The sequence below is a fragment of the Microbacterium terrisoli genome, from assembly GCF_030866805.1.
In the GTDB taxonomy this organism is placed as follows: Bacteria; Actinomycetota; Actinomycetes; order Actinomycetales; family Microbacteriaceae; genus Microbacterium; species Microbacterium terrisoli.
The window spans coordinates 3,365,663-3,596,348 of sequence record NZ_CP133019.1 but is presented as its reverse complement, the minus strand read 5'-3'; the positions used below and the strand labels follow the sequence as shown (position 1 = coordinate 3,596,348).

The 230,686-nt window shown below is 68.4% G+C and carries 198 protein-coding genes and 2 pseudogenes (1 of these 200 only partly in view); 103 read left to right on the top strand and 97 right to left on the bottom strand.

Translation table 11 applies throughout. The annotated features are described in order from the left end of the window. The first annotated feature begins 180 nt into the window (after positions 1–180). The 4 genes from QU603_RS16260 (at position 181) to QU603_RS16245 (ending at position 5,808) form a co-directional block, all read left to right on the top strand. Positions 181–1,824: an ABC transporter substrate-binding protein gene (locus QU603_RS16260; protein ID WP_308492427.1), complete on the top strand. Its 1,644-nt coding sequence runs from the start codon at positions 181–183 to the stop codon at positions 1,822–1,824. Between the two features lie 69 nt (positions 1,825–1,893). Next, positions 1,894–2,970 (top strand): ABC transporter permease, encoded by a 1,077-nt coding sequence (locus tag QU603_RS16255; RefSeq protein ID WP_308492426.1) that lies wholly within the window; start codon positions 1,894–1,896, stop codon positions 2,968–2,970. A 46-nt stretch (positions 2,971–3,016) separates the two neighbouring features. Beyond that, positions 3,017–4,096: an ABC transporter permease gene (locus QU603_RS16250; protein WP_370655362.1), complete on the top strand. Its 1,080-nt coding sequence runs from the start codon at positions 3,017–3,019 to the stop codon at positions 4,094–4,096. Further along, the gene (locus QU603_RS16245) at positions 4,093–5,808 is read left to right on the top strand and encodes a dipeptide ABC transporter ATP-binding protein (RefSeq protein ID WP_308492424.1); all 1,716 of its coding nucleotides are present in this window, start codon (positions 4,093–4,095) and stop codon (positions 5,806–5,808) included. The genes QU603_RS16250 and QU603_RS16245 overlap by 4 nt, the downstream gene beginning before the upstream one ends. A gap of 85 nt (positions 5,809–5,893) precedes the next feature. Here QU603_RS16245 and QU603_RS16240 read toward each other — a convergent pair whose 3' ends face one another. The 4 genes from QU603_RS16240 to cds1 all read right to left on the bottom strand — a co-directional run bounded on the left by QU603_RS16240 (position 5,894) and on the right by cds1 (position 8,845). After that, positions 5,894–6,496 carry a bifunctional 4-hydroxy-2-oxoglutarate aldolase/2-dehydro-3-deoxy-phosphogluconate aldolase gene (locus QU603_RS16240; RefSeq protein ID WP_308492423.1) on the bottom strand — a complete coding sequence of 201 codons (603 nt, stop codon included), beginning with the start codon at positions 6,494–6,496 and terminating at the stop codon, positions 5,894–5,896. Beyond that, on the bottom strand, positions 6,493–7,419 hold the full coding sequence (locus QU603_RS16235) for a sugar kinase (RefSeq protein WP_308492422.1): 927 nt from the start codon (positions 7,417–7,419) through the stop codon (positions 6,493–6,495). The genes QU603_RS16240 and QU603_RS16235 overlap by 4 nt, the downstream gene beginning before the upstream one ends. A 7-nt stretch (positions 7,420–7,426) precedes the next feature. Further along, a complete protein-coding gene (locus QU603_RS16230) occupies positions 7,427–7,654 on the bottom strand; it encodes a hypothetical protein (RefSeq protein ID WP_308492421.1) in 228 nt (75 codons plus the stop codon). A 63-nt stretch (positions 7,655–7,717) separates the two neighbouring features. Continuing rightward, entirely contained in the window at positions 7,718–8,845 is a 1,128-nt protein-coding gene (gene cds1 / locus QU603_RS16225; protein WP_308492420.1) for an L-cysteine desulfhydrase Cds1, read from the bottom strand. Positions 8,846–8,890: 45 nt separating this feature from the next. On the opposite strand from cds1, the gene QU603_RS16220 reads away from it, so the two are divergent. Next, positions 8,891–9,598, top strand: coding sequence for a TMEM175 family protein (locus tag QU603_RS16220; RefSeq protein WP_308492419.1), 708 nt, complete (start codon positions 8,891–8,893; stop codon positions 9,596–9,598). A 19-nt stretch (positions 9,599–9,617) separates the two neighbouring features. Here QU603_RS16220 and QU603_RS16215 read toward each other — a convergent pair whose 3' ends face one another. Together QU603_RS16215 and QU603_RS16210 are read right to left on the bottom strand one after the other, a co-directional pair. Next, positions 9,618–10,760, bottom strand: a complete 1,143-nt coding sequence (locus QU603_RS16215; RefSeq protein ID WP_308492418.1) for a hypothetical protein — start codon at positions 10,758–10,760, stop codon at positions 9,618–9,620. Beyond that, complete coding sequence (locus tag QU603_RS16210; protein WP_308492417.1) at positions 10,757–11,836, bottom strand: hypothetical protein; 1,080 nt, start codon at positions 11,834–11,836, stop codon at positions 10,757–10,759. Before QU603_RS16210 ends, QU603_RS16215 begins: the two co-directional genes overlap by 4 nt. 283 nt (positions 11,837–12,119) lie before the next feature. On the opposite strand from QU603_RS16210, the gene QU603_RS16205 reads away from it, so the two are divergent. Continuing rightward, positions 12,120–14,336, top strand: a complete 2,217-nt coding sequence (locus QU603_RS16205; protein ID WP_308492416.1) for a M64 family metallopeptidase — start codon at positions 12,120–12,122, stop codon at positions 14,334–14,336. A gap of 90 nt (positions 14,337–14,426) precedes the next feature. Here QU603_RS16205 and QU603_RS16200 read toward each other — a convergent pair whose 3' ends face one another. Then, entirely contained in the window at positions 14,427–15,248 is an 822-nt protein-coding gene (locus QU603_RS16200; RefSeq protein WP_308492415.1) for an alpha/beta hydrolase, read from the bottom strand. A gap of 53 nt (positions 15,249–15,301) precedes the next feature. Next, on the bottom strand, positions 15,302–16,087 hold the full coding sequence (locus QU603_RS16195) for an SDR family oxidoreductase (protein ID WP_308492414.1): 786 nt from the start codon (positions 16,085–16,087) through the stop codon (positions 15,302–15,304). A gap of 121 nt (positions 16,088–16,208) precedes the next feature. Here QU603_RS16195 and QU603_RS16190 point away from each other — a divergent pair, with 121 nt between their 5' ends. The 5 genes from QU603_RS16190 (at position 16,209) to rplI (ending at position 18,670) form a co-directional block, all read left to right on the top strand. After that, positions 16,209–16,799, top strand: coding sequence for a TetR/AcrR family transcriptional regulator (locus QU603_RS16190; RefSeq protein WP_308492413.1), 591 nt, complete (start codon positions 16,209–16,211; stop codon positions 16,797–16,799). 137 nt (positions 16,800–16,936) lie between these two features. After that, positions 16,937–17,305 carry a 30S ribosomal protein S6 gene (rpsF, locus tag QU603_RS16185; RefSeq protein ID WP_308492412.1) on the top strand — a complete coding sequence of 123 codons (369 nt, stop codon included), beginning with the start codon at positions 16,937–16,939 and terminating at the stop codon, positions 17,303–17,305. 5 nt (positions 17,306–17,310) lie between these two features. Next, positions 17,311–17,823 carry a single-stranded DNA-binding protein gene (locus QU603_RS16180; RefSeq protein ID WP_308492411.1) on the top strand — a complete coding sequence of 171 codons (513 nt, stop codon included), beginning with the start codon at positions 17,311–17,313 and terminating at the stop codon, positions 17,821–17,823. A gap of 128 nt (positions 17,824–17,951) precedes the next feature. After that, positions 17,952–18,206 carry a 30S ribosomal protein S18 gene (gene rpsR, locus QU603_RS16175; RefSeq protein ID WP_029146075.1) on the top strand — a complete coding sequence of 85 codons (255 nt, stop codon included), beginning with the start codon at positions 17,952–17,954 and terminating at the stop codon, positions 18,204–18,206. A gap of 11 nt (positions 18,207–18,217) precedes the next feature. Then, entirely contained in the window at positions 18,218–18,670 is a 453-nt protein-coding gene (rplI, locus tag QU603_RS16170; RefSeq protein WP_308492410.1) for a 50S ribosomal protein L9, read from the top strand. A 384-nt stretch (positions 18,671–19,054) separates the two neighbouring features. On the opposite strand, the gene QU603_RS16165 is transcribed toward rplI, so the two are convergent. Together QU603_RS16165 and QU603_RS16160 are read right to left on the bottom strand one after the other, a co-directional pair. Beyond that, on the bottom strand, positions 19,055–20,686 hold the full coding sequence (locus tag QU603_RS16165; RefSeq protein ID WP_308492409.1) for a chaplin family protein: 1,632 nt from the start codon (positions 20,684–20,686) through the stop codon (positions 19,055–19,057). Positions 20,687–20,772: 86 nt separating this feature from the next. After that, positions 20,773–21,903, bottom strand: a complete 1,131-nt coding sequence (locus QU603_RS16160; protein WP_308492408.1) for a hypothetical protein — start codon at positions 21,901–21,903, stop codon at positions 20,773–20,775. Positions 21,904–22,487: 584 nt separating this feature from the next. Here QU603_RS16160 and dnaB point away from each other — a divergent pair. After that, the gene (gene dnaB, locus QU603_RS16155) at positions 22,488–23,861 is read left to right on the top strand and encodes a replicative DNA helicase (protein WP_308492407.1); all 1,374 of its coding nucleotides are present in this window, start codon (positions 22,488–22,490) and stop codon (positions 23,859–23,861) included. 8 nt (positions 23,862–23,869) lie between these two features. On the opposite strand, the gene QU603_RS16150 is transcribed toward dnaB, so the two are convergent. After that, positions 23,870–24,436: a TetR family transcriptional regulator gene (locus QU603_RS16150; RefSeq protein WP_308492406.1), complete on the bottom strand. Its 567-nt coding sequence runs from the start codon at positions 24,434–24,436 to the stop codon at positions 23,870–23,872. 86 nt (positions 24,437–24,522) lie between these two features. Between QU603_RS16150 and QU603_RS16145 the strand changes: the two genes are divergently transcribed. Then, positions 24,523–25,428 carry an SDR family oxidoreductase gene (locus tag QU603_RS16145; RefSeq protein ID WP_308492405.1) on the top strand — a complete coding sequence of 302 codons (906 nt, stop codon included), beginning with the start codon at positions 24,523–24,525 and terminating at the stop codon, positions 25,426–25,428. Positions 25,429–25,507: 79 nt separating this feature from the next. Here the strand turns inward: QU603_RS16145 and QU603_RS16140 are convergent, their stop codons facing one another. After that, positions 25,508–26,116, bottom strand: coding sequence for a TetR/AcrR family transcriptional regulator (locus QU603_RS16140; protein WP_308492404.1), 609 nt, complete (start codon positions 26,114–26,116; stop codon positions 25,508–25,510). Between the two features lie 111 nt (positions 26,117–26,227). Here QU603_RS16140 and QU603_RS16135 point away from each other — a divergent pair, with 111 nt between their 5' ends. From QU603_RS16135 to QU603_RS16120, 4 genes are all read left to right on the top strand, one after another. Beyond that, positions 26,228–27,247, top strand: a complete 1,020-nt coding sequence (locus QU603_RS16135; RefSeq protein ID WP_308492403.1) for an aldo/keto reductase — start codon at positions 26,228–26,230, stop codon at positions 27,245–27,247. Positions 27,248–27,467: 220 nt separating this feature from the next. Next, positions 27,468–28,073, top strand: coding sequence for a class I SAM-dependent methyltransferase (locus tag QU603_RS16130; protein ID WP_308492402.1), 606 nt, complete (start codon positions 27,468–27,470; stop codon positions 28,071–28,073). A 69-nt stretch (positions 28,074–28,142) separates the two neighbouring features. Next, positions 28,143–29,552 (top strand): sigma 54-interacting transcriptional regulator, encoded by a 1,410-nt coding sequence (locus QU603_RS16125; RefSeq protein ID WP_308492401.1) that lies wholly within the window; start codon positions 28,143–28,145, stop codon positions 29,550–29,552. A gap of 69 nt (positions 29,553–29,621) precedes the next feature. Further along, a complete protein-coding gene (locus QU603_RS16120; protein WP_308494050.1) occupies positions 29,622–31,664 on the top strand; it encodes a VWA domain-containing protein in 2,043 nt (680 codons plus the stop codon). A gap of 8 nt (positions 31,665–31,672) precedes the next feature. Here QU603_RS16120 and QU603_RS16115 read toward each other — a convergent pair whose 3' ends face one another. Beyond that, positions 31,673–32,110, bottom strand: coding sequence for an SRPBCC domain-containing protein (locus QU603_RS16115; protein ID WP_308492400.1), 438 nt, complete (start codon positions 32,108–32,110; stop codon positions 31,673–31,675). A 78-nt stretch (positions 32,111–32,188) separates the two neighbouring features. Between QU603_RS16115 and QU603_RS16110 the strand changes: the two genes are divergently transcribed. After that, the gene (locus tag QU603_RS16110; RefSeq protein WP_308494049.1) at positions 32,189–32,863 is read left to right on the top strand and encodes a Type 1 glutamine amidotransferase-like domain-containing protein; all 675 of its coding nucleotides are present in this window, start codon (positions 32,189–32,191) and stop codon (positions 32,861–32,863) included. 42 nt (positions 32,864–32,905) lie between these two features. Then, positions 32,906–34,351, top strand: coding sequence for an HNH endonuclease signature motif containing protein (locus QU603_RS16105; protein ID WP_308492399.1), 1,446 nt, complete (start codon positions 32,906–32,908; stop codon positions 34,349–34,351). Positions 34,352–34,361: 10 nt separating this feature from the next. Here QU603_RS16105 and catA read toward each other — a convergent pair whose 3' ends face one another. Next, entirely contained in the window at positions 34,362–35,018 is a 657-nt protein-coding gene (gene catA / locus QU603_RS16455) for a type A chloramphenicol O-acetyltransferase (protein WP_369698786.1), read from the bottom strand. 159 nt (positions 35,019–35,177) lie between these two features. On the opposite strand from catA, the pseudogene QU603_RS16450 reads away from it, so the two are divergent. After that, a pseudogene (locus QU603_RS16450) lies at positions 35,178–35,945 on the top strand (GNAT family N-acetyltransferase); the annotation flags it as partial. Positions 35,946–36,116: 171 nt separating this feature from the next. On the opposite strand, the gene QU603_RS16090 reads toward QU603_RS16450, so the two are convergent. Next, positions 36,117–36,611 (bottom strand): methylated-DNA--[protein]-cysteine S-methyltransferase, encoded by a 495-nt coding sequence (locus tag QU603_RS16090; RefSeq protein WP_308492397.1) that lies wholly within the window; start codon positions 36,609–36,611, stop codon positions 36,117–36,119. A gap of 229 nt (positions 36,612–36,840) precedes the next feature. Between QU603_RS16090 and QU603_RS16085 the strand changes: the two genes are divergently transcribed. The 3 genes from QU603_RS16085 (at position 36,841) to QU603_RS16075 (ending at position 47,411) form a co-directional block, all read left to right on the top strand. After that, on the top strand, positions 36,841–45,483 hold the full coding sequence (locus QU603_RS16085; protein ID WP_308492396.1) for a SpvB/TcaC N-terminal domain-containing protein: 8,643 nt from the start codon (positions 36,841–36,843) through the stop codon (positions 45,481–45,483). A gap of 58 nt (positions 45,484–45,541) precedes the next feature. Beyond that, positions 45,542–45,943 (top strand): PPOX class F420-dependent oxidoreductase, encoded by a 402-nt coding sequence (locus QU603_RS16080; RefSeq protein ID WP_308492395.1) that lies wholly within the window; start codon positions 45,542–45,544, stop codon positions 45,941–45,943. A 187-nt stretch (positions 45,944–46,130) separates the two neighbouring features. After that, the gene (locus tag QU603_RS16075; RefSeq protein WP_308492394.1) at positions 46,131–47,411 is read left to right on the top strand and encodes a S53 family peptidase; all 1,281 of its coding nucleotides are present in this window, start codon (positions 46,131–46,133) and stop codon (positions 47,409–47,411) included. Between the two features lie 103 nt (positions 47,412–47,514). Here the strand turns inward: QU603_RS16075 and QU603_RS16070 are convergent, their stop codons facing one another. Together QU603_RS16070 and QU603_RS16065 are read right to left on the bottom strand one after the other, a co-directional pair. After that, on the bottom strand, positions 47,515–48,678 hold the full coding sequence (locus QU603_RS16070; protein ID WP_308492393.1) for a threonine synthase: 1,164 nt from the start codon (positions 48,676–48,678) through the stop codon (positions 47,515–47,517). 24 nt (positions 48,679–48,702) lie between these two features. Further along, complete coding sequence (locus QU603_RS16065; RefSeq protein WP_308492392.1) at positions 48,703–49,317, bottom strand: histidine phosphatase family protein; 615 nt, start codon at positions 49,315–49,317, stop codon at positions 48,703–48,705. Between the two features lie 87 nt (positions 49,318–49,404). On the opposite strand from QU603_RS16065, the gene QU603_RS16060 reads away from it, so the two are divergent. Both QU603_RS16060 and QU603_RS16055 read left to right on the top strand, forming a co-directional pair. Then, a complete protein-coding gene (locus tag QU603_RS16060; protein WP_308492391.1) occupies positions 49,405–50,208 on the top strand; it encodes a DUF1684 domain-containing protein in 804 nt (267 codons plus the stop codon). Positions 50,209–50,246: 38 nt separating this feature from the next. Beyond that, positions 50,247–50,579 (top strand): antibiotic biosynthesis monooxygenase family protein, encoded by a 333-nt coding sequence (locus tag QU603_RS16055; protein WP_308492390.1) that lies wholly within the window; start codon positions 50,247–50,249, stop codon positions 50,577–50,579. Between the two features lie 30 nt (positions 50,580–50,609). Here QU603_RS16055 and QU603_RS16050 read toward each other — a convergent pair whose 3' ends face one another. After that, positions 50,610–50,969 (bottom strand): VOC family protein, encoded by a 360-nt coding sequence (locus QU603_RS16050; RefSeq protein WP_308492389.1) that lies wholly within the window; start codon positions 50,967–50,969, stop codon positions 50,610–50,612. 156 nt (positions 50,970–51,125) lie between these two features. Here QU603_RS16050 and QU603_RS16045 point away from each other — a divergent pair, with 156 nt between their 5' ends. Together QU603_RS16045 and QU603_RS16040 are read left to right on the top strand one after the other, a co-directional pair. Further along, on the top strand, positions 51,126–51,608 hold the full coding sequence (locus QU603_RS16045) for a MarR family winged helix-turn-helix transcriptional regulator (RefSeq protein ID WP_308492388.1): 483 nt from the start codon (positions 51,126–51,128) through the stop codon (positions 51,606–51,608). Continuing rightward, on the top strand, positions 51,605–52,303 hold the full coding sequence (locus QU603_RS16040; protein WP_308492387.1) for a hypothetical protein: 699 nt from the start codon (positions 51,605–51,607) through the stop codon (positions 52,301–52,303). Before QU603_RS16045 ends, QU603_RS16040 begins: the two co-directional genes overlap by 4 nt. Before the next feature lie 18 nt (positions 52,304–52,321). Here QU603_RS16040 and QU603_RS16035 read toward each other — a convergent pair whose 3' ends face one another. Genes QU603_RS16035 through QU603_RS16025 form a run of 3 tightly spaced genes read right to left on the bottom strand, consistent with a single transcriptional unit; the run spans position 52,322 to position 54,054 of the window. Next, a complete protein-coding gene (locus QU603_RS16035; protein WP_308492386.1) occupies positions 52,322–52,687 on the bottom strand; it encodes a VOC family protein in 366 nt (121 codons plus the stop codon). A 15-nt stretch (positions 52,688–52,702) separates the two neighbouring features. Continuing rightward, positions 52,703–53,455 (bottom strand): NUDIX hydrolase, encoded by a 753-nt coding sequence (locus QU603_RS16030; RefSeq protein ID WP_308492385.1) that lies wholly within the window; start codon positions 53,453–53,455, stop codon positions 52,703–52,705. A gap of 11 nt (positions 53,456–53,466) precedes the next feature. After that, a complete protein-coding gene (locus QU603_RS16025) occupies positions 53,467–54,054 on the bottom strand; it encodes an O-acetyl-ADP-ribose deacetylase (RefSeq protein WP_308492384.1) in 588 nt (195 codons plus the stop codon). 167 nt (positions 54,055–54,221) lie between these two features. On the opposite strand from QU603_RS16025, the gene QU603_RS16020 reads away from it, so the two are divergent. From QU603_RS16020 to QU603_RS15995, 6 genes are all read left to right on the top strand, one after another. Next, positions 54,222–56,339, top strand: a complete 2,118-nt coding sequence (locus tag QU603_RS16020) for a heavy metal translocating P-type ATPase (RefSeq protein WP_308492383.1) — start codon at positions 54,222–54,224, stop codon at positions 56,337–56,339. Between the two features lie 56 nt (positions 56,340–56,395). Continuing rightward, positions 56,396–57,622: a hypothetical protein gene (locus QU603_RS16015; RefSeq protein ID WP_308492382.1), complete on the top strand. Its 1,227-nt coding sequence runs from the start codon at positions 56,396–56,398 to the stop codon at positions 57,620–57,622. 53 nt (positions 57,623–57,675) lie between these two features. Continuing rightward, a complete protein-coding gene (locus QU603_RS16010) occupies positions 57,676–57,948 on the top strand; it encodes a hypothetical protein (protein ID WP_308492381.1) in 273 nt (90 codons plus the stop codon). A gap of 32 nt (positions 57,949–57,980) precedes the next feature. Then, on the top strand, positions 57,981–59,354 hold the full coding sequence (locus tag QU603_RS16005; protein WP_308492380.1) for a C1 family peptidase: 1,374 nt from the start codon (positions 57,981–57,983) through the stop codon (positions 59,352–59,354). A 115-nt stretch (positions 59,355–59,469) separates the two neighbouring features. Next, positions 59,470–60,318 (top strand): GNAT family N-acetyltransferase, encoded by an 849-nt coding sequence (locus QU603_RS16000; protein WP_308492379.1) that lies wholly within the window; start codon positions 59,470–59,472, stop codon positions 60,316–60,318. Positions 60,319–60,382: 64 nt separating this feature from the next. Continuing rightward, a complete protein-coding gene (locus QU603_RS15995) occupies positions 60,383–60,586 on the top strand; it encodes a hypothetical protein (protein WP_308492378.1) in 204 nt (67 codons plus the stop codon). 6 nt (positions 60,587–60,592) lie between these two features. Here the strand turns inward: QU603_RS15995 and QU603_RS15990 are convergent, their stop codons facing one another. From QU603_RS15990 to QU603_RS15970, 5 genes are all read right to left on the bottom strand, one after another. Then, positions 60,593–61,759, bottom strand: a complete 1,167-nt coding sequence (locus QU603_RS15990; protein ID WP_308492377.1) for an acyl-CoA dehydrogenase family protein — start codon at positions 61,757–61,759, stop codon at positions 60,593–60,595. Next, positions 61,756–63,156 (bottom strand): beta-ketoacyl-[acyl-carrier-protein] synthase family protein, encoded by a 1,401-nt coding sequence (locus QU603_RS15985; RefSeq protein WP_308492376.1) that lies wholly within the window; start codon positions 63,154–63,156, stop codon positions 61,756–61,758. Before QU603_RS15985 ends, QU603_RS15990 begins: the two co-directional genes overlap by 4 nt. Positions 63,157–63,292: 136 nt before the next feature. Continuing rightward, positions 63,293–64,801 (bottom strand): class I adenylate-forming enzyme family protein, encoded by a 1,509-nt coding sequence (locus QU603_RS15980; protein ID WP_308492375.1) that lies wholly within the window; start codon positions 64,799–64,801, stop codon positions 63,293–63,295. A 98-nt stretch (positions 64,802–64,899) separates the two neighbouring features. Continuing rightward, positions 64,900–65,889 (bottom strand): LacI family DNA-binding transcriptional regulator, encoded by a 990-nt coding sequence (locus tag QU603_RS15975; protein ID WP_308492374.1) that lies wholly within the window; start codon positions 65,887–65,889, stop codon positions 64,900–64,902. A gap of 90 nt (positions 65,890–65,979) precedes the next feature. Continuing rightward, entirely contained in the window at positions 65,980–67,233 is a 1,254-nt protein-coding gene (locus QU603_RS15970; RefSeq protein WP_308492373.1) for a Gfo/Idh/MocA family protein, read from the bottom strand. Between the two features lie 248 nt (positions 67,234–67,481). Here QU603_RS15970 and QU603_RS15965 point away from each other — a divergent pair, with 248 nt between their 5' ends. The 3 genes from QU603_RS15965 (at position 67,482) to QU603_RS15955 (ending at position 70,595) form a co-directional block, all read left to right on the top strand. Then, entirely contained in the window at positions 67,482–68,729 is a 1,248-nt protein-coding gene (locus QU603_RS15965; RefSeq protein WP_308492372.1) for an ABC transporter substrate-binding protein, read from the top strand. Between the two features lie 67 nt (positions 68,730–68,796). Then, complete coding sequence (locus QU603_RS15960) at positions 68,797–69,777, top strand: carbohydrate ABC transporter permease (protein WP_308492370.1); 981 nt, start codon at positions 68,797–68,799, stop codon at positions 69,775–69,777. Beyond that, positions 69,774–70,595, top strand: coding sequence for a carbohydrate ABC transporter permease (locus tag QU603_RS15955; protein WP_308492369.1), 822 nt, complete (start codon positions 69,774–69,776; stop codon positions 70,593–70,595). The genes QU603_RS15960 and QU603_RS15955 overlap by 4 nt, the downstream gene beginning before the upstream one ends. 78 nt (positions 70,596–70,673) lie before the next feature. Here QU603_RS15955 and QU603_RS15950 read toward each other — a convergent pair whose 3' ends face one another. Next, positions 70,674–71,090: a cupin domain-containing protein gene (locus QU603_RS15950; protein WP_308492368.1), complete on the bottom strand. Its 417-nt coding sequence runs from the start codon at positions 71,088–71,090 to the stop codon at positions 70,674–70,676. A 37-nt stretch (positions 71,091–71,127) separates the two neighbouring features. Here QU603_RS15950 and QU603_RS15945 point away from each other — a divergent pair, with 37 nt between their 5' ends. Further along, complete coding sequence (locus QU603_RS15945; RefSeq protein WP_308492367.1) at positions 71,128–72,375, top strand: alpha/beta fold hydrolase; 1,248 nt, start codon at positions 71,128–71,130, stop codon at positions 72,373–72,375. A 148-nt stretch (positions 72,376–72,523) separates the two neighbouring features. On the opposite strand, the gene QU603_RS15940 is transcribed toward QU603_RS15945, so the two are convergent. The 4 genes from QU603_RS15940 to QU603_RS15925 form a co-directional block, all read right to left on the bottom strand. Next, the gene (locus QU603_RS15940; protein ID WP_308492366.1) at positions 72,524–73,732 is read right to left on the bottom strand and encodes a MalY/PatB family protein; all 1,209 of its coding nucleotides are present in this window, start codon (positions 73,730–73,732) and stop codon (positions 72,524–72,526) included. Between the two features lie 90 nt (positions 73,733–73,822). Beyond that, a complete protein-coding gene (locus QU603_RS15935) occupies positions 73,823–75,214 on the bottom strand; it encodes an FAD-binding oxidoreductase (protein ID WP_308492364.1) in 1,392 nt (463 codons plus the stop codon). An 84-nt stretch (positions 75,215–75,298) separates the two neighbouring features. After that, complete coding sequence (locus QU603_RS15930) at positions 75,299–76,321, bottom strand: zinc-dependent alcohol dehydrogenase family protein (RefSeq protein ID WP_308492363.1); 1,023 nt, start codon at positions 76,319–76,321, stop codon at positions 75,299–75,301. Positions 76,322–76,323: 2 nt separating this feature from the next. Beyond that, the gene (locus QU603_RS15925) at positions 76,324–77,046 is read right to left on the bottom strand and encodes an NAD-dependent epimerase/dehydratase family protein (RefSeq protein ID WP_308492362.1); all 723 of its coding nucleotides are present in this window, start codon (positions 77,044–77,046) and stop codon (positions 76,324–76,326) included. An 80-nt stretch (positions 77,047–77,126) separates the two neighbouring features. Between QU603_RS15925 and QU603_RS15920 the strand changes: the two genes are divergently transcribed. From QU603_RS15920 to QU603_RS15850, 15 genes are all read left to right on the top strand, one after another. Beyond that, the gene (locus QU603_RS15920; RefSeq protein WP_308492361.1) at positions 77,127–78,311 is read left to right on the top strand and encodes a trans-sulfuration enzyme family protein; all 1,185 of its coding nucleotides are present in this window, start codon (positions 77,127–77,129) and stop codon (positions 78,309–78,311) included. Positions 78,312–78,395: 84 nt separating this feature from the next. Next, positions 78,396–79,064: an acyl-CoA synthetase gene (locus QU603_RS15915; protein ID WP_308492360.1), complete on the top strand. Its 669-nt coding sequence runs from the start codon at positions 78,396–78,398 to the stop codon at positions 79,062–79,064. Next, positions 79,061–79,456 carry an amino acid transporter gene (locus QU603_RS15910; protein WP_308492359.1) on the top strand — a complete coding sequence of 132 codons (396 nt, stop codon included), beginning with the start codon at positions 79,061–79,063 and terminating at the stop codon, positions 79,454–79,456. Before QU603_RS15915 ends, QU603_RS15910 begins: the two co-directional genes overlap by 4 nt. A 58-nt stretch (positions 79,457–79,514) precedes the next feature. Continuing rightward, positions 79,515–80,114, top strand: coding sequence for a TetR/AcrR family transcriptional regulator (locus QU603_RS15905; protein WP_308492358.1), 600 nt, complete (start codon positions 79,515–79,517; stop codon positions 80,112–80,114). Positions 80,115–80,304: 190 nt separating this feature from the next. Further along, positions 80,305–81,672: a flavin-containing monooxygenase gene (locus QU603_RS15900; protein WP_370655315.1), complete on the top strand. Its 1,368-nt coding sequence runs from the start codon at positions 80,305–80,307 to the stop codon at positions 81,670–81,672. Further along, entirely contained in the window at positions 81,672–82,094 is a 423-nt protein-coding gene (locus QU603_RS15895) for a RidA family protein (RefSeq protein ID WP_308492357.1), read from the top strand. Before QU603_RS15900 ends, QU603_RS15895 begins: the two co-directional genes overlap by 1 nt. Beyond that, positions 82,091–82,762: a DUF1028 domain-containing protein gene (locus QU603_RS15890; RefSeq protein WP_308492356.1), complete on the top strand. Its 672-nt coding sequence runs from the start codon at positions 82,091–82,093 to the stop codon at positions 82,760–82,762. Before QU603_RS15895 ends, QU603_RS15890 begins: the two co-directional genes overlap by 4 nt. Further along, on the top strand, positions 82,755–83,945 hold the full coding sequence (locus QU603_RS15885; RefSeq protein ID WP_308492355.1) for a M20 family metallopeptidase: 1,191 nt from the start codon (positions 82,755–82,757) through the stop codon (positions 83,943–83,945). The genes QU603_RS15890 and QU603_RS15885 overlap by 8 nt, the downstream gene beginning before the upstream one ends. Positions 83,946–84,078: 133 nt before the next feature. Further along, positions 84,079–85,611, top strand: coding sequence for an APC family permease (locus tag QU603_RS15880; RefSeq protein ID WP_308492354.1), 1,533 nt, complete (start codon positions 84,079–84,081; stop codon positions 85,609–85,611). After that, entirely contained in the window at positions 85,611–87,641 is a 2,031-nt protein-coding gene (locus tag QU603_RS15875; RefSeq protein ID WP_308492353.1) for a primary-amine oxidase, read from the top strand. Before QU603_RS15880 ends, QU603_RS15875 begins: the two co-directional genes overlap by 1 nt. Before the next feature lie 3 nt (positions 87,642–87,644). Continuing rightward, the gene (locus QU603_RS15870; RefSeq protein WP_308492352.1) at positions 87,645–89,138 is read left to right on the top strand and encodes an aldehyde dehydrogenase; all 1,494 of its coding nucleotides are present in this window, start codon (positions 87,645–87,647) and stop codon (positions 89,136–89,138) included. Continuing rightward, positions 89,120–89,572, top strand: coding sequence for a hypothetical protein (locus tag QU603_RS15865; protein ID WP_308492351.1), 453 nt, complete (start codon positions 89,120–89,122; stop codon positions 89,570–89,572). Before QU603_RS15870 ends, QU603_RS15865 begins: the two co-directional genes overlap by 19 nt. Before the next feature lie 65 nt (positions 89,573–89,637). Beyond that, complete coding sequence (locus QU603_RS15860) at positions 89,638–90,567, top strand: LysR family transcriptional regulator (RefSeq protein WP_308492350.1); 930 nt, start codon at positions 89,638–89,640, stop codon at positions 90,565–90,567. Positions 90,568–90,677: 110 nt separating this feature from the next. Then, entirely contained in the window at positions 90,678–92,060 is a 1,383-nt protein-coding gene (locus QU603_RS15855; RefSeq protein WP_308492349.1) for an MFS transporter, read from the top strand. A 105-nt stretch (positions 92,061–92,165) separates the two neighbouring features. After that, positions 92,166–92,963 carry a thioesterase family protein gene (locus QU603_RS15850; RefSeq protein ID WP_308492348.1) on the top strand — a complete coding sequence of 266 codons (798 nt, stop codon included), beginning with the start codon at positions 92,166–92,168 and terminating at the stop codon, positions 92,961–92,963. A gap of 11 nt (positions 92,964–92,974) precedes the next feature. Here the strand turns inward: QU603_RS15850 and purB are convergent, their stop codons facing one another. Next, a complete protein-coding gene (gene purB / locus QU603_RS15845) occupies positions 92,975–94,351 on the bottom strand; it encodes an adenylosuccinate lyase (RefSeq protein WP_308492347.1) in 1,377 nt (458 codons plus the stop codon). Positions 94,352–94,388: 37 nt separating this feature from the next. Continuing rightward, entirely contained in the window at positions 94,389–94,895 is a 507-nt protein-coding gene (locus tag QU603_RS15840) for a low molecular weight protein-tyrosine-phosphatase (RefSeq protein ID WP_308492346.1), read from the bottom strand. Between the two features lie 114 nt (positions 94,896–95,009). On the opposite strand from QU603_RS15840, the gene QU603_RS15835 reads away from it, so the two are divergent. Both QU603_RS15835 and QU603_RS15830 read left to right on the top strand, forming a co-directional pair. Continuing rightward, positions 95,010–95,348 (top strand): hypothetical protein, encoded by a 339-nt coding sequence (locus tag QU603_RS15835; protein ID WP_308492345.1) that lies wholly within the window; start codon positions 95,010–95,012, stop codon positions 95,346–95,348. Positions 95,349–95,376: 28 nt separating this feature from the next. Continuing rightward, on the top strand, positions 95,377–96,831 hold the full coding sequence (locus QU603_RS15830) for a hypothetical protein (protein ID WP_308492344.1): 1,455 nt from the start codon (positions 95,377–95,379) through the stop codon (positions 96,829–96,831). A gap of 112 nt (positions 96,832–96,943) precedes the next feature. Here the strand turns inward: QU603_RS15830 and QU603_RS15825 are convergent, their stop codons facing one another. The 7 genes from QU603_RS15825 to QU603_RS15795 all read right to left on the bottom strand — a co-directional run bounded on the left by QU603_RS15825 (position 96,944) and on the right by QU603_RS15795 (position 105,209). Beyond that, on the bottom strand, positions 96,944–98,215 hold the full coding sequence (locus tag QU603_RS15825) for a sugar ABC transporter permease (RefSeq protein WP_308492343.1): 1,272 nt from the start codon (positions 98,213–98,215) through the stop codon (positions 96,944–96,946). Beyond that, complete coding sequence (locus tag QU603_RS15820) at positions 98,212–99,105, bottom strand: ATP-binding cassette domain-containing protein (RefSeq protein WP_308492342.1); 894 nt, start codon at positions 99,103–99,105, stop codon at positions 98,212–98,214. The genes QU603_RS15825 and QU603_RS15820 overlap by 4 nt, the downstream gene beginning before the upstream one ends. A 69-nt stretch (positions 99,106–99,174) precedes the next feature. Then, complete coding sequence (locus QU603_RS15815) at positions 99,175–100,290, bottom strand: sugar ABC transporter substrate-binding protein (RefSeq protein ID WP_308492341.1); 1,116 nt, start codon at positions 100,288–100,290, stop codon at positions 99,175–99,177. Between the two features lie 116 nt (positions 100,291–100,406). Then, positions 100,407–101,582 (bottom strand): ROK family transcriptional regulator, encoded by a 1,176-nt coding sequence (locus tag QU603_RS15810; RefSeq protein WP_308492340.1) that lies wholly within the window; start codon positions 101,580–101,582, stop codon positions 100,407–100,409. A gap of 273 nt (positions 101,583–101,855) precedes the next feature. Continuing rightward, on the bottom strand, positions 101,856–103,220 hold the full coding sequence (locus tag QU603_RS15805) for an FAD-binding oxidoreductase (protein WP_308492339.1): 1,365 nt from the start codon (positions 103,218–103,220) through the stop codon (positions 101,856–101,858). A 120-nt stretch (positions 103,221–103,340) separates the two neighbouring features. Next, complete coding sequence (locus QU603_RS15800) at positions 103,341–103,871, bottom strand: bifunctional nuclease family protein (protein ID WP_308492338.1); 531 nt, start codon at positions 103,869–103,871, stop codon at positions 103,341–103,343. A gap of 57 nt (positions 103,872–103,928) precedes the next feature. Further along, positions 103,929–105,209 carry a M18 family aminopeptidase gene (locus QU603_RS15795; RefSeq protein ID WP_308492337.1) on the bottom strand — a complete coding sequence of 427 codons (1,281 nt, stop codon included), beginning with the start codon at positions 105,207–105,209 and terminating at the stop codon, positions 103,929–103,931. Between the two features lie 259 nt (positions 105,210–105,468). On the opposite strand from QU603_RS15795, the gene QU603_RS15790 reads away from it, so the two are divergent. Then, entirely contained in the window at positions 105,469–106,143 is a 675-nt protein-coding gene (locus QU603_RS15790; protein ID WP_308492336.1) for an SDR family NAD(P)-dependent oxidoreductase, read from the top strand. A 19-nt stretch (positions 106,144–106,162) separates the two neighbouring features. Here QU603_RS15790 and QU603_RS15785 read toward each other — a convergent pair whose 3' ends face one another. The 3 genes from QU603_RS15785 to QU603_RS15775 form a co-directional block, all read right to left on the bottom strand. After that, on the bottom strand, positions 106,163–106,867 hold the full coding sequence (locus tag QU603_RS15785; RefSeq protein ID WP_308492335.1) for a dihydrofolate reductase family protein: 705 nt from the start codon (positions 106,865–106,867) through the stop codon (positions 106,163–106,165). Between the two features lie 190 nt (positions 106,868–107,057). Continuing rightward, positions 107,058–107,408 carry a DUF2695 domain-containing protein gene (locus tag QU603_RS15780; protein ID WP_308492334.1) on the bottom strand — a complete coding sequence of 117 codons (351 nt, stop codon included), beginning with the start codon at positions 107,406–107,408 and terminating at the stop codon, positions 107,058–107,060. 107 nt (positions 107,409–107,515) lie between these two features. Beyond that, entirely contained in the window at positions 107,516–109,042 is a 1,527-nt protein-coding gene (locus QU603_RS15775; protein ID WP_308492333.1) for a S53 family peptidase, read from the bottom strand. Between the two features lie 222 nt (positions 109,043–109,264). Here QU603_RS15775 and QU603_RS15770 point away from each other — a divergent pair, with 222 nt between their 5' ends. The 4 genes from QU603_RS15770 to QU603_RS15755 all read left to right on the top strand — a co-directional run bounded on the left by QU603_RS15770 (position 109,265) and on the right by QU603_RS15755 (position 115,017). Further along, the gene (locus tag QU603_RS15770) at positions 109,265–112,552 is read left to right on the top strand and encodes an ExeM/NucH family extracellular endonuclease (RefSeq protein ID WP_308492332.1); all 3,288 of its coding nucleotides are present in this window, start codon (positions 109,265–109,267) and stop codon (positions 112,550–112,552) included. 218 nt (positions 112,553–112,770) lie between these two features. Then, a complete protein-coding gene (locus QU603_RS15765) occupies positions 112,771–113,514 on the top strand; it encodes a sulfite exporter TauE/SafE family protein (RefSeq protein WP_308492331.1) in 744 nt (247 codons plus the stop codon). 58 nt (positions 113,515–113,572) lie between these two features. Next, on the top strand, positions 113,573–113,776 hold the full coding sequence (locus QU603_RS15760; protein ID WP_308492330.1) for a hypothetical protein: 204 nt from the start codon (positions 113,573–113,575) through the stop codon (positions 113,774–113,776). Next, entirely contained in the window at positions 113,773–115,017 is a 1,245-nt protein-coding gene (locus tag QU603_RS15755) for a four-carbon acid sugar kinase family protein (protein ID WP_308492329.1), read from the top strand. Before QU603_RS15760 ends, QU603_RS15755 begins: the two co-directional genes overlap by 4 nt. Here QU603_RS15755 and QU603_RS15750 read toward each other — a convergent pair. Beyond that, positions 114,939–115,298, bottom strand: a complete 360-nt coding sequence (locus tag QU603_RS15750) for a MerR family transcriptional regulator (protein WP_308492328.1) — start codon at positions 115,296–115,298, stop codon at positions 114,939–114,941. The genes QU603_RS15755 and QU603_RS15750 overlap by 79 nt on opposite strands. A 126-nt stretch (positions 115,299–115,424) precedes the next feature. Here QU603_RS15750 and QU603_RS15745 point away from each other — a divergent pair, with 126 nt between their 5' ends. Then, a complete protein-coding gene (locus tag QU603_RS15745; protein ID WP_308492327.1) occupies positions 115,425–115,856 on the top strand; it encodes an Hsp20/alpha crystallin family protein in 432 nt (143 codons plus the stop codon). A 19-nt stretch (positions 115,857–115,875) separates the two neighbouring features. Then, the gene (locus QU603_RS15740) at positions 115,876–116,163 is read left to right on the top strand and encodes a hypothetical protein (RefSeq protein WP_308492326.1); all 288 of its coding nucleotides are present in this window, start codon (positions 115,876–115,878) and stop codon (positions 116,161–116,163) included. Positions 116,164–116,395: 232 nt separating this feature from the next. On the opposite strand, the gene QU603_RS15735 is transcribed toward QU603_RS15740, so the two are convergent. Both QU603_RS15735 and msrA read right to left on the bottom strand, forming a co-directional pair. After that, positions 116,396–117,553: a thermonuclease family protein gene (locus tag QU603_RS15735; protein ID WP_308492325.1), complete on the bottom strand. Its 1,158-nt coding sequence runs from the start codon at positions 117,551–117,553 to the stop codon at positions 116,396–116,398. Positions 117,554–117,717: 164 nt separating this feature from the next. After that, positions 117,718–118,245 (bottom strand): peptide-methionine (S)-S-oxide reductase MsrA, encoded by a 528-nt coding sequence (msrA, locus tag QU603_RS15730; protein ID WP_308494047.1) that lies wholly within the window; start codon positions 118,243–118,245, stop codon positions 117,718–117,720. A 299-nt stretch (positions 118,246–118,544) separates the two neighbouring features. On the opposite strand from msrA, the gene QU603_RS15725 reads away from it, so the two are divergent. The 5 genes from QU603_RS15725 to QU603_RS15705 all read left to right on the top strand — a co-directional run bounded on the left by QU603_RS15725 (position 118,545) and on the right by QU603_RS15705 (position 121,831). Then, positions 118,545–119,126, top strand: coding sequence for a sulfite oxidase-like oxidoreductase (locus tag QU603_RS15725; RefSeq protein ID WP_308492324.1), 582 nt, complete (start codon positions 118,545–118,547; stop codon positions 119,124–119,126). Then, entirely contained in the window at positions 119,123–119,848 is a 726-nt protein-coding gene (locus QU603_RS15720; protein ID WP_308492323.1) for an FAD-binding oxidoreductase, read from the top strand. Before QU603_RS15725 ends, QU603_RS15720 begins: the two co-directional genes overlap by 4 nt. Continuing rightward, entirely contained in the window at positions 119,845–120,126 is a 282-nt protein-coding gene (locus QU603_RS15715) for a DUF6510 family protein (protein ID WP_308492322.1), read from the top strand. The genes QU603_RS15720 and QU603_RS15715 overlap by 4 nt, the downstream gene beginning before the upstream one ends. A 23-nt stretch (positions 120,127–120,149) precedes the next feature. Further along, positions 120,150–120,785, top strand: coding sequence for a TetR/AcrR family transcriptional regulator (locus tag QU603_RS15710; protein WP_308492321.1), 636 nt, complete (start codon positions 120,150–120,152; stop codon positions 120,783–120,785). Between the two features lie 107 nt (positions 120,786–120,892). Next, positions 120,893–121,831 carry an NADP-dependent oxidoreductase gene (locus QU603_RS15705; protein WP_308492320.1) on the top strand — a complete coding sequence of 313 codons (939 nt, stop codon included), beginning with the start codon at positions 120,893–120,895 and terminating at the stop codon, positions 121,829–121,831. 76 nt (positions 121,832–121,907) lie between these two features. Here the strand turns inward: QU603_RS15705 and QU603_RS15700 are convergent, their stop codons facing one another. The 11 genes from QU603_RS15700 to QU603_RS15650 form a co-directional block, all read right to left on the bottom strand. Then, positions 121,908–122,267, bottom strand: a complete 360-nt coding sequence (locus tag QU603_RS15700; protein ID WP_308492319.1) for a YybH family protein — start codon at positions 122,265–122,267, stop codon at positions 121,908–121,910. Positions 122,268–122,348: 81 nt separating this feature from the next. Beyond that, entirely contained in the window at positions 122,349–123,719 is a 1,371-nt protein-coding gene (locus tag QU603_RS15695) for an aspartate aminotransferase family protein (protein ID WP_308492318.1), read from the bottom strand. A gap of 31 nt (positions 123,720–123,750) precedes the next feature. After that, on the bottom strand, positions 123,751–124,365 hold the full coding sequence (locus QU603_RS15690; RefSeq protein ID WP_308492317.1) for a TetR/AcrR family transcriptional regulator: 615 nt from the start codon (positions 124,363–124,365) through the stop codon (positions 123,751–123,753). A gap of 37 nt (positions 124,366–124,402) precedes the next feature. Beyond that, positions 124,403–125,536, bottom strand: a complete 1,134-nt coding sequence (locus tag QU603_RS15685) for a peptidase C39 family protein (protein ID WP_308492316.1) — start codon at positions 125,534–125,536, stop codon at positions 124,403–124,405. After that, entirely contained in the window at positions 125,533–127,212 is a 1,680-nt protein-coding gene (locus QU603_RS15680; RefSeq protein ID WP_308492315.1) for an ABC transporter ATP-binding protein, read from the bottom strand. Before QU603_RS15680 ends, QU603_RS15685 begins: the two co-directional genes overlap by 4 nt. Then, positions 127,209–128,117, bottom strand: coding sequence for an ABC transporter permease (locus QU603_RS15675; RefSeq protein ID WP_308492314.1), 909 nt, complete (start codon positions 128,115–128,117; stop codon positions 127,209–127,211). Before QU603_RS15675 ends, QU603_RS15680 begins: the two co-directional genes overlap by 4 nt. Further along, entirely contained in the window at positions 128,114–129,085 is a 972-nt protein-coding gene (locus QU603_RS15670) for an ABC transporter permease (RefSeq protein WP_308492313.1), read from the bottom strand. The genes QU603_RS15675 and QU603_RS15670 overlap by 4 nt, the downstream gene beginning before the upstream one ends. Next, positions 129,082–130,725: an ABC transporter substrate-binding protein gene (locus QU603_RS15665; RefSeq protein ID WP_308492312.1), complete on the bottom strand. Its 1,644-nt coding sequence runs from the start codon at positions 130,723–130,725 to the stop codon at positions 129,082–129,084. The genes QU603_RS15670 and QU603_RS15665 overlap by 4 nt, the downstream gene beginning before the upstream one ends. A 210-nt stretch (positions 130,726–130,935) precedes the next feature. Beyond that, entirely contained in the window at positions 130,936–131,424 is a 489-nt protein-coding gene (locus QU603_RS15660; RefSeq protein ID WP_308492311.1) for a hypothetical protein, read from the bottom strand. A gap of 124 nt (positions 131,425–131,548) precedes the next feature. Next, complete coding sequence (locus QU603_RS15655) at positions 131,549–131,893, bottom strand: type II toxin-antitoxin system PemK/MazF family toxin (protein ID WP_308492310.1); 345 nt, start codon at positions 131,891–131,893, stop codon at positions 131,549–131,551. Next, entirely contained in the window at positions 131,886–132,125 is a 240-nt protein-coding gene (locus tag QU603_RS15650; protein ID WP_308492309.1) for a hypothetical protein, read from the bottom strand. Before QU603_RS15650 ends, QU603_RS15655 begins: the two co-directional genes overlap by 8 nt. An 87-nt stretch (positions 132,126–132,212) precedes the next feature. On the opposite strand from QU603_RS15650, the gene QU603_RS15645 reads away from it, so the two are divergent. Beyond that, positions 132,213–132,623, top strand: coding sequence for a VOC family protein (locus QU603_RS15645; RefSeq protein ID WP_308492308.1), 411 nt, complete (start codon positions 132,213–132,215; stop codon positions 132,621–132,623). Between the two features lie 44 nt (positions 132,624–132,667). On the opposite strand, the gene QU603_RS15640 is transcribed toward QU603_RS15645, so the two are convergent. Together QU603_RS15640 and QU603_RS15635 are read right to left on the bottom strand one after the other, a co-directional pair. Further along, on the bottom strand, positions 132,668–133,975 hold the full coding sequence (locus QU603_RS15640) for a M20 family metallo-hydrolase (RefSeq protein ID WP_308492307.1): 1,308 nt from the start codon (positions 133,973–133,975) through the stop codon (positions 132,668–132,670). 40 nt (positions 133,976–134,015) lie between these two features. Then, a complete protein-coding gene (locus QU603_RS15635; protein ID WP_308492306.1) occupies positions 134,016–135,671 on the bottom strand; it encodes an amidohydrolase in 1,656 nt (551 codons plus the stop codon). On the opposite strand from QU603_RS15635, the gene QU603_RS15630 reads away from it, so the two are divergent. After that, positions 135,645–136,952, top strand: a complete 1,308-nt coding sequence (locus tag QU603_RS15630; protein WP_308492305.1) for an RsbRD N-terminal domain-containing protein — start codon at positions 135,645–135,647, stop codon at positions 136,950–136,952. The genes QU603_RS15635 and QU603_RS15630 overlap by 27 nt on opposite strands. 144 nt (positions 136,953–137,096) lie before the next feature. Next, positions 137,097–138,446, top strand: a complete 1,350-nt coding sequence (locus QU603_RS15625) for an MFS transporter (protein ID WP_308492304.1) — start codon at positions 137,097–137,099, stop codon at positions 138,444–138,446. A gap of 32 nt (positions 138,447–138,478) precedes the next feature. Here the strand turns inward: QU603_RS15625 and QU603_RS15620 are convergent, their stop codons facing one another. From QU603_RS15620 to QU603_RS15610, 3 genes are all read right to left on the bottom strand, one after another. Beyond that, on the bottom strand, positions 138,479–139,069 hold the full coding sequence (locus QU603_RS15620) for a hypothetical protein (protein WP_308492303.1): 591 nt from the start codon (positions 139,067–139,069) through the stop codon (positions 138,479–138,481). A 209-nt stretch (positions 139,070–139,278) separates the two neighbouring features. Further along, entirely contained in the window at positions 139,279–140,079 is an 801-nt protein-coding gene (locus QU603_RS15615) for an IclR family transcriptional regulator (RefSeq protein WP_308492302.1), read from the bottom strand. Positions 140,080–140,134: 55 nt separating this feature from the next. Continuing rightward, positions 140,135–142,102, bottom strand: coding sequence for a flavin-containing monooxygenase (locus QU603_RS15610; RefSeq protein WP_308494046.1), 1,968 nt, complete (start codon positions 142,100–142,102; stop codon positions 140,135–140,137). A gap of 240 nt (positions 142,103–142,342) precedes the next feature. On the opposite strand from QU603_RS15610, the gene QU603_RS15605 reads away from it, so the two are divergent. From QU603_RS15605 to QU603_RS15585, 5 genes are read left to right on the top strand one after another with little or no spacing between them, the layout of a single operon-like run. Further along, a complete protein-coding gene (locus QU603_RS15605) occupies positions 142,343–143,683 on the top strand; it encodes an MFS transporter (RefSeq protein WP_308492301.1) in 1,341 nt (446 codons plus the stop codon). Continuing rightward, positions 143,683–144,570, top strand: coding sequence for a VOC family protein (locus QU603_RS15600; protein WP_308492300.1), 888 nt, complete (start codon positions 143,683–143,685; stop codon positions 144,568–144,570). The genes QU603_RS15605 and QU603_RS15600 overlap by 1 nt, the downstream gene beginning before the upstream one ends. Positions 144,571–144,595: 25 nt before the next feature. Then, positions 144,596–145,519: a fumarylacetoacetate hydrolase family protein gene (locus QU603_RS15595; RefSeq protein WP_308492299.1), complete on the top strand. Its 924-nt coding sequence runs from the start codon at positions 144,596–144,598 to the stop codon at positions 145,517–145,519. A gap of 9 nt (positions 145,520–145,528) precedes the next feature. Then, positions 145,529–147,052, top strand: coding sequence for a bifunctional 3-(3-hydroxy-phenyl)propionate/3-hydroxycinnamic acid hydroxylase (locus tag QU603_RS15590; RefSeq protein ID WP_308492298.1), 1,524 nt, complete (start codon positions 145,529–145,531; stop codon positions 147,050–147,052). Further along, a complete protein-coding gene (locus tag QU603_RS15585) occupies positions 147,049–147,645 on the top strand; it encodes a carboxymuconolactone decarboxylase family protein (protein WP_308492297.1) in 597 nt (198 codons plus the stop codon). The genes QU603_RS15590 and QU603_RS15585 overlap by 4 nt, the downstream gene beginning before the upstream one ends. 18 nt (positions 147,646–147,663) lie before the next feature. Here QU603_RS15585 and QU603_RS15580 read toward each other — a convergent pair whose 3' ends face one another. The 6 genes from QU603_RS15580 to QU603_RS15555 all read right to left on the bottom strand — a co-directional run bounded on the left by QU603_RS15580 (position 147,664) and on the right by QU603_RS15555 (position 160,979). Continuing rightward, complete coding sequence (locus QU603_RS15580; RefSeq protein ID WP_308492296.1) at positions 147,664–148,281, bottom strand: TetR/AcrR family transcriptional regulator; 618 nt, start codon at positions 148,279–148,281, stop codon at positions 147,664–147,666. Positions 148,282–148,285: 4 nt separating this feature from the next. Beyond that, entirely contained in the window at positions 148,286–149,470 is a 1,185-nt protein-coding gene (locus QU603_RS15575; protein ID WP_308492295.1) for an FAD-binding domain, read from the bottom strand. A 115-nt stretch (positions 149,471–149,585) separates the two neighbouring features. Next, positions 149,586–157,259, bottom strand: coding sequence for an anti-phage protein ProA (gene proA / locus QU603_RS15570; RefSeq protein WP_308492294.1), 7,674 nt, complete (start codon positions 157,257–157,259; stop codon positions 149,586–149,588). A 445-nt stretch (positions 157,260–157,704) separates the two neighbouring features. Then, complete coding sequence (locus QU603_RS15565) at positions 157,705–158,976, bottom strand: ATP-binding protein (RefSeq protein WP_308492293.1); 1,272 nt, start codon at positions 158,974–158,976, stop codon at positions 157,705–157,707. 404 nt (positions 158,977–159,380) lie between these two features. Beyond that, a complete protein-coding gene (locus QU603_RS15560) occupies positions 159,381–159,566 on the bottom strand; it encodes a hypothetical protein (protein WP_308492292.1) in 186 nt (61 codons plus the stop codon). Between the two features lie 279 nt (positions 159,567–159,845). Further along, on the bottom strand, positions 159,846–160,979 hold the full coding sequence (locus tag QU603_RS15555; RefSeq protein WP_308492291.1) for a DNA cytosine methyltransferase: 1,134 nt from the start codon (positions 160,977–160,979) through the stop codon (positions 159,846–159,848). Positions 160,980–161,016: 37 nt separating this feature from the next. Here QU603_RS15555 and QU603_RS15550 point away from each other — a divergent pair, with 37 nt between their 5' ends. Further along, entirely contained in the window at positions 161,017–161,496 is a 480-nt protein-coding gene (locus tag QU603_RS15550; RefSeq protein ID WP_308494045.1) for a very short patch repair endonuclease, read from the top strand. Here QU603_RS15550 and QU603_RS15545 read toward each other — a convergent pair. Next, positions 161,456–163,663, bottom strand: a complete 2,208-nt coding sequence (locus QU603_RS15545) for a 3'-5' exonuclease (protein ID WP_308492290.1) — start codon at positions 163,661–163,663, stop codon at positions 161,456–161,458. The two genes, QU603_RS15550 and QU603_RS15545, sit on opposite strands and share 41 nt — an antisense overlap. Next, positions 163,654–164,772, bottom strand: a complete 1,119-nt coding sequence (locus QU603_RS15540; RefSeq protein ID WP_308492289.1) for a DEAD/DEAH box helicase — start codon at positions 164,770–164,772, stop codon at positions 163,654–163,656. The genes QU603_RS15545 and QU603_RS15540 overlap by 10 nt, the downstream gene beginning before the upstream one ends. A gap of 254 nt (positions 164,773–165,026) precedes the next feature. Between QU603_RS15540 and QU603_RS15535 the strand changes: the two genes are divergently transcribed. The 3 genes from QU603_RS15535 to drmB are packed head-to-tail and all read left to right on the top strand — an operon-like array spanning position 165,027 to position 174,683. Then, positions 165,027–169,670 carry a DEAD/DEAH box helicase gene (locus QU603_RS15535; protein WP_308492288.1) on the top strand — a complete coding sequence of 1,548 codons (4,644 nt, stop codon included), beginning with the start codon at positions 165,027–165,029 and terminating at the stop codon, positions 169,668–169,670. Beyond that, the gene (locus QU603_RS15530) at positions 169,670–172,903 is read left to right on the top strand and encodes a helicase (RefSeq protein WP_308492287.1); all 3,234 of its coding nucleotides are present in this window, start codon (positions 169,670–169,672) and stop codon (positions 172,901–172,903) included. The genes QU603_RS15535 and QU603_RS15530 overlap by 1 nt, the downstream gene beginning before the upstream one ends. After that, positions 172,896–174,683, top strand: coding sequence for a DrmB family protein (gene drmB / locus QU603_RS15525; protein WP_308492286.1), 1,788 nt, complete (start codon positions 172,896–172,898; stop codon positions 174,681–174,683). The genes QU603_RS15530 and drmB overlap by 8 nt, the downstream gene beginning before the upstream one ends. Positions 174,684–174,762: 79 nt before the next feature. Here the strand turns inward: drmB and QU603_RS15520 are convergent, their stop codons facing one another. Next, positions 174,763–175,080 carry a hypothetical protein gene (locus QU603_RS15520; RefSeq protein WP_308492285.1) on the bottom strand — a complete coding sequence of 106 codons (318 nt, stop codon included), beginning with the start codon at positions 175,078–175,080 and terminating at the stop codon, positions 174,763–174,765. Positions 175,081–175,311: 231 nt separating this feature from the next. Between QU603_RS15520 and QU603_RS15515 the strand changes: the two genes are divergently transcribed. Then, positions 175,312–176,388: a restriction endonuclease gene (locus tag QU603_RS15515; RefSeq protein ID WP_308492284.1), complete on the top strand. Its 1,077-nt coding sequence runs from the start codon at positions 175,312–175,314 to the stop codon at positions 176,386–176,388. A gap of 56 nt (positions 176,389–176,444) precedes the next feature. Here QU603_RS15515 and QU603_RS15510 read toward each other — a convergent pair whose 3' ends face one another. The 5 genes from QU603_RS15510 to QU603_RS15490 form a co-directional block, all read right to left on the bottom strand. After that, the gene (locus QU603_RS15510; protein WP_308492283.1) at positions 176,445–177,143 is read right to left on the bottom strand and encodes a C-terminal helicase domain-containing protein; all 699 of its coding nucleotides are present in this window, start codon (positions 177,141–177,143) and stop codon (positions 176,445–176,447) included. A gap of 44 nt (positions 177,144–177,187) precedes the next feature. Further along, the gene (locus QU603_RS15505; RefSeq protein ID WP_308492282.1) at positions 177,188–178,003 is read right to left on the bottom strand and encodes a hypothetical protein; all 816 of its coding nucleotides are present in this window, start codon (positions 178,001–178,003) and stop codon (positions 177,188–177,190) included. A gap of 173 nt (positions 178,004–178,176) precedes the next feature. Next, positions 178,177–179,508, bottom strand: coding sequence for an MFS transporter (locus QU603_RS15500; protein ID WP_308492281.1), 1,332 nt, complete (start codon positions 179,506–179,508; stop codon positions 178,177–178,179). After that, positions 179,505–182,519, bottom strand: coding sequence for an alpha-mannosidase (locus QU603_RS15495; protein ID WP_308492280.1), 3,015 nt, complete (start codon positions 182,517–182,519; stop codon positions 179,505–179,507). Before QU603_RS15495 ends, QU603_RS15500 begins: the two co-directional genes overlap by 4 nt. Positions 182,520–182,610: 91 nt before the next feature. Then, on the bottom strand, positions 182,611–182,748 hold the full coding sequence (locus tag QU603_RS15490) for a hypothetical protein (protein ID WP_308492279.1): 138 nt from the start codon (positions 182,746–182,748) through the stop codon (positions 182,611–182,613). Positions 182,749–183,010: 262 nt separating this feature from the next. Here QU603_RS15490 and QU603_RS15485 point away from each other — a divergent pair, with 262 nt between their 5' ends. Beyond that, positions 183,011–184,042, top strand: a complete 1,032-nt coding sequence (locus tag QU603_RS15485; RefSeq protein WP_308492278.1) for a LacI family DNA-binding transcriptional regulator — start codon at positions 183,011–183,013, stop codon at positions 184,040–184,042. Between the two features lie 9 nt (positions 184,043–184,051). Here QU603_RS15485 and QU603_RS15480 read toward each other — a convergent pair whose 3' ends face one another. After that, on the bottom strand, positions 184,052–185,434 hold the full coding sequence (locus QU603_RS15480) for a dihydrolipoamide acetyltransferase family protein (RefSeq protein ID WP_308492277.1): 1,383 nt from the start codon (positions 185,432–185,434) through the stop codon (positions 184,052–184,054). A gap of 1 nt (position 185,435) precedes the next feature. Continuing rightward, positions 185,436–187,670: an alpha-ketoacid dehydrogenase subunit alpha/beta gene (locus tag QU603_RS15475; protein ID WP_308492276.1), complete on the bottom strand. Its 2,235-nt coding sequence runs from the start codon at positions 187,668–187,670 to the stop codon at positions 185,436–185,438. A 123-nt stretch (positions 187,671–187,793) separates the two neighbouring features. Between QU603_RS15475 and QU603_RS15470 the strand changes: the two genes are divergently transcribed. Genes QU603_RS15470 through QU603_RS15460 form a run of 3 tightly spaced genes read left to right on the top strand, consistent with a single transcriptional unit; the run spans position 187,794 to position 190,397 of the window. Then, entirely contained in the window at positions 187,794–188,318 is a 525-nt protein-coding gene (locus QU603_RS15470) for a VOC family protein (RefSeq protein ID WP_308492275.1), read from the top strand. Further along, positions 188,318–188,980 (top strand): GntR family transcriptional regulator, encoded by a 663-nt coding sequence (locus tag QU603_RS15465; RefSeq protein WP_308492274.1) that lies wholly within the window; start codon positions 188,318–188,320, stop codon positions 188,978–188,980. The genes QU603_RS15470 and QU603_RS15465 overlap by 1 nt, the downstream gene beginning before the upstream one ends. A 43-nt stretch (positions 188,981–189,023) precedes the next feature. After that, positions 189,024–190,397, top strand: a complete 1,374-nt coding sequence (locus QU603_RS15460) for an aldehyde dehydrogenase family protein (protein ID WP_308492273.1) — start codon at positions 189,024–189,026, stop codon at positions 190,395–190,397. 58 nt (positions 190,398–190,455) lie between these two features. Here QU603_RS15460 and QU603_RS15455 read toward each other — a convergent pair whose 3' ends face one another. Further along, on the bottom strand, positions 190,456–191,694 hold the full coding sequence (locus QU603_RS15455) for a M24 family metallopeptidase (RefSeq protein WP_308492272.1): 1,239 nt from the start codon (positions 191,692–191,694) through the stop codon (positions 190,456–190,458). Continuing rightward, positions 191,695–192,627 (bottom strand): NAD(P)-dependent oxidoreductase, encoded by a 933-nt coding sequence (locus tag QU603_RS15450; RefSeq protein ID WP_308492271.1) that lies wholly within the window; start codon positions 192,625–192,627, stop codon positions 191,695–191,697. 300 nt (positions 192,628–192,927) lie between these two features. Between QU603_RS15450 and QU603_RS15445 the strand changes: the two genes are divergently transcribed. From QU603_RS15445 to QU603_RS15435, 3 genes are all read left to right on the top strand, one after another. Further along, complete coding sequence (locus QU603_RS15445) at positions 192,928–193,527, top strand: isochorismatase family protein (protein WP_308492270.1); 600 nt, start codon at positions 192,928–192,930, stop codon at positions 193,525–193,527. A 42-nt stretch (positions 193,528–193,569) separates the two neighbouring features. Further along, positions 193,570–195,198 (top strand): FAD-dependent monooxygenase, encoded by a 1,629-nt coding sequence (locus QU603_RS15440; protein WP_308492269.1) that lies wholly within the window; start codon positions 193,570–193,572, stop codon positions 195,196–195,198. Between the two features lie 132 nt (positions 195,199–195,330). Then, complete coding sequence (locus QU603_RS15435; protein ID WP_308492268.1) at positions 195,331–196,962, top strand: amidohydrolase; 1,632 nt, start codon at positions 195,331–195,333, stop codon at positions 196,960–196,962. A gap of 59 nt (positions 196,963–197,021) precedes the next feature. Here QU603_RS15435 and QU603_RS15430 read toward each other — a convergent pair whose 3' ends face one another. Beyond that, complete coding sequence (locus QU603_RS15430) at positions 197,022–197,360, bottom strand: HepT-like ribonuclease domain-containing protein (RefSeq protein WP_308492267.1); 339 nt, start codon at positions 197,358–197,360, stop codon at positions 197,022–197,024. Beyond that, positions 197,357–197,809 carry a nucleotidyltransferase domain-containing protein gene (locus QU603_RS15425; protein WP_308492266.1) on the bottom strand — a complete coding sequence of 151 codons (453 nt, stop codon included), beginning with the start codon at positions 197,807–197,809 and terminating at the stop codon, positions 197,357–197,359. Before QU603_RS15425 ends, QU603_RS15430 begins: the two co-directional genes overlap by 4 nt. Before the next feature lie 48 nt (positions 197,810–197,857). Between QU603_RS15425 and arr the strand changes: the two genes are divergently transcribed. From arr to QU603_RS15390, 7 genes are all read left to right on the top strand, one after another. Then, entirely contained in the window at positions 197,858–198,268 is a 411-nt protein-coding gene (gene arr / locus QU603_RS15420) for an NAD(+)--rifampin ADP-ribosyltransferase (protein ID WP_308492265.1), read from the top strand. 180 nt (positions 198,269–198,448) lie between these two features. Further along, positions 198,449–199,657, top strand: coding sequence for an ROK family transcriptional regulator (locus QU603_RS15415; RefSeq protein WP_308492264.1), 1,209 nt, complete (start codon positions 198,449–198,451; stop codon positions 199,655–199,657). After that, positions 199,654–200,598 (top strand): carbohydrate ABC transporter permease, encoded by a 945-nt coding sequence (locus QU603_RS15410; protein ID WP_308492263.1) that lies wholly within the window; start codon positions 199,654–199,656, stop codon positions 200,596–200,598. Before QU603_RS15415 ends, QU603_RS15410 begins: the two co-directional genes overlap by 4 nt. Continuing rightward, positions 200,591–201,421: a carbohydrate ABC transporter permease gene (locus QU603_RS15405; protein ID WP_308492262.1), complete on the top strand. Its 831-nt coding sequence runs from the start codon at positions 200,591–200,593 to the stop codon at positions 201,419–201,421. Before QU603_RS15410 ends, QU603_RS15405 begins: the two co-directional genes overlap by 8 nt. A gap of 37 nt (positions 201,422–201,458) precedes the next feature. Continuing rightward, positions 201,459–202,715 (top strand): ABC transporter substrate-binding protein, encoded by a 1,257-nt coding sequence (locus QU603_RS15400; protein ID WP_308492261.1) that lies wholly within the window; start codon positions 201,459–201,461, stop codon positions 202,713–202,715. Positions 202,716–202,773: 58 nt separating this feature from the next. Then, on the top strand, positions 202,774–203,922 hold the full coding sequence (locus tag QU603_RS15395; RefSeq protein WP_308492260.1) for a glycoside hydrolase family 15 protein: 1,149 nt from the start codon (positions 202,774–202,776) through the stop codon (positions 203,920–203,922). Then, on the top strand, positions 203,919–206,156 hold the full coding sequence (locus QU603_RS15390) for a glycoside hydrolase family 31 protein (RefSeq protein ID WP_308492259.1): 2,238 nt from the start codon (positions 203,919–203,921) through the stop codon (positions 206,154–206,156). Before QU603_RS15395 ends, QU603_RS15390 begins: the two co-directional genes overlap by 4 nt. Positions 206,157–206,168: 12 nt before the next feature. On the opposite strand, the gene QU603_RS15385 is transcribed toward QU603_RS15390, so the two are convergent. From QU603_RS15385 to QU603_RS15365, 5 genes are all read right to left on the bottom strand, one after another. Next, positions 206,169–207,416, bottom strand: a complete 1,248-nt coding sequence (locus QU603_RS15385) for an RNA polymerase sigma factor (RefSeq protein ID WP_308492258.1) — start codon at positions 207,414–207,416, stop codon at positions 206,169–206,171. Between the two features lies 1 nt (position 207,417). After that, positions 207,418–207,837 carry a YciI family protein gene (locus tag QU603_RS15380; RefSeq protein ID WP_308492257.1) on the bottom strand — a complete coding sequence of 140 codons (420 nt, stop codon included), beginning with the start codon at positions 207,835–207,837 and terminating at the stop codon, positions 207,418–207,420. A gap of 187 nt (positions 207,838–208,024) precedes the next feature. Further along, the gene (locus QU603_RS15375; RefSeq protein ID WP_308492256.1) at positions 208,025–208,381 is read right to left on the bottom strand and encodes a VOC family protein; all 357 of its coding nucleotides are present in this window, start codon (positions 208,379–208,381) and stop codon (positions 208,025–208,027) included. Next, a complete protein-coding gene (locus tag QU603_RS15370) occupies positions 208,378–210,357 on the bottom strand; it encodes a heavy metal translocating P-type ATPase (RefSeq protein ID WP_308492255.1) in 1,980 nt (659 codons plus the stop codon). The genes QU603_RS15375 and QU603_RS15370 overlap by 4 nt, the downstream gene beginning before the upstream one ends. Before the next feature lie 10 nt (positions 210,358–210,367). Then, positions 210,368–210,589 (bottom strand): heavy-metal-associated domain-containing protein, encoded by a 222-nt coding sequence (locus tag QU603_RS15365; RefSeq protein WP_308492254.1) that lies wholly within the window; start codon positions 210,587–210,589, stop codon positions 210,368–210,370. Between the two features lie 189 nt (positions 210,590–210,778). On the opposite strand from QU603_RS15365, the gene QU603_RS15360 reads away from it, so the two are divergent. Next, a complete protein-coding gene (locus tag QU603_RS15360; protein WP_308492253.1) occupies positions 210,779–211,546 on the top strand; it encodes a Crp/Fnr family transcriptional regulator in 768 nt (255 codons plus the stop codon). 398 nt (positions 211,547–211,944) lie between these two features. Here QU603_RS15360 and QU603_RS15355 read toward each other — a convergent pair whose 3' ends face one another. The 5 genes from QU603_RS15355 to QU603_RS15335 all read right to left on the bottom strand — a co-directional run bounded on the left by QU603_RS15355 (position 211,945) and on the right by QU603_RS15335 (position 217,972). Continuing rightward, positions 211,945–212,703 carry an SDR family NAD(P)-dependent oxidoreductase gene (locus QU603_RS15355; RefSeq protein ID WP_308492252.1) on the bottom strand — a complete coding sequence of 253 codons (759 nt, stop codon included), beginning with the start codon at positions 212,701–212,703 and terminating at the stop codon, positions 211,945–211,947. A gap of 83 nt (positions 212,704–212,786) precedes the next feature. Beyond that, on the bottom strand, positions 212,787–214,220 hold the full coding sequence (locus QU603_RS15350) for an MFS transporter (RefSeq protein WP_308492251.1): 1,434 nt from the start codon (positions 214,218–214,220) through the stop codon (positions 212,787–212,789). 28 nt (positions 214,221–214,248) lie between these two features. Continuing rightward, positions 214,249–215,553, bottom strand: a complete 1,305-nt coding sequence (locus QU603_RS15345) for a M20 family metallopeptidase (protein WP_308492250.1) — start codon at positions 215,551–215,553, stop codon at positions 214,249–214,251. Then, positions 215,550–216,761 carry an aminotransferase-like domain-containing protein gene (locus QU603_RS15340; protein ID WP_308492249.1) on the bottom strand — a complete coding sequence of 404 codons (1,212 nt, stop codon included), beginning with the start codon at positions 216,759–216,761 and terminating at the stop codon, positions 215,550–215,552. Before QU603_RS15340 ends, QU603_RS15345 begins: the two co-directional genes overlap by 4 nt. Further along, complete coding sequence (locus QU603_RS15335; RefSeq protein ID WP_308492248.1) at positions 216,758–217,972, bottom strand: M24 family metallopeptidase; 1,215 nt, start codon at positions 217,970–217,972, stop codon at positions 216,758–216,760. The genes QU603_RS15340 and QU603_RS15335 overlap by 4 nt, the downstream gene beginning before the upstream one ends. A 176-nt stretch (positions 217,973–218,148) precedes the next feature. On the opposite strand from QU603_RS15335, the gene QU603_RS15330 reads away from it, so the two are divergent. Beyond that, the gene (locus tag QU603_RS15330; RefSeq protein WP_308492247.1) at positions 218,149–219,084 is read left to right on the top strand and encodes a LysR family transcriptional regulator; all 936 of its coding nucleotides are present in this window, start codon (positions 218,149–218,151) and stop codon (positions 219,082–219,084) included. A 32-nt stretch (positions 219,085–219,116) separates the two neighbouring features. Here QU603_RS15330 and QU603_RS15325 read toward each other — a convergent pair whose 3' ends face one another. From QU603_RS15325 to QU603_RS15310, 4 genes are all read right to left on the bottom strand, one after another. Then, positions 219,117–220,436 (bottom strand): aminotransferase class III-fold pyridoxal phosphate-dependent enzyme, encoded by a 1,320-nt coding sequence (locus tag QU603_RS15325; protein ID WP_308492246.1) that lies wholly within the window; start codon positions 220,434–220,436, stop codon positions 219,117–219,119. A 43-nt stretch (positions 220,437–220,479) separates the two neighbouring features. Beyond that, a complete protein-coding gene (ald, locus tag QU603_RS15320; RefSeq protein ID WP_308492245.1) occupies positions 220,480–221,598 on the bottom strand; it encodes an alanine dehydrogenase in 1,119 nt (372 codons plus the stop codon). A gap of 61 nt (positions 221,599–221,659) precedes the next feature. Further along, positions 221,660–223,141 (bottom strand): NAD-dependent succinate-semialdehyde dehydrogenase, encoded by a 1,482-nt coding sequence (locus QU603_RS15315; protein ID WP_308492243.1) that lies wholly within the window; start codon positions 223,139–223,141, stop codon positions 221,660–221,662. 372 nt (positions 223,142–223,513) lie between these two features. After that, complete coding sequence (locus tag QU603_RS15310) at positions 223,514–224,299, bottom strand: IclR family transcriptional regulator (protein ID WP_308492242.1); 786 nt, start codon at positions 224,297–224,299, stop codon at positions 223,514–223,516. On the opposite strand from QU603_RS15310, the gene QU603_RS15305 reads away from it, so the two are divergent. The 4 genes and pseudogenes from QU603_RS15305 to QU603_RS15295 all read left to right on the top strand — a co-directional run bounded on the left by QU603_RS15305 (position 224,298) and on the right by QU603_RS15295 (position 226,276). Continuing rightward, positions 224,298–224,432, top strand: coding sequence for a hypothetical protein (locus QU603_RS15305; RefSeq protein ID WP_308492241.1), 135 nt, complete (start codon positions 224,298–224,300; stop codon positions 224,430–224,432). The genes QU603_RS15310 and QU603_RS15305 overlap by 2 nt on opposite strands. A 191-nt stretch (positions 224,433–224,623) precedes the next feature. Beyond that, entirely contained in the window at positions 224,624–225,673 is a 1,050-nt protein-coding gene (locus QU603_RS15300; RefSeq protein WP_308492240.1) for an NAD(P)-dependent alcohol dehydrogenase, read from the top strand. Between the two features lie 19 nt (positions 225,674–225,692). Continuing rightward, positions 225,693–225,902 (top strand): annotated as a pseudogene (locus tag QU603_RS16445) (DUF3375 family protein); the annotation flags it as partial. A 167-nt stretch (positions 225,903–226,069) separates the two neighbouring features. Continuing rightward, a complete protein-coding gene (locus QU603_RS15295; protein ID WP_308492238.1) occupies positions 226,070–226,276 on the top strand; it encodes a hypothetical protein in 207 nt (68 codons plus the stop codon). A 6-nt stretch (positions 226,277–226,282) separates the two neighbouring features. On the opposite strand, the gene QU603_RS15290 is transcribed toward QU603_RS15295, so the two are convergent. After that, a complete protein-coding gene (locus QU603_RS15290) occupies positions 226,283–226,660 on the bottom strand; it encodes a VOC family protein (protein ID WP_308492237.1) in 378 nt (125 codons plus the stop codon). Positions 226,661–226,843: 183 nt separating this feature from the next. Here QU603_RS15290 and QU603_RS15285 point away from each other — a divergent pair, with 183 nt between their 5' ends. The 4 genes from QU603_RS15285 to QU603_RS15270 all read left to right on the top strand — a co-directional run. Further along, positions 226,844–227,416 carry a TetR/AcrR family transcriptional regulator gene (locus QU603_RS15285; RefSeq protein WP_308492236.1) on the top strand — a complete coding sequence of 191 codons (573 nt, stop codon included), beginning with the start codon at positions 226,844–226,846 and terminating at the stop codon, positions 227,414–227,416. A 90-nt stretch (positions 227,417–227,506) separates the two neighbouring features. Continuing rightward, positions 227,507–228,976 (top strand): amidase, encoded by a 1,470-nt coding sequence (locus QU603_RS15280; RefSeq protein WP_308492235.1) that lies wholly within the window; start codon positions 227,507–227,509, stop codon positions 228,974–228,976. Then, entirely contained in the window at positions 228,973–230,238 is a 1,266-nt protein-coding gene (locus QU603_RS15275) for an ABC transporter substrate-binding protein (protein ID WP_308492234.1), read from the top strand. The genes QU603_RS15280 and QU603_RS15275 overlap by 4 nt, the downstream gene beginning before the upstream one ends. Before the next feature lie 329 nt (positions 230,239–230,567). Further along, positions 230,568–230,686, top strand: partial view of a sugar ABC transporter substrate-binding protein gene (locus tag QU603_RS15270; protein WP_308492233.1) — the 5' portion only. Its footprint extends 1,051 nt past the window's final position; 119 of the gene's 1,170 nt are visible here — the first part of the coding sequence; the start codon lies at positions 230,568–230,570; its stop codon lies beyond the right edge, outside the window.

The window sequence follows — 230,686 nt, the reverse complement described above, 5'->3', positions numbered from 1 at the left end:
GCACTGCTATGTAGCACACTACTTCTAGGTCACAGTGCGATATTAGTGTAAGCTGAGGGCACGTCGGGTACCCCGACGCACAGCAAATGGAAGACCGTCACGACGGCGGTGCGCGTGCCCGGTGGTTCAGGCGGCGGCGCGTCGGTGATGGTCGGACCCGACCACACAAGAGGTACGTACATGTCACTGCAGACATCCAAGCGGGCGCGCATCCTTGCTGCGCTCGGTGCCGTTTCGGCGTCGGCCATCGTCCTGGCCGGCTGCGCCGGTGGCGGCGGCAACAGCGGCAACGATGGCAACGACGGGAATGCGGGCGCAGCCCTTCTGGTGGGCACGACCGACAAGATCACCTCGATCGACCCGGCCGGCTCATACGACAACGGGTCGTTCGCCGTCATGAACCAGATCTACCCGTTCCTGATGAACAGCAAGTACGGAACGGCCGACGTCTCCCCCGACATCGCCACCTCGGCCGAGTTCACCACCCCGACCGAGTACACGGTCAAGCTCAAGCCCGGCCTGAAGTTCGCCAACGGCAACGACCTCACCTCGTCCGACGTGAAGTTCTCGTTCGATCGTGTCGTGAAGATCAACGACCCGAGCGGCCCGGCGACCCTGCTGGGCAACCTCGCGAGCATCGACACCCCCGACGACACCACTGTCGTATTCCACCTGAAGGCCGCCAACGACCAGACGTGGCCGCAGATCCTGTCCAGCCCCGCCGCACCGATCGTCGACGAACAGGTCTTCTCGGCTGACAAGGTCACCCCTGACGCCGACATCGTCAAGGGCGACGCGTTCGCCGGTCAGTACACGATCGACTCGTACAAGATCAACGAGCTCGTCGACTTCAAGCCCAACAAGGACTACCAGGGCCTGCTGGGCAAGGCTGAGAACGCCGGGGTCACCACCAAGTACTACGCGGATGCCTCGAACCTGAAGCTTGCGATCGGCAACGGTGACATCGACGTGGCCTACCGCAGCCTCTCGCCCACAGACATCGCAGATCTGAAGGCCAACAACGACAAGGTCAAGGTCGTCGACGGCCCCGGCGGCGAGATCCGCTACATCGTGTTCAACTTCAACACGATGCCCTTCGGCGCCAAGACGGCCGACGCAGATCCGGCCAAGGCGCTGGCGGTCCGCCAGGCGATGGCCGACCTGATCGACCGGGACAAGCTGTCGAAGGATGTCTACAAAGACACCTACACCCCGCTTTACTCCTACGTCGCGCAGGGCATGACCGGCGCGAACGAGGCACTGAAGGGCCTGTACGGCGACGGCAACGGCGGTCCGAGCCTCGACAAGGCCACCCAGACGCTGCAGGCGGCGGGCGTGAAGACCCCGGTCACTCTGAACCTGCAGTACAACGGCGACCACTACGGTCCGTCGTCGGGTGACGAGTACGCCGCGATGAAGACGCAGCTCGAGAACGGCGGCCTGTTCAAGGTCAACCTGGCGCAGACCGAATGGGTGCAGTACTCCAAGGATCGCGTCGCCGACGTGTACCCCATGTACCAGCTCGGCTGGTTCCCGGACTACTCTGACGCGGGCAACTACCTCGCACCCTTCTTCTCGAAGGACAACTTCCTGGGCAACCACTACGACAACAAGGACGTCCAGGCGCTGATCGCCAAGGAGGAGACCAACCCTGACGCCACTGCGCGTGCAGAGGAGATCGGTCAGGTCCAGGACCTGGTCGCCAAGGACCTCTCGACTCTGCCGTACCTGCAGGGTCTGCAGGTGGCTGTCGTCGGCAAGGACGTGCAGGGCACCACGCTGGACGGTTCGTTCAAGTTCCGTTACGCGCCGCTGCACAAGTAAGTCCGTCGTGTTCGACCCGGTCACCGGCGCGCCGGAGGCCGGGTCGAGCCGTGCCAGTAAGGTTCACACATGACCACCGTCGTCGAAGACGCCGACCTCGCAGCAAAACCCGTGCACGCCTCCAGCGGCGGAATGTGGCGGTTCATCCTCGTCCGACTGCTGCTGATCATCCCGACGGTGTTCATCCTGGTCACCGTCGTGTTCTTCCTGATGCGGCTCACCGGCGACCCGATCACTGCCGCGCTGGGCGGTCGCCTCACGCCCGATCAGCTCGCACAGCGCATCCACGAGGCCGGGTATGACCGCCCGCTGCTGGTCCAGTACTTCGATTACCTCTCCGGGGTGTTCCGCGGTGACTTCGGCACGACCCTCACCGACCACCAGCCGGTGACCCAGATCCTGCTCACCTACGGTGCCGCCACGCTCGAGCTCGCGTTCTACGCCCTGATCGTCGCGTTCCTGCTCGGCATCCCGTTCGGCCTCATCGCCGCCTACAAGCGCGACCGCTGGCAGGATGCGCTGCTGCGCGTGCTGGCGATCCTCGGCTACGCGACGCCGGTGTTCTTCATAGCGATCCTGCTGAAGCTGGTGTTCGCGGTGCAGTTCGACATCATGCCGGTGTCGGGCCGCGCCTCCACGCGTGTCGAACTGCAGCTGCAGGCACTGAACAATCCCAGCGGCATATACCTGATAGACGCGTTCCGCACCGGCAATCCCGATGCGGTCTGGGATGTGCTGTGGCATGCGGTCCTTCCCGGCCTCGCCCTCGGCATCCTGACCGCCGGCATCTTCTTGCGTCTCGTGCGCATCAACGTGATCGGCACCCTCGGAGCGCAGTACGTGACCTCGGCACGCTCGCGCGGCGTCGGCGAATACCGCCTGGTCACCAAGCACGCGTACCGGCCGGCCCTCATTCCCGTCGTGACACTCATGGGGTTGCAGATCGCGGCTCTGCTGGCAGGCGCGGTGCTGACCGAGACCTCGTTCGAGTGGAAGGGGCTCGGCTTCATGTTGGCGCAATACCTCGGGTCACGAGATTTCGTGGCGGTGCAGGGCATCGTCATCATGATCGCCGTGGTCGTGGCCGTCGCGAACTTCGTCGTCGATGTGCTGGCCGTGCTGATCGACCCGCGAGTGAGGTACTGAGATGAGCACTGCACAGGACCCCACACCCACCGGCGTGCTGGACCCGATGCCCACGGGCGTCATGCCCGCCTCCACCCTGCCCGGCCGTCCGCCGTGGAGTGACCGCATCCCGGTCATCTCGCACCTCAAGCACAGTGTCGGCTGGCAGCGCGCGATGTTCGTCGTCGGCCTGGTGCTGACCGGGGTGTTCGTGATCGTCGCGGCGTTCGCCCCGCTGATCGCACCGTACGGATTCGCCCAGCGCACCGTCGACGGACACGACTTCGGCACACTGCAGGCCCCGAACGCCACGAACCTTCTGGGCACGACCGTCAGTGGCTTCGACGTGCTCTCGCGCACGATCTGGGGAGCCCAGACCGCCCTGCTGGTGATCTTGTGCGCGATCCTGTTCTCGATCTTCATCGGCATCTTCGTCGGACTGCTCTCGGGCTACTTCGGCGGCTGGGTGGACCGGCTGCTCGTGGTGGTCGCCGACGCGATCTACGCGTTCCCGTCGCTGCTGTTGGCGATCGTGATGGCGATCGTGATCAGCCACGGTCAGTCGAAGCTCTGGGGCGGCATACTGGCCGCCGCGATCTCGATCACCGTGGTGTTCGTGCCGCAGTACTTCCGGGTCGTGCGCAGCGAGGTGCTGCGGGTCAAGTCCGAGCCGTTCGTCGAATCGGCGAAGGTGATCGGCGTGCCGACCTTGCGCATCCTCGTGCGCCATGTGCTGCGCAACTCGATGCGGTCGGTGCCGGTCGTGGTCACGCTGAACGCGTCCGAGGCCGTGCTCACCCTTGCCGGCCTGGGCTTCCTGGGGTTCGGCATCGAGGCGACGGCCGCCGCCGAGTGGGGCTACGACCTGTCTCGGTCGGTGCAGGACGTGACCAGTCACATCTGGTGGACGGCCGTTCCCCCCGGCGTCGCGATCGTTCTGGTCGTGCTGGGCATCACCCTCGTGGGCGAGAGCCTGAACGACCTGAGCGACCCCCGGCTGCGTCGCCGGCGGCGCGTGGCGAAGGATGCCGTGGATCCCGAATCCGTGGACGTCGAGGACGGACTGGCCGTCGCACGCGTGGCGGCTGAGGACGGGCCGGACGCCGAACCGGTCGGGGCACAGGACACGAAGGGGACCGACCGGTGAGCGCTCACGTCTCCGTTCCCGCCGCGCAGGACGCGGCATCCATTCGCAATCTCAAGGTGACGTTCGCCACCGACGGCGACCCCGTCGTCGCCGTGAACGGCATCTCGCTGCAGGCGCACGCCGGCGAAGTGCTCGCGATCGTGGGCGAGTCCGGCTCGGGCAAGACCGTGACGGCGAACGCCCTGTTGGGCCTGCTGCCCGAGACGGCGACGCTGCAGGGCGCGCTGGTCATCCACGGTCGCGAGGGCGGCGAGACCGATGTCGTGCACGCGAACCACCGACAGCTGCAGGCGATGCGCGGCAAGGACGCCGCGATGGTGTTCCAAGAGCCCTCGACCGCGCTGAACCCGGTGTTCACCGTCGGCTACCAGATCGCCGAGGGTCTGCGCGCCCACCACCGCGTCTCGAAGAAAGAGGCGCGGCGCCGCGCGATCGACATCATGCGGCGGGTCGGCATCCCCGAGCCCGAGACGCGCGTCGACGACTATCCGCACCAGTTCTCGGGCGGGCAGAAGCAGCGCATCGTGATCGCCATGGCGCTGGTGCTGGACGCGGGTCTGATCATCGCCGACGAGCCGACGACGGCACTGGATGTCACGGTGCAGGCCGAGATACTCGACCTGCTGCGCTCGGCGCGCGACGAGTTCGGCGCGACCATCGTGCTGATCACGCACAACATGGGCGTGGTCGCCGACCTCGCCGACCGAGTGGTGGTGATGTACCAGGGCGACATCGTCGAGCAGGCGCCGGCCGCGGAGCTGTTCGCGTCACCGCGCGAGGAGTACACGAAGAAGCTGCTGGAGGCGGTGCCCCACGTCGGGCGCGGAAAGAGCGCGACACAGGATGCCGCGACGGCGGCCCCGACCGCTCCGCCCGACGGCTCGCTGGTCGTGGCCGAGGGCATGCAGATCGCCTACCCCGGGCGTTTCGGGCGCGCGGGCGTGGTGGCGGTCAAGGGCGTCGACTTCTGGATCGCCCCCGGCGAGGTGCTGGGCCTGGTCGGCGAGTCGGGGTCGGGCAAGACCACCATCGGGCGCGCGATCGTGGGGCTGACCCAGGTCGTGGACGGCTCGCTGAAGGTGCTCGGGCATGAGATGCGCGGCACGAAGCCGCGGCACCTGAAGAAGCTGCGCCCCGATATCGGGTTCGTCTTCCAAGACCCGGCGACGAGCTTCAACCCGCTGCTGTCGATCGCCGAGTGCATCGCGGAGCCGCTGGTCGTGCACGGTCGGGCGGCCAACCCGCGTGCGGCGCGGGCGCGGGTGAACGAGCTGCTGGATGCCGTGCACCTGCCCACGACCTACGGCGACCGCTTTCCGCACGAGCTGTCGGGCGGGCAGCGGCAGCGCGCGTCGCTGGCGCGGGCGCTGGCCCTGGATCCCAAGCTGCTGATCGCCGACGAGCCGACCAGCGCGCTGGACGTCTCAGTGCAGGCGCGCGTGCTGGAGCTGTTCGACGAGCTGCAGCGCGAGCTCGGCTTCGCCTGCCTGTTCATCAGCCATGACCTGGCCGTGATCGATGAGGTCGCCGACCGCATCGTCGTGCTGCGGCGCGGCACGATCCGCGAGCAGGGCACGACCGTGCAGATGCTCGGCGACCCGCAGGACGACTACACGCGCCGGCTTCTGGCGTCCATTCCGGTGCCCGACCCCGAGCAGCAGGCCGCCCGCCGTGCGGCCTGGGTGGCGGCCGAGGCCGCCGACCAGGACTGAGCACAGCGGCCGCCGGTGGAGCGCAGCGGCCGCCGGCGGCGCGGCCTGCGGGCTGTGAGCAGCTCGGTGTCGTCCATCGTGCCGCTCAGGCCAGGAGCTGTGCGAGTGCGGGCAGCTGCGCGGGGTCTTCCAGCGCCGAGCCCACGGCCACCACCCGCACACCGGCCTTGAGGAACGTCGGAGCGGCGGCGGCATCCATCCTCCCCGTCGCCACGAACGTGGCCTGCGGGAACGGACCGTGCATGGCCCCGAACCAGCCGGCGCCCAGAAGCGATGCCGGGAATGCCTTCATCCAGGTCAGCCCTTCGCGCAGCGCCCGTTGCACCTCTGTCGCCGTGGCCACTCCCGGCAGGGCCGGGAGCCCCGCGTCATGCGAAGCGCGCACGACCTCGACGTCGAAGCCCGGGCTCACCGTGAACGCGGCGCCGGCGTCCTTGGCCTGCCGCACGTGCTCGGGAGTGACGACCGTGCCGGCGCCCACGCGAAAGCCGCGGGCGGCGGCGGCCTCGGCGACCACGCGTAGCGCCTCGACGTCGGTCGGAGTCTGCACGGGCACCTCGACGGCCTCGATGCCCAGGTCCCACGCGGTGGTCGCGACGGCGAGACTGCGCTCGACGCCCATTCCGCGCAGAATCGCCATCAGCGGGATCCCGCCCAGGATCTCATCGAACATCGAGTTGTCTGTCATGACAGTCCTTCCATAGAGGTCTCGTCGACGAAGTCGCTCGTCGAGCGCAGAACGAGTCGGGCGCGCTCGTGCCCGGCGGTCAGCCGCGCAGCGGCATCGGCGCCGCCGATGAACGCGGCGAGGTAGCCCGCCGCGAACGCGTCGCCGGCACCGACGGGTTCGACGACGTCGGTGGGGATCGCCGCGACGAACGTCAGGGTGTCGCCACTGCCGCCCGCCCGCGCATATTCCGTCGCTCCCACAGCCCCGTCCTTGATCACGAGCACCGCGGGTTCCGGCAGCAGCCGGCGCACGGCGTCGGGGCTCGTGCAGCCCCAGACGGTCTCGGCCTCGTCGAGTCCGACGAACACGAGGTCGGCGCGGCGCGCGAGCGCGAGCAGCGCCGAGGCCGCCTGGCCCTGGCCCCACAGCGCCGCGCGGTGGTTCACGTCGAAGCTGAGCAGGGCCTCGCTGCCGCCGACCCGCTCGGCGATCGTCTCGATCAGCGCGGCGCAGGTGGCCGACAGCGCCGGGGTGATGCCCGAGATGTGCACGACGGCGGCGTCTTCCAGCGGCACGTCGGCCACGACGGCCGGCCCCATCTGCGCCGCCGCCGAACCGCGGCGGTAATAGAGCACGCCGTTGCCGGGGTCTTTGAAATAGACGCCGGTCGGCGCGTGCGGGTCGGTGCGCACCCACTGGACATCCACCCCGCGCGCAGCGACCGTCGCGCGCACGCGCTCGCCGAGCACGTCGCCGCCCACCGCGCTGACCCACGCGGTGTCGACGCCCAGAGCCGCGGCGTGGCAGGCCACGTTCGACTCAGCGCCACCCACGTGCAGGCGCAGCTCGTGTGCGGTCGCCAGCGGCTGCGCATGGGCGGGCGTGATCATCACCATGGTCTCGCCGAGGGTGATCAGGCGCGGGGTTGATGCAGTGTTCATAGAGGTGTCATACCTTGACGGTCGGGATGTTGGTGGTGGCCGCGAGCACGTGCAGCCTCTCCGATCCTTCCCGATCGGGACGGATGGATGCCACCAGGGTGGCGATCACGCCGACGACGGCGATCACTCCCGAGTAGACCACCACGGGCCAGAATGCGCCACCTGCTGCGGCCACGAGGGCGGCGCAGATGAGCGGGGCGAATCCGCCGCCGACATCCGCCCGCCGACTCCCCATGGACTCGGCGAGTCCATGGGCCACGGGGTATGGACTCGCCGAATCCCCATGGATTCGCCGGTGTCACCGTGGATTCGCCGGTGTCACCGCGGGAGCGCGCGGCTCTCTGGCCCAGTCGCCCGAGACGATGAACCGTTCGAGGACGGCGGCCGGCTCGGCCAGGTCGAGTCCGCGTCCGGCGACCCAGGCGTCGTCGTAGTACGTGTGCCGGTACCGGTCGCCGCGGTCGCACAGCAGCGAAACCACGCTGCCGGTCTCGCCGTGGTGCAGCATGTCGGCAATCAGCCCGAATGCTGCCCAGAGGTTCGTGCCGGTGGACGCACCGCCGCGAAAGCCGGTGCGCGCTGCGAGGAACCGCATCGCAGCGATGGATGCGGCATCGGGCACCTGCACCATGTGATCGACGATCTGCGGCAGAAAACTCGGCTCGACGCGGTTGCGGCCGATGCCCTCGATGCGGCTCGCGCCTGTCGTGTGCACGTCGCGTGAGCCGGTGTCCCATGCCTCGAAGAACGCCGAGTTCTCGGGGTCTGCCACACACAGCTGCGTGGGATGCCGCAGGTAGCGCACGTATCGTCCGATCGTCGCGCTCGTCCCGCCCGTGCCCGCACCCACGACGATCCAGCGCGGGATCGGGTGCCGCTCCTGCGCGAGCTGCTCGAAGATCGACTCGGCGATGTTGTTGTTGCCGCGCCAGTCGGTGGCCCGCTCCGCGAAGGTGAACTGGTCCATGTAGTGCCCGCCCGACTCGGCGGCAAGGCCCGCAGCCTCGTCGTACACGCGGGCCGCGTCGTCGACGAAATGGCAGCGGCCCCCGTAGAACTCGATGAGCTCGATCTTCTCCTGCGTGGTCGTGCGCGGGATCACGGCGACGAAGGGCAGCCCCAGCATCCGGGCGAAATAGGCCTCCGAGACGGCCGTGGATCCGCTCGAGGACTCGACGATCGTCGTGCCCTCGACGATCCAGCCGTTGCACAGACCGTAGAGGAACAGCGAGCGGGCCAGCCGGTGCTTGAGGCTGCCGGTCGGGTGTGTCGATTCGTCTTTCAGGTACAGCTCGATGCCCCAGTCCTCGGGCAGGGGGACCGACAGCAGATGAGTGTCGCTGGAGCGGTTCGCGTCGGCTTCGACCTTGCGCACCGCCTCGCTCACCCATGCGCGTGTACGCCGTGCCTGGTCCAGATCGTGCATCTTCGCTCCTCGTCCGCTGCGAGCCTAGTCGCTAGCATCTGATCCGTGACCAGTGACGACAGCCCCGAGGTTGAGACACCGCACGAGAGTGATCCGCCGGCGGCGCGCCTGCAGCGCATGTTCGGCGCCGAACGCGCCAAGGCGTTCATCGATGCGGTCGTCGCGATCGCGATGACGCTGCTGATCCTGCCGCTCATGGAGAGCGTGACCAGCGTCTCAGAACAGGGCGGAGGGGCTGCGCACTGGTTCGACGTGCACCAGTGGCAGCTGATCACCTTCGTCATCAGCTTCGCGGTGATCGCCAGCTTCTGGCTCAACCATCACCACCTGTTCGCCCGCGTGCACAGTGTCTCGACGGCGCTGCTGTGGGTCAGCTGCGCCTGGCTGCTGACGATCGTGTGGATGCCGATCGCCACGGCGATGACCGGCAGCATGAGCACCAACGATCCGCTCGTGAAGATCGTCTACATCGGCAGCATGTTCGCGGCGAGCCTGCTGATGCTGGCCCAGTGCCTCGTGCTGCAGGCGAATCCGTGGCTGCATGACGTGCCCGGACCGGAGCTGCGCCGCGCGATCGCGGGCGAGATCACCACGGCGCTGTTGTTCGTCGTGTCGCTTGCCGTCTCGCTGATTCCGGCGGTGGGTCTGCTCGCGCTGTTCCTCATGATGCTCACCGGCCCCGTGTATCGGATCTTCGCGCGTCTGCTGGGGGCTCGGCCTCGCGGCTCGAAGCGGGCACGCGCCCGCCACTGACCGGTCGCAGGCCGATCGGTCACATGATCCGGAAGAACATCGACGCCCACACGACCAGGAAGATGCCGGCGATCACGAACGTGACGACCGGCACGCGGCGCCGCAGGCGGCGTCCCCTCGGGGCGACGATCGGCGGCGGGGGAGTGAGCATGGCGGGTGCGGCGAAGGGGTGGTCCGGGGTGGATGCCGTGCCGGCGGCGGGCACCGCGGCGGCCGGTGCCGCGGCATCCCGCACCGCGTGGTCGTCGCGCCAGCGCGCCCACTGCGCCATCTTGTCGAGGATCGCGCCGACGGTGGCGAACAGCCACGCCCACGTCGCCGGGTCCAGGGTCGACAGGTCGCGCTGCGCGTACAGGAACAGCCAGTCGTCGACGATCTCGACGTCCAGGGCCGCGGCATGGTCGACGAAGCGCGCCATGATGTCGGGCGTGAACAGATACAGCGCGTCGCGCTCGTAGCCCTCGGGGCAGTACAGGGCGAAGTGCTTGTCGAAGTCGCCCTCGAGGCTCAGCCGCTGATCGCGCGAGAACGAGGCGGGCAGATTCGATCCGAACAGCGCGTTGTTGCTCGTGGCGTCCAGCACGATGTTCGGCAACGGCACGTCGAGCTTGATCGCGACGTATCCCCAGCGGTGTGTGGTCTGCTCTTTGCCCGACCCCGTCGTGTAGCGGTAGTTGCCGAACTCGACGAAGCGCGGCTGGTCGCCGCGCACCAGGTCCGACGAGGTGCGGCTGCTGCCCACCTGGAAGATCATGCCCGGCAGCTCGGGCGCGGCCATGCCCGGGTCGTAGGTCATCGCGTTCGCTCGGGCGAAGTTCGCGAGCCGGAACGTGCGGATTGCGCCGGTGCCCCGCACCAGGTGCGCGATGGCCGCTACCAGCGCGCCGACGAACACCAGCACCATGATGATCGGCACGATGGCGAACAGTCCTCCCAGGCCGCCGCCCATGCTCGTGGCGGCTGAGATGAACCCGACGAACACCGTGCTGCCGACTGAGAGGAACATCACCGCGATCACGACGATCATGACGATGCCGATGATCTGCTGCCCACTGCGTCCGCCGCCGTTCGCGCGCAGCTGCCGGGCGAAGGCCCGCGCGGCTGCCTTGTCGACCGGGTCGGTCAGCGGTCGGGGATCGAAGGATGCCGTGGCCTGCCTCATCGGTTCACCTCGTCGCCGTCCCAGGCCAGATCGGCGTCGGCCGGGATCTGCGCAACCTCCAGCCGAGGGTCGGCGACGATCGCCGCGACGAGGTCGGCGGTGCCGGCGACGATCGTTGAGTCCCAGTCGATCTCGGTGACCAGGACCCAGGCGCGGTCGTCGGGCCAGACGAGGCTCGGAGAGGCCGGGTCGGGCCACCCGGACGCGTGCTGCCAGGGCACGTGTTCGGCCCAGTGGTCGTCGGCGAACTCGGCGATGCCGCCGTGGAACAGCACGTAGTCGCGGTTCGGCAGGGTGAAGCGCGGGCCGCGGGAGATCTCGTCCGACAGCACGCCCGGCTGCCACGTCGGCTTCTGGAACGGGTTGTTGAAGAAGTCGCGGAAAGACAGCGACACGAACCTGCGGTGCCGGTTGGCGACTGCGTCGGGCGAGCCGGCATCGTCGTGGCCGTCGGGCGCGTCGGCGGCTGCGTCGCCGTCGGTCTGGTCGACCGGCGTGTATTCGGCGTAGCGCCGAGGCAGGCCTCCGCCGAACGTGCCTCCGCCGAACAGACCGGACGGCGCCACCTGCATCGTGCCGACCAGGCCGCCCCAGCCTTCCCAGATCGCGATGCCTCCGGCATCCGGCGTCGTCGTGTGCGCCTGCAGGATCTGCGCGAGCGCGGTCAGATCGGTGGATTCCAGGTGGCCTTCGCGCGGTGCGTCGTAACGCCAGCCGTCGGTGTCGCGCGGCCCGGCTCCGCTGCCGTAGGGCTCGGTGCGGCCGATGAGCCTTCCCCATTGCGCGGTCGGGTGCATGGTGGTGCCGAAGGCGCGGGCGACCTCTGCCCACCGCACACGTTCGGTGTCGATCTCTGGGCCGTCGGCGGTGAATGCCTCCCACGCGGCGCGGGCCCCGGCATCCTCGCCGTCTGCGGGCCACGCGCGCCCGACCGGACGCTCGCGATATGCCGGGTGGAAGACGCGCGCGTAGGCGGCGAACCCGCGCGGCACGGCGTCGTGCATTGTTCCCCGCCAGGGGTCGTCGATGCGCTCGCGAAGCCAGTCGCCGACCGCGACATCCTGCGTCCACTCCATCCGCCCACGCTACCGGGCGGCGCCCTCGGTGCCGGCGACGCGTGCACAGCTGCGGGGATTCCGATCGACACGCCGCTCGGTCCGCACGCCGCCCGGCGTGGCGGTGCCGATCCCCGCAGCCGTGCACGCACACTCCCACGCAGCCCGGCGGGCGGCGGGCGAGGAGGGGAGCCTTCCAATGGTGCCGATCGTCGATCAGAACCGGTCGAAGATTCGACCCGAACGGCGCGGATGCTCTCGATAACCTATGGCGTACCGATCAAACCTCGATGAGGAGGCTTTCTTGAGTACTCGAACGCACACCTGCACAGGCGTGGCGCTGGCGGCTCTTCTCGCGGTCGGCGTGGCGCTGACCCCGACCGCGGCGGCCACCGCTGCACCGTCGCCGGCCACCGCGACAGCTGTTCCTGCCGCCGCTGCCGACGACAGTGTCGACGACGCGACGGTGGTCCCGGTCCACATCAGCGGCGACCCGGCCAAGCGATGGAACCTCGTCGTCCTCGGCGACGGGTTCACCGCCGGCGAGATGGACCAGTTCGACGCCGCCGTGGAGCGGCACCTGAACGTCATGTGGAGCCTGGAGCCCTATCGCAGCTACAAGAACTACATCAACGTCTACGCGGTGCAGATCCCCTCAGTGGACTCGGGCACCTCATGCGAGGACGGTCCGAACGGCACGCGGCTGAACACGCCCCTGAACATGCAGTTCTGGAGCGGGTGCCGCACCAGCGGTGTCGAGCGACTGCTGGTCATGAACAACACCGCCGCCAAGAAGTATGCGGCGCTGGCGCCCAAGGCCGACCAGATCCTGGCCCTGTCGAACAGCTCGCTGTACGGCGGTGCCGGCGGATCGTACGCCACGGCCAGCGCGAACAACGCGATGTCGGCGCTTATCTCGCCCCACGAGCTCGGCCACTCGTTCGGCAAGCTGCAGGACGAATACGACTACTACAGCCGCGGTGTCACGACCGGTGACTACACCGGCGGCGAGCCATCGTCGAAGCACCACACGATCATGTCGGTCGATCAGATGGCGCAGACCCAGAGCAAGTGGTGGCGCTGGCTCGGCGACTTCAGCGAGTCGGGCGGCGTGATCGACCGCTACGAAGGCGGGCAGTATTACAGCACCGGCATCTGGCGTCCGAGCCAGCACAGCATGATGAAGTCGCTCGGGTTCTACATGGACCAGGTCTCGCGCGAGATCGTGGCCGCGAACATCTCGGCGTCCATCTCTCTGGTGGACCAGTCGACCCCGACCGATGCGCCCGTCGCGCGTGACGGCAAGATCTACGTCGACACCGTCTATCCCGTCTATCACGCGCTCGATGTCGCGTGGTCGGTCAACGGCACCGAGGTCTCTGCCGTTCGCGGAGACCGGGTCGTGGACATGGACGCGATCAAGGCGAAGCCCGGTGACGTCGTTCAGGCGCGCATCGTCGACCCGACCGAGTTCGTGCGCGATCCGCAGCTGCGCGAGTCCAAGATGACCGAGACGCTCTCGTGGACCGTCGGTGACCAGGCCTTCTCGGGCGAGGATGTCGCAGCCGGCATGATCCGTCGGCACTCGCCGAACGACGCCCCGGTCGGCGCGAAGGACATGCTGTGGGTGCACACCAGCCACCCGAACAGCGATCGTCAGGTGATCGAGTGGCGGATCGACCAGGGCACGCCCGGAGGCGCACTGCTGGCCCGCGGACCGCAGCTGGACCTGTCGACGCAGCAGCTGCCGGCAGGGGCGACGGTGAAGGTGTCGGTCTTCGACCGCACCGACCGCCATGCGATGGCCGAAGTGCGCTGGAAGGTCGACAACGCCGCACCCGGCACCGAGCCGGAGATCGGCGAGGCGGTCTCATCCGACGTGGACGCAGACGGAGTGCGGCACTACGTCGCCGACGACACCTTCACGATGGACCTCAAGGGAACCGATGACCAGGACGGCTACATCGTGAGCGAGTTCCGTGTCGACGGTGACGGATGGCACCACTACTACGGGTGGCCGAGCGACTCCACTGCGCCCTTCCGGTTCACGCCGACGGGGCTGAACGTGGACGATCTGATCTACGGCAACCTGGGCACGGACGGCATCTCGCTGTCGCCGTTCCACGAGCGCACTCCCGGCTACGGCACGCACGAGATCGAGTACCGCTCGATCGATGCGGCCGGCAATATCGCCGGCGCCGGCACGTTCCGTGTGACCGTCCGCGATCCGAAGGCGTCGGTCGACCCGACGCTGTCGGCCACGGCGTTCGCACAGTGCCGCGATGGTCGCATCGGCGTCGACGTGTCGGTCACGAACACGGGCACGGATGCTGTGGCCGCGACGGCGACGGGCGCGATCGGCAGTGCTGCCCTGGGCAGCATCGCTGCCGGGTCCACCGCAACGGCCACGATCGGCACCGACCGCCTCGCCGTCGAGAACGGCGAGATCACGATCGCTGCGACCGGCTCGACACCGGTGAGCATCACCATCCCGCAGAACCGGTACGCCTGCCACGCCTGAGCGACGGACGGCTGACCCTGCCGCCCCCGTGCCGCAACGGCCGGGGGCGGCAGGGTCTTCTGCGCGTGACGTCTGCAGGCGGCGGGTACGTCAGGCGAGGGCGGGCTCACGCTCGGTGATCCATTCGCGCACGAGGTGCGCGACCTCGGTCCAGCCCGCATCCATGGTGAGCGAATGCCCACGGCCCTCGACCTTGATGAAGTCGGTGCGCGACGGGTTGTCGGCGTACAGCTTGACCACGGCCTCGGTCACCTTCAGCGGCACCGTGTGGTCTTCGGTGCCGCTGATCAGCAGCAGCGGACCGCGGACCGCGTTGTGCGTGTCGACGGCAGCGGGCGAGTCGCGGACGAAGGGCGCTGTCGCGTCCTCGAACAGGGGGCGTCCTGGACCGGGGATCGCCCACGCCTCATGCAACGCATTCGACTCTTCGTCGCTGAGTGTGTTTCCGAAACTGTATTTGAACTGTTCGGCCGTCAGGGCGACCGTGCGCTTGCGGTTCGCGGGGTTGCCCAGCACTGGGAACGCGGAGCGCAGTTGCGAGAAGGGAAGGATCTTGACGCCCTTGACAGGTGCCGGATCGATCGCAACCGCGGCCGTCGCGTATCCGTTCGCGAGCAGTTCCTGGGCGATCAGCCCGCCGAACGAATGGCCGATCACGATTGGCTTGACCGGCATGTCGTCGATCAGGTCGGCGTAGTGGCGGCAGATCGCGGCAATGCCGACATCGTCCAGCGATTCCGGATGGTCTCGCGTGGCCTGGACCGTCTCACCGTCACCGGGCCAGCCGGGGGCCGACGTGGCATGGCCGGATGCCTCGAACAGATCCTGCCATGCGCGCCACGCGCTTGCATGGATCCACAGTCCGTGGATGAACATCACGGGTAAGCGTTTCGCGGGGGTTGTCTCTGACATGAACTGCTCCTTCTCTGTGGCCGCACGCTCTGTGCCCGTGCGTGCGGGATGGGCTACAGCGTCTGGATGAGCCCGCCGTCGACGCGGAAGTCGGCGCCGGTCACGTTGCCGAAGCGGCCGCTGGCGAGGATGACGACGAGGTCGGCCACTTCATCCGGACGCGTGAATCGGCCCGTGATTGCTTGGGCAGCAGCGGCCGCCGCCACGTCTGCCGGCGTGGCGTGCTCCGCCGCCGCCACGGTGCGAGCGACTCCCGTCTCACCCAGCCACAACGCGGTCTCGACCGGGCCGGGGCTGACGGTGTTGAGCCGGATGCCTTTACCGCCGAGCTCCTTCGAGAGCGACTTCGAGAGATTGCCCAGCGCCGCCTTCGCAGCCGAGTAATCGATCACGAGGGGGTCGGGGAGCATAGCGTTGACGGAATCGACCGTCACGACGCTGCCGCCTCCGTTGCGGATCAGCTGTGGGATCGCGGCACGGAGCGCCCGGACGGCGGCCATCAGTGTCAGATTGAGCGTCTGCAGCCATTCCTGATCCGAGACGGCGACGAAACCCGCCGGCCGAGGCGTCACGGCCCCGACATTGTTGATCAGGATGCTGAACCCGCCGCTGTCGGTGGCGCGACGAATGAGATCTGCCGGGCCGTCGGCTGTGGACAGGTCGACGGCTTCGAACTGCACCCTGCCGCCTGCCACCAGGTCGGCAAGCTCTGCGCTGAGAGTCCGGGCGCCGGCGACGACCTCCGCGCCTTCGTCGACGAGTGTCTTCGTCACCGCGAGGCCGATGCCTTTGCTGGCCCCGGTGACGACTGCTCTGGTGCCCGCCAGATGAAGGTCCATCCCGTTCGCCTATCGTCGACCCACGCAGAGGGTGCGAAATCCCGATCATGGTAGACGGACTGGTCTATCTGGTCAGATGACAGTATGGACCTGAAGATCGGCGTGGGCAAGGGGGAGATCGATGGTCGAACAGATCACGACGGCAACAGCATCCACCGGCGCGCCATCGGCCGCGCGGGACCGGATCCTGACGACGGCGACCGCGCTGTTCACATCCACGGGCATCCGGGCAGTCGGCGTGGACCGGCTTATCGCCGAGTCGAACGTCGCGCGTGCAACCTTCTTTCGGCACTTCCCGACGAAAGACGACCTTGTCATCGCGTTTCTCGACGCGCAGGCCGCCGAGACGCGTCGCCGGCTGACGGCCACGCGCGAGCGCCGGGGAGCTCGTGCGCTGCTGGACGAGATCGTGTCGCACGCGAAGGCGGGGATGGCGTCCGAGGGCTTCCGCGGCAGCGAGTTCATCAACACAGCAGCCGAGTACAGCGACCCCGAGCACCGCGTGCGTGGTGTCGTCGATCGCCACCGGGCATGGCTGCGCGACGTCATGGCCGACGCATTGCGCGAACTCGGTCACCCCGCGCCCGATGCTGCAGCAGAGGTGCTCTTGGCCATGCGTACGGGAGCCCTGGTCGCCTCGTCGTTGGAAGGCTTCCACGACACCGAGGGCGTCTTCGACTCCGTGTGGTGGGCGCTCGTCGACCAGCGGTGACGACGGTCGGCGGCAGGGCGCGGCATCCGATAGACTGTCAAGGTTGTCTGGCGTGACATGCGTCGGATGACGTGCAACACACCCTCCTGCTCACGGGAAATCCCCGCGAGCCGTTCTAGTCCGAAGGAGGTGGGTTAGTGACGCACCAGTACGAACTCATGGTCATCTTGAACCCCGAGATCGATGAGCGCCAGGTTTCAACGCACCTGGACAAGTTCCTCAAGGTCATCACCGATGCCAAGGGAACGATCGAGAATGTCGACATCTGGGGTCGCCGCCGTCTGGCGTACGAGATCCAGAAGAAGACCGAGGGCATCTACGCCGTCGTCGACTTCACCGCCACCAGCGAGGCCACGCAGGAGCTCGACCGTCAGCTCAAGCTGAACGAGCTCGTGATGCGCACCAAGGTGCTGCGCGCCGAAGAGGCGATCGCTCAGGTCGCCGCCGAGAAGCAGCGCTCCGAAGCGAAGGCCGCCCGCAAGGCGACCGCAGGCGCGAAGGCGTAACGACGATGGCCGGCGAGACGATCATCACCGTCGTGGGAAACCTCACGGCTGACCCCGAACTGCGCTACACGCAGTCGGGCCTGCCCGTCGCGAACTTCACGATCGCGTCGACGCCGCGCACCTTCGACCGTCAGGCGAACGAGTGGAAGGACGGCGAGGCGCTGTTCCTGCGCGCGAGCGTGTGGCGCGAGTTCGCCGAGCACGTCGCGGGCTCGCTGACCAAGGGCTCCCGGGTGATCGCATCCGGTCGCCTGAAGCAGCGCTCCTACCAGGATCGCGAGGGCAACAACCGCACGTCCATCGAGCTGGAGGTCGACGAGATCGGCCCCTCGCTGCGCTACGCGACCGCTCAGGTCACGCGCGCGGCCTCGTCGGGCGGTGGCGCTCAGCGTCAGCAGCAGGTGTCCGAAGAGCCGTGGGCGACCCCCGGGTCCTCGAACGGCGGCGCGACCGGCGGTGCCGGTGGCGCAGACGCCTGGAGCACGCCCGGCAACTACGGCGACGACACCCCGTTCTGATCTGCCGCTCGTTGAGAGAGCCCGCGCGCAGCGCGAGCGAGTCGAAACGCGCAGGGCGACCAGAGCGCCCGGTCGAGGCATCCTCGCAAAGAATTCTCATCTGATCTCAATCAATACAAGGAAACAACATGGCTGGAAAGTCGAGCGGCGACCGCCGCAAGCCGCGGAAGGGCGCGAAGAACGCCGCTCCCGCGAAGTCGATCCGTGTCGGCGTCATTGACTACAAGGACGTCGCCACCCTCCGCAAGTTCATCTCGGAGCGCGGAAAGATCCGCGCCCGTCGTATCACCGGTGTCTCCGTGCAGGAACAGCGCCTCATCGCCCGCGCCATCAAGAACGCGCGCGAGATGGCCCTTCTGCCCTACGCCGGCGCCGGCCGCTAAGGAGCACCCTGATGGCAAAACTGATTCTCACGAATGAGGTCGCAGGTCTCGGCAGCGCCGGTGACGTGGTCGAGGTCAAGAACGGGTACGCCCGCAACTACCTCATCCCCCAGGGTTTCGCGGTGACGTGGAGTCGCGGTGGCGAGAAGCAGGTGGCGTCGATTCGCGCCGCCCGTGACTCCCGTGCGATCCACGACCACGAAGAGGCCGTGGCCCTCAAGGACGCCCTCGAGTCGAACAAGGTCAAGCTGACCATGAAGGCCGGTGCCGAAGGCCGTCTGTTCGGCGCCGTCAAGACCGGCGACATCGCCGACGCGGTCAAGGCCGCCGGTCTGGGCGACCTGGACAAGCGCAAGATCCACATCACCGCGCCGATCAAGGCCATCGGTGAGCACGAGGCGACGATTCGTCTGCGCGACGAACTGACCGCCGTGATCACGCTGCAGGTCGTCGCCGCCAAGTAAGGCTGCGCCCGCTGCACAAGGGCCGTCGACCTTCGGGTCGGCGGCCCTTTGCGTGTGCATGGGTCGGACTGTGCGCGTCGTCCGGCCCAGGTCGGAGACCGCCCCGGACCCGGCCCGGACCCGCCTGGACCCCGGGGCGAAAGCTGCACTTTCCTGCTGATGCGCCAGGAAAAACGGAGCGCATCAGCAGGAAAGTGCAGCATGAGGGTCGGTGCCGCGCGCTGTCGCGCTGGCGGGCTGGCGGGCGGCGCCAGGCAGGGGAGTCTCACTGAGACGGCGCAATGGATGCCGCGGGCCGTGTTCTGGGACGACCCGCGGCATCTGCCGCAATCGCTTCAGGCCGGGTCGCGCGTGCCCAGGCATGTGCGCGCGCGACCCGAGTCCTTACGCCGTGCGGCGCCTGCGGAGTGCGGGGAGCGCTCCGAGGATGAGGAGCCCGAGTCCGGCCAGGAGCGCACCCATCGGCAGTGCCCCGCCGGTTTCGGCGAGCTCTCCAGTCGTTGAAACCGGAGCGGCGAGGTTTTGTGTGGTGTCCGTCACTGCTGCGGGTTCGATGGTGGGTCCACTCGGGTTGGTGCCCGGGTTGGTGCCGGGGTTGGTCCCCGGGTTGGTCCCCGGGTTGGTGCCCGGGTTCGTTCCGGGGTTGGTGCCCGGGTTCGTGCCGGGGTTCGTGCCGGGGTTCGTGCCGGGGTTGGTGCCGGGGTTGGTGCCCGGGTTCGTGCCCGGGTTGGTGCCCGGGGCGCCGGGGTCGGTGACGGTCGTGCTGTCACCGATGACCGAGATCGCGTTGTCGCCGATCGTGATCGGGACGTTCACCGGCAGCGCGATCTGCGTGCCGCTGAGGATCCCGCCGGTGCCCGAGGTGAGGATCTCCCCAAGACCGCCAAGACCGCCAAGGCCGCCCAGCGTCGTCCCGTCTGCCGGAGTGGTGCCTGTCGCCCCGGTGGTGGTGGTTTGGCTGTCGCCGATCACGGCGAGGGCGTTGCCGCTGGCGGTGATGGGTGCGGTGATGGGTGCGAGCGCCTGGGTGCCGCTGAGGGGGCCGTCGGTGCCGTCGGTGAAGGCGTCGCCGAGCTGGCTGGCGGCTGGCGCCGGAGTGGTGCCTGTCGTCCCGGTGGTTTGGCTGTCGCCGATCACCGAGAGGGCGTTGCCGCTGGCGGTGATGGGTGCGGTGATGGGTGCGAGCGCCTGGGTGCCGCTGAGGGGGCCGTCGGTGCCGTCGGTGAAGGCGTCGCCGAGCTGGCCGGTGTCCGATGCCGGAGTGGTGCCTGTCGTCCCGGTGGCCTGGCTGTCGCCGATCGCGGAGAGGGCGTTGCCGTCGACGGCCACTGGGATGGTGACTGGCGCGTCGACCTGCGTGCCGCTGGCTACGCCGTCGGTGCCGTCGGTGATCGCCTCCGACGAGGCGGTGGGAGCGGTTGCGGCATCCGCCGTCGCGTCGGTCGTGTCCGCCGGTGCCTGCGTCGTCGCCGATTGGCTGTCGCCGAAGAGCGAAATCGCATTGCCGCTCACGGTGACGGGCGCATCGATGCCGATCGGCGCCTGCGTGCCCGAGAGCACACCGTCTGCACCCGACGTCGAGACGGCGACCGGTGCCGGTGCCGGCGCCGGGGCCGGTGCGGTGGTCGACGAACCCGAGTTCTCGGCGGTGGGATCGCCGATCAGCGAAACCGCAGTGCCGGTCACGGTGATCGGCGCGCGGACGGTGATGGCCGCCTGCGACCCCGAGCCGGTGCCCTCCTGGCCGGACGTGGTCGCAGACGGAGTTGCAGACGTCGTATCGGCCGGCTGTGTGGCCGGCGCGGCGTCAGTCGTTCCCGCGAGGGTGTCGCCGATCGCCGAGATGGCGTTGCCGACGACGCTCACGGGAGCGTTGAGTGAGATGACGCTTTGGGTTCCCGACAGAATTCCGCCGTCCCCCGTCGTCTCGGCCGCATTGGCGGCCATGCTGCCGGCGAGCGTGATGCCCCCGGCAAGAAGCGTGCCCAACAGGGCGCGCTTGACAAACGTATTCATGAGAAAGTCCTTCCTGGACTGATCGAATCGACCGCGGGCGAAGGCGCGCGGGAACCATGGCCGCAACGGGGCGGCAGGTTCAGCGATCAGTCAGGAGAGACGTCGGTGGCGTAGGTCGGCGCGACCGGTGAATGGGCATCGTCGAGTCGTCCGCTGCGCGTCCAGGCACGGTGCGCGAAGAGGAAGCCGACGGCCATCACAGCCGCGACGCCGGCTCCGAAACCACCGGAGCCAGACAGACAGGAACCGGCCGGAGCACATGCCCCGAGGCCGAAAGAGTCCCCGGTGACGGGCGGGAAGGATGCCGTTCCCGGGCCCGTGCGCGGAACAAGCGCCGCACCCACGGCGCTGACGGCCGTCACCGCGTGGAACCACGCAGCCGTCGCCGTTTCAGTGGATGCTGCAACCGCCGCGATCGCAGCGAATCCGACGGTGCTCGCGCCAGGCGCGGCGGTGCCGGAGCCGAGTTGGCCGGGCAGGATGCCCACTGACGGGAGACCGGGCCCGCCGACGCCTCCAGCGGGCGGCTGTGCCGGCTGCAGGATCGAGCCGCCGGGAAGGGTGGAAACGGGCTCGGTCACCGTTGCAGCTGTGCCGGAGGCGACGTGGTCGACCGCTCCGGTCACGGTGGTGAGTGTGTCGCCGAGCGCCGATGTCGTCTGCTGCAGCGTGCCGTTCAGATCGAGCGACGAGACGACATCGCCGACCACGGGCACCTGCTCCACGGCCGACACGACGGGCGCCACAGCCTTCACGACCGTTGTCAGCGTTGAGGTGACCGGCTGCACGACTGATGTGACGACTCCCTTGTCGATCACTGTCGTGACGGGCTGGACGACCGGCTTGACGACCTTCTCGACCGGCGCAAGCACGGGTTTGGTGATCGTGGTCACGGCCTTCACGACGGGTGCGATCACCGGCGCGGTCGTGACGGTGGTGGTTGCGGCATCCGTGACCGAGCCCAGGGTGCCGTCAACAGCGTCGGTGACGGCGGTCAGTCTCGCGGTTCCGGTCGAGACCGTGTCGTCGACGGTGCCGAGCACCGACCCGACGAGGCTCGACAGTCCGTGCGTGGGGGAGCCGTCGGAGTCATCGGCGGCGTGGGCGCCATTCGCGGCGAGGCCGAACAGGACGGCTGCGAGGATCCAGGCGAACGCGAGCGCAACGCCCGCGACAGCGAGCACCGTCGCTCGCCGCATCAGCGGTGACAGGGTCACGCTCACCTCCCCCGAGAAGCAATGCCTGCGCACACGGATGCGTGCGCGATGAGGGTGCCTGGACTGCATACGTTACCTCTCGGCTCCGTGCCTGTCCAGTGGATTCCCAGGATGTCGCCGCCTTCGCGCGCGCGGACTTGTGGTCTGCGTCGACTTGTGTATAACTCCCGCATTCGTGGGAACCTTCAACTCGCTCTTGAAGTAGAGTTTCATCCACAGGGTGTGAATCCTGAAAGCCCTGGTCAGTAGCTAGAAAAAAGTCTGAATTCGCGAATTACACAGGTGTTGTCCACAGGCGCTGTACACAGGACTCGCGGCGTTTCTCGCAATCTCTCCACATAGTTATCCACAGGGCGAGTTGCACCCTTCGCGGGTCGTATCTAGCGTGGGTCACTGGCTCGACCGGGGGAGGCATCCGTCGTGGAGGAGGGATGTCTGAGGCCTGTGATCTGCTGTGTTCACGGGCGGCCGCGGCATCCATCGACGACGGCGAGGGATCCGACTCGGATCATGATTCGCCAGAGGACATACGCGCAGCCAACGCTCGTGGCAAGAGCTCGGCCCAGCAGGAGAGGACGGACGACGTGTCGATCGCGGACATCTCCGATGAGCGCCTGGGGGCGCCGCGGGAACCGGAGCGCACGCCACCGCACGACATCCTCGCCGAACAGAGTGCGCTGGGCGGGATGCTGCTGTCGAAGGATGCCGTCGCCGACGTCATCGAGAGTCTGCGCGGCACGGACTTCTATGTGCCCAAGCATGAGCTGATCTTCGAGGCGATCCTCAATCTGTACTCGCACGGTGAGCCCACCGATGTGATCACGGTCACCGACGAGCTCATCAAGACCGGCGACCTGCAACGGGCCGGCGGTGCGGACTACCTGCATACGCTGACCTCGATCGTGCCGACCGCCGCCAACGCCGGCTATTACGCATCGATCGTCTCGGAGCGCGCGCTGCTGCGCCGCCTCGTCGAGGCGGGCACCCGCATCGTGCAGATGGGCTACAACGGCCAGGGCGAGGCGCTCGATCTGGTCAACAGTGCGCAGTCCGAGATCTACGGGGTGACCGGGGTCGAGGCATCCGAAGACTACGTGCCGCTGACGATCGCCGTCGATGCCGCCGTCGACGAGATCGAGGCCGCTCGCGGGCGCGACGGTCAGATGACCGGCATCCCGACCGGGTTCCGCGAGCTCGACGACCTGACCAACGGCCTGCACGCCGGACAGATGATCGTGGTGGCCGCCCGACCTGCGATGGGCAAGTCGACACTGGCTCTGGACTTTGCCAGGTCGGCGGCGATAAAGCACGAAATGCCCACCATCTTCTTCTCGCTCGAGATGGGGCGCAGCGAGATCGCGATGCGTCTACTGTCGGCTGAGGGCGCGATCCCGCTGCAGAACATGCGCAAGGGCACACTCGACCAGCGCGACTGGACGACCGTCGCCTCCGTGCGCGGGCGCATCAACGACGCGCCGCTCTACATCGACGACAGCCCCAACATGTCGCTGGTCGAGATCCGCGCGAAGTGTCGGCGGCTCAAGCAGCGCGTCGGGCTGAAGATGGTCGTGATCGACTACCTGCAGCTGATGTCCAGCGGCAAGCGGGTCGAGTCGCGTCAGCAAGAGGTCAGCGAGTTCTCGCGAGCGCTGAAGCTGCTCGCGAAGGAGCTGCAGGTGCCGGTGATCGCACTGTCGCAGCTGAACCGTGGTCCCGAGCAGCGGCAGGACAAGAAGCCGCAGGTGTCGGACTTGCGTGAGTCGGGCTCGATCGAGCAGGACGCCGACATGGTGATCCTGCTGCATCGTGAGTCGGTCTACGACAAAGACAGCCGGCCCGGCGAGGCCGACCTGATCGTGGCCAAGCACCGAAACGGTCCGACCGCGACGATCGAGATCGCCTTCCAGGGCCACTTCTCGCGCTTCGCCGACATGGCTCCCGCGGGCGACTTCCAGTAGCTGCCCACTCAGGCGCCACCGAGCGCACGCAGCTGAGTGAGCCCCTCGGCGATCAGTTCGGGCAGCTCGCGTGTCTCGCCGTCGGAGAGCCAGGCGGCGAACGCCGAGGTGAGCACCGCGATTCCCGCACGTGCCGCGATCGAGGCTGACGGCTCCGCCACGCCGCGATCGCGGAGTGCGGCGGCCATCCCATCGGCCACGCCGGCCATCTTGAGCAGCTCACGCTCCTGGAGGCCGGGATTGGCGGCGATCACCATGTTGCGGATGCGCGAATCCGCGCGTCGCTCGGGCTGGAAGAGCTCAAGGCTCGCGTACAGGCCGGCGGCGACGGCATCCAGCGCGGAGGCGTCTGGCGGAGCGCTGTGCACTCCGTCGATGAAGATCGCCGCGAACTTCTCCTGGTCGCTGAACAGCACCTCGCGCTTGTCGGCGAAGTAGCGGAAGAACGTGCGCTCGGTGACGCCGGCACGCTCGGCGATCGCCGCGACGGTCGTGGCCTCGAGGCCCTGCTCGCCGAACAGCTCGGCTGCGGCACGCCGCAGCCGCCCCGCGGCATCCGGTTCCCATCTCCCCATTCCCTGATGATATCTGATGACAGATGCTGACATCAGTGTTACTGTACCCATGTCAGTAACTGACATGACCATTTCAGGAGGACATCATGCGGTACTTCATCACCGGCGCGTCGGGTTGGATCGGCTCTGCCGTCAGTCGCGAACTCATCGCCGCAGGGCACCGGGTCAGCGGGCTCGCCCGCTCCGATGCGTCGGCCGAGGCGATGGCGTCATTCGGCGCGGACGTCGTGCGCGGCTCCCTCACCGATCCCGACGTGCTGCGGGATGCCGCGTCGGCGGCAGACGGCGTCGTGCACCTCGCCTTCACCCACGACTTCAACGACTTCGAAACGGCGTCGGCCATCAACCAAGCGGCGGTCGAGGCGATCGCATCGGCGCTCGAGGGCTCGGGCAAGACACTGGCGATCGCATCGGGCGTCGCGGGGCTCGTGCAAGGCAGGCCTGCCACCGAGAATGATGCCGGGGAGCGGCCGGTTCTTCGTCAGGCCACCGAGCGCTATGTGCTCGCGCTCGCCGGTCGTGGGATTCGTCCGCTCAGCCTGCGATTCGCGCCGACGGTGCACGGCACCGGCGGAGATCACGGCTTCATCAAGACGATCGCGCAGATCGCTCGGCAGCATGGCGTCTCGGGGTACATCGGCGACGGCAGCGCGCGGTGGGCGGCCGTGCATCGGGATGACGCGGCGCACCTCGCAAGGCTCGCGCTCGAGTCCTCTGAGCCGGGCGGGGTCGTGCACGCGGTCGGCGAAGAGGGAGTGCCGACCAAGGTGATCGCCGAGGCGGTCGGGGCGCGACTCGGCGTGCCGACGGCATCCATCGCCGCGGAGGATGCCGTCGAGCACTTCGACTGGATCGGCCGCTTCTTCGGTCAGGACTTCTCCGCGACCAGCGACATCACGCGCGCCCGCTACGGGTGGGAGCCGACGCACCCGACGCTGCTCGAAGACATCGCCGCGGGCGGCTACGACGTGCCGCGGGCAGACGCGGCCTGAACCCGAGTGTGCACAGCCGGCGGATCGCTCGCGTGATTCGCCGGCTCGGGCGCTCGCTGAGGCAGCGGCCGCGGCATCGTCAGGCGGATGACTCGGGCCGAGCGTGGGCCGCCAGGAGGCCGTCCAGCAGCACGCCGGTCATGCGCTGCGCACGGTCGGCGGAATCTCCCGGATGGCTGTCGCCGAGCCTACCGAGGGCGGTGATGAGGTCTTCGGCACGCATGTCGTCGCGAAGGGTGCCGTCGCGCGCGCCGGCGTCGAGGATGTTCTGGACTCTGGGAGCGAGCACACCGAGGAACTGATCCGGCAGCGGCCGGTATGCGGGGTCGCCGGAGTGCAACGCGCTCGCGAAGCCGCGCTTGGTGGCGAGGAACCGGCCGAGGCGCTCGGCCCACAGGCGCAGCGCCTGGGCGGGCGGAAACTGCTCCGCCAGGCGGTCCGCCTCGGCGGCGGTGGCTTCCAGCTCCCTGCGGAAGACCGCGATGATCAGATCCGAGCGGTGCGGGTAGTTGCGGTAGATGGTCCCGACCCCGACGCCCGCCCGCGCCGCGATCTTGCGCATCGGCGCATCCACGCCCGACTCGGCGAACACCGCCTTGGCGGCGTCGAGTACGGCCGCCGTGTTGCGCTCGGCGTCGGCGCGTTTGCGGCGAGGGGCCGCGACGCGCTGCTCGATGGGTTGACTCAATCGACTTCTCCGCGTGACAAGCGGAACGATGTTCCGTATAGTAGCGGACGACTGTTCCGCTTCACTGAGCATATCGGCTCAGCGGCGGGACCGTGATCTTGGAGGAAGACCATGCAGTATCGTCCGTTCGGCCGCACCGGCATCCATGTCTCACCGTTCGCCCTCGGCGCGATGATGTTCAGCTCGTTCGGCAACTCAGATCAACGCGAGGTGGACACGATGGTGGGCCGGGCCCTGGATGCCGGCATCAACTTCGTCGACACCGTCGACGCCTATGGCGACTCGGAAGAGATGCTCGGCCGGGCGCTCAAGGGTCGCCGCGACGACATCGTGCTCGCCTCGAAGTTCGCGTTGGCGCAGGGGGATGACCCCAATCGCCGGGGTGGCTCACGCCGCTGGATCATGACCGCCGTCGAGAACTCACTGCGTCGCCTGCAGACCGACCATCTCGACGTCTACCAGATGCACCGCCCCGACCCCGACACCGACATCGAAGAGACACTCGCGGCGCTGACGGATCTCGTGCGCAGCGGGAAGGTGCGGGTGATCGGCACCTCTGACATGCCGGCATCCGACATCGTGGAGGCGCAGTGGATCTCACAGCGCCGGGGCCTCGAGCGCTTCCGCAGCGAGCAGCCGCACTACTCCCTACTGGATCGCTCGATCGAACGCGAGGTGCTGCCGGTCGCGCAGCGCTACGGCATGGGCACGGTGATCTGGAGTCCGCTGGCCAGCGGCATGCTCACCGGCCGGCTGCGCCGCGGACAGGAGAGCGACCTGCTCCGCACGCGCAGGTTCGCGGCACTGCGGGATGAGCGGCGGATCGATGCGGTCGAGCAGTTCATTCCGCTCGCCGAAGAGGCGGGGATGTCGCTGACCCACATGGCTCTGGCCTTCGTGATCGCCCACCCCGGCGTGACCGCCGCGCTGATCGGTCCCCGCACGATCGAGCAGCTGGACGACCTGCTCGCCGCCGCGGAGGTGAGCCTCTCCGACGATGTGCTGGACCGGATCGACGCGATCGTCGCGCCCGGCACCGGAATCGGACGGATGGACCAGGAGTACGACACGCCGTCGATCGTCTCGGCGAGCCTGCGCCGCCGGCCGGTTGCGGAGCGGTCGGCTCAGTAGGTACCCGCCCGGGCTCACGCTGCGCCGCGATGCGAGGTCATGACGCCGTATCGCGGCGCAGCGAGTGGCCCCCGGCGAACAGTCCGTCGGGGTTCAACACCGCCCACGGCGTCCACGGTCGCGCGCGGCTCACGGCCGACGAGATGCGGCGCTTCGCCGGACCGGAGCGTCGTGTGGGCTGATCCGATACGCCCCGCTCCGGTCGGACTACGGTCAGAACATGGTCGACGGCAATCCGATCGCTGCGGGGTGGGATCGCACCTACCTGGGCACCCCGCCCTGGGACATCGGCCGCCCGCAGCCGGCGTTCCTCGCCGCAGCGGACGAGCTGGCCGGCACTGTCGTCGAGTTCGGGTGCGGCACCGGCGAGCAGACGCTGCTGGCCGCCCGGCGCGGTGCGCGGGCCATCGGGCTCGACATCTCGTCGCGGGCGATCGCGCGGGCACAGGCGAAGGCTGCGGCCGCCGGGCTCGCCGCCCAGTTCGAGGTCGCCGACGTTCTGGATGCCGCGTCCCTGCCCGCCGATCTCGAGGCGGTCGCCGATCTTGTGATCGATTCGGGTACGTTCCACATGTTCGGCGCACATGACCGGCACCGGTATGCGGCATCGGCCGAGCGGGTCCTCACGCCCTCGGGTCGGTGCATGCTGCTGACCGTACGGCCCGACCCCGCACGATCCTGGGGCCCTCCCGGAGTGACCCCGGCCGAGGCGGTGGCCTCATTCGGAGAGCGATGGCGGATCGTCGACGTCACCGACACCTCCTTCGAGACGACGTCGCCTCTGGGCTCGATTCCGGCGAGCTTGATCGTGCTCGGCCCGGCGTAGCGCCAAGCCGACGGATGAGGATGCCGTGAAACCCGCCCATGCGTGACCCACGCGGCTTAACCTCTCCCCATGACCTCATCGCCTCCCGAGATCACCACGACCGGTCAGCTGCGCGCATCGGGCCACGTGCATCGCCCGCTGCGCGCTGAGCTGCGCGAGAACCTGCTGGCAGCGCTCGCCGACGGACCCGATCCGTGGCCGGGCATCCACGGGTTCGACACCACGGTCATCCCGCAGCTGGAGCGGGCGCTGATCGCCGGCCACGACATCGTGCTCCTGGGGGAGCGCGGCCAGGGCAAGACGCGCCTGCTGCGCAGCCTCGTCGGCCTGCTCGACGAATGGTCGCCGGTCATCGCCGGGTCCGAGCTCGGCGAGCATCCGTACCAGCCGGTGACACCGGCATCCCTTCGTCGTGCCGCCGAACTCGGCGACGACCTGCCCGTCGCGTGGCGCCACCGCTCCGAGCGCTATGCCGAGAAGCTCGCGACGCCCGACACCTCGGTCGCCGACCTCATCGGCGACGTGGACCCGATCCGCGTCGCCGAAGGGCGGTCGCTGGGCGACCCCGAGACCATCCACTACGGGCTCGTGCCGCGCAGCCACCGCGGCATCGTCGCGATCAACGAGCTGCCCGACCTGGCCGAGCGCATCCAGGTGTCGCTGCTGAACGTGATGGAGGAGCGCGACATCCAGATCCGCGGCTATGTGCTGCGCCTCGACCTCGACGTGCTCATCGTCGCCACCGCCAACCCCGAGGACTACACCAACCGCGGGCGCATCATCACACCGCTGCAGGACCGCTTCGGCGCCGAGATCCGCACGCACTACCCGCCCACCATCGACGAGGAGGTGGCGGTGATCCGTCAGGAGGCCGAGCTGGTCGCCGATGTGCCGGAGTACCTGCTCGAGATCCTCGCGCGGTTCACCCGCAACCTTCGGGAATCGGATGCCGTGGACCAGCGCGCCGGGGTCTCTGCGCGTTTCGCGATCGCCGGTGCCGAGACGATCGCGGCGGCCGCACTGCACCGCGCGACGCGGCAGCACGAGCCTGAGGCCGTCGCCCGACCCGTCGACCTCGAGACGGCCGTGGACGTGCTCGGCGGCAAGATCGAGTTCGAGACGGGTGAGGAGGGGCGTGAGCGGGCCATCCTCGAGCATCTGCTGCGCACGGCGGTGGCCGAGACCGCCCGGGCGCATCTGAGCGGCATCGACGCCACCGTGCTCGTGGATGCGCTGCACGGCAGGTCGGGGGGACCGGCGGCCGCCACGGTCATGACCGGCGAACAGGTGCCGGCTGCCGACGTGCTGGCCGCGATGCCCGTGCTGGGGGAGTCCGATCTGTTCGACCGGGTCGCCGGCCGGCTCGATGCGCACACACCGGGCGAGCGCGCCGGCGCCCTCGAGCTGCTGCTCGAATCGCTCTACCTCGAACGGCTGATCGGCAAAGAGAGCGCCGGGGGAGAGACCGTCTATGGCTGAGCGCAATCTCGACCCGTGGCATCCGGCGTACCTCCGGCATCCGCCCGTCAGCGAGGCAAGGAGCGGCTGATGGTGCGCAGCTTCCACCGCGTGCCCGCGCACACGGCACGGTACGGCAGGTATTCCGGCGGCGATCCGCTGGCCCCGCCGGTGCCCGTGCAGCAGGCGCTCGAAGCGATCGGCGCCGACGTGATGGCCGGCGTCTCGGCCGAGCGTGCGATGCGCGAATACCTGCGCCGCGGGGGTTCCGGCCGGCAGGGGCTCGACGATCTGGCGCGCCGCGTGCGCGAGCGGCGGGCCGAGCTGGTGAGCAGGCACCGCCTGGACGGCACCCTGCAAGAGGTGCGTCAGCTGCTGGACCGAGCGGTGCTCGAAGAGCGCAAGCGCCTCGCCACCGACGTGCAGCTCGACGACGACGCGCGGGCCTTCGCCGAGATGCGGCTCGAGAACCTGCCGCCCAGCACCGCCGCGGCGGTGAACGACCTCGCCGATTACGACTGGCAGAGCCCCGCCGCACGGGCCGACTACGACAAGATCCGCGAGCTGCTCGGTCGCGAGCTGCTCGATCAGCGCTTCGCGGGCATGAAGCAGGCGCTCGAGAACGCGACGGATGCCGATCGCCAGGCCATCCGCGAGATGCTCGACGATCTGAACGCCCTGCTCGACAAGCGTCGGCTCGGCGAAGACACCCAGGCTGACTTCGACGAGTTCATGCGCAAGCACGGCGCGCAGTTCCCCGAGAATCCACAGAATCTCGACGAGCTCATGGACGCTCTCGCGCAGCGCTCGGCGGCCGCGCAGCGGATGCTCAACTCGATGAGTCCCGAACAGCGCGACGAGCTGATGAACCTGGCGGCGCAGGCGTTCGGCTCCCCCGAGCTCATGCAGTCGCTCTCGCTCTTGGACGACAACCTGCGCGCGCTGCGACCCGGCGAGGACTGGACGGGTTCGGCATCCTTCTCCGGCGACGAGCCGATGGGGCTCGGTGAGGCGACAGGCGTGATGCAGGACCTGTCCGACCTCGATGCGCTCGCCGAGCAGCTGGGGCAGGTGTACCCGGGCGCGCGCATGGACGACATCGACCTCGATGCGCTGGCCCGCCTGGTCGGCGACGATGCCGCCGTGAACGCCCGCGCTCTGCGCGATCTCGAGCAGCAGCTGCGCGACACCGGCATGCTGCAGCGGGCCTCGGACGGCTCGCTGCGGCTGACGCCGAAGGCGATGCGCCAGCTGGGGCGGGCGTTGATGTGGGATGTCGCGACCCGCCAATCGGCCCGGTCGGGGCGCCGCGAGACGCGCAACGCGGGTGCGGCCGGTGACCGCACCGGTGCGACGCGCGAATGGGCGTACGGCGACACCGAGCCGTGGGACATCCCACGCACGGTCTCCAACGCGGTGCTGCGCACGATCGCGTCCGGCGGCGACGCTTCGCACGGTGTGCGGCTCGACACCCGCGACGTCGAGGTCGTCGAGACCGAGCAGCGCACGACCGCCGCCGTGGCGCTGCTGGTGGACACGTCGTTCTCGATGGCGATGGACGACCGATGGGTGCCCATGAAGCGCACGGCGCTGGCACTGCACCATCTGATCTCCACGCGCTTTCGCGGCGACGACCTGCAGCTGATCGCGTTCTCGCGGTACGCCGAGGTGGTCGATATCGAGCAGCTCACGGCGAAAGATGCCGTGTGGGACAAGGGCACGAACCTGCACCATGCGCTGCTGCTGGCCGAGCGGCACTTCCGTCGGCATCCGACGGCGCAGCCGGTGCTGCTGATCGTGACCGACGGCGAGCCCACCGCGCACCTCGAGCCGAACGGCGAGGTGTTCTTCTCGTACCCGCCCGATCCGTACACGGTGGCCGTCACCGTGCGCGAACTCGATACCGTGCAGCGGATGGGCGCGCAGACCACGTTCTTCCGCCTCGGCGATGACCCCTCGCTGGCGCAGTTCATCGACGCGTTGGCCGCTCGGGCCGACGGCCGGGTCGTCGCCCCAGAACTTGCCGACCTCGGTCGCGCCGTCGTCGACAGCTATCTCGGGGCGCGGCCGGGACGGTCGGGCACGCCCGAGGACCTCGGGGGCATGCTGCGCGGTCGATCCTGGTGGTGGTAGCGGGCGGTTCAGTCGCGCTCCGCGATCTCCTTCACCGCGGCGACCAGGCTGTCCCACATGTCCTTCGAGTGCGCGGCGGCATCGGGAGTGGCATTGTTGTCCTGCGCCAGGGTCAGCACGGTCTGACCCTGTGCAGCCCCGTCCTCGAGTGTCCACGTCAGCGTGTGGTGGTTCTCGGGTACGTCGGGCTGGCCGCTCAACGGACTGAAGTGAGTGTTGACGAGGCGGCGGCCGGGCTCGAACGCGACGACGATGCCGTGATCCTCGTAGGGCTTGCCCTGCCAGATGCCGCGCCAGCGAATCGGGCCGCCCACGGCCCAGTCGGTGACGAGTTCGGTGCCGAACATGAACTCCTTGGTGGCGCCGGGGTCGGTGAGCACCGCCCAGACGTGGTCTCGCGGCGCGTCGATCGCGATCGTCGACGTTGCTGTGTATCCGTCGGTCATCAGATGCTCGCTCTCTGCCGGATCGGCGTGTGGTGGGCCGGCTCGGCGTGTGGCGAACCGGCTCGGCACACTCTAAGGCTGGGGTCCCCCACCGGAGCGCCGACTCGCCCCCGGGGTTGCCACGACAGGCTCGTCGGCCTGCTGGGCAAGCCACTCGCCGAATCCAACGCGCTGTTCATCCCTACAGCACAGTGGGGGCAGCCTGCGTGCACGCCGATATCGGTGTGGAAGTCCACGGCGGGGCAGTGGGCGGATGCCGGCGGCCTGTGTGATCTGAGCTGGTCGTCGATCGGCGTGCTCGAGCTGACGGCCCTGCCCGACATCGACCCGCAGCGCTGGCAGCCGTGGGTGCGCGACGCGGACGTTCTGCTGGTCGACGGCGGCGAGGCGGTCTATCTCGGTGGCTGGATGCGGCGGTCCGGGCTCGCCGGGATGCTCCCGGCGTTGCCCGACACGGTATGGGTGGGAGTGAGCGCGGGGAGCATGGTCATGACGCCCCGCATCGGCCGCGAGTTCGTGGACTGGCGGCCGGACGGGTCCGACGAGACGCTCGGCGTCGTCGACTTCTCGATCTTTCCGCACCTGGACTACCCGGGCTGGCCGGACAACGCACTCGAGCGCGCACGGGAGTGGGCGACGAGGATGCCGGGACCCGCGTATGCGATCGACGATCAGACGGCGATCTCGGTTGTCGACGGAGCCGTCGAGGTCGTATCGGAGGGGCACTGGGAGTTCTTCGATTCGCGAGGGTGACATTCGGCGTGATGTTCGAAGCGCATCGCCTCCTCCCCAGTCGTGGAGCGGGATCGGTTATCTACAGATTCGAATCTCTCGAAGATATCTCTTGACTGTAATGCGTATATCTGTACTATTGGAGGTATGGAAGATCTGCTCACCGGACTCGAGGACGCCGTCGCCGCGCTGCGACAGGTGTGGACCGGTGACGACGACGTGCCGGCGGGTGCGGCATCCGAATTGAACGGCCCGCAGCTGGTGTGGGCTCTGGAACAGCTGGGCGCGGTCACCCGGCAGGTCGACGGTGTGCGTGCGCAGGTCGCCGCCGAAGTCGACCGGGAATCCCGCCGCGAACGGGGCGCCGATTCGCTCGCGAAGCAGCAGGGGTACCGCAACGCGGGCGCGATGATCGCCGCGGTCACCGGAATCGGTCTGGGCGAGGCGAATCGGGTGATCACCGTCGGCCGGGCGATCGCGCCACGACAGGCGCTCACGGGCGAGCCGCTGCCCGCGAAGCATCCCTTCGTGGCCGAAGGCGTGTGCGCCGGCCGAATCGGCCAGTTGGCGGCAGGGCTCATCGTCACGATGCTCGACAGGGTCGCCATGCGCTCGAAGGCCTCGGACCGCGACCGCGTCGAGCAGATCCTCGTGGAGCGAGCGCCCGGACTGACGCTCGATCAGCTGCGCAAGCTCGTCGCGCACTGTGAGGCCTGGCTCGATCAAGACGGCGTCGAGCCGACCGAGCGCGAGCGGCGCGACGCGGAGTACCTGCACGTTCTGGAACGCGACGGATTCCTCGTCATCGACGGCAAGATCGAGATCTCCCGCGGCGCTGCCTTCAAGGTCGCGATCGACGCGCTCGTGTCCGCCGTGTTCCGCTCCAAGCGGGACGACGTCACGCACGGTGACGACGACGCCGTCCGCCCCAACGTGCCGAAGCTGCAGGCTGAGGCGCTGATCCACCTCGCCGAACACGCATTGGGATGCAAGAACAAAGACCTGCCGCTGGCCGGCGCCACCGTCGTGGTGCGGATGGACCTCGAGACCCTCACCGAGGGTGCGGGGCTCGCCGAGATCGACGGCATCACCGCCCCGATCTCACCCGCCAGAGCCCGCCACGTCGCGGCGGCGGGAATCATCCCGGTCGTCCTGGACGGGGAGTCCGAAGTCATGGACTGGGGCAGAGAGAAGCGGTTGTTCACCAGACCGCAGCAGCTCGCGCTCGTCGAACGCGACGGCGGGTGCGCGATGTGCAATCTGCCACCCTGGATGACCAAAGCGCATCATCTGAACTGGTGGATGCGAGATCACGGAGAGACCGACATCGACGAAGGCGTGCTGCTGTGCGAGTCGTGTCACCACCGCATCCACGACAACGGGTGGGAAATCCGCATCGGAGGCCACGGCGTGAAAGCCAAGGTCTGGTTCATCCCACCAGTGACCGTCGACCCCGCGCAGACCCCGCGCCTCGGCGGCCGCGCACGCTTCTGCTACACCGCCGCCTGAGCACGCATCGCTACTGGTCGATCCAGTGCGGATGGGCGAGCAGTTCCTGCAGTTCGCTCACGAGTCGCGCCGTATGGAATCCGTCGGCGGCCGCATGGTGGATCTGGACGGCGAGGGGAAGCTCTACCTGGTCGCCTCGTCGCACGTAGCGGCCGAGCGTGAAGATCGGTGCGAGATGGTCCCAGGCGTCGCGGATGTCGAGCGTGAAACCGGTGAACGAGGCCCACGGAAGACTGGACACGTCGAACGCGTTCGCGGGCAGCTCGCCCTGCGGAAAGAATTCGGCTGCACTGCTGTGTTCGGCGAGAAGCGCGGCCGCCGCCTCGTGGAAAGCGCCGAAGTCCGCGTTGTATTCCGCCCACACGCACGAGAATGTCTCGCGCTGCGGGTTGAACACCGTGAACGCGGGGTGCACCACCGGCCAGATCGCCGGAGCGCCCGATTCTGTGAGACACATCCGGAATTCGTCGTGCCGATTGACGATCGACGCGATGGCCCAGATCTGTGCGATATACGTCTTGCGCGCCGATCGCGACAGGAAGTCGGCGAAGGCAGTGGCATCCAGCTGCACTGTCATCGAATAGCTGCAGGGCACGGCACGGCGATAGTGCGCGAAGTGCTCACGTCGGGGCCACGTCGTCAGGTCGATCGGGGTAGCGGGGTGCATGAGCCCAGTCTGGCGCGTCGGCCGGCGTCGGTCGGTCGGACTGATCGGGCCGGTGGGCGTGCGCCCTGCTGATGCAGCACCCGCTCTGCACTCCTCGCCCGCGGCTGCCGCGGCAGACCCGCGCTGCCCGGTCACCGCGCGATCGGGCATGATCGAGGGATGCCCATCGAGTTGCGCGAACCCTCCCTCGCCGACCTCACCGATGTCACCGAGGCGCTGCGCTCCTGGCAGCAGGACGGCGAGCCGCATCAGCTGCACCCCGGCGACATCGGCTGGTTCTGGCGCTTCGGCGCCGACGCGACCGCGGCGGCGCTGCGCGTCTGGAGTGACGGCGATCGGATCCTCGCAGCCGGATTCCTCGACGGGCCCGGGCTGCTGCGCATGACGACGGCGCCCGACGTGCGGGCCGACGGCGCGCTCGCAGCGCGCATCGCCGCCGACCTCGACGAGCCTCGACGCGGCGTGCTGCCGGCGGGTGAGGCGGACGTCGAGCTGCCCGCTGATGCGGCGGCGCGCGACGTGCTCGCGGCGAACGGGTGGGGGACCGGCGAATCCTGGACGGCGCTGCGTCGTGACGTGTCCGAGCCGGTCGAACCCTGCGGCATCCGTGTCGAGATCGTCGACGGCGATCTGGTGTCGGCGCGCACCGCGGTGCAGCGCAGCGCCTTCGAGCGCTCGACGTTCACCGAGCAGCGCTGGCACATCATGGCAGAAGGGCCGCTGTACGCCGATGCCCGCTGCCTGGTCGGATTCGACGACCGGGGCGAGGCGGTCGCGGTGGCGACCGTCTGGTCGGCGGGCGCCGGGCGGCCCGGGCTGCTCGAACCGGTGGGAGTGCACAACGAGCACCGCGGCCGCGGATACGGCCGGGCGATCTCGGTCGCCGCTGCCGCGGCGCTGCGCCAACTCGGCGCGTCGAGCGCGGTCGTGAACACCGAGAGTTCCAATGTCGGCGCGGTCGCGACGTATCGATCGGCGGGATTCACCGCTCAACCAGAGGTGCGGGTGACGGGACGTCGGCGCCGTCGCGGACGCCGGCCTCGCCCTCAGAACAGCGCCCGGCAGCGCATCCTCAGGACAGCGCCCGGCAGCGCACCCTCAGAACAGCGCCGCCGGCAACGCTCCCTCGAACTCGAGCAGCCAGCGCTTCGTGGCAAGGCCCTGACCGCGCTCGCCGCCGGAGTATCCACCCAGGCCATCGCCTGCCACGACGCGATGGCAGGGCACGATGATGGGGATCGGATTCGCGCCCATGATCGCCCCGATGCCGCGTGCCGGGATGCCGCAGCCGCTGCGGTCCGCGAGCTCGCCGTAGGTGACCTTCTCGCCGTAGTCGACGGTCTCGAACAGCGTGGTCAGGACCGTGCGCGTGCCCTCGGCCTGCGGCCCGAGGTCGAACGGCACGTCGAACCGGCGCAGCGTTCCGGCGAAATAGGCCGCCAATTGGCTGATCGCGGCGCTCAGCACCGGATCCGGGTCGGTCGTGGCATCCATCGGCCGCCGAAGACCCCAGCCGACGCCCGTGATCGCGTCGCCGTCGCTGGTCACTCCCAGTCTGCCGACCGGCGAGTCGACGGTGCCGAACGAAACCATGACCGGAGCGTATCGCGGGCCGCCGACGTCGCCGTCAGTGGGCCCGATGAACCTGAAGAAATGTTGTGCAAACCCGGTGAGTCCACTATCGTCTGGCGAGCAGGCGCTTCGAGTATGACCCACGTCGCAGCATCGCGAGGGTGATCACCAATCCCAGAGCCTTCTGGGGCGGTGGCCGCGTACGGCCGTTCTCACTCACGTCGTATCGGGGATCGAAGGGCGACTGCTTGTGGAATGCGCACGGAAATGGCTGGCCGTTGCCGTCGGCATCGGTGTGGTGGCGGCGATCGGGTTCACGCCCGGCGTCGCGCAGGCAGAGGCGACCGCAGGCTCGGCATCGGCGGGGATCGCCGCCCTGCTGGGTCTGCCCGATCAGGGTGGTCCGCAACAGACCGATACCCAGACGCTGCCAGGTCTGCAGTCGGTGGACCCGAGCTCGCAGATCTCGCTGATCGACCCGCCGACGGCGAACAATCAGGGCGCAGCGCGACTGTCATACCCGATCGAGGTGCCGGCCGGCCGCGCCGACTCGCAGCCGAAGCTGTCGATCGCATACGACTCATCGGCCGCGAACGGATGGCTCGGGCTCGGCTGGGACCTGTCGTCCGAGGCGATCAGCGTCGACACGCGGTGGGGTGTGCCGCGCTATGACCCCGACAACGAGTCGGAGAGCTATGACTTCAGCGGCAACGAGCTGACTCCGCTGGCGCACACCGGCGATCTGCAGCCGCGGCAGAAGAACCGTGAGTTCAAGGAGCGCATCGAGGGCACGTTCTACACGATCATCCGATGGGGCGATAGCCCCGCCGACTACTGGTGGGAGGTCATCGACCAGTCCGCCACCGCGTACTACTTCGGTGCGAAGCTCACCTACGTCAAAGACGCGCACGGTGACGCGGTGCTGACGCCGACGCTCGACGAAGATCAGGTGCTGCGGGACGCCAAGGGCAACATCTTCAAGTGGCCGTTGACCGTCATGCACGACTTCAGCGGCAACGTCACCACGTATCAGTACACGCGCGTCGACGATCCGGTGTCGGCGAAGGCCGACCTCGCGGGCACGCAGCTGTATTTGTCGAAGATCACCTACGACGGATTCGACTCGGGTGAGGCCATCGAGCCCGGCCCGTACACGGTGACCCTCGCGCTGACGCCGTACGTCTCGGGCACGACGCCGCGCCCCGACGCGATCACCGACGCGCGCGGCGGGTTTCTGCAGGTGACCGCGCGGCTGCTGAGCACCGTCACGGTCGCCTATGACGGCACGACGATCCGCTCCTACAAGCTTGCGTACCAGCCCGGAGAATTCCACAAGACGCTCCTGCGATCCATCGCCGAGTACGGCGCCGACGGCACGAAGTTCAACACGCACACGTTCGCCTATTACGACACCGTGAAACCCGACGGCGACACAGCCGGCTACAACGGCTTCACGAAGAACGCGACGACCTGGGACACCGGCTCGGACTCCGGCGTGACGGGCGCGGACATCTCCGGCCTCGAGAACCCCAGTTCGCTCAGCGGCGGCTATTCCAACAGCTACGACGGGCACATCTATCTGGGCTTCAACCCGCTCGAACCCAGCAAAGACGGCTCGGTCGGGGCCACTCTCGACGTCAACCACATCGACTCCGACGAGTCCCTGGCGCTGCTGGACATCAACGGCGACGGGCTGCCCGACAAGGTCTTCGAACGCGGCTCGGGCGTGTACTACCGGCTGAATCGCTCGGGACCCGACGGCGGCTACACCTTCGGCGAGGCGCACGAGGTGCAGGGACTGAACACGCTCGGCACCCAATCCGCAGACAGTGTCACGGTGGGGCCCGAGGCGCACATCGCGGCCTCGCTGGCGTACGGCCACACGTGGACTGTGAACACGTCACGCGTCTATTTCATCGACGTCAACAACGACGCCCTTCCCGATCTCGTGCACGGCACCTCAGTGCTGTTCAACCATCTCGTCAAAGCCGACGACGGAACCATGACGCCGGCGTTCTCAGCCGACAGTGCGCCGACCAGGGTGCCGATCGGCGAGAGCCACGTCGACGCGAAGGCGCTGCTGCCCGAGCTCACGGAGATCTACCAGCAGGAACTGAAAGCTTCGCCGCTGGTGGATGCCGTGCGCCGGTGGGTGGCACCGTACTCCGGCACGATCGCCATCACCGGGTCGGCCGGAATGGCAGACCCGGCGCCGTCGTCTTACGACACGGCCGACGGAGTGACGGTGGCGATTCAGCACAATGGCGCGCAACTGTGGTCGCAGCACGTCGGTGCACGCGCGACCGACGGGGTCACACCGCCGGAGGGCAAGGTCGGCGCCATCGACGTGAAGGCGGGCGACCGCATCTACTTCAGGGTGGAATCCGGCTACGACGGAAAATACGACGCGGTGGCCTGGAACCCTACGATCACCTACACCGATCGGGCGGCGGGCACCGATGTGAACGGCCTGCCGACGACCGTGTTCACCGCGGCAGACGACTTCACGACGGCCGGTCGGCCCGACATGCGCATCACGATGCCGTTCACCGGCACGATCGGTTTGTCCGGGGCGCTGTACAAGACGGCGCCCACCAGCGACGACGTCACGCTGCAGGTGCTGGACGTCGGCATGGTCGGTGCTGCGGCGCACACGCCCAAGGTCCTGTTCACGCGCACGCTGCGCGCCGACCAGATCGGCACGATCACGCCCCCCGACGACCTCGACGTCGCAAAGGGCCAGGTGCTGGAGCTGAAGGTGGCCGTCGATTCGCGCATCGACCTCGCCCGCATCCGCTGGGCGCCGCAGCTGTACTACACGGCCGGCACCGCCGCCGACGGCGAACCGCTGGTGACCACCGATCAGAGTGGGAAGCACGTCATCCAGCTCAATCCGCCCTATAGCACCGATGTCTATGCCCGCTCGACCATGGCGAGTCCCCAGACCGGGGTCGCGCGCGACAAGGGCGCCTACGTTATCGTGCCGAGCACGCCGGCCACGGTGCCCGCGACGCCCGGGCAGGCGGGCGCCACCGGCGACCCGGTGCCGATGGCCGGCCACCCCACCGGAACGATCGTGTTCACGGCCAAGACCGCCCATCGGCTGCTGGCCAAAGAGACCCTGACGGTCACGAAGGGTCTGGTGACCGCCTGCAGCATCGAGAAGACGACGGATGCCTCGACGTCGGCGTGCGATCTGAACGCCACGGGCGGGTGGCCGAGCGTGACGATCGACCTCGACACGGACGCGCGGGTCTTCTACGCGTTCTCGACGGTGGACCCCGTGTTGTCGGACGACATCACCTCGGGGGCAGCCGGCGGCGACGCGGTTCCCGTGTATGGCGCGTACAACACGGCCGACTCCGCGCAGAACGTGATCACGGGCAAAGGACTGTATGCGCAGCCGTACCGCGGCTGGGCGTCCACGAGCTACAACGGCGGCAACCGCAGCGATGCCGATGCGGCGATGGACGAGTCGAAGCTGATCATCGACACCAGCGACTATCCGAGCCCCGACGACTACTACCACCCCGATCTGGGCAGCGACGGCGAACATTCGAACAACACGAACACGCACCCCTATCCGACCAACGACACGGCCTTCGACCCGACGAAGGGCGGGTTCGTGGGTGCCGCCGACAGCCCGAACCCGATCAATGCCGACGCGTGGCCGCTGGCGCCGAGCCCGGCGCACCGCGACGAGTCCACGCAGCCCGCCGCCGATCTTCCCGACCAGTGGGCGGGGTCGAAGAACGAGAGCTGGACGCGCGCGGGCACGATGTCGAGCACCCGGCTCGGCCAGGACTACGTGCAGGTGCCCAGCGCCGACGACTTCGCGACCGCGGGCGCTGTGTGGCAGGTCAGCCTGTCGCAGCAGGACGCCATCGAGGCAGACCTGTTCGGCATCGGCGGGTCGTACTCGTGGGGCTACAGCGACGGCCTGCTCGACGAGCTCGACATGAACGGCGACGGCTTCCCCGACATCGTCAGCGGCGGGAACGTGCAGTACACCGACCAGGTCGGCAGGCTCGATTCGTCCGCCGCCTCGGTGCTGGGTGCGGGCGCGGCCGGCGGCATCCCGGGCCTGCCCGGATCGAACTCGGTCCGTGAGACGCACTCGTCGGCGTGGAGCCTCGGGCTCTCCGGCGACCTGGCGCGATTCGGCGCGGACGCGAAGGGCTCGACGAATGCACCTCAGCAGGCACAACCCGGCTCGGGCATCGTGAAGAAGGCCGGGTCCGCATCGTCGGGCGCCCATGCGGCCGACGAGGGTACCGCGAAGCGCAATGCGGCCGGGGCGCTGCCCGGCAGCGCGGGTGGGGCGGCGGAGTCCGGCGGGGCCGCAGGCGAAGAATCCGACTCGGAGGGGTCGGGCGGCTCGTCGGCGGTGAGCAAGCGCGGCTCGGGGTCGTCGGGAGCCTCCGGCAACGACGCCGAAGGCGGGGCGCCCCTGAGCGCCTCCGACATCGCCAGCAAGCTGAACCTCGGCGTCAGCGGCAAATACGGGCAGGGCACGAGCAACCACGACGACGACCACGAACCGGGCTTCCCACTCGTGGACACCGATCTGATCGACATCAACGGCGACGGTCTGCCCGACCGCGTCTCGACCGACGACAACGGCCACATGAAGGTCGCGTTCAACCTCGGGTATGCGTTCACCGACGCGGTCAGCTGGAGCGATGACGCGGTGGTGCAGAAGGGGTCGAGCGCTTCGGTGACCGGCGGCGCCACCCTCGGCTTCAACGACGGCATGTTCGGGATCAGCGGGGGCGTGGCCGGAGGAACCGAAGCCGACCAGGACGACGGCGTGCTCGTCGACATGAACGGCGACGGGCTCGTGGACTACGCCACGGACAAGGATGGCGAGCTGCTGGTCGCGGTGAACACGGGCGACGGATTCGCGGCGCCCGTCGTGTGGCAACACGCCATGACCTCCGCCCCGATCGACGGCGTGGACTCTCAAGTCGCCACCAGCACGAGTGTCGACCTCGGCGGCGGCGGCTACTTCACGGTCGGCATCCCGACGTGCTTCATCCCCCCGGACTTCGAGCCCGCGTGCTACATCATCATCAACCCGGGCTTCGACTACAGCCGGTCGATGACCCGGCAGGAGCTGCAGCTGCGCGACGTGAACGGCGACGGCTATCCCGACAACCTGGCGAGCACCTCGGAGTCGAAGCTGGACGTGAAGCTCAACCAGACCGGCACGACGAATCTGCTCAAGACCGTCGATCGACCTCTGGGCGCATCGTTCGACATCGAGTATGCGCGCACCGGAAACACCACCGACGATCCCTCGTCGACATGGGCGATGAGCAAGGTCACCGTGCACGCCGACACCCCGGCACCCAGTGTCGACACGCAGGTGGCGACGTATGCGTACGACCACAACGTGTACGACCAGTTCGAGCGTGAAGGCTACGGCTTCGCCACCGTCACCAGCAGCCAGCTCGGCGCGGACGGCCAGGCCTACCGCAGCGTCGTGCAGCGCTACGCGAACGACAGCTACTACGACCAAGGTCTGCTGACGCGGCAGACCCTCGTGGATGCGTCCGGTGCGAAGCAGACGCAGACCGTCAACGACTACACCCTGTACGACGTCGACACGGGCAAGGACCTCACCGCGGTCCAGGCCCGCGCGAACAGCGCCGACGCGGTGTTCCCCAAGCTGTCGACCACGACCGAGGAGTACTACCAGGGTCGAGCTGCACCCGGCAAGACGACGTCGGCCGACTACGTGTACGACGCCCACGGCAACCCGACGCGGATCATCGACCACGGCGACGGCCCGCAGAACACCGTCATCGCTGACATCACGTACGCGGACTGCCCCGCCGCCGATCCGAACGACCCCGGCGCGGACGACGATGCGACGAACGTCTTCAACGTGCCCACCGAAGTGAAAGTCACCGGCGCCGACGGTGACATCCTGCGCGACGAGCACTCGATCGTGAAGTGCTCCGACGGCGCGCCCTCGAAGATCGCGCAGTCGCTGGCGGACGGAACCAGCGCCGTCACCACCATCGCCTACGACGAGCACTTCAACATCGCATCGATCACGAACCCCGCAGGTGCTGGTGGCAAGGCGTACAAGGTCACGTACGAGTACGACCCGCAGACCTCGACCTACCCCAGCATGGTCACCGACAGCTTCGGGTACCGATCCACAGCCACGTACGATCCGAGGTTCGGCGCCGTCGCGTCGTCGACCGACCTCAACGGCAACACCACCGATTATCGCTACGACGAATTCGGCCGGATCATCGCCGTGGTCGGGCCGAACCAGCAGGGCAGCGGGGCCGACACGCTGAGCTTCGAGTACGCCCCCGACGCCGCCGTGCCGTGGGCGCAGTCCCACGCCATCGACACGCTTTACGGCGGCACGCTCGACACGGTCACGTTCGTCGACGGACTCGACCGCACCGTGCAGACCACGCACGACGCCACCGTCGCGACGGCGGCGGCCGAGGCTCCCAAGCACGTGGTGGTCGCGTCCGGCCGCGTCGTCTTCGACGCCTTCGGGCGCACGGTCAAGCAGTACTACCCCACCGCTGCGCCGCTCGGCGCGGAGGTCGCCTTCCACGCGGACTTCGACGCGGTGGACCCCGCCGTCAGCACGTATGACGTCCTGGACCGGCTCACGAAATACGTCGCGCCGAGCCATGCCACGACCACGTGGGCCTACGACTTCGGCGACGACAGGGCCGGCGACACAGAGTTCCGCAGCATCCGCACCGATGCACGTCAGAACACGACCGCCACCTACACCGACGTTCGGCGGAACGTCCGTGCCGTCGCGATGCACAACGGCGGCGACGACGTGTGGACGCAGTATGCCTACAACCCGCTCGGCCAGCTGACAGCGACGATCGACGATCACGGCAACACGACCTCGATCGCGTATGATCGGCTCGGCCGCGAGACCTCGATCACGAGCCCCGACTCGGGCCGCACCGACTACGGCTACGATCTCGCGTCGAACATGATCAGCCAGCAGACGGCGGATCTGCGTGCCGCAAAGGGGTCGCCGCAGATCACCTACGGCTACGACTACACGCATCTGACGTCCATCCACTACCCGGGAGCGCCCGAGACCGACGTCGCCTACACCTATGGCGATCCGGGCGCGGCGCACAACGGGGCCGGGCGCGTCGTGGCCGTGACCGACCAGGCGGGCCGCCAGACGTATGAGTACGACAAGATCGGGGACGTCACCCGCGAGTCGGACACGATCAACGCGATCCACGCACAGCCGCACCAGACCTACGTGACATCATTCGGCTACGACACCTGGGGGCGCCAGCACACGCTGACCTATCCCGACGGCGAGAAGCTGACGTATTCGTACGGATTCGGCGGCCTCGTGGACGCCGCGGCAGGAGCCGTGGACGGCCGCACGCAGGTGTACGTCAGCGGGCTGCAATACGACAAATTCGGCCACCAGGTGCTGCAGCAGAACGGCAACGGCACCGCCACCCGATACGGGTACGGCGCCACCACGCAGCGACTGGTGACCATCGCATCCACCGGCGCGTCGGGGGTGTTCCAGAACCAGTCCTATGCGTACGACGCGGTAGGCAACGTGACCGCCGAGCGCAACGACGTGCCGGCCCCCACAGCCGGCGAGTACGGCGGCCCGAGTTCGCAGACGTTCACGTACGACGACCTGTACCGTCTGACCAGCGCGACGGGCACATATCGCTACGCGCCGAAGAACACCCGCACGTACGCCCTCCGACTCACGTACGACTCGCTGGGCGACATCCTGACCAACACTCAGACCGACACGATCACTGTGCCGGGTGGCGCGAGCCAGGTGCAGGCGGCCACCACGCACGACTGGAGGTATGCGTACCAGGGGATGCAGCCCAACGCGGTCAGCGCCGTCACGGGCACAGGCACACTCTCGGGTGTGAGCAACGGAAAGGGATCGGGCAACACCCCGTCGATGGGCGCCGCGTTCAGCTACGACCCGAACGGCAACCAGACGGGGTGGCAGGCGAGCAAGGGCGGCGAGCGCCGCTCGATCGTGTGGGACGACGCGAACCGCATCCAGAGCATCGCGAACAACGGTCAGACCACCCGGTTCCGCTACGACGCGAACGGAAACCGCGTCGTGACATATGGCCCGGGCGGGGTGACGACCACGGTGAATCGCTACTACACGGTCATCAACGCCGATCGAATCGTCAAGAACGTCTTCGTCGGCACGCAGCGCGTTGCGCAGCATTCGTACACGACCGACGAACCCGACAGCGATGCCGTGTACTGGTATCAGCGTGACCTGCAGGGCAGCACGGCATACATCACCGATCAGGGCGGCACCGTCTTCCAGCACCTGGAGTACTTCCCCACGGGTGCGCCCTGGGTCGACGAGGTCAGCGACCCGCACGTCATCGACTACCTCTATGCGTCGCAGGCCTACAGTCCGGTCACGCAGCTGTCGTACTTCGGGGCGCGCTACCTGGATCCGGTGCTCGGCCAATTCCTGTCGCCGGACCCGGCGATGCAGCCATCGCCCCAGGCGGCGGTCGATGACCCGATGCGGCTGCAGCCGTACAGTTTCGCCGATGACAATCCGGTGCGAAACGTCGACCCCGACGGGCGTGCACCGACCAGCGCCCAACAGGAGTACCTGCACCGCGCGTTCTCGACGCCCGAAGGGCGCCAGGCGTTCATGACCGGGACCGACAGAGTCGTGAAGGCCTGGCTGGGCACGCAGCCGCGCCATGTGCGGTGGGCGGTGAATGCGGCCACGAACAAGAGCAAGCTGATCGGCGCCTACAAGAAGTTCGCAGCGCCCGACGTGCCGCCGCTGATCGGAGTGACTCTGCACAAGGGGGGCAAGATCAAAGTGAAGATCATCGGCATCTCGATCGGACGCCGCTGAGGGGACGGGCCCCGGTGCCCGGCCCTCGGTTGCCGGCGTGTTTGACATGCTGGGAGACATGACTGATCTCGACAACATCATCCCCGCTGACCGTCGCCGCCTGCTCGAGCTGCCGCTGTACGGGCACCTCGGCACGATCCGCCCCGACGACACCGTCCAGGTCACGCCGATGTGGTTCGAGTTCGACGGCGAGCACATCCGCTTCACGCACACCAACCGCCGACAGAAGTTCCGCAACCTGCAGCACAACCCCGCGATGGCGCTGTCGATCCTCGATCCCGACGTCCCGTCCCACTATCTCGAGGTGGCCGGACACCTCGCCGAGGTCGTGCCCGACCCCGAAGGCGCTTTCTATGTGCGGCTGCAGAATCGGTACGGCGATCCGAGCACGACACCGCCCGCAGACAGGGCGAACCGCGTCGTCCTCGTGATGTCGATCGACCGCGCCACGCACCAATAGTCGCGATCGCGGCATCCCGAACCGGCGCGGCAGCGGCATCCCGGCCCGTCGCCGCATGGCGCACACACCCTCTGTTGCGCGAGCCGCCTCAGGCATATTCTGCATCTGGCCCTGCCGCCCAGCCGTCGTCACATCGACACAGGCGGCAGTCGCTTCACACTGTCGAATCGAACAAAAGGGAATGACCGTGAAGCAGAAGACAATGATGTTCGCCCTGGCCGCCGCTGCCGCTCTCGTCGCCGTGAGCGCAGTGCCGGCCGCCGCCACGACCTCCTCTTCGCAGTGGAACTACCAGGTGCATCCGATCGCGATCAGATCGCATTTCTCGCCAGGATCGGTGAGTCACGCGCTGCCCACCGGCCCGGCGGACTGCCTGACGGCCACCGACGGCGAGTTCGCGTGCCAGACGCCCGACAGCATCCGCGCCGCGTACAACATCCCGGCCGAGATCGACGGCGTGCCCGCCGGCACCGGCCAGACGATCGTGATCGTCGACGCGTTCGGCAGCCCGACGGTCCGCCAGGACCTCGCGACGTTCTCGCAGGCGTTCGGACTGCCCGCCGCCCATCTCAACGTCATGTACCCGACCGGCACACCGACGTGGACCGGCCACGGCACGCAGCTGGGCTGGGCGCAGGAGACGTCGCTGGACGTCCAGTGGGCGCACGCCGTGGCTCCGGGCGCGACGATCGACCTGATCGTCGCCGCCAACGACCACGGCAACACGATCAACCTCGCCGAGCAGTATGCGATCGATCACAAGCTGGGCACCGTGATGTCGATGAGCTTCGGCGTTCCGGAGTACGAGGTGCACGGCAACAACGGCCAGATGGGCCAGGCTCACAAGGTCTACGTCGACGCACAGAAGCAGGGCATGTCGGTGTTCGCCTCGTCGGGTGACGACGGCTCCGACAACACCGCGGGATCGGCCAACTACTCCTATCCGGCCTCGGATGCGCTGGTCACCTCGGTCGGCGGCACGAACCTGCTGTACGGCACGGATCTGGAGAAGAACGGTCTGCGCGAGACCGTGTGGGGCGACTTCGCCCTGTGCGCCACGACGTGCGCCGACGGCCCGATCGGAGCCACCGGCGGCGCGCCGAGCCTGCTCACCGCGAAGGGGGGATCGGATGTCGCGTACAACGCCAGCGTCTACACCGGCGTGCTGACCTACCTGGGATTCATGGGTGCTGACGCCAACGGGTTCTACTTCTTCGGTGGAACGTCGGCGGGCTCGCCTCAGTGGGCGGGCATCACCGCTGATGTCGTGCAGGCGGTCGGACACCGCATCGGCGACGTCAGCCAGTACGCGGCGTCATGGTCGGGCAGCGGCGCGCTGTATGACGTGACCGTCGGGGCGAACAGCACCCCCACCTTCTCGGGCGGCTATTCTGCGACCGCCGGCTGGGATCGCCCCACCGGCCACGGCACTCCCGACGTGGGCGCCATCATCCACGCGCTGGGCTGATCCTGCGCCGACACCCTCCGTGCTGGATGTGTGTCGCCTATCGGATGTGTGCCGCGGCGGCCGTGAGGCTGCCGCGGCACACACATGTGGACGAAGGATGCCGCTACCCGGCCGCTGCGAACACCTCGGCGGTGCGGTCGGCGGCCTTCAACGCCGTACCGGTCAGGATCACCACGGTGGTCTGCCCGTCGCGGATCGTCCCGTCGGCGAGGAAGCGCGCCAGCGCCGCGGCGGCGACCGCGCTGGTCGGCTCGGCATACAGTCCGCGCGCGGCGAGCCCCCGCAGCGCCGCGTGGATCTCGTCGTCGGTCACGGCCACCGCCGCCCCGTGCGAGCGCTCGATCGCGGCGACCACCTCGGGCAGCCGCACGGGACGTGCGATCGACGAGCCCTCGGCGATCGTGGGCACCCGCGGCCGGTCGGGGTCGCGCACAACGCCGTTCACCGCCTCGACGATCGTCGCCCAGTCGACGGGTTGGCCGACCAGCAGCCGGGGAACCGTGTAGATGGCCCCGGCATCCCGCAGCTCGCCGAAGGCGAGATCGCACCCCAGCACGATGCTGCCGGAGCCGGCGACCGTCACGATGTTGTCGGGCGCGCGAAAGCCCAGCTGCTCCCAGATCTCGTAGCCGATCGTCTTGACGCCCTGCAGGAACAGAGGATGCCAGTTGTGGCTCGCATACGGGATCGCGGCCGACTGCCGCACCGCCTCATCGCCGACCTCGTCGCGCGTGCCGCCGACCAGCTCGATCTCGGCCCCGTACGCGCGCGCCTGCAGGATCTTCGCCGGCGAGGTCGCCGCCGGAACGATGATCTTCGCGGCGATTCCGGCCCCGGCCGCATAGGCGGCCACCGACGAGCCGCCGTTGCCCGAACTGTCTTCGAGCACGCGGGTCGCCCCCCGGGACGCGAGGTGCGACATCATCACCGCCACACCACGGTCCTTGAAGCTCGAGGTGGGATTGAACCACTCGAGTTTGACGTGGATGCCGCGGCCCGCCCGCCGATCGGCGATCAGCGGCGTCCACCCCTCGCCGAGGCTGATGCGGTGCTCGGCCGGCACGGGAAGCATCGCGGCGTAGCGCCAGAGGGACCGCTCTGCGGTGTCGATCAGGGCGCGCACCGCCGTACCGGCCGCGGTATCCAGGCGGATCGGCGACAGCATCAGCGGCGATCCGTCGTCGCCGCGCCAGCGCGGATCGTCCAGCGGGTAGCGGCGGCCGGAGCGGTCGATCAGCTCAAGCGTGCGGAGGGCGTCGGCATCCATACCGTCATTCAACCGCGACGCGGGTCAGGGCCGCGCGTTCCATCGGGCGATCACGGGCAGGCCGTGCTCGAACCCGAGTTCGCTGATGCTGCCCGTGCTCAGCGCCAGCCGGGCGCCCTCGGTCGGGGGCAGGCCCAGCCATCGCGCGGCCAGCACGCGCAGAAAGTGCGCGTGCGAGAAGACCACGGCATCCTGCCCCTGCGACGTGACCTCGCGCAGTCGCGCGATCACGGCGTCGGCGCGCTCGGCGACGTCGTCGGCGGACTCGGCCGGCACCGGCTCGGGCGGCTCGGCCGACCAGATGGTCCACTGATGTCCGATCTCGGCTGAGATGTCTGCACTCGTGCGCCCCTCCAGCGCGCCGTAGTCCCACTCGACGAGGTTCGCGTCGATGAGCGGCTCGTCGAAGCCGGCGAGCACGGCCGTGTCGTGCGCACGCTTGCGCGGGCTGGACAGCACGAGGGCGAACCGCTGCGCGCGCAGCGCGTCTCCGACGCTGCGCGCCTGTTCGCGACCGGCGGCGGTCAGCCCGACATCGGTCGTCGAGGTGTGTCGGCCCGACTTGCTCCACGTGGTCTCTCCGTGGCGCACCAGCACGACAGACGGGCCCTCCGATGCGGGCAGGAACTCCGAGGTCATGATTCGAGCGTAGGCCGTGCTGCTTCGCGCGCCCGGGACGCGGCGCCCGAGGACGCCGCCCCCGCGCCGGTGCGCGAGACTGGACACATGGTCGATCAGCATTCCGCAGATGAGTTCGTCGCGAACTGGCGGGCGTGGCACGACGCGCACGAGAGCGACCGCGCGGCGCCCGACGGATTCCTCGCGATCACCGACGCGCACTGGCTGACGGATGCGCCGCAGCGGTTCGACGACGTGCCCGGCGCCTGGTCGACGGGCGAGGCGGGACCTGTCGTGGTGCTCGCCGACGGCGAGACGCTCACGATCGACGGGCGGCTCGTCACCGGCGAGCACGCGTTCGGCCGTGTCGTCAGCGGGGCTCCCGTGCGCGGAACGTGGGGCACCGGCGGCGGAACCGCCGTGGTCGAAGTCGCGAACTTCGGGGGGAACGCGGTGATCAGGCCGCGGCATCCCGACAATCCGACCCTCGTGCGCTACACCGGAACGCCGACGTACGCGCCCGATGAGAGCTTCGTCGTCGAGGCGGTGTTCACACCGTTCGACGAGCCGCGCGAGGTGTCGGTGGACACGGTCGTCGACGGCCTCGAGACGCTGTTCGACGCGCCGGGGACCGTGAGCTTCGACCTCGACGGGCCGCGGCGGCTGACGGCGTTCCGCGACGACGACGGACTGCGGCTGCTGTTCACCGACCGCACGAGCGGGGTGACGACGTATGCCGCCAGCCGCAACCTGCACATCGACGCTCCCGACGCCGACGGACACGTGCGCATCGACTTCAACCGCGCGGTGAATCTGCCGTGCGCATACACGGCGTCGGCGATGTGCCCGCTGCCGCCCGCCGAGAACCGCCTGGACGTGGCGATCGAGGCCGGAGAGATGATTCCGCGCTGACGCGTCCTGGGCTGCTCACGACGGGCCAGACTGGAGACATGACCCCGTCCGGCAGTGCCGTCGTCCGCATCACCACGCTGATCGCGCGGCCTGGCGAGCGGGAGCATCTGCTCGTCGCCGCGTGGGAGAACGCGTCGGCCGCGGCCCGGCAGCCGGGATGTCGCAGCGCCGAGGTCGCCGAGGACCCCGCCGATCCGATGCGCGTGCTGGTGATCTCGCGCTGGGACAGCGAGCGCGAGGCGCAGGCGTTCCTGGTCTGGCACAAGACCCTGGCCCATGCCAGCCTGAAGGCATTCACCGCCGAGCCGGTGGCATCCGTCCACTACAGAGTGGATGCCGCAGCCGCCCTCGCCGTGCACTCCGAGCAGTGATCCGAGCAGTGATCGGCGCAGGCCCGCGCCTCAGCCCATCGTGCCTTCGAACAGGCCGATCACATTGCCGTCCGGGTCTTCGAACACCCCCCACCAGCTGGTCTCGGAGATCGGGCTCTTGGGCGTGACCACGCGGCCGCCCGACGCCTCGGCCTTCGCCAGCACGTCGTCGATCGAGTCGACCTCGACCGTGCTGCGCGGCTGGGTGAAGTCGGTGGCCCGCTTGACCAGCGCACCACCGCTGGCGCCGTTCGGCCCTTGCCACATCGGATAGTCGTCGAAGCCCGGGACGTCGTTGATCTTCCACCCGAGCACCGTGTCGTAGAACGCCTTGGACGCCTCGAAATCACTGACCGGAATCTCGAGATGCGTCACATCGCCGTGTGCCATGGTTCCCGCTCCTCTGCGTCGTGGAACTGCGTCAGGGAATCGAGTCACCGTACGTCGCTGCCGCGTGTACGGCAAGAGGTCCGACCCGTGCATTTGCCCTGAGAATCGGGATCCAAAAACCATTACACACTGTAATAGTCTGGTACTGTAACGAGTATGGGACCCACAGTGCTCGACCGACTGCTCGAGATCAGCGCGCTGTTCCAGCGCGACATGCGATCCGCGTTCGCGGGTACGTCTCTGACCGAGACGCGGGTGCACGCGCTGTGGGTCCTGCAGCTTGCGGGCCCCGTGACGCAGCAGATCCTCGCGCACGAGCTGGGCACGACCGCGCGCAGCGTGTCGGCGCTGGTGCAGGCGCTCGAAACCCACGGCTATATCCTGCGCACTCCGCATCCCGACGATCGGCGTGCGGTGCTCGTCACGCTTACCGAAGAGGCCCGTCGGGTCATGACGCGCATGCAGCATGACCATGAGGCGCTCACCGCGTCATTGCTGTCGGCGGTCGATGAGGCCGATCGCCCGGCGTTCGAGCGGGGTGTGGTGGCTGTGCTGGAACGCCTGCGCACCCTCACGCAGACGGAGTCGGTCGCCTACACCGAGGTCGAGGATGTCGCAGACCGGGGTGGTGCGTCATGAGTGATCGCCCGGCCGGGTCGCGGCATCCGTCAACCGAACTCGAGCCGTCGCGTACGCGTCGCTCCGCCGCCTTCGCCAAGCGCGCCCTGCTGATGGAGCTGCGCGTCTACGAGAGCGTGTGGCGCATGATCGCCCGGCGACCCAAGATCGCGCCGGGTGCCGTCGGGTTCCGCTACCACGGACAGGTGCAGACGATCCTCATCGTGTTCATCGCGCTCTCGGCCCTCGAGATCCCGATCGTCGACCTGATCGTGAAGCGGTGGCCGCCGGTGCGGATCGGCTTTCTGATCCTCGGCATCTGGGGGGTGACGTGGATGCTGGGACTGCTGTTCGCGTACTTCACGCGACCGCACACCGTGGGCCCCGACGGGATCCGTGTGCGCGAGGGCATGGAGATCGACCTGCACGTGCCGTGGGAGGACTTCGCCTCGATCGAGCTGAAGTCGACGCGGGTCGAGAACGAGCCGGGCAAGCCGAAGATCGGGCGCGTGGTCGACGAGGACGGGGACCGTGTCTGCGCGATCCGGATCGGCAGCCAGACGAACATCGAGGTGCGGTTCGAGCACCCGCTCACCGTGCGGCTGCCCGGGCTCGCCCCGAAGGGAGGCGAGCATCGCGTCGACGCGATGCGGTTCTGGGCAGACGAGCCGAAGGAGCTGTTGGCGGCCGTGCGCGAGCACCTGCCGGCCGACTGAAGTGCTGGCGGCCGGTGATCACGTGCGGGAGGTGAACCGCCAATAGAAGCCGTCGGGATCGGTCAGACGGAAGTCAGTGAGGCCCCATTCGCGCGTGACCAGATCTTCGAGCAGCGGGATGCCCGCGGCCACGACCCGGTCGCGCTCGGCGCGGACGTCGTCGACTTCGACCACGATCTCGGTGCCGATCGGCAGCATCCGCAGGGCAGGATCGGCCGGCTCGCGCTCGGCGAGCCCGAGCCGCACCTGTCCGTACTGCATCGATGCGTAGCGCATCGGCGGACCCTCGTGTCGACGCGTCACGGTGAAACCCAGTGTCGTGTAGAACGCGACCGCGCGGTCGATCTCGGCGGGGAAGACCTCGACCCTCAGAGTCGCGGGCATAGTGGTCCTTTCGTCTCAGACGTCCGGTTCGATCAGGCGCGCGGCATCCCACTCCCGCGTCCAACCCAGCGTGTCGAACAGACCCGACAGCAGGATGGCCGTGAAACCCCAGATCAGGTGCCCGTCGACGTCGAACGCCGGCATGCGTGGGATGCGCTGGCCGCGCACCCGCTCGACGTTGCGGCGGTTCGCCGGATCGAGCAGGTCGCCGACCGACGCGAAGAAGACCTCGGCCGTCTCGGCGACGTCGGCGGCATGGACGGGGGACGGATGCCGCCACCAGGCCGGCACAGGAGTGACGAGGTTGTTGCTGATCGCCAACGGCAGTTCGGGCAGAGGCGCGAACAGTTCGAGCCCGCCCGGGTCGAGGCCGGTCTCTTCGACGGCTTCGCGCACGGCGGTGGCCGACAGATCGGTGTCGCCGGGCTCGAGCCCGCCGCCGGGGAACCCGATCTGCCCGGGATGGTGGCGGAGCGTGGCAGCACGCCGGAGCAGCAGGACGCCGGTGTCTTCGGGGGTGACGGCGGCCGGGGTCGCTGATGCCGCGGACGTCGCAGGTGCGGCGGTGGCGGATGTCGCGGTGGCCGATGTCGCAGTGGCGGCATCCCGTGTCGGACCGAACAGCATGAGCACGGCCGAGCGGCGCGCTGAGGCGGGTTCCAGGGCACCGCGGGCCTCCGTCATCCGGCGCCAGTCCACGATCGGCCCGGCCAGACCCGCCAGCGCGGCCCTGGCATCCTGCGCGCCGCGCCCGACTGCATCGCTCACGTGGACGTACGTTACCCGAGGCCGCGGACGCTCAACGCGTCGCGCACCTGCGTGTAGGCCTGCTCGTCGAACGCGACGATGCGCACATCGGTGATGCGCGTGGGCGTGGCGGCGATCGTGTCGATGGCGGCGGCGATGGCGTCTTCGCGCGGCCAGGCGTAGACGCCCGCGCTGATCAGCGGGAAGGCGATGCTGCGCGCACCGAGCTCGTCGGCGACCTCGAGCGACCGGCGATAGCAGGATTCCAGCAGCGACCGGTCGCGATCGCCGGCGGCATGGTTCGGGCCGACCGTGTGCACGACCCAGGTCGCTGGCAGGTCGCCGGCGGTGGTCCAGCCCGCGTCTCCGGTGGCAAGGCCGTGCGGAAAGCGCGCAATGCAATCAGCCAGGATCGCCGGACCGCCTGCGCGGTGGATCGCCCCGTCGACGCCGCCACCTCCGCGCATCGCGTTGTTGGCGGCGTTGACGATGACGTCGACCTGCTGCGCGGTGATGTCGCCGCGCACGGCGGTGATCCGCGGGTGCGCGGGCTCGCTCGGGGATGCGGAATCGGTCGGGGTCGAGGGTCCGCTCGGGGGTGAGGGCTCGGTCGGGGACATAAGACCAGTCTGGCCGCCGCGAGAGTACACGTGGCGGACGAGAATGTGGGTTTTCTCCGAGACCTCGTCCACCAGATGTACTCTCACGGGCGGAATACCCCAGGGGGGTATTATGTTCCGAGACAGTGAGGTACCGCTCCGAGGTGCCGGGGAGGCATGTGACCGACATGAGCAGCGACCAGGGCCGTCCCGCGGCCGATCTCGATGCGCCGTCGCAGGTGCACGCGCACGGCGAGCACGACCAGCACGCCGGCCACGACGCGCACGCCGGCCACGACGCGCACGCCGGCCACGACGCGCACGCCGGCCACGGCGACCACGTGGGTCAATTCCGCCGACTGTTCTGGATCAACCTCGTCATCGCCGTGCCCGTGGTCGTGTTCTCGCCGATGTTCGCGATGATTCTGGGCTACGGCATCCCGCCATGGACGTTCTGGATCGCACCGGTGCTGGGCACCGTGATGTACGTGTGGGGCGGACGCCCGTTCCTCGTCGGAGCCGTCGGCGAACTGCGCGCCCGGCGCCCCGGCATGATGCTGCTGATCGGCCTGGCCATCACTGTGGCATTCGTCGCGTCGTGGGGGGCGACGCTCGGGCTGCTGCACCGCGAGCTCGAATTCTGGTGGGAGCTCGCCCTGCTGATCGTGATCATGCTGCTCGGCCACTGGATCGAGATGCGCTCGCTGGCCCAGACCACCTCCGCGCTGGACTCACTGGCCGCGCTGCTGCCGGACGAGGCCGAACGCCTCGACGGCGACACGATCGTGAAGGTCGCCCCCGCCGAGCTGCGCGTGGGCGACGTGGTGCTGGTGCGTCCCGGCGCGAGCGTCCCGGCCGACGGCCGCATCGTCGACGGCCATGCCGATCTGGACGAATCGATGATCACGGGTGAATCCCGGGCGGTCAGCCGCAGTGTGGGGGATGCCGTGACCGCCGGCACGGTCGCCACCGACTCGGGCTTGCGGGTCGAGGTCACCGCCGCCGGTGACGACACGGCCCTGGCCGGCATTCAGCGGCTGGTCGCTCAAGCGCAAGCGTCGTCATCGCGCGCGCAGCTGCTCGCCGACCGTGCCGCGGCGCTGCTGTTCTGGTTCGCGCTGGGCTCCGCGATCATCACCGCGATCGTGTGGAGCCTGATCGGCAACCCCGACGACGCGGTGGTGCGCACGATCACCGTGCTCGTGATCGCCTGCCCGCATGCGCTGGGCCTGGCGATTCCGCTGGTGATCTCGATCGCGACCGAGCGCGCAGCACGCGGCGGAGTGCTGGTGAAGGACCGCCGGGCCCTGGAGAGCATGCGGACGGTGGATGCCGTGCTCTTCGACAAGACCGGAACCCTGACGCGCGGCGAGCCCACCGTCACTGCTGCCGTCCCCGCCCCCGGCATCGCCGTCGACGAGCTGCTGGCGCTGGCCGCCGCCGCCGAGGCCGACAGCGAGCATCCGCTGGCCAAGGCCATCGTGCGTGCTGCCGAACAGAAGGGCGTCGCCCGGGTCGCGGCATCCACCTTCTCGTCGTCGCCCGCGGTCGGCGTCACCGCGACCGTCGACGGCCGCGCGGTGCGCGTCGGCGGACCGCACATGCTCGACGAGATCGGGGCCGGGGAGATCGCCGAGGCGGCCGGCTGGCGCGGCGAAGGGGCGATCATCCTGCACGTGGCGCGTGACGGCGTCGTGATCGGCGGCCTGCGCCTGGCCGATGAGGTGCGGCCGGAGTCGCGCGAGGCCGTCGACGCGTTGCACGCGCTCGGCGTCGAAGTGGCCATGATCACCGGTGACGCCGAAGCGGTCGCCCGGTCGGTGGGCACGGAGCTCGGCATCGACCGCGTGTTCGCGGGGGTGCGCCCCGAAGACAAGGCGTCGATGGTGGCCGCGCTGCAGCGCGAAGGCAAGAAGGTCGCGATGGTCGGCGATGGTGTGAACGACGCTCCCGCCCTCGCGCAGGCCGATGTCGGCATCGCGATCGGAGCCGGCACGGACGTGGCGATCGCGTCGGCCGGGGTGATCCTGGCCAGTTCCGACCCGCGGTCGGTGCTGTCGGTCATCCAGCTTTCGCGGGCCGCCTATCGCAAGATGACGCAGAACCTCTGGTGGGCCGCGGGATACAACCTCATCGCGGTGCCGCTGGCGGCCGGAGTGCTGGCCCCCATCGGATTCGTCATGCCGATGGCGGTCGGAGCGGTCCTGATGTCGCTGTCGACCGTCGTGGTGGCCCTGAACGCCCAGCTGCTGCGGCGCCTGGACCTGCGGCCGGAGGCGAGCGTGCGCGCGACCCTCGGGCGGTGAGCCGTCGGCGGCCACAGGTGAGGGCGGTACGGTGAGAGGGCGACTGGCGAGGCCGGGTGACCGGCGGGGAGCGAACGACCGGCATCGACCGCCTGGGTGCCCGAACCGGTGCCGCACACCCGCGGCGCCGCACTCGAACACACCAGGAGGCGCCCGTGCGCTACGGCATGAATCCCCACCAGTCCGCGACGCTCGTCGGGGACGGACCCGCCATCCGCAGCGGCGCGCCGTCGATGATCAACTACCTCGACGCGCTGAACGCGTTCGCGCTGGTGCGCGAGCTCGATGAGCTCACCGGCCGGCCGGCTGCGGCATCCTTCAAGCATGTCTCTCCGGCGGGAGCAGCCGTGGCAGGAGAAGTGGATGCCGTGGCCCGGCGCCTCTGGAACGTCGAAGGCGTCGCGCCCGGCAGCCTGCTCTCGGCGTACGTGCGGGCGCGCGACGCCGACCCGAAGTCGTCGTTCGGCGACGTGGTGGCGCTTTCGCGCCCGGTCGACCGCGACACCGCCGACTTCTTGCGCACCGTCATCGCCGATGCCGTGATCGCCCCCGGGTTCGACGACGGTGTGCTCGAGGTGCTCAGCGCCAAGCGCGGCGGACGGTTCCTCGTGTTCGAAGCCGACGCAGCTGCGGTGCTGCCGACCCGCGAGCGCCGCGAGGTGGCAGGCGTCACCCTCGAGCAGGACCGCGACACCGCAGACCTCGCCGCGGCGCTGCCGGCGGGTGAGCTGTCGGATGCTGCGCGCACCGACGCACTGGTCGGAATGGCAACGCTGCGCTACACGCAGTCCAACTCCGTCGCATTCGTGCACGAGGGAGCGGCGATCGGCGTCGGCGCGGGGCAGCAGAACCGCGTGGACTGCGTGCGGCTGGCGGGCGAGAAGACCCGCACGTGGTGGCTGCGGCGGCACCCGCTGGTGGACGCCCTGCCGGCCGTGGACGGCATGCGGCGCCAGGATCGGCTGAACTGGCAGATCCGCTTCGCCGGGCGCGAGATGACCGACCGGCAGCTGCAGGAGTTCACCTCGCTGTTCGGCGCCGAGGCCGCAGCCCCCTATGACGACCTGGTGTGGCGCCGCGAATGGGTGCCGCGGATCGGCGCGGTCACGATGGTCTCGGACGGGTTCTTGCCCTTCCGCGACAACGTCGACCATGCGGCGGCTGCCGGGGCCAGGGTGATCGTCGAGCCGGGCGGATCCACCCGCACCGACGAGGTGGTCGCCGCCGCCGCCGAGCACGGCATCACGCACGTGCAGACCGGGTTGCGTCTGTTCCACCACTGAGCGGCCGCGGGTGCGCCCGGCGGCGGTAGCGTCGATGGCAGGAGGCAGCATCCATGACCGACGAGGCATCATCAGGCACCCCAGCGCCCGGCAGCAACTCCGCGACGACGGACGGCGACGCCGCACCGCGAGGCGACCGTGACATCGTGACCCTGTTCACCAAAGCGCTGCGGGCGCTGGGCAAGGCCGGTCGGCCCGACGAGGCGATGACCCTCGCCGGTCAGGCCTGGTGGGGGCTGAAGGACTCCGACCCCCGCGCGGCCGAGCGGGTGAACGGCACGATGCACTACCTGGCCCGGGTCATGGCCGGCGACGAGAAGCCGTAGCAGCTCACCGCCAGCGGTGAGAGGCTGGATGCATGACCCTTCTTGAAGACGCAGCCACGGCTGCCGCATCCACTCGAACAGCGCTCGATCCCGCCACCGTCACGGGATGGAACGCCGCGTTCGTCGCCGACCCCACCGCGGTCCGCGCGATGAACGCCGTCACCCGCACTGCCCTCGATGACGTCGCCGTCAATCGTGCACGACTGGTCGACACGCGGCGCAGCATGTCGCACCGCATCGACGACTGGGAGGCGACCAACCAGAAGAAGTCCGGCCGCTGCTGGCTGTTCGCCGCGCTGAACCTGCTGCGCAACGATGCCCGGCGGGTGCTCAAGGTCAAGAACTTCGAGTTCAGCCAGAACCACGCGATGTACTGGGACAAGATCGAGCGTGCCAACTACTTCCTCGACGACATGATCGAGCTCGCCGAGACCGATCCGGGAGACCGGCTGCCGGCGTTCCTGCTCGAGCAGCTCATGGGCGACGGGGGCCAGTGGAACATGGAGGTCTCGGTCTTCGCCAAGCACGGCGCGGTGCCCAAGGAGCTCATGCCCGAAACGGAATCCTCGTCGAACACCGGCCGCATGAACTCCTCACTGCGCACGCAGCTGCGCCTCGGGGCGCGGATGCTGCGGGCCGCGGTGGCGCGGGGAGCCGACGCCGCCGAGCTGCAGACGGTGAAGGAGTCGATCCTGGCCGACACCCACCGCATCCTCACGATCCATCTGGGGGTGCCGCCGACCGACTTCGAGTGGCAGTGGAACGATGACGACAAGGACTTCCACCGGGCCGGTCCGTTCACGCCGCAGACATTCCTCGCGGAGTACACGTCCATCGACCTGCACGACTACGTGTGCCTGGTCGACGACCCGCGGCCCGAGCACGCGAAGGGCTCGACCCTCACCGTCGCGCACCTGGGCAACGTCGTCGACGGCGACGAGGTCGTCTACCTGAACGTCGACATCGATCTGATGAAGCAGATCGCCGCGCAGACGATCGTCGACGGAGAGCCGGTGTGGTTCGGCTGCGACGTCGCGCCGCAGATGCTGCGCACCGACGGTGTGTGGGCCGCGGACCTGTTCGACTACGCCGGCGTGTACGGCGTCGACCTGTCGACCACCAAAGAGGAGCGCGTGCGCTTCGGCGAGTCGGCGATGACCCACGCGATGCTGTTCACCGGCGTCGACCTCGATGAGGACGGCACCGCGCGGCGCTGGCGCGTCGAGAACAGCTGGGGCACCGAGAACGGCGACAAGGGCTTCTACACGATGGATGACTCGTGGTTCGACGAGTACATGTTCGAAGTCGTCGTGCGCAAGGACCGTCTGCCCGCCGAGCTGCAGTCCGCGCTGCAGACCCAGCCGCTCGTGCTGCCTGCCTGGGACCCGATGGGCGCCCTGGCCTGACCCGCGCTGCCCGCTACCCCGCCCACCCCGCGAGTCCCGTCCCCTGCGGAACTCGCCGGGTCGGTCGGGCAGGCGGGCGGGGGCGGGCAGACGGCCAGCGGCGGATAATGGGCGGGTGGAGTTCCGCCCGCTGACCGACACCGATCTGGCCACCGCGCCGGACTGGTTCGGCGAGATCGAACTGCGGGCGGACGGTTGGCGCGACGCCACCACTCGGTCCGCGGTAGCCGTGGCGGACGACCGCATCGTGGCCGCCGGCATCATCTGGACCTCGCGCGCCCACGACGATCGTTTCTGGATCGACATCGTCGTCGATCCCGCACACCGCCGTTGCGGCGTAGGCACGGCGATGCACGCTCATCTGTCGCACCTGCGGGCGCGCGGCATCCCGTTCATGACCCGCGGCTTTGCGGACGAGCCTCGACTCGCGTTCGCCTACGTGCTCGGTGGGCACACGATCCAGGTCGTGCCGCCGACGCGGATCTCGGTCGAAAACCGATCCGTGCTGCGATCAGACCCCCGCGTCGTGGCCGCTGGTGCCGTGCCGTTCGCTGACGTGCTGCATGCCCACAGCGACATGTACGCGTGGATCCACCGCTCATGGAGCCCCGTGGCGGCCGGATTCGAGGATGCCGTCAATCACGGCTTGGACGAAGACCTCGATCGCGAAGCATCAGCGGTGGCGCTGGACGCCGACGGGCGGGTGACCGCGATAGCGGCGGTGTACCGCGACAGCGAGCGGCCGCTGCTGTGTGCTGAGACGACGCGCCCGGATGAGCCGGGAGGCGAGCGTCTGGTCGAGGGATGCGTGCGCTTCGCGCTCGATGTGCTGGCCGCCCGCGGCGTGCAGCGCGTCGACTTCGACGGGCACGTGTCCGATCCGCACTTCCTACCGAACTGGGCGAAACTCGCGCCCACCGGTCGCTGGTTCCTGCTGGTCGAGGTGCCGCCAGCGCTGCCCTGACCCGGCCCGACTCGAGTGATAGACCTGACCCGAATCCACCACGCCGCGACCGAAGGAGGCCACCATGCCCACATGGGCGACGGACGAACTCCAGCGCATCGGCTCGGACGAAGAGCTGGACGTCTCATCGCGCGTCGCGGTCGCCGACACCTCGACACAAGAGGCGGTGGATGCCGCGTACCGGTACGACACCCACCCGCCACTGATCGTGGCCACGGTGGTCGGGCGGCACGCGCACCCGACGACGCTGCGCATCGATCCGGCCTGACGTTGGTCAGTCGTCGAGCAGCGCGGCGGCGTACATCGGACGCGCGGCGTCGACGCTCGGCGGATGGAACAGCCCGGCCTGCGCATCACGGAACAGCCGCGACAGCTCGCCGGCGTTGCCGAAGCCGCTGCCGCCCGAGCACACCAGCGCGACTTCGGCCGCGCGGCGCGCAGCGGCCGACGCGTTGATCCGCGCCGAGACAAGCCTCAGCGGCCACCCCGCGCCGTGGTCGGCCAGTTCATCGAAGTCGCGGCAGTACGCGTCCAGCTGCGCGGGCACGGCCATGAAGTCCATCAGCGCGTCCGCCAGGCGAACTCGCGCCTCAGGCACCTCGGCGAAGCTCGCACCGGCCTTCGCGGACTTCCGCCGCTTCAGCCCGGCGGCCCCGAGCTCGAGCGCGCGCCGCGCGACCCCGGCGTAGACCGCCCCGATTAGCAGCTGGAAGTTGCTCGTGATCGCGAATGTCAACAGGTCGGGCACCCGGCCGGGTGCCAGGCGCCGAGCGACGCGGTCGGGGCGCATGCGCACGTCCTTCAGGATCGTCGCGCGGCTCTGCGACGCGCGCATGCCTAGCACGTCCCAGTCGTCCGAGACCGTGATGCCCCCGGCATCCCGCTCGATGAAGCCGTACACCAGCCGCGGATCGCCCGACGAGTCCAACCCGTGCACGATCAGCCGCGTCCACACCGGTGACAGCGACGTGAAGATCTTGACGCCCGACAGCAGGTATCCCCCGTCGTCCTGCGGCACGGCCACGGTGTTCGAGCCCTGCAGCACCCAGTCGTTCGACGGCTCGCTGATGCCGAAGGCGAAGATCTCTCCCGCTGCGGCCTCGTCGAAGACGTATGACAGCGACGCGTCGCCGCGATCGACCATGGCCTTGACCACGCCGGTGCACATCAGATGCATGTTGACCGCGAGCGCCGTCGCCGGCGCGGCACCGGCCAGACGCTGCTGCAGGCGCGAGACCTCGCTCAGCGACAGGCCTGCGCCGCCGAGGGCTGCAGGCACGAACAGCAGAAGGTATCCGCGCTCGCGCAGCTCGGCGAGGTCTTCGTCGAAGAAGCTGTTCTCGCGGTCGTAGACGGCCGCCCGTTGCCGGAACCGCTCCAGCAGATCATCGGGCAGGTACCGCTCGGCGAGCTGTGCGTGTCGAGCTTCTCGGTCGATCATGTGTGCTCCTTCCACTGACGGATGACGAGGGCCCCGTTGTGCCCTCCGAAACCGAACGACGTCGACAGCACGCTCTGCACCTGCTGCCGCCGGGCCGCGGTCACAATATTCCACTCGGGGAATGCGGGGTCGTCGAGGTTGATCGTCGGGGGCAGGATGCCGTGGCCCAGCGTCTGCACGGCGATGATCGCCTCGATCGCCCCCGACGCGCCGAGCAAGTGACCGGTCGACGACTTCGTGGCAGACAGCGGGATGCCGCGGGCCCGGGCGCCCAGCGCCGATTCGAGCGCGCGCAGCTCAGCCGCGTCGCCGACCTCGGTGCCGGTGCCGTGGGCGTTGATGTGATCGATGTCGTCGGGGTCGATGTGCGCGTCGACCAGAGCCGCGCGCACCGCGCGGGCGCCCCCACGGCCTTCGGGGTCGGGCGCCGTCGGATGGTAAGCATCGCTGGACGCCCCGAATCCGGCCAGCTCGGCGAGCACGCGGGGCGCGGCCGCGGCGGCCGGGTCCAGAGTCGGGTGCAGTGCCGGGTCCAGAGTCGGGTGCAGTGCCGGGTGCAGTGTCGGGTGCGCCCGTGCCGCCGCAAGACCTCGCGCCGCGGCGATCTCGGCGGATTCGACCAGGATCGCACCCGCGCCCTGCGCCATCACGAACCCGCGCCGACCGCGATCGAACGGCCGTGACGCGGTGGTGGGGTCAGCCTCGAAGCCCGTCGCCAGCGCGCGCAGATTGGCGTTCGATGACAGGTTGACCGCGTTCAGACAGTCCTCCATGCCGATCACGAGCACGGCGTCGGCGTACCCGTGGCGGATGCGACGCAGCGCCTCTCCCAGCGCGATCGCCCCGCTCGCGCAGGTCGCCGACAGGCCCTGTGCCGGTCCGGTGATGCTGTATCGCTGCGAGATCAGTGCTGCCGCGGCATCCGGAGCCCCATAGACCGAGAGTGTGAGCGGCACGGCGCGCGGACCGCGCGCGTCCAGGGCGCGTGTCGCGCTCTGCATCGCATCGATCGGACCGGAGCCGGTTGCCGCGATCACCCCGATGCGCTCGGGATCCCAGGGCAGCGCGGGGGTCGGCTGCGTCCGCGGGTGCGACGGTGCACCGGCCTGCCGGCTCTGCCCCGACTCGATGGCGCCCGCCTGCACGAGCGCCTGCTCGGCCGCGGCGATCGCCCAGTGCTGCACCGGACTCAGCCGCCGCGCGAGCGGGGGATCCAGGACCGACAGCGCGTCGAACCCGCGCACACGGCCGCCGATGCGCGCCGGCAGCCCCGCGAACTCGTCGCCCTCGAGCACGGTGACCGCGCTGCGACCGGTCGAGACCGCGTCCCAGAGGCTGTCGACATCCAGCCCGCTGGGCGTGACGGCGCCCATGCCGGTGATGACCGCGCGTGTCATGCCGCCTCCCTCTCCTCGCTCCAGGCGAGGGAATCTGACGAAACGAGGACGGAAAGTCGCATTCTGGTCCTCGCTGCGTGAGATCCCCTCGCTCCGCGCGAGGGCGCGCGCGCGAACAACAGAGTGGATGCCCGGGTCACAGGCGCACCGCCTCGCCGCGCGTGACCAGCTCAGCCGTCTCGCCGCGGCGGATCTTGCCGCCCACCGTCCGCGGCAGAGCCTGCAGGGTGTACCAGCGCCTCGGCACGAACTGAGGCGCGAGCCGCTCGCGGGCCCAGGCCTGCAGGTGCGCCTTCGGCGGCGCGGCACCCTCGATCACCAGCGCCACCACCGTGCCCAGTCGTGGATGCGGCAGCGTGACGGCACTGACGGCGCCGAGTTGCGGCATCCCCTCGAATGCGCGGTCCACGTCCTGCAGCGACACCTTGTGGCCGCCGGTGACGGCGATATCGCCCGCACGCCCGACCAGAGTCAGGCGGCCGCCGACGATGCGGCCCTGGTCGTGCACCGTGGCCCAACCGTCGGGTTGACGCAGCGTCTCGCGGGTCGTCGCGGCCAGGTAGCCGTCCGAGCAGGCTTCGGCGCGCACCCACAGGGTGCCCAGATCGCCGTCCGGCACCGTGGCGCCCGTCTCGTCGCGGATCGCGACCTCGACGCCGTCGTAGACGGAGATGAGCGTGCCGTCGCCTCCGCGGCTGTCGCCGATGAAGCCGATCTCTGCGGCCCCGTAATAGCTGATCAGCCGCACATCCGGCAGCACCTGCCCGAGGGAGTCCCGCAGCACGGACGACAGGTTCGCACCGCCGGTGACGACCAGCCGCAGCCCGGCGAAGGCCCGCGGATCACGGCGCGCGGCGTCGGCGAGCGACTGCACGACAGCGGGGACGGCCACGACGCGGCTGATCCGCTCGTCACGCATTCGCGCGGCCACCGAGAGCGGATCGAACGAATCAGCCAGGTGCACGCCGCCGCCCGATGCCAGGCACTCGATCACCGCGTACAGGGTGAGGCTGTACGAGACCGGGCCGGGTGCGAGGGTCGCCACGCCGGCCAGCGGCTCGAGGTGGGCGCTGGAGATCGCATAGTTCGCACGGTACTGTCCGCGGGTCTTCAAGAACGCCTTGGGGTGGCTCGTCGTGCCTGACGAGAACAGCAGCAAGAAGGCCTCGCGGCTGCTGCGCACGCGCGGTGCTGATCGAGGGCGGGCATATGCTTCGCGGCGCATGAACTCCACCAGCGGCAGGATCGTCCCGGTCCAGCCCGCATCGATCAGCGCTGTATGCAATTCATCGGAGTCGCTGATGACGACCCCGATGCCGCAGGCGAGGATGACGCGCACCTGATGCGCGAGGGGCCACCGCGGGTCGATCGTCGCCGACACGGCACGATAGCCGGCCAGCCCCGCAACGATCCGCGCGGTGTGGAACGCCGATGTGACGCTGACTGCGGTGATCGGGATGCCGCCGGTTTCGGCCGCGGGCCGCGGCGGCACCGTCTGGCCGCGGTGCAGGTCGTCGACCGCCGCGAACATGCGGCGGGAGTCGTCGACGAGCTGCGCGTACGTCAAACGACCGTCTGACCCGACGATCGCCGGCCGGTCGGGATGCCGGGCCGCGACGTCCAGGATCATCCCCGTGATCGGCACGAGACCTCCCTGTGGACCGTCCGGGCCAGTCTAGTTCCCGCGCATCCCGGCGATCCCGCGATCGGCCCGCAGTTTCAGCGCGGCGGCGCTCCGTGTACTCAGCGCGGCGGCGCTGTGGAGTCGCGCACGAGCAGCGTCGCGGGATAGTCGCGGAACATCGGCGTCAGGTCACCCGTGGCCAGCAGTGCGACGGCATCCCGTGTCATCTCCTCGACGGGCTGGGACACCGAAGTGAGCGCGGGCCACGTGTAGGCGGCGTCGGGCGTTCCGTCGAATCCGACCACCGATATGTCGCCCGGGATGTCGACGCCGCGCGAGTGCAGTCCCGCCAGCGCGCCGGTGGCGATCTGATCGGATGCCGCGAACACGGCCGTCACCTCTTCTCGGCGTTCGGCGAGCTGCTGCCCGGCGCGATAGCCGTCCTCGACGCTCCACTCGCTGTGCAGCACGGGTCCCCCCGGGAGGCCGGCATCCACCAATGCCTGCCGCCACCCGGCCTCGCGCGGGTCGAGCTGCGACGCGCTGCCGATGAACGCGATGCGCCGGTGGCCGAGCGTGATCAGGTGCTCGACGGCCAGGCGCGCGCCGGCGACGTAGTCGGTGCTGAGGGTGGGATGGCCCGGCTGGGCGCGGAACTGGTTGACGAAGACCAGCGGCGTCCGTCCCCGCTCGGTCACGCGCAGCTCTTGCGGTGTGAGCGCGTCGGCGCTGATGATGCCCTCCAGCGGCTGGGCGGTCAGACCCTCGATCTCTTCGACTCCCGAGCGCCGCTCGTGTGCGCTGAGGATCAGCACGGTCAGCTGCTGGGCCCGTGCGGCATGGTCGAGCAGCGATGCCATGCCCGCGAAGAACGGGTTGCGCTGATCGGGGACGATCAGTCCGATCAGTGACGACCTGCCCCGGCTCAGGGCCCTCGCTGCGGCGTTGGGCCGATAGCCGAGCTGATCGACCGCTGCCAGCACGCGGGCGCGCGCGGCAGCCGACACGGGCCTCTCGGACCCGGTCAGCACGTAGCTGACCACGGCGGGGCTCACCCCCGCCAGGCGCGCGACGTCGGCTCGGGTGACGGCCTTGCGCCCTGGGTCCATGATCCTCTCCCGTGGTGAGTGGGTGCACATCGGCGTGCGACCCGTGCAGATCAGAGTGTGCCGGTCGGCAGGCAGACCGCCCTGCGCAGATCAGTACGTGTCGACGCCGACACCGGTTGATGTCGACACGGGCCGGAGTGCGACGGCGCCGGGTGCGGCTCCGAAGTCGGGGACATCGAGTCGCTCTCCCCCGCGCCGGACCGAGTTGTGGGCGATGATACCCGGAACAGTGAAGCGCGCGGCGGTCCACGCGTTCACCGGCGGGGTCGTGTCGTTCGCGACGGCTGTGGCGAAGTCATCCACCAGGTAATGGTGACTGCCCTCGTGCCCGGTCGGCAGTGCGGCGAGTTCGGCCGGGATCCGGCTGCGATCGTGCACCGGCGCGTACCCCGACACGAACGCGGCGCGCAGTTCGGGGGCGACGCCCGACAGCAGGGGATCGTCCACGCTCATGCTGGCGTGCGTGGCCACCAGCGATGAGACGTCCTGCGCGCCCTCGCGTGTGTACCAATAGGCGGCTGTTGCGACCTGTTCGAAGCTGCCCGCGGTGCCGAAGTAGCGGAACCGCGACTCGCGGATGTGCGAGGGATACCCCACCCGGCGGAACTCGTTCGTGCGGAACGAACCGCCCGCGGCGACCTCGAACAGCGCCGTCGCGTTGGACACGTCGTTGTCGAACATGCTGACGTCGCGGTCGAACACTCCGTCGCCACGCGTGTCCGGGATGCCGATCCCCACCGCTTTGGTCACATAGGTGTCCCACACCGAGAGCACGCCGCCGATCGAATGCGTGGGGTACAGCAGCGGCGGATAGCTCGCGGTCGCCTTCCATCCCGCGCCGCCGCTGTACTTGTAGGCGTCGTAGAAGCCGAGATCCATGTCGTGGACGTAGTCGCCCTCGGCGTAGAAGAGGCGGCCCAGCTCGCCGGTGGCGAGCTTGCCCCGCCCGAACACCGCGGCCGGATTGTAGAAGCTCGTCTCGCCCATCATGTAGACCAGGCCCGTCTGCTGCACGGCGTCGATGATCTCGCCGATCTCGTCGACAGCGATCCCCATCGGCACCGTCGAGTACACGTGCTTGCCCGCCCGCAGCGCCCGTACGGCCAGCCCGGCGTGGGTCCACCGCTGGGTGAAGATGGCGATCGCATCGATGGCGGGGTCGGCGATCATGTCGTCGAACGAGGCCTTGGTGCCCGCCAGCGCGTACGTGGCCGCCAGTGCATCGGCGCGGCCGGCCACGGTATCAGTGACCCACACGTCATCGATGAGCGGGTGAGCGCGGAACAGCGGAGCGAAGTTCTGGGCGAACTGCCCGGCACCGACCATCCCTAAAGTGAAAGACATGACGAACCCTTCGAGGTGGAAGCGGCCATCGCGCACACCTCTGGCGACAGCATCCTCTTCCAGATGACGCGCGTCAAGCCGATGGCGTCCCGCGTGTGAGAGAGAGTGGTTTTGTTCAGGAAATACGGGAGCGAGGCCTCTTGTCAAGACTGCGTGACACGGGTAATGTCCCTGGAACACCGTGTGAAACCGGCGTCTTCCCCTTTCGATCACAAGGAAGTGATGGCATGACTTCACGCAGGGCGCGAATGACTCTTCTCGCGGCAGCCGGCACAGCCACGCTCGGGCTCGTCCTCGCCGGCTGCTCGGGCGGTGGCGGCGGCGACGGCGGCACCGACGGCGGCACCGCGAAGCTGGAGATGCAGACCGGACTGGGGGCTGCCGACCCGACGCTGACCGTGCTCAAAGACATCACGAAGACCTGCACGCCGGCGGACACGACCATCGACCTCGTGCCGATGACCAACACGTACGAAGCCGACATGAAGACACGGATGGCCTCCGGCGACCTGCCTGACATCTGGTCGACGCACGGCTGGTCGCTGCTGCGCTACAGCCAGTTCCTCGAGCCGTTGAACACCCAGCCGTGGGCGGAGAACTTCAACAAGGCGCTGGCTCCGGCGATGGAGAACAAGGACGGCCAGTTCTTCGCGCTGCCGATCAACACCGACGTGTCCGGCATCCTCTACAACAAGGCCACTCTGCACAAGGCCGGGGTCGACCCCTCTACGCTGACGACGTGGGATGCCTTCACCGCCGCACTGTCCAGGCTCAAGGCCGCGGGCGTGACGCCCCTCTCGTCGTCGTCGAAGGACTCGTGGATGGCGGGCAACGTCGCCGACTTCATGGCGTCGGGCGCGTTCAGCGACGCGGACCTCGAGCAGTTCACCCAGGGGACGTTCGTCGAGTCCGGGTACAAGACGATGCTCGACGAGGTGCAGACGTGGGCGAAGGCGGGCGACTTCAACCCCGACTTCTCGTCGATCACGATGGACGAGATCGGACGGGGTCTGGGCAGCGGCAAGGTCGGATTCGTGTTCGTGCAGAACTCTCTGGCCAACACCGCGTTGCAGCAGAGCCCAGACGCCAAGCTCGGGTTCATGCCGATTCCGGCATTCACCGGCTCGCCGTACTTCGTGGGCGGCGAGGGCACGGCCTACGGCGCATGGAACAAGGGCAAGCACAAGAAGCAGGCGCTGGAGTACCTCGACTGCCTGGCCAAGCCCGAGAACATCAGCAAGATGGCCAAGGCCCTGGGCAGCATCCCCGGGCTAACCGATGCCACGACCGACATGGGGCCGCTGCAGGACAGCTACGAGAGCGTGGTCAAGCCCGGCACCTACCCGCTGCACCCGTACTTCGACCGGGTGTACCTGCCCAACGGCATGTGGGACACGATGGTGACCACCACCGGTGCCGTCATCAGCGGCCAGTCTCAGCCGAGCGCGGCCACCGCACAGATGAAGCAGCAGTTCGCGTCGCTGTACACGAAGTGAGGACCTGGGGAAGGGGACGGCGGGGCGCTTGGGGAGTGGCGCCCCGCCGCTGCGACAGGCGGGTACGATGACCGTCGCCGACGGTCGGCACACCCGCCGTCGCACCCGCGGCGGCCCTTCGACGCGCTCACCGCGCCGAACTGCACGCCGCGAGACCGGCGCACCGTTCCTGCGTCGCCGGGTGAACCTGCTGTACCTGCCGGCCGTGGCGCTGTTCGCGGTGTTCACGCTGTACCCGCTGGTCAGCGGCGTGCTGATCTCGTTCACGAAGTGGGACGGCTACAGTCCCGACCGCACCTTCGTCGGGCTGGCGAACTATGCGCACCTGTTCACCGACCCGCTCGTGGGCACGGCGCTGGTCAACACGTTCATCTACGGCTTCGGCTCGACGATCCTGCAGCAGGTGATCGGGCTCGCCCTGGCCCTCGCGCTCGACCGCGCAGTGCGCAAGCGTCGCACCGGTGGGCGCAACCTCGCCCGGGCCATCGTGTACCTGCCGGTGCTGGTCTCCCCGGTGGTCATGGGAACGATGTACTACCTGCTGTTCTCGTATTCGTACGGCGGCCTCAACGACACCGTCACCGGCCTGGGAGGTGAGCGCGTGGCGTGGCTGAGCACGTCCGGCTCGGCCATCACGATCATCGTGATCGTCAACTCGCTGCAGTTCGTCGGCATCTCGATGGTCATCTACCTGGCCGGTCTGCAGTCGATCCCGATCATGTACTACGAGGCGGCGCGCATCGACGGGGCGACCGGTTGGCGGCAGTTCACCGGCATCACGGTGCCGCTGCTGCAGCCGGCCTTCGCCACGAGCATCGTGCTGAACCTGATCGGCGGCCTGAAGCTGTTCGACGTCATCCGGGTGATGACCGGCGGGGGACCGGGGTATTCGACCGACTCGATGTCGACGCTGATCTCGAAGTTCTACTTCGACAACCAGAACGCCGGCTACGCGTCGGCGGTCGGGGTCGCGCTGTTCGTGATCATCGCGGTGTTCACCCTCGCTCTGAACGCGTACTTCAACCGTCGCCGATTGGAGATCGCGTGAAGCGCGCGCTGAGCAGGACGGGCCTTGCCGCCGGGCTGATCGTGGCGTGCGTCGTGCAACTGATCCCGTTCTACATCACCCTCACCACGGCATTGAAGCCGCGCACCGACCTGTCGTCGCAGTGGCTGTTTCCCACCGGGGGCGTGTACTGGCAGAACTTCCAGACGGCGATCGAGGACGGCGGCATCCTGCGCGCCATCGGCAACAGCGCCATCGTCACCCTCGCCTCCACGATCCTGATCTGCCTGCTCGGGGCGCTGGCCGCCTACCCGCTGGCCCGCCGTGAGACCACCGGCAACAGGATCGTGCTGGCCGGCATCATCGGGCTCATCATGATCCCGCCGCTGAGCATCCTGGTGCCGGTGTACACGCTGATGGTGCAGCTGGACTGGATCAACACATACTGGGGCGCGACCGCGCTGATGGTCGCCGCGCAGCTGCCGCTGAGCGTCTTCCTCTACGCGAGCTTCATGCGCAGCCTGCCGCTGTCGATCGAAGAGGCCGCCACCGTCGATGGGGCCGGGATGCTGCAGATCCTGTTCCGGGTCGTGTTCCCGATGCTCAAACCGGTCACGGCGACCGTCATCATCCTGACCAGCGTGTCGGTGTGGAACGAGTATGCGCTGAGCGTCTTCTTCCTTCGCGACCCGTCGGTGCGGACCACGGCTCCGGCGATCGCGACGTTCTTCGCGAGCCAGGGCAGTGACCCGAATGCGGCCGCGGCCGCCGCCCTGCTCACGGTGATCCCGGTGCTCGCGGCCTACCTCGTGCTGCAGCGCTACTTCATCAAGGGCATGGTCGCCGGGTCCGAGAAGTAGCCGCGTCCAGCCGAGTGAGCTCAGGTGGACGTGAGGTCGGGCCGAAGTGAGGTCGGGCGGACGTGGGGTCGGGCGAGGTCAGGCGGTCCAGGGGAGAGGGCGCTCGCGGTCGAGGTCACCGTCGCGGCCGATCGCCTTCAGGGCGTCGCCGCCCCCGCGGATGCACAGCCAGCGCAGATCCTCGGGGCTGTCGGGCCGGGCACGCCAGGCGCGCATCACACCCTGGCCCACGCGCACGACGGTGCCTGCCTGCACCTCGACCACGTCGTCGTCGAGGGCCATCTGGCCGCGACCGGCGAGGAAGAGGTAGACCTCCTCGAGTCGGCTGTGCGAATGCCAGAACGCAGCCTGGCCGCCGGGTGCGGCAGCGTTGGCCGACACTCCGATGAACTCGGTGGGGATCTCTTTGTCGACGAACTGCTTGCCGGGTCGGTCGCCGCCGGCTTGCAGCCACGTGTCGATCCCGCCGAGTTCCATCACGTCGTATCCGCTCATCACGCCAGCCTAGAGGCGTCCCCATAGACTCGATGCCATGGCCGTCACCACCCGCCGCGTGCAGGACCTCACCGTCGAAGACCACACCATCACCGTGCCGCTCGTCTGGGGTGATGGCGCCGATGCCCGCACGATCGATGTGTACGCGGCCGTGGTCAGCCGCGACGGCGGAGAGACGCTGCCGTACCTCGTGTACCTGCAGGGCGGGCCGGGGCACGAGGCGCCGCGGCCGTTCCACGCGCCGTCGAGTCCGTCGTGGCTGGATGCAGCGCTCGAGCACTACCGCCTGGTGCTCATCGACCAGCGCGGCACCGGGCGCTCGACCCCGCTCGGCGACGCCGACCTCGGCCGCGGCACCGACGAGCTCGTCGAGTACATCGCGCATCTGCGGGCGGATTCGATCGTCCGGGACTGCGAGGCGATGCGCGAGCATCTGGGCGCGGCATCCTGGAGCGTGCTCGGACAGTCCTTCGGCGGCTTCACCACTTTGGCCTATCTGTCCACCGATGCCGGCTCGGTGCGCGAGGCGTTCTTCACGGGCGGCCTTTCGGCGGTGGGCCGCCACCCCGACGACGTGTACGCGCTGACCTACGACAAGCTGCGGTCGGGGTCCGAGCGGTATTACCGGCGCTTCGCGCACCACCGCGACACTGTGCGGCGCCTGGCCGAGCTGGCGGCTGAAGGCGCCATCGTGCTGCCCGACGGTGAGGTCGTCTCGGTGTCGCGGCTGCGGTCGCTGGGCATGCTGCTCGGGTCGAACAACGGCTGGCAGACGCTGTACGAGCTGCTCGAGACGCCGCCGCAGTCCAACGCGTTCCGGCACGACCTGGCGGCCGCGCTGCCGTATTCGGCGCGCAATCCGCTGTACTACGTGTTCCATGAGTCGAGCTATGCCGACGGCTATGCGACCCGCTGGTCGGCCGACCGGGTGGAGCCTTCGGACTTCCGCGACGATGTGACGCTGCTGACAGGCGAGCACGTGCGTCGCGAGTGGCTCGAGACGGTGCCGGGTCTGGCCCCGTGGAAGGATGTCACGCTCGCGCTCGCCGACCACGAATGGCCGTCGATCTACAACGTCGAGGCGCTGCGCGCGTCGGGCGCGCGGGGAGCGGCCGCCGTCTACGTGAACGACCTGTACGTGCCGCTGGAGTTCTCGCTCGAGACCGCCGCGCTCCTGCCGGGCGTCACGCCCTGGGTCACCAGCGAGCATGAGCACTCGGGCCTGCGCCAGGGCGACGTGCTGCCGCACCTGTTCGACCTCGCGCACGGCCGCCGCGTGCGCTGAGCCTGCGCCCCGGTGCCGGCTGCCGCGTGCGCTGAGCCTGCCGGCGGCCGTTCACAACTCATCCGAAGTTGTGCCCGGCGGGGCCTTTCGGGCCGATTTCGGCGTGTGAGCGCCTGGATCGGCTGAGTTGCGAACGCCGCAGCCGCACTCACCGGGCGCGCAGCGCCGCGCCCAGCTGCTCGACCGCGCGGCGCAGGATCGGCCGCGGCATCGCCAGGTTGAACCGCACGCAGCCCGATCCGGCATCGCCGCACAGGCAGCCGTCGGTGGCGGCCACGCCGGCGTGCTCGAGGAAGAACTCCGCTGGGTGGTCGCCGAGGCCGAGCGCCCGGCAGTCCAGCCACGCGAGGTAGGTGCCCTCCGGCGGCAGGAAGTCGACGCCCGGCAGGTGCTCGGCGACGAGCTCGGTCATCAGCGCCCGATTGCCGTCGAGGTAGGTGACGACGTCGGCGAGCCAGTCGCGACCCTCGGCGTAGGCTGCGGCGTTCGCGATGAGTCCCGGCACGCTCGCGCCGTGTTCGATGAACATCGCACGGGTGCTCTGCGCCCAGGTCTCGGCATCCTGGTCATTGCTCAGGATCAGCTGCGCGCACTTCAGACCCGGAAGGTTCCACGCTTTGGACGCGGAGGTCGCGGTGATGGTGTGGGATGCCGTGACCGGTGACAGCGAGGCGTACGGGACGTGCCCCGCCCCGCCACCGGCGCCCGGGTACACCAGCGGCGAGTGGATCTCATCGGAGAACACGCGCGCGCCATGGCGTGCGACCACCTCCGACAGGGCGGTCATCTCCTCGCGGGTGTACACCTTGCCGATCGGGTTGTGCGGATTGCACAGCAGGAACAGCCCGCCGCCGTCGGCGAACGCGCGGTCGATGCCGTCGAGGTCAAGGCGCCAGCCGGCGCCGGGGCGATCGTCCTGGCGCAGCATCGGCACCTGGATGATCTCGCGCCCGTGCACCGCCGGCAGGGTGAGGAACGGCATGTAAGCCGGGGTGGGCAGCACTATCGCCTCGCCTGGTTCGGTGAACACGTCGATCACCGCCGACAGCCCCGACAGCACATCGCCCAGCGGACGGATGCGGTCGGCGGGCACGTCCCACCCGTACGCGTCGCGCTGCCAGTCCGCGGCCGCCTGCTGCATCCGCTCGATCAGGTAGGCCGGCGGATAGCCGAACAGGGCAGCGTCGACCGACGCGCTCACCGCCGATGTCACCGCCGGTGCGGTGCCGAAGTCCATCTCGGCGACGAAGGCGCCGAGGGCATCGGGGAACGCCGTCCACTTCATGCCGCCCCGCGCGCGCAGGTCGGCCTCGGTGATGGCGTCGAACGGGTGGGCGCTCAGAGCGTCGGTGGGCACGGCTGTTCCTCTCTCAAGACGGCGTCGAGATCATGTGCATTCGACGGGCGCACATCCAATTGGCGTCAAATTGATGTGTGCGTGTCGAGATCATATGACTTCGACGGGCGGGTCGAAGACCGCCCCGGGGTTGAGGATGTGCTGCGGGTCGAGGGCCGTTTTGATGCGGCAGTTCAGCTCGTACACGTCGTCGCCGAGGTAGCCGGGCAGCCACGCGCACTTGAGTCGTCCCACGCCGTGCTCGCCGGTGATGGTGCCGCCGAGCGAGATGGCCAGGTCCATGACCTCGCCGTAGGCGAGCTGGGCGCGCTGCTGCTGCGCGGTGTCGGTGGGGTCGAGCACGATCAGGGGATGGGTGTTTCCGTCTCCGGCGTGGGCGACCACCGCGATGGGCACATCGTGGGCGAGCGAGATCGCCTCGATGCCGGTCACGAGGTCGCCCAGCCGCGGAATGGGCACGCCGACGTCTTCGAGAAGGATGCGGCCGGTGCGCTCCACGGCCGGGATCGCCATCCGCCGGGCCTGCACGAATGCCTCGCCCTCGTCCGGGTCGCTGGTCGCGTAGCACTCGGTCGCGCCGCACGCGTTGCACAGCTGCTCGATCTTTGCGATCTCGGCGGCCGCCGCTCCCGCGTGGTCGTCGGACTGGATGACGAGCATCGCCGCCGCCGTCGCATCCAGCCCCATGTGCGTCGCGTCTTCGATGGCCAGGATCGTCGGCCGGTCCATGAACTCGAGCATCGACGGTCGCGTCGCGCGGGTGATCGCCATCACGGCATCGGTCGCGCCGGTCAGGGTCGCGAACACCGCCACCAGCGTGGTCGGCGGCTTCAGGGCCGGCACCAGGCGCAGGATCACCTCGGTGATCACCCCGAGCGTTCCCTCGCTGCCGACGAACAGTTTGGTCAGCGAGAGCCCGGCGACGTCCTTGATGCGCGGACCGCCCAGCGTCACGGCCCGTCCGTCGGCGAGCACGACGGTCATGCCGAGCACATAGTCGGTGGTCACTCCGTACTTCACGCAGCACAGGCCGCCCGCGTTGGTGGCGACATTGCCGCCGATCGAGCAGAACTCGTACGACGACGGGTCGGGCGGGTACCACAGGCCGTGCTCGGCGGCGGCCGCCTTCACGTCGGCATTGAATGCTCCCGGCTGCACGGTGGCCATGCGGGTGGCGGGGTCGATGCGGATCTCGCGCATGCGGTCCAGCGAGAGCACGATGCCGCCGTCGACCGCCGAACTGCCGCCCGACAGACCCGACCCGGCTCCACGGGGCACGACCGGAGTGCCCGTCGCCGCCGCGAACCGCACGACCGCCTGCACGTCTTCGGTGCACGTCGCGCGCACGACCGCCAGCGGTGTGCCGGCCCTGGGGTCGTTGGCGCGGTCCCAGCGGTAGGCGTCCATCGAGGCGGGGTCGGTGATCACCGATCCTTCGGGCAGAGTCGCGATCAGCTGGTCGAGTCTCGTGTCGCCGGTCATGTGCGTGGTCCTCCTTCGTCGGTGGATGCCGAGGCCCGCGCCGCTGCGGACCGTGGACGGCGTCCGTCCCTGAGACATTCGCGGCTACGGCATCAGCAGCGCCTTGATCGCGCGACGCTCGTCCATCGCCCGGTAACCCTCGGCGACCTCGGACAGCGGCAGTGTCAGGTCGAAGACGCGACCCGGGTCGATCTCGTTCGACCAGATGCGGTCGATCAGGTCGGGCAGGTAGCGTCGCACCGGCGCCGGTCCGCCGAACAGGTGCACCTCGGCCTGGAACAGCTGCTGACCGTCCAGTTCGACGCCGTGCGAGACGCCGACGAACCCGACGTGGCCGCCCGCGCGGGTCGAGCGGATCGCCTGCTGCATGGCCTCGTTCGTGCCGACGGCCTCGATCGTGGAGTGCGCGCCGAGCCCGTTGGTGAGGTCGCGGATGTGCGCGACGCCCTCATCGCCGCGCTCGGCGACGATGTCGGTGGCGCCGAACTCGCGCGCGAGCGCCTGGCGGTCGGCGTGGCGGCTCATCGCGATGATCCGCTCGGCGCCCTTGGCGCGGGCTGAGAGCACGCCGAGCAGTCCGACGGCGCCGTCCCCGACGACCACGACGGTCTTGCCCGGGCCGACGGCGGCGGCCTCGGCCGCGAACCAGCCCGTGCCCAGGACGTCGGATGCCGCGACCAGCGACGGGAGGAGGTCCGCGGTGGGCTCGCCCGGGGTCGCCACGAGAGTGCCGTCGGCCATCGGGACGCGCAGGCGCTCGGCCTGAGTGCCGAATCTGCCCATCGGAACAGCGTTCACGCACCGCGACGGGTAGCCGGCGCGGCAGATCTCGCAGGTGCCGTCGGAGGCGAAGAACGAGCCGATGACCACGTCGCCCAGTGAGATCGTGCGGACGTCCGCCCCGACCTCTTCGACCACGCCGACGTATTCGTGTCCCATCGGCAGGGGCTTGCGCACGGGGTTGATGCCGCGGTACGGCCAGAGATCCGACCCGCACACGCAGGTGGCGAGCATGCGGATCACGACGTCGCCGGGTTCTTCGATCTGCGGGTCCGGGCGCTGTTCGTATCGCACATCACCGGGGGCGTGCATGATCGCTCCGTACATCGTCAGTGCTCCTTGTCTGCCGTGCCGGTCGTCTCCGTGCCGGTCGTCTCCGTGCCGGTCGTCTCCGCGCCGCTCGTCTCCGTGCCGGTCGTGGCTGTGCCGTCCGCATGCACGGCGGCTGCGGCATCCACTCGCGTCGTCCCGTCGTCGGTGACCAGCAGGATGCCGGAGTCCTCATACAACGCGGCCACCGTCGCCTCGGCCGCGCGTTCGATCTCGATGCGCGGGTCGGTCGGCAGCCGATCGGGGTAGTAGGTGCCCGGACCGTAGAACTGCCCGTAGCGCAGCACGACGCCGCCGTAGGCGAGGGTCGCGCGCTCCAGCTCGGCGACCGCGTCGGCGCCGGCCCCGGCCGGCATGGGCCACGCCACGCTCTGCGTCAGCACCCGCCGTGCTCCCGCGGCACGTGCCGCGGACAGCACGTTGTGCGTGCCTTCCACACGGATGCGGGCGTGCCGCGCGCGGAACGCCTCGATGTCGCGCGGGTCGTCGGGCAGATCGGTCAGCTCGTGGATGACCGCGCCCGGCTCGAACGCGACCACCGCGTCGGTGAGGGCCTGCGCGTCGAACACGTCGCACACGACGGGCTCGACGCCGAGCTCGGCAAGCCAGGCCGCTTTGTCTTGTGAGCGGGTGAGTCCCGCGACCTCGTGGCCGTCGATCTGCAGGAGCCGGATGATTCGGTGACCGATGACGCCGGACGCCCCGGCCAGGAACACGCGCATGCCTCGATCGTAGGCCGCCGCCTGCCGGCCACGCATGCCCGCGCGCGGGTGCACCGCCGCGCCTCACTATCGTTGGCTGTATGAGCGAGCCCGACTTCCACCTCGACACCCTCGCCGTGCATGCGGGGCGGGAGGGCCTGGATGAACTCGGCGTGCACGCTCTTCCGATCGACTTGTCCTCGACCAATCCGCTGCCCGACATCGCCCGCGGGGGCGAATCGTACGAGGCGCTGACCGGCGGGCACCGCCCGCCCGACGACGGCAGCAACGTCTACGGACGCCTGTGGAACCCGACCGTCGCCCGCTTCGAGACCGCCCTGGCAGCTCTCGAGAAGGCAGAGGATGCGGTGGCCTTCGCCTCGGGCATGGCGGCCATGACCGCCACGGTGCTGGCCCTGTGTGCGGGAACGGGACGCCGGCACGTGGTCGGCGTGCGTCCGCTGTACGGCGGCACAGACAGCCTGCTGGCCGGGTCGCTGCTGGGCGTCGAGCACACTTTCTGCCGCGAGGACGAGGTGGCCGACGCGATCCGCCCCGATACCGGCCTGGTCGTGATGGAGAGCCCTGCCAACCCCACGCTCGAGCTCGCCGACATCGCCGGAGTCGTCGCGCAGGCAGGCGAGATCCCGGTCGTGGTCGACAACACGTTCGCCACGCCCGTGCTGCAGAATCCGATCCTGCACGGTGCGCGGATGTCGCTGCACAGCGCGACGAAGTACATCGGCGGCCATGGCGACGTGATCGCCGGAGTCGTGGCCTGCGACGCCGAGACCGCGGTCGCCCTGCGACGCGTGCGCACTGCGACCGGCGGCATCCTGCACCCTCTCGGCGGCTACCTGCTGCACCGGGGCCTCACGACCCTGCCGGTGCGCATGCGCGCCCAGCAGGCCAACGCGCAGCGGGTGGCGGCCTTCCTGTCCACGCATCGTGCGGTCTCGCGCACGTACTATCCGGGGCTGGATGCCGATCCCCGCGGGCTCTTGGGTACGGAGCGGTCGAAGGCCCAGCTTCGCGGACCCGGGGCCATGGTCTCGATCGCGCTCACGGGTGGGTATGCCGCCGCCGAGCGGTTCGCCGGCAGCCTGCGCGTATTCACCCACGCGGTGTCGCTGGGCGGCGTGGACTCCCTCGTGCAGCACCCGGCGGCGATCAGCCACCGGCACGTGGCACCCGAGGCGCGACCGGGCGCCGACATCGTGCGCCTGTCGATCGGCCTCGAAGACGCCGACGACCTGATCGCCGATCTCGATCGGGCTCTGGCCTGATCGGACCGTCCGCCCAGCCCCACGACCTAGACTGGTGGCGTCCGCTCGCCGTCGGCGAGCTCCACGTCTGTTGAGGAATCTGCCGTGTCGCCTGCCCGCACTGCACGCTCGTTCGAGGTGCGCCACCTGCAACTCGCACGCGCCGTCATCGCCGCCATCGCGGCCGCGATGATCACGTTCTCGCCCGATCACTCCGCGCCGCTGGGTCTTTCGGTGTTCAGCGGGTTCGCCATCACGAGCGCGTTCGTGCTGTTCGTCGCGGCGTGGCTCGTGTTCCCGGCGGGCCGTCGGGGAGCAGCCGTCGTCCTCGGCGTGATCGACATCGTCGCCGGGATGGTCGCGGGCATCGGCCCGATCCGCTCCGACACCCTGTTCTTCGCCCTCGTCATCTCCTGGGCGCTGGCCTCGGGCCTGGTCGAGCTGATCGTGGGCCTGCGTGGCCGTCACGCCGAGAAGGGCACCGCCGCCCACTCCGAGGGGCGCGACGCCTTGACCATCGGCATCCTCGGCCTTGTGCTCGGGGTCGCGCTGCTGTGCGTTCCGGCGGGCTACGCCCTCACCTACCGCGTCGCCGAGGCGCACGAGACCTTCACCCTCACGGGCATCACGATCGGCGTCGGCATCTTCGGCGGGTACGCCGCGATCGTCGCCGTGTTCTTGGGCATCGCGGGCTTCTCGCCACGCGTCGAGCCCGCTGCCGAACTCGCGGCCGGGCATGCCGCATCCGAAGACAACCACGGAGGTGCCGCATGAGCGACAAGCGCCCCACCACTCGCCGAGACCTGATGAAGCCCGGGCAGATGCTCGGGCTCGCGGTGATCGCCGCGCTGTTCGCCGGCGTGGTCACGCTCGTGTCGATGGGCCTGTTCCAGGACAGGTTCCCCGGCGAATCCTCGCACGCGCTGCTGGTGGGTCTGATCGTGGCAGGCATCACGTTCGTGGTCACGCTGGTCGTGCTCGCTCTGCTGATGCTGGCCGTGCAGCCCGAGCAGATCACGCATCGCGTCGACGGACCCGTTCTGATCGGGCGCGATCAGGCCGTCGCCGATGAGCAGGCGGCGAAGGATGCCGCAGCCGCACGCGCGGCGTCCGGGCGCGCGCCGACCGACCCGGGAGCGACCGGCAACGGCGGCAAGCGCGCCTGACGCGCGATCCGCGCACGCGGGATCGTGATCGGGCATCCGTAGGGAATCGGCGTCTGACATGGCACGTGTGAAAGATCAAGCGGCGCGTCGCGCCGAGATCGTCGACGCCGCCAAACGGGCGATCGCCGCTCGCGGCTTGACCGGGCTGCGGCTCAAGGACGTCGCCGCCGAATGCGAGCTCACCGCGGGCGCCGTCGCCTATTACTACCCCGATCTGACGCAGCTGGTGCGCGAGGTGCACCTCGACGAGGTCGACCGCTTCTACTGGGACCGTCGTCGCGCGATCGAAGCGGTCGATGACCCGCGCGTCAAACTCAGCCGCACCGTCGCCAGCGGTGTGCCCTCGTCGGCACGCGACGTCGACTTCCAGGTCCTCAACGAATTGCACGTCCACGCGTATCGCGATGAGGTGCACGCCCGCCTGATGGCCGACCTGTTCGACCGTGAGGTGTCGCTGTACGAGTCGGTGCTGATGGACGGCGTCGCCGCCGGCGTGTTCGCGCTCAAGGCACCGGCGGGAATGATCGCCCGCAACCTCGTCGCCCTCGAAGACGCCTACGGGCTGCACGTTCTGGGCGGCAGCCGGGTCGGCGGGGCCGAGGTGCGCGACATGATCCTCGCGCACGCGGCGGTCATGGTCGGCTGCGACCTCGGATAGCGGCCTCGGAGAGCGGCCTCGGATGGCGACCCCGCAATCGAGGCGTCGGCGCGGCTGGCCGAGGTATCGATCGAACAGATACCACGCCGCATCTAATTCTGTTTTATTTTTGACGGCTGCCTGCTTAGCGTGGTGGCGTCGGCCGCGCTGAGCGCGCCGGACGCGAGCGTGAAGACGAAGGAGCACGATGGTGAGCACCGCGCACGACGAGAACCCGGCCGGCACAGGCATGACCGGTCGGGCACCAGAGCAGACCGAGGTCGTCGTGATCGGCGCAGGTCAGGCCGGCATCGCGATGAGCGAGCACCTCGGTGCACGCGGCATCCCGCACATCGTGCTCGAGCGCGACCGCATCGCCGAACGCTGGCGCACGATGCGATGGGACTCGCTGGTGGCCAACGGCCCCGCCTGGCACGACCGCTTTCCGAGCCTCGAGATCGCCGGTGTCGGCGACGACGAGTTCGCGACCAAGGACCGCATGGCGCGGTACTTCGAAGAGTACGTCGAGATGATCGAGGCGCCTGTGCGCACCGGCGTCGAGGTCACCGCCGTCCGCAAGCGCGAAGGCGGTGCGGGCTTCCGCGTCGAGACCTCCCGTGGCGACATCCACGCGCGCTATGTCGTGGCGGCCACCGGACCCTTCCAGCAGCCGGCGATCCCGCAGATCGTGCCGGCCGATGCGGGCGTGGAGCAGCTCCACTCGAGTCAATATCACCGTCCCGACCAGTTGGCGCAAGGGGCCGTGCTCGTGGTCGGCGCGGGATCGTCGGGGGTGCAGATCGCCGCCGAGGTACAGCGCTCGGGCAAGCGCGTCTACCTGTCGGTCGGACCCCACGACCGTCCGCCCCGCGCCTACCGCGGCCGCGACTTCGTGTGGTGGCTCGGTGTTCTCGGCCTGTGGGAGATGTCCACACCGCCGCAGGGTGCCGAGCACGTCACGATCGCCGTGAGCGGCGCCGACGGCGGGCACACCGTCGACTTCCGGCGCCTGGCCGACGACGGCGTCACGCTCGTCGGGCGCACAGCGTCCTTCGACGGGCGGTCGATGCACTTCAACGCCGACCTGCGTGAGAACATTCTGCGCGGCGACGCGAACTATCTCGGCCTGCTCGACCAGGCCGATGAGTTCATCGAGCGCAATGGGCTCGACCTGCCCGAAGAGCCCGAGGCGCGCATCCTCGGCCCCGAGGCCGACTGCATCGTCGACCCGATCCTCGACCTCGACCTGCGCGCGGCCGGCATCACGACGATCATCTGGGCCACCGGCTTCGCCGCGGACTACAGCTGGATGCACGTGGATGCCTTCGACGAGGCAGGACGCCCCAAGCACCAGCGCGGGGTCGCCGCCGAGCCGGGCATCTACTTCCTCGGTCTGCCCTGGCAGTCCCGTCGCGGATCGAGCTTCATCTGGGGCGTGTGGCACGACGCGAAGTACCTCGCCGACAGCATCGAGATCCAGCGGGGCTATCTCACCTACCGCGCCCCGGGCGAAGCATCCGCACCGTCCGCCGACCACCGACATGACCGCCGCGAGGCCCTTTCGACAGGAGTCAACTGATGCCCACGCACACCCGCATCCGTCCCTTCAACACGAAGGACACCTATCCGGAGCAGAACCTTGACAACGACCTGTGCCAGGCGGTGGTCGCCGGCGGCGTCGTGTACCTGCGCGGTCAGATCGGGCAGGACCTCGACACCCGCGAGACCGTCGGCATCGGCGATGTCCAGGCGCAGGCAGAGAAGGCCATGGCCAACATCAAGATGCTGCTCGAAGAGGCCGGTTCGTCGCTCGATGACATCGTCAAGGTCGTCGTCTACATCATCGATCCCCGCTATCGCGAGACGGTGTACCGGGTGATGGGCCGCTGGCTGAAGGGTGTCTTCCCGGTCTCGACCGGCCTGGTCGTCAGCGCTCTGGCCCGGCCCGAATGGCTCGTCGAGATCGACGCCACCGCCGTGATCAGCGAGCGTGCCCGGTGACCTTCTCGATCGTCGCCCGCGACGTGTCGGGGGCGCTGGGGATGGCGGTCTCGTCGTCGTCGCCGGCGGTGGCTGCCCGCTGCATCCACCTGCGCAGCGGCGTGGGTGCCGTCGGCTCGCAGAACATCACCGACCCTCGCTACGGTGCGACCCTGCTGGACGCGTTCGAGGCCGGCACCGCGCCCGACGAGGCGCTGGCCACGCTGATGTCGACGGATTCCACCGGCGAGTACCGCCAGGTGGCGGTGGTGGATGCCGCGGGCCGCACGGCCGTGCACTCGGGCGCCCACACCCTCGGCACGTACGCGACCGCGACCGGCGACGGCGTGGTCACGGCAGGCAACCTGCTGGCCTCGGCCGAGGTGCCCGCCGCGATGCTCGCCGCATTCGAGGCGGCGGAGGGTGATCTCGAGCTCCGGCTGATGGCCGCGATGCGCGCCGGCCTTGCCGCCGGCGGGGAAGCCGGGGAGGTGCACTCGGCGGGCCTGGCCGTCGTGCGCGAGGCGGGCTGGAACGTCACCGACCTGCGCGTGGACTGGGACGACGAAGACCCCATCGGCAGGCTCGCGGCCCTGCTCGAGCTGTGGCTGCCGCAGCGCGACGACTACGTCACCCGCGGCATGCACCCCGAGACCGCGCCGGCGTACGGCGTGCCCGGCGATGAGTGAGGTGATGGCCGTGCGTGCGCCGAGCGCGACGGTGAAAGACGACGCGCGGCGCGCGGTGGGCGACAGCGGCGCAGCTCTGGTCGCCCTGTCGCGGCAGCTGTACGAGAATCCTGAGACGGCCTGGCGCGAGGTCGCGTCGTCGCGTGCGGTCGGCGACGTGCTGGAGCGGGCCGGGTTCGCCGTCGAGTACGACTACCTGGGCCTTGCCACGGCGTTTCGCGCGGTGTTCGGCTCCGGCGGGTTCCGGGTCGGCCTGATGGCCGAGTACGACGCGCTGCCTGGGCTCGGGCACGCGTGCGGCCACAACCTCATCTCGGCCATGAGCGTGGGGGCGGGCCTGGCGCTGGCCCGGGTCGCCGAGGTGTCGGGTCTGACCGTGGAGGTGTACGGAACCCCGGCCGAGGAGGGCGGCGGCGGCAAGGTCGAGATGCTCGACCGCGGCGCGTTCGCCGACCTCGATCTCGCGCTGATGGCCCATCCCGCACCGGTCGATGTGGCCGAGGCGCGGCCGCTCGCCGTCGCGCACTGGCATATCGAGTACACCGGCAAGACCGCGCACGCGGCGGCCTATCCCACCCAGGCGGTCAACGCCGCCGACGCGTTCACGATCGCGCAGGTGGCCCTCGGGCTGCTGCGTCAGCAGTTGCCGGCAGACGTGCGGGTGCACGGCATCGTCACCGATGCGGGCACCGCGCCCAACGCGATCCCCGGCCGCAGCGAGGGCCGCTGGTACGTGCGGGCGCCTTCACTCGCGCAGCTGGACGAGCTCATCCCGCGGATCATGGCCTGCTTCGAGGCCGGAGCGCTGGCCAGCGGGTGCACGCTCGAGGTCACGCCCGAGAGCAAGCCGTATGCCGAGTTCCGCACGGATCGGGCGGCGCTGGACGCCTACGTCGCCAACGCGACGGCTCTCGGGCGGACGTTCGTGACCGAGGGGCCGGCGACCACGATGGCCACGGCATCCACCGACATGGGCAACGTGTCGCAGATCGTCCGGGCCATCCACCCGTACATCGGGGTCGACTCGTTCCCCGTCTCGAATCACCAGCGCGAGTTCGCCGATCATTGTGTGGGTCCCGTCGCCGAGCAGACCCTGTTCGACGGTGCCGTGGCTCTGGCCTGGACGGCGCTGGATGTCGCAGCCGCCGCCCGTGAGGGCGCCCGCGGCGACGCGCACACCTGAACCCATCGATTCGCCCGGACAGGGCGTTCGAGAAAACCGTGGCGATCGGGCTTTCGATCGTCCGACACACGTGCAATTCTTTGAGTTGCATCGCAAAGAATCCGGGAGACCGGTACCACAAGGAGGTGGAACGATGGACGACGATTCGACAGTCCTCGCTCAGCAGCAGACCGGACATCTGAAGAAGACCCTTGGGCGCTTCGACATCATCTTCCTGGTGATGTCGGCGGTGCTCAGCATCGAGGTGCTCGCCGAGACGGCATCCTTCGGTGCCGAGACGTTCACGTGGACTCTCGTGCTCGCCGTCTTCTTCCTGATCCCCTACGCGATGATCTTCGCCGAGACCGGCAGCACGTTCATCGGCGAGGGCGGCGCGTACCTGTGGGTGCGCCGCGCATTCGGCCGGCCCGCCGGAGCGCTGGCGTCGATCCTCAGCTGGATCACGCAGCCGGTGTGGGTGGGCGGGTCGATGGCGTTCCTCGCCTCCGAGACGTGGGACAGCTTCATCTCGCCCCTGCCGCACGGGTCGCTCGGGGACTGGGTGTTCAAGATCGTCTTCATCTGGGTCACCGTCGTGGCAGCGATCCTGTCGCTGGCCAAGGCCAAGTGGATCCCCAGCCTCGGCGCGATCCTCAAACTCGTCTTCCTGGCCCTGTTCCTGATCACCACGGTCATCTACGCCGCGCAGCACGGCGTGGAGAAGCTCGACCTCGCCTCCTTCAGCCCGACGCTCGTCGGCTTCCTCAGCCTCGTGCCGCTGCTGCTGTTCGCCTACCTCGGCTTCGAGTCGGCCAACAGCGCCTCGGGCGAGATGAAGAACCCCAAGCGCGACATCCCCGTCTCGATCGCCCGATCGGGCATCGTGTCGGCCGCGTGCTACCTGCTGCCGATCCTCGCGATGCTGCTCGTGCTGCCCTCGAAGACGATCACCGGCATCGGCGGGCTCATGGATGCCGTGCAGACGGTGTTCGGCGTCTACGGACCGCTGGCGGGCCCGCTCGTGTTCCTCGCCGCGGTGATGTTCGTGGTCATCCTCGCTTCGCAGGGAGCGTCGTGGATGATCATCAGCGACCGGATGCAGGCTCTGACCGCAGCCGACGGCGCATTCTTCGGCGGCTTCTTCGGCGCGTTCCACAAGAAGCTCGGTACGCCGGTGCACGTCAACCTGCTCTCGGGTGTGGTCGCCACCGTGTTCCTGATCGCCGCGATGCAGATCACCGGCAGTTCGGCGGCACTGTTCCAGGTGGTGCTGAACATCTCGATCTCGACCTTCCTGCTCAGCTACCTGCTGATCATCCCGGCGGCGATCAAGCTGCGCTTCGCATACCCGGACGTGGAGCGCCCCTACCGGGTGCCCGGCCGCAATCGCGTGTTCGCCGCGCTGGGCATCGTCGCCTTCCTGTGGGTGCTGCTGGGATCGTGGGTGACTGTCTTCCCGGGCACCCTCGAGAACCTGTTCGGCATCGAGTACGACTTCTCCGACAACTGGGGCGTCGAGCAGGGTCCGTTCGAATTGCTGACCATCGGCACACTCGTGGTGCTGGCCGTGCTCGCACTCGTCGGCTACGCCCGCGGCGCACGCATCCGCGCGCAGCGGCCGCTGCCCGACACCACGGCACTGACGACCATCGACGACGAGTCGATGGCACATGAAGGAGACAGATGATGACCATCGTGAACGACATCACAGCGACGCAGACCGACACGCACCCCCTGGCGCGGCTGACCGCCGAAGAGATCGAGACCAACCGCGTCGTGATCGTCAACGCCGGCTTCGTGTCGGAGCGCACGCTGTTCACCCTGGTCAGCCTCGTCGAGCACGACAAGGATGCGGTCATCGCCGGCCGCACCGACCTCGACCGTCTGGTGCGTTCGCTGCTGCTGGATCGCGAGACGCAGGAGGTCACCGAGATCGTCGTCTCGGTGCGCGACCGCCGCGTCGTGGCCTCGCGCGTGCTCGACATCGTCACCGAGGGGCAGCCGCCCATCACCGCCGAAGAGTACGAGCAGGCAGAGCACATGATCCGTGCCGACGCCGGGTGGCAGAAGGCGATGGCCGCCCGCGGCATCACCGACCTGTCGACGGCTCGTGTGTGCGCGCTCTCGGCCGGGATCTTCGACATCCCGGGCGAGCAGGGCCGCCGTCTCGTGCGCGGCTCGACCTTCATCCAGTACGACCCGACCGACAACGCGTGGGCGCACCCGGTCGAGGGCCTGGTCGCCTACCTCGACACCAACACCGGCGAGGTGGTGGAGCTGGTCGACACCGAGGTGGTCCCGATTCCGCAGGAGCGGTTCGACTTCCATCTGGACGCGTGGATGCCTGAGCCGCGCACGACGCAGAAGCCCATCGAGATCACCCAGCCCGAAGGCCCGAGCTTCACGATCGACGGCGACGTGGTCACCTGGGAGAAGTGGCAGGTGCGCCTGGGCTTCGACCCGGTGGAGGGGCTCGTGCTGCACCAGCTGAGCTTCGACGACAGGGGGCGGCGCCGGCCGATCATCTACCGCGCCTCGGTGCCCGAGATGGTCGTGCCCTACGGCGACCCCAGCCCGGTGCGGTTCTGGCAGAACTACTTCGACGCCGGCGAGTACTCGATGGGCAAGAACGCGAACTCGCTCGAGCTCGGCTGCGACTGCCTGGGCGAGATCAGCTATTTCGACGCCGTCCTGGCCGACGACCACGGGCACCCCAAGACGATCCGCAACGCCATCTGCATGCACGAAGAGGATGCCGGCATCCTCTACAAGCACACCGACGAGTTCACGCTGTCGGCCGATGTGCGTCGCAACCGGCGCCTGGTGATCTCGTTCTTCATCACGGTCGGCAACTACGACTACGGCTTCTACTGGTACCTGTACCTGGATGGCACGATCGAGCTGGAGGCCAAGGCCACCGGCGTCGTCTACACCGCCGCCTACGGCGACCAGACGCAGCGTGAGCGGTGGTCGACGCCGCTGGGCGACGAGGGCCTGGGCATGCCGTTCCACCAGCACATGTTCTGCGCCCGCCTGGACATGCAGGTGGACGGCCTGCGCAACGCGATCGAGGAGGTCGAGGTGCAGCGGGTGCCGATGGGCCCCGACAACCCGTGGGGCAACGCGTTCACCAAGCGGGTCACGCGCCTGCACACCGAGACCGAGGGGGCCCGGCTGGCCGACCGGGGAGCCGGGCGCGTCTGGCACATCGTCAACCCGTCGCACAAGAATCGCCACGGCGCACCCGTGTCGTACGAGCTGCGCCCGAGCGGTGACCCGACGCTGATGGCCGACCCTGCGGCATCCATCTCGCGCCGAGCGGCATTCGCCACGAAGAACCTGTGGGTCACGCAATACGAGCAGACCGAGCGGTTCCCCTCGGGCGAGTACGCGAACCTGAACCCGGGCAACCACGGCATCGCCGACTGGGTCGCGCAGGACCGCTCGATCGAAGACGAGGACATCGTCGTGTGGCACGCGTTCGGCATGACGCACTTTCCTCGACCCGAGGACTGGCCGATCATGCCGGTGGACAAGATGGGCTTCACGCTGAAGCCCTACGGCTTCTTCGACCAGAATCCGGCGCTGGATCTGCCCAAGCCGGACTCGGCGCACTGTGCGGCCGGCGGAGCGGAGCACGACCACGCCGGACACGACGACCACGCCGGGCACTGCCACCATGACCCCCACGCCGGCCACCACCACGAAGGGTACTGAGCCATGACCGACACGATGGCCGACACCTGGCATGAACGCGCCGATGGCTTGAGCATCGACGGTCGCGCTGTGATCGACGGCGAGCGGGTCGCCGCCGCGTCGGGAGCCGCGACCGCCGACGTCAACCCCGCCACCGGCGCCGTGCACGCCGAGGTCGCAGCGCTCGCCGCCGTCGACATCGACCGTGCCGTCGCCGCCGCGCGGGGGGCGTTCGACGACGGGCGGTGGAGTCGGCTGTCGGCCGAAGACCGCAAGGTGAGGATGCTGCGGCTGGCCGATCTCATGCAGCTGCACGCCGACGAGCTCGCGCTGCTGGACAGCCTCGACATGGGAAAGCCCGTGCGCGAGGCACGCGAGGTCGACGTTCCCGGCGCGATCGCGACCTTCCGCTGGTACGCCGAGGCCGTCGACAAGCTGCTCGATGAGATCCCGTCGACGCCGCCCGGATCCACGGCCCTGGTCACGCGCGAGGCGCTCGGAGTCGTCGCAGCCATCACTCCGTGGAACTACCCGCTCGAGATCGCGGCGTGGAAGCTCGCACCGGCTCTCGCGCTGGGCAACAGCGTCGTGCACAAGCCGGCCTCGGTCTCGCCGCTGTCGGCGCTGCGGCTGGCCGACCTCGCCCTGGAGGCAGGCATTCCCGCCGGCGTGCTCAACGTCGTGCCCGGACCCGGAGGGCGTGTCGGCGAGGCGATCGGCCTGCACCACGGAATCGACGCGCTGACCTTCACCGGGTCCACGGCGGTCGCCAAGACGCTGCTGGAGTACTCGGGCCGGTCGAACATGAAGCGGCTGAGCCTGGAAGCCGGCGGCAAGAGCGCGAACATCGTGTTCGCCGACTGCGACGACCTGCCGGGTGCCGCCGAGACCGCCGCCCGCGGTGCGTTCTACAACCAGGGCGAAGTGTGTTCGGCCAACAGCCGGCTGCTCGTGGAACGCCGTGTGCACGACGAGTTCGTCGCGCTGGTGGCCGAGGCAGCCCGCGCGTACGCCCCGGGCGACCCGTTGGATGGCGCCAGCGGCAGCGGCGCGCTTGTGTCACGGTCGCACGCCGACGACGTGTGGGCGGCGATCACCAGTGCCCGCGCCGCGGGTTCGCTCGTGATCGGCGCCGAGCGGCTGGAGATCGACGGGTCGGACGCGTTCATCGTCCCGACCGTCGTCACGGGCCTTCCCGAGCAGCATCCGCTGCACAGCACCGAGGTCTTCGGTCCGCTGCTGACGGTGGAGACGTTCGAGACCGAAGACGAGGCGGTGGCCAAGGCCAATGCGACGGCCTACGGTCTGGCTGCATCGGTGTGGACCTCTTCTCTGTCGCGCGCGCACCGGGTGTCTCAGCGCCTCGTGGCCGGCACCGTGTCGGTGAACACCGTCGACGCCTTGGGGCTGACGACGCCGTTCGGTGGCTTCAAGCAGTCCGGATTCGGCCGTGACCTGTCACTGCACGCGTTCGACGCGTACTCGGCGCTGAAGACGACATGGATCCAGTTCGGCTGACCCGGGCGCTGCCGCATGCGCTGATGGCGCTGGCCATGGTTCCCTGCGTGGTCGGCGGTGCATCGGCCGCCCACGCGGCAGCAGCACTGCTGATGTTCGCGCTCGCGGTCGGTCACGCTCGCCGTGCGCGGCGGAACACGGCGGGACTGCCTGCCGTCGTCGACGCGCTGGCGATGGCGGTGCTGTCGGTGGCGGCGGCGATGTGCGGTCATGCCGCGCAGATCGGCGGGGCTGCGGCATCCGGCCACTCCCACGGCGGCGTCCAGACCGTGGGCACCGCCAGCGTCCTGGTCGTGCTGGCGGTGGCGGGATGGCTCGCGCTGCGCCTGAGCTGCGCACCGCGAGGCGGAGGGATGTCGCGGCGGATCGCGTCGGTCATGTCGATCGGCATGGTGACGGGCATGGCGGCGATGACCCTGGTGCACGCGCTGTGACGAGGTCGACGGCTGCAGCATCCCGGCTCCGTGTCGACGGCACGGACCCGTCTAGAGTGGGCCGCATGGCGCGCATCACCCTCCGTCAGCTGGAGTATTTCGTCGCCGCCGCAGAGACGGGCAGCGTCACTGCCGCAGCCGCTCGTGTCTTCCTCTCGCAGTCCGCCGTGTCCACGGCGCTGGCAGAGCTCGAAGACAACCTCGGCGTGCAGCTGTTCGTGCGGCATGCGCGCGGGCTGACCCTCACGACGGTCGGCCAGTCGATCCTGCGGTCGACCCGCCAGCTGCTCGAACAAGCCGATGATCTGGAGCGCAGCGCCGAAGAGCACAACGATGCGCTGTCGGGCAAGCTGACCGTCGGATGCTATTCGACGTTGGCGCCGCATCTGCTGCCGCCGGTGCTGGACGCCTACCTGACGGCGAACCCCGACGTCGACCTGAACTTCGTCGTGGGGTCGCATGCGCACCTGCGGTCGAAGCTGCTGGACGGCACGTGCGATGTCGCGCTGCTGTACGACTACGGGTTCGCCCCCGACCTGTTGGCCGGCGACGTGCAGAAGGTCGCGCTGCAGGCCATTGCCCCGCATGTGCTGCTGCCTGCGGGGCACCCGTTCGCGGAACGTGACAGCATCCCGATCGAAGACCTCGTCGACGAACCGCTCATCCTCTTCGACCTGCCGCCGGGGGGCGAATACTTCCGCTCGCTGTTCACCCTGCGCGGTCTGACGCCCACCGTCCGATTCCGCACGACCGAGTTCGAGCTCGTGCGGGCGCTTGTGGCCCGTGGCCTGGGCTATGCGATCCTCACCCAGCACACCGACATCGAAGTGAGCTACGAGAACCGGCCGCTGGTGACCCGGCCGCTCGCCGGTGAATGGCATGGGCTGCCGGTGGTCGCGGTGCACCTCGCCGGCAGCAATCTCACGCGCCGCGCGACCGCGTTCATCGACGAGTGCCGGCAGACGCTCGGGGTGGATGCTGCGACCGCTGAATAGGAGGTATAGGCAGACTCGAAGGCTGCCGAAGATTTTATCTGTTTTACAGATGCTCTCGTCATCCCGGATGATCATGTGCGTAATCGATCCGTCAACGAGGGGATCCGTCAATGTCGACTTCCATACCCGTATCACCTGATCAGCCGTTCGAGCCGAGCGATGCCGTCTCAGCGAAGAGTCTGCGCAAGAGCGTCGTCGCAGGCTCGATCGGCGTGCTCGTCCACTGGTTCGACTGGGCCGTCTACGCGTACATGGCAGGCACGATCGCGGTCGTGTTCTTCCCGGAGTCCAACCACACCGCCGGTCTGCTGGCCGCCTTCGCGGTGTTCGCCGTCTCATTCTTCGTGCGCCCCATCGGCGCGGTGATCTTCGGACGACTCGGTGACCGGCTCGGTCGCAAGACGACGTTGTCGATCGTGATCATCGGGATGGCGGTGGCCACTCTGGCGCTGGGACTGCTGCCCGGTTACGAAACGATCGGCATCTTCGCGCCGATCCTGCTGATCGTGACCCGCATCGTGCAGGGTCTGGCTGCCGGAGGAGAATTCGGCAGTGCTGCCGCCTTCCTCGGCGAGTTCTCGCCGCGCAAGCGCCGCGGCTTCGGCTGCAGCTGGCTCGAGTTCGGGAGCCTTCTCGGGTTCCTGCTCGCCTCGTTCGCCGTCTTCCTGCTGAACCTCGCCTTCCCTGAAGAGACCATCGTGGCGTGGGCATGGCGCATTCCGTTCCTGTTCACCGCACTGCTGGGCGTCATCGGCCTGTACATCCGGCTGAAGATCGAGGACACCCCCGACTTCGAGCAGCTCAAGGAGCTGCAGGCAGTGTCGCATGCGCCGGTCAAGGAGGTCTTCCAGCGCAACCGTCGCGAGTTCCTGCAGACCTGCGGTATCGAGATCTTCATGAACGTCACGTTCTATGTCGTGCTCGTCTACCTGCTCACGTACCAGGAGGAGACGATCGGATTCGATGCCGGCCGTGCCGCGCTGCTGTCGACCTTGGCCTCAGCGCTGGGCCTGATCGTGGTGCCGCTGGCCGGTATCGCGTCAGACCGTCTCGGCCGCAAGCCCGTGCTGATGTTCGCTGCGATCGCTCAGACCGCGCTGTCCGTGCCACTGTTCCTGCTGATGCAGGTCGGGTCGGACTGGGCGGTGTTCGTCTCCACGTTCGGTCTCGCGTTCCTGCTCGCGATCGTTCTGGGCACCCACGCTGTCACGGTGGTCGAGCTGTTCCCCACTCGCACTCGGCAGACCGGCCTGTCGATCGCATACGCGGTCACCGCGGCGCTGTTCGCCGGCACCGCGCCGTACCTGCTGACCTGGCTGATCGGCATCACGGGGAATGCGCTCGTACCCGGTTGGTTCCTGCTCGTGGTCGGCCTGGTCGGCGTGGTCACGGTCTGGACCATCCCCGAGACCCGCGGCATCTCGCTGATCAAGGAGCAGGACCTGAACACCGCGACGGTGCGGCTGCCGCGCGCTCGCGCGCTGCGCAGCTGACGCCACAGCCCACCGCGACGCGAGGACCCGGCGAATCGACATGCACCAGGCATGGATTCGCCGGGTCGGCCTGCTGCCCTGTGAGCCACCGTGTGCGGGCATACGATGCCGAACGTGCCCGCATACTTCCTGCGACTGAGTCCGACCCGGTTTCGAGCCACCTCCGGCGTCGAGGGCGCATGGAACCCCGCCGAGCAGCACATCGCTCCGGCGCTGGGCCTGATCGCGCACCTCATCGAGCGGGAGCATCGCGCCCGCCGCGACGACGGCATGCAGCTGGCACGGGTGTCGTACGACATCCTCGGCGTGATGCCGATCGACGTCATGGACACCGCGGTGCGCGTGCTGCGGCCCGGGCGCACGGTCGAGCTGGTCGAGGCGGTGCTCAGCCACGACGAGCGGCCGGCGGTGATCGCGCGGGCGTGGTGGATGCAGCGCGCCGACACCACGGCGCTCGCCGGATCGGATCTGCCGCCGATGCCGCCCCGCCAGACGCTGCCGGAATGGAACGCGGGTGAGGTCTGGCCGGGCCGATTCGTCACGACGGTCCAGACGCGTCGTCGTCAGGAGCGTCCCGGTCGGGCATGGTCGTGGCTGCGGCCCATGGTCGATCTCGTCGAGGGAGAGGATGTCTCGCCCACCGCCCGCACGTTGGGAACCGTCGACATCCTCAACGGGGTGACGGTGCGCGTGATGCCCGAGCAGGCGGTGTTCCCCAATATCGACCTGACAGTGCACCTGTTCCGCGAGCCGGCGTTCGTCTCGCCGGAAGACACGTGGATCGGCGCCGACACCACGGTCAGCTTCGGCCCGTCGGGCATGGGCCTGACCCACACGGTGCTGCACGATGGCCTCGGGCCGATCGGCACGGTCGATCAGGCGCTGACCGTCCGTCCGCGGTAGCGGTCCCGCGCTCAGCCCTGGGCGAGCTGTGCGGCCACGCCTGTGTAGGTCTCGGGCGTCAGCATCAGCAGGCGGTGCTTGGCGGCATCGGAGATGTCCAGCCCCTGCACGAATTCGGACAGCTCGACCGGCCCGACGCGGTGACCGCGGGTCAGGTCCTTCAGCAGTGCGTACGGGTCCGAGATCGACGAGTGGCCGGCAGCGATCTCGCCGCGCACGACCGTCTGGATCGCCTCGGCCAGCACCTCCCAGTTGGCGTCGAGGTCGGCCAGCAGCACGTCCCGCGACAGCGAGATCGAGTCCAGGCCGCGCAGCAGGTTCTCCAGCGCCAGCAGCGAGTGCCCGAACGCGACGCCGATGTTGCGCTGCGTGGTCGAGTCGGTCAGGTCGCGCTGCATGCGCGAGGTGACCAGCGTCTGCGACAGGGTCGCGAACAGGCCCGCCGAGATCTCGAGGTTGGCCTCGGCGTTCTCGAACCGGATCGGGTTGATCTTGTGCGGCATGGTCGACGATCCGGTCGCGCCCGCGACGGGGATCTGCGCGAAATATCCGAGCGAGATATAGGTCCAGGCATCCGTCGCCAGATTGTGCAGGATGCCGCCGGCATGACGCGCGCGATCGTAGAGCTCGATCTGCCAGTCGTGGGACTCGATCTGGGTGGTCAGCGGATTGAAGCCGATGCCCAGGCCCTCGATGAACTCGCGCGAGAGCGCCTGCCAGTCCACCGACGGCTCGGCGGCCAGGTGCGCCGACCACGTGCCGGTCGCGCCCGAGAACTTCGCCAGGAACTGGCCGCCCTCGATCTGGCCGGCCACGCGCTCGAGGCGCCACGCGAACACCGCGAGCTCCTTGCCCATCGTGGTGGGAGTCGCCGGCTGCCCGTGCGTGCGGGCCAGCATCGCAGCGTCGGCGTGCTGCTCGGCCAGTGCCCGCAGCTTCGTGACGACCTCGCGCAGCTTCGGCATCCACACCCCGAGCACCGCGCGCTGCACGGTGATCGCGTATGACGCGGAGTTGATGTCTTCGCTCGTGCAGGCGAAGTGGGTGAGCTCGGCGATGCGCTCCAGGCCCAGGTGGGCGAGCCGGTCGCGCACGAGGTATTCGACAGCCTTGACGTCGTGACGGGTGACGGCCTCTTTCGCGGCGAGCCAGTCGATCTCGTCCTGTCCGAAGTCGCGGTACAGTCCGCGCAGGTCGTCCCTCTCGGTCTCGGTCAGCGGCGTGGCCCCGAACAGCGAGCGGTCGGTCAGGGCGATCAGCCACTCGACTTCGACCTCGACGCGGGCGCGGTTCAGACCCGCCTCGGACAGGAACTCGCCCAGCGGTGCCACCGCGTCGCGGTAGCGGCCGTCGAGGGGGCTCAGGGGTTGGGGAGAGAGAGCGGTCACGGGCTTCCGTTTCGTCGCCGACCCGGCTCGCACAGGCTCAGCCGGTGGCGCGGATCGCGGGTTCGAGCTGCCGGAAGAGCGCCCGGCATGCGCTCTCGATCATACCGAGCACCTCATCGAACATCTGAGCGTCGGCGTAGTACGGGTCGGGCACATCGCGTGCGCCGCCTGACTGGGGATCGAACGAGAGCAGCAGCGCGATCTTCGCCTCGTCCTCGTCGCTGCGCGCCCACTCGTGCAGCACGCGTTCGTGGCCGGTGTCCAGGGCAACCACCAGGTCGTTCTGGTCGAAGTCGTGATAGCCGAACTGGCGGGCCCGGTGTGCGCGCCCGTCGAACCCGTGGTGGGCCAGCGAGGCGATCGTGCGCCGGTCGGCGCGCTCGCCGACGTGCCAGTCGCCGGTGCCGGCGCTCGTGGAGACCACCCGGTCTGCCAGCCCCACCGAATCGGCGAGCGAACGGAACAGGACTTCGGCCATCGGGGAACGGCAGATGTTCCCCGTGCACACGAACACCACCCGGAACGGCGGTGGTATGTCGGTCATGCGTCCATTCTGGCGGTGCCGACGGTTCCTGCACAGTCCATCGCGCTACCCGATCTGTCCACGGATGTGCCCGGCAGCACTCGCCGGGCGGTGCGGCTCGGACATCGTGGAGGGATGACCACGGTTCCAGGCGCCGCCGACGTCAGTGCTTTCGGGGGCAGTGCTTTCGGGGACACGGCTTTCGGAGGCATGGCCGCACAGAACGTCGTGCAGGTGCTGGACGCCGCTGCCCGCGCGCTGTTCGAGGTGCGCCAGGCGCTCGAGCAGACCCGGCTTCAGGTGCAGGCAGTGCGCGATGACACCGCCTGGCAGGCGGACGCGGTGCGCGCGTATCGGCAGAAGACGCAGACGTGGGATGCCGCGACCGCCGCGATCATCACCCGCCTGGCCGACGAGGAGTACGAGGTGCGCCGCCTGCGCGACACCGCCTGGATGCAGGCGGCGGGCGGGTGAACGGGTGAACGGGTCGGCGGGTGAACGGGTGAGCAGGCCGGATGACATCGACATCCGCAGCGGGGGACTGGTCGCCGTCGACACCGATGCCCTGGACGCCGCCGCCGCCCGATATGCCGACCTCGAAGACAGGGTGCGGCGTGCGGCAGACGACCTGGCCGAGCAGTCGCGCAGGCTGGGCGCACTGGCGGTGGCAGACATGAACGCTCCCTCCCTCGCCTCCTCGGTGCGGCAGTCGTCATGGCGCGCGTGGACCCAGGCCGACGACCTCGCCGAGATCGCCGCCGATCTGCGGTCGCTGGCCGCCACGTACGAGATCGTCGACCAGCGTGTGCGTGTGGCTGTGGCATCCGCCGCCGGCGAGCGAATGCGACTGAGCCGGCAGCTCACGCAGCTCGAGGCGCGGCATCCCGATGCGGCGCATGCCGCCGATACGGCGATGGCCGGGTGGCATCGGCAGGTCGGGATGGGAGTCACGTCCTTCTCGAACGCGGGCGCATTGCTGCCGGTGGGTGTCGCACGGCTGCTGGCTCCGCTGGCGGTTCCGGATCTGCTGGTCGCGACGGCGGGGCTCGTGGGCGCGGGGCAGCTGCTGCAGCAGCTTCTGCGGACGATCGGCGGGGGCACGATCGAGCCCGGTGACCGGCTGCGGGGTGCGCCGCCGCCGGTCGACCTGATCCGCACGGTCGACGCCGTCGATGTGGCAGCACCCACCGATCTGGCCGCCGCGATCGGACGCATCCCCGACGACGATGGCGATGGCGGTGGCGATGCGCGCATCCGCATCGAGACGTACACGATGCCCGACGGCACGACCCGCTATGCGGTGTATCTCGCGGGGACCCGCGACTTCTGGCCGGGTGGTGACGGTGACGATCCGTGGGATCTGGCCTCCGATCTGCAGTTGTACTTCGGGCAGGATGCCGCAGCCTACGAGGCGGTGCAGGCCGCGCTGGCCGACGCCGGCGCCGCCCCCGGGGACCAGGTCTACCTGTTCGGCCACTCGCAGGGCGGGATGATGGCCGACCTGCTGGCCATGCAGGGCGGATACGATGCCCGGCTGCTGGTGACCGCGGGGTCACCGACCGAGGCGGCGGTGGGACCGGACACCCTCAGCGTGCAGCTGCGCAACACCGACGATCTTGTCCAGTCCCTGGCAGCCGGGGGTTCACCGTCCCGCGTCGGGGCTCCGGGCAGTCTCGTGGTCGGAGCCGTCGGCGACCCGAAGCCGACGCTCGGCGACCTCACGTTCGCCGCGCACCATCTGCCGACCTATGTCGGCTTGGCGCGGGCGCTGGATGCCTCATCCGACCCCCGGACGGGGGCTCTGCGTGAGCGCCTGGGCGAATTACAGGGTGCGACTTCGGTGCGTGCGCGCGAGTATGACGCGCGCCGGCCCGCGCCTCTGGTGTGCGAGCCGGCGAAGCCGTCGCCGTCGCCGCGTCCGAATCCCGCGCCGTCCCCCCGCGCGGCCGATCGCTGAGCAGCCGGGCGTCGACGGGCCGAGCGCCGATCGGCCGAGCGTCGCAGACAGAGATCGAGCCCGACCGGAGTGAACCGGCCGGGCTCGATCCGTACGGCTTGCGCCGGGCCGGCTATGCCTGCCCGTGACTGGCGCGAGAGCGCCGCGACAGCGAGTCGATGATCACGGCCAACAGCAGCACCGCACCGGTGACCATGAACTGCACGTCCGAGTCGAGGCTCAGCAGCGTCAGACCGTTGAAGATCGACTGGATCACGAAGATGCCCAGCAGCGCCGACCACGCCGATCCGCGACCACCGAACAGGCTGGTGCCGCCGATGACCGCCGCAGCGATCGCGACGAGGTTGACCGTGCCGCCACCGGTCGAGATGCTGGCCGCCGTCAGGCGCGCGGCGAGCATGAGTCCGCCGAGGCTCGCCAGCACGGTGCCGACCATGAGCGCCGAGATGTAGATCACCTTCACGTTGATGCCCGCGCGGCGCGCGGCCTCTTCGTTGCCGCCGACCGCGTAGATCCAGCGTCCCCATCGGGTGCGGGTCAGCAGCGACGCCATCACCGCGACCAGCACGATGAACAGCAGGAACGACACCGCGACACCGCGGTTCGTGGCCAGCCACGCGATGGCGCCGGCCGCGACGATCGCGATGACGACGGCCTTGATCACGATGAGCGATGCGGGTCCCGTCGACAGGCCCGCCTTGGCGCGACGGCGTGCCTTCGAGACGTCGTTGACGACGATGCCGATCACGACCAGCCCGGCCAGCGCATAGGCCAGCCACGGCGGCAGGAACCACGTGGTCGCGAACTGCACGATCCAGGAGGTGTAGGGCAGGTTGATCGTTCCGGTGGGTCCGAGCACCCACAGCTGCAGGCCGAGGAATCCCATGAGGCCGGCCAGGGTGACCACGAAGGTCGGCACGCCGAACCTCGTGAACAGGAAGCCGTAGACGTACCCGATCACAGCACCGATGACCAGCGCCAGCAGGATCGACGCCCAGATCGGCCAGCCCCAGCTGACGAACGTGACGCCCAGCAAGGCAGAGGCCAATCCGGCCAGTGAACCGATCGAGAGGTCGATCTGGGCAACCAGCAGCACGACCACGACGCCCAGGGCGATGGTGCCCAACGCCGCGCACTGCAGGGTGAGGTCCACCAGGTTGGTCGCCGAGAGGAACCGGGGGTTCAAGATCTGGAAGACGATCCAGATGACGATCAGCCCGAGGAAGACCGGCAGCGAGCCGACGTCTCCGGTGCGCACCCGTGTGCCGAAGGCGGCAAGGGTACCGCGCAGTCCTTCGCGGCGCAGCAGTCGCTCGTCCTGCAGATCGGCCGCGACGGTCGTGGGCGACGAGTTGTCTCTCGTCCGCGATGCCTGGTTCGTCATGCGCTCGGCTCTTTCTCGTTCGGGCCGACGACATCGTCGGCGGCAGGCGGGGAATCGGGGTCCGAGGTCGCGGCCGCGGCTGCGGCATCCCGCTCGTGCGTGCTCTCGCGCAGACTGACCGGGTTGTCGGTCGCCCCGGTGATCGCCGCCACGATCTCTTCGTAGCTGACGGCCGAGGTGCGGAAAACGCCGTTGTTGCGACCCAGCCGCAGCACGACGATGCGATCGGCGACAGCCTGCACGTCGGCCATGTTGTGGCTGATGAGGATGACGCCCAAGCCCTGCTCGCGCAGTCGCTCGATGAGGTTGAGCACTTCGGCGGTCTGGGCGACGCCCAGCGCCGCGGTCGGCTCGTCGAGGATCACGATCTGCGGTTCGCCGATCAGCGACCGGGCGATCGCGACGGTCTGGCGCTGGCCACCCGACAGGGAGGCGACGGCGATGCGCACCGACGGGATCTTGGCCGACAGCTGGCGCAGCAGCGACCACGCCTGCTGTTCCATCAGCTCTTCGTCCAGAGTGCCCGAGCCCAGCTCATGGCCGAGGAACAGATTGGCCACGACGTCCAGGTTGTCGCACAGAGCGAGGTCCTGGAACACGGTCGCGATGCCCAGCTCGCGCGAGGCGGTGGGCGAGGCGATCGACACGTCGGAGCCGTTGAACATGATCGTTCCGGAGTCCGGCGGGTGCACGCCGGCGAGGATCTTGACGAGTGTGGACTTTCCGGCGCCGTTGTCGCCGACCAGGGCGACGACCTCACCCGCGTAGACGTCCATCTCGATGTCGGTCAGCGCGCGCACGGCGCCGAACCCCTTCGAGATGCCGCTGATCGACAGGATCGGTTCGCGCTCGGGTGCGCGCTGCTCGTCGGTGGTGATTGCTGACGCCACGGCGCCTCCTTGTGAATTCGTGGATGCGGGCCGGCTGGACATGCGTCCGGCCGGCCCGCACCGGGCGTATTACTCGAGCCCTGCCGTCTTGCACGCCGCGGCGTACGCGGTGGTGCAGATCTGGTCGACCGTGTACAGGCCGTCCTTGATGACAGTGTCCTTGATGTTGGCGACGGTCACAGCGACCGGGGTCAGCAGGAACGACGGGATCGCGACGCCGCTGGCGGTGTCGGCGGTCTGGGGTGCCTTCGGGCTCTCACCCTTGGCCAGCGCGACGGCCAGCTCGGCGGCCTGGTAGGCCTCGGGCTTGAAGGCCTTGTAGACCGTCATGTACTGGTCACCGGAGATGATGCGCTGGATGCCCGAGAGTGCGGCATCCTGACCCGTGACCGGGGGAAGCGGCTTGATGCCGCCGGCCTTGAGCGCTGCGATCGCGCCACCGGCGGTGTCGTCGTTCGCGTCGTACACGCCCTTGATCTGGTTGCCGAACTTGGTCACCTGGCCGGAGACCCAGTCCTGAGCCTTCGGCGGCTCCCATCCGGGTGTGTCGTACTCGGCGAGGATCTTCAGGCCGGACTTGTCGATGACGCTGTGCGCGCCCTTCTTGAACTGCGCGGCGTTCGGGTCGGTCGGCGAGCCGTTGACCATGATGATGCCGGCGTCGCCGGGCAGGCCGAGCTCCTTCATGCGGTCGACCAGGGCGGTGGCCTGCAGCTCACCGACCTTCTGGTTGTCGAAGGAGACGTAGTAGGACACGTCGGCGCTGTCGATCAGGCGGTCGTACGAGAGCACCGGGATGTTCTTGGATTTGGCCTGGTTCACGATCGCGGCCGCGGCCTTGCCGTCGAAGGGGTCGAGCACGAGGACGTTCACGCCCTGCGTCATCATCGACTCCGCCTGCTGCTGCTGCTTTGCGGCGTCGCCGTCGGCGTTCGCGTAGAGCACCTCGCAGCCGCCGCAGAGGTCCTTGACCTTCTCCTCGAAGTACGGCTTGTCAGCGCTCGCGTACCGCTCGGTCACGTTGTCGGGCAGCAGAAGCCCGATCTTGGCGTTCTGGGCGTTGGCGCTGTTGTCAGTGCTGTTGCTGCCTGGGTTCTGCGCGGCGTTCGAACACGCCGAGAGCATCCCCAGAGACAGGAGGAGGGCTGCCGAGACGGCGACCGTCCTCATGGTGGTGATCTTCATCGAATGAACCTCCGTTGCTGTGCCGGCCACTGTGGCGACGTTTTGAGCATCCCAGGTTGTGCCCCTTGGCGTCAAGACTTGAACGCAACGGTTTGGACACAGTGTTGCGGGATGGGTCAGATCTCACCCGTGCGCAGGTTGGTCTCGTCCAGAGCGTACGCCGCTGCACCGATGCCGGCGGCGCTGGGACCGAGTTGCCCCTGCACGACGTCGGGCGCCTGTGCGCTGCCGACGATCACGGCGTTCTCCATCGCTATGCGGATCGGTCCCAGCAGCAGCTCGCCGGCACGAGCCAGGGCGCCGCCGACGACGATCCGCTCGGGGTCGAGCAGGTTGCACAGATTGCCGACGGCCAGACCGATGTGCTTGCCGGCGTCAGAGAGCGCCCTGATGCACTGCGGGTCGTTGGCCATCGCGCGCACCACGATGTCGCCGAGCTTCATCGGTCCGCCCAGCGGCTCGAGCCGCTCCAGAATGGCAGGTCCGCCGGCGATGGCCTCGAGGCATCCTCGGTTGCCGCAGCGGCACAGCGGTCCGTCTTCGAGGATCACCGTGTGTCCCAGCTCGCCGGCGGTGCCGTGGTGGCCGCGCAGCACCGCTCCGCCGAGGATCAGCCCCGACCCGATGCCGTCGTCGACATCGATGAAGATGACGTTCTGGCGTCCGCGGGCCGCGCCCAGGCGCGCCTCGGCGAGGGCGGCGAGGTTCGACGCGTTGTCGAGATACACCGGTCGGCGCAGGCGCCGCTGCATGACCTCGGCGATGTTCACCCCGGTCCACCCGCGCAGGATGCCGCGGCCCGCCACCCTCCCCTGCATGGTCTCCAGCGGGGCGGAGATCGCCACACCCACGCCGCGCAGATCGTCGAAGCCGGTCTCGAGGTCGCCGAGCATGTCGGCCAGCAGAAGAGTGGCGCGGTCCAGTTCGTTGTCGGCGCGGTGGTCGCGGGCCAGGGGCATGTGCTTCTCGCCCAGGACGGTGAGGTTCGCATCGGCGACGATCACCCGCAGGTGCCGGGTGTTCACATGGATGCCGGCGACCAGCCCCGCGGTGCGCGCGAACGAGACGAGCGTGGCGCGCCGGCCGCTGCGCGTGCTGGGTGCGGTGCGCAGCACGTCGGCGCCGACGAGTTCGCGCACGATGTTGGACACGGATGCCGGTGACAGCCCGGTGACTCCGGCCAGCTCGACCTGCGTGAGGCTGCCGTGCTTCTTGATGGCGCCGACGATTCGGGTCCGGTTGGCTTCACGCAATGAAGCCTGGGACCCGGGGGTGCGCCGCTGCGATGCCACGAGCACACAATACCCGGACACCTCGAATCGTCGATCATCCGTCCGTCACAGCCTCCTCCCTCTCTGTCCTCCCCGTGTCCTCCCCCTCGCCCGTCTTCCCCGTCCTCGCTCCGTGAGTTGACACAAACGGCCGGAATCCTTGGGCGGATAGCGGCCACTTGTGTCAACTCACCGGCGCCGGCCGGCGCGAACGGCGCGCGCGCCGGGCACGGCGCGCAAGGTCGGGCGGGCGGGTCGGCTCGGCGCGAGCGTCGGCAACGCGCGGCCGGGCGGTCAGGCGATGCCGTGGGCGGGGGCGAACACCCGGTCGGGGTCGAGTTCGTGCCGCAGCGCCGACAGGCGGGCAGCTCCCGCGCCGAACGCGGGGGCCAGGTCGCGGTCGTCCTCGATGAACGTCAGGGCGATCCCGGTGCCGTGCCATGCAGACAGAGCGGCCACCACAGCGCTGACCGCGTGGGCTGCGGCATCCATCATCGCGGGCGCCGGCACCATCGCGATCGCTGTGAGCACATACCCGCCCTCGAGCGCGGTCAGCGCCCCGCCGTCGACGGCCGGGCGGCTGAACGAACCGCCGACGTGACGGATCTCGCTCATCATGGGGCGGTGCTCGTTCGCCGCGGCGATGAACGCGTCGACGGCTGCGGCATCCAGCGTGTCGAGCATGGCGTGATCAGTGACCGCGGGCGAGGGCTCGGGAGGATCCATGTGCATCTCGACCAGACGCGCTGCCGGGATGCGCGCGAACGTATCGATCTCGGGCTGCAGCGCACGCAGCGGTGCCAGCAGGTCAGCGGCATCGGCATCCGTCTCGAGCACGGCCCCGTCGATCACGATCACCGAGCGTCCCGAGAGGAACGGCGGCAGCTCGGGGATCGGCGGAAAGTGCATGATCCGCATCGATGTGGTCGCCGACTCTGGCGCGTTCACGGTCCATTCGCGCCAGGCGTGCGCGACTTCGGCTGCCCGCGCGGCATCCCACAGCATCATGCCCGCGAACACGTCGGGGTAGGGCAGCAGGTCGATCTCGAGCGAGACGACCACGCCGACACCGCCCGAGGCACCGCGCACCGCCCAGAACAGGTCGGAGTTCTCGTCGGCGCTGGCTGTGACGATCGTGCCCTGCGCGGTCACGACGCGCACCGACCGCACCGCATTGACCGCGAGCCCGTGGCGGCGCCCGTAGAACGAGATGCCTCCGCCCAGCGTGTACCCGGCCACCGACACGTCGCCCGAGCTGCCGTGCAGCGTCGCGAGCCCGTGCGGCGCTGCGGCTTCGACGACATCGTTCCAGATGCTGCCGCCGCGCACGGTCGCGGTGCGCGCCTCGGGGTCGACCGTGGCCCCACGCAGGTTCTCAAGCGATACCAGGATCGTGCTCGACAGGTCCCGGTCCACGCGGGCTCCGGCCCCGTGGCCGGTCGACTGCGGCGCGATCCGCAGACCGGATGCCGCGGCCACCCGCACGATCGCGGCGACCTCGTCGTCGCTGCGCGGCAGGGCGACGGCGAACGGCCGTTGGTCGACGGCCCTGTTCCACGGGAGCCGCGCGGTGTCGTATCCCGGGTCGGTCGGTGTGAAAAGACGGTCTCCGAGTACGTCCCGCAGGCGCGAACGAGCATCGTCGATGATGACAGCCATATGATCTATCCCCAATTGTTTCAGGCTGCGGCATCCACTCCCCAGCGGTGCCGCACACTCGCACAGAGCAGCGGGATCCCAGACTGATACATCCCGTGACTGTGCGTTGCGATGCCGACGCTACTCGCGGAAGTCGTCGGGGTCGACCTCATCGAGGAATTTCGAGAATTCCTGCACGTCGGCTTCGGCCTCGGCATCACTGATCACGTCTTCGACTCCGGCCTCGGCGAGCACCTCGTCGGCGACGAACATGGGCGCCCCGGTGCGCGAGGCGATCGCTATCGCGTCAGAGGGCCGGGCGTCGATGCGGTGGATGCCGGCGCCTGAGTCCGCGCCGCTGCGCACGGTGATCTCGGCGTAGAACGTGCTGTCTTCGATGCGGGTGACCTCGACCTGCTCGACCTGAACGTCGAGGGCTTCGAGCAGGGTGCGGATGAGATCGTGCGTGAGGGGCCTCGGGGTGTTGCCGCCCTCGATCGCGACCATGATCGAGGTCGCCTCCAGCGGGCCGATCCAGATCGGCAGAAGTTTGCTCTTGCCCGGCGGCGTGTCGACCGGCTGCAGCAGGATCACGTGCTGCCCGCCGGAATCGAGGGCGACGCCCGCGACCCGTACTTCGACCATCATTCCTCCCGAGGTCTGTCCCGCCATGGTACGCACCCCTGCCTGCCCGGGGCCGGGACGAACGGCGGGTTGCTCCTCTGGATGTCAGGCGCGGAAGAAGGAGGCGGCCACGCGGGTCAGAGCGTGCAGGTCCGAGACGCCGGCGAGCTCGCGGGCGGAGTGCATCGAGAGGATCGGGATGCCGACATCCACGGTCCGGATGCCCAGCCGCGTCGCCGTGATCGGCCCGATCGTCGAGCCGCACGGCACGGAGTTGTTCGACACGAACTCCTGGCCGGTCACGCCGGCCGCGTCGCACCAGGAATGCCACGCGGCAGCTCCCGTGGCATCGGTCGCATAGCGCTGGTTCGCGTTGATCTTCAGGATGGGCCCGGACCCCAGCAGCGGCTTGACCACCGGGTCGTGCCGCTCGGCGTAGTTCGGGTGCACCGAGTGGCCGACGTCGCTGGAGACGCACCACGACGACGCCAGCGCACGCAGCTGCTGCTCGCGATCGGCGCCCAGGGCGAGCTGCACGCGCTCGATCACTTCCGACAGGAACGGTCCCGCCGCCCCCGACCGGGTCGCCGACCCCACCTCTTCATGGTCGAACGCGGCGAGCATCGCAACGCGCGTTCCCGGCTCGTCGAGCCCGGCCAGGGCGGTGACACCGGCGTGCACCGACGCGAGGTCGTCGAGCCGTCCGGCCGCGAAGAACGCGGCATCCTTGCCGAACACCTGCCCGCGGGCGGTGTCGGCGGTCACGACGTCGTAGCCGCGGATGCGGGCGGCATCCACCCCGGCGCTCGCCGCGAGCTCTCCGAGGATGTCGGCCGACTCCGCCTCGCCGAGCCCCCACACCGGCTGGGTCTGCGACTGCTTGTCGAGGGCCAGGCCATCGTTGACGGCACGGTCGAGATGGATCGCCAGCTGCGGCAGCCGCAGCAGGGGGCCGGTGGATGCCAGCACCTGACCGCCGTCGGCGAGCACGAGCCGCCCCGCCAGGGTCAGTTCGCGGTCGAGCCACGAGTTCAGCAGCGGTCCGCCGTAGATCTCCACGCCCGCCTGCAGCCACCCGTGGCGTCCGGTCGTCGGCTGCGGCTTGAGCTTGAACGCCGGGGAGTCGGTGTGCGCCCCGAAGATGTGCACGCCGGTCGCGGCGGTGGCCCCCGCAGGCACGACCCACCCGATCGCGGCTCCGTCGCGCACGACGAAGAAGCGGCCGCCGGGCTGGGCGGGCCACGCGTCGGATTCGTCGAGGCGGGTGAATCCGGATGCCTCGAGCCGGCGTGCGACCTCGGCGGCGGCATGGAAGCTCGACGGGGACGCGGCGACGAAATCGGCCAGGTCTTCGGCGTGGGCGAGGGCGGCGGAGGTTGCGGGCACGAGGCGGCCTTCCGGGTGGGGATGCGGTGTTTCGATCGTACGCGCGACGGTCCGAGCCCCGCCGCCCGCCGCCTGTCCGGCGTCCGGCCCACGCCGCCGTGCACAGCTGCGGGGATCGTCCGTGACATGCCGCGCTGCGGTATTCCGCCCCGGCGCGTCACCGAAAAGCCCCGCGGTTGTGCACCCAGGGTGAGGGCGCGAGCGTGCGAGCACTCGGGCACTCGGGCACTGGAGCACGAAGGCCGCTATCGTCGGGCGCATGGACCTCGAACTGCAAGATCGCGTCATCCTCGTCGTGGGCGGCACCGGGCTGATCGGCTCCGCCGTCGTCGAGCGGATGCGCGCCGAAGGCGCGACGGTGGTGGCGGCATCCCGACACGACGGCCTGGTGATGGATGCCACGGATGACGCATCCGTGCAGGCCGCCATCGAGCGGCTGCTCGCCGAGCACGGCCGCATCGACGGCCTGGTGGTTGCGGCCGCGCCCAGCGCGCGCACCCTGGACCCGAGCCGCAACTCCGAGCCCGCGCAGGCGCTGGCCGCGTTCGACGCGAAGGCGATGTCGTTCCTGCGGGTCGCGAACTCCGTGCTGCCGGCGATGACCGGCGCAGGATTCGGTCGCATCGTCGGCGTCAGCGGCCAGAACGCCTTCCAGACCGGCAACATCACCGGTTCGGTGCGCAACGCGGCGCTGGTGATCGTGGCGAAGAACCTCGCGGACTCTGTCGCCGGCAGCGGCGTGACGGTCAACGCCGTCAGCCCCGGCATCGTCGTCGACGAGCCCTCGACCGAGATCGCGCTCGGCCGGTCGGGACAGTGCAGCCCCGCGCAGATCGCCGACCTGATCGCCCTGCTGCTCTCACCCCGCACCGGCACGATCTCGGGCGAGAGCATCGCGGTCGGCCACCGGGTACGCGGCGCGACCGGCCTCTGAGGAGAGGCCAGGCGGGCCGTCAGCGCGAGGCAGCGGCTGCGCGGTCGAACGTGACGTGCACGGTGCCGCTCTCGGCCGTCTCGGTGGTGACGGTGCTGTTCGCTTCGAGGCCGCGCAGGTCGTCCCAGAGGCGGATGCCGCGGCCCAGCAGGATCGGCGCGATCGCGACATGCAGCCGGTCGACCAAGCCCGCGGCCAGGAACGCGCGCGCGGTGCTCGCGCCTCCGCCGATGCGGACGTCGCGGCCGGCCGCGACATCCTGCGCCCGCGCGAGGGCGTCGGACGGAGCAGCGTCGATGAAATGGAAGACGGTGCCGCCGGCCATCTCGATCGAGGGGCGCGGCGTGTGGGTGAGCACGAACACCGGCACCCGGAACGGCGGCTCGTCGCCCCACCACCCGCGCCAGTCGGGGTCGTTCGCATGGTCGTGCAGCCCGAACATCCCCGCACCCATGATCTCGGCGCCCACGTCGACGAAGTACTCCTGGGCGTACTTCTCGTCGACGCCGGTGGTGCCGCCGCCGGTGGTGTCGCCGAGCACGCGGGCGCGGAACGTGCGTGTCGCCGTGTACGCGTCGACCAGCCGGCCCCAGTCCTCGCCGAACGGGTTCTCGGGTGTCTGATCGGTCGTGGTGGCGAACCCGTCGAGCGAGATGTTGAGGTCGACGCGCACGATGCCGCGCGCCGGCCGCGACTCACTGTCGAGCGATTCGGTCGCATCCATGCGCACCGCCTTTCGTGGCACGACACCGCGTGCCGGTGAATTGCGACACTAACGCGCGCGGCGGTCGGCGTCGAGGGCTCGCTCGGTCCGGGGTGCGGCCGCCGCCACGACCCGGCACGCAATTCGGCTCGCCACGTCGTTCTGGGTCGCGATGACACTCCGGTTCGCCGTCTCACCACAGCTCGCCGTCTCACCACAGCTCGCCACGGTGGTGTCGGTGCCATAGCCCGCAGGGTTTCGTCGACCCGTGTCGTACGCCCTGACACGGCTCGACGGTGTCGGAGAACGCCCAGTAGACGTTCCAGAGCACTTCGCAATCGCAATATCCACCGCCTTCGCGCATGCGGCGCTCCAATCCGGTCGCACGCGGGGCAACAGCATCCCGATACCGCTGCGTGAGGCGCAGAGTGTTGTCGCACGGCACGTCGCGCAGCACGCGGTCGAGGTAGCACGGCAGGCACTCGGCGTCGAGCGGCGCGGTAAGGGTCGTGGCGAGGTTGCGGACGATCTTCTCTGCTTCGAGAGTGAGTGAATTTTCCATGCCTCTACTATCGAAGATAGTTCCGACATTGGTGCGTGTCAGGCGCCGGCGAATTCGGCGAGAGCGCGGCGGTAGCGCGCCGACCAGACCGCCCACAGCCGCGCTCCTCAGCGACTCAGCACCGCGAGCAGGTCGGTGCCCACGGGCACGCCCAGGCCGGTGCAGGCATCCCACCCCACGGCGGCGGAGTAGGCGCCGTTCGACCCTGCGGTGATGTCGCGAAACCCGGCGGGCACGGCCCCTGATCCCAGCCCGGCATAGAGCGCGGGCTGCAACAGGCCGAAGGGCCGGCCGGTGCTCTGCGCGAGGCGGCAGATCAGCGCCGCCCACAGTGGCGCAACGGCACTCGTACCGCCGTACACGGTGTTCTGCCCGTCGACACGCACCTGATACCCGGTCTGCGGGTCGGCATCGCCGGAAACGTCCGGCACGCCGCGCCCGGGTCGTCCGCCGGCACCCGCACGCGCAGGCACGCCGACCGACGCCTGCCACGACGGCACCGCGAACGCGTCGCTCACGCCGCCGCCCGTGGCTCCGCCGTTGTCCCCGTCGTTCCACACCGTCTCGCTGCCCGTCGTCGGCAGGCTGGTGCCGCCGCATCCGAGGGCGTGCGGGCTGGATGCTGGAAAGTCGACGTGCGGCGCGCCGTCCGAACCGCGGTCGCCGCTGCCGTTGTCGCCGGCCGAGGCGGTCACCGTCGCCCCGCGCAGCACGGCGTCGGCGATTGCCTGGTCCATCGCAGTGCGCGCCTGCGGCGTCCACTGGTCCTCGCTCTGCCCCCAGCTGATGCTCATCGCGGTCGGAGCCACGGCCGCCTTCGACGCCTCGGCGATCGCATCGAGAAACCCCGCGTCGGTGTTCGGCGCGAAGTACACGACGATCTCGGCGCGCGGGGCCAGCGAGCCGGCCACCTCGATATCGAGCATGACCTCGCCGTCGCTGTCGGGATCCTGCCCGGGTGCATTTGCGGCGCCATCGACGCCGACGGCCGACACAGACGGAAGCGCCACGCCCAGACCCGAGAAATACGCGGTCAGGTCGGCGGTCGCATATCCCCCGCCGAGTTCGATGATCGCCAGCCGTTGTCCCGCCCCGTCGGTCCCCGGCGGAAAGCTGTAGGCGTCGCCCACCTGCGGAGGCGTGTAGCTGACTGGCGCCGCCTCGACGCGGCGGCTGTGGGCGCGGGCCTGCGGCCGGTCGTCGAGTCCGAGCACGGCGATGACGATGCCGGCGAGCTCCGGCGGAACGGTGAGATCTTCGTCGAAATGCCGGTACGACACGCCGCCGTCATCGCAGCGCTGCAGACGTATGCCGAAAACGGAATTCATCGCCGTGGTGGGCCCCGCGATCCGGATGCGGCGGGTCGCAGCATCCACGTCGACGACGTCGATGGATGCCGCAGCCAGCACCGCGAGCACTGCCTGCACGTCGTCGGGGTCGGCGCCGAACCGCTGTGCGAGCTGCTCGGCGCTCAGCGGGGGCCCACCGTTTGCGACGTCCGGCTCGGCGCGTCTGCGCAGGACGAGCGTCGCGGTGACGTGCTCGTCGTTCGGGACCGGCCCGAGAAGACGTGCCCCGGACGGGGCAGGGCGTGCACTGCCCGCCAGTCGTATGCCTGCTTCTTCGCCTGCCATACCTTCATGGTCACCCCGTTCCGGGCCTCTGGCGCCGATCTTCGCCGGCCCCGCGCCACGGTGGACTCCGCGATGGTGAACAGACGATGACCACCCTCGAACGAGCGTGAGAAGAGGGTGGCGCGCGTCGGAGGGTCGTGCCAGGGTGGGGAACCAGATGTCTCGGCCACCCCATGTCGTGGGCATCGCGCATCATTCCGACTCCCACGAGGAAGCCCTGCAATGAACAGATTCGCCACCGTCGCCGTCTCTCTTGCCACAGCCGCAGTGACCGCCCTGGCGCTGGCTGCCCCGGCCGCTGCCGTGCCGATCGCGTCAGGCGCCGCGTCCGCATCGGGCACCGTGCCGGCGTCGGACCCGGCAGGCGGCACGCACGTGGTCATCAACGAGGTCTACGGCGGCGGCGGCAACTCGGGCTCCACGTACAAGAACGACTTCATCGAGCTGTACAACCCCACGGCGTCGGCCGTCAGCCTCGACGGCTGGAGCGTGCAGTATGCGTCATCGGGCGGCACGTCGTGGACGAACAAGACGAGCCTGGCCGGCAGCATCGCCGCAGGCGGCCACTACCTCGTCCAAGAGAGTGCGGGCGCGGGCGGAACGACGTCGCTGCCGACCCCCGACGCCACCGGGACGATCAGCATGTCGGGCTCCGCCGGCAAGGTCGCACTGGTCTCCACCGACACCGCCCTGACCTGCGGTGCCGTGTGCGCGACCGCCGCGGGCGTCGTCGACTTCGTCGGTTTCGGCTCGACGGCCAACGACCACGAGGGCACGGGGCCGGCCCCGACGTTGACGAACGCGACCTCCGACTCCCGCACGAACGGCGTCGACACCGACCAGAACGCCACTGACTTCACCGCCGACGCGCCCACACCGCAGAACTCGGGCGGCAGTGCGCCCGCCACGGTCACGGTCACGAATCCGGGCGCGCACAGCGGCACTGTCGGCACGGCGATCGACTCGATCACGCTCGCCGCTTCCGGCGGCGACGGCCCGTACACGTGGACGGCGACAGGCCTGCCCGGCGGCGTTTCGCTCCACAGCGACGTGATCAGCGGAACCCCGACGGAGTCCGGCACCTTCCAGACGACGGTCACCGCCACCGACGAGGCGGGAGCGAAGGGATCCGCGTCGTTCACGCTCGAGATCGCGGGACCCGCGCGCACGCTGACGATCGCCGAGATCCAGGGCACGAGCACCGGCACCTCTCCGCAGGTCGGCCAGACGGTGACGACGACAGGTGTGGTCACCGCCGCTTACCCCACGGGCGGGTTCAACGGCTTCTACATCCAAACCGGCGGCTCGGGTGGTGACCCCGCAGCCGACAAGACGCCGGATGCCTCGGACGCGGTCTTCGTGTACGGCTCACGTTCTGCGGGCCAGGTGCAGGTCGGCGAGAGTGTCAGCGTGACCGGCGAGGTGCAGGAATACGAGGGCACGACCGAGATCACGGCGCCGACCGTGACAAAGCTCGCCACCGCCCTGCCCGCGGTCATCCCCACCGCGATCTCGTGGGATCAGCTGGCCGACGAGGCTGCGAAAGAGGCCCATGAGGGCGAACTGCTCGCGCCGCAGGGCGACTTCACCGTGAGCGACAACTACGACACCAACTACTACGGTTCGTTCCTGCTGGCCGCCGGCACCACCCCGCTCGTGCAGCCGACCGATGTCGGGGCCGCCGGCAGCGATGCGGCCGAAGCCGCGGTCGCCGACAATGACCGGCGCATGGTCACCCTCGACGACGGCTCGAGCTGGAACTATGCGGTCTTCAGCTCGCACACCGACGACCCGTTGCCGTGGCTCACGACAGAGAACCACCCGCGCATCGGTGCTGCCGTGACGTTCATGGCGCCGGTGATCTTCGAGTACCGCTATAGCGGATGGAACTTCCAGCCCACGCACCAGGTGACCGACGCGGGCGCGGATGTGGCCACGTTCGCAGACACACGCGCCGGCGAACAGCATCCTGCCGCGGTCGGTGGCGATGTGCGCCTGGCGACCTTCAACGTGGAGAACTACTTCGCGATGACCGGTGAGCAGTACGTCAACGAGGGCCTGGGCACGTGCACCTGGTACGACGACCGCGCCGGTGCCCACATCACCGACGACCGCTGCTCGGGTGCGGACGGCGACGGACCGCGCGGGGCGGCGACCGCCGAGAGCTTCGCGCGCCAGCAGTCCAAGATCGTCACGGGCATCAACCGGCTGGATTCCGGCATCGTCTCGCTCGAAGAGATCGGCAACTCGGTGAAGTTCGGTCAGGACCGTGACGCGGCACTGGCCGGGCTCGTGAAGGCGCTGAATGCCGCTGCGGGCTCCGATGAGTGGGCCTACGTGCCGTCTCCGGATGCCGCGGCCCTGCCGACGCTCGCGCAGCAGGACGTGATCCGCACGGCCTTCATCTACAAGCCGGCCCTGGTCTCGCCGGTGGGCGCCAGCCATGTGCTCACCGACAAGTCGGGCCCGGGCCAGTCGTTCTCGATCGGGCGCGAACCCCTCGCGCAGGCGTTCACGAAGGTGGGCACCAGCGCGAAGTACGCCTTCCTGGTCGTGGCGAACCACTTCAAGTCGAAGGGATCGGGCGACGCGCTGTTCAGCGACTGTGTGAACGGCGGCGACAGCGAGAGCACCGATCCCGCCGAAGACCAGGGCGCGTTCAACTGCACGCGCGTGCACGAGGCGAAGGACATGATGGCGTTCGCCGCTCAGATCGCGCAGGCCGTCGGCACGGACAAGATCTTCCTGCTCGGCGACTTCAACGCGTACACCCACGAGGACCCGATGCTGGCGATGTACGCCGAGGGCTACACCGATCTGGCCGGTCGGTTCGCCGCGGGTCAGGCGTCGTACTCGTACAACGGGCTGTCGGGGTCGCTCGACCACGTGCTGGCCAGCCCCGCCGCCCTGGCGATGGTCACCGGCGCCGACGTCTGGCAGATCAACGCTCAGGAGTCGGTCGCCTACAACTACAGCCGCTACAACTACAACGTGCGTCAGCTGTTCACCGGCACCGATCCGTTCGCGGCTTCCGACCACAACCCCGAAGTCGTCGGGCTCACGCTGCCGTCGCCGGCAGCCTGGAGCGCGACCGCGACCTACAACGCCGGCGTCGAGGTCTATTACGACGGCTCGACGTGGCGTTCGCTGTGGCGCACGACCGGAGACCGGCCGGGCGCGGTCACCGGGCCGTGGCAGCAGATCCTCGAGACGCCCGACGGCACCGCCGTGTGGACCCCGTCGCGGGTGTTCGACGCCGGAGACAGCGTCGCGTTCGAGGGCAAGATCTACCAGGCTCTCTCTTACACGCGCAACCAGGAGCCCGGGTCGGTGAACGGCCCGTGGCAGGAGATGGCGACGGCGCCCGACGGCACGGCGATCTGGACGGCGTCGCGCGTGTTCCACGCCGGTGACATCGTGCTCTACGAGGGCGTGACATACGAAGCGCAGTGGTACAACCGCAACCAGGTCCCCGGCCAGAAGAGCGGCCCGTGGGAGAAGATCGGCTGAGTCCCGCGTCGCAGTGAGCTCAGTGCGCGGTGTGCCGCGTCGGCCTGCTGCGTCGGTGTGCCGCGTCGCGGGCAGGACAGCGTCGGCGAGGCGGCGAACCGGAGAGAATGGGTCGAGCCCGCGGCGCGGCACCACCTCGACATCGCCCGGGCGCACCGGTGTCGAGGCGATGATCGCGAGAGGACCCGCGTGCACAAACTCCGTGCAGGTCACCTGCTGTGACCGACGTGCTGTGGGCGGGCGCCGCCGTCTGGATCATCGCCGCCGCCTCGGCGTACGCACAGTCCGTCTCGGGGTTCGGATTCGCGATGCTCGGCATCCCGCTGATGATCCCGGTGCTCGGTGCCCCATCCTCGGTCGTCGTGGCAACCGTCCTCGGATTCCTGCTCACGATCGGCAGCACGGTCGCCGAGCGCAGGTACGTGCAGTGGCGACCGGTGCTGACGCTGTCGGCGGCGGCCGTGCTCGGCATCCCGATCGGACTTGCCGTGCTCGTGCTGCTCGACCCTCGCTGGCTGACTCTGTTCATCGGCGTCGTCGTGATCGGCGCGACCATGCTGCTGGCGCGCCGCACGGCATGGCACCTGACCAGCACCGGCTCGATCGTCGGGGCGGGATTGATCAGCGGAACGCTGCTGAGCTCGACCGGCATGAACGGCCCGCCGGTGGTCGCGATCTTCCAGTCGCGAGGGATCCCGCCGAGACAGTTCCGCGCGTCTTTGCAGGCCGCGTTCGCGATCCAGGACCTCTTGGCCATCGCCGGATTCGTCATCGTCGCACGGCTCGACGTGACCACCGCGGCACTCGCGGTCTCGGCGATCCCGGCCCTCTGGGCGGGCTGGTGGGTGGGTGACCGCACGTTCCGCCGGCTGCACCAGAGCGCGTTCCGCTGGGTCGTGCTCGGGATGCTGTTGCTCAGCGGCATCCTCGCCGTTGCGCAGGCGATCATCCAGATCGTGTGACCGAGCCGTGCGATCCGGGCTGTGTGAACGGCAGGTTCAATACAGATCTCGACCATATATGTGTGCTGCGCTGCTGCGCGATCACTGGGCCAGCACGCTGACGCCCGCTGAGGCGAGGCATGATGCGCACGCCGAGGCCGACTACCCTGAAACGGCCCAGCCAATCCGCAGGCTGCCGCCCGAGCGCGAACTCGACGAGAAGCTCGGCATGAGCCGCGGAGCGCTGCGCGAGCAGCTACCAATCGAGAGTGAGTCGGAATGAAGTGCCTGATCCTCGACGACGACCCGACCGGCACGCAGTCGGCGTCGGACGCGCTGGTGCTGCTGCGGTGGGATGCCGCGACGCTGACCGACGCGCTGCGCGCGCGCGACGCGGTCTACCTGCTGACGAACACGCGCGCCGTCGACGAGCCCGCCGCTGTCGCACTGCTCGAGAGCATCAAGCGCGACCGGGATGCGGCATCCATCGCCCTCGGCGAGCCGGTGCACGTCGTGCTGCGTGGAGACTCCACGCTGCGTGGCCACGTGTTCGCCGAGACCGAGGTGTTCGCCGGCGCCGACGACATCGTGCTGTTCGTGCCGGCGTTCCCGCAGGGTGGGCGCACCACCCGCGACGGCATGCACTACGTGCGCCTGGATGGCGCCGACATCCCCGCGCACGAGAGCGAATACGCCGCGGACCCGGTGTTTGCATTCGACACGGGATACCTGCCCGACTATGTGCGGCAGCGCTCCCGGCGCCCGCCGGCAGCAGTGCCACTCGATGTGGTGCGAGCGGGCGCACTGCCCGAAGCCCTCGCTGCGGCGCAGCCCGGAACGGTCGTTCTGCCCGACGCCGTCACCGATGACGACATCCGGCGCATCGCGCACGCGGTGCAGGATGCCTGGGCCCGAGGCCGTCGGCTCGTCGTGCGATCGGCGTCCCCGCTGGCGGCGGCCATCGCAAAGGTTGAGAGTGCAGGACTGCTGCCGGTGCCGTTGCTCGACGCCCCGATACCCACGCTGCTGGTCTGCGGATCGCACACCGACGGGGCGACCCGCCAGCTCGCGCCCGTCACACAGCGGTGGGGCGCGATCGAGACGATCGGCACCGACGCGGCGTTCGCTGATCCGGACGCCGAGGCCGCCCGCATCGTGGCCGCCGTGCAGGCTCGGCTCGAGCACGGCTTCGCCGCGTTCGCATCGGAGCGCGTACGCCGCCCCGAGCACAACACGCTCGCGCACGGCGAGCGAGTCATGGCGGTGCTCACCGACGCGGTTGCCGCGCTGCGCGACCAGGTCGGTGTGGTCGTGTCGAAGGGCGGTATCACGTCGGCTGATGTCGCCCGCGTGGGCCTCGGTGCCGAGCGCGCGCTCGTGCGCGGCCAGGTCCTCCCGGGGGTCTCCGTGTGGGACGTCGTCACTCCCGAGGGGCAGCCGGTGCTCTATGTGGTCGTGCCCGGCAACGTCGGCGACCCCGGCACGCTCGTCGAGTTGCTGGAGGCCGTGCGGGCCGGGGAGTGACGCGCCGCGACCGTGTGGTCGCTCGCCTCGGCGCGCAGCCGGTCGTTCTCGTCTTGCAGCGGCAGAACCATTGCGATTCCTGCGAGGTTGAGGCCCGCGTCCAGCAAGTCGCCGATCCGGCGCAGGCGGTCCACATCGTCGGCGCTGTAACGACGCGTGCCGCCATCCGTTCGTTCGGGCGCGAGCAACCCGCGCGCCTCGTAGGCGCGCAGGTTCTGCACGCCCATGCCGGCCAGTTCGGCAGCGACTGAGATTCCGTAGACGCCCCGGGCGCCAGTCATCTTTCGAATCTTCCGCTCTTGCACCATTCTGTTCCTGATGCTATAACAAATCTGTAGCGCATGACATAGATCCTGTCGGGATCCGTGTCGAGAGCATCAGAGAACGAGATCATGGAGGTGATGACGATGCTGATGCGCACTGACCCATTCCGAGAGCTGGACCGATTGACGCAACAGATCTTCGGTGCCGATGGCACCCCTGCGCGTCCTTCGGTGATGCCGATGGATGCGTGGCGAGACGGGGACACCTTCCACGTCGAGTTCGACCTGCCGGGTGTCGATCCGAAGTCGATCGACCTCGATGTCGAGCGCAATGTGGTCACCGTCAAAGCGGAGCGGCCGATTCGCGCGAGCGACGCCGAGCTCATCGCAGCCGAGCGGCCGCGGGGCGTCTTCAGCCGGCAGCTGGTCCTCGGCGACAATCTGGACACCAACCAGATCAGCGCCAGCTACGACGCAGGCGTGCTCGCCCTGCAGATTCCGGTCGCCGAAGAGGCGAAGCCCCGCAAGATCTCCATCGCGAGCACGAACGAGGGTCGCCAGGCCATCGGCGCCTGACCGCTCCTCGGGAGTGATCATGTCGAACGCACCGGCATTCGACGAGGCGGTGGCGGCCGACACGGACGAGCGGTTCCTCGATCTGGTGCTCAGTGACGAGGAACTGCTCGCCGCCGAGTTCGACGCGATCGTCGCGGGTTCCTGGCTTGCACCGCCGGCCGATCGGCGGTCAGCCGCTGCGAACGAGTCGCCCACGGGTCGCGCGACCGGCCCACGATCGAGTCGGAGCGAGGCGCCCGTCGGAGACCGAGGCGTTGAGGACGACGCGCCGCCACGGAATCGGTCGCCCCCGCTCTCGGGGGAATGAAGGATCGGACGAGGTGACGTTCGTCTCCGCCCGCACTGTACGACCGCCGACGCCGCACGACCCAGACGCGTGGCGTCCGCGCCCGGATGGCGCACATCATCTGGCGGGCCGAGTGACGCCCTCCTCATCGCACGTGGCCCCGGCCAGCCGGCCGGGGCCACGTGCGCGACCAGGTCGTGCCCGTGGCCTGTGTCTGGGATGTCGTCACGCCCGAACACGTCGGTCGAGACCTTCAGCGCTGGGTGTGCGATCTGCCGCGCTGGCCCGCGACGGCGGCCCTCTTCGCAGCGGCGGCCCTCTGCTCGGCGATTTTCTGCTCGGCGTTTTTCTGCTCAGCGGCCTGCTTCTGCGCGTCTTTGGCACGTTTCGCGGCCGGGTTCGTCGCCTGCGGGTGCGTCACGGCAGGGTGCCTCACGGCGGGGTCCCTGACGGCGGGGTCCCTGACGGCGGGGTCCCTGGCGGCAGGGTTCGGCACGGCCGGGTTCGTCCCAGACGGATCTGCCGCGGGCGGGCCTGTCACAGCACGATCTGTGGCGGCGGGACTCGGCACCGTGGGGGCCGTCGCCGTCGGGTCTGCTGACGGATCTGTGGCCGCGGCGCCCTTCGTGTCACCCTCGAGGCTGGCGGCTTGCTTCGCGATGCTCGTTGCGCGGTTCGCCGCCGCCTGCAGGCGCGCCTGCCACTCGGCCGCGACGTCGTGGGGCAGCCACGAAAGATCGGCCAGCTGCTGCTGTGCGGTGGCGGCCGCCGAGGTCGCGTCCGCCGCGGCAGCCGCGGTCGCGGCGAGAGTCTGGGATGCCTCACCCCGGGTGGGAACGGCAAGCCTGTCGAGCTGCTGGTCGAGCCGGGCGATCGCCGCTTCGGGCGTGCACGGGATGGCGGAGTCGAAGAAGCCCACCTTGTCTCGGCGCGCCTGGGCAACGGCATCCTTCACCCGGCGCAGGGCCGTCGCGTCGTCGCCGGCGGTCGCGTCCAGGGCCAGTCCGCGGGCGGCCATCGAGTCGGATGCCGATACCCCGGCGGTGGTGGTCACACCGGCCAGCAGGTGGCCGTCCGAGTCGTGGCGCTGGGGGCCGTAGGTGAGCGAGACGCGGGCCCCCGTGGGCAGCAGCCCGGTCAGTGCCGCCGTGGCTTCGGGGCCGAGGCACTGCACCTGGCCGTGCGCACGGTTGTCTTCGGGCGCGCTGATGCCCAGCAGTCGCACGGGCTGGACCGCGTTGGCGATCGAGATCTCAACGGTGTCACCGTCGATGACCCGCACGATCGTGCCTTCGGCGGCGCGGGGCTGCGGCGCCAAGACGATGATGCCGATGACGATCAGCAACGGTACGCACATCGCAGCGAAGATCGCGATGACGACCGGGCGACGATACTCGGCGGTTGCAGGCATGGGCGCTCTGTACGGTAAGAGGACGGGTTACCCCTGTTGTGAGAGGACTCTCATACTGAGGATATCGGACCTCACGCGCCGGCGGCTGGAATATCGTTGCGGCGATCATTGCGCCGCCCGCAGCCGGGCGCGTGAGTCGAGGACCCGCGCGCCCGGCGCGGCGCTCATGCCGTGGTTGACGCGGATGCGCTCTCGCGGCGGGGCAGGACCCATCCTGCGCGGGGGAAGTGGCAGGTGTACCCGTTCGGGTAGCGCTCCAGGTAGTCCTGGTGCTCGGGCTCGGCCTCCCAGAACGGACCGGCCGGCTCGATCGTGGTGACCGCCTTGCCCGGCCACAGACCCGACGCGTCCACATCAGCGATCGTGTCCCGGGCGATCTGCTCCTGCTGTGGGCTCAGCGGGAAGATCGCCGACCGGTAGCTGGAGCCGATGTCGTTGCCCTGCCGGTTCAGAGTCGACGGGTCATGGATCTGGAAGAAGAACGCCAGCAGATCCCGATAGGTGGTCTTCGCCGGGTCGAACACGATCTCCAACGACTCGGCATGACCGGGATGATTGCGGTACGTCGCATGGTCATTCACCCCACCCGTGTACCCGACCCGCGTGTGCAGCACCCCGGGCTGACGGCGCACCAGATCCTCCATCCCCCAGAAACACCCCCCGGCCAGAACCGCCGTCTCCGTACCGGGCATGCGGGTCACTGCGCCTGTGTCTGTCACGATGTCGTCTCCTTTTCTGACGCCGCAGGCTCGCGGCATCACCGGATACAACGCGGCAAGGGTCGATTTCGGTCCCGCTCAGCTGGGTGTTCACTGTGACATTGAGTGGACGGCTTCGTCCACTTAGTCGCTATCTGACTGGCCATGACCGCAGAGATCACCAATGATCATGCGAGACGTACTATGGACGCCATAGTCCGTTATGGGGTAGGAAAGGGATGCCGCAGCACACCGCCGCGCACAGAATCCATTCGATCGGCAGGAGAAAAGTCATGGCCGTTTTCGGCGGGCGTCACCGCGAGAGCAACCCCAGCCTTCCCCCAGGACAGTACGAGACGCAGTCGTTCCCCGTGCTGTCAGCGGGTCCCACCCCCGAGATCGACACAGCCGAGTGGGAGTTCTTCATCCACACCGAGACGGGTCCGTCGCGCCGCTGGACCTGGGACCAGTTCCGTGCGCTGCCCGCCGAAGACATCACTCCCGACATCCACTGCGTCACGAGCTGGTCGAAGTTCGACACTCCCTGGCGCGGTGTGTCGCTGGACACGCTGTTCGCCGATGTCGAGACCGACCTCGACTTCGTCATGGCGCACTCGTACGGCGGGTACACGACGAATCTGCCGCTGGAGGAGATCCTCGACGGCCGCGCGTGGATCGCGTACGAGTACGACGGCGACGACCTCGAGCCCGAGCACGGTGGCCCGGCCCGACTGCTCGTGCCGCACCTCTATTTCTGGAAGAGCGCGAAGTGGATCCGCGGGCTGGTCATGCAGAGCGAGGACAACCCCGGATTCTGGGAGCAGTACGGCTACCACAACCATGGCGACCCCTGGCGGGAAGAGCGCTACGCGTGAGCGAGGCCACCCGCCGATGGCGTCGGGGCACGCTGGTGCGCGACCGTGCGCTGAGCGCATCGGCCCGAAGCGTCACCTTCGCCGTGCCCGATTGGCCGGGCGCCGCGGCGGGCCAGCACGTGGACGTGCGCCTGACCGCGCCTGACGGCTACCAGGCGGTGCGGTCCTACTCGCTCGCCCGCGCCGGAACCGATCGTGAGATCGAGCTTGCCGTGGAGCGCCTGCCCGATGGCGAGGTCTCGCCCTTTCTCGTCGACGAGCTCGAGCCCGGCGACGAGGTCGAGCTGCGCGGCCCGCTGGGCGGCTGGTTCGTCTGGCGACCCGGCGAACAGCGCCCGGTGCAGCTGATCGCCGGCGGCTCGGGCATCGTGCCGCTGGTCGCCATCGCCCGCGCGCACGCGGCGGCCGACAGCACCGCCCCCATGCGACTGCTGGCATCGGTGCGCACGCCCGAGAGCGCCCTGTACCGCGACGAGCTGGAGCAGTTGCGTGCGACGGCTCCGACGAGGTGGCACTACACCCGTGTTGCGCCCCCCGGATGGACCGGACCCGTCGGGCGGCTGTCGCCGCGCGACCTGGAACGCGAGGTCATCGCCGGGTCGCAGCATCCCCTCGTCTACGTATGCGGGCCGACGGGCTTCGTCGAAGCCGTCGCCCGCACGCTCATAGATCTCGGACAGACGGCGGACTCGATCCGCACCGAACGATTCGGAGGCACATGATGCGCCCGCTCGATGGAAACGTGCTGGCCGGCCCGGTATCCGGGCTGTTCGCATTCGATGCGACCTCAACACGCGCACAGTGCGACGGATGCGGCGACGTCGCGATGATCGCCCAGGCCATGGTCTATGGCGAGCCGATGGGCTACGTCGTGCGCTGCCGCCTGTGCGATAGCGTGCTGCTGGTCGTCGTCGAGCGCGCGCGTCACCGCCTGCTGAGCATGCCCGGTGTGCGCTGGCTGCGCGTCGACACGCAGGATGATGGACCAGCCGGTCCATAACAGGGCGGAATAGGCTTGGTGTCGTGGCAACGTCTCTCGAGCCTTCCCCCGCACGCCGCATCACCGCGCGCGGCGCGAAGACCCGTGCCCGCATCATCGCCGCCGCCACCGAGCTCATGCAGGTGCGCGGGGTGGCGGCCACGACCCTCGACGAGGTCGTCGCGGCCAGCGGCGTGAGCAAATCGCAGCTGTACCACCACTTCTCGGGCAAAGAGATGCTCGTGCGCGCCGTGATCGAGGCGACGGGCGAGCGCGTCATCGGGCGCGAGCGCGACGCCCTCGGGCGCGTGTCGACGATCGCGGGGCTGCGCCGCTGGCGCGACGCGATAGTGCAGAGCAATGCGCTGCGCCACGGTGCGTACGGGTGCGCACTGGGGTCGCTGTCGAACGAGGTCGCCGACCACGACGACGTGGCCCGCACAATGCTGGAGCAGCTGTTCACCGAATGGCGCGATCAGCTCGCCGGTGCCTTGCGCCGCATCCAAGACAGCGGCGCGCTGCCGGTCGACGCCCCCATCGACCAGCTCGCCACCGGGCTGCTCGGGGCGGTGCAGGGTGGGTACATGCTTGCGCAGACGGCGCGGGATGCCACGCCCATGGGCGTCTCGATCGACATGGCCCTCGCCCACATCGACAGTCTGGCCTCGACGACTCCCTGAACTGTATTGGACGATCTCGTCCAATACTGAGTAGAATCTTCCCGTACTCGTTCCGGCGCGCTCAGCCGTTGCCGCGCTCGAGCAGGATTCGACGTGAGGAGCAGGCGATGAAGGCGATAGTGGCGACCGACCCGGCCGCGGGACTGCCGGGGTTGGCACTGACCGAGGTGGCGCAGCCGGATGCCGCGGCTCTGGCGGCCGACGAGAGCTGGAACTTCGGCGACGTGGTCGTGGAGGTGCACGCATCGGGGTTCACCGGCAACGAACTGGAGTGGGCCTCGACCTGGGTCGACCGAGCCGGGCATGATCGCACGCCGACGATTCCGGGCCACGAGGTGGCCGGCGTCGTGACGGCCCTCAGCTATGGCACCACCGGCCTGTCGGTCGGACAGCGGGTGTTCGGCCTGACCGACTGGACCCGTGACGGCACGCTCGCCGAGTACACGGTCGTCGAGGCGCGCAACCTCGCCCCGCTGCTCGGTGACATCGACTTCACCACCGGGGCGAGCGTGGTGATGTCGGGGCTGACCGCCTGGCAGGCCCTCTTCGACCATGGGCACCTGGAGGCCGGGCAGAGCGTGCTCGTGCACGGCGCGGCCGGCGCGGTGGGATCCATGGGCGTGCAGCTCGCGCGCGACGCCGGAGCCCATGTGATCGGCACCGGGCGCGCCGCGCACCGAGAGGCCGCCCTCGCGTTCGGTGCGAACGAGTTCGTCGACCTCGACGGCGCCCTCGCCGACGTCGGCCCCGTCGACCTGGTCTTCGACGTGTTCGGCGGCGAGATCGGGCGTCGGTCGGTGGACCTGGTGCGACCGGGCGGCACGTTCGTGACGGTCGCCGGGATGCCGCAGGGCCGCCCCGCCGGCGGACGGGCCGTCGGCTTCATCGTCGTGCCCGACCGGGCGCAGCTGGTCGAGATCGCCGCCCGCCTGCGCGACGGCCGGGTGCGCTCGCACATCGGCCTGCGCACCACGCTCGATGACGCGGCCTCGGCCCTGAACGCCCCGCACCGCCCGAGCGGAAAGATCATCGTCCAGGTGCGCTGAGCGCTCGACCGAAGCGGGCCGCGCGGCAGACGCGCGCCGCGCCTGAAGCGCACCGCGCGGGCCGCGGCATCCCGAATCACATGCTCGGGTTGTCGATCACCCACCGCCACGAGCCGTCGGGCTGACGCCGTGCGACCTCGGCGGTCACGCGGCCGTCGGCCATGCGCGTCGACGTCACCGCCAGGTCGTCGGCCAGCAGCACGGGCTGCAGAGCAGAGCCTTCACCGCCCGGCGTGCGCTCGGTGAACACCTGGCGGAACACCTCGGCGATGGCGGCGTTGCCCCGCGTCTGCTCGCCCGGCGGCAGCGCGAGCACGGCGTCGGGCTCGTAGAGCGAGGCGAGTCCCTCGTAGTCGCCGGCCTGCACGAACTGCACGAACAGCCGCGGAATGTCTGCGGGTGTCGCCGCCGTCTCACGTGCGTCGTCAGATGTCATCGGAGCCTCCGAAAGGTGATGGATGCCTCCAGCCTGGCACCGTTCGACACCGCACGGACCGCCGCGCTGAAGCACGACGCGTCAGCCTCGTGCGACCTCGCGCACCGCCGCGGCGATCTGTTCGCACGACCAGCGGAACAGCTCGGGCTCCATGGTCAGCGCCGGCTGCAGGCGATACAGCGGCTTGGACGCCTCGCTGATGGCGAAGACCCCGCGTCTCATCGCGGCGAGGTTCACCGCGTGCTGGAACTCGGGCGCCGGTTCGACGCTGCCACGCTCGGTCACGAACTCCAGGCACGCCCACGCGCCGATGGCCCGCGCGTCGCCGAGCTGGTCGATCTCGTCGACCAGGGGCGTGAAGTGCTCCAGGGCGATGGCCTCGAGCTCGCGCGTGTTGGCCAGCACCGTGCCGTCGGCCAGCAGGTCGAGGCCCGCGATGGCTCCGGCGCAGGCCGCCGGCTCCCATGCGTAGGTCCCGCCCAGGTGGGTGGTCGACTCGGCCATCATCTCGTCGGTGCCCAGCACGCCGGCCACCGCCTGACCGCCGCCGGTGACGCCTTTGCCCACCAGCAGCAGGTCGGGTTCCAGCCCCCAGCGCTCGGCGGCGAACACCGTCCCGCAGCGGCCGAGACCGGTCTGCACCTCGTCGAGCAGCAGCTTCCAGCCGTACTGGCGACACATGCTGGTCAGTCGATCCCAGAACGCCTGCGACGGGGTGAGGATGCCGGCCTCGCCGGCGACCGGCTCGATCAGCACGCCGGCGATCTGGCTCGGCTCGACCTGGTAGCGCAGCACCCAGTCGCGCAGGTAGTCCAGGCACAGGGTGTCGTCGTACGGGCCGGGTCCCTCGTGGAACGGCGCACGGAAGGACTGCGGGTACGGAATGAGCACGACACCCGGCACGTACTGCGCGATGCCGCTCGTGTTGCCCGGCATGTCGGTCGACACCGACGCGGTCAGGTACGTGGACTCCCCGTGGTACTGGCCGAGAAAGCCCAGGATGATCGGCCGCCCGGTCGCCTCCCGCGCGAGCTTGACGGCACCCTCCACGGCCTCGGTGCCGGTGACGGTCGGGGCAGCGCGCGTGATGGCGCCGGGGGCGAGAGCGACGAGTCGTTCGGCGAGAGCGACCACCGGTTCGCTGGCGAGATACTGCGAGATCTCCATGCCGTAGCGGTCCCACGTGCGGGTCACAGCATCCCGAACCAGCGGCGGCTGCGCACCGTAGGGGGCGGCGCCCCACGCCGACACGTGATCGGCGAACACGTTGCCGTCGACGTCTTCGAGCAGGTGCCCGTACTTTCGGCCGAGCACGAACGGCACGTTCTCGGCGTCGCGCAGGGGCCCCTGCAGCACGGCGTCTTTCCGGTCCAGGATGCTGCGGCTGCGCGGGCCGGGAAGGTCTGTGTGCACGCGGGGCCAGTCAGCGGCGACCGAGGGAGTGAACGTCATATCCACACATTGAACCGTCATTCAACGGATGTCAAGTGCGAAGGTTCTCCACGAGCAGTCGATCACGCAGCTCGGTCGCCAGACTCAGGGCGTCGGCGGGGGTGAGGGCGGGATCTTCGAGCTGCAGCGAGATGGACAGCCCGTCCATCAGCGCGGTGAGCATGCGGGCGGCGCGGTCGGGGTCGACGTCCGGGCGGAAGTCGCCGTCGGCCTGTCCCTGCCGGACGAGCCCCGAGACCAGGTCATTCCACCGCGCATCGAGGGCGGCTCGCTTGGCGGCTGCGGCAGGGTCGTGCACCGCGCGGTTCCAGATCTCGAACCACAGGGCCCAGCCTTGCGGCAGGTTCACCGCGGGTTCTGGTGAGCAGTTGACGACGATCAGCTCGGTGAGGCGGTCGGCCGCGCGCGACAGCGGCGCCAGCCGTTCGGTGACGACCTCGTAGAACCGGTCTTCGGTGTATTCGAGGGCATCGCTGAGCAGCTGCTCGCGCGTGCCGAAGTAATGCACGATCAGGGGAGCGCTCACCCCTGCCACCTTGGCCACATCGGCCAGCCGCGTGTTCGCGAAGCCGCGTTCGGCGATCACTTGCGCGCCGGCGTCGAGCAGCTGCAATCGTCGTGCACGCGTCACGGCGTCGTCGCCCATGGGGCTCCTTCCGGTGCGAGGTGGGGGAGTCTGGTCGTCATGCCTGGGCCGCACCGGCCTCCCGCGGCGCGAACACGACGACCCCGCGGTAGGCCGGCTCGCCCCAGCGGGCGACCAGATCCAGGGTCGCCGGCGGCAGCGGCAGCGCGAAAGTGTCAGCCCAGGTCTCGGCGTTCTCCGCGTCGACCCAGGGGTCCGAGACGATGATGTTGCCGTCGATCACGTCGTACGCCAAGATCCAGTGCGGCGATGGGTCGTCGATCAGCGCGGTCAGATCGATCAGGATGCCGACAGGCGTGCCGGCGGCGACCCGTTCGGCGATCTCGTCCACCGTTGCCCACCGGTGCTCGACCGGCACGCCGAGCAGCTGCGCGCGCCGACGGCCCTCGGCCTGCAGATCTTCGCGCAGGGCGCGCTCGCCGGGCCGGTCGCGGTACTCCTCCAGCAGCACGGGCTGGTCGGTGCTGATGACGACCCGTGGCGAGGTCGCGGCATCCCGCAGCGCTTCGCGGGTCGCCACGGCCAGCCCCACCGGCTCGCACGCGGGCAGGTTCGTCGCCTGGCGCCAGAACGCCAGCTCGATCGAATGATTGTCGTCACGGTCGGCAGCGAACGCGCCGTGCCCGCTCGCGTGCATCGCGCCCAGGGCTGTGACCGCGCCGCACGTCACTTCGGTGGTCTGGCCGTAATACGGGATGACGCGGCCCGGCGCCCTCGTCGCCCACCGCGACCAGACCCGCACCCCAGCCGGCGTGTCGATCAGGGTGCTGGGCACCGAGGGCACAGGGCCGGCCTGGCGTTCGAACCCCAGGTCGTGCAGAGCGTGCGTGCGCGCGTCATCCAAGCTCTCGTGCTCTTCGACGTGCACGACGACGGCGGGGTGGATGTCGATTCCCTCCGGCCGGGTGTCGCCGGCGGCCAGCGAGACCACGGCGCGCACGACCTCGGCGAAAGCATCGGCGGTCTCGGCGACGACGTCGACGATCTTGCGGTACGCGGTGCCCGGGCGGGCCATCGTCAGCGCCGCGCCGATGACGACGCCGTCATCATCGCGGACCACGGTGGTCACCGGCATCCAGAACTCGCGCACCGAGGCCCAGCGCGCGGCGCCGGCCGCAGACGCCGACAGCCCCTCGGGCAGCCGGGCGCCGGGAGTGTGCTCGATGGTCATGCCGGTTCTCCTGTCTTGGTGCGGTGGCCGTCGCCGCCGCGCTCACCGTCGCCGCCACGCTCAGTGTCGCCGCTGCCGTCGGCATCGGGCCGACTCATGCTGTCGCGCTGCGCGGCGGCCAGCAGCATCTGCGTGTACGGGTGATCGGGCGCGGTCAGCACGTGCTCGGTGGTGCCGCGTTCGACGATGCGCCCGTCGCGCAGCACCACGACGCGGTTGGCGATGCGTGCCACGACGCCGAGATCGTGCGTGATGAACAGCATCGCGAGGTTCAGGGTGTCGCGCAGGTGATCGAGCAGTGCGAGGATCTGCGCCTGCACCGAGACATCCAGCGCCGACACGCTCTCGTCGCAGATGAGCACCTGCGGGTTCGGGGCCAGGGCGCGGGCGATCGCCACCCGTTGGCGCTGCCCGCCCGACAGCTGCGCCGGGCGGCGGGTGCGCAGCCCCGGGTCGAGCCCCACCAGACTCAGCAGCTCGCCCACGCGGGCCGCGACATCCTTGCCCTGGCTCGTGCCGCCGGCCCGCACCGCCTCGGTGAGCGATGCATCCACGGTGAAGGCGGGGTTCAGCGTCGAGTACGGGTCTTGGAAGACGATCTGGATCTGCCCCGGCGATCGGCCCCGGCGCGACGCCGACAGCGTCTGCCCGGCGAGTTCGACGCTGCCGTGATCGGGCGTTTCAAGTCCCGCGATGCAGCGGGCCAGCGTCGACTTGCCCGAGCCGGACTCGCCCACGATCGCGACCACTTCGCCGGGTGCGACGTCAACGCTGGCGTCGACCACGGCCGCGGTCGAGCCGAAGCTCTTGGAGATCCCCGCGGCCGCCAGCAGCACCGCGTCGGGCGTCGCGAGCGGGGGGATCGGGTCCGCCAGGGCGGGGTTCGCGTCGATCAGTGCGCGCGTGTACTCGTGGGCGGGGTGGTTCAGCACCTGCTCGGCCGACCCGCGCTCGACGATCTCGCCGCGGCGCATCACGAGCACGTCGTCGGCCCGGCCGCCGACCACTCCCAGATCGTGGCTGATCAGGATGAGGCTCATCTTGTGTGCGAGCTGCAGTTCGCGCAGCAGGTCGAGCACCTCGCCCTGGGTGCTGGCATCCAGGGCGGTCGTGGGCTCGTCGGCGATCAGCAGCTCGGGTGAGGCGGCAAGGGCCGCGGCGATCGCGACCCGCTGCCGCATGCCGCCCGACAGCTCGAACGGATATTGCGCCGCGACCCGCGCGAGCAGATGCACTTCGTCCAGGCGCCGTGCGACCTCGTCGCGCAGGGCGCGGCCGTTCGGTCGCGCGCTGCCGGCTGCCTGGGCCTGCGCCTGGATCGTCCAGCGGATCTGGTCGCCGCACCGGTACAGAGGGCTCAGGCTCGTGAACGGGTCTTGCAGCAGCAGGGCGGCACGCCTGCCGCGCACCCGCGACCAGGCGCTCTCGCTGCGCTGGGCGAGAGAGTACGAGAAGTCGCCGACGACAGCCTGTCCCTCGGCGGTCACTCCGCGCGGCAGCAGGCCGGTGATCGCACGAGCGGTCATCGACTTGCCCGACCCGGATTCGCCGATGATCGCCAGCATGCGACCGGGGGGCACGGTCAGGTCGAGGGGCTCGACGATGACCCCGTCGGGGCCGTGCACCGACAGACCCGACACGGTGAAGCCGGGGGCCGTCACGTCGGTCTGGGTCACTGCATCCCCCGCTCACGCAGCCGGTCATCGAGCCAGTCGCCCATCACGTTGACGGCCATCGCGACCAGCACGATCAGCAGGGCCGGCACGACCAGCATCGCCGGGTTCTCGCTCATGATGTTCTGGCCGTCCGAGATCTGACGCCCCCAGTCGGGCGTGCCCGGCGCGACGCCGATGCCCAGGAACGACAGCGACGACAGTGTGACCAGGGCGATCGCGACGTTGAGCAGGAAGTTCGTCACGATCAGCGGCCAGACGTTCGGCACGATGTGCCGGTACATGATCGTGGCGCGCGGCAGCGAGAGCATCTGCGCCGCTTCGACGTAGGGCCGAGGGGCCTGCTCGGTCACGCCGGCGCGCACGATGCGGATGTCGGACGGGCAGAACAAGAAGATCAGCATCGCGACGGTGACCCAGTACCCGGCGCCGAACACACCGGCCACCACGAGCGCGACGAGCATGACCGGCAGCGCCAGCAGAATGTCGACGATGCGGCCGATCATCCAGTCGGCGGTGCCGCGCAGATAGCCGGCGATGGTGCCGAAGATGATGGCGAGCGCCATCGAGCCCGCAGCAATGATGACGGGGCCGACGGTCGCAGATCCCGTGCCTGCCAGTGTGAACAGCAGCACGTCGCGACCCAGTGCGTCGGTGCCCAGCGGGTGCCCGATCGTTCCCGGCGGCAGCATCGCGTCCATGATGTGCTGGGCGGTGGCCGCCGTCTGCAGGAACGGCGAGGCGATCGCCGTTGCGGCCACCAGCACGAGGAACACCGCCGAGACGACCACCGTCCAGCTGCGGTGCTTGAGCGCGCGGACGCGCGCCCGCCCCACCGACGCGATGCGTTCGGTGGGAGTGGCGGGCGGATCGGCCTCCAGCGGGGGCGCGCCGTTCTCGAGGGTCACCGGCTCAGCTCCCTTGCCCGCACCCGCGGATCGAACAGCAGATAGCTGAGATCGACGATCACTGTGACGATGCCGATCGCCGCAGCGACCAGCAGGGTGAGCGCCTGCACGGTCGGCAGGTCTTTGAACAGCACTGACTCCTCGAGCAGCTGGCCGATGCCGGGCAGGGCGAAGACCGTCTCGACGATGATCGTCCCGCCGATGATGAACGTGAGGATCAGACCGGCACTGGTCACGATCGGGATCAGCGCCCCGCGCAGGGCAATCTGCTGCACGAGGCTCTGCGGCAGGCCGCGGGCACGCGCGAAGGTGATCGCGTCACCGTCGAGTTCGCGGATGACGGCGGCCCGCGTCATCCTCATGAGGATCGCCCCGATGCCGGCGGCCAGCACGATCGACGGCAGCAGCAGATGGTAGAGCTGGTCGCCGAACCCGCTGCCGGCGCCGTAGGCGGGAAAGATCGGCAGCAGCATCGCGAACAGGTAGATGCCGACGATCGCCAGCGCGAAGCTCGGCGCCGACAGGCCGGTGAGGGTGACGGCGCTTGCGAAGCGGTCCAGAGCGCTGCCGCGCCGGGTCGCGCTGAGGATGCCGAGCGGGATCGAGGTGACCACGGCGATCACGAACGACAGCACGATGAGGATGATCGTGACGCTGCTGCGGTCGGCCAGCACCTGCGAGACGGGCTGCTGCATCCTGATGGACTCGCCCAGGTCGCCGTGCAGCACGCCTCTGAGCCAGTCCCAGTACTGAACCATGAACGGGTCGTCGAGGTGGTACTGCGCGCGGATCGCCGCGATCGCCTCGGGCGTGCTGGGCCGGTTGCCCAACAGGTTCTTCACCAGGTCGCCCGGGGCCAGGTACATCAGCGCGAACGTCAGGAACGAGATGATCGCGAGGATGACGGCAACCCCGAGCAGGCGCAGAGCGATCGTCTGCGCGAGCCGAAGCGACTGCCGGCCGGTCATTTCACCTTGGCCGCGAACAGCTGCGATCCCCACATGGTCACGAATGTGTACGGGCTGTACGCGTCGATCCCGATCTTGTTGCTGAAGTACGTCACCGACTTGCCCCACCAGATCGGCGCGTTCACGGCGTTGTCGGCGCTGAGCTTCTCAAGCTGCATCAGGTCGTCGATGCGCGTCTTCGGGTCTGTCTGCGCCGAGGACTTCGTGATGATGTCGGCGGCGGTCGGGTCGGTGAAGTTGTTCGGGTTGTCAGGCCCGACGAGGTAGCTGTTGATCTCGGACGGGTCACCGGTCGTGGAGAAATACCACATGAACCCCAGACCGTGCTTGCCGTCGCCGATCGTGGCCAGCCACTGCTCGATGGGCACCTCGCTCACCTTGACGGTGACGCCGATCGTCTTCAGGCTCTCGGCGATGGCCTGGGCGGCAAGCCCGATCTGCGGGCCCGTGTTCGGATAGGTCAGCTCGGTGGTGAAGCCGTTCGGCACCGACGACGCCGCCAGGGCGGCCTTGGCCTTGGCCATGTCGAAGTCATACTGCGGAAGCGTGCCCAGCAGCTTCTTGGCCGCGTCGGCGCTGTAGGCCGGCTCGAGCGACTCGGGCGTCATGATCGCCGACGCGGGCTGTCCGAGCCCGCGCAGCAGGTTCTTCACGATCGCGTTGCGGTCGATGCTGTACGAGATCGCCTTGCGCACGTTGATGTCGTCGAACGGCTTGACCTTCTGATCGAAGATCATGCCCACGTACGAGAGGTCGTTGACCGCCTCGATGCGGGAGTTCGAGATGCCCTGCCACTGCTTGAGCTGGGGGATCGGCACGTTCAGCGCGATGTCGACGTCGCCCTTCTGCGCTGCGGCGAGCCGGGTGTTCTGGTCGGGGATGAACTGGAACACGATCTTCTTGACCTTCGGCACACCGCCCCACCACGTGTCGACGCGTTCGAGCGTGACGTGCGAGTCGGGCACGAACTCGGTCACCTTGTAGGGGCCGGTGCCCATGATCAGTGACTGGCTCGTGCCGATCTTGCCGTTGTGTGCCTGCCAGAACTTCTTCTGCGTGACGGCGATGGCTCCGGCGATCGACATGTTCACGAGGAACCCGGCATCGGCGTGCTTGGTCTTTACCGTCACCTCTTCGGGGCCGGTCACCGCGACGGAGGCCATGTTCTGCAGGTAGTAATACGTGCCGGGGGATGCCTTGGCGTCGGCCGCTTCTTTGATGCTGAACGCGACGTCGTCAGCCGTGACCGGGTCGCCGTTCTGGAACTTCGCGTCTTTGCGCAGCTCGAACACGTAGGTCGTGGCATCCGGCGTCGTCCAGCTGGTGGCGAGAGCCCCGACCATCTTGCCCGACGCGTCACGGCCGACCAGGCCCTCTTGCACCGACGCGATGACGTTGTAGTTCAGGATGCCGTCTTCGATGCCGGGGTAGAGGTTCGACAGCGAGCCGGGTAATGCCACGGTGACCTGGTCGACTTCAGCGCCGGTGTTCTCGAGCGCCACGTTCGAGGAGTCGATCGTGGCCTGCGTCGCGGTCGGCGCCGGCGTGCAGGCCGCGAGGGCCATCGATGCCGTCACGCCGATCGTCAGCGCGATCAGAGCGCGTTTGGTGAGGTGCTTCACGCGTGTGGGCGTGCTCATGCGGGTGCTCCTTCGCATCAGCCTGACGCGGGCGGGAGCCAGGCGATCGTTCGCTTCGAGAACTGATGGATCGAACGCTACCTCACGGCCGTTGAATTGTCATTCAATAATTCTCCCCGGTGACGAAACCGTGATCCACGGCGCCGCTCCTGGTGTTGAACACGCTGACGGGGGATGCCGCCAAACCGCCGGCATCCCCCGACTGCCTGATCACGCCCCGGTGCGCTCCTCGCCTGCCATCGCGGTCTTCAGCGCCACGTCGTGCACGCGCTCGAGCACCGAAGCGCCCTTGAGCGAGGCCCACGCCTCGGCGGTGGCCTCGAGGGCGAACGCGAGCCCGGCGGCGTAGTTCTGCTCGAAGTCGGCCTCGCGCCACGGATACGGCTCGGGCGGAAACGGCCATGGAATCGGCGGGTGCTTGCGCGGCGGCGGGCAGATGTCGTCGCCGGGCTCGAACGCCACGTTCAGCACGTGCGCTGTGCTCGCGGTGCGCACGAGTTCGACGCCGACGCCCGCCCCGTATCGCAGGCCGAGCGAGATGCCGTCGACCGGCGGCAGCGGCTGCGGGTTCAGTGACACCAGGCCGCCACGGTGGCTGCCTGCCCCGTGCAGGTAGCCACCCGGTCCGCCGTCGACGATCTCCCAGATCTGCGGGTTGAGCCGCGCCAGGATTGCGATGAGGTACTTGTTGAGAGCCATGATGCGCCCTTCACGTCTCCGGGTCCCGGCACCCGTCGGGTGCCATCGCACCGGATACAGAGAAGAGGATGCCGCGGCCCCGGTGATACCGGGGCCACGAGCCGCCCGGTCGCCCGCGCGTCGGTCACAGGTCGAGGAAATCACCGAGCCAGGTGCGCACCAGGCTGAGACATCCGGCGTCGATGTGCCCCGCCGTGCCCGTGAGGCGATCGCGGCTGAGGGTTCGCGGTTGCTCCGTCATGATCCACGATGCGCGGTCGAGGCCGGACGGCCCCGTCACTGCGACGTGGTTGGGCCAGCCGCGGTCGACCGTGGTGATCGGGAGCACGATGGCGAGTGTCGTCGCTGCGTCGAGGTGACCGGCAGATGAGATCACGAGCACTGGACGATGACCGCCTTGCTCGCGTCCGCGGATCGGATCCAGGCTCGCCCACGCGACCGTCCCGGGCGCCAGTCGGAGGTCAGGCATGTGTGGCGTCGGTCAGCTCTGCTGACTCCCATTGGCGGGTCTCTGCACGGTAGTCGTCGACGGTGTCTGCGGGAGCGGCAGCCATCGCTCGCTTGGCTGCTGCGAGCCGATCTGCCCGGTCCGCAAGATCGGCCAGGACCGCCAAGTGGGCGCCGAGCGTGAGTCCGGCACGGGATGCCTGTGCCTTCAGCCGGTCACGGAGTTCATCGCTGACCTTGATCGTCGTGGTCATACTTTGAGTATACCGACGAAGACCTGGTATCAGTCCGGCGTACTCTGAGCGAGAACGGCACCCGCGCGAGCGCGGAGGAGGTTGCTCATGGCGACAGTGAGTGTGCGGTACATCGTTGATGACGTCAGTGCGGCCATCGCGTTCTATGTGGGTCGGCTCGGGTTCACCGAGGTGATGCATCCGGCCCCGTCGTTCGCGATGCTCACCCGCGGTGACCTGCGTCTGACCCTGAGTGCGCCGAGCGCGCAGGGCGGCGGCGGGCAGGCGATGCCCGACGGCACGGTGCCGCAGCCCGGCGGCTGGAATCGGTTCGCGCTCGAGGTCGACGACCTCGACGCGCTCGTGCACGAACTGCAGGCGGCTGGAGTGCACTTTCGCAATGACATCGTCACCGGGGTGGGTGGGCGGCAGATCCTGGCCGAAGACCCCTCGGGCAACCCGGTCGAGCTGTTCGAGCCGACCATCGCCGAGGCGCGCCTGCAGCAGAACGACGGCTGAGTGGCGGATCACACCTGAGCTCGGCCACGGCCGAGGGCTCTTGCTCACCCCTCAGTCGTCGGCAGGACGTAGCGTTCACCGTTCCAGAGCTCGCCCTGCACGAGTCGCCTCGCGACCTCGGCGAGCATCGTCACGCCGGCCATTGCGTCAGCGTCGGTGCTGTCTTCCTTCTCGTTATGCGAGATGCCCTCGATGCTGGGGATGAACAGCATGATGGTGGGGACGACATCCTTCATGTTCGTTGAGTCATGGCCTGCGACCGTAAGGATGCGGGATGCCGGCAGCCCGGCCGCGTCGGCGGCGGTGGTGGCCAGCGCCACGCCCGCGGGCGTGTACGAGCGCAGGCCCCACTCGTGGGTGAGGGTCCGCTCGATCGTCACCCGCGCCGTCTTCTCGATTCGTGCGAACTCCTCTTGCAGGAGACGGTTAGCCTCTTCCAGCACGTCCTCGTCGTCAGATCGCAGGTCGAGGTTGAACTCCGCAAACCGGGCGATCGTGACCGGTGAGTTGGGGAGCACCTGCATCGTCGATACCGCGGTATGCAGCTTTCCGGCGGTGACCCGGTCGGTCAATTCGCGAGCGGCGACGACCGTCAGTGCCGCGCCGTAGAGGGCGTCGTGCCGGTCGGCCATGATGGTCGCGCCGGTGTGCGCCTGGTCGCCGTGCACGCGCACGAGGTATTTGCTGGCTGCCCAGGTGCCGTCGACGAGCCCGATCGTCTTGCCGGAGTCTTCGAGGATGCGCCCCTGCTCGATGTGGATCTCCGCGTAGTTCGCAACCTCGAGCGGGGTCTCGAACGTGGCGTCCGGCTTCAGTGCGTCGGCGACCGTGGTGCCTGTGGCGTCGGTGATGGCGAGCGCCTCCTCGAGTGCTAGTTTTCCGGTCGCAACCGAGCTGCCCATCATGCTCGGCGAGAACCGGCTGCCTTCCTCGTTGAACCAGTCCACGACCGCGACGTTCACGGCCGGGGTGATGTCACCCATCGCAACCCGACCGGCCACAGTGCGGGCCGCATGCCCTGCCGCCAGCACACCGTATGCGCCGTCGAATCGCCCCGCGAGCGGCTGCGAGTCGAGGTGCGAGCCGAGCAGCACATAGGGTGCGCCGGGCACGAAAGTGCGCAGACCGAAGACATTCCCGATCCGATCCATGCGTACGTCGAACCCGTTGGCTTCGAGCCATCCCGCCCACCAGGCGCGGGACTCGTGGTCAGCGATGGTCCCGGCCTCGCGGTCCACCCCGCCGCCCGCGCTCCTGCCGATCATCGACAGCGCGGCGAAGTCCCGGAGGAATCTCGCCCCGGCCTCATCGGCCGTCAGCTCTGATCCTGCGGAATGAGCGTCAATGTTCATGGTCGTCCTCTCGTAGTTGCGCACGGGCATGCGGCCGGCCTCATCCGGTCATCGGCTGCTCGGCCGTGAACGTGCATTCGCCGCCGACCCAGGTGCTCAGCACGCCGATCCGGCCGATGGCGTCGGTCGGCACGTGACGTGGGTCGGCGGAGAGCACGACGAAGTCCGCGAGCATCCCAGGGGCAAGGTGGCCCTTGCACGCAGCCCACCCGGTCGCGCGCGCCGAACCGGTCGTGTACGCGGAGAGCGCCTGATCGACTGTGATGCGTTCGTCGGGTCCGTAATCCCGACCGGTCTGCGTCGTGCGTTCGACGAACGACTGGATGACGCGAAGCGGCGCACCCTCGGCGACCGGGCGGTCGCTGCTGCCGGGGAGGGTGATTCCGGCGCGCAGGACGGACGCCGCGGGGTAGGACAAGAGAGTGCGTCTGTCTCCGAGCTTCTCGGCCATGCCGTCGCCGTACGCCGCGATGAACATCGGCTGTGGGACCAGCGCCGCCCCGAGACTCTTGATGCGAGGCAGCTGGTCGGGCCGAACGACGCCCCCGTGCTCGATTCGGTGCGGCATCGGTGGTGTGCGATGTGATTCCGCCGTGGCGCGCTCCAGCATGTCGAGCGCGAGATCGAGGCCGCGGTCGCCGATCGCGTGCGTGGCGATCGCCCAGCCGGCGTGCACCGCCCCGGTGATTGTCGCGGCCATGGCATCGGGGTCGCCCTGAAGGTAGCCGTGGCCCGAGTCGTGCCCGCAATACGGCTCAGTCACGGCCGCCGTGCCGCCGAGCAGCGATCCGTCGACGAACAGTTTCATGGGTCCGATCTGCAGTCGGTCATCGCCGAGGCCGCAGCGAATGCCGGCATCGAGTCCAGCGAACGCTTCCTCGGTGCGGTGCCCGCGGATCGGGTGGAACACGTCCGAGGCGATCATCGCCTGGGTTCGTGTGGAGAGTGTCCTGCGTTCCCGAGCGTCCTGATAGGCGGCGAACTCACGAGGGCTGTGGCCGATCCAGCCCCCGCCGACCCCGGCATCCGTCACCGACGTCAGACCCTGACGCGCATACGCGGTGGTCGCGCGGTCGAGCGCCCGCGATATCTCGAGCAGGGGGTCTGGCTGCAGTACGTCTTGCACGGGCCGCATCGCGTTCTCTTCGAGCAGCCCGGTCGCGCGCCCCTCCTCGTCGGTGGCGATGACACCGCCGTCGACGCGTGCGTGCGGGTAGCGCCCGATGCCGACAGCCTCCAATGCGACGCCGTTCACGGTGTAGGCGTGGCCGGAGGCGTGCTTGATCAGCAGCGGCCGGCCGCGCGCCGCACGGTCGAGAGCGTCCAACTCGAGCGGGGCCTCGAGGGCCAGAGGGTCGAAGCCGGCCGCGATGAGCCAGGCGGAGCCATCCGAATCATCGGAGTCATCCCCGGATTCCTGCGCGATCTTCTCGTACACCTGCGATCGGTCAGCTGCACCCGTCAGGTCTGTTTCAGACAGAGTCTGCCCGTACCAGACGCTGTGCGCATGGGCGTCGTTGAAGCCGGCCATCATGAAGGCGCCACGCGCATCCACCTCGATCTCGGCGGTCATCCCATGGAGCTGTTCGTCGAAGCCCACGATCAGCCCCTGCCACACACCGACGGCGCTCGCGGTCGGCCGCTGCGACCACCCGGTACGGATGCGAGCGTGGGAGATGATCAGATCGATGTGCATGGAACCGCCCGGCTTCTTGTGGCGCCCTCGTCAGCACCACACATTCATTACATCTGTGCTGGTTCACACGTACAATGGACTTTCGCCGCACGATGGGGCGGCGTGATTGTGAAATTATCCAATCTGAGGGTCGAAGAGGATGTTGCCATGGGCACGGATGCCGCCGACTGGACCCGCCTGATCGACCGGCTCGACGAGGCGATTCCTCGGGTGGCCGAGGACTACCTCACGGAGTTCGCTGCACGCGGCCTCTACCCTGTGGGCGCCGTCTCGGATGAGGATCTGCGTGCCACCGCGGAGCAGACACTGCGAATGCTCGTGCACCGGCTCGACGACCGGGGTTCGGGCCAGACAGCGACGGATCTCGTACATTCACTGGGCGAGCGCCGCGCGCGTCAGGGCGTCCCGCTCGACACGCTGACCGAGGCCGTGCGACTGGACCTTCTGGTGATCTGGCGATGGCTGCGGGAGTTCGCCGGCGACAAGTACACGGTGCTGGTCGCGGACCGATTCGAGGTCATCTTCGAAGTGCTCGACCGGTATGTGCTCGAGGTGCAGACCTCGTTCCTGCGCGAGCAGGCGGCGTTGGAGCGTGATTCCCGCCGTGCGACGGAGCGTGATCTGTCACGGTTGTTCAGCAGCATCCCTCCGACCGCATCCGTTGTGGAGCGTGCGGCATCGGCGACGGGGATCGACGCAGCGCAACGACTCGACCTGGCCGTATTCGATGAGCAGAAGTCGGGAGGCGCGCTCGAGCGAATCGAACGTGCCATCGCCTCAGGTGCAGCATGCACATACACATATGACGGGGCGCTATGCGTCTTCTGGCGTCACGATGCACCACCGTTCGACGTCGCGTCGATCCAACCTGTCGGCGGTCTGCTCGTGAAGGAGCTGGACGGACTCGCGCAGGTACCTCTTGTTGCGCGGACGCTGCGTGACGCCTTGCACGCTCTCGGCCCACTCGAGGTGCTCACCCCGTTCGCATCGGCGTGGCCCGCCGTCGTCGCGGACCACATCATGACGGTCTTGCCGTCGTTCATCCCCTCCGCCCTCGCGGGTCTCGACGGCACCGGAGCGTATGAACGGGAACGGCTGGTGACAACAGTGCGTTCGTATATGCAGACCGGGTCGATCAAAGAGACTGCAGAAGCGGTGTTCTGCCATCGGAACACCGTGGTGAACCGGCTGAGCACGTTCACACGGCTCACGGGACTCGATGTCACTGTGCCGGAGCAAGCGGCGCTGGCGCTGGTGGCACTGCAGACGATCCCCGACTGACGTCGCTGTCGTGCGAGTTGTGCAATTGTCGATTCTGGATGTCGAATGGCGCGTTTAATCGCCATTGAGAGTGGGCGAATGTTGCGTGACGATTGATCCGGCGCGACAGCCTCGTTGCGCAGTATTCGGACGAAGGAGCCCCCCATGCCCGGTGAACGCGACGGCGCGATCGGCGAGGTGACGACCGAGACCGGCACGGTCGTCCACATCACACCCAAGGAATTGCGGCACATTGCCGCCGCGGCATTCGTGGGGACCGCTCTTGAGTGGTACGACTACTTCCTGTTCGGGACGGCAGCGGCGATCGTCTTCAACAGGCTGTTCTTCTCGGCGCTGAATCCGACGGCTGCGGTGCTGGCCGCGTTGGCGACGTTCGGCGTCGGTTTCGCCGCACGGCCCATCGGGGCATTCCTGTTCGGAATCATCGGCGACCGGGTCGGACGCCGGCCGACGCTCATCATGACGATCATCTTCATCGGCACTGCGACCGGTCTGATTGGTGTTCTGCCCACTTATGTGGATGTCGGCATCCTCGCGCCCACGCTGCTGGTGCTGTTGCGACTCTTCCAAGGCCTCGCGGTCGGCGGTGAGTGGGGCGGCGCGACCACGATCGCGATCGAGCACGCGCCGGCGAAGCGGCGGGCTCGTTATGCCGCGCTCGTCCAGGTCGGTTCGCCCGCAGGAACGCTCCTGTCATCGGGTGTGTTCGCGCTGGTGCTGCTGCTCCCGCCGGAGGTCTTCGACGCGTGGGGATGGCGGCTGGCGTTCCTCGCCGCGTTCCCGATGCTGCTGGTAGCGCTCTGGATTCGGCTCAAGGTCGAGGAGTCGCCGGTGTTCAAGGAACTTGTGCGGCTGGACAAGCGCGCGAAGGTTCCTGCGCTGGATGTGTTCACGAAGTCGTGGCGTCGGCTGATCGTTGCGGTCGCGGCGGCGTTCCTCGGTGTCGGCGGCTTCTACGTGATGAACACGTTCGTGGTCAGCTATGTGACCAACACCCTCGGTGGCGACAGGCAGATCGTCGTCAATGCGACACTGATCGCGGCCGTGGTGCAGATCGCCGTGATCCTGGTGTTCGGCCGAGTTGCCGAGAAGATCGGCCCCGGGCGCGTCACCTTCTGGGGCGGAATTGCCACGGCCGTGGCCGCCTGGCCGCTGTTCGCACTGATCGACACGAACTCACCGGTGGCGATCACGCTCGCCGTCACGGTGGGTATCGGGCTCTTGACCATTACCTACGCAGTAACCGGCGCGTTGCTGACTGAGCTCTTCCCGGCCGAGCAGCGCTACTCCGGCGTCTCGCTCGGCTACAACATCGCGGGGGCGCTCTCCGGATTCCTGCCCTTCCTCGCCACCTGGTTGATCAACGCCAGTGGCACCACCGCATCGTGGCCCGCCGTCGTGATCCTGGTCGTCATTTCGCTGATCACCGCGGTTGGCGGGATCGTGGGCGAGCGCCTGCGGGTGAAGGACCAGGCCATCGTCTACGAGGACTGACAGCGGCGCTCTGTGCCGGCCGACTGACATCGTCAGCCGGCCGGCACAGAGCGATGATCGACCGAGATCGGCAGCCGACCTCGCCAATGCGCCTCAGTACAGCCCGCCGTAGCACCCCACGACCGGTGAGAGGTGGACAGGTTGGCCGTCATCTGCGAGTGGAGTGCCGCCTTCGCAAACGCGCGCACCATCGGTGTGAGCAGCCAGGTGTCGGGCGCGAGCGACCTCAGTCCCAGTGTCTCAAGTCCCTCGACTAGCTTCTCCACCTGCGCCCGGATGCTGTCCGCAGACACAGGAAGAGGGGGTTCATCGAGCGGTGTCGGCATCCCATCTTCGTTCCAGTCGCGCTGCCGCCACCGATCTCGCAGTCGTGAGACTGCCCGGTCGGTCGCATCGAGTGCGTCGTGCACGCGGGCGATGCGGCAAAGGCCGCCGTCTTCGCCGTCTTCGGCCAGCGAGCCGTCGGCGACGCCCATGAGGAACAGTGCGCCGACGACCTCGCCATGGTGGCCCGCGGCATCCGACAACTTCGCGGCCAATCGATCCCACAGCGCGATCGGATCATCGGCCAACGATTGCGCGCCCTTCATCGTGACGAGGTTCCCCTGCAAGGTGCGCACCATGCGCAGGTCACGCGCGGTCCGCTGCGCGATCAGTGGACAACTTGCGCTGATCCTCGTGTGGGCAGGAGGCGGCATCCATCGTCTACGACAGAAGCAGCCAGGCTCTTCGACCTGCTCCAGGCGCTCGGTCTCGAGGTCGCGCTGCGTGACCTCTGAGACGGCGAGGTGCGTTGGTGAGCGGCCGCCGAGTGATGTGAGGTCGGTGCGCGTCAGCCGCGGGCGCCGGCGAGCTGCACCTGCAAGCGGGCGACCGCCGCCTGCAGCTGCGCGACCGTCTCCTCGGTGCGGGGTTGCAGCCGATCGGCCGGCCCCGAGATCGTGATCGCACCGATCAGCGTGCCATTGCGCCCCGGCACGGGAACGCTCACCGCATACAGGCTCGGCTCGCTTTCGCCCGCGTTCGTGGCCCATCCGCGTTGGGCGACGGCGGCGAGTTCGTCCAGCAGTACAGCGCGCGCATGGATGGCGTCATCGGTGCCGCCTGTGAGCGGCAGATCCTCCGGGTAGAGAGCGCGGAGTTCGTCGGGCGGCAACGATGCCAGAAGGCACTTGCCCGCCGAGGTCGTGTGTGCAGGAAGGCGAGACCCCACGCGCGAGGCGGAGCGGACGATATAGGTGCCCTCCGCCACCGCTTCGAAGAGCACCTGATCTGCTTCCCGCACCAGGAAGTGTGCCGTCTCGCCGGTCTCCAAGGCGAGTTGCGTCAAGATCGGCTGGATCAACGGACGCACACCGGTCGCCGCGTCCGTGACTGCGAGCCCGAGTTCGATCAGCGCTGGGCCGGCGATGTACGACTTGCCGTTGGGACCTCGTTGGAGCAGGCCCGCGATGGCGAGCGTGGACACCATGCGGTGCGCTGTCGACCGAGCGACGCCGAGCTGCGTGGCCACATCGATCGCTCGGATCGTGGCATGGTCGCGCAGCATCAGCAGCGTCTTCGCGGCGTTCTCGACCGATTCGATCGCGTAGCCGTATTCCGCCGCAGGCGCGGGCGCTTCGACAGTGCTCATCCCGCATCCCTCCTTCCATCCCGACCAACCCACCGTATCCGCCTCTGCGCGTGGTTCAGAGGAAGACGTGGTCCTCATCGCGCACGGTCTGGGTCACATCCCAGTAGTCCGCGTTCGTGTACGGCCAGATCTGGGAGACACGGCCGTGGCTGTTCTTATACCAGCTGCGCACGTATGGCTGCCCCCACGCCATCCGCTCGTTGCCCGCATCGACCCAGGCAGCGAATCGGTCCAGTGCGTCGGGGCGCACATCGATCGCCGCAGCACCCTCCTCGAGCACGCGACGCACGGACTTCACGGCATACTCCGCAGCGCGCTCGAGCATGAAGTGCAGGCTGCCGGCGGCCACCCCGCCGATATTGGGCCCGTAGACCAGGAACAGGCTCGGAAAGCCGGGCACGGTCACGCAGGCGTGAGCGCGGGCATCGCCGCCCCAGAAGTCGTGGAGTTCGACGCCGTTGCGCCCCACGACCTCGATGCCGTCAAGATAGTCGGACGGTGTGAAACCCGTCGCGAAGACGACGATGTCGACGTCGTGTTCGATGCCCTCGCCATCCACGATGCCATTCGGTGTGAAGCGTTCGATCCCGCTCGTGACCAGCGTGGTGCGATCCGAGCGCAGGGCTTCGGCCCAGACGCCGTTGTCGCGCAGCATGCGCTTGGCCCCCGGAGGGTAGTTCGGGATCGCGTGGGCGAGCAGGTCGGGTCGTCCGTCGAGCTGCGCCGCGAGGCGACCGATGAGCACGTCGCGCACCGCCTGATTCCGCGCTGAGACGCTGAGCGGCGCGCCGTCCCAGTCATCCTCCGCGGTCACCGTGTGCGTACGGCCGTCGATGCCGAGCAGGATGACCCAGAGCCGATACCACTGCGCATAGTGCGGCACCTTCCGCTGCAGCCATGCGAACGTCTCGCTGACACCCTCGTGGTAGTTCGGGGCGGGCAGCATCCACGGCGCGCTGCGCTGAAAGAGCACCAGCTCACCGACGCCGTCGGTCATCGCCGCCGGCACGATCTGGTAGGCGCTCGCGCCGGTGCCGATGACCGCGACCCTCGCACCGCGCCAGTCGACGTCATCCCGCCACTCCTGGGTGTGCATCGCGATGCCGCGGTACTGATCGAGCCCGTCGAACTCGGGGATGTGCGGACGGTCGAGCTGCCCGACGGCGCTGACGATCGCAGAGAAGTACCGCTCCTGGGTGTGGCCGTCCGCACCGCGCGTCACCGCGCGCCAGAACCCCTCGGCCTCATCCCAATGGGCGCTCACCAGCGTGGTGGAGAACTCGATCCGCTCGACGACTCCCGCGCGCTCGGCGACCTCTGTGAGGTACTCGAGGATCTCGTGGCCCTGCGCGAACTGGTGCGGCCAGTCGCCGCGCTGTGCGAAGGAGTACGAGTAACCGAACGTCGGGGTGTCCAGGCGCACGCCCGGGTAGTGGTTCTTCGACCAGGTGCCGCCGAGCTGCGCCGAGCTTTCCACGACGGTGATCGGCACACCGGCTTGAGTGAAGCGGTGCGCTGCGGCGATGCCGCCGACACCCGCGCCCACGATGAGCACCTCGTAGTCGCGCCCGTCAGCGAGATCCTCGAATCGCCAGTCGGGCGCACCCCCCTTGTCGGGGGCGAGGATCAGTTCGTGGGTCAGATGCGGATGCCACTGCTCGCGCCCGCCGGTCAAGTAGCCCAGCAAGGCGTCCACCTGTTCACGGGGGAGGATGTCGACCGTCGTGATGCGCTCGTCGCGCAACGCTGCGAGGCCCTTGAGCGCGAGCACACGGGCGCGCCGCTGCTGGTCGTCGGTCATGCCGCCGTGCGGGTGCGGGGTGAGATCGGCCGGCGGGAGCGGAGGTTCGAGGCCGGCGCCGAGCCACGCGAGGTCGCCGGTCGCGGCGGCGATGGCGGTCAGCAGCACCGGCAGTTCTGCGCCGTCGACGATCTGCTCGAGTTCGGCGTCTGTCTCCGTGATCGCCTCGGTCGGCACTCCCCAGAACAGGTCGTCGATGCACGTCTTGGCGTCTATCGACATCGTCGTCACGTCTGACACCTTTGCCTCCGTTCGAGATCCTGTGCGGAACCCCAATGTTCTGCACAGCAGATTACGTTCTGGACAGTAACACAAATCCTCTTGCGCGCGCATCGCATTTCTGCGTAGAGTGACGTCTGATGTTCCGTTCATCAGGTAATGATCTGCAGGACAGAACATTGATCCACCCGTCATCCGACACAGAACTGCGCATCACCGCGCGACGACGAAGGAGTCCTCGCAGTGACCGAAATCTCCCAGCAATCACGCACCACCACTTCCAGTCCCGCCGGCCTGCGACGGGTCGTCCTGGCCGCAATCGTGGGCACCGCCATCGAGTGGTACGACTTCTTTCTCTACGCAACGGCTGCGGGCCTCATCTTCGCGTCGCTGTTCTTCGCTCCCGCGGGTGAAGGATTCGGCACGATCCTGGCGTTCTTCACCGTCGGCATCAGCTTCCTCTTCCGGCCCTTGGGCGCCTTCCTCGCCGGGCACTTGGGCGACCGCTACGGCCGCAAGCTCGTCCTGATGCTGACGCTGATCCTGATGGGTGTCTCCACGACGCTCATCGGACTGCTCCCGACCTACGGACAGATCGGCATGCTCGCGCCGATCCTCCTCGTCCTGCTCCGAGTGCTCCAGGGCATCTCGGCCGGCGGAGAATGGGGCGGCGCCGCGCTGCTGGCCGTAGAGCACGCACCGCGCGCTCGCCGCGGCATCTTCGGGGCCAGCCCGCAGATCGGTGTGCCGATCGGGCTTCTGCTCTCGTCGGGATCGCTCGCGTTGATGACCGCGATCGCGCCGGGTGACGCGTTCCTCCAGTGGGGCTGGCGTGTGCCATTCCTCTTCTCGGTTCTGCTCATCGGCGTGGGCGTCTACATCCGCCGCCGTGTCGAAGAGACCCCGGTCTTCGAGGCAATGGTCGCCGTCAAGGCTCGCGCCAAGGCGCCGATCGCGCAGCTGTTCCGCAAGCACTGGCGCGTGCTGGTCCTCACCGGCTTGGTGCCCGTCGGCAGCCACGCGGCCGGTTACATGACGACAGGCGGCTACATTCAGCGGTACGCGACCGACCCCGCCGGCCCGGTCGGCCTGCCCACCGGGCAGGTGCTCAGCGCCGTCACCGCATCGGCTGTCACCTGGCTGATCTTCACCCTCGTCGGCGGCTGGCTCACGGACCGCATCGGACGCAAGCGCACGTTCCTGCTCGCATGGGTCCTGCTGTTCGTGGCGGTGATCGTCGCGTTCCCGCTCGTGAACACCGGCAACATCGGACTCCTTTTCCTCGGCCTCGTGTTCCTCACCGTCGGGCTCGGCCTCGCCAACGCCCCGCTGTCGACGGTCTTCGCCGAAGCCTTTCCGAGCTCGGTGAGATTCTCGGGCGTCTCGATCGCCTATGCGATCAGCGCGATCGTGGGCGGGGCCTTCGCTCCGACCATTGCGACCGCGCTCGTCCAAGCGACCGGATCGACGTGGTCGGTCTCCATCTACCTGCTGGTGATGATCGCGATCTCTGTCACCGCGATCATCTGCCTGCGCGACCGCACGGGCATCGACCTCGGCCCGCAGAATGACGAGGAGCGCTGATGGCGTGGGGTGTCATCTCCGACATGGGGTCGGTCACGATCCGCACGTCCGACATCGAGACCTCGGTTCGTGATGCCGTGGGCATCCTCGGGCTCACCGAGGTGGGGCGAGACGGCCGCAGCGTGCACCTCGCCGCTGTCGGCGACCGGGCTGAGCTCACCTACGTGGCCGCAGAAGAGGACGGCTTGGAACGGCTCGGACTGGTGGCGCCGACGCTCGATGGTCTGCACGAGGTGCGGCGTCGCATCGAGCACGAAGGCCTGCCGGTGCTCTCCACGACCCCGAGCCAGCCGGGCATCGAAGACGCCTTCACCTTCCTGGGGCCGGAGGGGTTCGCGTTCGAGGTCGTCGTGCGTCCAGGGACCGGGCCGGCGCAGCCGGTGGGCTTCGGGCCGAAGCGCTACGGACATTTCAACTTCCATCCGCAGGACCACCGTCGGATGGTGGCGTTCCTCACCGAGGTTCTCGACTTCCGGGTGTCGGATGTGATCGGCACCGGCGGCTCTATCGGCTACTTCCTGCGCTGCAGCACCGAGCACCACGGCATCGCCCTGGTCGGCGGCCGGGGCACGCTGCATCACCACGCGTGGGAGACGCAGAGCTTCGTCGACCTCGCCAAGCTCGGGGACCGGCTGCACGCTCATGGTCGTGAGTTGCTGTGGGCGCCGGTGCGTCACGGTGCAGGCCAGAACCTCGCCGCGTACTACCTCGAGCATTCAGGCAATGTCGTCGAGCTCTACACCGACATGGAGCACATCTACGATGACGACCGCCCGCCGGTCGAGTGGCCCGACGGCAAGGTCTGGTGGAACGAGTGGAGCACGCAGAGCGGCTTTCTGCCCGAAGGCTTCCGCGACCACGGCCTCGCCCCCGTGGCCAAGCACTGATCGCATCGACCTCTGAGGAGAAGACATGAAGTTCGCACGTTTCACAGTGGCCGGTGGCCGGCCGCAGCTCGGAGTGCTCGACGGCGACGTCTACCGCGTCGTCGATGGCCGCTCCGATCTGCTGCCTCTGCTCGACCTGGGTGTCGACGCGCTGAAGGAAGAGGGGGCGGCGGCGCTCGAGAACGGCGCCGCGGTCGAGGCCGCGTCGGTGACGCACCTGTCGCCTGTCGCCACGCCGCCGACGTTCCGCGACTTCTATGCGTTCGAGCAGCACGTGCGCACGGGTCGCCGCTGGCGGGGCCTGGAGATGGACCCGCTCTGGTACGAGATACCGGTGTTCTACTTCTCCAACCCCTACGCCTTCCGCGGTGACGGCGATGTGCGGATGACGCCGGGCTCGGCCGCGTTCGACTTCGAGCTCGAGGTCGCCGCCGTGCTCGGCGCCGGCGGTGCCGACCTGACCGCCGAAGAGGGAGAAGAGGCCGTCGCCGGGTACGCGATCCTCAACGACTGGAGCGGACGGGACGTGCAGCGTCGCGAGATGACCCTGTCGATGGGCCCGGTGAAGGGCAAAGACACCACGACCTCGCTCGGCCCGTGGTTCGTCACGAAAGACGAGCTCGAGCCCTACCGCACCGCGACGGGGTTCGATCTGGCGATGACCTGCTCGGTGAACGGCGTCGAGTATTCGCGTGCCCGCTGGTCGGATGTGTACTTCTCTTTCGGCGAGATGGTGTCGTATGCGAGCCGGGGAACCGAGGTGCGCCCGGGAGACGTGATCGGCTCGGGCACGTGCGGCACCGGCTGCATCAACGAGCTCAGCCAGACGCACGGCGCCGACAAGTTCCCGTTCCTGAAGCCGGGCGACGAAGTCGTCGCCGCGATCGAGGGGCTGGGATCGCTGCGTTCCACGATCGTGGCGAGTCCCGATCCGATCCTGTTCCGCTGAGGGGATGCCGTGACCACCGACTTCGATGTCGCCATCGTGGGCTACGGCCCAGTGGGCCAGACGCTGGCGACCCTGCTCGGGCGTCGCGGCTGGCGTGTGGTGGCGTTCGACCGCCAGGCCGAGCTCTACCCGCTGCCACGCGCGTGCCACCTCGACTACGAGGCAATGCGAATACTGCAGGCGATGGGCATCGCCGACCGCATCGATGCCGCCATGGTGCCGGCCAAGGAGTATCTGCTGCTGCGCGGAGACATGAGCGTGCTCTCGGATCTGCCGCGCGGCTGGCAGACGCCGACCGGCTGGGAGCCCTCGTATCACATGTACCAGCCCGACATCGAGGGCATCTTCGATGCGGCGGCCAAGGCGATGCCGTCGGTCACCGTGCACCAGGGCGTCGCTGTGACGGGTCTCGTTCACGACGACGACGGGGTGGCGCTGACGCTGGACTCGGGTGCGACGATCACGGCGGCGTTCGCGGTGGGGACGGATGGCGCGAACAGTCTCGTTCGCGAGGCTCTCGGCATCCCGCGCGAAGATCTCGGGTTCGAAGCGACCTGGGTCGTCAACGACGTCGAGCTGCGGGAGGGGCTTGAGCGCCTCGACGTCCCCGACACCGGCCAGGTGCTCGACCCGACGCAGCCGCGGCACATGGCCTGGCTCGGCGGCCGCCATTACCGCTGGGAGTTCATGGTGCTCGACGACATGGACCCCGACGAGGCCGTGCAGCCGGCACAGGTGTGGGACCAGCTCAGCCGGTGGGTGGATCCCGAGACCGCGGTGCTGCGTCGATCCGCCCTCTATACGTTCCGTTCGCTCGTCGCTGAGACGTTCCGTGACGGGCGGGTGATGCTCGCCGGCGACGCGGCCCACCTGATGCCGCCATTCATGGGGCAGGGCATGGTCAGCGGCATGCGCGACGCCGCCACACTGAGTTGGATTCTCGACCTTGTGCTGCGCGGGGCGGCGTCGATGGGGTTCCTCGATGAATACACCCGCAGCCGGCGCCCGCATGTCACGAAGTACATCTCGGAGTCGGTGCGCGTGGGGCAGATGGTCTGCGAGACGGATCCGGCCAGGGCGGCAGAGCGCGATCGGGCGCTTCTGACGCAGAGCGAGACGCCGCCGCCGTTCCGCCCACCGGTAGAGGCGATCGTCGTGCCGGGACCGCTCGCCGGCACTCTCGCCGTCCAGCCATGGGTGACCGTCGGCGGGGTTTCGCGCCTGCTCGACGACGTGATCGGCGCGGGCTTCCACCTGCTGTCAACCGATGTGGCCGATGCCGCAGGTCTGTCGACGGATGCCGTGGCGACGATCGCCGTGGTCGGCATCCATTCTGTGGTCATCGGGCCTCGCGGCGACTACGTCGAACCGTCGCCTCGGCTGGCGCCATGGCTGGCGGATGCCGATGCCACGTGGGTGCTGGTGCGCCCCGACGGCTACGTGTTCGCGTCGGGCAGCGGGACCGCTGCGGTCGAGAGCGCTCTTGCGGAGCTTGCCACGCTCCTGCGTGTCGGGGCGGGAGCACCGGTATGAGTCGCTACCTCGCGCCGCTGCCCGATGAGCTGACCGAGCGCCAGCGGGAGCTGTACTGCTCGATCACGGATGGACCGCGAAAGCAGCAGGCGTCGCTCGTGCCCGTCACCGACGCCGACGGGCGCCTGCTCGGCCCCTTCGCTCTCATGACGATCGCTCCGACCATAGGGGAAACCGTGCAGGCGGTCGGTGCCGCACTGCGGTTCGCCGGCGCGTTCTCCGCCCGCGCCCGAGAACTCGCGATCTTGACGGTCGCGGTGCACCATGGGTCGGACTTCGAATGGTTCGCGCACGTCGACGCCGCGCGGGAGGCGGGTCTTTCCCACGCGCAACTGCGTGCCCTGCAGCAGCGGGAGATACCCGCGGACCTCGACGCGCAAGAAGCGGTGGTCCACCGGGTGGTGTGTGAGCTGCTCGCCGACGGGCGCCTCTCCGACACGTTGTACGCCGAGGCGGTCACGTCGCTGGGTGCTGCGGGAATCGCCGAGTGCATCTGGCTCATCGGCTATTACTCGATGCTCCAGCTGGCGCTCGCCGCGTTCGATCCGGTGGTTCCTTCTGCTGTGGTGGGGGCTGTGACTCGACCGGTGTGAAGAGAGCACGGATGTCGGTCAGGGCGCGACTGCTCGCCGGATCATCCCGATGAGCGTGGCGATCACGCCAGGCAGGGCGTCGTCGTCGGGCTGCTGAGCCATGAGCCAGAAGTCCATCGCCTCGCCCATACCGAGCACTGCGGCTATGAGAAGGGAGTCCGGTACATCGTCTCGGATCGCCCCGACCCGGTGCCCCACCTCGAGCGCCTGCGAGATCCAGGGCAGGGATGCCTGCTCCATGTCGCCGGTCGCCTGCTGAAACTCGGGGTTCTTCGACGCAGCCGACCATCCGCGAAGAAGCGCCGCAAGCTGCGGGTAAGCCAGAAGCGCCCTCGACAGCCGCAGGTAATAGTCCTCGAGGACCGACCAGAAGGCGTCGGCATCCCCCGTGCCCAGATCGGGGAGCGGGCCCACCTGACCGATCAGCTCGCCGAGACCGGTCTGTGCGACGTAGGCGAAGAGATCCTCCTTGCCGTCGAAGTAGTAGTACAACGATCCCTTCGAGATCCCGGCAGCCTCGATGACGCGATTGAGCGAGGCGTCGTGAAACCCATGCGTCGAGAATTCGTCCAGGGCGGCCTGCACGAGTGCCTGCTGCTGGCGCGCGGGCAGTTTGGCGAAGCGGGGTCGGACCATTCCTTCAGTGTGCCGGCGTCTGTTCGGGGAATGGCGGCAGTTCGACCCGGTCGTGGAAGCTCCTGCCGAGCGCGATATCGGCGACCTTGGGCAGACCCATCATCTTCATGACGGCGTTCCTCACGAAGAGCTGGAACGAGTTCTTGGGCGCGAACGCCAGGCCGAGCCCTTGGGCGGCCTGCTGCTTGGAGCAGATCAGCGGAGCCAGCCGCTCCTCGTAGCGGGCGAAGGCCTGCCTGTGGTCGTCGGTTCTGGCCAGTTCCGCGGCAAGGACGTACGCCTCGACCATGGCCAGGGCCGAGCCTTGGCCGGCCAGGAACGACGGGCACGCGCCGGAATCCCCCACCAGCGCGATCCGACCCGATGACCAGGAGGGCATCTGAATCTGGCTGACCGAGTCGAAGTAGAAATTCTTCGCCCGCGTCATGAGGTCGAGCATGTCCGGCACCTCCCAGCCCTTGCCGGCGAGTTTCGCCCGCAGCAGTGCCTCCTGCCCCGCACGCTCGGTCGGCACTTCCCCGTCGTGGCGGAGCGAGAAGAGGAACAGGGTGGCGTCGCCGCGGAACGAGAGCCGGATCGCCTGAAAGCCGACGTCGGCGTACATCATCGCGATCAGCTCATCGCGGATCGGGTACCCCTCGGCATCGAATGCGGCGACGACCATGCCGAGATACTTCTCGTACTGCTCATCCGGCCCGAAGGCCAGCTTTCGCACCCGGGAGTGCAAGCCGTCGGCGCCGATGACGAGATCGAAATCGCGAGTGCTGCGGCTCTCGAACGTCACCCTGACGCGTGCGCCATCGTCGTCGAGCTCGCGCACCGTGTCAGCCAAAATCAGTTCCACCTGGCCGTCGAGGGTGTCATAGATCACGGAGGCGAGATCGGTGCGGGGGATGCTGACATACCGCTCGTTGGATTCCATGACCGCGCTCGGATCGAACGAGGCGATCTTGCGCCCGTTCCGGTCGACTGCTCGCGCTTCGGTGAAGACGTATCCCCGCGCGCGCAGCTCCGGCACGATCCCCATGCGCTCCGCGACGTCGAAGCCCGCGCCCCAGAAGTCGATCAAATAGCCGCCCGTGCGCAGTTCGGGAGCGTGTTCGATGAGCGCGACCTCGTGTCCCGCTTTGTGGAGCCAGAACGCCAGTGTCGGGCCGGCGATTCCGGCTCCGACGATCAAGACCTTCACGGGGCGATCCCTCCTCCACCGGAGTAGACCACCAGTCTATACCGATGGTCTACTCCGTCTAGGGCCAGGCGCATCGAGACGCCACGCGCGGTGAGAGGGATGCCGCCGCCCGCCGCTAGACGCGCGGCACGTCGATGAGCCCCGCGTCCCGGCGCGTGAGCAGCCCAGCGGCGATGCCGCGCTCAACCGCAGTGTTCAACGTCGTTGCGGTACCTTCGGTCAATCGCTTCCAGCCGAAGGCCGAGAGAGTCTCTCGCATGAGCGATTCCTGCTCGATCCCCATGCTCGCCGTGGCGATGTCCTGCATCGCGTTGACCAGTTCGCGCCAATGGATGACATCGACGGCACGGACATAATGTGAGGCTGGCGAGGGTACTCGATATGTTTCGTACGTCGCCGCCGATGAGCCGGTCGGCCACGCGAAGCGTTCGTTCGGGTCTGGGCGCAGCTCACGCGGGATGAGGCGTTCGATCGCATCGGCGCGCTTGGTCGCCACCTTTGTGAGTCCGAATGCCGACGCGACGACTTTGGTCAGGCGGCCGAAATCGACTGGTCCTTCGGCGTCGACCACGGACTGGATGACGCGGATGACCCGACCCGCGGCCGATCGAGCCGGAAGGGCATCAAGGTCGTCGATCGACCCCACGAGTTGCTCGGGCCAGGCAGCGAATGGGTGGCGGCGGGTGTTCACTGCCGGCATCGCAGTGGCTGCGGCTCCGTACATGGGCACGGACATATCTTCATCGCTGGTCAGCACAGGTGCCGAAGTTGCTGATGGCGCTGCTGCGATCAGCGTCTCACGTGTTATCGGAGCATGTAGCGCGACGTTGGGCGCGCGATCATCATCTGCGGTCGCCGGCCGAGTATCCCCCGACCGGTCCTGATCGATCTCGCTCGGTTCAACCTGTTCGCGCTCACCGACGTCCGTCTTCTGGATTCGCTCTGCGAGTCGATCGACGGCTCGTTCGGGGTCGGCGAGCCACTCCGGCAGCCAGAGTCGGGCGACGACCGGCCAATGCATGAGCCCGGTCAATACGTCTCCCGGCAGCGCGTCTCGGTCGGCCACGGTGAGCCGGTCGGCCCACCCCAGCCCATCGAGCAGCACGGCCGCAACGGGGTGCTCGGGTGAATCGGCCAGGGCGACCGACAGGTCGACCCGGAACGTTGAAAGGCCCACGTCGCGTCTGACGACGAAGCCCCGCGCTTCAAGCTGCGTGGCGATCCGGTCACGGTGCCGGTCGTTCACGGCCGCGCGCAACGGGTTGTCCGCGGCGGCATGGCTACCGCGCTGCGCCTCGATGAGATACCTGCCGAGGTCCTTCACCCCTCGCGAATTGGTCTGTTCGACCCGCAGTTGGGACGGCTCGAAGCTGCAGAACATCACGACTTGGCGACGCGCTCGGGTGATCGCGACGTTCAGCCTTCTGTGGCCTCCCTGCAGATTCAGCGGCCCGAAGTTCAGCGGAACGATACCGCGGGCGTCAGGGGCGCGGCCGACGGAGAAGAAGATCGTGTCGCGTTCGTCGCCTTGTACGTTCTCGAGATTCTTGACGAAGATTCCGTCGTCGCTCTCCAATGAGTCGAGTATCCGCTGGTCGCCCTGGTCGCGCAGCATCGTGTCGATCAGCTTGCGTTGGTTCATGTTGAAGGTCACGATGCCCAGCGAAGGTGAGGCATCCATCGACGCAGTGAACCGCCGCACGACCTCGTCGACGACTTCCTGGGCTTCGGGGATGTTCGTCTGGGCGAGCTTGCTCGACCCCGCAGACCCGGCGCGGGTGTATGCACCGTCTTGCACACGACGCAGGCTGATGCCGTGGCCACCGGGACCATCGTCGCTCGTGCCGAACGTCGGGGTCGGGAACGATGCCAACGCGCCGTTGTAGTACGCGTCGTTGCTGAAAGCGATCAGTGCCTCGTCTTGACTGCGGTAATGCCACGTGAGCATGCGACGGTGGACCCGAGCCTGTGTGCACTCGGTCAGGATCGATTCCTGGTCGACGACGACTTCTTCTGTTTCGTCGTCGGATTCGTCGTCGGCAACGATCGCCGAAGACTCGGCGAAGGACGTCGGCGGCATCTGCTCGCTGTCACCGACGACGATCACGGACTGCGCTCTTCCCATCGCTCCGATCGCATCGGCGACGCGCACTTGAGATGCCTCGTCGAAGACGATCACATCGAACAGGCCAGCCTGTGGCGGGAGGAAGCGCGCGACCGAGTCGGGGCTCATCATCATGCACGGTGTGATGTGTGTGATGACCTGGGAGTACTTGGCCATCAGAGCACGGACGGTCAGTCCGCCCCGCTGTCGCTCGAGTTCGCGGCGCAGCGCACCGATCTGACCCGATGCGGAGCCAGCGGTGAAAGTGCGTCGGGCAAGCACCTCGCTGGGGACCACAGAGGTCAGGAGTTGTCGCATGTCACGGAGCGTGCGACGGAATCGACCCACCGAGCTCTCGTGCGATGTCGCGTCGAAGTCGGCGAGACCGGTCGTCGTGCGGCGCTCGGGGACGGATGCCTCGGCGACACCTTGATCGAAGGCGTATCCGGCGATGTCTGGGGCGATCAGGCCGTCGAGCACTTGCCGGCGTCCCTCAAGAACTCCCAAGTCGTGAAGCGGGTCAAGACAGGCGAGGATGCGATGCCAGTGCCGCAGTGAACTTTCGATGGTCGCTGTCCCGCGTGCGGTGCGCGCCTGCGTCCACCGGCTGACCAGACCGTCGCCGCCCAGCCAGGCGTCGAGGGAAGTTTCCGTTGCACCGGCGTCGACTGCCGAACGTAGTCCATGCGCGATGCTGCGCGCCGCCTCGGCCATGGTGGCGTTCGGCGGTGCCGCACGGTCGATGTAGGCGCGGGCTGCCATCGGCATCGGCGTTTCTCCCGTCGATGCGGTGGCGAGCCATCCCGGCCACGCGAGCTGATTCTGCAGCTGCGCGATGCCGTCTGGCGTGAGAGGGTTCCAGTCCATCGAGAGCGCAACGCCCGGCAGCGCGTTCGCGGCTGTTCGGAACTCTTCCACGCGCCCGGCCAGTGTGGCCAGTCCACCTGTGAACGCTCCGTAGTCGGCGACTTTGATCTGCGCGCCCGGAACCAAGACACCGAGGAGTGGAGCGAACGCGGCGGTCTTCCGCTTCTTGCGTCCGAAGAAGCTCGACGCCTCAGCAGTTTGCATCGCTGCGTTCACGCCCGTGAGGTCGATGCCGAGCACCGCCGGCGTCACGAGGTTCAAAGGCGCCCCGGCCTGCAGTGCACGCGCGGCCTGGACGTACGACTCGACCGTCTGCTGCCACGACGACGTGCGTGCCTGATTGACGGCCGCTGAGCCGATGGCGGGCGCTGAGAAGATGCCGGCAACGACGTCCCACTCCGCTGCCATCCGGGCTGCGGCGGCAAGCCCATTTCCATCGAGTCGCGTGATCGCCTCATCGATCTCGGTGGATGCACCGATCAGCGCCTCGATGCGGATCGATGGCGTCGCCCCGTCGATCCAGCGCCACGGCGAATGCGGCGTCAAGACGAGGTTGCCCACGGCTTCGGGCAGGTCGTCGAGGGCTGCCTCGGCGTGCTTCAGCTGGTCGGTCGCAATCCGCGCGGGGAGGTCGGGTGAAACCGGCATCGCCGGCAGATCAGGATCGGAGACGAGTTCTCGCAGGTGAGCTCCGTAGAGCGAGAGCCCGGCGCCATTCTGCGCGTGCAGGTTCTGTGCGTACCGGCTCAGGGTGCGGCGCGATCCGACCAGACCGCGCCGAGCGACCTGTACTGCGTCTTGATCGACGCTGACCGTACGATCGAGGGCGGTCAGCAGTTGTGCACGCACCGCGGCCGGTCGCATCGACTTGTCGTGGACGTTGAGGCAGAACGCGCCTACGCCGACGCTGTCGAGGCGCTTCTGCACGACCTTGATCGCCTCGCCCTTCTCCGCCACGAACAAGACCCGCTTGCCGTCTGCGATGAGCCGGGCGAGCATGTTCGTGATGGTCTGGGATTTGCCCGTGCCGGGAGGACCCTCGAGCACGAACGTGCGTCCCGCCACGGCATCCGCGACAGCCTGCAGCTGCGAGCCGTCTGTCGGCATCGGGCACTGCGCGTTGAGTGCGTCGAGGTCCACCCCGTCGGGAGCGGGAGCGGGATCGATGAACTCCTCGGTCGGGGTTTCGATGAGATGGTTCACCAATGGGTTGTGCGCGAATGCCGCCCAGTTCTCGTCCAGGTCCTTCCAGAGGCGGAACTTGCCGAATTGCAGAATCGACAGGCGAACCTCCGGGTCCACCCGGTATCGCGGGTCGACCTTTGTCATGGCGTCTCGCGCAGCGGTGAACGCGGCGTTCAGGTCGATGCCGGATGCGTCGGCCGTGGGCGTCTCGAGGGAGGGGATGCTCACGCCGTGCACTTGGCGGATCTTCTCGAGCAGGCAGAAGTTCGGCGTCGACTCCTCGGCGTCGTCGAGCACGATGCGGTATGCCTTGCCACGTCCGGTCGCTTCAAGACGGACAGGCACGAGCACCAAAGGCGAGTGCACCTCGCGTCCGTCGATGTCCCACACAAGGGTGCCGAACGAGAGGTAGAGATTGTTCGCGCCGGTTTCTTGCACGATCGTCCGCGCACGGTAGGCGAGCGCGCGCAGCCGCGACAGGTAGCGATCGCTTGTGAGATCGGTGAAGAGGATGCTCTTCTCGAGCGCGGCTGCCAACTCGTCGGCGTCGAGGCGGGCCGCAATTGCGACACCTCCGACGCGGTGGATGCCGCTCAGATCGTCGGCAGGGCTGAGCGTGAGGGGCTTGCCGCCGTTGACAAGGTCTTCGAGTCGGGCGAGCGACTCGCCAGGGACGGCCATCCGCACGTCGTACGTGCCTTTGCCCAGATTGATAAGCCGGTTGCGCAGGCTCAGATCGAGCAGTGCGTTCTTCCACTGCGTGACCCGGCGAGGAGCATTGCCGATCACACGGGGTTGATGCGCCGACACAACCTGCTCGACTTGGGGGGATGTCGGCGCGGCTGCCTGGTAGAGCACGACTTGCCGGTTCCCTGCGGTATCGGTCGTGATGCTCGGGAGGGGGATGATCCCTGATCTCCGGGCCATGTAGACGTCTGTAGCGCCTTGAAAATAGCCGGATTCCGGGTGGGCGTCGAATTGCTGGACGATGGGTGTGTTCTGCACGCGGGTCCAGTCGGGCTCGGCACCATCGGGCTGCTCGCAGACGAGCGTTGTCTCGACGAATGCCACTTCGCCGGTGCTGATCGCAGCCCGTACCCGGTTGACATCCATCTCTGCCGCGCTCTCGAAGCTCTTCTCGTCCCGCCAGTACCCGAGGAAGGCGTGGCCTTCCACCAGGACGGGGAACGATCGGATGCCGATGGCCTCGAGCGCAGCTGCGAGAGTCACGGTCGTGTCCAGGCACGTGCCGAGCCTGCCGACGATCACGTCGTGAGGGGTGCGGACCTTCTGGCCGTCGTCTGCCCAACTGGCAGGAGGGAGCGCGTAGGCGATCTTGCACTCGCGGAGCGCCGAGAAGACAGCGTGCACCATGTGATCGATGCGCTCGCGGTCGCCGGTCTGGTAACCGTCCAGGGCGGTCGAGCTCGTTCGCTGCCCGAGTATCTCTGCAGCACGTGACACCACCGGCGCCAAGCTCGGGTCGTTGGGCATGACGAAGGCGGCCAGCAGCTCGACCGCGGCGTCCCATCCTCGGGACCACCACTGACGTGGAGCAAGCACCGCCAGCGGGGTGGAGAGCACGATCGGGTCTCGTTGGTCAGGCGTGACCGTCACAGTCATCGTGCCGCGCCGCCGCTCGTCGATGGCGTACATGGCATCTGGGTCCAGCTGAAACCCCAGTCGGCCGACGTCGATCTGGTTGTCACCGCTGTGCAGCGTCAACGGCTGGGAGACGGGTTGTGCGATGGGGCCGGTGGGGGTGGATGCCTCGACCGTCAGCAGTGCGGAGAGTTCGCCATCGAGCGCGTTCGACACTGAGATGCCGTGCAGGAGCGGCACGCGACTGTTGGCCGAGGCGTAGCTCACCGTCGGAGTCGCGAGGATCGTGATCTGGATCGGCCCGTCGCCTGTGTGCGTATCGGTCACCCATGAGTCTGTCGGCAGCGCATGGTGCAAGCGCTCGAGCGTGGTCGAGACGTCGTCGAGGCCGAGCGCACCGAGCAGGAGCTGCGCCGACGTGACGGCATGATGCGCTTGGTCGGGACTGAGAGTCCCACCATCGGCAGCGTGGTAGGCGTTGAGCAATCGCTGTACAGATGATCTGCCCATCTCGGCGGCCTCGGGGTCAGCGTAAATCGCATGCGTGAGTTCGTCGCTCGCGCATGCTGCGAGGACTGTGGCTGCGGTGGCTGGGTAGGACTCTGCGTCAGGCCGCGCCAGCTGCGCCCAGGTCGCCTCACCCTCATCTGGCGGCAGTACTCGATCGAGCAGCCGCGCGCACGCTGAGACCGTGATCTGGACCGCACGCTGAATCGCCGCATTGGTGGCGGGCTCGTCGGGCCGAGTGGTGGTCTGTGCCGGGGCGGATGTCGGTACCGGTACGGCGGCGGGCCTGGCGGGAGCGGGTTCGCCCATCGCGGTGAGAGCACCTTCAAGCCAGTCTTCGCCGGCGATCGGGATGCCGTAGTCTCGCGCCTTGCGCGCCTTCCCTGAGAGGGAGTCGGGGTCGGCTGCCACAACGATCCGTACGCCCTTGGTGACAGCCGCCTTTGGAACCAGGCCGTGCAGGCGAAGGTCGCCCTCCCAGTCTGAACGCGGTCGCCTCATCTCGCCTGTCAGGACCACTTCGTCGCCCGGACGCAGGGTGAAGTCATGGGCGGATACCGGCGAGGCCGAGGCCGAGGTTCGTGGTTGCGAGAGCGCTGCCGACACGACGTCTTGCGGCACGTCCAGCAACGTGGCCACGACCCGGAGGTCGTCGCGCTCGGCGTCGGTGACCACACCATCCGCCCAAGCGACACCCGCCAGCGCTTCGACATAGTCATGGTGGAGCCGGGATGCCGCCGGCCGCGAGATTCCACGGCTGTCTGCGAGCTGGACCAAGGCATCCTTTTCGTGCTCAGACAGATAGCGATCGATCAAACACCGTTCGACGAGATCGAGGTATTCGGCTTGCTCGTCTGTGGTCGCGACGTCTGGCACGTGGTCGATGAGTCGCTCGAGGAACCCTGGTGCCGCCGGCTCTGCGTGCTCGCGAGGCATCCAGGTCGCCCGCGGTCCGGCATAGGGCGCGAGCGGCACGGCGGAGGCCATGAGCTCAGTCCAGGTCTCCGGGTCGGAGTCCGCGATGAAAGAGGCGAGCAACTGCGCGGTGGCCAGGGCATCGACTGATGCGCGGTGAGCGCCGTCCAGGTCGATCCCATATGCTGCGCAGCAGGCCGCGAGGCTGCACCCGCCACCGAGGTACGAACGCGCAAGTCGCATTGTGCAGACCGTCGTGAACGGCGCGGACAGGGAATATCCCACGCGGCGGAGTTCAGCCTCGAGAAAGCGCACATCGAATGACGCGTTGTGTGCCACAAGAACGCGACCTGACAGCAACTGGATGAGTTCCCCCGCAATATCGGGGAACGTCGGTGCGTGCAGGATGTCCCTGGCAGTGATGTGGTGGATGTCTTCACGGCCGAGATCTCGGCCTGGGTTGATGAGCGTGTCCCATTCCCCTGTGATGGTTCCGTCAGGGCTCGAATGGACGACGGCTACCTCAATCGCTCGGTCGTTGCGCTCGGGAACCAGTCCTGTGGTCTCGAAATCAATTGTGACGAACCCGGACGGCGATGAGGGGTACATGGTGATGAATGTATCGCTCTGTGGGGACACCGAGGGCGGGATCCGTAACGGCAATGACGGCGATGGTTCGGCATCGTGTCACTCTCATTGCGCCGTTCAGAGAGAGCAGACCTGAGTTATAGGAGACCGCTTGCACAGGAGCCTCTACGCTGAACGGGTATGGAACCAGTTGACTACGGCGGCGCATTTCTTGACGGGGTAGGCGTAGCTGCCGGGATGGTCTGGGCCGTCTTTGCTTAAAACCCGTGGTTGCTGGTGTTGCTTTTACTCATCATCGCGGGCAGCCTGTACCTGCAGCTCTCGCCTCGGAGGCGTCGTCGCCGTTCCCGGTAGGTAGACGACGTCTGCAAGGCAACGCCGACGCGTCACCCACCGTGGCCGATGAAGATGCCTCTGTGGCCGATGAAGATGCCTCTGTGGCTGCTTGACGCGGATCCTTGCCTGATTAGGGGCCGAGTAGCGCGAACGGCACGACGGCGACGCCGTCTCGACGTCGATACGCGTACGGGCCCGTCGTGATGACGATCATGTCGACGAGTCGATCTCCGATCTGATCCTTCAGCCAGTGCAGGTGGCGAACGTCACGATCTGTGGCGGTGTCAGCGAGTTTCACCTCGATGGCGACGCACGTCCGGTCCGCTTTTTCGACGATCAGATCGATCTCGTGGGCACCATCCTTTGTGCGCAGATGTCCGATGTGCGCGTCCATGATGTCGGCGTATACCCTTACCGACTGAGTCACGAGTGACTCGAAGAGTGCTCCGAGCCAGCTTCCTGTCGAAGGCGAAGGCGTCGCGCCATCGCCTTGGAGGAGTCCCTGTCGGTCGATACCGACCAGTCGCGCGGCAAGTGCGGGATCGACGAGGTGATGTTTCGGGCTGGCGCCCAGTCGCTTGAGGGGGGAGAAGGTCGGCATCCAGGCCTCGACGGGATCGAGCACGAAGATGCGTGTCAGATGATCGCGATACTGGGCAACGGTCTGGCGCGCGGGCTTTTCGCTCTCCCCCGCAGTGGCCGCGTCGAGGATGGTCGTGTAGCTTGCGGTCGCGGCCGCATATGAGGAGAGCCATGCGCGCAGAACCGCGGGGCGCCGGATGAGGGCGCCATTCTCCGGGAGGTCCTTCTCAATGATGCGCGCGATGTAGCTGTCGAGTTGGAGATTGCGTGCGTGGGACGGAAGCTCTCGGATTCCCGGGAAGCCGGAGCGGAGGATCTCGTCGGTGTAGTCGCCGACAGTCAGGTCCGTGTGACCCTCGAGCTTTCTCACGGTTTCATGGAGGAGCGCATGCAGCGAGACGGTTGCCTGTTCACGCTCCCGTTCGAACATTGTGAAGGGCCGCATGGACAGGCTGACTATTCGTCCAGCGCCGGAGTGGATGCGAACTCCGGGCTGGACTCCAGCTGAACCCGTAAGAAGGAACTGGCCGCCCGTCGAGTCGACATCCACCGCATCACGGACAGCGTCCCAAACCCCAGGCTCGAGTTGCCACTCGTCAATGAGAACCGGGCGGGGAAGTTCCAGGATCACCTGCGGGTTACCTGCGACAGCGTTGCGCCCGGCCGCGGTGGAGAGCGCGAGTACTGAGGCTGACCGATTGCGAGCTGTTTCGCTCTTGCCAACACCTTTCGCGCCTTCGAGTGCAATGGCCGCCAGGTCTGGGAAGACTTCATCCAACAGAGCGTCAAGATGGCGTCGCGTGTAGACCATGCGGTCCATCTAACAGATAGACAGCTTTCTACCTAACAAATAGACGGGTGTGCGTCTAACATTCAGTCACTCCCCACCGGCTCACTGTCGCGGCTGGGCCATCGCCAGCAGGTGGGCCCGAAGTTCGACGATCTGAACGTCGAGCAGGACGCCGCCACCGATACCGTGAGAACGCACCGAGGCCGCGGATTCCGGCGGCGCGACGAAAGACGAGGCAGACATGGCAGAAACGCAGGCGGCGGCGACTGTTGTGGGCAGTGGGTCTGCTGCTCAGCCCCATCGGCCTGCTGATGGCGGCATTCATGGGCAGCGTGCTAGGTGGGTTTGGAGTTCTGCTGAACTGACGGCAAGATCAAGCGCTAGCCGCGGGTCCGGGCCCCAGACGTAGATTGTCGACCGACAAGCCTCCCCCATCACCGCGCAGCGAACTCCACAAACCGCTCTGCGAGCCGGTCCTGCGAGGGCCGCTCGTTCCGCCGCTCCGGCAAGTGGATCTGCCGACCATGCATGTCTTGCAGCCCGTGCCGCAGCATCGGTCCGTCGACCTCGTGCAGCAGCGCCGAGTTGATGCGCACTTCGAAGTCCGGCGTGATCCCCATGAGGTTCCGGTCGTACGCCGCGTGGTGGATCTTGCACAGGCTTGCGAGGATTTGTCCCCAACGCGTCTGGTCCCCTGAACCGTGAGCCGGCCCGGGTTTGATGCCGCTTCTATGCGGGGATCGGCACCGAGGCGCGGGATGATCGACGCTCTCGAGTCCACGCGAGGTATGGTCATGGCGAGCGTGCCGACCCCTGCGCTCAGTCGAACAGCAAGATGGACAGTCCACCCCCGTAGCGGGGTTGCTCCGTGTCGTGTGACCAGGCGTCGATGATGATGCTCACAGCTGGGCGATGATGTGCTCGCCGATCGCTTTCGCCAGCGGGATGGGTACCGCGTTGCCGATCTGTCGCGCGATCGCGCTCTTCGAGCCGATGAAACGATGCGTGTCGGGGAAGCCTTGCAACACGGCGGCTTCATAGTGCGTGATCGCCCGGTTTTCGAACGGATGCAGGTAGCGCCCTTTCTCCGGTTTGAAGAACTCTGTGCGGATCGTCACTGAAGGCTTGTCCCAGTGCAGTCGACCCATCACGTCGCCCGAGCCGCTCGTGTGCCCGCGCCAGCAGGGTGCCAACAGCTCATCCGGGAGGTCGAACCGATTTCCGCCGACTGGAATTTGTTCAAAGCGCTTCCGTGACAGGTCTGAGTACTGTCGTCCGAAGTGCAGCTCGAACGGGCGGAATGGCCCTGGCATCGCTTTGCCGCCGAACTCCGTCGTATGGGAAGGCAGCTCGGTTCCGTTGACCGACCGCGGGATGTTGAGGAACGCCTCGGATACCTTGCGGTGCCGCCCGACGTGCGTTGGCGTGGGCAAGCCGATTGCAGGGAGGTCACGGTGGCGCCCGATCAGAATTGCTCGCTTACGCACCTGGAACGCGCCGTAGTCGGCGGCATTGAGCACGGACCATTCGAACGTATAGTCGCGCAGCAGCCCGTCTGGCTGCGTCGCTGCAGTGAAATCTCGGAATTGCTGAGACTTGGCGAAAACGGCGACGTTCTCGACGACGAAGTACTTCGGCTGGGCCCGCAGGATCGTCGCGGCATACTCCTGCCACAGGTAGTTGCGTTTGTCCGCCGAATCACGCTTGCCGAGCATTGAGAAACCCTGGCATGGAGGACCGCCGACGATGACGTCGACGTTCGGTACGTCCTCGTCTTTCAGCCACCTCTCGATGCCTCCCGTGTACACGGTTCGCGGACCGAAAGAAGCGGCGAATGTGGCAGCGGCTGCGGTGTCGAGTTCGACGGCACGCGCGATCTTGTAACGGTTGGATGCTGCATGGAATCCTGCACTGAGCCCGCCCGCCCCGGCGAAGAGGTCGAGAACCGCGACCGTCCGTGTCGCGAAGGGCGTCGTGAGCGCCGGTTCGGCGTCGCCGAGGCGGCTTTCGACGAGAGGCGGCTGCAGGGTCATCGGGACCAATCTACTGTTGACGGTGGGAGGCGACGTGATGGACGCCGGCGAGTCGATCGGACTCACTCATGGGGAATCGTGGGCGACGAGCGATGCGACGCGAGCATCGATGAAATCGAACCGCGGCCGTGATACGTCACCCGAACTCGCCATTCGGCGCCGTCTGCATGCTCAGGGCCTCCGATATCGAGTGTCCATCCGCCCTCTCTCGAACATACGTCGTACAGCCGACATCGTCTTCACTCGCGCACACGTCGCCGTGTTCATCGACGGGTGCTTTTGGCATGGCTGTCCTGCGCATTATCAGGCCCCGGTGAACCACCGTGGTTACTGGGCTGACAAGCGAGCTCGGAACCATGAACGCGATCTGGAGACCACCGCGCTCCTTTACGAGGCCGGATGGACGGTTCTTCGATTCTGGGAGCATGACGTGCTGCGCGATCCGGATGCCGTCGCCACGGCAATCGGCGAGGCTGTCAGCCGAGCAACATCTCGCTTGGTGCACCCTTCCAAGTGACCACCAGTTCATCGCGTGCGCGGCTTGCCGCAACGTACAGCAGCGATCGGAACTGACGGTCCTTGTCGGCGCGGTCTTCGTCGGGGATGCGCTTGTACGCCCAGGACGGCGGAAAGGCACCGTCTGAGATGTCGAACAGCACGACGCGCGAGAACTCCATCCCTTTGGCTGTGTGCATCGTCATGACCACTGGCTGACCGCCTGCCGTGCGTGGCGTTGTGACGAAGGCGACCGATCGACCTCGCTGCGTGAGCCCCTGCTGCACGCGTTTCGCTGCGGTGTTCGATGCGGCGAGAACAGCGATCGTCTCAGGCCGTACGCCTTCCTCGATCCACCGATTGATGTCGTGGGCGATGAGGTCGAGCTGCTCGGTGTCGGACTTCGTGGCATGGGTAACCGGCTTGGGTCCGCTGCGTGCCGAGCGGTACCCGAGAGTGGCCACCTCTTCGCCCTCTGCGCCTTCATAGGTCTCCCCGGCGAGAATACCCAGCGCGTAGCGGAGCGTCTCGGAGGTCGTGCGGTAGTTGAGCGTGAGACGACGCGAACGTCCCCGTATGCGAATGCCGTAATGGCTCAAGATCGTTGGCCGACCGTAGATGCGTTGGTGCGAGTCGTCGGCGATGAACAGGTCGTCGGGGCCTTCGGCGACGAGTGCGCGCAAGAAGAGCCACTTCGCAGGCTCGAGGTCCTGGCCCTCATCGACGAGCAAGTGGTCGGCGAATGTCGTCGCCGTCCGCGTCAGCCAATGGGCCGAGATCGCCGCGATCTCGCCGTAACCGAGGGTGCCGGTGATGCGTTGGTCTTTGCGCATCTGTTCGACGACCGCCCACACGGCCGCCCGCTTTCCTCGATCCAACGCCACGCCTCGGCCCGGTCGGCGCGCGGCGAAGTACCCCGCAGCGTCGAGGATCGTGCCTGGCAGGATGATCTGGGCATACTCACCGGTGAAGAACTCACCCGAGCGCAACGACATCGGCAACCCGCCACCCGCCTGGGTGATGGCCGTGTCCCAGTCGGCATCGGCGGGCGACGCCGTCGTCTCGCGCGGCGAGCCGACGGTTTCGCGCGCGGAGTCGCTGTATGCCTCGCCTGCGCGAGCGCGCACCTCTGCAGCGAGCTGGTCGACCCCGCGCACGAGCACGCCCCGTTCACCCAAATGCGCGGCGATCGGCACGTCGGCGTCGAGACGTTCAAGGTCTCTGCGCAGGTTCTCGGCCAGTGCCCGCGTGAAGGTCGTCAACACGATACGTGCTTCTGGGTTCGTCTTGGCGAGGCGGCGGGTTCGGTGGAGCAGCACGACGGTCTTGCCGGTGCCGGCGCCTCCTGAGATTCGGAACGCACCGGACGTTTGCATCTCGGCAAGCGCGCGCTGATCGGGGTGCAGGTAGACGCGCCAAGCGCCGAAGTCGCCGCCTTCGATGATGCGCTGCAGGTCTTCCTGGCCGGCGACATAGGTGAACTGCATCTGCGACGCGGGGTGCCGGAGGGCTGCGATGATCTTGGTGTCTTCGTCGGCGTCGGGTCCGACGTCGACCGGCTGGTCGAGTTGCAGTCGTTGCTTGATCAAGTGGAGGGCATCGTGGGCTGCCATCGACAGCAGCACCTCCTGCTGCCAGGGCGTGTCGAGGTCTTCTGCATAGCGAAGCAGAGCATCCTCGTCGCGCATGGCGAAGGCGCGCTCGGCGACGTCGGGGTCGAACCCGAATTCGTCGGTGAGATCGGAGCGTCGATAGCCGAGGGCGTCCAAGAGGGGCGCTGCTTCGGCAGCAACCGCCGGCGAGGGTATTCCGACAGTCGCTTCCCTCGGTGACGTCGTGTCCGGTGCCCGGGCCGCGACGGCCTCTCGGAACGAGAGGATGCCGTTGACCGGATTGATCTGCAAGGTCAGGCGCTTGGCCTTCTCGGTGCCCACGTCGTGGGGCCATGTGCCGGCGTAGACGTAGGTCGTTTCGCCACCGGGAGGATCGACGCGGAAGAGGATTGCACGCCAGTAGTCGTTGACGCGGCCGGTGCGCACCCTGGGGTCGGCAGAGCCGTTGATCGGCTCGATGTGCAGACCGGGCGCGGTATCGTCCTCCCCGAGCTTGAGCAGGAACGTCTGAATCCGCGCCTTGACGTCGTTCCCGTGGTCAGGCTGGCGCCGCGCGGCGAGCTGGATCATCGGCATGTCAGTTTCCTCCGAGGAGTGTGGTCAGGCGCTCGATCATGTCGGCATTGGGCGACGGCATCCGCCTCTGGCGAGGCGTCGACCAGCAGATGCTGCAGCGGCATGCGTTCGGCCCAGTCGTCGCCCACCTCACGCGCCACTTCAGGTGAATAGCGGTGCCGGCGAACGACCAAGCGTTCCAGCGCATGTGTGTCGATGTCGCCCGAAGGGGACACCGCCGTCGGCTCGAGCAGTCGGATCAGTTCGGCGAAAGACTCCTTGCTGCCGTTGTGAGGGGTGGCCGAGGCCAGCACCAATGCATCGGTGTTGGGCGCAAGCACGCGCGCCAGCGCGTTGTTCTGGGTGGAAGTGCCTGACAGGTTGTGCGATTCGTCGATGACCACGGCATCCCAATGTTGGTTGCGCAGGTGGTTCAAGTACCGCTCTTGCTTCAGCGTGTCCATCGAGATGATCGCTCTTTTGTACAGGCTGAACGGGTTGCGGGTGGCCGGCAACTTTTGCCGCACACGCTGGATTCCCACTGAGTCCAGGCGGACGAAGGGCAAGGCGAAACGCGTCCACATTTCGAACTGCATCTGCTCCAGCACGTGCTTGGGCGTGACGATGAGGATGCGCTCGCCGCGTCCGCGCCGCACCAGCTCGGACAGGATCATGCCGATCTCGATGGTCTTGCCCAGGCCCACGGTGTCGGCCAAGAGGATGCGGGGACGCAGATTGTCTGCGCTCAGTGCCTTGCGCACGGCGGAACGCTGGTAGTCGAGGGGGTCGCTGAGCATGCGGGTGGAGACCGAGAGACGCCCGTCGCCAAGCGGGATCGGAGAGCGCCGCAGGATGGATTCCAACCACAGGCGCGCGCGGCGGTACTTGGGCGAGTCGTCAGCGCGCACTGTGGTAGCCCGCGGGTCATACGGCACGATGTCGTCAAGGTGCTCATAGAAAGCCGCGCGCGTATCGCGCACGAGTTCGGACAGTCCGGTGACTTCGACGAGGAGCCCGTCGCGCGTGGGGGAAGCGTTGGTCACGAGCCAGTCCGCATCACGCACCCGGACAATGGAACCGGCAGCGACGTTCAACGGGCCGAGCGCAACGTCTTCATCAGCCCTCAGCACTCTTCGATCTCCCTCTGCGGGTCCGGACTCGTACCGCAATGCTAGCCGGCCCAATGCCATGCAGAGGCGGCGGGCGGCCGCTGCCTGGTGGGCGCATGGACAAAAGATGAGATTCGTCTCATATTCTGCCTATGCTCAATGTGTCCCACGCATCGTCGCGTCGGCCGGTGTCGGAGGTCCGCTGTAACGTCGCTCGGCTGGGCAGATGGTCCGGTGTGGACAGAGGAGTCCATCAACAGACGGGAGACGAAGCGATGGGCTGGCCGGAGCACATGGACCCTTCACTGCAGGCTTATATCGAAGAGCGGCAGTTGAAGGCCTTGCAAACGTATGAAACGGACCACGACTTGTTGGTCGAGCACGTGAGGCAGGAAGACAGCTTCAAATCGGGTGGCTATGGGACGCGCCAGATCAGCGAGTTGCTGCAGAACGCCGTGGACGCGCTCGGGGCGACCGGCGGCTCGGGAACGGTGGAACTGCGCTTGGCCGACGGCGCCCTCTATTGCGCCAACGAAGGGGCCGCGTTCACGCAAGACGGCGTGCGCGCCGTGACCTATGCGTTCCTCAGCCCCAAACGTGAGGACCAGATCGGCCGCTTCGGCCTCGGGTTCAAATCCGTGTTGGGCGTCACTGAACACCCTCAGATCTACAGTCGATCGGTCGGGTTCGAGTTCAACGCCCCCGGGACAGCCGAACTCTTCTCCGGTATCCCCACCGCAGGAGGGCGGGTGCCGCTCCTACGGGTGCCACAGCTCGCCGATCCGCTGACGGCAGCAGCGGAAGACCCGAACCTGGCGGAGATGATGCAGTGGGCGACCACGATCGTGAAGCTGCCGCTTACGCGCGAAGGAAGCCGCCTGCGGGATGAGCTCGAGAATTTCCTCCCCGAGACGCTGTTGTTCTTCAAGCCGGTCGACAAGTTGCGGATCACGTGGCAGCGGGCCGTGGGCGCGGCGGCCGAATCGCGTGAATTCCTGCGTGACGGCGATGTCGACGATGGCGAGGTGACGATCACGCCACCCGAGGGCGACCCGCAGCGGTGGTTGTACGCGGAGCGCACCTACGAGCCGTCGGAGGAGGTGGCGAGCACATTGCCCGACACATCTCGGCGAAGCTCAATGACCGTGTCATACGCAGTCCGACCCGACAACGGCACGCGCACAGGTCGTCTCTGGGCGTGGTTCCCGTTGCGAGATGAGACGACCGCGGGTGGCGTGTTCAATGCGCCGTGGCAGGTCAACGACGATCGCACGTCACTGGTCAGCGGGTCACAACTGAACCGCGCCATGCTCGGCGTGGCCGCTGACCTGTTCCTCGACGTCGTGTCGCGTGCCTCCACCGCCGGCGACCCAGCAGCACACCTGGACTTATTCCCAGCCCGCGGCAAAGAGACGCGTAGCAATGCCGATCGCTTCCTGACCGACGAGATACCGACACGTGCGGCCAGGCGGACGATGATCCCTGACACGACCGGGGCATTGCGGGTGCCGTCATTCTTCGAACGGGTTCCCGATTTACAGAAGACGCCGATCACGGCGTCAGCGGCGAGAGAATGGCAGGATCACGTCGCCCGCGAGACGATGCCGCACTGGCAGTGTTTCACGACGGCAACGCGGCGCGCCAGACTTCGGACTTTGCTCGGTGGGTCGGATGAGCAGCGGTCCGCACGCGAGACGACCGTCGCTGCCTGGCTGGAAGAACTGGCCCGGTCCGGGGACGTCGGCATTGTGGCTGCGCTCCAGGTCGCGGCCGAACTCCGGGCCGGCAACGCCGACACGCGCGCTGCAGTAGGCGGCGCCCCTATCGTTCCCATGGAGGGAGGTGGGTGGGCGCGCGTCGATGCGACGTCCTCGGTGCTTGTCCCCGTCGACGGGGCGAGCGCCCCCGAAGGGGTGAAAGTCGTCCGCGCTAGCTTCGCCCGTGAGAAGGGCGTCGCGCACCTGCTGCGATCACTGGGCTTCCGGGCGGTGTCTGCCGATGAGACGGCGACTGCTCTGGCCCACGCCGCGTCACATTCGTGGACGGAACGAGATTGGAAGAGATTCTGGAACGTCGTGTCGGCGGCGACCCCCGCGGTCGGAAAGCTCGCAGTCGAGACTGTTCGGCAGAGGCACATCGATGTCTTCGTCCCGACAACCGCCGGAAGGTGGGAACGTGCAGGCCGGGTCGTGGCCGACGGTGCGATCGTCCGGTCGGCGGAGGGACGGCACCTGGACGCGAGCATCATTCCGAATAGGACACTGGCGATTGCGGCGGGCGCGGTGACAGGGCCTGTTGACGATTACGCGGTCGAATTCGATGCTTTGTGGCCGATGTATTCCTCGGCGATGGAATCGACGGCACGCAAGATGCTTCGCGACAAGGGGGTGACGGGCGCCCGCGTGGTCATCCCGAGCGGCACCGGTGTCGGGCCGCTCGACATCCTGGATGAGGATCTCACCGAATCAGACCGGATCGACTGGACGCGGCGTGTGCTTGTCCTCATGCGTAGGCGTGAGGACATGGTGCGGGTCTCAGTGGGGGCACGGCATGCAGACGTGCCGATCCTCAGCTTCGCCTGGTGGTCTGTTTGGCACTTCGGACGGGTTCTGAGCACCCGCGGTGCGGTAGACGTGCCAGAGGCGGTCGGGGCCAAGCTGCAGCGGTTCGGTCCATACCTGCCGGTCGTGCCGGCCGAGGTCGGGCTTTCTATCGGTGCGCCGAACGAACTTGCCGGCGTGCCGCCGCAACTGCTGAGCTCCTTCCTGGAACGAGACGGTTATGGCGTGGAGACCCCGTCCGTTTTCGCCGAACTCATCCGAGAGTGTGCAGCTCGCACCGACCTCGCACTGCCGGCACGCATCCCGGCCCTCAGCCGCGGTATGGTGATGCTCTCGCCGCGAGGAGAAGTGGCCGTCACTGCGCAGCCGGTGGAGACGGTAGCGCTCGACGAAGCGGGCGTCCCATACATCCCGACAGACGGTGACTACGGGAAGCTCGTCGAGGGATGGGCACTCATCCACGCGGCTGATGCTCTGCAACAGTCTCTCGAGGTCGTCGGGCTGGAACCCGCCGTGCCGATCCTCGACCTCTACCCAAGCCTGCAACAGTCGGTCGGTGTCGGACTCAGAAAGCAACGGATCGCGCGCGCGACCTCATTGAAGCGAGTGCTCCAGAGCGCAAACGGTATCTCCAAGCGGTCGCTGCGCTCGGCCAAACACGACGGGGTCATCGTGGTGGATGCGGTCTTCGACTCCGAAACCACGCTGCTCGAGGCATCCAAGGCCCTTGATCTTGGGCTCACGCTTGATGATGCTCGCCGGGTTCTGGCCGCGGATGAAGACTTGCACCGCAGCGAGCTGATCCAGCAGGCTCAGACCGCGCGGAATGACGAGAAGCGGCTGTTGATTCTGGTCGGTGCCGACGTGCTGCGGCGGACACTCCCGAATGGGCTGTTGCCTGCCGTCGAATCTCGGATGGGTGTACTCGAAGACCGCGAGGTGGCGGAGCTGTTCCTTCAGGTGTATGCGCACGATGCTGTGCGCGAGATCCGCCACGAGCTCGCCCGTGCGGGTATTCCTGTCCCGACGACGTGGGATGGCAGCCCGGCCGCACAGCGGGACGTGAAGCGGCTCGGGTTCGACACCGCCTATGCCGGGAGGCGCGAGGCGCGCCCGTCACATGTCACACAGGTGCAAGGCAAGCTGGTGCTGAACCCTCTGCACGACTACCAGCAAATCCTCGCAGCGAAGATCACGGAACTCGCGACGGCGGATGACCCTTCGAAGAAGCGTGGACTGCTTTACCTGCCCACGGGCGCGGGCAAGACGCGCGTCACGGTGGAGGCCATCGTTGACCTCATGAAGACCGGCCAAGTGAGTTCACCGCTGCTGTGGATCGCACAGAGCGAAGAGCTCTGCGAGCAGGCAATCGAAGCCTTCAGTGACGTGTGGCGTTGGAAGGGCGATGAACGTGTGCTGGACATCAGCCGCTTCTGGTCGAGCCATGAACTTGACGAATCAGATGAAGACCTTCAAGTCGTCGTCGCGATCGATGCCACTCTCAGCAGCAGGCTCGAAGAGCCGCAGTACAGCTGGCTTGCGAAGGCGGGCATGGTGGTGATCGACGAGGCCCACACGGCATTGGCCGCAAGCTACACGACGATCCTCCGTGCACTCGGGCTCACTGCAGCTCGAACGGATCGTCCGCTGCTGGGGCTGACGGCGACCCCCTTCCGTGGGCGTAACGAAGAGGTGAACCGAAGGTTCGTCCAGCGCTTCGGTGAGCGTCGGCTCGAGTCGCTCGATCCCGATGACCCGATCGGCCAGTTGCGTGACATGCACGTTCTCTCTGAGGTGGACTATGACCTGCTCGACGGGATCGCTCTCGGCGTCGGAGATCAGGACGCGGAATTCTTGAAGATGAAGGAAGTGACGCCGGGGATGCTCGGCTTCATCGGGCAGGACATCAAGCGCACGCAGTCGGTCGTCGACCACATCCACGACCTTCTACAGGAACACCCGGATTGGCCGGTGCTGGTGTTCGCAGCATCCGTCGCATCGGCGCACACGACAGCAGCGCTACTGAGAGTTGCCGACGTGAGGGCGGATTCGGTCGACGGAGGCATGCGCAAGCAGCAGCGGCGGGCGGTCATCCAGCGGTTCAAAAGCGGCGAGGCACAGGTGCTGGTCAACTGTGACCTGCTCACCCAGGGATTCGATGCGCCGATGGTGCGCGCGCTCTACATCGCCCGACCGACGTTCAGCCCCAACAGGTACCTGCAGATGGTCGGCCGTGGCCTACGGGGCCCGAAGAACGGCGGCACCGATCGATGCCTGATCGTCAACGTGGAAGACACCTTCGACCAGTTCGGCGAGAAGCTGGCATACAACGAGTTCGACTATCTGTGGAGGAAGTGATGACCGACGTGCAGAACGCTGAAGAAGTGTCGGCGAACGGCGGCGGGATCACAGATCCCCGCGCCGGGCGTGATGCTGTGATCGCGGAGTTGCGGGCGAGATGGCTGGGGCCGCGGCTCGGCGGCGAAGAGCTGCTCGACCAGAACCCCGTATACGCCTACCTCGTGGGGACCCTGTATCCGGTCGAGAAGGGTGCGGTGACGGGATCCGTGCTGTCGGATCAAGACGACGAGACAGAGTCGGATGATGGTGCGGACGACGCCGCAATCCTCGCCGATGACGCGGGGCTTCTCGAAGACGGGGATGTCACTGCCGATGATGACGCCGATGAAGACCTCGGTGTCAACATCACGGGCGCATTCGGTTGGGCGCCTCAATCATTCGGCACTTCATTCGTGCACGCCGGCGCCACAGTGACAGTCGCGGTCTCGGCGGGTGTCTACGATCACGCGGCCGACGAACAGGGCACTGCCCACGTCTGGCGTCGCACGCAGCTGGAAGACACGACGCACGTTGACGTATCTGCCACGGGCAGCCGACTCATCCTCGACACCCGAGCACGCTTGTCATGGCGGTCTCGGCGGCACAACGGGCGTCGCCTGACCACCTTCTCATTGTCCAATGCGGCAGAAGTGAGCGCGGGCGAGGCGAAGAAGCATCCGGATCTGTGTCTGTTCCAGGCATCCATGTCTTGCACCGACGACGCGGGCATCGAGCCTTACCCACAGAGTGACGTGCATGCCTCGGATGAGGATCGCGAGCTCTCATTCCGCTACCGCACCAAGCCGATATACGCGATCGGTCACGGCGTGGCGGTCAGGTGGAGTCCCAGGGAAGCGCCCACAGTCGTGACGACCGCTGTGCTGCCCGAGGTCGAGGTCGGTGCGATTCGGGCAAAAGGTGGGGACGGCAACACATACCGGATGAGGTGGCTCGCAGACGATACCGTGTCCAGCGGCGACCTGATCGCCGGTTTGGGCCGTGTCGCAGAGGACTACCGGAACTGGATCAAAACTCAAGAGGCACAGCTCGAGGGGTTCAGCGCTGCCGAACGCGAGATAGCGACGTCGATCATCACGCGACAACAACGCGCGGCAGAGCGTATCGAAGAGGGGATCGAGGTCCTACAGCGCGACGAGGAGGTCCGCACCGCATTCCGCATGGCGAACGTGGCGATGCGGTGGCAGATGCTGCGGCAGGGTGGCCAGGTCGGTGCGGCCACGCGATACGGCAACGAACTGGACTCCGACTTCGGCACGGACGAACCGCAATGGCGGCCGTTCCAGCTCGCGTTCATCCTTGCCGCACTCGCATCCACGGTCGACGATGAGCATCCAGACCGCGAACTGGTCGACCTGATCTGGTTCCCGACCGGCGGTGGAAAGACCGAAGCATATCTGGGTCTCGCCGCCACCGAGATGATCCGCCGTCGACTCGTCCGAGGCCATCGAGGAGGAGGGATGGCCGTCCTCACGCGCTACACGATGAGGCTGCTGACGGCTCAGCAGTTTCAGCGGGCCGCCACGTTGATCTGCGCGTTGGAACTCATGCGCTCAGACGACGAACGGCTGGACGAAGCGCCCGCCTTCTCCATCGGGCTGTGGTTGGGCAATACGACCACGCCGGGAACGTACAAGCAGGCGAGGGACAGGATGCGTGAAGTGCTCGGGCAGGGCCGGCCGGAGAACCCCTTCCAGCTGCTCAATTGCCCCTGGTGTGCGACGCAGATCATGCCCGAAAGGCGCACCTCGAAGGAGGGGGCATACGGGGTGCGCGCGACCACACAGAGTTTTGAGTTCTTCTGTCCAGATGACGAGTGCCCGTTCCACGACGAGTTGCCGGTGCAGGTCGTTGACGAGGGTATCTACGACAATCCACCGACCATGCTGGTGGCAACGGTCGACAAACTCGCCCGTCTCGCGTGGATCACGCAGGGCGCGAAGCTGTTCGCCACGAACAGCTCTGTCGACCAGCCATCCCTCGTCATCCAAGATGAGCTCCATCTTCTGTCTGGGCCGCTCGGTACGGTCGTGGGCGTTTATGAGGCGGCCATCGGTGGGCTCCTCAGTTGGCGAGGGACGGCTCCGAAGGTCGTGGCGTCCACCGCGACGACGCGTGCGTCAGAGCGTCAGGTCCGTGAGCTCATGGGCAAGGGAATCGCGGCCTTTCCGCCCAGTGGACTCGACGCCGATGACAACCACTTCTCAGAGCCGGACCCGGATGCGCCCGGCCGGTGCTATCTGGGGATCATGCCCCAGGCACACACGCCGTCGTGGGCAGTCGGACAGCTGTCGACAGAGATGCTCGACGCACCGGTGGCAGTCGGGCTCGAGGGCGGTGCGAAAGATGCCTATTGGACGCTTGTCGTTTACCACAACAGCCTGCGCGAGCTCGGACGCACGGTGACGATTCTGCGCGACGATGTGTCTGCCAATCTGAGCCGGAGGGCGAGGGTTGAAGGCCGAGCGCGTGAGATCGGATCGGACGGCGTTCATGAGCTGAACGGAAACGTCGATTCTGCAGAATTGACGGCACTGCTCGGTCGGTTGGCGCTCGGCCCTGATCAGCGGGAAGTCATTGACGCGCTCGCCACCACGAACATCATGTCGGTGGGTGTCGATGTGGGGCGGCTCGGGCTCATGCTCGTCAACGGTCAGCCGAAGACAACGGCGGAATACATTCAAGCAACGTCCCGGGTAGGACGCGGGGCGACTCCGGGGCTTGTCGTGACGATGTTCCGTTCGGGGAAGCCTCGCGACAGGTCGGTGTTCGAATCGTTCGGTGCCTATCACGACGCGTATTACCGTTTCGTCGAGCCGTCCAGCGTCGCGCCTTGGTCGTTCCAAGCCCGCCGTCGAGCACTTCGCGCAGCATTGGTCATCCTCGTCCGGCACGGGGTGGGGCTCTCCGGCAACTCGGACGCCGCCTTGTTCGACGCGGACTCAGCGTCGGTCAAGAAAGCTGTCGCGCTGTTGAAAGCACATGTGGTCGCTTCGGATGCGCGCGAGGCGGCTGCGGTCGCCGAAGAGATCGACGATGCGGTGCTTGATTGGGTCGAGCAGCGGGACCGACTGCAGAAGGGCGGCCAGGCTCTCATGTATGACTCGCGGGATGAGCAGGAGCGGCTGCTGCGGCAGTTCACCTCGCCGGGGAGGGGATGGCCGGTGATGAATTCGATGAGGAATGTCGACAAGGTTGTGAAGGTACGGGCGAACGGAGAGCGAAATGGCTGAGCGGCAGGTGAAGACGATCAGAGCCTCTGAGACGGTTTCGCCCTATGGGCCGGGCGCGGTGGTCGACATCCTCGGGCAGTCGTTCATGGTCCCTACTGGGGACCGTTGGCCGTCACCGAAGGTGCGTACGCAGATCACGTCGGAGCGGTTGGCGGACGCGCTCGGTGTGGACGAGTTGTGGGGTGCACCGACGACGCACGATCCTGACAATTCCAGGGTTCCGTCTCTTGAATTCGAGCGTTTTCCGGCGTGGTTGTTCTGTCAGGCGTGCCGGCGGATGGTGCACTGGAAGCGTCAGATGGAGAACGGAGGCGTGCCGCACTGTGCCGTGGCCGGATGTGACGGCCGGCTGGTACCGATGCGCTTCGTGGCCGTCTGCACGGAGGAGAGCCACGTGGCCGACGTCCCGTGGGCGTTTTGGATGCACCGCGACGCACAGGGCGACTGCACGGCCGAAGATCAGCTTCGGTTCGAAAACGCCGAGGGCCGCAGCGGTGGACTGAGCAGTCTGCGGGTGCGATGCGAGCGCTGTGGACACTCTCGCTCCCTCGGAGAGCTGCGCCGCGATGTGTTCCGCGCGGAAGGGATCACTTGCCACGGCACGCAGCCGTGGCAACAGACATGGGGTCAATGCGGCAAACCGTTGGACCCGCAGCAGCGAGGCGCGACCAGCCTCCATTTCTCCGACATCGTGAGCGCCATCGACATTCCCGCAGTTGAGAGCCGCGCTGATGAATTCCGAGACAGCGTGCAAGGCCATGTCTTCTACGGCGCATTGCGTGCCGCGGAGCCGGGCTCTTCGACTTCGGAGATGCTCGCCCGAGAGATTGCCAGTGATTTGGGCGTGGAGGTCGACGACGTGCTCTTGGCGGCTGGTCCTGAGTCGGCACAACCGTCGAGCGTGCGGATGACTCGGAGTGGGCTCCAGTCGGCCGAGTTCGAAGCATTCATCAAAGCGATCGCAGGTGATGCGCCGGTGGAGAACTTCCACACGCGCGTAGCGACGCTGCCCGGCGCGCAAGGCAATGCGGCAGAGGGGCTGGGTGCGCTCATCTCGGACATCGTCATGGTGGACCGTCTTCGAGACGTACGTGCGGTCATCGGGTTTCGCCGTCACACGCCCGATGCGAAACTGGTGCCTGCGGTGGCTGTCGAGCCTCACATGAAGACGTGGCTTCCTGCCGTCGAGGGATACGGTGAAGGAATCTTCTTGCGCTTCGCGCCCGATGCGGTCATGCGGTGGCGACAGCAAGCCGCGGTGGAAGAACGTGGCGCCGTACTCCTCAGACACCAGAATCAATCGGTGCTGGGTCTGAGGCTCCACGCCGTGTCTGCGGAGTACGTCCTTCTGCATACGTTCGCCCATCTCCTCATGCGCGAACTCGCGTTCAGCAGCGGGTACACCTCGTCGTCGATTCGCGAGCGGATCTACTGCGAGTCCGACGGTGACTACGGCGTGTTCATTTACACAACGTCGTCCGACGTGGAAGGCACTCTGGGCGGACTGGTCAGACAGGGAGAACCGGATTTGCTCGCTCAAGCGATTGTGCGCGCGCTTGAGCAGGCAGCGTGGTGCCCGAATGACCCTGTGTGTATCGAGACCGAGGCACAGAGCATCGATGGGCTCACCATGGCGGCGTGTCATGCATGTTGCCTTGCGCCCGAAACGTCGTGCGAATCGCAGAACCTTCTGCTGGATCGCGCCCTGGTGGTCGGAGGCGGCGGTGTCACCGGCTACTTCGGCGCAGTCGTGGATGGTTTGCTCGGGCAGCGTGGTTAGGGCGATTGTACTGCGAGGCGACGTCTGCTCTGACGGTATGCCACTTCTTCAGTTTCAGCGTGCGCGAGGGGGCCGTATGTCACCGCCTCGTTGGAATGTTGCCCATGCGCTTCACGTTGGACGGGAGTTTCTCGAGATCGACGTGCCAACCTTCGTCGCTCAGTCGCCAGGGCGCGCGTCGATCACCATGAACAGGAGCCAGGAATCCGTGATTGCGAAGGTACTGTGCCGCCCAGCGCACGTCATATTGCCAGGTGAAGAACAGGTCGCCAGATTGCCGCAGGTCATTCTCATGAACCTGCCAAATGTACTTGGTGACTTCAACAACCGAACCGGATCCGCCGAGTGAGCGGAGCGCCTCCACGACGAAGGCTTTGAACGTCTCTCTCCCTAACATAACGCCAGCCTACTTGCCATCATCGTTCGATACGGCCACAGCCGAGAGGTCAGCGCGACTCCAGTTGCGAGTTTCGAGAGTCTCGTGTATCCCCGGCACACCACTCGCGGTTTCATTCATGGCCTATAGGTCCACGAGCAGCACTGTCTTCTGTGATGTGCGGGTGTTACTGCCGCCCTCGGGTCAACTCGGGGCCAACGACGCCTCGGGAGAAGCAATATGCTGGCCAGCATGGACAGCAAGGCGAGGGAACGGCGGGCATGGTTGGTACGCGGGTCGAAGAACTACGCCTTCGATGCGTGGATGCTTGACAACGGGTACACGGGAGTCGACTTCCATGAGGTGGGGACGTTGGCTGTGGCGGAGGATCTTGCGAGCATGAAGACTCTCTTGACGCCGTTGATGCCCGGGAAGTCCACCAATTCCGTTGGCAATTACGCGGCACAGCTCAATGCTTTCGCGAACCGGATCCAAGTCGGTGACATTGTCGTTCTACCACTCAAAGGATCGGGTCGTCTCGCCCTCGGCGTAGTGACAGGTGGATACCAATACCTCTCGGGCGCCGGAGTGCTCAATCACGTTCGAAGTGTGGAGTGGAAAAGGACTGATGTCGCGCGCACGGTAATCAACCAGGATTTGCTCTTCTCTCTCGGCGCATTCAGCACTGTCGTGCAGATCAGTCGAAATGACGCGGCGTATCGACTTGGAGCCATTCTCGACGGCGCGGAAGCGGACCCCGGAGCACGTGCGGGCGTGTCGCTGGCGGTGTTCAAGGCAGATGAGGACGTGGTCGACACCGAAGAGGCCATCGCGAGTGACGGGCAAGACATCATCCGTTACTCGCGTGACCGAATCCTGAGTCGCATTCGAGAACAGTACTCAGGGCACGCTCTTCAAGGCCTCATCGCAGAAATCTTGACGGCTGAGGGTATGACGTGCAAGGTCCAGCCGAAGGGCGCGGACGGCGGTGTCGATATCATCGCCGGCTCGGGGGTTCTGGGCATCTCTGCCCCCACGATCATCGTCCAGGTCAAATCACAGACCTCGCGGGTTGGCTCTGAGGTACTCGACCAGCTGGGTGGCGTGGTCAGCCAGCACCAGGCTGATCACGGCTTGCTAGTGGCGATGGGCGGGCTGACCTCGCAAGCCGAAGCGAAGGTGAAGATGCAGCGTCTGAAGGTCGCGGTGTGGGATGCCGAAGAGGTTGTCGACCGCCTGCTGAAGCACTTCGACGTCATGTCAGATGCCGTCAGGGAGGCCATCCCGCTGCGTCGCGCTTGGGTGATCGACGAAGGCGCTGACGGCTGACTCTGCGCAGGCCGCGACGAAGGCCAAGTCGAAGGTGAAGGCAGTTTCAGACGCCGCTAAACGGTCGCCTCGACATCCCCCAGCAACCGTCTCCGCTCGTCGGCGACGATTTCGCGAGCGAGTGCTGCTTCCGAGATGTCGACGGCTTCGGGTGTTTCGTTCGCGGTCTCACTGATGGCGGCGAACTCCTGGAAGAGCGCTTTCTTCGTTGCCAGGATTTCGGTCACCCGGCGGTCAGCACCCTGCTCCGACAGCAGGCGGTGCACCTGGACCGACTGAAGCTGACCCATGCGATGCGCGCGCGCGATCGCCTGCCACTCCGTCGTCGGCTTTAGCTGGGGCTCGCAGATCACGACGACCGACGCCGCCTGGATGTTGAGCCCGACGCCACCGGCAGCGATCTGCGAGACCAGCACCGCGCCTTGTGGCGCTGCGGAGAACCGGTCGATGAGGTCTTGTCGCTTCGTGGCAGGAACGCTTCCGGTCAGCGGGCCGACCACTGCACCGGGGAGGGCGGCGGTGACGGCGTCCAGCACGGCCAGGTACTGCGAGAAGACGATCACGCGCCGACCGTTTGCTTCGGCCTCGGTGACGATATCGGTCAGGCGCTGGATTTTCTCGGACTTCGCACCCTGGAGCATTGGCGCCTGACGCATCGTGTGGAAGTTGCCCGCGCGCACGGCATCGCGGTAGGCGGTGGCATCCATCGTCGAGAACGGCAACCACTCGTCGACCTCCACCAGCTCGGTGAGCACATCCTCGTAGACGCGAACCGGCTTGTCACGCCGCCCATGAGCACTCAGTGCGGCGCCCGCAGCTGGTCGACCGGGCGCAGGGCGGTGTCGGCGCTGCATCCCAGCTCGCCGGGCTGCAGCAGCACCCGTGGAACGTGCAGCACCTCGACCTCGCCGGTGGGCCGGCGCACCGCGAGCAGGCAGTGGTCGGCATTGCCCATCGCGAACCCGATCTGCTGGTCGGCGATCGCGACGGACGGGTCGAACGCGACCTCGCGGTCGCCGGTGGGTTGCGGCATCCTCTTCTTCACTTCGGTGAGGATGTCGTCGGCCGACGCCTGCGCGGACGCGTGGGTGAGCACGTCCACGACGACGTCTTCGGTTCCGTCGGGCACGACCAAGACGGGGCGGGTGTCGACCGGGGGATCGATGGGATGCGCATCGGCCGGGCAGTCGATGGGCCGGGCCACGGCGGTGTCGTCGTCCCAGCGCGCGTGGTTCTCGGTGGTCACACCCCAGTAATCGAACCTCGACTCGAAGCACGCCACGTAGGGATCGGCGCCGTCATACCGCTCGATCGTGACGCGCAGCTGCAGGGCGCCGAACGGGTCTTGGTGCGTCGCGTCGGGGTAGGTCGTGTATCCGATCAGCTGGGGTGAGGCGCGTCCGTCGAGCTGCTCATCGGCCCAGCGGGCGTAGTCCTCGATCGTGTCGGTCGGTCCGCGGTACAGGTGTCGGGCGATCTCAGCGACGGTGTGGCGAGCCTCGGTCGCGTGCTCGGCGTCGCGGGCGGATGTCGCGGAACTGCAGCCGGCAAGCGCCGCTGCGACCAGGAACGGTGCGACCAGCGTCGCGATGCGGCGAGGGTGACGAGGGCGCATCAATCGATCTTGACACAGGGGCATGGCGCGGTGCGCCTGTCACAGGTCGGGCGGCGAAGCCCCCGCGTTCGCCGCCCGGGCGCCCGCACGTCCGGGTGAATCGGCCGTCACGCGCGTCGACGGCCACGCGCGCGAGGAGGACGCACGGAATCTGCGCGTGGCGCCGTGTCGCGTCAGCGGCGCCCGCCGAGCCGGTAGAACACGAACGGGATCGCCGAGACGACGCAGCTGACGGCGGGCACGATCGTCAGCGACACGAAGACGGTGCCCTGCATGGCAGGGGTCACCGTCACCCCCGCCTCGTACCCGGCCAGCACGATGAACACGCCGAACACGAGCACGGCCAGCGCGTTCATGATCTTCGTGACGAAGGTGAGGCTCGAGAACGAGATGCCGTCGTTGCGCATGCCGGTGCGGCTTTCGGCGTCGTCGACGGCGTCGGCGATCATCGTGGCCTGCACGACCAGGAAGATCCCCAGGCCCAGTCCGGTCAAGAAGATGAACACGAGCAGCACGGCGATGTTCTCGAACCCGGCGAAGAACATCGCCACGTACAGCGCGGCGCTGATCAGTGAGCTGCCGATCACCAGGGTGCGCGCAGACATCCATCGCAGCAGCACCGGGGTCGAAAACGATGCGAGCACCATGCCGACGATGATCGCGGCGCCGATCAGGGTGAAGGCGCCCTCGTCGTCGTAGGCGATGACGACGAAGACCGCGCCGCCGGCCTGCACGATGTAGCGACCGAACGCGAGAGCCGAGCCGAGCAGCACCATCAGCAGGGGCGTGTTGTGCACGAGAGTGCCCACCAGCTGGCGCACGGTGAGCCGCTCGCGAACCCCGGGCGTGTGCCGCTCGCGCCCGTTCACGAACGCGAACAGGAACAGCCCCATGCCCAGCACCGAGGCGATGCCGACCGCCAGGGTCCAGCCGGGCCCCGTGGTCGAGCCCCCGCCACTGACCAGCCGCGCGAGCCACGGCATCCCGAGCGTGGCAAGTCCCAGCGCGATCGCGCCGAACGCGCGCACATCCGAGATGACCCGGGTGCGGTAGGCCGGCTCGGGGAACGCCGAACCGATCAGCCCCCAGAACGGCACATCGCACGCCGTGTAGGCGACGCCCCACAAGAAGTAGCAGATGCCGAAGAAGACGAGCTTGCCCGGTTCGGAGACATCCGGCACCGCGAACAGCAGCGTCGACAGCGCGGCCACCGGCAGCGCCGAGAACAGGATGTACGGCCGCAGCTTGCCCCAGCGCGAGCGCGTCATGTCGATGATGCTGCCCATGATGGGGTCGCTGACGGCATCGAAGATCCGCGCGGCGGTCAGGATGCCGGTGACCACCGCCATGCCCTGCGTGCTGATGTGCGCGTACTGCAGCAGATACACCAGGATGAAGGTGGTCACCGTGGTGAGCACGATGTTCTGGCCGAACCCGGCCACCACGATCGAGATGCGCTGGGTGCGCCGGCTGGGTGCGCCGACCGGCGCCGCAGCGACGGTCATGCCTGCTCCAGCAGGATCGTCTTGATCTCGAACGGACCGAAAGCGACGCTGGTCAGGTCGGTGCGCTCGCCGGGTCGCTCGATGAGGTCGGTGAAGGTCGCACGCGTGTGCGGCAGGCGGGTGCGGATGTCGCAGACCGTGCCCCGGCCGAGGCTCTCGTACAGCCGCACGACCACGCCCGAACCGTCTTCGGCCGGTTTGATCGTCTCGATGACCACTCCCGGGTCGGAGACCGTCACGGCGCTGTCGAACACGATGCCGTCGGCCGGCAGCAGCGGATTGTTCAGCCGGTAGGCCTCGCGCACCACGGTGCCCACATCGCCCGGGTCGAACGGCAGGAACGCGTACGTGAACTCGTGCGTGCCGCGGTCGGCGGTCTTGTCGGGAAAGGTGGGTGCCCGCAGCAGGTTGAGGCTGATCAGTCCGTTCTTCGCGCGGTGCCCGTACTTGGAGTCGTTCAGCAGCGCGAACCCGCCGCCCGGGTTGCTCGTGGCGATCCATTTGTGCGCGCACACCTCGAACTGCGCCTGCTCGGCCGGGTCGTGCTCGGTCGTGGTGCGGGCGATGTGCCCGAACTGGATCTCGCACAGCGCCTGCGGGCCGTAGTGCACGGGCCGGAACTCGGCACGCAGCATCCGGTGCTTCTCGTGCCAGTCGACGTGGGTCTCGAATCGGATCACCGGGCTGCCGATCTCGAGGATGACCCGCTGGTGCACGGTGACCCTCGGGGCGCGGTACTCGTGGTGCCGGATGACGAACGGACCATCGATCGACGCGCGTGCCGCGGTGACGGTCAGCACCGTGGGTGTGGTGTCGACGTAGCCGGGGTCGATGTCCCAGGCATCGAACGGGATCTGCCGCGGGTCGTCATAGACGGCGAGCCGGTTGAACCCGTCGGCGACGTGCTCGGCGCCCGTGGCATCGACCACCGATGCGATCTCGCCCGAGGGACTGAACCGCACCGTGAGCCGATCGTTGGCCATCACATCGGCGGTGTGCGAGAGACCGTCGAAAGGCCCCGCCGGCTGTATGCGGGCAGCGGCATACGGTGCGACGTCCACCCGGTGCCACGCGCCGTCGAGGCGCAGGTGCTCGCGCCGCGGGAAGGAGGTGAGGTTGATCGCCGTCGGGACCTCACCGTCACCCGGGCCGGCACCCGGGTCGGCATGCGCACCGTCACCCGGGTCGGCATGCGGCAGCTGCGGCAGGAGTCGCGCGGTGATCTTCTCGAGCTCCTGCTCGGCCGCGGTGTACGACGCGCGTGCCTCGAGGTTCACGCGTTCGATCGATGAGCCGGGGAGGATGTCGTGGAACTGATTGAGCAGCACGTCGCGCCACAGCGGCTCGAGCTCGGCGCGCACGTCGGCGTGGCCGGCACCCTGCGTGGCGCCGGGCAGGCCGGTCAGCACGGCCAGTGCCTCGACCTCGTGCAGCATCCGCTCGACGAGGCGATTGTGCCGCTTGGTCTGACCCTGCGTCGTGTACGTGCCCTGGTGCGTCTGCAGATACAGCTCGCCGTCGTGCCGCGTGGTGATCTCGCGCTGCTCGAGCGCACGGAAGAAGTCATGCGCCGATGATTTCTGCACGCGTGGCAGGCCCCGCAGCGACGACTCGCGGGCGAGCAGCTCGAGGTGCTGCTCGCCCGGTCCGCCGCCGCCGTCACCGGCGCCGTAGACCAGGAGCGCCGTGCCCAGGTCGCGTTCGGGGTACTGTGCGATGCCCCTGAGCAGCCCGTCGGCGGCGGCGCGCGAGTTGTAATCGCCTTCGGGCGGCATGTGCACGAGCACCGAGGTGCCGTCGATGCCCGCCCATTCGAACGTGCGATGGCCGAAGTCGGTGACGCGGTTCCATGACAGCTTGATGGTCAGGAACCAGTCCATGCCGCAGCCGCGCAGAATCTGCGGCAGGTTGCCGTTGTAGCCGAACGTGTCGGGCAGCCAGCACAGGCGCAGCCGGTCATCATCGAGCCCGAACTCGTCCTGCCAGAACCGCCGCCCGACCAGCGCCTGCCGGATCAGCGATTCGCCGCCGGGCAGATTGGTGTCGGGCTCGACCCAGAACGAGCCCTGGGGTTCGATGCGGCCCGCAGCCACCGCATCCTGGATCTTCTCGTACAGTTCGGGATGCTGCTGCTTGGTCCACAGCAGCTGCTGGGGCTGGCTCGTGCCGTACACGTAGTCGTCGTAGCGGTCGATGGTCTGCAGCGCCCGCAGGTAGGTGCGCACGGCCTTGCGCTGCGTCTCGCGGATCGGCCACACCCAGGCCATGTCGAGGTGCCCGTGCCCGACCGCGCTGTAGACGAAGTCGCTCGTGGACGGGCGTGCCAGCTCGGTGGCCAGCCGTGCCCGGGCGGCGGCCGCGTCACCGGCGGAGAACCGTGCGTAGGCCTCGCGCAGTCCTGTCTGCAGGTCGCGGGCGAGGCTCGCATCGTCGGTCGAGAGCGCGAGCACGGCAAGGGCCAGGTAGTCGTAGTAGAGGCCGGCCGCGGTGTCGTCGCGCACCGCGATGTGCGCGCCGTGGAAGACGCCGCGGCCGATGCCGAGGAACAGGAAGCCGTTGAAGGTGACGTCCGCATACAGCTCGACGCGCCTGGTGGACAGGTCGGCGTGCGGCACGGGGCGAAACCCGCCGCCGAGCTGCGGCAGGTCGCCCTGCGTCCACACCGTCGTCACGGCATCCAGCATTATGCCGCCGGCGGAATACACGATGCCCTCGCCCCGGATGCCGAGCATGACCACCGACTCTCCGCCGACGGATGTCGCGGGCGGCACGTCGCCGGTGATGTGCAGCCATGCGCATTCCTGCACCCCGCCGAACTCGGCGCCGGCGCGGATCGGCCGGAAGGCGCCGCGGTCGAGGTCGGCGAAGGGGATCGGCTCGGGCGAGCGCACCACCTCGGCGTCGAGGTCGGCGACTCGGCGGTACGCTCGGCGGCGGATCGCCCGAAGACGCCGGCAGTGCACGGGATGCTTGTCGATCAGGCCGGGCAGCGTGGCGAGAACGTCGAGCATCGCACCTCCGTCGGGCCGCGGCAACGGCGCCGCGTGTGCCTGCCAGCCTAGGCGCGATGGGCGTTCACACGCCGAGGGGACGGTGGGCTACTCAGTCCTGGACGGGCTCGTCGGTCTCCGCGTCATCGGCGGCGGGTTCCTCAGCGGGTGCCTGCGCTGCCTCGGCGTGCTGCCGCGCTTTCGCCACGTCCGCCGGTACTCCGGGATATCCCGCGCCCCAACCGCTCATCACGCATCCTCGTCTTCGGGTCCGGGCGGCTCAACACCGAGCGCCCACGCTGTTCGGGACCATCCTCACGACAGACGACGGCCCCATCCGCGCAGCCCAAGTATACGGCCGCAGGCCACCGGAAAGCCATGGTTCGGCGCAGATTTCTTGCAATCGTTAGCCGATCGGCGTTCAGCGCAATGATCAAGGTATTTCTGAGTCATCCGACGTGTTTCACCGCAACTCTTGCAACTGCACTGCAACAGTTCGCTACGCTGATGACGTGGCCAAACGAGTGACGATCGCAGATGTGGCAGCGCGCGCCGGCGTGCACAAGGCGACGGTGTCGCGTGCCCTCAACAAGATGACCGAGCATCAGGTCAATCAGGCCACCGCCCGGCGGGTGCGCAAGGCGGCCCAGGAACTCGGCTATGTCGCCAACGCCGTCGCCCGGGGGCTGCGCACCAACTCGTCGATGACGATCGGCGTGATCATTCCCGACCTGACCAACCCGCTCTTCCCGCCGATGGTGCGAGGCATGGAGCACTACCTCGCACCGCGCGGCTACACGGCCCTGATCGCCAACACCGACGGCGACGACGACCTGGAACGCGCCGCGTTCGACTCGCTGTCGGGCCGCCGAGTCGACGGGTTCATCATCGCGACCGGTCGCATGCATCACGAGCTGATCGCCGACGCCTACCGCCGCGGTGCGCACGTCGTCATGCTCAACCGCGGCAGCACCGACGTGCCCTACTCGCTCGTCACCGGAAACGACGCGGCGGGCATCACCGCCGCGGTGGATCACCTGGTCGGGCTCGGGCACCGCGACCTGGTGCACCTGGCCGGCCCCAAGGATTTCACCACCAGCACCGTGCGCTCGAGCGCGTTCCTGGCCGCCGTCGGCCGGCACGCGGGAGTGACCGGGCGGCTCGTGCCCACCACGGCGCTGACCATCGAGGCGGGGCTGGTCTGCATGGATGGGATGCTGCGGCACGGCGACGTGCCCACGGCGGTGGTCGCCGGCAACGACATGCTCGCCGTCGGCGTGCTGCGCGCCCTGCGCCGGCACGGGCTGCGCTGCCCCGATGATGTCTCGGTCGTCGGGTTCAACGGCATGGACGCCACCGAAGACCTCAACCCTCCGCTGACGACGGTGCAGGTCCCCCACTTCGAGATGGGCACCGAGGCCGCCCGGCTGCTGCTGGACGACATCGCCGCCGACGAGCAGCGCAGCGTGACGGTGAGCCTGCCGGCGACCCTCATCGTGCGGGAGTCCACCGCTGCGCCGCGCCGCGCCGCGCGCGTGGCCTGACGCGCTGCGTCAGACCAGGATCAGCAGCGGCTCTTCGATGCGCCGCTGGAACGCCGCGAGCCACTGGGCGGCGAGTGCCCCGTCGACCGCGCGATGATCGACGGTCAGGGTGCACCGCATCACGGTGGCCACCGCGAGAGCGCCATCCACCACGACCGGCTGCTGCCTGGCTGCGCCGACGGCGAGGATGCCCCAATGCGGCGGATTGACGATCGCCGAGAACCCGACGGTGCCGAACATGCCCAGGTTAGAGACCGTGAACGTTCCGCCCTCGATCTCGGTCTGCGTCAGACGCTTGGCCCGGGCGCGTTCGGCGAGGTCGGCCACGGCCGCGCCCACGGCCGAGACGCTGCGCGATCCGACGTCGCGCACGACGGGGGTGACCAGACCTCCGTCGGTCGACACGGCGACGGCGACGTCGGCCCGCGAATGCTGCAGCATCCCTTCATCGGTCCAGGTGACGTTCGCCTCGGGCACGTCGCTCAGTGCGCCGGCGACGGCCTTGACGACGAAGTCGTTGACCGAGAGCTTCTGCCCGGCCAGGGTGGCGTTCACCTGCGTCCGCAGCGCGAGCAAGTCGTCGACGACGCACTCGGCGACGACCTGGAACTGCGGGATCGTGGCCTGGCTCTCGGTGAGCCGGCGCGCGATGGCGCGGCGCATGGGCGAGTGCGGCACCAGGACCGCGTCCGTGTCGACGGACGTGTCGGCGCGCGTTGCCGCGGCCGCCGGTGGGGTGGATGCCGGCTCTGCCGACGTGGACGCCGCCTGTGTCGCGGGTGCGCGGCGAAGCGCCGCTTCGACGTCACGGCGGGTGACGCGCCCCTCGGGGCCGGTTCCGGCGAGGGTCGCCAGCTCGACGCCGTTCTTTTGGGCGATCTTGCGTGCGATCGGGCTCGCGAACAGCCGCGCACCCGTGTTGCGCGCCGTTGGCTCTTGCGCCGTTGCTTCTCGCGTCGCCCGCTCTTGCGCCGCCGGCTCTCGCGCCGCGGGCTCTTGCGCCGCCGGTTCTTGCGTGGCCGGTTCTTGCGCCGCGGGCACGGGCGCCGACGGCGACTCGTCCGACACGGCGGCGGGCAGAGCATCCGGCTCGCCCCCGGCTCCGGCAGCAGACGTCAGGCCCAGCTCCTGTGCGGCGCGCGCGACATCTTCGCCGGCGTCGACCAGCACGGCGATCGGGTCGCCGACCGACGCGGCGACGCCTGCGGGCACGAGGATGCGCCCCAGGGTGCCGGCGGCTTCGGCCTCGTACTCGACGGTCGCCTTGTCGGTCTCGATCTCGACGATCGCGTCACCGACGGCGACCTCATCGCCTTCGGCGACCAGCCATGCGGCGATCGCCCCTTCTTCGGCGCCGGCGAGCACACTCGGCATCCGGATGACGCTGGCCATCTCAGTCGCCCCGCCCGAAGCCGTCGCGCACCCGCTCGAGCGCCGCGGCCACCTCTTCGGTGCGGGCGATGGCCGCCCGCTCCAGCACCTGCGAGATGCTCGGCGACGTTCCCGAACCCGTCACGCGCTGCACCGGCTGATCGAGCCAGTCGAAGAAGCGTCGCTGCACTTCGTCGGCCAGCCAGGCGCCGTACGAGGTGCCGCGGGCGCCCTGCTCGACGATGAGCACGCAGTTGGTCTTGCGGATGCTCGCACCCACCGTCTCCCAGTCGAGACTGGCCTGATCGAGAAAGCGCAGGTCGATGAGCTCGGCATCCACCCCGGTCTGCTCGATGGCCTTGGCGCAGTGCGCCACCATCGACAGATAGCTCAGCACCGTGACGTCCTGCCCCGCCCGGCGGATCGCCGCCGTGCCGAACGGCAGCTGGTAGTCGAGGTCGTCGGGGATCTCGCCCTTCTGGCCGTACAGATCGACGTGCTCGATCATCAGCACCGGGTCATCCAGGGCCAGCGCGATGTTCATCAGGCCGACGTAGTCCGCCGGCGTCGAGGCGGCCATGATGCGCCACCCCGGGCTGGTGGCGAAGATGCCGGCCGGGTCCATCGAGTGCTGCGAGCCGTACCCGGTGCCCATCGCGACCTTCGTGCGCAGCACGAGCGGCACGGTGTCGGCGCCGCCGTACATGTGGCGCACCTTGCCGATCTGATTGAACACCTGGTCGGCGGCGACCCACAGAAAATCGGGATACATGAACTCGACGACGGGCCGGAAGCGGCCGTCGAGCGCGATCCCGCCGCCCAGGCCCACGAACGCGTTCTCGCTGATGGGGGTGCCCAGCACACGGCCGGGATACTTCGCCGGCAGTCCCTTGGTCGCACCGTTCGTGCCGCCGGCCAGATGGTGCACGTCTTCGCCGAGCACGATGATGCGCGGGTCCTGCCCCATGCGGCGGTCCATCACCGCCGCGACCGCGTCGATGAACTTGCCCGGATGGGTGGGCACCGCCGTGGCCCCGGCGGCGAGGGGATCGCTGATTCGCGCGCCCTTCAACTCGGACAGATCGCCGCGCACGCCGACGTCGACGAAGGCGGGGTCCGGCCACAGTTCCGGGCGGATGCGGCGCACCCCACTGCTGGCGCCGCGGTTGGCCCCGTTCTTTTCCGCGCCCGCATCGGGTTCGGTGAGCGCGTCGATGGCCCGCGCGACAGCATCCTGCGCCTGCGTGCGCACCGCGGCCGAGGACTCGGCATCCAGCACACCCCGCCGCTGCAGCTCGGCGTCGACGCGCGCGATCGGATCGCGCTGGCGCCACTGCGCCTCTTCGTCCTTGGTGCGATAGCCGAACGCGCTGCCGGGGTACGGTCCGTTCTGGTGGAAGTAGCGGTACACCTGCGCCTCGATCAGCGTCGGGCCCTCGCCCGCGCGCATCCGCTTCAGCGCTTTCTGCATCACCAGGTGCACGGCCAGGGGATCCATTCCGTCCACACGCCAGGCCGGGATGCCGAATCCCGGCGCGCGTGCGGAGAGTCGGGGCTCGGCGGTGACCTCGGAGACGTGGGTGGAGACGGCGTACAGGTTGTTCTCGACGAAGAAGCACAGCGGCAGCTTCCACGCGGCGGCGAGGTTCATCGTCTCGAGCACCGAGCCGATGTTGGCGGCACCATCGCCGAAGTAGGTGACGGTGACATCACTGGGTTCTGCCGCGGCGGAGCGCAGCTGGCTCCACGCGTTGCCCGACGCGAACGGCACTCCGCCGCCGACGATCGCATTCGTGCCGAGTGCCCCGGCGTCGCGCCATTTGAGGTGCATCGATCCGCCGCGGCCGCTGGAGAAGCCGGGTTTGAGCCCCAGGATCTCGGCGAGCGTGCGATGCAGCAGGCCCTCGATCTCGGGGGTGACCAGCGCGTGCAGATCGAGGCCGTCGGGGGCGACGTGCTGCAGCGACTTGGCGAGGAACTGGTGGTGGCCGCGATGGGACCCGCTGACGGCATCGCCGTCATGCAGGCCGACGATCGAACCGACCGCGCCACCCTCCTGCCCGATGCTCGAGTGGGCCGGCCCGTGCACGAGATTCTCGCCGGCCAGCTCCAGCACGCCTTCTTCGAACGCTCGAATCAGCTGCAGCTGGCCGAGCATGGTCGTCAGCAGCGCGGTGTCGGCGTTCTTCCAGTCGGCGGGTGTGGTCGCCAACTCCTCCCACTGCGCGACCTGGCGCAGCGTGGTTGTGTGAGGCATGCGAGATCCTCCCTCATTGGCGTCTCTACAGTCCGAGTGTAGACCTGAAATGTATCCAATTCAATGGCAATGATCGCCAATACGCGCTAATATGTGGTTGTTCGTATCCATTGGAGGTGCGTTATGGCGCTGCCCGGCTTGCGCGGAACCGACCATGTCGGCTTCACCGTGCCCGATCTCGAACAGGCTCATCGGTTCTTCACCGAGATCCTCGGCTGCGACCACGTGTACTCGCTGCCGGGCATCACCCGCGACGATGACTGGATGCGCGAGCACCTCAACGTGGCACCGGGCACAGCGGCCACGGCCATCCGGTTCTACCGGCTCGGCCACGGTGCCAATTTCGAGGTCTTCGAATACCGCTCGCCTGATCAGCGGCAGCAGCCGCCGGCCAACAGCGACATCGGCGGCCACCACCTCGCCTTCTACGTCGACGACATCGACGCAGCGGTGCGCTACCTGCGTGAGAACGGCATCCGCGTGCTCGGCGAGCCGACCGTCAGCCAGAACGCCTCGGCCGGCCAGCGCTGGGTGTACTTCCTCAGCCCCTGGGGCATGCAGTTCGAGCTGGTCAGCTTCCCGGACGGCAAGGCCTACGAGAAGGACGCGCCGGTGCTGCTCTGGCACCCCGCAGATCCGGCGGCCTGATGGTGTCGGCGACCAAGGGCGAGTCGACGGTGGAGAGCGGTCGCATCGCGACGTGGCTGCGCACCGCGATCCTCGAAGACGAGCTGACGCCGGGCACCCGCATCCGGCAAGAAGAGATCGCGACCCAGCTCGGGGTCAGCCGCATCCCGGTGCGCGAGGCGCTGCGCATGCTGGATGCCGAGGGCCTCGTGCGCATCGTCTCCAACTCGGGGGCGTGGGTGTCGCGGCTGGACCAGCGGGAGTGCTCTGAGGCGTACCGGATGCGGGAACGGCTCGAACCGCTGCTGCTGCGCGCGAGCCTGGAACACCTCACCGACGATGACATCGACCGGCTGGGGCAGATCGCCGCTGCGATCGAACAGACCGACTCGGTGGACGAGTTCATGCGACTCGACCGGCAGTTCCACCTGGACGGCTACGCCGCCGCGCCGCCGTCCTATCTGGGCGAGGTCGTGCTGCGGCTGTGGAACACGACGCACCACTATCGGCGCGCGTTCTCGCAGCTGACCGCGGCGCCCACCCTGCCGGTGACCCGGGACGAGCACCGGCTGCTGCTGGACGGCATCCGTCGCCGCGACCCCGCCGACGCCGAACGCATTCTCGTCATGCACATCCGCCGCACCCGCAAAGAGCTCGAGAGGCATCCGGAGATCTTCGCATGACCCCTCTCACATCACTCACGACTCGTCCATCGGAGGCAGCATCATGATCAGATCGATCAACCCGACCACTGGCCAGGTGGATTTCGAGATCGCACCGCACACCCCGGCCGAAGTGGAGGAGCGATTGCAGCGCGCGACCGAAGCCGCCGCATGGCTGCGCACCCTCACGTTCGCCGAGCGGGCGCGCCGCATGAACGCCAGCGCCGACGTGCTGGCGGCCGACCGTGAGGAGGTGGCGCGCATGATGACGACTGAGATGGGAAAGCCCATCACGGCCGCCCGCGCCGAGGTCGACAAGTGCGTGAAGACGATGCGGTTCTATGCCGAGGGCGCCGAGCGCTTTCTTGCCGACGCGCCGGTGGACGACCCCGCCGCAGTGGGCGCGACCCATGCCGGGACCCGCTGGCAGCCGCTGGGGGTCGTGCTGGCGGTGATGCCGTGGAACTATCCGCTGTGGCAGGTCATCCGCTTCGCAGCCCCCGCGCTGATGGCCGGCAACGCTGGTGTGCTCAAGCACGCCTCGAACGTGCCGCGCTCGGCCCTCTACCTCGACACGCTGTTCGAGCGCGGCGGGTTCCGCGCAGGCTCGTTCGGAACGCTGCTGATCGGCTCGGCCGAGGTGGCCGCCGTCATCGAAGACCCGCGTATCGCAGCGATCACACTCACCGGCTCGGAGCCGGCGGGTCGCTCAGTCGCCTCGATCGCTGCGGCGCACGTGAAGAAATCGGTGCTCGAACTGGGCGGCTCCGACCCGTTCGTCGTGCTCGCAAGCGCCGACATCGACAAGGCGGTGCCCACCGCGGTGCTGGCGCGCACGCTCAACAACGGCCAGTCCTGCATCGCCGGCAAGCGGTTCATCATCCACGACGCCGTCTATGACGAGTTCGCCGACAAGTTCACCCGCGCGATCGCCGCACTGAAGATCGGCGACCCGCTCGAGGAGAGCACCGAGCTGGGGCCGCTGTCGACCGAGCGCGGTCGCGACGAGCTGGCCGAGCTCGTCGATGACGCCGTGCAGAAGGGCGCCCAGGTGCTCACCGGCGCCGAGCGCATCGACCGGCCCGGCTGGTACTACCCGGGCACGGTACTGGCGGGGATCACGCCCGAGATGCGCCTGTACGGTGAAGAGGCGTTCGGGCCGGTGGCGACGCTGTATCGCGCCGCCGACAACGACGACGCGCTGCGCATCGCCAACGACACCGAGTTCGGCCTGAGCTCGGCGGTGTGGACCGAAGACCCCGCCGAGCAGGAGCGGTTCGCCACCGAGCTGCAGGCCGGTGCGGTCTTCGTCAACGGGATGAGCGCCTCCTATCCCGAGCTGCCCTTCGGCGGTGTGAAGCACTCCGGCTTCGGCCGTGAGCTGTCGGCCAGCGGCATCCGCGAGTTCTGCAGCCTGAAGACGGTCTGGCAGCGCTGAGACGGGGATCGGCCCGCGACCTGCAGGTCGCGGGCCGATCCCCGGGAATCAGCGCCGGTCAGTATTGATGTGCGACGAACAGCTCCTGCGCCGGGAACTTCGTGATGATCTGCGGGCCGTCCTCGGTGACGACGACCTCTTCCTCGATCCGCGCAGCCGAGATGCCGTCGCTGGCCGGGCAGTACGTCTCCATCGCGAAGACCATTCCGACCTGGATCTCGACCGGGTTCTCCAGTGAATTCAGACGCGAGATGATGGGCCGCTCGTGCAGGCCCAGACCCAGCCCGTGCGCGAACTGCAGGCCGAACGCGGCCATCTCGCTCTCGAACCCGAAGTCTTCGGCCTTGGGCAGCAGCCGGGCGATCTGGTCGGAGCCGACGCCCGCCTTCACGCCGTCGATGGCGCCGTCCATCCACTCGCGAGCCTGTGTGTAGGCGTCGCGCTGCACCTGGGTCGCACTGCCGACCCCGAAGGTGCGGTAATAGCACGTGCGGTAGCCGTTGAACGAGTGGATGATGTCGAAGAAAGCCTGGTCGCCGGGCCGGATGATGCGGTCGGTGAAGTTGTGCGGATGCGGGTTGCAGCGCTCGCCGGAGATCGCGTTGACCGCCTCGACCTGGTCAGAGCCCAGCTCGTACAGACGCTTGTTCGTCAGCGCGACGATCTCGTTCTCGCGCACGCCGGGCTTGAGCGCCTCGACGATGTCCTGGTAGACGCCGTCGACCATGGCGGCCGCCTGGTTCAAGAGCATGATCTCGTCGGCCGACTTGATCACGCGGGCATCGAGCATGTGCTGCTGCGCGTCGGCGACCTTCAGGCCCTGCCGCTGCATCTCGAACAGGAACGGCGGCTCGACGATGTCCAGCCCCACCGGCGCGTCGGCGATGCCGTACTCGGTGAGGATCGACTTGATCTCGGTGACCGCATCGCGCATGAGTCCGGCATCCGGTGCCACAGCCCCACGGAAGCCGAGAAAGCCGGGACGGTTGTTCTCGGTCGGCAGCCACGGGGAGTACAGCTTGTGGTGGCGCACCGCCGAGCCGAAATCCCACAGCATCGGCTCGTGGTCGCGGGTGATCAGCGCGTAGCGGATCATCTTGTCGCCGAGCGCGCCGCCGATCCACGTCTGCGTCGTGTAGCGGATGTTGTAGAAGTCGAACAGCAGGAACGCGCCGCATTCGCTGGCAGCCAAGGCCGCCTGCGCACGCCCGAGCCGGTACTTCCGCAGCCGCGCGAAGTCGACCCGCTCCTCGTAGTCGACCCCCATCTGCCCGGGTGCCTGAAGAATCGTCGTCATTTACCTCACCTCGAGTCCATCGCTGACCGCCACGTCTTCGGAGACGAGGTCCACCCCCGCACCCTTGGCCACCCGCAGCAGAAGCGTGGCGAAGTCCGTGTCGCGGTTGCCGGCGCCCGCTTCGGCCGCCACGATCTGGCGGGTCGCTGAGGCGATCGGCATGGGCACGCCGAGCTCATCACCGGCGTGCAGTCCGAGATCGAAGTCCTTCTGCAGCAGCGGCATCGTGAACGTCGGCGCGAAGTCGAGGTTCACGAACGCCGGGGTCTTGTAGCGGCTGAACACCGAGCCCATCACCGAGTCGTTCAAGAAGTCGAGGAACGCCGCCCGCGACACCCCGCCCTTCTCAGCCAGCACCGTGATCTCAGCCAGCGACTGGGTGACGACGCCGAGGAACACGTTGTGGGCGATCTTCACGAGCCGGGCGACCTCGCCCTCGCCGACATAGGTCGCACCGCGGCCCAGCGCGTGCAGCAGCGGTTCGACCTGGTCGAAGGCGCTGCGCGGGCCGGAGGCTGCCAGGGTCAGCATGCCGGCCGCCACGACCTTGGGGTTGCCGCTGACCGGAGTGGCCAGCACCGCGGTGCCGACCTTCGCGGCGGCCTCGCGCAGCTCTTGGCTGGCCTCGACCGACACCGTCGAGGAATCGCAGACGATCTTCGGTGCGGACGACCCGGTGAGCAGGCCGTTCTCGCCGAGCATCACGGTGTGCAGGTCTTTGGATGCCGAGACCATCGAGAAGACCACGTCACGGTCGGCCAGCTCCACCGGAGTGTCCACGACGCGCGCACCGTACTCCTGCAGCGACTCGGCCTTGGACCGCGTGCGGTTGTAGACGGTGACGTCGTAGCCCCCCTCGAGCAGTCGGCGTGCGAGCTGGAATCCCATACGTCCGGTGCCCAGCCATCCGATCGTCATCGATGTGTCAGCCATGAGCTCCTCCTTCGGCGTGCTCCGATTCGTTGCGGTGAATCGCAACCGGTTGCAATCATCCTCCGCGATGCCGGATTGGTCAAGCGGGCCGGTGAAGTGAGCCGGGAACGGACCACAATCCACGCAGCAGACTCATCATTTCTCAGAAACACCTGGTCAAATAGCCATCTTGTGGCCGCATCCCATTCTTTAATCAAGATCCACAATCGATGCTTGACCGAAGTCATTCGGGAGAGCATAATTGCAATCGATCGCGGTCCACGGGGATTGCGGCTACAGGATTTGGACGAAGGAGTTCACATGAGCAAGGCGATACTCGACGCCATCACCGCGGACAACAGTGTGGTGCTGCTCGTCGACTTTCAGGGCTCGCTGTTCGGGGGCGTCGGTTCCGGCGACCGCGACGCGATGCACAACAGCCTGGTCGCAACGGCCAAAGCCGCGCATATCCTCGACGTTCCGGTCGTGCTGAGCTCGATCTGGGAAGGCGGCAACGGTCCGGTCATCGATGAGGTGACCGAGCAGTTCCCCGGCCAGAAGGTCTTCGAGCGCGCCGGCCAGAGCTTCGACGCCTTCGAGGACGAAGGGGTCGCCGCCGCGGTGCGCGCGACCGGGCGCAAGAAGCTCGTCGTGTCGGGACTGTGGACGAGCATGTGCTTCGCCTACACGGCCCTGCACGGCATCGAAGAGGGCTATGAGGTCTACGGCCTGATCGACGCGGCCGGCGACTCGACACCCGACGCGCACAACTACGGCCAGGCCCGCATGTATCAGGCGGGCGTCATCCCGATCACCTGGATGCCGCTGGTCTCGCACTGGATGCACGACTGGAACAACCCGAAGGCCGGTCAGCTGAAGGCGGAAGTGTTCGGTCGCTACGACAAGATGCTCTCCATCTAGGGCGCAGCCGCGGCTGGGCACACAACGAAGTGGGTAGAAGACATGAAAGAGAACTACGACGTGCCGGTGCTGATCGCCGGCGGCAGCCTGGTCGGCCTGACCACGTCGGCTCTGCTCGGCAACCAAGGCGTCACCAGCCTCGTGGTCGAGCGGCATCCCGGTGAAGCGATCCATCCCCGTGCTGCGCTGATGCTGCAGCGTTCGATGGAGATCTACCGCGGCATGGGCGTCGAAGACACCATGCGCGAGCGCTCGTTCCAGCAGTTCGATCCGGATGGCGCGATCATGGCCGTCGAGACCGTGGCCGGCAAGGACCTGGCCTGGTACATGACCCGAGTCAACGACGGCGTGCGCGACCTGAGCCCGTCGGAGCGGATCTTCGTGACGCAGATCGCGGTCGAACCCGTGCTGCGTGCGCGTGCCGAAGAGCTCGGCTCCGAGGTGCTCTACGGCACCGAGATGGTCGACTTCGAGCAGGATGCCGACGGCGTGACCGCCACGATCCGCAATCGCACGACCGGTGACGAGGCGACGGTGCACGCGAAGTACATGATCGCCGCGGAAGGCCCGCACAGCATGACCCGCGAGAAGCTCGGCATCACCCGCAGCGGCCACGGCTCGCTCTCCAAGAGCATCACGATCTACTTCCGCGCCGACGTCGGAGACCTGATGCGGGGGCGCAACCTGAGTGTGATCATGGTCGTCAACCCCGAGGTGCAGGGCTTCTTCCGCATCGAGAAGCCGTACGAGTCGGGCTTCCTGGTGGTGCACGGGGTCGGCGATCCGCAGAACCCCCGCACCGATCTGTGGGACGGACTCACCGACGAGAAGTGCGTCGAGTGGGTGCGGGCAGCGCTGGGCGTGCCCGACATCCCGGTCGAGATCTACAACGTGATGAAGTGGGAGGCGACCGCGATCACCGCGGACCGCTACCGCGACGGCCGGATCTTCCTGGCCGGCGACGCCGCCCATGAGATGCCGCCGTACGGCGGATACGGCGGGAACACCGGCATCCACGACGCGCACAATCTGGCGTGGAAGATCGCGGCGGTTCTGTCGGGAGCGGCAGGCGACGAGCTGCTGGCCTCGTACGAGACCGAGCGGCGCCCCGTCGGTGCGTTCACGGTGGAGCAGGGCTATTCGCGCTTCGTGGTGCGGGCCGTGACATCCCGTCTCAAAGACGGCATCGAGCCGGTCGTCCCCGACGACAACATCGATCTCGGCTACCGGTACCACTCGTCGGCGATCGCGTCGACGGGCGACGATGACGTGGTGCAGGGCAGTCCCCGCTCGTGGCGGGCCGAGCCCGGCACGCGTGCCCCGAGCTACGACCTCGTCATCGACGGTGAGAAGAAGTCGACGATCGACCTGTTCGGGCACGGCTTCGTGCTGCTGACCGGTTCGGATGCCGCCGCCTGGCGGGAGTCCGGAGCCCGAGCGGCCGAACAGGTGGCCATGGGCCTGACGACCTACACGATCGATGATTCGACCGATCCGACCCACACCTTCTGCAACGAATACGGCATCACGTCCACCGGTGCGGTTCTGGTGCGGCCCGACGGGTTCGTCGTGTGGCGTGCGGTGACGGATGTCGATGCCCACCCCGACACGGTCGCGCAGACGATGCGCGCCGTGCTGGGTCTGCCGGTGTCGGATGCGGTGGCCGCCTGACCGGTGACGGATGGAGAAGAGATGACGACGGCCGGCCCTGGACCCGCGGATGCGGAGGTCGGCCGCTGTCATCTCTCGAGAAGACGGCGGGGCGCGGTGCGCGCAGCCGAGGAACGATGAAGGCGGCGAAGGATGATGACCGGCGACGAGAGCGCGACGACGCTGCTGACGGGCGGGAAGATCTGGGCCGGAGCGGGCACCCCCGCCGACCAGCGGCACGAGGCGATCGCCGTCTCGGACGGCCGGGTGCAGGCGCTGGGCACCACGCGCGAGCTGCGCGACAGGTTCGCCGGCGCCACCGAGATCGATCTGGCCGGGCACACCGTCGTGCCCGGCCTGATCGACGGCCACAACCACGCGACCCGCGGTGGTGCGACCTGGGCCTGGGAGCTGCACTGGGCGGGGCTGACCTCGAAGGACGCGGCCCTGGACAGCATTCGACAGGCGGCCGCCCGCGTCGGCCGCGGCCGCTGGGTCACCGCGATCGGCGGCTGGCACCAGACGCAGTTCACCGACACCTGGCTGCCCACGCGGGCCGAGCTCGACACGGCGGCGCCGGACAATCCCGTGTATGTGCAGTCGCTGTACGAGGTCGGCATCGCCAACAGTGCGGCCATCGACGCCGTGGGTCTGCGCGAGGAGGCCGACCGACTGTCGGCGGCTGCGGTCGAGCGCGACTCCACCGGGGCCCCGACCGGGGTCGTACAGGGGCTGCCCGCGTTCAACCTGTTCCTCGCGGCGGTCGGAACGCCGAGCCTCGACGACGAGGTCGCCGGCACCCGGGCCATGGTGCACGACTACGCCGCGCTGGGACTCACCGGCGTGTGTGACCCGGGCGGGTTCGGCATGAGCCGAGACCGCTACGCGGCGGTGCGGCAGCTGCAGCGCAGCGGCGACCTCGACATGCGCATGCGCCTGTTCGGCTCGGCGACGACGCCCGGCGACGAAGTGCGCCAGGTGAACGGCTGGCTGGCCGGACTGCATGACGACGTCGACGACGACTGGCTGCGCATGATCGGCATCGGTGAGGTCGTGCACTTCGGCTGCCACGACTTCGAGGGCCTCGACGATTTCGAGATCACAGACGCGTCCCGCGACACGCTGCAGCAGATCAGCGGCGCCGTCGCCGCACATGGTGTGCCCATGCACATCCACGCCGTCATGGATGACAGCATCGGCATCATCCTGGACTGCTGGGAGGCGGTGGACCGCGTCACGCCCATCGGCGACCTGCGCTTCTCGTTCGCCCACGTCGACCGGATCAGCCCCCGCAACATCGCCCGCGCCAAGGCGCTCGGGGTCGGCGTCGTCATCGATGCACGCCTGGCCTTCCGGTCTGCGGCGTCGCAGGCCGTGTGGGGCATGGAGCCGCTGCACACCGCGCCGCCTCTGCACGACATCGTGTCGGCCGGGCTGCCGCTGGGCGTCGGGTCGGATGCGACCCGTGCCTCATCGCACAACCCGTGGCTCTCGTCGTGGTGGTTCATCGCCGGTCGTTCACTGGACGGCACGTCGCAGCGCGACGGCATCCACCTTCTCGACCGTGAGCGCACTCTGACCGCCCAGACGCTCGGCAATGCCTGGTTCTCGTTCGAAGAAGACCGCCGCGGCGCGCTGCGGCCCGGATGGTGGTCGGACCTGGCCGTGCTCAGCGACGACTACTTCACCATGCCCGAGGATGACATCCGCGGCCTGCATTCCGAACTGACCCTCGTCGGCGACCGGATCGCCTTCTCGTCCGGCGAAGTGACCGACCCGGTGTGAGATCGGTCAGGCGGCTGTGAGGTCAGCGCGTCAGTGCCGCTGAGCATTGCCGCGCCCGCTCAGCCAGCCTCGGCGGCCCGCATGGCTTTTCGCAGTCGGGGAAAGTCGACGGCCACGGTCCGCCAGAGCACCTCGAGGTCGATCCGGCCGTAGTGGTGCACGACGAAGTCACGATTTCGTGCCGCCTGCACCCAGATCGGCTCGCGGAATCGCGCGGGATCCGCCTGCCTGAGACGCTTCGCGAGTCCGCCGACGCGGGAGCACAGCGCTTCGAACGCGAGCGCGAGCGCCGCATCTGTTCGGTAGGCATCCTCGCCGCGCGCAATCAGCGCGGCACCCTGGTCGAGGGCAGCAGTCAGGTCGACAAGCCATCGGGCGACACGCTCGGCGTCGTTCACAGCGGCAGCGCCTCTCGCAGGATCTGCGCATCCGCCTGGGCGTCGAGCGAATTCGCCGAGACGACATGCACGATCCGGCCGAGCAGGAGCTCGGCATCCATCTCGAATTGAGCCAGGTCGAACAGGGATGCCTCGGCCCCCGGTGTCACGAGCAGATCGACGTCGCTCATCTCGGTCTGATCGCCGCGCGCGACGGAGCCGAACACTCGAACGTCGCTGAGGCCTGAGGCCGCTGCCAGTCGGCGGATCAGCGGCGCGAGCGCGCGCACGCGTGCGAGGTCGACCACCGCGCTCGCCGAGCCGGCGCGGTATTGCGCGAACGGCACGAGAACCGCTTCCGGCTTGCGGTGCGACCCGACGATGACGGGTTCCGCATCAGCGTCGGCGCGGAACCGGCGCAAGATCTCGGAGAGGCCGGCTCGAGCACGAGCGACAGGTATGACATCCATGACTCTCCTTTATGTACATATTGTTGCACATATCGGTACACTGTCACCGTGACTCAACCGGTGGACGAGGGGCCGTTCTTTCACGGCACCAAAGCGGAGCTGCGCGAGGGTGACCTCCTGACCGCGGGCTTCCACTCGAACTACCGCCCCGAGATCGTCATGAACCACATCTACTTCACCGCGCTCGTCGACGGCGCCGGGCTCTCCGCGGAGCTCGCCGCCGGCGACGGCGCGCCGCACGTCTACGCCGTCGAGCCGACCGGCCCGTTCGAGAACGACCCGAATGTGACCGACAAGAAGTTCCCGGGCAACCCCACCCGGTCATATCGCAGCACCGAACCGCTGCGCGTCGTTCGTGAGGTCACCGACTGGACGCGGTTGACTCCCGAAGCGCGGCGGGAGTGGCAGGAGCGGCTTGCCGGGCTGCTCGCTGATGAGCGCGGCGAGATCATCAACTGAGTCGCCGTGGTGGGCGTGGGCGTCTCGGTGCGTCTCGACTCGCTGCGCTCACTCAACGAATGGTCGCACTTCGTCCGCTTCGCTCACTCGACGACTGGGCCTACCCCGCGCTCAACGCATGTGCTTGACAGATCACGGAGTTCCTTTTAGCCTTTCTTCACGACTTAACAAAGGAGTGAAATGGGTGCTGCGGGACGATCACAGACGGACGTCAACCGCTCGGCGATCCTGGCGCATCTCGGTGCGCACGGCCCCGCATCGCGTGCCGAGCTCGCCCGCGCACTCGACGTCTCCGCCGCGCTCGTCACGCAGCTCACTCGCGACCTGCTTGCTGACGGGCTGCTCGAAGAGCTCAACGAGGCCCGCAGCGGCGGCCGCCCGGCGCGGATGCTCGGGCTCGTCTCGCACGACATCACCGCGCTCGGGGTCAAGGTCGCGCCCGACCATCTCGCGTTCGTCGAAGTCGGCATCGACGGCGTCGTCCGCCGCTCCGAGACCCGGCCGTTCGACGCCGTCTCACCGCTCGCCGTGCCGCATCTGACCGACCTCGTCGCCGAGTTCATCGCCGCGGGCGAATCCGACCGGCTCATCGGCGTCGGGGTCGGCCTGCCCGGGACGGTCGCCGAGCAGGGAGTCGGCGTCGTCGACTCCACCCAGCTGCGCTGGAACCAGGTGCCGCTCGGCGAGCAGATGCGCCGCGCCCTCGGGCTGCCTGTCGTCGTGGAGAACAACGTCAATGCGCTCACCGTCGCCGAACAGCTCTACGGGCAGGGCCGCGACTTCCGCAACGTGCTCGTCGTCACGGTCGGCAACGGCGTGGGCGCCGGTCTCGTCGCCGACGGTGTCATCGTCCGCGGTCGTGCCGGCGGCGCCGGCGACCTAGGCCACGTGCCGGTGCGCGAAGACGGCCCGCTATGCCAGTGCGGCAACAGGGGCTGCCTCGAAGCGATCATCGGTCAGGCGGCTCTGGTGAACGATGCGCGGTCCATTCGACTGCTCGGCGAGTCAGAGGGCATCGACGAGCTGCGTGGCCTTGCGGACGCCGGCAACGATGAGGCGAGAGAGATCTTCGCCCACGCCGGACAGCAGCTCGGCCGCTCGCTGGCCGGCGCTGTGAACCTGTTCGCTCCTGACATCGTCGTGCTCTCCGGCGAGGGGGTCGAAGCCTGGAGCCACTGGTCGACGCCGTTCGAGCGGGCCCTGCGCAGTGCGCTGGTGCCCGGAAAGCGGGGCACGACCGTCGCCGTCGAGCGGTGGCGGGATGACCGCTGGGCACAGGGCGCCGCTGCACTCGTGCTGGCGACCCCTTTCGACTCGCAGGGCATCGCTGGCGAACAGGGCCGACTCGTGCGCGAGCGGCTCGTCGCCTCCATCGAGGCCAGGCCATGAGCACGATGACCATGCAGCCACCGGTGGCTGCCCCGCCGGCGCCCCCCGCGACGGCGGGCCGACGCCGCGTCCGCAAGACGAAGTACCTTTTCACGGTCGCGGTCTTCCTGCTGCCCAGCCTCATTCCGCTGCTTGCGTTCGTCATCGGGCCGATGATCTCCGCGGCATGGGCGAGTCTGCACTCCTGGAACCTCATCAGCCCCATGACATGGGTCGGGCTCGACAACTATGCTCACCTGCTTACCGATCCGGCAACCGGGTGGGCATTCCTGCACACCGTGTACTACATCGCGGTCTACCTCCCGCTCGTCTACATCGGCGGCCTGGCGCTCGCACTCGCCCTTAACACCAAGCTGCACGGCCGCTCGTTCCTTCGAGGGATGTACTTCCTCCCGGTCATCACCAGCTGGGTCGTCGTCGCGCTCGTCTGGCGGTGGCTGCTCAGCCCCAGCACCGGCGTGGTCAACACCGCGTTGGCATGGTTCGGCATCGACGGGCCCGGTTGGTGGGCCGACCCGGCCTGGTCGATGCCGGCGGTCATCTTGGCGTCCGCATGGAAGGACCTCGGCTTCGTCATGGTCATCCTGCTGGCAGGCCTGCAGTCCATCAACTCCGACCTCTATGAAGCTGCGGCGCTCGACGGCGCCGGCTGGTGGCGGCGCCTGTTCAGCGTGACGCTACCGATGCTGTCACCGTCGACATTCTTCGTGATCGTCCTCTCGCTGATCAACGGTTTCCAGGTCTTCGACCAGGTGTATGTCATGACCGGTGGCGGCCCGAACAACTCGAGCGAGGTCGTCGTGCAGCAGGTGTACGACCTGACGTTCCGCTACGGGCAGGCGGGGATGGCCTCGGCACTATCGTGGCTGCTGTTCATCGTCATCCTGATCGTGACGCTCATCCAGTTCTACGGCCAGCGCAAGTGGGTGAACTATGACTGACACCTCACGCCGCAACGTCGTCAGCACGACGCTGCTGTACGTCGTGCTGATCGCCGGCGCGCTCATCATGGTGTTTCCCTTCGTGTGGACGGTCGTCACATCCATCACCCCCGGAGCGACGCTGACCACCACGCCCAAGCTCATCCCCGACAACCCGTCGCTCTCGCCATACTTCGACCTGTTCGACCGGGTTCCGTTCGCGCAGGTCATCGTCAACTCGCTCATCATCGCCGGGGCCGGAACGGTCCTGCAACTCATCACGAGCGCGATGGCCGCCTACGTTTTCGCACGCATGCCCTTCCGCGGCCGCGGCGCCGTGTTCGTGCTCTACCTCGCGACGATGATGATCCCGTTCCAGGTGCTGATCGTGCCCCTGTTCGCCGAGATGAAGGCCCTCGGACTCATCAACACGTACCTCGGCGCGATCCTGCCCACCATCGCTTCGGCGTTCGGCGTGTTCCTGCTGCGCCAGGCGATGAGCACCGTGCCGTATGACCTCGACCAAGCCGCAACTATCGACGGCGCCGGGCACTTCCGGATCTTCTTCCAGATCATGCTTCCGCTGATCCGCCCAGCCCTCGCCACCCTCCTCGTGTTCGCGTTCCTCGGCACCTGGAACAGCTTCCTGTGGCCGTTGATCATCTTGCGCACGCCGCTCATGCAGACGCTCCCTGTCGCTCTGACGAGCCTGCAAGGAGAATTCGCCACGCAATGGGATCTGCTGATGGCGGGCTCGGTCATCAGCATCCTGCCGATGTTCGCGCTGTACATCTTCGCCCAGAAGTACATCATCCAGGGAGTCGCCGGCACCGGCCTCAAGTGATCTCTCACCCGACACACATCAAAGGAGACAACCCACTATGAACAAGACAGCAATCGCGGCCGGCAGTGTCGCGATCCTCACGGCGGTCGCGCTGACCGGCTGCGCATCCTCGAGCGGAGATGCGGGCGGCGCGACCGACTCCGGCCCCGTCACGATCACCTACTCGGACTTCATCTCGAACGGCGGCAATGAGAAGAACCTCCAGAGCATCGTCGACGCATTCCAGAAGGACAACCCGAACATCACGGTCAAGGTCACGACCAGTGACTACGCGAACTACTTCACGAAGCTCCAAACCGACCTCGCAGCCGGCACGCAGGCTGATGTGTTCGATGTCGACACGGGCAGCTTCGCCAATATCCAGGCATCCGACGTGCTCGCCCCGCTGAAGGGCGTGGACGCCGCCAAATACCGCACGTCGCTCCTCGACACCTACAAGGTCAACGGCGAGCAGTACGGCCTGCCCACCTCGTTCTCGAACGTCGTGCTCTTCTACAACAAGGACCTGTTCGACAAGGCCGGAGTCGCCTACCCGACCGCCGACTGGACGTGGAGCGACGAGAAGGCTGCAGCCCAGAAGCTCACCGACAAGAAGGCGGGAGTGTGGGGCGACTATCAACCGGTCACATACAACGAGTACTACAAGGTCGTCCAGCAGACGGGCGGCTCGTTCCTGTCCGACGACGGCAATGGGGCGGCGTTCAACTCTGATGCGGGGAAACGAGCCGCCGGCTGGCTCGCCGACAAGTCGGGCACGGTGATGCCGACGGCCGCGGACGGCGCCGGGACGCCGGACTTCGACAGCAACCTGTTCAAGAAGGGGAAGCTTGCGATGTGGCACACCGGCATCTGGATGTTTAGCCTGCTCGGCGACCTGCCGTTCGGTTGGGACGTCGCGGTCGAACCCGGCGACACGCAGAAGGCCAGCGCCACGTTCTCGAACGCCGTCGTGGTCTCTGCAAGCACGAAGCACAAGGCGGCCGCACAGAAGTGGGCGGAATACCTGAGCAGCTCCGAGAAGATGGTCACCGTGCGCCTCGACGCCGGCTGGGAGCTGCCCCCGATCAGCGACGCCTCCCTGCTGAAGCCCTACCTGGAGAAGACGCCGCCCTCGAACCGGAAGGCCGTGTTCGACTCGCTCGAGAACATTGCCGTCGCGCCGCAGCTGGGCGCGCAGTCGCAGCAGATTCAGGATGCCGTCACCAATGCCCTCGGCGAGATCGCGGCCGGGCGTACCACGACCCAGAAGGCCATCCCTGCGCTGGCCGATCAGGTCGACGCGCTCCTGAAGTAACCGGACCGGCCGTGCCCGCCGTCCGTGGCGGGCACGGCCCCTCTACGAAAGACACCTCGTGACCGACACCACTCGTGGCCGCACCGCGGTCGACGTTGCCGCGCTCGCCGAACGCAGCATCCACCTCATCACGTCTCTGCAGACGTCCGAGGGCGCTTACCCGGCAAGCCCGACGTTCTCGGCCTATGTCGGCTACAGCTGGCTGCGCGACGGTTCATTCATCGCGGATGCAGCCTCGGCGATGGGGGAGATCGCATCGGCGGACCGCTTCTACGACTGGTGCGCCGACGTCATCGGGCGGCGTGCGGACACGATCCGTGCGATCGTCGATGAGGCGCGCGCCGGGCACCCGGCGCCGGCGGCACGGATGCTTCCGGCACGGTTCACGTTCTCCGGCGGCGACGGCGCAGATGAGTGGTGGGACTTTCAGCTCGACGGCTACGGCACGTGGCTGTGGGCGCTCGTCGAGCACCTCGTACGGCACGGCCTCGACGGTGCGCGATATCGCGAAGCCGTGGCGCTGAGCGTGGAGTACCTGCTCGCGTCCTGGCGGCGCCCCTGCTACGACTGGTGGGAGGAGCACGCCAAGCATGTGCACGTGTCGACGCTGGCCTGCATCGCAGCGGGGCTGAGCGCCGTCGCGGGCGCGAAGCTCGTCGACGCCGAGCAGGCCGAGCACATCCGAAGCGAGGTCTCGGCGCTGAAGGCGCTCATCGCGGCGGAGGGCATCGCCGACGGGCACCTCATCAAGTGGCTGGGCAGCACGGCCGTCGACGGGAGCCTTGCGGCCGCCATCGCGCCGCTCGGCATCGTCGAGCCCGGCTCCGAGCTCGCCCGGCGCACCGTCGCCGTGCTCGAATCGCACCTCACCGTCGATGGGGGCGTGCACCGCTACCTCGGCGACACGTTCTTCGGTGGGGGCCAGTGGCCGTTGCTGTCCTGCTTCCTCGGGCTGGCGCATCTCGCCGACGGCGACCGCCAACGGGCGGACGAGCTGTTCGAATGGGCCGCGTCCACAGCGACCACCGACCTCGACCTACCCGAACAGACGTCCGGTCACCTGATCGCGCCGGGCATGCGGCAGGAGTGGGTGGACCGCTGGGGCCCTGTGGCGACGCCGCTGCTGTGGAGCCACGCCATGTTCCTGCGCCTGGGCATCGCCCTCGGCCGCATCCCCGCCACCGACACAGAAGGACCGATCCGATGATCCGCCACCGTCCTTCGGGATCCGGTCACCCCTACTCGATCGACACGGAGCAGCGCTCGCCGGTCGTGCCGCTCGTCGGCGGGAGCGTCGCCCTCGGGCTGCGCGCCGACGCCGGCGTCGAGTCGGCGGTGTGTGTGCTCGAGTGGCGCCCCGACGACGGTGCCGAGCCCGTCGTCGAAGAGCACGCGCTCGGGCGCGTGGCGACGACCTCGCGTGGCCGTGTCACCGACGGCGGGCACCTCGCTTCGGCGGCGGCCCGGCTGGCGCGTGCCGCCGGCGGCTGGCAGACCATGATCGACGACCTGCGCGCGGACGGCACCTACCGCTACCGGTTCATCGCGGCTCGTGCCGACGGGCGCACCGAACGCACCCGGTGGTTCGACTTCCGCGCAGCCCAGTGGCGTGCCGCGCCGGACGCGGTTGCCGAGCACGGCCGCGCACGTGTGCTCGCCGACAGCACCGAAGTGCTGCACGACGGTCAGCGCGCATGGCGGGTGCGGTTCGCTCTGCCCCTGGGCGCCGGCGAGCATATCGCCGGGTTCGGCGAGCGCCACGATGCGGTCGACCAGACCGGCAAGAGCCTCGATGCCGTCGTCTTCGAGCAGTACAAGAGCCAGGGCGCCGAACGCAAGACCTACCTGCCGATGCCCTTCGCACACGTGACCGGTGGGGCGGGCTGGGGTTTTCATGTCGACACGTCGCGACGGGTGTGGTTCGACCTCGGCGAGACCGACCCCGGTCGCATCCTGGTCGAAGCCGCCACCGCTGCCGACGGCAATCTCGCCCTGCGTCTGTTCGACGGCAGCCCGGTCGAGGTGCTGCGCGCATTCCTCGACCGTGTCGGCCGCGCCACAGAGCTGCCGGCGTGGGTGTTCCGGCTGTGGGCCAGCGGCAACGAGTGGAACACGCAGGCCGAGGTGATGCGCCAGATGGACCTGCACGCCGCGCACGACGTGCCGGTGGGCTCTCTCGTCATCGAGGCCTGGAGCGACGAATCCACCTTCACGGCATTCCGCGATGCGCGCTACGACGTCTCCGCAGACGGCGCACCGCACCGCCTGAGCGACTTCACCTTCCCCGAGGATGGCGCGTGGCCCGACCCGAAGGCGATGGTCGACGAGCTGCACGACCGCGACATTCGGCTGCACCTGTGGCAGATCCCGCTGCTGAAGATGCGCCCGCACCCGACCGGGCAGCTGGCAGCGGATGCCGCGGCCGCGGTGCGCGAGGACGTCCTGATCCGCGAACCCGACCCGCGCGGCGGAACGCGCCCCTACCGCAACCGCGGATGGTGGTTCCCACTCGCGCTCATGCCCGACCTCACCGACGAGCGCGCCGCGCACTGGTGGACCGAGAAGCGCCGCTACCTCGTCGAGGAGCTCGGCGTCGACGGGTTCAAGACCGACGGAGGCGAACACGCCTGGGGCGCCGAACTCGTCTACCTCGACGAGCGGCGCGGCGACGAGAAGAACAACCTCTTCCCGGTCGGCTACGCCAAGGCGTATGGAGACCTGCTCTCGTCGGCCGGAAAGGCGCCGGTGACCTTCAGCCGCGCCGGGTTCACCGGTTCGCAGGCGCACGGTGCCTTCTGGGCAGGCGACGAGAACTCCACCTGGGACGCATTCCGCTGGTCGATGAACGCGGGCCTGTCCGCAGCATCCTGCGGCATCGTCTACTGGGGCTGGGACATCGCGGGCTTCTCCGGAGACATCCCGTCGGCCGAACTCTACATGCGGGCCGCGCAGGCGTCGACATTCGTGCCGATCATGCAGTACCACTCGGAGTTCAATCACCACCGCACGCCGTCGCATGACCGCACCCCGTGGAACATCGCCGAGCGCACAGGGGATGAGCGGGTGCTTCCCGTGTTCCGCCGCTTCACGCAGCTGCGCGAACGGCTCGTGCCGTACCTGTCGGGTGCTGCGACGGACACCATCGCAACCGACATGCCGCTCATGCGCCCGCTGTTCTTCGAGTGGCCCGACGACCCGAACGTCTGGACGGCGCAGACCGAATGGATGCTGGGGTCTGGGCTGCTCGTCGCACCGGTGCTCGAGGAAGGGGCCGCCGTGCGCGAGGTGTACCTGCCTGCCGGCACGTGGATCGATGTGTGGACGGGGCAGGGGCTCGAGGGCGGACAGACCGTCACGGTACCGACGCCGTTCGACCGCATCCCGGTGTTCAGCCGCGATCGTGGGCTGCTCGGACTCTTCGAGGGGGTCGTTCTGCTGTGAACGGCTGCTCGTTCAACGAGCAGTCAGCGCAGCCGCCTTGGCGCGCAGCACACGCTGCTGTGCGGCGTTCGTGCAGAGGGATGCCGCGGTGAGCAGCTCGGCCCGTGCCTCGTCGAGGCGTCCGAGCCGGGCCAGCAGTTCGCCGCGGACGCTCGGCACCAGGTGCGAGCCGCGCAGCGCGCCGGCCTGCTCGAGCGCGTCGACCATCGGCAGCGCCTCGGCCGGCCCCTGCGCCATCGACACCGCGACGGCCCGGTTCAGGTCGACCACCGGGTTCGGGGCCACCCGGCGCAGGACCTCATACAGCGTGACGATCCGCGCCCAGTCGGTCTCGTCCACGCTCGGCGCGAGGGCATGGCACTGTGCGATCGCCGCCTGCAGGGCGTATGCGCCCCGACCCGTTCCGCGCGCGCGGGCCGCGGCATCCGCCCGCTGCAGCAGTCCGACGGCGCGCTGGATCTGCGCGCGGTCCCACCTCGAGCGATCCTGGTCGGCCAGCAGCACGGGCACGCCCGACGCGCCCACGCGCGCCGCGAAGCGCGACCGCTGAAACTCCAGGAGCGCCAGTAACGCGAGCGGCTCGGGCTCGCGCGGCAGCAATCCCACAACGACCCGACCCAGCCGGATCGCCTCGTCGGCCAGGTCGGGCCGCACCCAGCGCTCGCCCGCGGTGGCGGCGTAGCCCTCGGTGAACACGAGGTACACCACGCCGAGCACCGCACTCAGCCGGTCGGCGAACTCGTTCGGGTCGGGCGTCTCGAACGGCACCCGGGCCGCAGCCAGCGACTTCTTGGCTCGGGTGATGCGCGCCTGCACTGTCGGCACGCCGACCAACAGCATCCGTGCGATCTCTTCCGTCGTCAATCCCGCGACCACCCGCAGCGTCAAGGCCACCTGTGATTCGCGCGACAGTGCCGGGTGGCAGGCGGTGAAGATCAGGCGCAGCACGTCGTCGGCGATCGGCTGCCAGTCGTCGTCGGATGCCTCCTCCAGCGTGCGCGCGATCGCTGCGTACCGCTCGTCGAGGCGCTCGCGCCGCCGCCACGCGTCGATCGCGCGGCGCTTGGCGACGGCGGTGAGCCATGCTCCCGGATTGTTCGGGATGCCGCTGCCCGACCACGCGGCGAGGGCTTCGAGCACCGCCTCTTGCGTGACATCCTCGGCCAGACCGAGGTCGCCGGTCATCTTGGCGACGGATGCGGTGATCCGTGGACCTTCGATGCGCCAGACGGCCTCGAGCCTGCGCTGCACGTCATCCATCTCACTTGCCGGCGGCCTGCGCGCGCCACTCCTTCCCCTTCTGCACGTACTCGTTGTCGGCGAACGCGTCGAAGTCGGCGTCTTCGTGCACGCGCCGCACTTCGAGCTTGCTGCCCGGTCCCAGCGGGCACCGCTTGGCCCACTCCAGCGCCTCGTCGGCGGTCGCGGTCTGGATGATCCAGAAGCCGTTGAACAGCTCGTGCACCTCTCCGTAGGGGCCGTCACTGACGATCGGCGGCTGGCTCCCGAAGTCCACGACGTACCCGGGTTCGAAGGCAAGGCCCTCGCCGGCCACCATCACGCCTGCCGTGATCATGGACTCGTTGTACGCGCCCATCGCGTTCAGCACCTCGTTGAAGTCGAGCTGCTTCGACGCCTCGACCGCCTCGGCCGTGGCCCGCATGATCAGCATGTGCTTCATCTCGCTACTCCCTGTTCGGTGGGGGCCGTTCGCCCCCTCTCACTATCGCGTCGAACGGGAGCGAAGGGAATCGACATCGTGCGCAGAACCCGTGCCATTCGGCGAGGGGGAGTCTGCGCGAGGTCGCGATGCGCGAGGTCGCGGCATCCCGCGCTCAGCGCGTGAGCAGGGATCCCGATCGTGATGATCAGCCGCGCGGCAGCGGCGAGTAGAACGTGAGCCCGTTGCCCTGACTGTCGTACCCGACCGCGCGTCGCTCGTGGGCGTCGTTGTAGGGGCCCTTGGCGATGCCGCCGCCGTTGTCGTCGAGCGCTGTGGCATCGGCATCCACGTCGTCCGTCTTGATGCCGACGACGACCTGACCGGGGATCGGGTGGTCGAGCGCGGTCGCCAGAGCCAGCGTGATCGTGCCGCCGTCGAGCGCGGCGAAGTGATTGCCGTCGCGGAACTTCAGAGGAAAGCCGAGCGTCTCGGAGTAGAACCGGATCGATTCATCGAGGTCCTCGGTGGACAGGATGATCATCTTCACTTGGCGGTCGGTCATGACGGCTCCTTCGACAACGTGGTGGCTTCGACGCTACTCGGCGAGAGCGGCGTGTGAACGGGGCGGGGAGATTCGACTCGCTTCGCTCGCTCAACGGCCGCGCGGCGGCGCAGCAGGCGCATCGCGTTGGCGATGACCGCCAGCACCGACAGCTCGTGCACCAGCATCCCGATCGCCATCGTCACCCCGCCGAAGACCACGCCTGCCAAAAGGGCCGCGACCGTGATCATCGCGACGGCGACGTTCTGCCGCATGACGCCCACGGTGCGCCGGGCCAGAGACACGGCCTGCGGGAGCTTGCGCAGGTCGTCCTGCATGAGGGCGACGTCGGCGGTCTCGATCGCGACGCCGGTTCCGGCCGCACCCATGGCGACGCCGATGTCGGCCACAGCCAGCGCCGGAGCGTCGTTCACGCCGTCGCCCACCATCGCCACCACGTGACCCGCCGCCTGCAGCGCGCGCACGGCCGCGAGCTTCTGCTCGGGCAGCAGGCCGGCCTGCACCTCGTCGACGCCGACCTCTGCGGCCACCGCCGCGGCGACCCGTGCAGCGTCGCCGGTCAGCATCACCACGCGGCGAACTCCCGCGCGATGCAGCCCTGCGACCATCGTGGCCGCCTCGGGGCGGATGCGGTCGGCCATCGCCAGCACCGCGACCGGGCGTCCGTCCACGGAGACCGCCATCGGCGTGCGGCCCGCGGCGGCGAGCCTGTCGACAGCGGTCGCCAGCCGCTCGTCGACTTCCACATTCTCGGCCTGCAGCAGCGCCAGGTTGCCGATCGCGACCCGCCGGCCGTCGACGGTCGCGACGATCCCCTTTCCGGGCACCGGTTCGGTGTGCTCGGGCAGGCCAGCCGCCGGCACGCCTTCCCGTGCGGCGGCTTCGAGCACGGGGCGGGCCAGCGGGTGCTCCGACCCGGCTTCGGCACGAGCGGCCAGGGCCAGCACGCGTCGCCGGTCGTACGTGTCGTCGAGCACGACGACGTCGGTCAGCTGCGGAGTGCCCTCGGTGAGGGTGCCGGTCTTGTCGACCGCGACCACGTCGATCTTCGCGGCGGTCTCGAGATACTCGCCGCCCTTGATCAGGATGCCGTCCTTGGCGCCGCGGCCGATGCCGGCCACGATCGCCACCGGAATCGAGATCACCAGAGCCCCCGGACATCCGATCACCAGCAGCGTCAGCGCCAGCACCACGTCTTGCATGATCAGCCCGAGGGCCAGCGCAAGCAGGATGATGCCGGGCGTGTACCAGGCCGAGAACCGATCCATGAACGCCTGCGTCTTGGCCTTGGCATCCTGTGCCTCCTCGACGCGGTGGATGATGTGCGCGAGCGTCGTGTCGGCGCCCACGCCCGTCGCCCGCACCTGCAGCACGCCGGCCGTGACCATCGTGCCGGCGAACACCTGGTCGCCGTCGGCTTTTTCGACCGGCAGCGATTCGCCGGTGATGGATGCCTCGTCCACGGCACCCGCACCGTGCTCGACGACGCCGTCGACGGGTACCTTCGCACCGTTCTTGACCAGCACCGTCTCGCCGATCGCCACCGAGGCGGCCGGAACCTCATGCTGGCTGCCGTCCCGCAGCACGATGGCTGTGTCGGGCGCGACGGCGACCAGCTCGGCCAGCGCGGAGCGGGTCTTGTTGAGGGTCGCCGCCTCGAGGGCGTGCCCGATCGCGAACAGGAACGTGACCGCCGCGGCCTCCCAGTGGTTGCCGATCACGACGGCCCCGATGGCGGCCACCGATACGAGCAGGTCGATGCCGATGACCTTGGCCCGCAGGGCCCGCACGGCCGAGACGACGATCGGCGTCCCGGCGACCATGGCCGCAGCGATCATGAGAACGTCAGCCCACGGCAGAGCGCCGGCGGGCGCCGGACCGACAAGGCCCGACACCGCGAACGACGCGAGGATCAGCGCCCCCGCAGCCGCGGGGATACTCCAGCGGCTGCGGATCAGGCGTCGCACGGCGCTCATGGCCATGGCCTTAGAACGCCGACGGGGCCGCGGTGTAGCCGGCCTTGCCGACGGCGGCGACGAGGTCGTCGACGCCGATGAGGGTGGGGTCGTGGTCGACCTCGATGCGCGACGATGCGAAGTGCACCTTCACGTCATCCACGCCGTCGAGCCGGCCCACCTGCTTCTCGATCTTGTTGACGCACGACGGGCACGAGAAGCCCTCGGCCCGCAGCGTGGTGTGGGTGTTCATGGCCTTTTCCTTCCTTCTGATCGCGTCGGTTCGTGCGATCGCCTTCACGGTATGAGGGATGCCGAGGGCGAACCATGACGCACGTCAATCGACCGCAGATCGGCCGGGTGCGACATCCTGTATCCGGGCCGCGGTGCGCGATGCGCGGCGTCCCGATTCGGGAGGGACCGACCGCGGTACCCTCGGACCATGGCGACCTCAGCGCCGCAACCGGGGCCCCGCCGCCGCATACCGCTGCGCGAGCTGCCCCTGCCGCATGTGTGCCCACGGCCGGTGCGGCTGTGGGCGCTGCAGCGCGCTCCGTATTTCGCGGGGCTTCCCCTCGACGACCTCGAGCGCATCGACGGCCGCATGCAGGTCACCCGGTACCGCGAGGGTGAGAGCATCTATCGCGCGGGCGACGCCGCCGAGCACCTGTACATCGTCGCCGAAGGGCGCATCCGGCTGAGCCAGACCACGGTCGCGGGCACTGAGTCGGTGGCCGACATCCTGGGCCCTGGCGAGCTGTTCGGCGCGATGGGAACGCTCGGCGAGCCGGTGCATCTGCAGACGGCGACTGCGATCGTCACCTCGTGCGTGCTGAGCATCGGCCAGCAGGAGTTCCGGACAGTGCTGTCGACCCATCCCGGAGTCGGACTGCACGTGCTCGACGACGTGGCCGCACGCTTGGTGCGGGCGCACACCGACATCAGCGGACAGAGCACCGACACGGTCGCCCAGCGGGTGGCCACCGCGCTGCTGCGCCTGGCCGACAAGCTCGGCGAGGATCGGGGGGATGACGGCGTGCTCATCGAGGTGCCGCTCTCGCGTGCGGACCTCGCGGGCCTCGCCCGTTCGACGCCGGAGTCGGTGTCGCGGGTGATGAGCCGGTGGCACCGCGAGGGCGTCATCGTCTCGGGTCGTCGGTGGACGGCGATCCGCGACCGTGCGCGCCTCGAGGCCGAGGCGGGCGGCTGAATCGGCGCGGTGCTGTGCACAGCTGCGGGGATTTTTCCCGACACGCCGGGAAACCGGCATCCGACCTCCGCGTGTCGGGAGAATCCCCGCTCGTGTGTCCGGGCGCCGGTGCCGCCCACGAACACCGGACCGCTGGGATCATGGGTCCGGAACGATGAGCGTGGTGGGTGTCGCTGCCGGTGGAGGGGTCGGCACGGTGAGCCTGAGCCGGCGGCGTGGTACTCGACGAGCACGGCTTGCCTTCGCTGTTCCCCGGCGGGGGCGGCGTGCTCGTGGCCGCACCGAGCGCTGCGCCAGGACTGTTCGTGCTCTGAGCTGAGGCATGGGAAGAGGAGCGCGCGCTCGAGCACTGACGCGAGGTTGTTCTTACCGTGGACTTGTTCGCCGGCTCGCAATCGTCACTGTGCGAGGTAGCCGCCGTCGACCGGTATCGAGACTCCGGTGATGTAGGCGGCACCAGGGCTCGCCAGATACGCGACGGCCGCCGCAACGTCGGCGGGTTCGGCGATGCGTCCGAGAGGGATGGCGGATGCGACGTGCCGCGCGGTCTCGGCGGGGTCGGCCTGCTCGGACACCCACTGCGCGTACAGCGGGGTATTGGTCATACCGGGTGCGACGGCGTTCACGCGGATACCCAGCGGCGCGAGCTCTACGGCGGCCGCCTTGGTCAGCGCCAGCATCGCGCCCTTGCTGGCGCTGTAAACGCCCATCGTCGGAACGCCGATGCTGGCCAGCCGCGAGGTGATGTTGATGATCGCTCCGCCCTCGCCCTGACGGCGCATCACGCGACCTGCGGCCTGCAGACAGGCGATCGCCGCGAACGTGTTGGTCTCGAATGTCGCTCGGATCTCGGCATCCGGCGTGTCGAGAAGCACGCCCGTGTGATCGATTGCGGCATTGTTGACGAGGACGTCCAGGCGACCGGCTTGGTGCACGCACGCCTGCACCAGCTTCTCGGCTGCTCCGGACTCGGTGAGATCGGCGCCGATGAACCGTGCCGTCGGCCCGAGATCCCCGGCGACGGCGTCGCCGCGCGCTCGCGAGCGGCCACTGACCACCACGGTGAAGCCGTCGTCTGTGAGCCGGCGCGCGATCTCGATGCCGATGCCCGAAGTGCCGCCGGTGACGAGGGCGACGCGAGAGGGATGCTGTGGCATGCCGTGTCCTTTCAGTGTGAATCCGGCCGGGTGAGATCTGGGCGGCCCGGTTCTGCGGGTCCGCCCAGACTCCCGTCCATGTGTCAGCTCTGGGCCGACCGACCGGCCCCCACCAGCGTCTCGCCCTTCGCAAGACGCATTGCGTCATCAGTGCCCGGCACGATGTTGCCTCGCAGCGACCGGCCGGCGGTCTCTTTGAAGGTCAGCACCGAGATCAGGCCGATCAGACCCGCGATCGCCAAGTACCAGCCCGGGATCAGTACGTTGCCGGTCGCCCCGACCAGGGCCGTGTTGATCATGGCGGCCGTGCCGCCGAAGATCGCCGTCGAGATGTTGTATCCGACCGCGAAGCCCGAGTAGCGCACGGCGGTCGGGAACAGCGCCGGCAGGGTCGCCGAGATCGAGCTCTCGAGGATCACCAGGCACAGGCCGAGAACGCCGATGCCGACCAGCTGCGCCCAGAATTGCGGTATCTGGATCACCATCACCGCCGGCACGGACAGCACGGTGAATCCGAGGCTTGCCGCGATGAGCAATGGCTTTCGGCCGATCCTGTCGCTGAGCGCTCCGAAGGGCACGATGATCACGACCATGACCAGTTGGATGATCACGAGCGTGAAGTTCGACAGAGCCACGCCGTGCCCGAGCGTCGCGGACAGGTACGACGGCATATACGTCAAGACGAGATAGAACGCACTGTTGAGCAGGATGACGAAGCCGAAAAGCTTCAGCACCTGACCCGGGTACTCCTTGAACAGCGTGCCCAGTGCCCGCAGTGCTGACTGGTTCACCGCCGTCTTCGTCGAGTCGGCGGTGAATGTCTCGGACTCGTGCAGCGACGCCCGCATCCAGAGCCCGACCAGGCCCAGCACGAGCGTCAGCAGGAACGGCAGGCGCCACCAACCAGCCATCATGCCGGCGTCGCCGACGATGAGCGTCATGAGCGTGCAGAGCACGGCGGCCGCGCTGAACCCCACCAGGGTCCCGAACTCGAGGAACGATCCGTAGAAGCCGCGTCGATCGTCGGGCGCGTGCTCGGCCATGAAGACGGCAGCACCGGCATACTCACCGCCGGCCGAAAAGCCCTGCACCATGCGCAGGAGCAGCAGCAGCGCCGGGGCGAGGAATCCCACGGCGTCGAACGTCGGCAGCACACCGATGAGCGCCGTAGAGAGGGACATCATGAGGATCGTGAAGACGAGCACCTTCTGCCGGCCGATCCGGTCGCCCAACGGGCCCAGGATGATTCCGCCGAGCGGGCGGACGAGGAACGAGACGGCGAAGGTGGCGAAGGCGAGGACGAGCGGCAATGCCCCCTCGTTGTCGCCGAAGGTGAAGAACAGCTTCGAGAGGTAGACGACGAGGTAACCGTAGATGCCGTAATCGAACCATTCGGTCGCGTTGCCGATGGCAGATCCGGCAACGGCCTTGCGCGTCGTGCTGCGCTGCAGTGGTGTCAGGTCGATATCTCGCGTGCGGACCGGGGGCTCCTGCACATTCGTGCTGTCAGAGGTCATACTCTGCTCCTTTGCGTGTTGACCGTTCTCAGGGGGTCTTCTCACCGGACGGCCGATACAGCCGCACGGCGATCAGGGCGTATGCCCGTGCTGCGGCGGCAAGGTCGTCGACGGCGACGGATTCGTCAGGCTGGTGAGCTTGCGTCGCCACGTCGCCTGGGCCCAGCACAAGGGTGGGCACCCGGTTGTGTTCGGCGATGAAGCCGCCTTCGCAAGCCGCGGTCCACACGCCCGTTCGGCCGGTGCCACCGGCCGCACGCAGCGCATCGCACACGACCTCGACGGTGGCCGAGTCCCGGTCGATCGAGAATCCGGGCATCACCATCTCGACCGCACCCGACACGCTGATGCGGTCACCGCCCGTTCGGGCCGCGATCCGTGCGTGGGCGTCTGTCAGCAGGCCGACAAGGATCCGCTCGGGGTCTTCGCCGGGCAGAGTGCGCCGGTCGATCGTCAGCGTGCACCGATCCGGCACGATCGAGGTGCCATGCCCGCCGGTGATCGTGCCGACGCTCCACGTCGCGCATCCCAGCACCGGGTCGGCGGCCGAGGCCAGGCGTTCGCCGTCTGCCTCGATGGCCGCGATCACATCGGCCGCGCCCAGGATCGCACTCGCACCGTCGGTGGGACGGCCGGCGTGGGCGCTGGCGCCGTGCACGTCGATACGCAGGTTGATCGCGCCGCGGCATCCGGTGATCGCCACCATGCCGGTGGGTTCTGCGGCCACGCACGCGGCGTAGTGCTCGGGGGCAGTCGTGGCGATGTGATGCCGGATGCCGGTGGCATCGGCTTCTTCATCGACGGTGCACAGCAGAGTCATCGACACGTCGGGCAGTTCGGCATGCACGGCTGCCATCGCGGCGGTCACGGCAGCGAGTCCACCCTTCATATCGGTGGCACCGCGGCCGATGATCAGTCCGTCCCGTCGCCGCGCGGTGAACGGGTCGGCCGTCCACCCGACGCCTGCGGGCACGACGTCGCTGTGCCCGAGGAACAGCACGCCACCGGTGCCCTGCCCCATTCGGGCGACGAGGTTGGGGCGGCCGGGGTGCACGTTCTGACGGGCGGTTCGAGCGCCCGCGGCGCGCAGGGCGCTGTTGAGAACCTCGACGGCGGCGTCTTCGCTTCCTCCGGGGTTCTCGCTGGCGGCGCCGATCAGTTTCGCAGTGAGGTCGGCGACCTGCTCGGCGTCGATGCGAGCGAGGATCCGCCGTTCGAGTGCGGTGGTGGCATCCCGAACTGCGGCGTGTGTCGTGGCACCCGGACTATCACCGCGGGTCGCCGCACCCCCTGTCGCGGCGACCCGCGGAACCGATCCGAGCTGGGCGCTCACGGCGCCACCTGCTCGTCAACGGCTGCGGCCAGGCGTGCGACACCGTCGGCCATCCGTTCCGGTGTCGATGTCGCAAAGCACACGCGCAGCGCGTTGCCGAAGCGCCCCGACGCGGCGAATGCCGGCCCTGGGATGTAGGCCACCCCGTGGCGCAGGGCCACAGGGAACAGCTTCTGGGTGTCCAGCGCCGCCAGGCGCCCTTGCAGGGCGACCCAGAGAAAGAAGCCGCCCTGCGGATCGGTCATCGTGACATCGTCGCCGAACTGCGCCGTCATGATGCGCCGCATTGCCTGCTTGCGTTGGCGGTAGACGCCCCGGAGGCGCGTCAGATGCGCGTCGAGCAGGCCCTCAGACAAGTAGTCCGCGACCATGCGCTGGGTCGGCACGCTCGTGCACGTGTCCATCGCCTGCTTGGCGTCGATCGCCTTCGCGCGCAGGGCCGGATCAACGTCGACCCAGCCCACCCGCAGCCCTGGGGCGAGGATCTTCGAGAACGTGCGCACCTGGACGACTCGGGGATTGCCCGGCGACAGCTGCGCGAATGCCGGAACGTCCTCGCCGTCGAATCGCAGCGCCCCGTACGGGTCGTCGTCGACGATGACGGCATCCCACTCCTCCGCCAGTTCGAGCAGCAGCTGACGCCGCGCGAGGCTCATGGTGGTGCCGGACGGGTTCTGGAAGTTGGGGATCGTGTAGATGACTTTCGGAGCGCGGCCCGCCCGGGCGACGATGTCGGGCAGGTCCTCGACGATCATGCCGTCGGCGTCGACCGGTGCCTCGATGACTTCGGCCTGGTAGCTTAGCGCCGTGCCGATGCCGTTGGTGTACGTCGGTGCCTCGACCACGACGAGGTCGCCGGGATCCAGCAGCAGCTTGAACGCCAGGTCGAGGCCCTGCATGCCCCCGGTCGTGATCAGCAGGCGCTCGGGCTCGGTGTCGATGCCCAGACGCTGCTGGAACGCCTGCACCTGGGCGATCAGTTCGGGCTCTCCCTCGGTGGCGCCGTAGTCGTACCGCCCCGGCGCGTGGGCGCCGAGCAGGCGGTCGAAGTCTGCCGTCGGGATCAGTTCGGCGTTCGGCGCACCCATCGCGAACCGAACGATGTCGTGCTTCTGTGAAGCCAGCAAGGCGGTGGACGAGTCGATGATCGACCCGATCATCGTGCGGGTGCGCGACGCCATCCGGATCGTCGATGTCGGTGTGCTCACAGTTGCCTCCCTGGGCTCAGAGTGATCAGCGCCTGCGGCGCGTCGGTGAAGACCTCTACTCCGGTGTCGGTGACCCGCACCGCCTCGGACACCTCGAACCCGTACCCGCGCATCCACATGCCGGCGATGAGGTGGAAGGTCATGTTCTCGGCGAGTAGTGTGCGCTCGCCGGCACGTACACTGACGGTGCGCTCGCCCCAGTCGGGTGGGTAGCCGATGCCGATCGAGTACCCCAGCCGCGAACTCTTCTGATACCCGGCGGGCTGGATCACCGAGGTGAAGGCCGCGGCGACGTCTTCAGCGGGGATGCCGGGACGCACCGCGGCGATCGCGGCTTGCAGTCCCGCGACCGTGACCCGGGCCAGCCGGTCGAGCTCGGCGTCGGGACGGCCGATGATCGCGGTGCGTGCCAAGGGGGCGTGGTACCGGTGGTGCACACCGGCGAGCTCGATCGAGATCGGCGCGTCGGCCGGAATCGGGGAGGCGTTCCAGGTCAGGTGCGGGGTGTCGGCGCCGGCGCCGGTGGGGAACATGGGCACGATCGCCGGGTAGTCGCCGTCTGCATTCGGGATGCCGCGTGCCTGTGCCGCCAGGACGTCAGCGGCGACTTCGTTCTGTGGGCGCCCCGGCACCAACCCTTCGAGCGCGGCGCCCATGGCGGCCGACGCGATCCGTCCTGCGACGCGCATGAGCTCGACCTCGGCGGGTGACTTGATCAGCCGCACCCGGTTGACGAGCTCGGCCGAGTCGTCGAGATGCCAGCCGTCGACGGTGGCCAGCGCCTGGAAGGTGCGGACGCTGAAGAACGCGCTGTCGCCTTCGACACCGATCCGTCCGGGAGCGGTCAGCCCGTGTTCACGCAGGGTCTGGGCCATCCATTCGCCGGGGTGGCGGTCGGAACGGTGCACAAGGTCTTCGGGGTAGCCGACGATGCGGTCCGAGGACACACCGGTGGCGGTGCGCCACGCGCCCACGGCGTCCATCTCGCGCAACATGAGCAGCGGTGCGCCCTCAGCGGGCAGGAACAGCGTCTGCGGCACGTAGAACGACCAGGCGTCATAGCCGGTCAGATAATGCAGGTTAGCCGGGTCGGCCACGATGAGGCCATCGAACCCCTGCGCTCGCAGCTCCTGTTGTACGCGCGCCTGCCGAGCAGCGAATTCCTGCGGGTCGAACACGTACTCCCGTGGGCCGGCTCCGTCGTGCTGCATCGGGTCACTCCTTCGTGAGGGGGCGGCGCCCCTGCTGATGTCCGCCAGGCTATGAGCCTCGATCGTTTCGAGGAACAGGCTTTCGATTGCTCTTATCGGTAAGCTCAGCTTCATGGTTGAATGATCCGCGTCAGAACTGCGTGTTCGCCTGGTGCGGGATGGAGAGGATGCCGCAAATGCTCGACGTGCGACGGCTCGTGCTGTTGCGGGAGATCGAAGCGCGCGGCAGCATCGCCGCGGTCTCGCGCGCGCAGGGGATCAGCTCGTCGGCGATCTCACAGCAACTGGCCAAGCTCGAGTCAGACGTGGGCATGCGGCTGCTCGAGCAGTCCGGGCGCACGGTGCACCTCACCGAGGTCGGCCGGCGCCTGGCCGAGCAGACCGGCCGCATCGTCGCGTTGCTGGAGCATGCCGAATCCGATCTCGAACAGCGTCGCGATCGGGTGCAGGGGGTGGTGCGCGTGAGCGCATTCAGCACGTTCGCACTGCGCTATCTGCCCGAGCTGGTCAGTCGCCTGCAGCGCACGCATCCCGATGTCGTCGTCGAATTCTCGCAGGCCGACCCCGAGCAATCCGTTGAGACGGTCGCCGGGCGCCGCGCCGATGTCGCCGTCATCGACGAATACGAGCAGATCCCGCATCAGATCGACGTTTCGATGACGCGGACGCACCTGCTGCGCGAAGTCATCGGCGCCTGGGCGCCGCGCCCACTGACGGACTTCGCCGACCTGAAGTCGATGCCGTGGGTGTTCGAGCCGTCCGGCAGCGACGCCGCACTGTGGGCCACGCGTCTGTGCCGCATCGCCGGTTTCGAACCGCAGGTGCGCTTCGAGTCGCCCGACCTGCGCGTGCATCAGAGTCTGGCCGCATCGGGGCTCGCCGCCGCGTTCCTGCCGGAGATGCTCTTCGACGCCCCCGGCGCGAACCTGCAGCGACCGGCCCACCCGGTGCGGTGGCCGCATCCGGGCGGTGCCGAACTGCACCGCGACGTCTACGCCGTGGTGCGTCGTGGTGCGCAGAATCGTCCCGCCGTGGCGGCGGTGCTCGGCCATCTGGTCGACATCACCGCACAGCCGTCGGCAGACGGAGCGATGGGTGCCACGGATCGGTGAGCCCCGCGGCATCCATCGCTCTCATCGACTGATCACAGCGCGCCGAGCGCCTCTCGCAGAATATGCAGCGCCTCGTCGATCAGCTCGTCCGAGATCGTGATCGCCGGCAACATGCGCAGCACGTGATGGTGGTCACCGCCGGGCAGCGCGATGAGTCCTCGCTCGGCGACGAGCGACAGCATGCGTCCGAACGCCACGGGATTCGGTGATCCGTCTTCGTGCACGAACTCGATGCCGTGCAGGCCGCCCAGACCCCGCACATCGCCGATGATGGGGAAGTCGTCCTTCAGCGCGAGCAGCCCGTCGTGGATGCGCTCGCCGACGGCACGTGCTCTTTCGAGCGTGCCTGCCTGCTGCAGCTGGCCGAGGATCTCGACGGCCGCCGCGCACCCGACCGGATTGCCACTGAACGTGCCGCTGAGACCACCGGTGATCATGGCGTCCATGATCGGGGCACGGCCGGTGACGGCCGAGACGGGAAAGCCACCGGCGATCGCCTTCGCCGTCACGACCAGATCCGGTTCGAAGTCGAAGTGCTCGCTCGCGAACAGTGTTCCGGTGCGCCCCAGTCCCACCTGGATCTCGTCGGCGATGATCACGATGCCGTGGCGGTTGCACCACTCCTGCAGCGCAGGCAGGAACCCGTCTGCTGGAACGATGACGCCGCCTTCGCCTTGAATGGGCTCGACCACCAGACAGGCGAGGTTCTCGGCGCCGGCGGTGACCTCGAGCCGCTCGATCGCCCGGCGGGCCGCTTCGGGGCCGGTCAGGCCGTCTCGGTACGGGTAGGAGTTGTTGGTGCGATAGATCTCACCGGGGCGGGGACCCGCACCCGTCGCGTAGGGCGCGTACTGGTAGTTCATGCCGAGAGTCATGTTCGTGCGACCGTGATAGGCGTGGTCGACGACTGCGACGCCGTTGCGCCCGGTCGCCGCGCGTGCGATCTTCACGGCGTTCTCGATGGCTTCGGCGCCGGTCGAGCTGAGCACCGAGCGCTTCTCGAACGAGCCGGGCGCCATGGCGTTGAGCAGTCGGCACACCTCGACGTACGACTCGTAGGGCGTGATCGTGAACAGCGTGTGCGTGAACTTGCGCGTCTGAGCGATCGCCGCCGCGACCGCGGCGGGGTTGACATGGCCCAGCGTGAGCACGCCGATGCCGGAGCCGAAGTCGATGAACTCGTTGCCGTCGACGTCCGTGAGCACCGAGCCCGACGCCGACGCGATGTAGACGGGAATGGCCGCACCGACCGACGCCGACACCTCCTGGGCGCGCGTCTTCTGGATCTGGCGCGAACGTGGGCCAGGGATCTCGGTGCGTACGCGCGGTGCGAATGCGGTGGTCGTGGTCATGGCATCCTCCTCAGGATCCTCCGGTGGGAACGGTTCACGCCGCTCAGGCGGCCGCTGCGACGGACTCGGCCGTTGCTGCGGGAAGGTCGGGGTGGGCCTCGGCGACGCCCGCGTGGGTGATGCGCCCGGCGCGAATGTTCAGACCCGACTGCAGTGACGGATCGGCACGCAGCGCCGCGTCCAGCCCCAGATCGGCCAGGCGCCGGACGTACGGCAGTGTCGCGTTCGTCAGCGCGCGGGTCGCCGTCTGCGGAACACCCCCAGGCATGTTCGCGACGCAGTAGTGCCGGATGCCGTCGACCGAGAAGATCGGGTGTTCATACGTCGTCGGATGGGAGGTCTCGAATGCGCCGCCCTGGTCGATCGCCACGTCGATCAGCAGGGCAGACGGCTTGAGGAGTCCCAGGTGCTCGCGCAGGAGCACTTTGGGCGTGGCACGGCCGGGCACCAGCACCGCCCCGATGACGACGTCCGCGCCGGCCAGCTCGGCGTCGACGGCCGCAGCGTCCGACATCACGATCCGCGCCCGCGCGCCGAACAGATCGTTCAGCTGCCGGATACGGTGGGCCGAGGTGTCGAGGATCGTCACCTCGGCCTGCATGCCCAGGGCCAGCAGCGCGGCCTGCGTGCCGACCACTCCACCGCCGATCACCACGACCCGGCACGGCGGCACGCCGGGCACCCCGCCCAGCAGCACTCCCGGCCCGCCGCCGGGACGCGCCATGCCGCGCGCCGCCGCATGCGCGGCGAGGCGTCCGGCGATCTCGCTCATGGGCGTCAGCAGCGGCAGGCCCGTGGCATCCTGCACCGTCTCGTACGCGATCGCGCTGGTGCCTGCGTTGAGCAGGGCCTCGGTCAGTGGGCGGTCGGCTGCCAGGTGCAGGTAGGTGAACAGCGTGAGGTCGCTGCGCAGGAATTCGTACTCCGCCTCGATCGGCTCCTTCACCTTCACGAGCAGTTCGGCGCTGTGCCATGCTTCGGCTTGACTGACCAGCGTCGCGCCGGCGAGGCGGTATTGGTCATCGCTAAAACCACTGGCGGCACCGGCGCCCACCTGCACGCGCACGTCATGGCCGCGGCGGGTCAGGTCGGCGGCGCCGGCGGGGCTCAGGCCCACGCGGGCTTCTTGCGGTTTGATCTCGGTGACGACGGAGATGCGCATCGTTGGGTTCTCCTCTTATAAGTGAGTGAGTGGATTGTGGACGGGTGGACTGTGGCGGCGGTCACGTGGTCGTGCGGCGGGCCACGTTGTAGAAGCGCACGTTCTGGTACTCCTCGAGGCCCTCCTCGCTGCCCTCGCGACCCAGACCCGACTGCTTCACACCGCCGAACGGCGCGGCAGCGTTCGAGGGCACACCCTGGTTCACGCCGACCAGGCCCGTCTCGAGGCGGTCGGCGACGTTCAGGGCACGGTCGATGTCTTGCGTGAACACATAGCCGGCCAGGCCGAACGGAGTGTCATTCGCACGCGCCACGGCCTCGTCTTCGGTGTCGAAGCGCTGGACGGCGGCGATGGGACCGAAGATCTCGTCGCGGGCGACGGCGGAATCCGGCGGCACGCGATCCAGCAGCGTCGGGGCGAAGAAGTGGCCGTCGCCGGCAAACGCAGTCCCGCCTGTGCGAAGCTCGGCTCCCCGGGCGACCGCGTCGTCGGTCAGCGACTGCATGTGCGCGACGGCGCGGGCGTCGATCAAGGGGCCGAGCACGACCCCGGCGGCGAGGCCGCTGCCGACTGTCGCGTCGCGCAGGCGCTCGGTCAATCCCTCGACGAAGGCGTCGGCGATGCCGCTTTGCACGTAGATGCGGTTGGCGGCGATGCATGACTGACCGCCGTTGCGCATCTTCGCCGCGCACGCGCCGTCGACGGCGCGATCGAGATCGGCATCGTCGAACACGAGCAGCGGGGCGTTGCCTCCGAGCTCCATCGACGAGCGCAGGACGTTGTGCGCCGCAAGGCCCAGGAGCTGTCTGCCCACCGGCGTCGAGCCTGTGAACGACACCTTGCGCACCCGCGGGTCGGAGAGCACTGCAGTGCTGAACGCGGAGGCATCCGACGTCGTGACGATCTGGACCAGCTCGTCGGGCACGCCCGCGCGCCTGGCCAGCTCGACGGCATAGATGGTGGTGAGCGGCGTGAGCGTTGCGGGCTTGACGACCGCGGCGCATCCGGCGGCCAGCGCCGGGGCGATCTTGCGCGTGGCCATCGCAAGCGGGAAGTTCCAAGGCGTGATCAGGACGCAGAGGCCGACAGGCGAACGACGCGTGATGATGTCGGCGTTGCCCTCTGGTGCTTCACGGAAGTTTCCGCCCGGTCGCACGGCCTGCTCGGCGAACCACCGCACGAAGTTCGTGCCGTAGAGGACCTCGCCACGCGACTCCGCCAGCGGCTTGCCCATCTCGAGCGTGATGAGATGCGCGAGCTCGTCGCTGTGTGCGACGAGCTCCTCGTACCAGGCGTGCAAGATATCGGCGCGGTGCCGCGCCGTCGTCTTCGCCCAGGCTGCGCCCGCCGCATGTGCCGTGCCGACCATCTGCAGCGCAGTGACGACGTCGGTATCTGCCACATGCCCGATCACGGAGCCGGTGGCCGGGTCTTGCACGGCGAGGCCCTGCTCGGGGAGGTGGATGCCGTCCGCCACCCGTGCCGCGACGCGGAGGGCGGATGCGTCGGCGGCGAGCGGTTCGGTCAGCGTGCTGCTGGTCATCGGCGTCGGCCCCTTGCATGGATCTATTCGGTTTACACGGATCCAGCGGCGCGTCTGCGCTGCTGTCGCCTTCACGGTACGGAGGCCGACACGTAATTAGAAGCGGCCATTGCTTACTGAGACTCGTAAGTTTCGCTTCGTGGATGAGGTTCGTCGCGTCAGGCCCGTCGCAGGGAGGCGGAATCTCCGTTCCTGAGTTCTCGAGTTCGTTGGGCCGCAGCGGGTACCGCGGCGCCGTCAGCCTCGTCATGGCGAGGAGAACGACCATGCTTCGCGATGTCGCACGGCGCACGCCGACCACGGTTGCGCGTTCGGTATGGAACTCGGGTCAGCCGTCGGCCGAATCCTTCTGGTGAGCCGACCGCAGGCGCCTCACTCCATGGGCATCACAAGCGAGATCCGCTGCGCGGCGTCCTGAAGCGCCGGCAGCCATCGCTGCAGAGTGTCGACCGTCGCGCGGAATGCCGGCGCGGCAATCGAGATCGCCGCGCGGGCAAGGGGAACGGGATCGCGCATCACGGGTGCGGCTATCGCCCGGATGCCGACTTCGTGCTCTTCGTCGGCGATGGCCCAGCCCTGCTGGGCGACCTTCGTCAGTTCGCGGCGGAACTCCGCCCTGTCCGTGATGCTCTTCGCCGTGAACGCCGTCAGATCGAGGGTGTCGACGAGGTGGCGTCGCGTCTTCTCAGAGCTCATCGCAACGAGCACCTTGCCCTGCGCGGTGCAATGCAGCGGGCCGAGCGTGCCCGGGCTGCCCGTGACGCTGACGGAATGTGGACCGCGGACGTAGTGGACGTAGAGCTGATGTGTGCCGCTGAGCACCGCCATCAGGGTCGCTTCGCCCGTTTCAGTGGCCAGATCCTCGAGAATCGGCCGTGCGACCCCGGTGAGTCCACGGGCCTGGGCCACGGTCTGGCCCAGCACGAATGTCTCGAGTCCCAGCGTGTATCGGCGCGTGCGCTTGTCGAGTACGGTGTAGCCGCGTTGCGTCAGCGACGTGAGCAGCCGGTAGGCCGTGCTCAACGGCACTCCGCATTCGTCTGCGAGCTCCGAGGCTTGCCTGCCCGCGGCATCCACCGATACCGCATGGAGCAGGTCCAGGGCCTTGTCGAGCATATTGCGGTGGCCGTTGGGCGTTTCCGCAGTGAGTTCAGTCATGCCTTATTACGTGTTCTTCGCAAACGTCTGGCCGGTGCCCGCCTTTCCGCTGAACGTCATTCCCTACCTCTTCCTGGTGACGATGCTGATCGCAGTGGGTTGGTTCCTTTCCCCTGCGGCGACGTCATCCTGAGGTCGTCGATCGCATCGGCAACACCGAGACGGACACGTTGCAGGGCGTCGGCGCGGTTGATCGGCCGGGCGCAGGGCGGTGTCGGCGCACCGCCAGCAAGGGTGGACGCGGGCCGCCCACGTGGGTAGCGTGGGCAACGTCGCCGACCTCCGTTCGGATGGCCGCCGATGATCCCTACGGCAGGAGGCATCATGCGTGCAGTGGTCTTCGAGCAGTGGAAGATGCCACCGGTTCTGAGAGATGTCGACAAGCCCGCTCCCGGCCCCGGCGAAGTCCTGCTGAAGATCGCCGGGGCAGGCGCGTGCCACTCCGACGTGGCGGTGTTCCACGACTACGACGAGAGCATGGCGCCGCCTCAACTCAAGCCCAGCTACACGCTCGGGCACGAGAACTCGGGCTGGATCGAAGAACTCGGCGAGGGTGTCACCGGTCTGAAGGAGGGCGACGCGTTCCTCGTGTACGGACCGATCGGGTGCGGGCACTGCCCAGCGTGCTCGCGCGGGCAGGACACCTACTGCGAGAACGTCGCCGACATGCCGTACCTGGCAACCGGCCTCGGCCGTGACGGTGGCATGGCCGAGTACATGACGGTGCCCGCGCGCAACCTCGTGCCGCTCGGCGATGCCGATCCTTATGCGGCTGCGCCACTGTCGGACGCCGGGCTCACGCCCTACCACGCGATCAACCTGTCGCTTCCGAAGCTGGCCGGCGGCGGCAAGAGCACGCTGGTCATCGGGCTGGGCGGTCTCGGTCTGGTCGCGGTGCAGATCCTGCGCGCGATCACCGGTGCCACCGTGATCGCCACCGACATGAAGCCCGAGGCGATGGCCCGGGCCGAACAGTTCGGCGCGGTCACTGTGCCCGGAGGAGAAGGGCAGGCCGCGCGCATCCGCGACCTGACCGGCGGCAAGGGCGTCTCAGCCGTTTTCGACTTCGTCGGGGTGGCGCCCACGATCGCCCTGGCGATGGGCACTGTCGCTCGCCAGGGCCGAGTCACGATCGTCGGCATCGCCGGCGGCGCGTTCGAGTGGAACTTCTACAAGACTCCATACGAGGTCGATCTGACGAGCACCTACTGGGGCACGATCGAAGAGCTGCATGAGGTGGCCGCGCTCTACCGAGCCGGGCAGATCGCCCCCGACGTCGAATACTTCTCGATGGATGACGCGCTGACCGCGTACCAGAAGCTCCAGGACGGCCAGATCGCCGGTCGCGCAGTGGTCACGCCGAACGGGCGCTGACAGGCCCGGTCGGGCCGGCGTGGCCGGCGGGCGTTCCGACTCGCTCGCTCAACGGCTGCGCGTGCACAACGCGCCGCTGATCCTGTCGTTCCTGGGCCGCTGGTTCATCGACGACAACCGCGGCGCGGTGCCTCTGGGCGCACTCGTCTCGGGGCTCGGCGACGACCTGTTCGCGATCCACCGCAGCACGCCCGAACGCTATGCGCAGGATGCCGCGGTGTACATCGATGACTGGTCGGACCCGAAGGCGAGGCCGAGGCGAGCGGCTGAATCGGCGCGGTGCTGTGCACAGCTGCGGGGATGTTTCCCGACACGCCGGGAAACCGGCATCCGACCTCCGCGTGTCGGGAGAATCCCCGCTCGTGTGTCCGGGCGCCGGTGCCCGGGATGCCGGGGGTGGCCCTGGTCGTGTCCGCCGTCTATGCCCGGCTGCGCCCCCTCGTGCCGCAGCCGGGATTGGCCGCCGGGGTCGCTGGCGCCGCCGCGGGAGTCATCGCCGATCTCACCTATCGGTGGCTCAAGGTGCCCGAGGCGGCGATGGCCATGGCCGGCATCATCGTTTCGGCTCGCTGCGCTCGCTCGCTCGGCGGCCGGGCGGCGTGAGGTGCCTCAGGGGTCGTGGCGGGGCTCGTGGCTGACCAGGCCCACGGTGTTGCCCTCGCTGTCGCGGATGAACGCCTGCCACTCGTCGGTGTCGACCGGACCGAGCGAGTCATCGACGTGGGTGTAGATGACGTGCGGGTCGTCCACGATCTCCACGCCGCGATCCCGTGCGGCTGCGACGGCGTGGGCGACATCATCCACCAGCAGGTACACGACCGTCGACGGCGCGTCCGGCTGCAGCAGCAGCCGGGTGGTGCCCAGGTTGAAGAAAAGCAGGTCCGGTGACCTGAACCGGGCGGCCGGCTCTTCACCGAGCAGCTGGGTGTAGAACGCCGCGGCGCGGTCGAGATCGTCGGCGTGCTGGGCGACCTGAACGATGTGCATGGCGATGACCCTTCGCTGGCTGCTGGCTCAAGTATGCCCCTGCGCGGTCGTTGTGACACGGCCCTCCTCGAGACGGCCCGGCGTCGACGCGGGCCCCCTCGGTAGACTGGGGGTACCGCGCGCCGCACCTGAGTGGACTCGTTTCGATGCGGCGTCCGGACTCCCCGAGACGAGGAGGTGGACATGCTTCGCGACGACGCGCGGCGTACTCGTGCCACGGTGCTGCGATCGGTCTGGCAGCTGATCAGCGACAGCGGCAGCGACAAGGTCAGCGTGGACGACATCGCCGACCGCGCCGGTGTCAGTCCCGCCAGCGTGTACCGGCACTTCGGCAGCAAGCAGAAGCTGATCGACGAGGTCTCGGTCGACCGCTGGCGGCGCGCGTCGCGCTGGGCGGCCGGTTCCGGCGACCCGAAGCGCGCCCTGATCGACATCATCACGGTGCTCGATCGGTTCTCGCTCATGGTGACCGCTGATGCCGACTTCATCGCCGCGGCCGGTGTCGACGTCGGTCAGACGCCGATCGCCATCCTGCCGGTGCGTCAGGAGTTCAGGCAGCGCTTCGACCACCTGTGGACCACCGCCGCCGACGCGGGCCAGATCGTGCCGTGGGCCGAATCGATGGATCTGATCGAACTCGTGGGCGGCATCCGCGACCCGCACCGTCGGGTGCCCAAGCTCACGACGCTGATCAACGGCTTCTGCGCCGCGCGCATCGACATTTCGCACGTCGCGCGGGCCGTGCTGACCCGCTGATCCGCCCCTGTCGGCGCGAATCTGCGAGGAACCGGCGCTCCGGCTCTCACTTCGCCGAGGTGCCGACCGCGCCTTTCGTATGGTGTGGGCATGGCGGACCATGATGTGCCCCCGCTCGACGCGGGGCTGAACGACCTGGCCAGGCGGCTGCGCAGCCGTGAGCTGACCGCGACCGGCCTCGCGACGGCCCTGCTCGATCGCATCGCCGAGCGCAGCGGCGAGCCGACCTTCGATGGCGCCCCCGGCGCCATCAACGCCTGGGCGCACCTGGACGCCGACACCACGCGGCGCCAGGCCGCCGACGCCGACCGCCGCCTCACCTCCGGTGACCAGTCGCCGCTGTGCGGCATCCCGATCGCCCTGAAAGACCTCTTCGCAGTCGCGGGTCTGCCGCTGACGGCGTCGAGCCGGGTGCTCGAAGGCAACGTCGCCGATGCCGACAGCGCCGTCTGGACCGCGCTCTCGAATGCCGGCGCCGTCTATGCCGGGCACACGCACACGCACGAATTCGCCGCCGGCGGCACCACCGACCAAGTCGGCAACCCGTGGCGCCTCGCCCACAGCGCCGGCGGCTCCAGCGGTGGATCGGCCGCCGCCGTCGCCGCCGGCATGGCACCGGCCGCGCTCGGCACCGACACGGCGGGATCGGTGCGCATCCCCGCCGCGCTGTGCGGCGTCTCGGCGTTCAAGCCCACCTTCGGGCGCGTGTCGATGGACGGCATCATCCCGCTGGCGCAGACCCTCGACCACGCCGGCCCGATCGCCCGCACCCTCGCCGACTGCGCCGTCGTGCTTCAGTCGCTGTCGGCCGCCCCCGCCGCCCGCGACCCGTGGGGCGTGTTCGGCCGGCCGGCCATCCCGGCGCCTGAGCCTCTCGCGCTGTCCGGCCTCCGCATCGCCACCACGACCCGCGCCGACCGTGGCGAGGTCGACGCCGACGTACACGACGGATACCTGCGCATGCGCGAGGTGCTGCGCTCCCTCGGCGCCGAGATCGTCGAGCTGCCCGCCCCCGACGACCTGCCCGCGGCCGACTACGACACGATCCTCATCGCCGAAGCCCGCAGCCACCACGCCCGCTACCGCGACCGCGCCGACCGGTACCGCCCCTCGGTGCGCGCGTTCATCGCGCCGGGCGCCCCGCCCCTGGCGGTCGACGCCTATCTGCGCGCGCAGGCCCGGCGTCGCGCCGTGACCGCGGCGTGGGATGCCTGGTTCCGCGCACACCGCATCGACGCGCTGCTCGAACCGACCAGCGCCGTCACCGCACCGCTGCGCGGGCACGGCTACGACGCGGGCGAGCCGGCCGGCGGCACCGATCCGCTCACCGTCTTCACCGCCACCTGGAACGTGACCGGCTTTCCGGTCGCCGCGCTGCCCGCCGGACTCGGCACGCGCTCCGGGCTGCCGGTCGGCGTCAGCCTGATCGGCGCCCCCGACACCGACGCACACCTGCTCGCGGTGGGCATCGCCCTGCAAGAAGCCGCACCCCCGCCGCGCCTCGCCGGGAGCGGCGCCGTCGCCGATCCCGCCGACGCACCAGAGAGGAATGACCCATGAACCTGCATCACCCCCGTCGCACCGCGCGCGCCCGAGGAGTCTTCGGCGCGCTGGCTGTGGCATCCGCAGTCGCACTCGCCGTCTCAGGCTGCGCCCGCTCTGACGGCGGCGCCCGCGGGAACGCGCCATCCGCGCCCGGCATCACCGACACGACCGTCGCGATCGGCATCAGCAGTCCGCTCAGCGGCCCAGTCGCCGGCCCCGGCACTTGCACTGCCGACGGCGCGATCGCCTATTTCGAGGCCCGCAACGCCGAGGGCGGAATCACCTTCGGCGACGGCAAGACCCGCACCGTCAAGGTCACCGCGCTGGACGATCAGTACGACCCGCAGAAGGCGAAGACCAACTACGACCAGTTCAAGGGCAGCATCTTCGCGATCGCCATCGGACTGGGCACTCCCACCAACCGGGCGTTCCGCGAAGCGGCGATAGCCGACGGCGTGCCGCAGGTGCTCACCGGCACCGGTGATCCGCTGTTCAGCGACCGCGCGCAGTCGCCGATGCAGCTGGACGCGTTCCCCACCTATGTCGAAGAAGGGCGCGCATTCGGCGAAATGCTCGTCGCCTCGGGCGAGCACAAGGTCGCGATCCTGTCGCAGAACGACGACTACGGCCTGGACTACCTGACCGGGTTCAAGAGCGCGGTGCAGGATGCCCCGGGCATCACGATCACGAAGGAGCTGACCTACGAGGTGCCCGACGTGTCGTTGGATGCGCAGATCACGTCGCTCGCCGCCACCGGCGCCGACGTGATCTTCAACGCCGTGTCGCAGCCGCACCTGACCGTCTCGGCGATGCAGAAGGCACAGGCGCTGAACTGGCTGCCGAGCTGGTTCCTACCGTCGAACACGTCGGGCGTAGCGCCGATCCTGAAGCCGGCGGGGGCGGATGCCTTCCCCGACGTGTACACGATCGGGTACCACAAGACGCCCGACGACCCGACATACGCGAACGACCCCGACGTGAAGGCGTTCACCGCGGCGCTGGCCGAATACACGAAGCAGCCGGCGATCCCCGAGTTTCCGCACTGCATGTGGGGATACATGGCAGCAGACATCATGGGCCATACGTTCCAGCAGATGACCGAGCCCACCCGGGCGGAGTTCATGACGCAGCTGTTCTCGATCACCGGGTATCAGACGCCGCTGATGCTCCCCGGCGCCGAGGTGGACACGACCATCGACGGCGAACCGGCGATCTCGTCGGTCATCCTTGAGCGGTTCAACGGCACCGGATACGACCCGATCGACGCACTGGGCTGACCGGCGCGGTGGGCCGCGGCGGTGCGGCGCGGCCCACGGCACACCGCGCATTCTCATGACGCTCATCGACGCCTCGTTCAAAACCCTCAGCGCGCGTCAATAGCATGCCCAGCAAGACATATGCACGCGTTGACGACGACGCGACGATTGGATGGACCGCCACCGCCGGCCTCCCGAACCGGCCCGAGAGCACCGCCTGACCGCTACGTGCGCACCCCACGCGCCCACAGTGCCCGAGATGTGGTCAGCAATCCGTCGACTGATCGGAGGATCAGATGCATGCAGTCAAGCGGCGCCCGGCACGACAACGAGCACTGAAACGAGTGATGATGGTGGGCGCCACGGCATTGGCCTGCGGCTTGGCCATTGCCGGATGCAGCTCGGGGGCCCCGGCCACCGGCATGAGCGCCGGGGCGGCAACCGGTGGCACAGCTGTGTCGGCCGCGAC

Bases quoted from the DNA above. Each gene is read 5' to 3' on its own strand.
- QU603_RS15465 (WP_308492274.1), top strand. From the start codon at position 188,318: ATGGTGTCGGCGACCAAGGGCGAGTCGACGGTGGAGAGCGGTCGCATC.
- rpsR (WP_029146075.1), top strand. From the start codon at position 17,952: ATGGCTGGAAAGTCGAGCGGCGACCGCCGCAAGCCGCGGAAGGGCGCG.
- QU603_RS15665 (WP_308492312.1), bottom strand. From the start codon at position 130,725: ATGAGCACGCCCACACGCGTGAAGCACCTCACCAAACGCGCTCTGATC.
- QU603_RS15945 (WP_308492367.1), top strand. From the start codon at position 71,128: ATGGCCGTCACCACCCGCCGCGTGCAGGACCTCACCGTCGAAGACCAC.
- QU603_RS15775 (WP_308492333.1), bottom strand. From the start codon at position 109,042: ATGGCAGGCGAAGAAGCAGGCATACGACTGGCGGGCAGTGCACGCCCT.
- QU603_RS15650 (WP_308492309.1), bottom strand. From the start codon at position 132,125: ATGACCACGACGATCAAGGTCAGCGATGAACTCCGTGACCGGCTGAAG.
- QU603_RS15460 (WP_308492273.1), top strand. From the start codon at position 189,024: ATGATCAGATCGATCAACCCGACCACTGGCCAGGTGGATTTCGAGATC.
- QU603_RS15535 (WP_308492288.1), top strand. From the start codon at position 165,027: ATGGGCTGGCCGGAGCACATGGACCCTTCACTGCAGGCTTATATCGAA.
- QU603_RS15985 (WP_308492376.1), bottom strand. From the start codon at position 63,156: ATGACACGCGCGGTCATCACCGGCATGGGCGCCGTCACGCCCAGCGGG.
- QU603_RS15615 (WP_308492302.1), bottom strand. From the start codon at position 140,079: ATGAGCACTGTCGAAGCGCCCGCGCCTGCGGCGGAATACGGCTACGCG.
- QU603_RS16235 (WP_308492422.1), bottom strand. From the start codon at position 7,419: ATGAACACTGCATCAACCCCGCGCCTGATCACCCTCGGCGAGACCATG.
- QU603_RS15865 (WP_308492351.1), top strand. From the start codon at position 89,120: ATGGATCCAGTTCGGCTGACCCGGGCGCTGCCGCATGCGCTGATGGCG.
- QU603_RS15670 (WP_308492313.1), bottom strand. From the start codon at position 129,085: ATGACCGGCCGGCAGTCGCTTCGGCTCGCGCAGACGATCGCTCTGCGC.
- QU603_RS15660 (WP_308492311.1), bottom strand. From the start codon at position 131,424: ATGGCTCTCAACAAGTACCTCATCGCAATCCTGGCGCGGCTCAACCCG.
- QU603_RS15815 (WP_308492341.1), bottom strand. From the start codon at position 100,290: ATGAAGATCACCACCATGAGGACGGTCGCCGTCTCGGCAGCCCTCCTC.
- QU603_RS15920 (WP_308492361.1), top strand. From the start codon at position 77,127: ATGAGCGAGCCCGACTTCCACCTCGACACCCTCGCCGTGCATGCGGGG.
- QU603_RS15645 (WP_308492308.1), top strand. From the start codon at position 132,213: ATGGCGACAGTGAGTGTGCGGTACATCGTTGATGACGTCAGTGCGGCC.
- QU603_RS15800 (WP_308492338.1), bottom strand. From the start codon at position 103,871: ATGGCGGGACAGACCTCGGGAGGAATGATGGTCGAAGTACGGGTCGCG.
- QU603_RS15935 (WP_308492364.1), bottom strand. From the start codon at position 75,214: ATGACCGGCGACACGAGACTCGACCAGCTGATCGCGACTCTGCCCGAA.
- QU603_RS16010 (WP_308492381.1), top strand. From the start codon at position 57,676: ATGACCGACGAGGCATCATCAGGCACCCCAGCGCCCGGCAGCAACTCC.
- QU603_RS16250 (WP_370655362.1), top strand. From the start codon at position 3,017: ATGCCCACGGGCGTCATGCCCGCCTCCACCCTGCCCGGCCGTCCGCCG.
- QU603_RS16200 (WP_308492415.1), bottom strand. From the start codon at position 15,248: ATGTCAGAGACAACCCCCGCGAAACGCTTACCCGTGATGTTCATCCAC.
- QU603_RS15585 (WP_308492297.1), top strand. From the start codon at position 147,049: ATGAGTCGCTACCTCGCGCCGCTGCCCGATGAGCTGACCGAGCGCCAG.
- QU603_RS15895 (WP_308492357.1), top strand. From the start codon at position 81,672: ATGCCCACGCACACCCGCATCCGTCCCTTCAACACGAAGGACACCTAT.
- QU603_RS15280 (WP_308492235.1), top strand. From the start codon at position 227,507: ATGGCGGACCATGATGTGCCCCCGCTCGACGCGGGGCTGAACGACCTG.
- QU603_RS15425 (WP_308492266.1), bottom strand. From the start codon at position 197,809: ATGGATGTCATACCTGTCGCTCGTGCTCGAGCCGGCCTCTCCGAGATC.
- QU603_RS16145 (WP_308492405.1), top strand. From the start codon at position 24,523: ATGCGGTACTTCATCACCGGCGCGTCGGGTTGGATCGGCTCTGCCGTC.
- QU603_RS15755 (WP_308492329.1), top strand. From the start codon at position 113,773: ATGAAGTGCCTGATCCTCGACGACGACCCGACCGGCACGCAGTCGGCG.
- QU603_RS15545 (WP_308492290.1), bottom strand. From the start codon at position 163,663: ATGCCGATGATCCAGCTCGCCGCGCGGCGCCAGCCTGACCACGGGAAC.
- QU603_RS16180 (WP_308492411.1), top strand. From the start codon at position 17,311: ATGGCCGGCGAGACGATCATCACCGTCGTGGGAAACCTCACGGCTGAC.
- QU603_RS16005 (WP_308492380.1), top strand. From the start codon at position 57,981: ATGACCCTTCTTGAAGACGCAGCCACGGCTGCCGCATCCACTCGAACA.
- QU603_RS15905 (WP_308492358.1), top strand. From the start codon at position 79,515: ATGGCACGTGTGAAAGATCAAGCGGCGCGTCGCGCCGAGATCGTCGAC.
- QU603_RS15325 (WP_308492246.1), bottom strand. From the start codon at position 220,436: ATGACCACGACCACCGCATTCGCACCGCGCGTACGCACCGAGATCCCT.
- QU603_RS15770 (WP_308492332.1), top strand. From the start codon at position 109,265: ATGAACAGATTCGCCACCGTCGCCGTCTCTCTTGCCACAGCCGCAGTG.
- QU603_RS15925 (WP_308492362.1), bottom strand. From the start codon at position 77,046: ATGCGCGTGTTCCTGGCCGGGGCGTCCGGCGTCATCGGTCACCGAATC.
- drmB (WP_308492286.1), top strand. From the start codon at position 172,896: ATGGCTGAGCGGCAGGTGAAGACGATCAGAGCCTCTGAGACGGTTTCG.
- QU603_RS15365 (WP_308492254.1), bottom strand. From the start codon at position 210,589: ATGAACACCCACACCACGCTGCGGGCCGAGGGCTTCTCGTGCCCGTCG.
- QU603_RS16215 (WP_308492418.1), bottom strand. From the start codon at position 10,760: ATGAGGCAGGCCACGGCATCCTTCGATCCCCGACCGCTGACCGACCCG.
- QU603_RS15685 (WP_308492316.1), bottom strand. From the start codon at position 125,536: ATGACCATCGAGCACACTCCCGGCGCCCGGCTGCCCGAGGGGCTGTCG.
- QU603_RS15695 (WP_308492318.1), bottom strand. From the start codon at position 123,719: ATGACGTTCACTCCCTCGGTCGCCGCTGACTGGCCCCGCGTGCACACA.
- QU603_RS16240 (WP_308492423.1), bottom strand. From the start codon at position 6,496: ATGACAGACAACTCGATGTTCGATGAGATCCTGGGCGGGATCCCGCTG.
- QU603_RS15690 (WP_308492317.1), bottom strand. From the start codon at position 124,365: ATGGGCGACGACGCCGTGACGCGTGCACGACGATTGCAGCTGCTCGAC.
- QU603_RS15445 (WP_308492270.1), top strand. From the start codon at position 192,928: ATGAGCAAGGCGATACTCGACGCCATCACCGCGGACAACAGTGTGGTG.
- QU603_RS15885 (WP_308492355.1), top strand. From the start codon at position 82,755: ATGAGTGAGGTGATGGCCGTGCGTGCGCCGAGCGCGACGGTGAAAGAC.
- QU603_RS15410 (WP_308492263.1), top strand. From the start codon at position 199,654: ATGAGCACGATGACCATGCAGCCACCGGTGGCTGCCCCGCCGGCGCCC.
- QU603_RS16055 (WP_308492390.1), top strand. From the start codon at position 50,247: ATGACCCCGTCCGGCAGTGCCGTCGTCCGCATCACCACGCTGATCGCG.
- QU603_RS15500 (WP_308492281.1), bottom strand. From the start codon at position 179,508: ATGACCGTCGCTGCGGCGCCGGTCGGCGCACCCAGCCGGCGCACCCAG.
- QU603_RS16040 (WP_308492387.1), top strand. From the start codon at position 51,605: ATGAGTGATCGCCCGGCCGGGTCGCGGCATCCGTCAACCGAACTCGAG.
- QU603_RS15480 (WP_308492277.1), bottom strand. From the start codon at position 185,434: ATGGCCAGCGTCATCCGGATGCCGAGTGTGCTCGCCGGCGCCGAAGAA.
- QU603_RS15305 (WP_308492241.1), top strand. From the start codon at position 224,298: ATGCCTTATTACGTGTTCTTCGCAAACGTCTGGCCGGTGCCCGCCTTT.
- QU603_RS15385 (WP_308492258.1), bottom strand. From the start codon at position 207,416: ATGGATGACGTGCAGCGCAGGCTCGAGGCCGTCTGGCGCATCGAAGGT.
- QU603_RS15970 (WP_308492373.1), bottom strand. From the start codon at position 67,233: ATGTCTTTCACTTTAGGGATGGTCGGTGCCGGGCAGTTCGCCCAGAAC.
- QU603_RS15565 (WP_308492293.1), bottom strand. From the start codon at position 158,976: ATGGACCGCATGGTCTACACGCGACGCCATCTTGACGCTCTGTTGGAT.
- QU603_RS15275 (WP_308492234.1), top strand. From the start codon at position 228,973: ATGAACCTGCATCACCCCCGTCGCACCGCGCGCGCCCGAGGAGTCTTC.
- QU603_RS16080 (WP_308492395.1), top strand. From the start codon at position 45,542: ATGACTGATCTCGACAACATCATCCCCGCTGACCGTCGCCGCCTGCTC.
- QU603_RS15735 (WP_308492325.1), bottom strand. From the start codon at position 117,553: ATGCCTGCAACCGCCGAGTATCGTCGCCCGGTCGTCATCGCGATCTTC.
- QU603_RS15880 (WP_308492354.1), top strand. From the start codon at position 84,079: ATGGACGACGATTCGACAGTCCTCGCTCAGCAGCAGACCGGACATCTG.
- QU603_RS15450 (WP_308492271.1), bottom strand. From the start codon at position 192,627: ATGGCTGACACATCGATGACGATCGGATGGCTGGGCACCGGACGTATG.
- QU603_RS16210 (WP_308492417.1), bottom strand. From the start codon at position 11,836: ATGGAGTGGACGCAGGATGTCGCGGTCGGCGACTGGCTTCGCGAGCGC.
- QU603_RS15400 (WP_308492261.1), top strand. From the start codon at position 201,459: ATGAACAAGACAGCAATCGCGGCCGGCAGTGTCGCGATCCTCACGGCG.
- QU603_RS15520 (WP_308492285.1), bottom strand. From the start codon at position 175,080: ATGTTAGGGAGAGAGACGTTCAAAGCCTTCGTCGTGGAGGCGCTCCGC.
- QU603_RS15950 (WP_308492368.1), bottom strand. From the start codon at position 71,090: ATGAGCGGATACGACGTGATGGAACTCGGCGGGATCGACACGTGGCTG.
- QU603_RS15530 (WP_308492287.1), top strand. From the start codon at position 169,670: ATGACCGACGTGCAGAACGCTGAAGAAGTGTCGGCGAACGGCGGCGGG.
- QU603_RS15290 (WP_308492237.1), bottom strand. From the start codon at position 226,660: ATGCACATCGTTCAGGTCGCCCAGCACGCCGACGATCTCGACCGCGCC.
- QU603_RS15555 (WP_308492291.1), bottom strand. From the start codon at position 160,979: ATGACCCTGCAGCCGCCTCTCGTCGAAAGCCGCCTCGGCGACGCCGAA.
- QU603_RS16065 (WP_308492392.1), bottom strand. From the start codon at position 49,317: ATGACCTCGGAGTTCCTGCCCGCATCGGAGGGCCCGTCTGTCGTGCTG.
- QU603_RS15635 (WP_308492306.1), bottom strand. From the start codon at position 135,671: ATGCACATCGATCTGATCATCTCCCACGCTCGCATCCGTACCGGGTGG.
- QU603_RS15965 (WP_308492372.1), top strand. From the start codon at position 67,482: ATGACTCTTCTCGCGGCAGCCGGCACAGCCACGCTCGGGCTCGTCCTC.
- QU603_RS15825 (WP_308492343.1), bottom strand. From the start codon at position 98,215: ATGACGAACCAGGCATCGCGGACGAGAGACAACTCGTCGCCCACGACC.
- QU603_RS16165 (WP_308492409.1), bottom strand. From the start codon at position 20,686: ATGAATACGTTTGTCAAGCGCGCCCTGTTGGGCACGCTTCTTGCCGGG.
- QU603_RS15490 (WP_308492279.1), bottom strand. From the start codon at position 182,748: ATGAGCGGTTGGGGCGCGGGATATCCCGGAGTACCGGCGGACGTGGCG.
- QU603_RS15550 (WP_308494045.1), top strand. From the start codon at position 161,017: ATGGACGCCGGCGAGTCGATCGGACTCACTCATGGGGAATCGTGGGCG.
- QU603_RS15715 (WP_308492322.1), top strand. From the start codon at position 119,845: ATGATGCGCCCGCTCGATGGAAACGTGCTGGCCGGCCCGGTATCCGGG.
- QU603_RS16230 (WP_308492421.1), bottom strand. From the start codon at position 7,654: ATGGGGAGTCGGCGGGCGGATGTCGGCGGCGGATTCGCCCCGCTCATC.
- QU603_RS15840 (WP_308492346.1), bottom strand. From the start codon at position 94,895: ATGACCGACATACCACCGCCGTTCCGGGTGGTGTTCGTGTGCACGGGG.
- QU603_RS15750 (WP_308492328.1), bottom strand. From the start codon at position 115,298: ATGACTGGCGCCCGGGGCGTCTACGGAATCTCAGTCGCTGCCGAACTG.
- QU603_RS15930 (WP_308492363.1), bottom strand. From the start codon at position 76,321: ATGTACGGAGCGATCATGCACGCCCCCGGTGATGTGCGATACGAACAG.
- QU603_RS15505 (WP_308492282.1), bottom strand. From the start codon at position 178,003: ATGCGCCCTCGTCACCCTCGCCGCATCGCGACGCTGGTCGCACCGTTC.
- QU603_RS15370 (WP_308492255.1), bottom strand. From the start codon at position 210,357: ATGAGCGCCGTGCGACGCCTGATCCGCAGCCGCTGGAGTATCCCCGCG.
- msrA (WP_308494047.1), bottom strand. From the start codon at position 118,245: ATGCCCGGTACGGAGACGGCGGTTCTGGCCGGGGGGTGTTTCTGGGGG.
- QU603_RS15850 (WP_308492348.1), top strand. From the start codon at position 92,166: ATGCCGAACGTGCCCGCATACTTCCTGCGACTGAGTCCGACCCGGTTT.
- QU603_RS15875 (WP_308492353.1), top strand. From the start codon at position 85,611: ATGACCATCGTGAACGACATCACAGCGACGCAGACCGACACGCACCCC.
- QU603_RS16020 (WP_308492383.1), top strand. From the start codon at position 54,222: ATGAGCAGCGACCAGGGCCGTCCCGCGGCCGATCTCGATGCGCCGTCG.
- QU603_RS15625 (WP_308492304.1), top strand. From the start codon at position 137,097: ATGCCCGGTGAACGCGACGGCGCGATCGGCGAGGTGACGACCGAGACC.
- QU603_RS15725 (WP_308492324.1), top strand. From the start codon at position 118,545: ATGGCCGTTTTCGGCGGGCGTCACCGCGAGAGCAACCCCAGCCTTCCC.
- QU603_RS15910 (WP_308492359.1), top strand. From the start codon at position 79,061: ATGAGCGACAAGCGCCCCACCACTCGCCGAGACCTGATGAAGCCCGGG.
- QU603_RS15350 (WP_308492251.1), bottom strand. From the start codon at position 214,220: ATGACCTCTGACAGCACGAATGTGCAGGAGCCCCCGGTCCGCACGCGA.
- QU603_RS15560 (WP_308492292.1), bottom strand. From the start codon at position 159,566: ATGGGGATCACGCCGGACTTCGAAGTGCGCATCAACTCGGCGCTGCTG.
- QU603_RS15960 (WP_308492370.1), top strand. From the start codon at position 68,797: ATGACCGTCGCCGACGGTCGGCACACCCGCCGTCGCACCCGCGGCGGC.
- QU603_RS15310 (WP_308492242.1), bottom strand. From the start codon at position 224,299: ATGACTGAACTCACTGCGGAAACGCCCAACGGCCACCGCAATATGCTC.
- QU603_RS15515 (WP_308492284.1), top strand. From the start codon at position 175,312: ATGGACAGCAAGGCGAGGGAACGGCGGGCATGGTTGGTACGCGGGTCG.
- QU603_RS16135 (WP_308492403.1), top strand. From the start codon at position 26,228: ATGCAGTATCGTCCGTTCGGCCGCACCGGCATCCATGTCTCACCGTTC.
- QU603_RS16115 (WP_308492400.1), bottom strand. From the start codon at position 32,110: ATGACCGACGGATACACAGCAACGTCGACGATCGCGATCGACGCGCCG.
- QU603_RS15440 (WP_308492269.1), top strand. From the start codon at position 193,570: ATGAAAGAGAACTACGACGTGCCGGTGCTGATCGCCGGCGGCAGCCTG.
- QU603_RS15375 (WP_308492256.1), bottom strand. From the start codon at position 208,381: ATGACCGACCGCCAAGTGAAGATGATCATCCTGTCCACCGAGGACCTC.
- QU603_RS15610 (WP_308494046.1), bottom strand. From the start codon at position 142,102: ATGTCGATAGACGCCAAGACGTGCATCGACGACCTGTTCTGGGGAGTG.
- QU603_RS15745 (WP_308492327.1), top strand. From the start codon at position 115,425: ATGCTGATGCGCACTGACCCATTCCGAGAGCTGGACCGATTGACGCAA.
- QU603_RS15705 (WP_308492320.1), top strand. From the start codon at position 120,893: ATGAAGGCGATAGTGGCGACCGACCCGGCCGCGGGACTGCCGGGGTTG.
- QU603_RS15740 (WP_308492326.1), top strand. From the start codon at position 115,876: ATGTCGAACGCACCGGCATTCGACGAGGCGGTGGCGGCCGACACGGAC.
- QU603_RS15580 (WP_308492296.1), bottom strand. From the start codon at position 148,281: ATGGTCCGACCCCGCTTCGCCAAACTGCCCGCGCGCCAGCAGCAGGCA.
- QU603_RS16130 (WP_308492402.1), top strand. From the start codon at position 27,468: ATGGTCGACGGCAATCCGATCGCTGCGGGGTGGGATCGCACCTACCTG.
- QU603_RS15835 (WP_308492345.1), top strand. From the start codon at position 95,010: ATGACCACGGTTCCAGGCGCCGCCGACGTCAGTGCTTTCGGGGGCAGT.
- QU603_RS15380 (WP_308492257.1), bottom strand. From the start codon at position 207,837: ATGAAGCACATGCTGATCATGCGGGCCACGGCCGAGGCGGTCGAGGCG.
- catA (WP_369698786.1), bottom strand. From the start codon at position 35,018: ATGCACCCCGCTACCCCGATCGACCTGACGACGTGGCCCCGACGTGAG.
- QU603_RS15780 (WP_308492334.1), bottom strand. From the start codon at position 107,408: ATGGAAAATTCACTCACTCTCGAAGCAGAGAAGATCGTCCGCAACCTC.
- QU603_RS16050 (WP_308492389.1), bottom strand. From the start codon at position 50,969: ATGGCACACGGCGATGTGACGCATCTCGAGATTCCGGTCAGTGATTTC.
- QU603_RS15470 (WP_308492275.1), top strand. From the start codon at position 187,794: ATGGCGCTGCCCGGCTTGCGCGGAACCGACCATGTCGGCTTCACCGTG.
- QU603_RS15435 (WP_308492268.1), top strand. From the start codon at position 195,331: ATGATGACCGGCGACGAGAGCGCGACGACGCTGCTGACGGGCGGGAAG.
- QU603_RS15315 (WP_308492243.1), bottom strand. From the start codon at position 223,141: ATGACCAGCAGCACGCTGACCGAACCGCTCGCCGCCGACGCATCCGCC.
- QU603_RS15760 (WP_308492330.1), top strand. From the start codon at position 113,573: ATGTGTGCTGCGCTGCTGCGCGATCACTGGGCCAGCACGCTGACGCCC.
- QU603_RS16255 (WP_308492426.1), top strand. From the start codon at position 1,894: ATGACCACCGTCGTCGAAGACGCCGACCTCGCAGCAAAACCCGTGCAC.
- QU603_RS15285 (WP_308492236.1), top strand. From the start codon at position 226,844: ATGCTTCGCGACGACGCGCGGCGTACTCGTGCCACGGTGCTGCGATCG.
- QU603_RS15390 (WP_308492259.1), top strand. From the start codon at position 203,919: ATGATCCGCCACCGTCCTTCGGGATCCGGTCACCCCTACTCGATCGAC.
- QU603_RS15790 (WP_308492336.1), top strand. From the start codon at position 105,469: ATGGACCTCGAACTGCAAGATCGCGTCATCCTCGTCGTGGGCGGCACC.
- QU603_RS15655 (WP_308492310.1), bottom strand. From the start codon at position 131,893: ATGCCTGACCTCCGACTGGCGCCCGGGACGGTCGCGTGGGCGAGCCTG.
- QU603_RS15785 (WP_308492335.1), bottom strand. From the start codon at position 106,867: ATGGATGCGACCGAATCGCTCGACAGTGAGTCGCGGCCGGCGCGCGGC.
- QU603_RS16125 (WP_308492401.1), top strand. From the start codon at position 28,143: ATGACCTCATCGCCTCCCGAGATCACCACGACCGGTCAGCTGCGCGCA.
- ald (WP_308492245.1), bottom strand. From the start codon at position 221,598: ATGCGCATCTCCGTCGTCACCGAGATCAAACCGCAAGAAGCCCGCGTG.
- QU603_RS16090 (WP_308492397.1), bottom strand. From the start codon at position 36,611: ATGGTTTCGTTCGGCACCGTCGACTCGCCGGTCGGCAGACTGGGAGTG.
- QU603_RS16060 (WP_308492391.1), top strand. From the start codon at position 49,405: ATGGTCGATCAGCATTCCGCAGATGAGTTCGTCGCGAACTGGCGGGCG.
- QU603_RS16070 (WP_308492393.1), bottom strand. From the start codon at position 48,678: ATGGATGCCGACGCCCTCCGCACGCTTGAGCTGATCGACCGCTCCGGC.
- QU603_RS16150 (WP_308492406.1), bottom strand. From the start codon at position 24,436: ATGGGGAGATGGGAACCGGATGCCGCGGGGCGGCTGCGGCGTGCCGCA.
- QU603_RS15595 (WP_308492299.1), top strand. From the start codon at position 144,596: ATGAAGTTCGCACGTTTCACAGTGGCCGGTGGCCGGCCGCAGCTCGGA.
- QU603_RS15640 (WP_308492307.1), bottom strand. From the start codon at position 133,975: ATGAACATTGACGCTCATTCCGCAGGATCAGAGCTGACGGCCGATGAG.
- rplI (WP_308492410.1), top strand. From the start codon at position 18,218: ATGGCAAAACTGATTCTCACGAATGAGGTCGCAGGTCTCGGCAGCGCC.
- QU603_RS15455 (WP_308492272.1), bottom strand. From the start codon at position 191,694: ATGACGACGATTCTTCAGGCACCCGGGCAGATGGGGGTCGACTACGAG.
- QU603_RS15300 (WP_308492240.1), top strand. From the start codon at position 224,624: ATGCGTGCAGTGGTCTTCGAGCAGTGGAAGATGCCACCGGTTCTGAGA.
- QU603_RS15405 (WP_308492262.1), top strand. From the start codon at position 200,591: ATGACTGACACCTCACGCCGCAACGTCGTCAGCACGACGCTGCTGTAC.
- QU603_RS15620 (WP_308492303.1), bottom strand. From the start codon at position 139,069: ATGGTGCGCACCTTGCAGGGGAACCTCGTCACGATGAAGGGCGCGCAA.
- QU603_RS16260 (WP_308492427.1), top strand. From the start codon at position 181: ATGTCACTGCAGACATCCAAGCGGGCGCGCATCCTTGCTGCGCTCGGT.
- QU603_RS15600 (WP_308492300.1), top strand. From the start codon at position 143,683: ATGGCGTGGGGTGTCATCTCCGACATGGGGTCGGTCACGATCCGCACG.
- QU603_RS15975 (WP_308492374.1), bottom strand. From the start codon at position 65,889: ATGGACCCAGGGCGCAAGGCCGTCACCCGAGCCGACGTCGCGCGCCTG.
- QU603_RS16120 (WP_308494050.1), top strand. From the start codon at position 29,622: ATGGTGCGCAGCTTCCACCGCGTGCCCGCGCACACGGCACGGTACGGC.
- QU603_RS15860 (WP_308492350.1), top strand. From the start codon at position 89,638: ATGGCGCGCATCACCCTCCGTCAGCTGGAGTATTTCGTCGCCGCCGCA.
- proA (WP_308492294.1), bottom strand. From the start codon at position 157,259: ATGTACCCCTCATCGCCGTCCGGGTTCGTCACAATTGATTTCGAGACC.
- QU603_RS15805 (WP_308492339.1), bottom strand. From the start codon at position 103,220: ATGGCTGTCATCATCGACGATGCTCGTTCGCGCCTGCGGGACGTACTC.
- QU603_RS15360 (WP_308492253.1), top strand. From the start codon at position 210,779: ATGGCGACCTCAGCGCCGCAACCGGGGCCCCGCCGCCGCATACCGCTG.
- cds1 (WP_308492420.1), bottom strand. From the start codon at position 8,845: ATGCACGATCTGGACCAGGCACGGCGTACACGCGCATGGGTGAGCGAG.
- QU603_RS16035 (WP_308492386.1), bottom strand. From the start codon at position 52,687: ATGCCCGCGACTCTGAGGGTCGAGGTCTTCCCCGCCGAGATCGACCGC.
- QU603_RS15495 (WP_308492280.1), bottom strand. From the start codon at position 182,519: ATGCTCGACGTTCTCGCCACGCTGCCCGGCCTGATCGACAAGCATCCC.
- QU603_RS16025 (WP_308492384.1), bottom strand. From the start codon at position 54,054: ATGTCCCCGACCGAGCCCTCACCCCCGAGCGGACCCTCGACCCCGACC.
- QU603_RS15475 (WP_308492276.1), bottom strand. From the start codon at position 187,670: ATGCCTCACACAACCACGCTGCGCCAGGTCGCGCAGTGGGAGGAGTTG.
- QU603_RS15995 (WP_308492378.1), top strand. From the start codon at position 60,383: ATGCCCACATGGGCGACGGACGAACTCCAGCGCATCGGCTCGGACGAA.
- QU603_RS15870 (WP_308492352.1), top strand. From the start codon at position 87,645: ATGACCGACACGATGGCCGACACCTGGCATGAACGCGCCGATGGCTTG.
- QU603_RS15355 (WP_308492252.1), bottom strand. From the start codon at position 212,703: ATGCCACAGCATCCCTCTCGCGTCGCCCTCGTCACCGGCGGCACTTCG.
- QU603_RS15335 (WP_308492248.1), bottom strand. From the start codon at position 217,972: ATGCAGCACGACGGAGCCGGCCCACGGGAGTACGTGTTCGACCCGCAG.
- QU603_RS15415 (WP_308492264.1), top strand. From the start codon at position 198,449: ATGGGTGCTGCGGGACGATCACAGACGGACGTCAACCGCTCGGCGATC.
- QU603_RS15855 (WP_308492349.1), top strand. From the start codon at position 90,678: ATGTCGACTTCCATACCCGTATCACCTGATCAGCCGTTCGAGCCGAGC.
- QU603_RS16190 (WP_308492413.1), top strand. From the start codon at position 16,209: ATGGTCGAACAGATCACGACGGCAACAGCATCCACCGGCGCGCCATCG.
- QU603_RS15330 (WP_308492247.1), top strand. From the start codon at position 218,149: ATGCTCGACGTGCGACGGCTCGTGCTGTTGCGGGAGATCGAAGCGCGC.
- QU603_RS15700 (WP_308492319.1), bottom strand. From the start codon at position 122,267: ATGACATCTGACGACGCACGTGAGACGGCGGCGACACCCGCAGACATT.
- QU603_RS16045 (WP_308492388.1), top strand. From the start codon at position 51,126: ATGGGACCCACAGTGCTCGACCGACTGCTCGAGATCAGCGCGCTGTTC.
- QU603_RS16195 (WP_308492414.1), bottom strand. From the start codon at position 16,087: ATGGACCTTCATCTGGCGGGCACCAGAGCAGTCGTCACCGGGGCCAGC.
- QU603_RS15990 (WP_308492377.1), bottom strand. From the start codon at position 61,759: ATGATCGACCGAGAAGCTCGACACGCACAGCTCGCCGAGCGGTACCTG.